The sequence below is a fragment of the Pseudomonas sp. AC355 genome (assembly GCF_979258205.1).
On the sequence record NZ_OZ409843.1, the window covers coordinates 4,601,651 to 4,830,521 of the forward strand.

General features: G+C 61.0%; 203 protein-coding genes, 1 tRNA gene, 1 other RNA gene and 5 pseudogenes (2 of these 210 cut by a window edge). 137 read left to right on the forward strand and 73 right to left on the reverse strand.

Translation table 11 applies throughout. The features are described 5' to 3' along the window. From ACZ0AI_RS21435 to ACZ0AI_RS21460, 6 genes are all read left to right on the forward strand, one after another. Positions 1-302: the 3' end of a hypothetical protein gene (locus ACZ0AI_RS21435; RefSeq protein WP_463563596.1), read on the forward strand. The gene continues 304 nt to the left of window position 1, outside the view; 302 of the gene's 606 nt are visible here — the last part of the coding sequence; its start codon lies off the left edge, out of view; its stop codon occupies positions 300-302. Between the two features lies 1 nt (position 303). Further along, positions 304-807, forward strand: a complete 504-nt coding sequence (locus tag ACZ0AI_RS21440; RefSeq protein ID WP_463570081.1) for a dCTP deaminase domain-containing protein — start codon at positions 304-306, stop codon at positions 805-807. Positions 808-1,106: 299 nt separating this feature from the next. After that, positions 1,107-1,454, forward strand: coding sequence for a hypothetical protein (locus ACZ0AI_RS21445; protein ID WP_463563597.1), 348 nt, complete (start codon positions 1,107-1,109; stop codon positions 1,452-1,454). Between the two features lie 411 nt (positions 1,455-1,865). Then, entirely contained in the window at positions 1,866-2,996 is a 1,131-nt protein-coding gene (locus tag ACZ0AI_RS21450) for a nucleotide kinase domain-containing protein (protein WP_463563598.1), read from the forward strand. Positions 2,997-3,040: 44 nt separating this feature from the next. Then, a complete protein-coding gene (locus ACZ0AI_RS21455) occupies positions 3,041-3,538 on the forward strand; it encodes a TIR domain-containing protein (RefSeq protein WP_463563599.1) in 498 nt (165 codons plus the stop codon). A 2-nt stretch (positions 3,539-3,540) separates the two neighbouring features. Continuing rightward, the gene (locus tag ACZ0AI_RS21460; RefSeq protein ID WP_463563600.1) at positions 3,541-4,185 is read left to right on the forward strand and encodes an Nmad2 family putative nucleotide modification protein; all 645 of its coding nucleotides are present in this window, start codon (positions 3,541-3,543) and stop codon (positions 4,183-4,185) included. A gap of 164 nt (positions 4,186-4,349) precedes the next feature. Here the strand turns inward: ACZ0AI_RS21460 and ACZ0AI_RS21465 are convergent, their stop codons facing one another. Further along, a complete protein-coding gene (locus tag ACZ0AI_RS21465) occupies positions 4,350-5,045 on the reverse strand; it encodes a hypothetical protein (protein WP_463563601.1) in 696 nt (231 codons plus the stop codon). Positions 5,046-5,722: 677 nt separating this feature from the next. On the opposite strand from ACZ0AI_RS21465, the gene ACZ0AI_RS21470 reads away from it, so the two are divergent. Then, positions 5,723-6,358: a LuxR C-terminal-related transcriptional regulator gene (locus ACZ0AI_RS21470; RefSeq protein ID WP_463563602.1), complete on the forward strand. Its 636-nt coding sequence runs from the start codon at positions 5,723-5,725 to the stop codon at positions 6,356-6,358. A gap of 3 nt (positions 6,359-6,361) precedes the next feature. On the opposite strand, the gene ACZ0AI_RS21475 is transcribed toward ACZ0AI_RS21470, so the two are convergent. After that, complete coding sequence (locus tag ACZ0AI_RS21475) at positions 6,362-7,993, reverse strand: hybrid sensor histidine kinase/response regulator (protein ID WP_463563603.1); 1,632 nt, start codon at positions 7,991-7,993, stop codon at positions 6,362-6,364. 175 nt (positions 7,994-8,168) lie between these two features. Further along, a complete protein-coding gene (locus tag ACZ0AI_RS21480) occupies positions 8,169-9,800 on the reverse strand; it encodes a hybrid sensor histidine kinase/response regulator (protein ID WP_463563604.1) in 1,632 nt (543 codons plus the stop codon). Between the two features lie 196 nt (positions 9,801-9,996). Between ACZ0AI_RS21480 and ACZ0AI_RS21485 the strand changes: the two genes are divergently transcribed. Continuing rightward, the gene (locus ACZ0AI_RS21485; RefSeq protein ID WP_463563605.1) at positions 9,997-10,389 is read left to right on the forward strand and encodes a hypothetical protein; all 393 of its coding nucleotides are present in this window, start codon (positions 9,997-9,999) and stop codon (positions 10,387-10,389) included. Positions 10,390-10,594: 205 nt separating this feature from the next. On the opposite strand, the gene glyA is transcribed toward ACZ0AI_RS21485, so the two are convergent. Further along, positions 10,595-11,848 (reverse strand): serine hydroxymethyltransferase, encoded by a 1,254-nt coding sequence (glyA, locus tag ACZ0AI_RS21490; protein WP_463563606.1) that lies wholly within the window; start codon positions 11,846-11,848, stop codon positions 10,595-10,597. 137 nt (positions 11,849-11,985) lie between these two features. Then, a complete protein-coding gene (locus ACZ0AI_RS21495) occupies positions 11,986-16,164 on the reverse strand; it encodes a sensor domain-containing protein (protein ID WP_463563607.1) in 4,179 nt (1,392 codons plus the stop codon). A 474-nt stretch (positions 16,165-16,638) separates the two neighbouring features. On the opposite strand from ACZ0AI_RS21495, the gene ettA reads away from it, so the two are divergent. The 4 genes from ettA (at position 16,639) to ACZ0AI_RS21515 (ending at position 23,404) form a co-directional block, all read left to right on the forward strand. Beyond that, positions 16,639-18,303 (forward strand): energy-dependent translational throttle protein EttA, encoded by a 1,665-nt coding sequence (ettA, locus tag ACZ0AI_RS21500; protein ID WP_463563608.1) that lies wholly within the window; start codon positions 16,639-16,641, stop codon positions 18,301-18,303. Positions 18,304-18,570: 267 nt separating this feature from the next. Further along, a complete protein-coding gene (gene gdhA / locus ACZ0AI_RS21505) occupies positions 18,571-19,905 on the forward strand; it encodes an NADP-specific glutamate dehydrogenase (protein ID WP_463563609.1) in 1,335 nt (444 codons plus the stop codon). A gap of 266 nt (positions 19,906-20,171) precedes the next feature. After that, complete coding sequence (locus ACZ0AI_RS21510; RefSeq protein ID WP_463563610.1) at positions 20,172-20,636, forward strand: hypothetical protein; 465 nt, start codon at positions 20,172-20,174, stop codon at positions 20,634-20,636. A 245-nt stretch (positions 20,637-20,881) separates the two neighbouring features. Then, positions 20,882-23,404 carry a PepSY domain-containing protein gene (locus tag ACZ0AI_RS21515; RefSeq protein ID WP_463563611.1) on the forward strand — a complete coding sequence of 841 codons (2,523 nt, stop codon included), beginning with the start codon at positions 20,882-20,884 and terminating at the stop codon, positions 23,402-23,404. Here the strand turns inward: ACZ0AI_RS21515 and ACZ0AI_RS21520 are convergent. From ACZ0AI_RS21520 to ACZ0AI_RS21545, 6 genes are all read right to left on the reverse strand, one after another. After that, positions 23,401-24,369, reverse strand: a complete 969-nt coding sequence (locus tag ACZ0AI_RS21520) for a peptide ABC transporter ATP-binding protein (RefSeq protein ID WP_463563612.1) — start codon at positions 24,367-24,369, stop codon at positions 23,401-23,403. The two genes, ACZ0AI_RS21515 and ACZ0AI_RS21520, sit on opposite strands and share 4 nt — an antisense overlap. Continuing rightward, on the reverse strand, positions 24,369-25,343 hold the full coding sequence (locus tag ACZ0AI_RS21525; RefSeq protein WP_463563613.1) for an ABC transporter ATP-binding protein: 975 nt from the start codon (positions 25,341-25,343) through the stop codon (positions 24,369-24,371). The genes ACZ0AI_RS21520 and ACZ0AI_RS21525 overlap by 1 nt, the downstream gene beginning before the upstream one ends. 70 nt (positions 25,344-25,413) lie before the next feature. Continuing rightward, entirely contained in the window at positions 25,414-26,322 is a 909-nt protein-coding gene (locus tag ACZ0AI_RS21530) for an ABC transporter permease subunit (RefSeq protein ID WP_463563614.1), read from the reverse strand. A gap of 152 nt (positions 26,323-26,474) precedes the next feature. Beyond that, positions 26,475-27,485 (reverse strand): ABC transporter permease subunit, encoded by a 1,011-nt coding sequence (locus ACZ0AI_RS21535; protein ID WP_463563615.1) that lies wholly within the window; start codon positions 27,483-27,485, stop codon positions 26,475-26,477. A 146-nt stretch (positions 27,486-27,631) separates the two neighbouring features. Then, on the reverse strand, positions 27,632-29,221 hold the full coding sequence (locus ACZ0AI_RS21540) for an ABC transporter substrate-binding protein (RefSeq protein WP_463565990.1): 1,590 nt from the start codon (positions 29,219-29,221) through the stop codon (positions 27,632-27,634). A 176-nt stretch (positions 29,222-29,397) separates the two neighbouring features. After that, the gene (locus ACZ0AI_RS21545; protein WP_225835301.1) at positions 29,398-29,964 is read right to left on the reverse strand and encodes a cupin domain-containing protein; all 567 of its coding nucleotides are present in this window, start codon (positions 29,962-29,964) and stop codon (positions 29,398-29,400) included. Between the two features lie 187 nt (positions 29,965-30,151). Here ACZ0AI_RS21545 and ACZ0AI_RS21550 point away from each other — a divergent pair, with 187 nt between their 5' ends. After that, positions 30,152-31,381: a M24 family metallopeptidase gene (locus ACZ0AI_RS21550; RefSeq protein WP_463563616.1), complete on the forward strand. Its 1,230-nt coding sequence runs from the start codon at positions 30,152-30,154 to the stop codon at positions 31,379-31,381. Positions 31,382-31,677: 296 nt separating this feature from the next. Here the strand turns inward: ACZ0AI_RS21550 and ACZ0AI_RS21555 are convergent. Then, a pseudogene (locus ACZ0AI_RS21555) lies at positions 31,678-33,278 on the reverse strand (ABC transporter substrate-binding protein). Positions 33,279-33,522: 244 nt separating this feature from the next. Beyond that, positions 33,523-34,233: an SIMPL domain-containing protein gene (locus tag ACZ0AI_RS21560; protein ID WP_463563618.1), complete on the reverse strand. Its 711-nt coding sequence runs from the start codon at positions 34,231-34,233 to the stop codon at positions 33,523-33,525. A 252-nt stretch (positions 34,234-34,485) separates the two neighbouring features. Here ACZ0AI_RS21560 and ACZ0AI_RS21565 point away from each other — a divergent pair, with 252 nt between their 5' ends. Together ACZ0AI_RS21565 and ACZ0AI_RS21570 are read left to right on the forward strand one after the other, a co-directional pair. Next, entirely contained in the window at positions 34,486-35,745 is a 1,260-nt protein-coding gene (locus ACZ0AI_RS21565) for an ATP-binding protein (protein WP_463563619.1), read from the forward strand. A 15-nt stretch (positions 35,746-35,760) separates the two neighbouring features. Then, the gene (locus ACZ0AI_RS21570) at positions 35,761-36,321 is read left to right on the forward strand and encodes a response regulator transcription factor (protein ID WP_463563620.1); all 561 of its coding nucleotides are present in this window, start codon (positions 35,761-35,763) and stop codon (positions 36,319-36,321) included. Between the two features lie 34 nt (positions 36,322-36,355). On the opposite strand, the gene ACZ0AI_RS21575 is transcribed toward ACZ0AI_RS21570, so the two are convergent. Then, a complete protein-coding gene (locus ACZ0AI_RS21575) occupies positions 36,356-37,291 on the reverse strand; it encodes a LysR family transcriptional regulator (RefSeq protein WP_463563621.1) in 936 nt (311 codons plus the stop codon). 139 nt (positions 37,292-37,430) lie between these two features. On the opposite strand from ACZ0AI_RS21575, the gene ACZ0AI_RS21580 reads away from it, so the two are divergent. Beyond that, positions 37,431-38,645: a cation:dicarboxylate symporter family transporter gene (locus ACZ0AI_RS21580; RefSeq protein WP_463563622.1), complete on the forward strand. Its 1,215-nt coding sequence runs from the start codon at positions 37,431-37,433 to the stop codon at positions 38,643-38,645. A gap of 19 nt (positions 38,646-38,664) precedes the next feature. On the opposite strand, the gene ACZ0AI_RS21585 is transcribed toward ACZ0AI_RS21580, so the two are convergent. The 3 genes from ACZ0AI_RS21585 to ACZ0AI_RS21595 are packed head-to-tail and all read right to left on the reverse strand — an operon-like array spanning position 38,665 to position 42,118. Further along, positions 38,665-39,201: a hypothetical protein gene (locus ACZ0AI_RS21585; protein ID WP_463563623.1), complete on the reverse strand. Its 537-nt coding sequence runs from the start codon at positions 39,199-39,201 to the stop codon at positions 38,665-38,667. Between the two features lie 41 nt (positions 39,202-39,242). Further along, positions 39,243-40,841: an argininosuccinate lyase gene (locus tag ACZ0AI_RS21590; protein ID WP_463563624.1), complete on the reverse strand. Its 1,599-nt coding sequence runs from the start codon at positions 40,839-40,841 to the stop codon at positions 39,243-39,245. A 35-nt stretch (positions 40,842-40,876) separates the two neighbouring features. Next, a complete protein-coding gene (locus tag ACZ0AI_RS21595; RefSeq protein ID WP_463570084.1) occupies positions 40,877-42,118 on the reverse strand; it encodes an OprD family porin in 1,242 nt (413 codons plus the stop codon). A gap of 287 nt (positions 42,119-42,405) precedes the next feature. Here ACZ0AI_RS21595 and ACZ0AI_RS21600 point away from each other — a divergent pair, with 287 nt between their 5' ends. From ACZ0AI_RS21600 to ACZ0AI_RS21640, 9 genes are all read left to right on the forward strand, one after another. After that, positions 42,406-43,347 (forward strand): AEC family transporter, encoded by a 942-nt coding sequence (locus ACZ0AI_RS21600; protein WP_463563626.1) that lies wholly within the window; start codon positions 42,406-42,408, stop codon positions 43,345-43,347. A 312-nt stretch (positions 43,348-43,659) separates the two neighbouring features. Then, positions 43,660-44,448 (forward strand): YfaP family protein, encoded by a 789-nt coding sequence (locus tag ACZ0AI_RS21605; RefSeq protein ID WP_463563627.1) that lies wholly within the window; start codon positions 43,660-43,662, stop codon positions 44,446-44,448. Between the two features lie 30 nt (positions 44,449-44,478). Next, on the forward strand, positions 44,479-46,122 hold the full coding sequence (locus tag ACZ0AI_RS21610; RefSeq protein WP_463563628.1) for a DUF2138 domain-containing protein: 1,644 nt from the start codon (positions 44,479-44,481) through the stop codon (positions 46,120-46,122). Positions 46,123-46,148: 26 nt separating this feature from the next. Next, on the forward strand, positions 46,149-46,781 hold the full coding sequence (locus tag ACZ0AI_RS21615; protein WP_463565991.1) for a DUF1175 domain-containing protein: 633 nt from the start codon (positions 46,149-46,151) through the stop codon (positions 46,779-46,781). Next, positions 46,778-51,307: an alpha-2-macroglobulin family protein gene (locus tag ACZ0AI_RS21620; RefSeq protein ID WP_463565992.1), complete on the forward strand. Its 4,530-nt coding sequence runs from the start codon at positions 46,778-46,780 to the stop codon at positions 51,305-51,307. The genes ACZ0AI_RS21615 and ACZ0AI_RS21620 overlap by 4 nt, the downstream gene beginning before the upstream one ends. 52 nt (positions 51,308-51,359) lie before the next feature. Beyond that, complete coding sequence (locus ACZ0AI_RS21625) at positions 51,360-52,958, forward strand: DUF2300 domain-containing protein (protein WP_463565993.1); 1,599 nt, start codon at positions 51,360-51,362, stop codon at positions 52,956-52,958. A 4-nt stretch (positions 52,959-52,962) separates the two neighbouring features. Then, complete coding sequence (locus ACZ0AI_RS21630) at positions 52,963-53,760, forward strand: YfaP family protein (RefSeq protein WP_463563629.1); 798 nt, start codon at positions 52,963-52,965, stop codon at positions 53,758-53,760. Between the two features lie 339 nt (positions 53,761-54,099). After that, complete coding sequence (locus ACZ0AI_RS21635) at positions 54,100-55,233, forward strand: HPP family protein (protein WP_463563630.1); 1,134 nt, start codon at positions 54,100-54,102, stop codon at positions 55,231-55,233. Positions 55,234-55,322: 89 nt separating this feature from the next. Continuing rightward, complete coding sequence (locus ACZ0AI_RS21640; protein ID WP_463563631.1) at positions 55,323-56,183, forward strand: LysR family transcriptional regulator; 861 nt, start codon at positions 55,323-55,325, stop codon at positions 56,181-56,183. A gap of 224 nt (positions 56,184-56,407) precedes the next feature. On the opposite strand, the gene ACZ0AI_RS21645 is transcribed toward ACZ0AI_RS21640, so the two are convergent. The 4 genes from ACZ0AI_RS21645 to gatC all read right to left on the reverse strand — a co-directional run bounded on the left by ACZ0AI_RS21645 (position 56,408) and on the right by gatC (position 60,206). Next, positions 56,408-56,779: a septal ring lytic transglycosylase RlpA family protein gene (locus ACZ0AI_RS21645; RefSeq protein ID WP_463563632.1), complete on the reverse strand. Its 372-nt coding sequence runs from the start codon at positions 56,777-56,779 to the stop codon at positions 56,408-56,410. A gap of 209 nt (positions 56,780-56,988) precedes the next feature. After that, a complete protein-coding gene (gene gatB, locus ACZ0AI_RS21650; protein WP_463563633.1) occupies positions 56,989-58,437 on the reverse strand; it encodes an Asp-tRNA(Asn)/Glu-tRNA(Gln) amidotransferase subunit GatB in 1,449 nt (482 codons plus the stop codon). A 14-nt stretch (positions 58,438-58,451) separates the two neighbouring features. Then, positions 58,452-59,903, reverse strand: a complete 1,452-nt coding sequence (gene gatA, locus ACZ0AI_RS21655; RefSeq protein WP_463563634.1) for an Asp-tRNA(Asn)/Glu-tRNA(Gln) amidotransferase subunit GatA — start codon at positions 59,901-59,903, stop codon at positions 58,452-58,454. Between the two features lie 15 nt (positions 59,904-59,918). Further along, positions 59,919-60,206: an Asp-tRNA(Asn)/Glu-tRNA(Gln) amidotransferase subunit GatC gene (gatC, locus tag ACZ0AI_RS21660; protein ID WP_463563635.1), complete on the reverse strand. Its 288-nt coding sequence runs from the start codon at positions 60,204-60,206 to the stop codon at positions 59,919-59,921. A 354-nt stretch (positions 60,207-60,560) separates the two neighbouring features. Between gatC and mreB the strand changes: the two genes are divergently transcribed. The 8 genes from mreB (at position 60,561) to tldD (ending at position 71,511) form a co-directional block, all read left to right on the forward strand. Further along, positions 60,561-61,598 (forward strand): rod shape-determining protein MreB, encoded by a 1,038-nt coding sequence (mreB, locus tag ACZ0AI_RS21665; RefSeq protein WP_225835269.1) that lies wholly within the window; start codon positions 60,561-60,563, stop codon positions 61,596-61,598. A gap of 154 nt (positions 61,599-61,752) precedes the next feature. Further along, entirely contained in the window at positions 61,753-62,688 is a 936-nt protein-coding gene (mreC, locus tag ACZ0AI_RS21670) for a rod shape-determining protein MreC (protein ID WP_463570130.1), read from the forward strand. Continuing rightward, positions 62,685-63,173, forward strand: a complete 489-nt coding sequence (gene mreD / locus ACZ0AI_RS21675) for a rod shape-determining protein MreD (protein ID WP_463563636.1) — start codon at positions 62,685-62,687, stop codon at positions 63,171-63,173. Before mreC ends, mreD begins: the two co-directional genes overlap by 4 nt. A gap of 35 nt (positions 63,174-63,208) precedes the next feature. Continuing rightward, entirely contained in the window at positions 63,209-63,790 is a 582-nt protein-coding gene (locus ACZ0AI_RS21680) for a Maf family protein (RefSeq protein WP_463563637.1), read from the forward strand. Between the two features lie 96 nt (positions 63,791-63,886). Continuing rightward, a complete protein-coding gene (rng, locus tag ACZ0AI_RS21685) occupies positions 63,887-65,344 on the forward strand; it encodes a ribonuclease G (protein ID WP_463563638.1) in 1,458 nt (485 codons plus the stop codon). A gap of 31 nt (positions 65,345-65,375) precedes the next feature. Then, positions 65,376-69,203, forward strand: a complete 3,828-nt coding sequence (locus ACZ0AI_RS21690) for a YhdP family protein (RefSeq protein WP_463563639.1) — start codon at positions 65,376-65,378, stop codon at positions 69,201-69,203. Between the two features lie 14 nt (positions 69,204-69,217). After that, entirely contained in the window at positions 69,218-70,072 is an 855-nt protein-coding gene (locus tag ACZ0AI_RS21695) for a carbon-nitrogen hydrolase family protein (RefSeq protein ID WP_463563640.1), read from the forward strand. Next, positions 70,069-71,511, forward strand: a complete 1,443-nt coding sequence (tldD, locus tag ACZ0AI_RS21700; protein ID WP_463563641.1) for a metalloprotease TldD — start codon at positions 70,069-70,071, stop codon at positions 71,509-71,511. The genes ACZ0AI_RS21695 and tldD overlap by 4 nt, the downstream gene beginning before the upstream one ends. Positions 71,512-71,554: 43 nt before the next feature. Here the strand turns inward: tldD and yjgA are convergent, their stop codons facing one another. Then, positions 71,555-72,073 carry a ribosome biogenesis factor YjgA gene (yjgA, locus tag ACZ0AI_RS21705; RefSeq protein ID WP_463563642.1) on the reverse strand — a complete coding sequence of 173 codons (519 nt, stop codon included), beginning with the start codon at positions 72,071-72,073 and terminating at the stop codon, positions 71,555-71,557. Between the two features lie 102 nt (positions 72,074-72,175). On the opposite strand from yjgA, the gene pmbA reads away from it, so the two are divergent. The 6 genes from pmbA (at position 72,176) to ACZ0AI_RS21735 (ending at position 77,670) form a co-directional block, all read left to right on the forward strand. Further along, positions 72,176-73,522: a metalloprotease PmbA gene (gene pmbA / locus ACZ0AI_RS21710; RefSeq protein ID WP_463563643.1), complete on the forward strand. Its 1,347-nt coding sequence runs from the start codon at positions 72,176-72,178 to the stop codon at positions 73,520-73,522. Positions 73,523-73,993: 471 nt separating this feature from the next. After that, a complete protein-coding gene (locus ACZ0AI_RS21715) occupies positions 73,994-74,230 on the forward strand; it encodes a hypothetical protein (protein ID WP_463563644.1) in 237 nt (78 codons plus the stop codon). Next, entirely contained in the window at positions 74,223-75,599 is a 1,377-nt protein-coding gene (locus ACZ0AI_RS21720) for a class II fumarate hydratase (RefSeq protein ID WP_463563645.1), read from the forward strand. The genes ACZ0AI_RS21715 and ACZ0AI_RS21720 overlap by 8 nt, the downstream gene beginning before the upstream one ends. A gap of 66 nt (positions 75,600-75,665) precedes the next feature. Further along, positions 75,666-76,115 carry a hypothetical protein gene (locus tag ACZ0AI_RS21725; RefSeq protein ID WP_225835252.1) on the forward strand — a complete coding sequence of 150 codons (450 nt, stop codon included), beginning with the start codon at positions 75,666-75,668 and terminating at the stop codon, positions 76,113-76,115. A gap of 13 nt (positions 76,116-76,128) precedes the next feature. Continuing rightward, positions 76,129-76,740 carry a superoxide dismutase gene (locus ACZ0AI_RS21730; RefSeq protein ID WP_463563646.1) on the forward strand — a complete coding sequence of 204 codons (612 nt, stop codon included), beginning with the start codon at positions 76,129-76,131 and terminating at the stop codon, positions 76,738-76,740. 33 nt (positions 76,741-76,773) lie between these two features. Next, positions 76,774-77,670, forward strand: coding sequence for a ZIP family metal transporter (locus tag ACZ0AI_RS21735; RefSeq protein ID WP_463563647.1), 897 nt, complete (start codon positions 76,774-76,776; stop codon positions 77,668-77,670). A 6-nt stretch (positions 77,671-77,676) separates the two neighbouring features. Here ACZ0AI_RS21735 and ACZ0AI_RS21740 read toward each other — a convergent pair whose 3' ends face one another. From ACZ0AI_RS21740 to ACZ0AI_RS21785, 10 genes are all read right to left on the reverse strand, one after another. Continuing rightward, positions 77,677-77,949: an HPr family phosphocarrier protein gene (locus tag ACZ0AI_RS21740; protein WP_225835246.1), complete on the reverse strand. Its 273-nt coding sequence runs from the start codon at positions 77,947-77,949 to the stop codon at positions 77,677-77,679. A 12-nt stretch (positions 77,950-77,961) separates the two neighbouring features. Then, entirely contained in the window at positions 77,962-78,819 is an 858-nt protein-coding gene (rapZ, locus tag ACZ0AI_RS21745; protein ID WP_225835244.1) for an RNase adapter RapZ, read from the reverse strand. Positions 78,820-78,836: 17 nt separating this feature from the next. Beyond that, positions 78,837-79,301, reverse strand: coding sequence for a PTS IIA-like nitrogen regulatory protein PtsN (gene ptsN / locus ACZ0AI_RS21750; RefSeq protein WP_463563648.1), 465 nt, complete (start codon positions 79,299-79,301; stop codon positions 78,837-78,839). A gap of 15 nt (positions 79,302-79,316) precedes the next feature. Beyond that, on the reverse strand, positions 79,317-79,625 hold the full coding sequence (hpf, locus tag ACZ0AI_RS21755) for a ribosome hibernation-promoting factor, HPF/YfiA family (RefSeq protein ID WP_042554809.1): 309 nt from the start codon (positions 79,623-79,625) through the stop codon (positions 79,317-79,319). Between the two features lie 83 nt (positions 79,626-79,708). Next, positions 79,709-81,217 carry an RNA polymerase factor sigma-54 gene (locus tag ACZ0AI_RS21760; RefSeq protein ID WP_463563649.1) on the reverse strand — a complete coding sequence of 503 codons (1,509 nt, stop codon included), beginning with the start codon at positions 81,215-81,217 and terminating at the stop codon, positions 79,709-79,711. A gap of 168 nt (positions 81,218-81,385) precedes the next feature. Continuing rightward, positions 81,386-82,111, reverse strand: coding sequence for an LPS export ABC transporter ATP-binding protein (gene lptB, locus ACZ0AI_RS21765; protein WP_463563650.1), 726 nt, complete (start codon positions 82,109-82,111; stop codon positions 81,386-81,388). A 2-nt stretch (positions 82,112-82,113) separates the two neighbouring features. Further along, positions 82,114-82,656: a lipopolysaccharide transport periplasmic protein LptA gene (lptA, locus tag ACZ0AI_RS21770; RefSeq protein WP_463563651.1), complete on the reverse strand. Its 543-nt coding sequence runs from the start codon at positions 82,654-82,656 to the stop codon at positions 82,114-82,116. Then, positions 82,643-83,212 (reverse strand): LPS export ABC transporter periplasmic protein LptC, encoded by a 570-nt coding sequence (lptC, locus tag ACZ0AI_RS21775; RefSeq protein ID WP_463563652.1) that lies wholly within the window; start codon positions 83,210-83,212, stop codon positions 82,643-82,645. Before lptC ends, lptA begins: the two co-directional genes overlap by 14 nt. A 10-nt stretch (positions 83,213-83,222) precedes the next feature. After that, positions 83,223-83,744, reverse strand: a complete 522-nt coding sequence (locus tag ACZ0AI_RS21780; RefSeq protein WP_225835234.1) for a KdsC family phosphatase — start codon at positions 83,742-83,744, stop codon at positions 83,223-83,225. Then, the gene (locus tag ACZ0AI_RS21785) at positions 83,744-84,718 is read right to left on the reverse strand and encodes a KpsF/GutQ family sugar-phosphate isomerase (RefSeq protein ID WP_225835233.1); all 975 of its coding nucleotides are present in this window, start codon (positions 84,716-84,718) and stop codon (positions 83,744-83,746) included. The genes ACZ0AI_RS21780 and ACZ0AI_RS21785 overlap by 1 nt, the downstream gene beginning before the upstream one ends. Positions 84,719-84,967: 249 nt before the next feature. Between ACZ0AI_RS21785 and ACZ0AI_RS21790 the strand changes: the two genes are divergently transcribed. From ACZ0AI_RS21790 to hisC, 10 genes and pseudogenes are all read left to right on the forward strand, one after another. Beyond that, positions 84,968-85,777, forward strand: a complete 810-nt coding sequence (locus tag ACZ0AI_RS21790) for an ATP-binding cassette domain-containing protein (RefSeq protein ID WP_463563653.1) — start codon at positions 84,968-84,970, stop codon at positions 85,775-85,777. After that, positions 85,777-86,574: a lipid asymmetry maintenance ABC transporter permease subunit MlaE gene (mlaE, locus tag ACZ0AI_RS21795; protein ID WP_225835229.1), complete on the forward strand. Its 798-nt coding sequence runs from the start codon at positions 85,777-85,779 to the stop codon at positions 86,572-86,574. The genes ACZ0AI_RS21790 and mlaE overlap by 1 nt, the downstream gene beginning before the upstream one ends. After that, complete coding sequence (mlaD, locus tag ACZ0AI_RS21800; RefSeq protein WP_225835227.1) at positions 86,574-87,047, forward strand: outer membrane lipid asymmetry maintenance protein MlaD; 474 nt, start codon at positions 86,574-86,576, stop codon at positions 87,045-87,047. Before mlaE ends, mlaD begins: the two co-directional genes overlap by 1 nt. Positions 87,048-87,058: 11 nt before the next feature. Continuing rightward, entirely contained in the window at positions 87,059-87,691 is a 633-nt protein-coding gene (locus tag ACZ0AI_RS21805; protein WP_225839883.1) for an MlaC/ttg2D family ABC transporter substrate-binding protein, read from the forward strand. Continuing rightward, positions 87,688-87,997 (forward strand): annotated as a pseudogene (locus tag ACZ0AI_RS21810) (STAS domain-containing protein). Before ACZ0AI_RS21805 ends, ACZ0AI_RS21810 begins: the two are co-directional and overlap by 4 nt. A gap of 242 nt (positions 87,998-88,239) precedes the next feature. Continuing rightward, a complete protein-coding gene (locus ACZ0AI_RS21815; RefSeq protein ID WP_225835224.1) occupies positions 88,240-88,479 on the forward strand; it encodes a BolA family protein in 240 nt (79 codons plus the stop codon). A gap of 15 nt (positions 88,480-88,494) precedes the next feature. Next, entirely contained in the window at positions 88,495-89,760 is a 1,266-nt protein-coding gene (gene murA, locus ACZ0AI_RS21820; protein WP_463563655.1) for a UDP-N-acetylglucosamine 1-carboxyvinyltransferase, read from the forward strand. 4 nt (positions 89,761-89,764) lie between these two features. Beyond that, positions 89,765-90,400 carry an ATP phosphoribosyltransferase gene (gene hisG, locus ACZ0AI_RS21825; protein ID WP_225835222.1) on the forward strand — a complete coding sequence of 212 codons (636 nt, stop codon included), beginning with the start codon at positions 89,765-89,767 and terminating at the stop codon, positions 90,398-90,400. Between the two features lie 129 nt (positions 90,401-90,529). Next, the gene (gene hisD / locus ACZ0AI_RS21830) at positions 90,530-91,840 is read left to right on the forward strand and encodes a histidinol dehydrogenase (RefSeq protein ID WP_463563656.1); all 1,311 of its coding nucleotides are present in this window, start codon (positions 90,530-90,532) and stop codon (positions 91,838-91,840) included. Positions 91,841-91,877: 37 nt separating this feature from the next. Next, a complete protein-coding gene (gene hisC / locus ACZ0AI_RS21835; protein WP_463563657.1) occupies positions 91,878-92,930 on the forward strand; it encodes a histidinol-phosphate transaminase in 1,053 nt (350 codons plus the stop codon). Between the two features lie 102 nt (positions 92,931-93,032). On the opposite strand, the gene ACZ0AI_RS21840 is transcribed toward hisC, so the two are convergent. The 3 genes from ACZ0AI_RS21840 to algW all read right to left on the reverse strand — a co-directional run bounded on the left by ACZ0AI_RS21840 (position 93,033) and on the right by algW (position 97,271). Continuing rightward, positions 93,033-93,758, reverse strand: a complete 726-nt coding sequence (locus ACZ0AI_RS21840; RefSeq protein WP_463563658.1) for a DUF4198 domain-containing protein — start codon at positions 93,756-93,758, stop codon at positions 93,033-93,035. 15 nt (positions 93,759-93,773) lie between these two features. Next, the gene (locus ACZ0AI_RS21845; RefSeq protein WP_463565995.1) at positions 93,774-95,873 is read right to left on the reverse strand and encodes a TonB-dependent siderophore receptor; all 2,100 of its coding nucleotides are present in this window, start codon (positions 95,871-95,873) and stop codon (positions 93,774-93,776) included. 252 nt (positions 95,874-96,125) lie between these two features. Then, complete coding sequence (algW, locus tag ACZ0AI_RS21850) at positions 96,126-97,271, reverse strand: Do family serine endopeptidase AlgW (RefSeq protein WP_225835213.1); 1,146 nt, start codon at positions 97,269-97,271, stop codon at positions 96,126-96,128. 108 nt (positions 97,272-97,379) lie between these two features. Here algW and ACZ0AI_RS21855 point away from each other — a divergent pair, with 108 nt between their 5' ends. Continuing rightward, complete coding sequence (locus ACZ0AI_RS21855) at positions 97,380-98,138, forward strand: Nif3-like dinuclear metal center hexameric protein (RefSeq protein ID WP_463563659.1); 759 nt, start codon at positions 97,380-97,382, stop codon at positions 98,136-98,138. 54 nt (positions 98,139-98,192) lie between these two features. On the opposite strand, the gene ACZ0AI_RS21860 is transcribed toward ACZ0AI_RS21855, so the two are convergent. Beyond that, entirely contained in the window at positions 98,193-100,919 is a 2,727-nt protein-coding gene (locus ACZ0AI_RS21860; protein WP_463563660.1) for an autotransporter family protein, read from the reverse strand. Positions 100,920-101,305: 386 nt separating this feature from the next. Between ACZ0AI_RS21860 and cysD the strand changes: the two genes are divergently transcribed. Both cysD and cysN read left to right on the forward strand, forming a co-directional pair. Further along, positions 101,306-102,223, forward strand: coding sequence for a sulfate adenylyltransferase subunit CysD (gene cysD / locus ACZ0AI_RS21865; RefSeq protein ID WP_225835207.1), 918 nt, complete (start codon positions 101,306-101,308; stop codon positions 102,221-102,223). A 1-nt stretch (position 102,224) separates the two neighbouring features. Continuing rightward, complete coding sequence (gene cysN, locus ACZ0AI_RS21870) at positions 102,225-104,120, forward strand: sulfate adenylyltransferase subunit CysN (protein WP_463563661.1); 1,896 nt, start codon at positions 102,225-102,227, stop codon at positions 104,118-104,120. Positions 104,121-104,230: 110 nt separating this feature from the next. Here the strand turns inward: cysN and osmE are convergent, their stop codons facing one another. Then, entirely contained in the window at positions 104,231-104,584 is a 354-nt protein-coding gene (gene osmE / locus ACZ0AI_RS21875; RefSeq protein WP_463563662.1) for an osmotically-inducible lipoprotein OsmE, read from the reverse strand. A gap of 146 nt (positions 104,585-104,730) precedes the next feature. Further along, positions 104,731-104,865 (reverse strand): hypothetical protein, encoded by a 135-nt coding sequence (locus ACZ0AI_RS21880; RefSeq protein ID WP_463563663.1) that lies wholly within the window; start codon positions 104,863-104,865, stop codon positions 104,731-104,733. Between the two features lie 175 nt (positions 104,866-105,040). Here ACZ0AI_RS21880 and ACZ0AI_RS21885 point away from each other — a divergent pair, with 175 nt between their 5' ends. Then, positions 105,041-105,931, forward strand: a complete 891-nt coding sequence (locus ACZ0AI_RS21885; RefSeq protein ID WP_463563664.1) for a lipase family alpha/beta hydrolase — start codon at positions 105,041-105,043, stop codon at positions 105,929-105,931. 101 nt (positions 105,932-106,032) lie between these two features. On the opposite strand, the gene ACZ0AI_RS21890 is transcribed toward ACZ0AI_RS21885, so the two are convergent. The 3 genes from ACZ0AI_RS21890 to dksA form a co-directional block, all read right to left on the reverse strand. Next, the gene (locus ACZ0AI_RS21890) at positions 106,033-106,566 is read right to left on the reverse strand and encodes a hypothetical protein (protein WP_463563665.1); all 534 of its coding nucleotides are present in this window, start codon (positions 106,564-106,566) and stop codon (positions 106,033-106,035) included. A gap of 51 nt (positions 106,567-106,617) precedes the next feature. Next, positions 106,618-107,505 (reverse strand): tRNA glutamyl-Q(34) synthetase GluQRS, encoded by an 888-nt coding sequence (gene gluQRS, locus ACZ0AI_RS21895; RefSeq protein WP_463563666.1) that lies wholly within the window; start codon positions 107,503-107,505, stop codon positions 106,618-106,620. A gap of 61 nt (positions 107,506-107,566) precedes the next feature. Further along, a complete protein-coding gene (gene dksA / locus ACZ0AI_RS21900) occupies positions 107,567-108,010 on the reverse strand; it encodes an RNA polymerase-binding protein DksA (protein ID WP_042554833.1) in 444 nt (147 codons plus the stop codon). A 331-nt stretch (positions 108,011-108,341) separates the two neighbouring features. Here dksA and ACZ0AI_RS21905 point away from each other — a divergent pair, with 331 nt between their 5' ends. Then, positions 108,342-109,523 (forward strand): pyridoxal phosphate-dependent aminotransferase, encoded by a 1,182-nt coding sequence (locus ACZ0AI_RS21905; RefSeq protein ID WP_463563667.1) that lies wholly within the window; start codon positions 108,342-108,344, stop codon positions 109,521-109,523. Continuing rightward, positions 109,513-110,223: a DNA/RNA nuclease SfsA gene (gene sfsA / locus ACZ0AI_RS21910; RefSeq protein WP_463563668.1), complete on the forward strand. Its 711-nt coding sequence runs from the start codon at positions 109,513-109,515 to the stop codon at positions 110,221-110,223. The genes ACZ0AI_RS21905 and sfsA overlap by 11 nt, the downstream gene beginning before the upstream one ends. Positions 110,224-110,328: 105 nt before the next feature. Here the strand turns inward: sfsA and ACZ0AI_RS21915 are convergent, their stop codons facing one another. Then, on the reverse strand, positions 110,329-110,646 hold the full coding sequence (locus ACZ0AI_RS21915; RefSeq protein ID WP_463563669.1) for a Rieske (2Fe-2S) protein: 318 nt from the start codon (positions 110,644-110,646) through the stop codon (positions 110,329-110,331). Between the two features lie 93 nt (positions 110,647-110,739). Beyond that, the gene (locus tag ACZ0AI_RS21920) at positions 110,740-112,944 is read right to left on the reverse strand and encodes a TonB-dependent hemoglobin/transferrin/lactoferrin family receptor (RefSeq protein ID WP_463563670.1); all 2,205 of its coding nucleotides are present in this window, start codon (positions 112,942-112,944) and stop codon (positions 110,740-110,742) included. A 199-nt stretch (positions 112,945-113,143) separates the two neighbouring features. Here ACZ0AI_RS21920 and ACZ0AI_RS21925 point away from each other — a divergent pair, with 199 nt between their 5' ends. The 5 genes and pseudogenes from ACZ0AI_RS21925 (at position 113,144) to ACZ0AI_RS21945 (ending at position 117,892) form a co-directional block, all read left to right on the forward strand. Beyond that, positions 113,144-114,205: a hemin-degrading factor gene (locus ACZ0AI_RS21925; RefSeq protein ID WP_463563671.1), complete on the forward strand. Its 1,062-nt coding sequence runs from the start codon at positions 113,144-113,146 to the stop codon at positions 114,203-114,205. Between the two features lie 101 nt (positions 114,206-114,306). After that, positions 114,307-115,194, forward strand: coding sequence for a heme/hemin ABC transporter substrate-binding protein (locus ACZ0AI_RS21930; protein WP_463563672.1), 888 nt, complete (start codon positions 114,307-114,309; stop codon positions 115,192-115,194). Further along, positions 115,191-116,229: pseudogene (locus ACZ0AI_RS21935) on the forward strand (FecCD family ABC transporter permease). The gene ACZ0AI_RS21930 and the pseudogene ACZ0AI_RS21935 overlap by 4 nt, the downstream one beginning before the upstream one ends. Then, positions 116,229-116,996, forward strand: coding sequence for a heme ABC transporter ATP-binding protein (locus tag ACZ0AI_RS21940; protein WP_463570087.1), 768 nt, complete (start codon positions 116,229-116,231; stop codon positions 116,994-116,996). Before ACZ0AI_RS21935 ends, ACZ0AI_RS21940 begins: the two are co-directional and overlap by 1 nt. Before the next feature lie 11 nt (positions 116,997-117,007). After that, positions 117,008-117,892 (forward strand): ChaN family lipoprotein, encoded by an 885-nt coding sequence (locus ACZ0AI_RS21945; RefSeq protein ID WP_463563674.1) that lies wholly within the window; start codon positions 117,008-117,010, stop codon positions 117,890-117,892. A gap of 197 nt (positions 117,893-118,089) precedes the next feature. On the opposite strand, the gene ACZ0AI_RS21950 is transcribed toward ACZ0AI_RS21945, so the two are convergent. After that, entirely contained in the window at positions 118,090-119,106 is a 1,017-nt protein-coding gene (locus tag ACZ0AI_RS21950) for a zinc-binding alcohol dehydrogenase family protein (RefSeq protein ID WP_463563675.1), read from the reverse strand. Between the two features lie 109 nt (positions 119,107-119,215). On the opposite strand from ACZ0AI_RS21950, the gene ACZ0AI_RS21955 reads away from it, so the two are divergent. From ACZ0AI_RS21955 to ACZ0AI_RS21970, 4 genes are all read left to right on the forward strand, one after another. Next, positions 119,216-120,133, forward strand: coding sequence for a LysR family transcriptional regulator (locus ACZ0AI_RS21955; RefSeq protein ID WP_463563676.1), 918 nt, complete (start codon positions 119,216-119,218; stop codon positions 120,131-120,133). 57 nt (positions 120,134-120,190) lie between these two features. Beyond that, a complete protein-coding gene (locus ACZ0AI_RS21960) occupies positions 120,191-120,580 on the forward strand; it encodes a DUF2946 domain-containing protein (protein WP_463563677.1) in 390 nt (129 codons plus the stop codon). Positions 120,581-120,655: 75 nt separating this feature from the next. Then, the gene (locus tag ACZ0AI_RS21965; RefSeq protein ID WP_463563678.1) at positions 120,656-122,020 is read left to right on the forward strand and encodes a PepSY-associated TM helix domain-containing protein; all 1,365 of its coding nucleotides are present in this window, start codon (positions 120,656-120,658) and stop codon (positions 122,018-122,020) included. 59 nt (positions 122,021-122,079) lie between these two features. Then, positions 122,080-122,559 (forward strand): copper chaperone PCu(A)C, encoded by a 480-nt coding sequence (locus ACZ0AI_RS21970; RefSeq protein ID WP_463563679.1) that lies wholly within the window; start codon positions 122,080-122,082, stop codon positions 122,557-122,559. A gap of 574 nt (positions 122,560-123,133) precedes the next feature. Here the strand turns inward: ACZ0AI_RS21970 and ACZ0AI_RS21975 are convergent. Beyond that, positions 123,134-124,081, reverse strand: coding sequence for an adenosine deaminase (locus tag ACZ0AI_RS21975; RefSeq protein ID WP_463563680.1), 948 nt, complete (start codon positions 124,079-124,081; stop codon positions 123,134-123,136). A 156-nt stretch (positions 124,082-124,237) separates the two neighbouring features. Here ACZ0AI_RS21975 and ACZ0AI_RS21980 point away from each other — a divergent pair, with 156 nt between their 5' ends. Further along, positions 124,238-125,332 carry a calcium:cation antiporter gene (locus ACZ0AI_RS21980; protein WP_463563681.1) on the forward strand — a complete coding sequence of 365 codons (1,095 nt, stop codon included), beginning with the start codon at positions 124,238-124,240 and terminating at the stop codon, positions 125,330-125,332. Positions 125,333-125,365: 33 nt separating this feature from the next. On the opposite strand, the gene ACZ0AI_RS21985 is transcribed toward ACZ0AI_RS21980, so the two are convergent. Then, positions 125,366-126,052, reverse strand: a complete 687-nt coding sequence (locus tag ACZ0AI_RS21985) for an SDR family oxidoreductase (protein ID WP_463563682.1) — start codon at positions 126,050-126,052, stop codon at positions 125,366-125,368. Between the two features lie 207 nt (positions 126,053-126,259). Between ACZ0AI_RS21985 and ACZ0AI_RS21990 the strand changes: the two genes are divergently transcribed. After that, positions 126,260-127,573 carry a CitMHS family transporter gene (locus ACZ0AI_RS21990; RefSeq protein WP_463563683.1) on the forward strand — a complete coding sequence of 438 codons (1,314 nt, stop codon included), beginning with the start codon at positions 126,260-126,262 and terminating at the stop codon, positions 127,571-127,573. A 103-nt stretch (positions 127,574-127,676) separates the two neighbouring features. On the opposite strand, the gene ACZ0AI_RS21995 is transcribed toward ACZ0AI_RS21990, so the two are convergent. Beyond that, positions 127,677-128,318 (reverse strand): oxidoreductase, encoded by a 642-nt coding sequence (locus ACZ0AI_RS21995; RefSeq protein WP_463563684.1) that lies wholly within the window; start codon positions 128,316-128,318, stop codon positions 127,677-127,679. Positions 128,319-128,350: 32 nt separating this feature from the next. Then, a complete protein-coding gene (locus tag ACZ0AI_RS22000) occupies positions 128,351-130,057 on the reverse strand; it encodes a C13 family peptidase (protein WP_463563685.1) in 1,707 nt (568 codons plus the stop codon). A 196-nt stretch (positions 130,058-130,253) separates the two neighbouring features. Here ACZ0AI_RS22000 and ACZ0AI_RS22005 point away from each other — a divergent pair, with 196 nt between their 5' ends. The 3 genes from ACZ0AI_RS22005 to ACZ0AI_RS22015 are packed head-to-tail and all read left to right on the forward strand — an operon-like array spanning position 130,254 to position 131,931. Next, on the forward strand, positions 130,254-130,616 hold the full coding sequence (locus tag ACZ0AI_RS22005; protein ID WP_463563686.1) for a CidA/LrgA family protein: 363 nt from the start codon (positions 130,254-130,256) through the stop codon (positions 130,614-130,616). Further along, positions 130,613-131,329, forward strand: coding sequence for an LrgB family protein (locus tag ACZ0AI_RS22010; RefSeq protein ID WP_463563687.1), 717 nt, complete (start codon positions 130,613-130,615; stop codon positions 131,327-131,329). Before ACZ0AI_RS22005 ends, ACZ0AI_RS22010 begins: the two co-directional genes overlap by 4 nt. Positions 131,330-131,337: 8 nt before the next feature. After that, positions 131,338-131,931: an LON peptidase substrate-binding domain-containing protein gene (locus ACZ0AI_RS22015; protein ID WP_463563688.1), complete on the forward strand. Its 594-nt coding sequence runs from the start codon at positions 131,338-131,340 to the stop codon at positions 131,929-131,931. On the opposite strand, the gene ACZ0AI_RS22020 is transcribed toward ACZ0AI_RS22015, so the two are convergent. Beyond that, positions 131,925-133,241 (reverse strand): bifunctional DedA family/phosphatase PAP2 family protein, encoded by a 1,317-nt coding sequence (locus ACZ0AI_RS22020; RefSeq protein WP_463563689.1) that lies wholly within the window; start codon positions 133,239-133,241, stop codon positions 131,925-131,927. The two genes, ACZ0AI_RS22015 and ACZ0AI_RS22020, sit on opposite strands and share 7 nt — an antisense overlap. A 266-nt stretch (positions 133,242-133,507) precedes the next feature. Here ACZ0AI_RS22020 and ACZ0AI_RS22025 point away from each other — a divergent pair, with 266 nt between their 5' ends. The 11 genes from ACZ0AI_RS22025 (at position 133,508) to lipB (ending at position 143,692) form a co-directional block, all read left to right on the forward strand. Continuing rightward, entirely contained in the window at positions 133,508-134,773 is a 1,266-nt protein-coding gene (locus ACZ0AI_RS22025) for a glutamate-5-semialdehyde dehydrogenase (RefSeq protein ID WP_463563690.1), read from the forward strand. Beyond that, positions 134,773-135,417, forward strand: coding sequence for a nicotinate-nucleotide adenylyltransferase (gene nadD, locus ACZ0AI_RS22030; protein WP_463563691.1), 645 nt, complete (start codon positions 134,773-134,775; stop codon positions 135,415-135,417). Before ACZ0AI_RS22025 ends, nadD begins: the two co-directional genes overlap by 1 nt. Before the next feature lie 42 nt (positions 135,418-135,459). After that, a complete protein-coding gene (gene rsfS, locus ACZ0AI_RS22035) occupies positions 135,460-135,819 on the forward strand; it encodes a ribosome silencing factor (RefSeq protein WP_463565996.1) in 360 nt (119 codons plus the stop codon). 12 nt (positions 135,820-135,831) lie between these two features. After that, positions 135,832-136,299: a 23S rRNA (pseudouridine(1915)-N(3))-methyltransferase RlmH gene (rlmH, locus tag ACZ0AI_RS22040; protein WP_042554860.1), complete on the forward strand. Its 468-nt coding sequence runs from the start codon at positions 135,832-135,834 to the stop codon at positions 136,297-136,299. 12 nt (positions 136,300-136,311) lie between these two features. Then, complete coding sequence (mrdA, locus tag ACZ0AI_RS22045) at positions 136,312-138,216, forward strand: penicillin-binding protein 2 (RefSeq protein ID WP_463563692.1); 1,905 nt, start codon at positions 136,312-136,314, stop codon at positions 138,214-138,216. Then, complete coding sequence (rodA, locus tag ACZ0AI_RS22050; RefSeq protein WP_463563693.1) at positions 138,213-139,364, forward strand: rod shape-determining protein RodA; 1,152 nt, start codon at positions 138,213-138,215, stop codon at positions 139,362-139,364. The genes mrdA and rodA overlap by 4 nt, the downstream gene beginning before the upstream one ends. Positions 139,365-139,381: 17 nt before the next feature. Continuing rightward, on the forward strand, positions 139,382-140,395 hold the full coding sequence (mltB, locus tag ACZ0AI_RS22055) for a lytic murein transglycosylase B (RefSeq protein ID WP_463563694.1): 1,014 nt from the start codon (positions 139,382-139,384) through the stop codon (positions 140,393-140,395). Next, positions 140,392-141,408 (forward strand): septal ring lytic transglycosylase RlpA family protein, encoded by a 1,017-nt coding sequence (locus tag ACZ0AI_RS22060; protein ID WP_463563695.1) that lies wholly within the window; start codon positions 140,392-140,394, stop codon positions 141,406-141,408. The genes mltB and ACZ0AI_RS22060 overlap by 4 nt, the downstream gene beginning before the upstream one ends. A 135-nt stretch (positions 141,409-141,543) precedes the next feature. Continuing rightward, positions 141,544-142,719: a D-alanyl-D-alanine carboxypeptidase family protein gene (locus ACZ0AI_RS22065; RefSeq protein ID WP_463563696.1), complete on the forward strand. Its 1,176-nt coding sequence runs from the start codon at positions 141,544-141,546 to the stop codon at positions 142,717-142,719. Positions 142,720-142,787: 68 nt separating this feature from the next. Beyond that, on the forward strand, positions 142,788-143,066 hold the full coding sequence (locus tag ACZ0AI_RS22070; protein WP_463563697.1) for a DUF493 domain-containing protein: 279 nt from the start codon (positions 142,788-142,790) through the stop codon (positions 143,064-143,066). Continuing rightward, entirely contained in the window at positions 143,066-143,692 is a 627-nt protein-coding gene (gene lipB / locus ACZ0AI_RS22075) for a lipoyl(octanoyl) transferase LipB (protein WP_463563698.1), read from the forward strand. The genes ACZ0AI_RS22070 and lipB overlap by 1 nt, the downstream gene beginning before the upstream one ends. A 115-nt stretch (positions 143,693-143,807) precedes the next feature. On the opposite strand, the gene lipA is transcribed toward lipB, so the two are convergent. Beyond that, a complete protein-coding gene (gene lipA / locus ACZ0AI_RS22080; protein ID WP_225835132.1) occupies positions 143,808-144,860 on the reverse strand; it encodes a lipoyl synthase in 1,053 nt (350 codons plus the stop codon). Between the two features lie 130 nt (positions 144,861-144,990). Continuing rightward, positions 144,991-145,386 carry a RidA family protein gene (locus tag ACZ0AI_RS22085; RefSeq protein ID WP_463563699.1) on the reverse strand — a complete coding sequence of 132 codons (396 nt, stop codon included), beginning with the start codon at positions 145,384-145,386 and terminating at the stop codon, positions 144,991-144,993. A 125-nt stretch (positions 145,387-145,511) separates the two neighbouring features. Here ACZ0AI_RS22085 and ACZ0AI_RS22090 point away from each other — a divergent pair, with 125 nt between their 5' ends. Together ACZ0AI_RS22090 and ACZ0AI_RS22095 are read left to right on the forward strand one after the other, a co-directional pair. Further along, on the forward strand, positions 145,512-146,438 hold the full coding sequence (locus ACZ0AI_RS22090) for a LysR family transcriptional regulator (RefSeq protein ID WP_463563700.1): 927 nt from the start codon (positions 145,512-145,514) through the stop codon (positions 146,436-146,438). 111 nt (positions 146,439-146,549) lie between these two features. After that, the gene (locus ACZ0AI_RS22095) at positions 146,550-147,122 is read left to right on the forward strand and encodes a pseudouridine synthase (RefSeq protein WP_463565997.1); all 573 of its coding nucleotides are present in this window, start codon (positions 146,550-146,552) and stop codon (positions 147,120-147,122) included. Between the two features lie 8 nt (positions 147,123-147,130). Here ACZ0AI_RS22095 and ACZ0AI_RS22100 read toward each other — a convergent pair whose 3' ends face one another. From ACZ0AI_RS22100 to ACZ0AI_RS22125, 6 genes are all read right to left on the reverse strand, one after another. Next, complete coding sequence (locus ACZ0AI_RS22100) at positions 147,131-147,529, reverse strand: globin (protein ID WP_463563701.1); 399 nt, start codon at positions 147,527-147,529, stop codon at positions 147,131-147,133. A 62-nt stretch (positions 147,530-147,591) separates the two neighbouring features. Next, the gene (locus tag ACZ0AI_RS22105) at positions 147,592-147,795 is read right to left on the reverse strand and encodes a DUF2788 domain-containing protein (protein ID WP_463565998.1); all 204 of its coding nucleotides are present in this window, start codon (positions 147,793-147,795) and stop codon (positions 147,592-147,594) included. A 153-nt stretch (positions 147,796-147,948) separates the two neighbouring features. After that, positions 147,949-148,428: an Lrp/AsnC family transcriptional regulator gene (locus ACZ0AI_RS22110; RefSeq protein ID WP_042554872.1), complete on the reverse strand. Its 480-nt coding sequence runs from the start codon at positions 148,426-148,428 to the stop codon at positions 147,949-147,951. A 322-nt stretch (positions 148,429-148,750) separates the two neighbouring features. Then, positions 148,751-150,463 (reverse strand): D-lactate dehydrogenase, encoded by a 1,713-nt coding sequence (dld, locus tag ACZ0AI_RS22115; RefSeq protein WP_463563702.1) that lies wholly within the window; start codon positions 150,461-150,463, stop codon positions 148,751-148,753. A gap of 3 nt (positions 150,464-150,466) precedes the next feature. After that, positions 150,467-151,606, reverse strand: a complete 1,140-nt coding sequence (gene lldD, locus ACZ0AI_RS22120; RefSeq protein WP_463563703.1) for an FMN-dependent L-lactate dehydrogenase LldD — start codon at positions 151,604-151,606, stop codon at positions 150,467-150,469. An 83-nt stretch (positions 151,607-151,689) separates the two neighbouring features. Then, positions 151,690-153,384 (reverse strand): L-lactate permease, encoded by a 1,695-nt coding sequence (locus ACZ0AI_RS22125; protein ID WP_463563704.1) that lies wholly within the window; start codon positions 153,382-153,384, stop codon positions 151,690-151,692. A gap of 282 nt (positions 153,385-153,666) precedes the next feature. Here ACZ0AI_RS22125 and ACZ0AI_RS22130 point away from each other — a divergent pair, with 282 nt between their 5' ends. Further along, a complete protein-coding gene (locus tag ACZ0AI_RS22130) occupies positions 153,667-154,449 on the forward strand; it encodes an FCD domain-containing protein (RefSeq protein ID WP_463563705.1) in 783 nt (260 codons plus the stop codon). A gap of 71 nt (positions 154,450-154,520) precedes the next feature. Here the strand turns inward: ACZ0AI_RS22130 and smpB are convergent, their stop codons facing one another. Continuing rightward, positions 154,521-155,003, reverse strand: a complete 483-nt coding sequence (gene smpB, locus ACZ0AI_RS22135) for an SsrA-binding protein SmpB (RefSeq protein WP_463563706.1) — start codon at positions 155,001-155,003, stop codon at positions 154,521-154,523. A gap of 205 nt (positions 155,004-155,208) precedes the next feature. Between smpB and ACZ0AI_RS22140 the strand changes: the two genes are divergently transcribed. Continuing rightward, positions 155,209-155,646, forward strand: a complete 438-nt coding sequence (locus tag ACZ0AI_RS22140; RefSeq protein WP_225835120.1) for a type II toxin-antitoxin system RatA family toxin — start codon at positions 155,209-155,211, stop codon at positions 155,644-155,646. Continuing rightward, a complete protein-coding gene (locus ACZ0AI_RS22145) occupies positions 155,636-155,965 on the forward strand; it encodes an RnfH family protein (protein ID WP_463563707.1) in 330 nt (109 codons plus the stop codon). Before ACZ0AI_RS22140 ends, ACZ0AI_RS22145 begins: the two co-directional genes overlap by 11 nt. A gap of 88 nt (positions 155,966-156,053) precedes the next feature. On the opposite strand, the gene ACZ0AI_RS22150 is transcribed toward ACZ0AI_RS22145, so the two are convergent. Further along, positions 156,054-156,563 carry an outer membrane protein assembly factor BamE gene (locus tag ACZ0AI_RS22150; protein ID WP_225835116.1) on the reverse strand — a complete coding sequence of 170 codons (510 nt, stop codon included), beginning with the start codon at positions 156,561-156,563 and terminating at the stop codon, positions 156,054-156,056. A gap of 96 nt (positions 156,564-156,659) precedes the next feature. On the opposite strand from ACZ0AI_RS22150, the gene fur reads away from it, so the two are divergent. After that, positions 156,660-157,073 (forward strand): ferric iron uptake transcriptional regulator, encoded by a 414-nt coding sequence (fur, locus tag ACZ0AI_RS22155; RefSeq protein ID WP_225835115.1) that lies wholly within the window; start codon positions 156,660-156,662, stop codon positions 157,071-157,073. Positions 157,074-157,142: 69 nt separating this feature from the next. On the opposite strand, the gene recN is transcribed toward fur, so the two are convergent. Beyond that, the gene (gene recN / locus ACZ0AI_RS22160) at positions 157,143-158,816 is read right to left on the reverse strand and encodes a DNA repair protein RecN (RefSeq protein ID WP_463563708.1); all 1,674 of its coding nucleotides are present in this window, start codon (positions 158,814-158,816) and stop codon (positions 157,143-157,145) included. 177 nt (positions 158,817-158,993) lie between these two features. Between recN and grpE the strand changes: the two genes are divergently transcribed. The 5 genes from grpE (at position 158,994) to ACZ0AI_RS22185 (ending at position 164,504) form a co-directional block, all read left to right on the forward strand. After that, on the forward strand, positions 158,994-159,560 hold the full coding sequence (gene grpE / locus ACZ0AI_RS22165; protein WP_463563709.1) for a nucleotide exchange factor GrpE: 567 nt from the start codon (positions 158,994-158,996) through the stop codon (positions 159,558-159,560). 99 nt (positions 159,561-159,659) lie between these two features. Further along, on the forward strand, positions 159,660-161,582 hold the full coding sequence (dnaK, locus tag ACZ0AI_RS22170; RefSeq protein WP_463563710.1) for a molecular chaperone DnaK: 1,923 nt from the start codon (positions 159,660-159,662) through the stop codon (positions 161,580-161,582). A gap of 123 nt (positions 161,583-161,705) precedes the next feature. Further along, positions 161,706-162,833, forward strand: a complete 1,128-nt coding sequence (gene dnaJ / locus ACZ0AI_RS22175; RefSeq protein ID WP_225835108.1) for a molecular chaperone DnaJ — start codon at positions 161,706-161,708, stop codon at positions 162,831-162,833. A gap of 68 nt (positions 162,834-162,901) precedes the next feature. Next, positions 162,902-163,702, forward strand: a complete 801-nt coding sequence (dapB, locus tag ACZ0AI_RS22180; RefSeq protein WP_463563711.1) for a 4-hydroxy-tetrahydrodipicolinate reductase — start codon at positions 162,902-162,904, stop codon at positions 163,700-163,702. 70 nt (positions 163,703-163,772) lie between these two features. Next, entirely contained in the window at positions 163,773-164,504 is a 732-nt protein-coding gene (locus ACZ0AI_RS22185; RefSeq protein ID WP_225835105.1) for a PmeII family type II restriction endonuclease, read from the forward strand. A gap of 12 nt (positions 164,505-164,516) precedes the next feature. On the opposite strand, the pseudogene ACZ0AI_RS22190 reads toward ACZ0AI_RS22185, so the two are convergent. Beyond that, a pseudogene (locus tag ACZ0AI_RS22190) lies at positions 164,517-165,919 on the reverse strand (DNA cytosine methyltransferase). Between the two features lie 257 nt (positions 165,920-166,176). On the opposite strand from ACZ0AI_RS22190, the gene carA reads away from it, so the two are divergent. From carA to ACZ0AI_RS22210, 4 genes are read left to right on the forward strand one after another with little or no spacing between them, the layout of a single operon-like run. Further along, complete coding sequence (gene carA, locus ACZ0AI_RS22195; RefSeq protein WP_463563713.1) at positions 166,177-167,313, forward strand: glutamine-hydrolyzing carbamoyl-phosphate synthase small subunit; 1,137 nt, start codon at positions 166,177-166,179, stop codon at positions 167,311-167,313. Between the two features lie 34 nt (positions 167,314-167,347). Beyond that, positions 167,348-170,569: a carbamoyl-phosphate synthase large subunit gene (gene carB, locus ACZ0AI_RS22200; protein WP_463570090.1), complete on the forward strand. Its 3,222-nt coding sequence runs from the start codon at positions 167,348-167,350 to the stop codon at positions 170,567-170,569. After that, complete coding sequence (greA, locus tag ACZ0AI_RS22205; RefSeq protein ID WP_463563715.1) at positions 170,566-171,042, forward strand: transcription elongation factor GreA; 477 nt, start codon at positions 170,566-170,568, stop codon at positions 171,040-171,042. Before carB ends, greA begins: the two co-directional genes overlap by 4 nt. Beyond that, entirely contained in the window at positions 171,020-171,475 is a 456-nt protein-coding gene (locus tag ACZ0AI_RS22210) for a DUF4149 domain-containing protein (RefSeq protein WP_463563716.1), read from the forward strand. Before greA ends, ACZ0AI_RS22210 begins: the two co-directional genes overlap by 23 nt. A 9-nt stretch (positions 171,476-171,484) precedes the next feature. Here ACZ0AI_RS22210 and yhbY read toward each other — a convergent pair whose 3' ends face one another. Beyond that, positions 171,485-171,796, reverse strand: a complete 312-nt coding sequence (gene yhbY, locus ACZ0AI_RS22215) for a ribosome assembly RNA-binding protein YhbY (protein ID WP_225835093.1) — start codon at positions 171,794-171,796, stop codon at positions 171,485-171,487. A 99-nt stretch (positions 171,797-171,895) separates the two neighbouring features. Here yhbY and rlmE point away from each other — a divergent pair, with 99 nt between their 5' ends. The 14 genes from rlmE to pnp all read left to right on the forward strand — a co-directional run bounded on the left by rlmE (position 171,896) and on the right by pnp (position 187,127). Continuing rightward, positions 171,896-172,528 (forward strand): 23S rRNA (uridine(2552)-2'-O)-methyltransferase RlmE, encoded by a 633-nt coding sequence (gene rlmE / locus ACZ0AI_RS22220; RefSeq protein ID WP_225835089.1) that lies wholly within the window; start codon positions 171,896-171,898, stop codon positions 172,526-172,528. Positions 172,529-172,715: 187 nt separating this feature from the next. After that, positions 172,716-174,632: an ATP-dependent zinc metalloprotease FtsH gene (gene ftsH / locus ACZ0AI_RS22225; RefSeq protein ID WP_463563717.1), complete on the forward strand. Its 1,917-nt coding sequence runs from the start codon at positions 172,716-172,718 to the stop codon at positions 174,630-174,632. 8 nt (positions 174,633-174,640) lie between these two features. Then, entirely contained in the window at positions 174,641-175,492 is an 852-nt protein-coding gene (gene folP, locus ACZ0AI_RS22230) for a dihydropteroate synthase (RefSeq protein ID WP_463563718.1), read from the forward strand. A 22-nt stretch (positions 175,493-175,514) separates the two neighbouring features. Then, positions 175,515-176,852 carry a phosphoglucosamine mutase gene (gene glmM, locus ACZ0AI_RS22235; protein ID WP_042554894.1) on the forward strand — a complete coding sequence of 446 codons (1,338 nt, stop codon included), beginning with the start codon at positions 175,515-175,517 and terminating at the stop codon, positions 176,850-176,852. A 65-nt stretch (positions 176,853-176,917) separates the two neighbouring features. Continuing rightward, entirely contained in the window at positions 176,918-177,673 is a 756-nt protein-coding gene (gene tpiA / locus ACZ0AI_RS22240) for a triose-phosphate isomerase (protein WP_463563719.1), read from the forward strand. A 4-nt stretch (positions 177,674-177,677) separates the two neighbouring features. Further along, the gene (secG, locus tag ACZ0AI_RS22245; RefSeq protein ID WP_463563720.1) at positions 177,678-178,067 is read left to right on the forward strand and encodes a preprotein translocase subunit SecG; all 390 of its coding nucleotides are present in this window, start codon (positions 177,678-177,680) and stop codon (positions 178,065-178,067) included. A gap of 10 nt (positions 178,068-178,077) precedes the next feature. Next, positions 178,078-178,163, forward strand: a tRNA-Leu gene (locus ACZ0AI_RS22250). Positions 178,164-178,459: 296 nt separating this feature from the next. Then, the gene (rimP, locus tag ACZ0AI_RS22255) at positions 178,460-178,918 is read left to right on the forward strand and encodes a ribosome maturation factor RimP (protein ID WP_463565999.1); all 459 of its coding nucleotides are present in this window, start codon (positions 178,460-178,462) and stop codon (positions 178,916-178,918) included. 66 nt (positions 178,919-178,984) lie between these two features. After that, positions 178,985-180,466 carry a transcription termination factor NusA gene (gene nusA / locus ACZ0AI_RS22260; RefSeq protein ID WP_463563721.1) on the forward strand — a complete coding sequence of 494 codons (1,482 nt, stop codon included), beginning with the start codon at positions 178,985-178,987 and terminating at the stop codon, positions 180,464-180,466. A 26-nt stretch (positions 180,467-180,492) separates the two neighbouring features. Beyond that, positions 180,493-182,985, forward strand: a complete 2,493-nt coding sequence (gene infB, locus ACZ0AI_RS22265) for a translation initiation factor IF-2 (RefSeq protein ID WP_463563722.1) — start codon at positions 180,493-180,495, stop codon at positions 182,983-182,985. A 109-nt stretch (positions 182,986-183,094) separates the two neighbouring features. Next, positions 183,095-183,502, forward strand: a complete 408-nt coding sequence (gene rbfA / locus ACZ0AI_RS22270; RefSeq protein ID WP_463563723.1) for a 30S ribosome-binding factor RbfA — start codon at positions 183,095-183,097, stop codon at positions 183,500-183,502. Positions 183,503-183,506: 4 nt separating this feature from the next. Continuing rightward, positions 183,507-184,424, forward strand: coding sequence for a tRNA pseudouridine(55) synthase TruB (truB, locus tag ACZ0AI_RS22275; RefSeq protein ID WP_463563724.1), 918 nt, complete (start codon positions 183,507-183,509; stop codon positions 184,422-184,424). 139 nt (positions 184,425-184,563) lie between these two features. Then, entirely contained in the window at positions 184,564-184,833 is a 270-nt protein-coding gene (gene rpsO / locus ACZ0AI_RS22280) for a 30S ribosomal protein S15 (RefSeq protein ID WP_042554902.1), read from the forward strand. Between the two features lie 188 nt (positions 184,834-185,021). Next, positions 185,022-187,127 (forward strand): polyribonucleotide nucleotidyltransferase, encoded by a 2,106-nt coding sequence (gene pnp, locus ACZ0AI_RS22285; protein ID WP_463563725.1) that lies wholly within the window; start codon positions 185,022-185,024, stop codon positions 187,125-187,127. Between the two features lie 195 nt (positions 187,128-187,322). On the opposite strand, the gene ACZ0AI_RS22290 is transcribed toward pnp, so the two are convergent. The 4 genes from ACZ0AI_RS22290 to ACZ0AI_RS22305 form a co-directional block, all read right to left on the reverse strand. Next, positions 187,323-187,856 carry a BON domain-containing protein gene (locus ACZ0AI_RS22290; protein WP_463563726.1) on the reverse strand — a complete coding sequence of 178 codons (534 nt, stop codon included), beginning with the start codon at positions 187,854-187,856 and terminating at the stop codon, positions 187,323-187,325. Further along, positions 187,853-188,446, reverse strand: coding sequence for a phosphoheptose isomerase (locus ACZ0AI_RS22295; protein WP_042554905.1), 594 nt, complete (start codon positions 188,444-188,446; stop codon positions 187,853-187,855). Before ACZ0AI_RS22295 ends, ACZ0AI_RS22290 begins: the two co-directional genes overlap by 4 nt. A 105-nt stretch (positions 188,447-188,551) precedes the next feature. Further along, entirely contained in the window at positions 188,552-188,917 is a 366-nt protein-coding gene (locus tag ACZ0AI_RS22300) for a YraN family protein (protein ID WP_463563727.1), read from the reverse strand. After that, positions 188,914-190,692 (reverse strand): penicillin-binding protein activator, encoded by a 1,779-nt coding sequence (locus ACZ0AI_RS22305; RefSeq protein ID WP_463563728.1) that lies wholly within the window; start codon positions 190,690-190,692, stop codon positions 188,914-188,916. Before ACZ0AI_RS22305 ends, ACZ0AI_RS22300 begins: the two co-directional genes overlap by 4 nt. A 171-nt stretch (positions 190,693-190,863) precedes the next feature. Between ACZ0AI_RS22305 and rsmI the strand changes: the two genes are divergently transcribed. The 18 genes from rsmI (at position 190,864) to lpxC (ending at position 210,232) form a co-directional block, all read left to right on the forward strand. Next, the gene (gene rsmI / locus ACZ0AI_RS22310; protein WP_463563729.1) at positions 190,864-191,736 is read left to right on the forward strand and encodes a 16S rRNA (cytidine(1402)-2'-O)-methyltransferase; all 873 of its coding nucleotides are present in this window, start codon (positions 190,864-190,866) and stop codon (positions 191,734-191,736) included. Positions 191,737-191,777: 41 nt separating this feature from the next. Beyond that, an RNA gene (gene rnpB / locus ACZ0AI_RS22315) (RNase P RNA component class A) lies at positions 191,778-192,135 on the forward strand. A 301-nt stretch (positions 192,136-192,436) separates the two neighbouring features. Continuing rightward, positions 192,437-192,892 (forward strand): division/cell wall cluster transcriptional repressor MraZ, encoded by a 456-nt coding sequence (mraZ, locus tag ACZ0AI_RS22320; protein WP_013792660.1) that lies wholly within the window; start codon positions 192,437-192,439, stop codon positions 192,890-192,892. A gap of 2 nt (positions 192,893-192,894) precedes the next feature. Then, on the forward strand, positions 192,895-193,836 hold the full coding sequence (gene rsmH / locus ACZ0AI_RS22325; protein ID WP_463563730.1) for a 16S rRNA (cytosine(1402)-N(4))-methyltransferase RsmH: 942 nt from the start codon (positions 192,895-192,897) through the stop codon (positions 193,834-193,836). Continuing rightward, the gene (gene ftsL, locus ACZ0AI_RS22330) at positions 193,833-194,126 is read left to right on the forward strand and encodes a cell division protein FtsL (RefSeq protein ID WP_042554910.1); all 294 of its coding nucleotides are present in this window, start codon (positions 193,833-193,835) and stop codon (positions 194,124-194,126) included. Before rsmH ends, ftsL begins: the two co-directional genes overlap by 4 nt. After that, entirely contained in the window at positions 194,126-195,862 is a 1,737-nt protein-coding gene (locus ACZ0AI_RS22335; RefSeq protein ID WP_463566000.1) for a peptidoglycan D,D-transpeptidase FtsI family protein, read from the forward strand. Before ftsL ends, ACZ0AI_RS22335 begins: the two co-directional genes overlap by 1 nt. Next, positions 195,862-197,325, forward strand: coding sequence for a UDP-N-acetylmuramoyl-L-alanyl-D-glutamate--2,6-diaminopimelate ligase (locus ACZ0AI_RS22340; protein ID WP_463563731.1), 1,464 nt, complete (start codon positions 195,862-195,864; stop codon positions 197,323-197,325). The genes ACZ0AI_RS22335 and ACZ0AI_RS22340 overlap by 1 nt, the downstream gene beginning before the upstream one ends. Further along, positions 197,318-198,697, forward strand: a complete 1,380-nt coding sequence (locus ACZ0AI_RS22345) for a UDP-N-acetylmuramoyl-tripeptide--D-alanyl-D-alanine ligase (protein WP_463563732.1) — start codon at positions 197,318-197,320, stop codon at positions 198,695-198,697. Before ACZ0AI_RS22340 ends, ACZ0AI_RS22345 begins: the two co-directional genes overlap by 8 nt. After that, entirely contained in the window at positions 198,698-199,780 is a 1,083-nt protein-coding gene (mraY, locus tag ACZ0AI_RS22350) for a phospho-N-acetylmuramoyl-pentapeptide-transferase (protein ID WP_463563733.1), read from the forward strand. It abuts the gene before it with no gap. Positions 199,781-199,787: 7 nt separating this feature from the next. Beyond that, positions 199,788-201,134: a UDP-N-acetylmuramoyl-L-alanine--D-glutamate ligase gene (gene murD / locus ACZ0AI_RS22355; protein WP_463563734.1), complete on the forward strand. Its 1,347-nt coding sequence runs from the start codon at positions 199,788-199,790 to the stop codon at positions 201,132-201,134. Further along, on the forward strand, positions 201,134-202,360 hold the full coding sequence (gene ftsW, locus ACZ0AI_RS22360) for a putative lipid II flippase FtsW (RefSeq protein WP_463563735.1): 1,227 nt from the start codon (positions 201,134-201,136) through the stop codon (positions 202,358-202,360). Before murD ends, ftsW begins: the two co-directional genes overlap by 1 nt. Then, positions 202,350-203,420, forward strand: a complete 1,071-nt coding sequence (murG, locus tag ACZ0AI_RS22365; RefSeq protein WP_225835055.1) for an undecaprenyldiphospho-muramoylpentapeptide beta-N-acetylglucosaminyltransferase — start codon at positions 202,350-202,352, stop codon at positions 203,418-203,420. The genes ftsW and murG overlap by 11 nt, the downstream gene beginning before the upstream one ends. A 34-nt stretch (positions 203,421-203,454) precedes the next feature. Next, on the forward strand, positions 203,455-204,861 hold the full coding sequence (murC, locus tag ACZ0AI_RS22370) for a UDP-N-acetylmuramate--L-alanine ligase (protein ID WP_463566001.1): 1,407 nt from the start codon (positions 203,455-203,457) through the stop codon (positions 204,859-204,861). Then, entirely contained in the window at positions 204,858-205,808 is a 951-nt protein-coding gene (locus ACZ0AI_RS22375) for a D-alanine--D-alanine ligase (protein ID WP_463563736.1), read from the forward strand. The genes murC and ACZ0AI_RS22375 overlap by 4 nt, the downstream gene beginning before the upstream one ends. Continuing rightward, positions 205,808-206,668 (forward strand): cell division protein FtsQ/DivIB, encoded by an 861-nt coding sequence (locus ACZ0AI_RS22380; protein ID WP_463566002.1) that lies wholly within the window; start codon positions 205,808-205,810, stop codon positions 206,666-206,668. The genes ACZ0AI_RS22375 and ACZ0AI_RS22380 overlap by 1 nt, the downstream gene beginning before the upstream one ends. Positions 206,669-206,690: 22 nt before the next feature. Further along, complete coding sequence (ftsA, locus tag ACZ0AI_RS22385; protein ID WP_463563737.1) at positions 206,691-207,938, forward strand: cell division protein FtsA; 1,248 nt, start codon at positions 206,691-206,693, stop codon at positions 207,936-207,938. A gap of 79 nt (positions 207,939-208,017) precedes the next feature. Next, positions 208,018-209,208 carry a cell division protein FtsZ gene (gene ftsZ, locus ACZ0AI_RS22390; RefSeq protein WP_463563738.1) on the forward strand — a complete coding sequence of 397 codons (1,191 nt, stop codon included), beginning with the start codon at positions 208,018-208,020 and terminating at the stop codon, positions 209,206-209,208. A gap of 112 nt (positions 209,209-209,320) precedes the next feature. Then, a complete protein-coding gene (gene lpxC / locus ACZ0AI_RS22395) occupies positions 209,321-210,232 on the forward strand; it encodes a UDP-3-O-acyl-N-acetylglucosamine deacetylase (protein ID WP_463563739.1) in 912 nt (303 codons plus the stop codon). A 175-nt stretch (positions 210,233-210,407) separates the two neighbouring features. On the opposite strand, the gene ACZ0AI_RS22400 is transcribed toward lpxC, so the two are convergent. Then, positions 210,408-210,866, reverse strand: a complete 459-nt coding sequence (locus tag ACZ0AI_RS22400) for a DciA family protein (protein WP_463563740.1) — start codon at positions 210,864-210,866, stop codon at positions 210,408-210,410. A gap of 85 nt (positions 210,867-210,951) precedes the next feature. Here ACZ0AI_RS22400 and ACZ0AI_RS22405 point away from each other — a divergent pair, with 85 nt between their 5' ends. The 7 genes from ACZ0AI_RS22405 (at position 210,952) to ACZ0AI_RS22435 (ending at position 219,769) form a co-directional block, all read left to right on the forward strand. After that, entirely contained in the window at positions 210,952-211,878 is a 927-nt protein-coding gene (locus ACZ0AI_RS22405) for a M23 family metallopeptidase (RefSeq protein WP_463563741.1), read from the forward strand. A gap of 169 nt (positions 211,879-212,047) precedes the next feature. Then, positions 212,048-214,786 carry a preprotein translocase subunit SecA gene (gene secA / locus ACZ0AI_RS22410; protein ID WP_463563742.1) on the forward strand — a complete coding sequence of 913 codons (2,739 nt, stop codon included), beginning with the start codon at positions 212,048-212,050 and terminating at the stop codon, positions 214,784-214,786. A 107-nt stretch (positions 214,787-214,893) separates the two neighbouring features. Beyond that, positions 214,894-216,111 (forward strand): bifunctional glutamate N-acetyltransferase/amino-acid acetyltransferase ArgJ, encoded by a 1,218-nt coding sequence (gene argJ / locus ACZ0AI_RS22415; RefSeq protein ID WP_463563743.1) that lies wholly within the window; start codon positions 214,894-214,896, stop codon positions 216,109-216,111. A 175-nt stretch (positions 216,112-216,286) separates the two neighbouring features. Next, positions 216,287-216,913 (forward strand): glutathione S-transferase family protein, encoded by a 627-nt coding sequence (locus ACZ0AI_RS22420; protein ID WP_463563744.1) that lies wholly within the window; start codon positions 216,287-216,289, stop codon positions 216,911-216,913. Positions 216,914-216,915: 2 nt separating this feature from the next. Further along, positions 216,916-217,860 carry a Nudix family hydrolase gene (locus ACZ0AI_RS22425; RefSeq protein ID WP_463563745.1) on the forward strand — a complete coding sequence of 315 codons (945 nt, stop codon included), beginning with the start codon at positions 216,916-216,918 and terminating at the stop codon, positions 217,858-217,860. A 66-nt stretch (positions 217,861-217,926) separates the two neighbouring features. After that, complete coding sequence (locus ACZ0AI_RS22430) at positions 217,927-218,856, forward strand: AEC family transporter (RefSeq protein ID WP_463563746.1); 930 nt, start codon at positions 217,927-217,929, stop codon at positions 218,854-218,856. 22 nt (positions 218,857-218,878) lie between these two features. Continuing rightward, complete coding sequence (locus ACZ0AI_RS22435) at positions 218,879-219,769, forward strand: RluA family pseudouridine synthase (protein ID WP_463563747.1); 891 nt, start codon at positions 218,879-218,881, stop codon at positions 219,767-219,769. On the opposite strand, the gene ACZ0AI_RS22440 is transcribed toward ACZ0AI_RS22435, so the two are convergent. From ACZ0AI_RS22440 to ACZ0AI_RS22455, 4 genes and pseudogenes are all read right to left on the reverse strand, one after another. Next, entirely contained in the window at positions 219,759-220,334 is a 576-nt protein-coding gene (locus ACZ0AI_RS22440) for a cob(I)yrinic acid a,c-diamide adenosyltransferase (RefSeq protein ID WP_463563748.1), read from the reverse strand. The two genes, ACZ0AI_RS22435 and ACZ0AI_RS22440, sit on opposite strands and share 11 nt — an antisense overlap. Positions 220,335-220,354: 20 nt before the next feature. Further along, positions 220,355-222,358, reverse strand: coding sequence for a sensor histidine kinase (locus ACZ0AI_RS22445; protein ID WP_463563749.1), 2,004 nt, complete (start codon positions 222,356-222,358; stop codon positions 220,355-220,357). A gap of 85 nt (positions 222,359-222,443) precedes the next feature. Further along, positions 222,444-223,355, reverse strand: a complete 912-nt coding sequence (locus ACZ0AI_RS22450) for a putative 2-dehydropantoate 2-reductase (RefSeq protein ID WP_463563750.1) — start codon at positions 223,353-223,355, stop codon at positions 222,444-222,446. Further along, positions 223,352-224,320, reverse strand: a pseudogene (locus ACZ0AI_RS22455) (GGDEF domain-containing response regulator); the annotation flags it as partial. The pseudogene ACZ0AI_RS22455 and the gene ACZ0AI_RS22450, both read right to left, overlap by 4 nt. Positions 224,321-224,595: 275 nt before the next feature. Here ACZ0AI_RS22455 and ACZ0AI_RS22460 point away from each other — a divergent pair. Both ACZ0AI_RS22460 and ACZ0AI_RS22465 read left to right on the forward strand, forming a co-directional pair. Further along, positions 224,596-225,075, forward strand: a complete 480-nt coding sequence (locus tag ACZ0AI_RS22460; protein ID WP_463563751.1) for a YajQ family cyclic di-GMP-binding protein — start codon at positions 224,596-224,598, stop codon at positions 225,073-225,075. Between the two features lie 138 nt (positions 225,076-225,213). Further along, entirely contained in the window at positions 225,214-226,047 is an 834-nt protein-coding gene (locus tag ACZ0AI_RS22465; protein WP_463563752.1) for a mechanosensitive ion channel family protein, read from the forward strand. Positions 226,048-226,108: 61 nt separating this feature from the next. On the opposite strand, the gene ACZ0AI_RS22470 is transcribed toward ACZ0AI_RS22465, so the two are convergent. Next, positions 226,109-227,653: an AmpG family muropeptide MFS transporter gene (locus tag ACZ0AI_RS22470; RefSeq protein WP_463563753.1), complete on the reverse strand. Its 1,545-nt coding sequence runs from the start codon at positions 227,651-227,653 to the stop codon at positions 226,109-226,111. A 103-nt stretch (positions 227,654-227,756) separates the two neighbouring features. Then, entirely contained in the window at positions 227,757-228,125 is a 369-nt protein-coding gene (locus ACZ0AI_RS22475) for an MGMT family protein (RefSeq protein WP_463563754.1), read from the reverse strand. 153 nt (positions 228,126-228,278) lie between these two features. Between ACZ0AI_RS22475 and ACZ0AI_RS22480 the strand changes: the two genes are divergently transcribed. Continuing rightward, positions 228,279-228,871, forward strand: the 5' portion of a protein-coding gene (locus ACZ0AI_RS22480; RefSeq protein ID WP_463563755.1) for a DUF481 domain-containing protein. It continues 412 nt past the right edge of the window; 593 of the gene's 1,005 nt are visible here — the first part of the coding sequence; it begins with the start codon at positions 228,279-228,281; its stop codon lies off the right edge, out of view.

The window sequence follows — 228,871 nt, forward strand, 5'->3', positions numbered from 1 at the left end:
ACTACCTAATTAAAACCGAGTACACCAAAGCCTCAAGCAATGGGCTTTGCGATTTTTCCAGAGAAATCACGATACAAGCCGGCATGATGTGTAAGGCGGCAGAGTCACTAGATCACCTAGAGCCCTTCCCATTTAGGCAAGCATTTATTGAGAGTCTAGGTAAGCTCTTCAAGATCTTCCTTGTGGCACTTTACTCCATGACAAACGAAGAGCTGGAAGCATTGCTCTCCGAACGATTAGTTGCAGTCGAGAAGAAAAACATCTTTTTCAACCGACTAGGTAATTACGAAACAGGATATTGAAATGTTTTGGAGCGGCGACAAGCTCAAAGAAGAGCTGATAAACATAGTGAAAAACGAAGACGGCAGCATAGACAACATCAACGTTGACTGTGCTGCCGTTTCACTTACTGTAGGAGACGAAGTCTATATTACACCCAGCGACCCCGATAACAGCAAAGACACTGGCGTAAAAAAGAAGCTCACTGATGAGAAATCTCAGTTCGTTATACCTAAAGGGCAGTTTGCCTTCCTGCTTACTAATGAAATAATTTCTGTACCCGATGACGCACTCGCCTTAATCTCATTCAAGGCAACATATAAATTCAAAGGCCTGATAAACGTTTCCGGTTTCCATGTAGACCCAGGATGGAGTGGCAGACTCACATTTTCAGTCTATAATGCAGGCCCGCTAGATATTACCTTAGAGAAGGGCGATCCCTTTGCTCTGATATGGTTTGCGAATCTTGATCGTGTATCTAGCGATAAGTACAAAAAGACATTAACAGACTCCCCCCCAAATCTTTAGATAGCAAGCTCATTTCAAACATGTCGGGTGAGGTCTTCTCCCCTGTGAAACTTAAAAGCGAGCTTGACGCACTAAAAAAAGAAATACTAACCCTTGAGAGCAAAATAATAACAAGATATTCGACTATCATTTTCGCTATATTCATTACTATTTTAGGCTTTGGCATGCGAGACATAATATTCAAAGCCATAAATGATTTCACTGACACAAACTATTTTGCTGTGCAACAACCGTCGCATCCCGAACAGAACTCTGAAAGGGAATTGGAAGCGCTAGGCAGTAAAAAATAACGGATAAGCATGCATATGCACATACACATATATATAAAGCTTGGTCTCTGGCAGCGCATAGGAATAGTTGCGATTCTTTTGTCCGGAGCATTTATGGCGATGCTCGCTGTTAATAACCTCCCCACTCAGGAGGACGTATATCCATGCTTAATGCAAATCGATGCTGTTAAAGACACTGTGCCACCCTATCAAGAAGCCCCTAAGAACTGCGACAGAGATATAATAAACGTGGGAGTTAAAATCCACCAATTCGGTTTTGTAGTTGAAACCTTTTTGAAGTGGCTGGCAGCAATTTTTGCTGTGTACGGGATTGTTCTTGCAGTTGCCTGGGTGAAGGCAGGAAGAGACAAAAAATGAAAATCCTGTACAGATAATACCTACGCTATTAATTTTCATTATATTACATCTGGCTTTTAAAGGCTCCTCCCCCGCAGAGTGAGAGTTAATATAGAAAAGCACACACTGACACCACTTAGGTACTTGCTCACAGCAGAGCACATCTGTAAGCCAAAGCCCGTCTCCAGGTATCCCAATTTTAGGCGCCCACCCCTGAAAGGCTTCATCATTTGCCTATCTGTGGTACCGGATCAGGCCTTATAGCAGCGAGCATCCTAATTAAGCACCGCAGAATTTACCCAGCAGCAGCTAGGTCAATAACACCAATGGCAATTAGCCGTTGAACTACTCAACGTGATTGGCCATTATTCGACTCTGTGCCAGCTTTATGATAACTAGCCTGGCGCATGCGCCCACTGTAGAGAAAAAAGTGTGAAGGCTGAAATCCCGAAAAAGCGTCTATTTTGTGAAGCTGGCCCAAAGGGCCAGCTTCACATACCTGTCAGCCCATCGCATTTGCTTCCGATCAAGGTAACACCTGTGTTCGATAGCTACTGGCGGTTCGCCGCAGAACGCCAGAATGTATTCCGCCAAAGGTTGGAGGGGCAACCTGCTCCGTGGACAGTTGACCCTGTAATTGCCATTCATAAATTTACAAACGCATATCGAGCGTCGGATCGCGTTAGTCAGTTCTTAATAAAACATGTTATTTATCGCAAAGATCTTCCTGGATCTCCAGCCGAGGTTCTTTTTCGAATCCTACTTTTTAAACTTTTCAATAAAATTGAAACATGGAATTTACTTGAGCATACATTTGGCGAGATCACTTATAAAAACTATAATTTCGACCACTACGACAAAGTGCTAAGCCAGGCAATGAATGCCGGAGGAAGAATTTACTCTGCAGCCTATATAATGCCTCCAAGCGGCTCTGTCTTTGGATATCCCGCCAAACATCAAAATCATTTACGCCTGCTAGAGCGCATGATGACCGATGACCTCGCAGGCCAACTGTCACAACTAAAAAAAATGCAGGGTGCATTCGAGCTACTCAAAAGCTATCCGTCAATTGGAAATTTTTTGGCATACCAATTTGTCACCGACATTAATTACAGCGAGATTACCGACTTCTCTGAGATGGATTTCGTCGTGCCTGGCCCTGGTGCACTCGACGGCCTCAGAAAATGCTTCGCAGATAAAGCGAACCTCAACGAAACTCAGCTAATACGTTTGATGGCGGAAAATCAGGAGCAAGAGTTCGACCGCCTAGGCATAAAATTCCAATCCTTATGGGGCCGTAGACTTCAACTGATTGACTGCCAAAATATCTTCTGTGAAGTTGACAAGTATGCGCGGGTCGCCCACCCTGAAGTTGCTGGCATTTCTGGACGCACTCGTATTAAGCAAAAGTTTTCTCCAACTGGGCCTCTGGACAGACCTTGGTATCCTCCCAAGTGGAATATAAATTCGAAGATTGAAGCGGATCTACAGGGTGCTGCAGTGGAAGTTGAAACTGCAGCGAGCGCATTCCCCGCTCAGTCAAAATTGAATCTAGGAAATTAACAACTACAATATGAATTTTGGACTTCATCGCTAGGGGTACTGAGTTGAGTAAATCTGAGAGCCGGAGACATTTATTTATCAGCCACCACCATCGCGATGACGCTCTCGTCGACAATTTTACTCGCCTACTCGGGTCAAAAGGGTGGGACGTACGAAATAGTTCGATTAGGGCTAAACCAGCAAACCAAGAGCGACTCGACAAGGGGATGATCAAAGAGGCAACAATCGCGCGGTTGCTTCGTATGAAAATTTCCTGGGCCTCTACAGTAGTTGTTCTAATTGGCCAGCAGACACATCAGCGCCCCTGGGTTAATTGGGAAATTCAGCAGGCACACGCTCAAGGAAAGAGAATTGTAGGAGTATATGAACAAGGAGGAAAAGACTCAGACATACCTGAGAACCTTGAAAAATATGCTTCTGCAATTGTTGGCTGGAACGCAAACAGCATCCAAGAAGCAGTCGATAAGGGAGAAAACACGTTTCAAAATCCAGACGGATCTATTCGCTCATCTGTAAACGCTTCCGCTAATTCTGAGTGCTGAATATGCCTAATGTGTATATATATGTTGTAGATCGTGATTTTGGATTTGCGCCTAACCCATTTCATAACATGTGTACTCTTGCCACATGCAAACCTGACATAAGACGAGTCGCCAATGTGGGAGACTGGGTCATAGGGATGGGTGGAACAAGACTGAATGCGACCGGAAAATGCATATTCGCTATGGAAATTTCTAAATCAGTTACATTCGACGAGTATTGGACCGACCCGCTATATCGAGATAAGAAACCGCTACGTAATGGTAGTAAAAAGATCATTGTCGGAGACAACATTTACCATCAATACAACGGAAGCTGGCAACAGTTGAATTCTCACCATAGCTACCAAGACGGCTCCCCCAACCCCCACAACATATCGAACGACACAAAAACCAACAGAGTGCTTGTGTCTAACCATTTTTATTACTTTGGCGTCGCAGCCGTGATAATTCCTGCCGGGATACTTGAAGGGATTGGTTATCGAAATTCGCGAGGGCATAGAAAATTTAGCTTGAACCAAGCTAAGCCAATTGTTACTTTCCTTCTAGATAACTTCCATCGCAATATTTTACATGGCGACCCATTCGATTTTGAAGCAGCAAAATCTAGATATTCAGCAGAAAATAACAAGGTAACGGCCCATACATAACGATCAAACGATTAAATAAACCTCCCGAGCTATTGCCTCTAATTCTCATCTCACGATTCCTCTCGTCAATACTATTCGCGCATCCTACACCTATAAGATCAAGGGGCTCTTCTTTGATACATTGCTCTCCCTTGCGGTGATAGCTAATAAAACCCTTTCTATACTCAGGTCTTATCCATGGTGGATATAACTTGGTACATTTTGTTTCTGTAACCAATAAGCCGTGCATTTACTGCCAGTAGATCATGCGACAGCTCATCGAATTTCGGGTATTTCTTTTGAAGCGCCTGAGGCTCTAGATCATGATTAGACGATGTATCTAGCTCTCGCTCGTACCACCTACGATAACGCGCCTGCCATCGTGTAAGATGAGGACGCAATCCATGGTTTAGTACATCTATTGATAGCCGGATGATCTTCTCAGTTTCTTTTCTTTGAAACTTTGAAACGGGAACATCTTTTATTAACTCTCTAGTGACAGAAAAAAAACTGAACCACGAGTCATAAACTTCGAAAATAACGTCATCATTCAAATCTATAGGCAACCCAATCTTTCGGGTACTTAGCTCAACCCAGATTTTATAGGCAATTTGCTTGTCAACTAGATTAGGCCGAAGCTTAATCTTCTGATCTCCGATACCAAATTCAGCCTCATCAATTTCAAAGTCTCGAACTTTTGAAGTAGAAGGAAAGCCTTTCGCAACGAAGAAAATAAGTAATATCAATAAAAAAACAACAATCGCCCATGGAGATGCCTCCAAGGTCAGCCGAAAATCCGAATCGACGATGAATTTTATTAGAGAACTACTAGCGGATTTAGCGTCCAAAGTCTCTCCTTCATCCATGAGGTACCAAACCACGCAGTCCTCCTGAGCCTAATAAATAAATGGGGGGGTAAACTCGAAGCGATCACCCTCGATGGCTAGTTGCCAGCAACCATGTAGACGCTAGTTCGATTCGTGGCTGGTGCGCAATAGCCTCGTCATAAAATTTCGATTTTAATGGATAGATGCACCCAAAATGGTGACCTGTAACGGTTTTTTGTTGCTACTCGATTCGGTACATGGCCGACCACGCTAGGGGTAGCTGAACCGCTAGGTTTTTCAAGGGGGGGTAGGGCATTTCGATACAGGAACAGTACATCAGCGGTACAGTGAGCAGCTTCTCTTAACTTCGTTGAGCTATGCTCAAAGCTAGTAACCACCCTACTTCCAGCTAACTGTACCTACGCCAAGCTACTCACAGCTTCACTAGGTTCGCAGCGTTTCTAGGCAACTCATAATCCTTTGGCCCACGGTTCGAGTCCGTCTGGGCCCACCATCTCCAAAGCCGCGCATTGCGCGGCTTTTTCATGTCTGCAATTCCAGGCCGAATCCGCCACGTAGGTCAGGATCTTTCGTAGTGGCTGAGGGTCTATGTCGTTTGATCGGCGTCTGCACCTGAGCGATGAGCCGGCCGCATCGGCCCAGACTGAGAACCAGGTGCTAGCGCCCCCATGGATATGACCTTAGTCTGAGCCCATGATGAAAACGTCCTTATGATTGAACAACTCCAGCAAGACCGCATTATCGTGGCCGATGATCATCCGGTTTTCCGCGAAGGCCTGAGCCGCATCGCGCAGCGCGTCTTTCCCCATGCCTGCATTCTCGAGGCAGGTGACATGGACGAGGTGCTCGCCCTGGCCAGTGCCGGTGCGCCGCCCAGTCTGTTCATGCTCGATTTGCTGTTCCCGGGGCAATCACCGCAGGCCATTGGCGGGTTGCGCCAGCGGTTTCAGCGCAGCTCCATCGTGATCGTGTCGATGGTCGACAACCGCGAGCTGATCGACGAGGTGATGGTGGCTGGTGCCGATGGCTTTATCGGCAAGGCGACGCCGCCCGACGAAATTGCCGCCGGGCTGCTGGCGGTGCGTGCGGGGGATTTCGTCCTCAGCCTGGGCCCGGCCGGGGTGCCGGCCTTTACCGAGGGCAGGCAGCTGCTCGAGCAACTGACGCCGCGCCAGCAGGACGTGCTGCGGTTACTGGTTCGCGGCCTGTCGAACAAGGAAATCGCCCGCGAGCTGGACATCTCTCCCTTTACCGTGCGTATTCATGTCTCTTCGCTGCTGCGTACGTTGGATGTCAGCAGCCGTGCAGCTGCAGCCGCGAAGGCGGCGCAGGCTGGGTTGCGCTAACCGTCAGGCTGCTTGCGATCCGAGTTTGAGCGCCACCAGCAGCGAGCGCAGCTCGGCGGGCTGCACGGGCTTGGACAGGATTGGAATGTTCTCGTCAGCCAACTGTTCCTGGACGCGGCGCACGTCGTGGCCGGTCATGATGATGGCAGGCACGTTGCGGCCGCTGATTGCACGCACATGGTTGATGCAGTCGGCTCCGGAGGCTTCCCGGCCGAGGTCGAAGTCGGTGACTACCAGATCGAAGTCCGTCGACACGCTGGGTAGCGAGGTGAAGCTGGCGACGTCACAGCCCCACTTCGTCAGCAGGGTGGCGGTGGCCAGTAGCACGTTTTGATCATCCTCGATCAGGCACACCCGCAGCCCATCCAGCATGCGCGGTGCCTGGTTGCTGCTCTGTGCCGTGGCGATGCGTTCGACCGGTGCCGCTACCGACTGCAGGCCGTCGATGGCTGCGAGTGTGCCCCGGCCCTCCACGGAACGAATGCGAATGCGCAGACCCATCAGCGTGCCTAGCCGCCTGACGATGGTCAGCCCCAGACCCATTCCGTCGACATCGGTGTCGCGCGCCTGGCGCACGCGGTAGAACTCTTCGAAGATATTGTCGAGATGCGCTTCGGCGATACCGCGGCCTTTGTCGTACAGCTCGATGGACAGGCCCGTGCCTTTGCGTCGGCAGCCGATCAGCACGGGTTGCCCAGGGGCGTACTTCAAGGCGTTGGAGAGCAGGTTCTGCAGCATGGTGGTCAGCAGCCCGTGATCGGCGCGTACGTAAACAGGCGGGCAGTGCAGGCGAATATCCACTCCGGCCCAGCGGGCTGCCTCGGTGTTCTGCTGGATCAGTTGCTGCAGCAGAGTGTGCAGCGGCAGGGTTTCCATCTGCGGATCCACCTTGCCGCTGTCCAGCGAATACATGTCGAGAATCGAGCGGAACAGGCGGGCAACGCTGTTCAGCGATTTGTCGATGTTCTCCACCAGGCGCTTCTGCTCGCTGTCCAGGCTGCTGTCGCGCAGGCAGGCGGTGAACAGGCTGATGGAGTGAATGGGCTGACGCAGATCGTGACTGGCCTGCGCCAGGAACTGCGACTTGGCCAGGTTGGCGGCCTGCTCGGCTTCGGTTGCCAGGCGCGAGCGCTTGAGCAGAGTGTGTATGTAAGCCGGCACCATCAGGGTGGTGAGCAGCAGGGTGATGATCAGATAAGGTTGCGACTGCCAGTAGGCCGAAGTGCTAGCGATGATTAGCAGCGAGAGTGTCGCCATGATGGTCGCCAGCAGCAGGTAGCCCGATCTGTAACGCAACCCATAGCCGACGGTTATCCAGAGTAGCGCTGCATAGATCGGCAGCATGAGCGCGCCACCCGTGGCAATGGCCAGCGTGATGGCGCAGTAGTCGATGAGCATGGTCAGCACTCGTCGCACCGGTCGGTTGCCGGGGCGGCGGCAGATATCGAACCAGAGCGTCAGGGCGGCGACACAGAACACCGCTTCAAGCGGGAAGATCTTCCAGGCCAGCGCTTCCCCGATTATGGATTGCTGGAAAAGCACCAGTGTGTAGCCGATGGCAATTGGCGTGATGATCAAGCGCACCGCCGCCTGTGCACGCTCTGTATCGTATGTGGGAGAGGCGGTCGCGAACATGGGAATTCTCTAGAAGCCATGTGGTTCTGGTATCCGCACACCATAGTCCGCGGGCATTTACAGGCGCAATACAGCAGTAAACGCGCAAAGTACCTTTCGCACCCCCGTACTCGCTGGCCGTCGGTACCCGTGCAGTTGCCGACGCCAGGCGGCGCAGGCTGGGTTGCACTAAGCGTCAGGCTGCTTGCGATCCGAGTTTCAGTGCCACCAGCAGCGAACGTAGCTCGGCGGGCTGCACGGGCTTGGACAAGATCGGAATGTCCTCGTCGCCCAATTGCTCTTGAACACGGCGAACGTCGTGGCCGGTCATGATGATGGCAGGTACGTTGCGGCCGCTGAGTGCGCGCACATGGTTGATGCAGTCGGCTCCGGAGGCTTCCCGGCCGAGGTCGAAGTCGGTGACCACCAGATCGAAGTCCGTCGACACGTCGGGTAGCGAGGTGAAGGTGGCGACGTCACAGCCCCACTTCGTCAGCAGGGTGGCGGTGGCCAGTAGTACGTTCTGGTCATCCTCGATGAGGCATACCCGCAAGCCATCCAGCATACGCGGTGCCTGGTTACTGCTCTGTGCCGTGGTGATGCGTTCGACCGGTGCCGCTACCGACTGCAGGCCGTCGATGGCTGCGAGTGTGCCCCGGCCCTCCACGGAACGAATGCGAATGCGCAGACCCATCAGCGTGCCTAGCCGCCTGACGATGGTCAGCCCCAGACCCATTCCGTCGACATCAGTGTCGCGCGCCTGGCGCACGCGGTAGAACTCTTCGAATATGTTGTCGAGATGCGCTTCGGCGATACCGCGGCCTTTGTCGTACAGCTCGATGGACAGGCCCGGGCCTTTGCGCCGGCAGCCGATCAGCACGGGTTGCCCAGGGGCGTACTTCAAGGCGTTGGAGAGCAGGTTCTGCAGCATGGTGGTGAGCAGGGCGTGATCGGCGCGTACGTAAACAGGCGGGCAGTGCAGGCGCATATCCACTCCGGCCCAGCGGGCTGCCTCGGTGTTCTGCTGGATCAGGTGGTGCAGGAGCTTGTGCAGTGGCAGAGCCTCTATCTGCGGAACGACCTTGCCGCTGTCTAGCGAATACATGTCGAGAATCGAGCGGAACAAGCGTGAGACGCTGTGCAGCGATTTGTCGATGTTCTCCACCAGGCGCTGTTGTTCGGTGCCCAAGCGGCTGTCGCGCAAGCAGGCGGTAAACAGGCTGATGGAGTGAATGGGCTGGCGCAGGTCGTGGCTGGCCTGTGCCAGAAACTGCGACTTGGCCAGGTTGGCGGCCTGCTCGGCCTCAGCGGCGCGGCGCGAGCGCTTGAGCAGGGTGTGTATGTAGGCTGGCACCATCAGGGTGGTGAGCAGCAGAGTGAAGATCAGATAAGGCTGCGACTGCCAGTAGGCCGAAGTGCTCGCGATGATTAGCAGCGAGAGCGTGGCCATGATGGTCGCCAGCAGCAGGTAGCCCGACTGGTAACGCAGGCCGTAGCCGACGGTCACCCAGAGCAGGACGGCATAGATCGGCAGCATGGCCGCGCCACCTGCAGTAATGACCAGCGTGATGGTGGTGTAGTCGATGAGCATGGTCAGCACTCGCCGTGCCGGTCGGTTGCCGGGGCGGCGGCGGATGTCGAGCCAGAGCGCCAGAGCGGCGGCGCAGTAGGTCGACTCGTAGAAGAACATATCCCAGGCCACCTCTGCCTCGATCATGGAGAGCTGGTAGAGCACCAGTGCATAGCTTATAGCGATGGGCGAGATGATCAGACGCACCACCGCCTGAGCACGCTCGGCGTCGTACGCGCGGGGCGCGGTCACGGACATGTACATTTCCTACGAGCTATTTGATTCGGATACTCGCACACCATAGGCCGCCAGCCTTAACAGGCGCAAGACAACAATAGGGCGACAAAGTGCCTCTAGCACACCCGTACTATTTCGCCGCGACCACCCCCTTCTTAAAATCGCGGGCATCGCTTCGGCAATGGGTCGAAGGCAGGTCGTCGAGGAAGAATCTCACATGAGCATCAAAGGAACGCTTGGGGCTCTGCTCATTGCCCCGATGCTGGCTACCCTTGCCGGGTGCCTGCCGCAAAATACGCAAAGCCAGGGCCTGATGAACAACACGCAGGCGGCCAATGCCAACGGTCCTTGCACGCCGAGCACGTCCGATAACCTGATCTCCACTGGCCGCAGCCTGTTGAGCATTGCCAACTCAGTGCTGGAAACTCAGCAGAGCTTCCAGGGCGACTCGACCACCTACGCTTCGCGCGTGCAGGCGGCGGAGAAGGCCCAGAAGGTCAACCAGGGCAACGACGTGCTCAACAACGTCGAAAGCATGACCGCCGGCCTCGGTGCCAGCGCTCCGTGCACTGCCACCGCTACTGCCGCACCGGCCGCTGCATCGCGTTGATCACGCCTGGGGCATGAGTGCCCGGCCAGCCTGTTCGGGAAACCGAGCTGGTTTGCTACCGAAAAAGCCGCGCACTGCGCGGCTTTTTCGTGTGTGGCGTTTACTTTCGGCGGTGAGGTGGCAGGCCATCCTGGGGGCCATGATTGTTCACCAGGCATGAAAAAGCCCGGCATCGGCCGGGCTTTTTCGTTTACAGCGCTGTCGCTTATTTGCCGTAAACCGGCAGTTTGGCGCAGATGGCTTTGACCTTCTCGCGAACGGCGTCGATCACCGCTTCGTTGTTCAGGTCGGCCAGGATGTCGCAGATCCAGCCCGCCAGTTCCTTACACTCGGCTTCCTTGAAGCCGCGAGTGGTGACTGCCGGGGTGCCGAAGCGCAGGCCGGAGGTCACGAACGGGGAGCGTGGGTCGTTCGGCACCGAGTTCTTGTTGACGGTGATGAAGGCTTTGCCCAGTGCGGCGTCGGCGTCCTTACCGGAGATTTCCTGCTTGATCAGCGAGAGCAGGAACAGGTGGTTTTCGGTGCCGCCGGAAACGACGTCGAAGCCACGCTCGATGAACACGCCGGCCATGGCCTGGGCGTTCTTCACGACCTGCTGCTGGTAAGTCTTGAACTCAGGCTGCAGCGCTTCTTTGAAGCAGATCGCCTTGGCAGCGATGACATGCTCCAGCGGGCCGCCTTGGGCGCCCGGGAATACGGCGGAGTTGAGCTTCTTCTCGATGTCGGCGTTGGCCTTGGCGAGGATCAGGCCGCCGCGCGGGCCGCGCAGGGTCTTGTGGGTGGTGGTGGTCACCACGTCGGCGAACGGTACCGGGTTCGGGTACACGCCAGCAGCGACCAAGCCTGCGACATGCGCCATATCAACAAAGAGCAAGGCGCCTACTTTGTCGGCGATGGCGCGGAAGCGCGGGAAGTCGAGAATCTGCGAGTAGGCGGAGAAACCGGCGACGATCATTTTCGGCTTGTGCTCGACAGCCAGGCGCTCGACTTCGTCGTAGTCGATCAGGCCGTTGCCGTCGATGCCGTACTGAATGGCGTTGTACAGCTTGCCGGAGGAGGAAACGCTGGCGCCGTGGGTCAGGTGACCACCGTGGGCCAGGCTCATGCCCAGGATGGTGTCACCGGCGCTCAGCAGGGCCAGGTAGACAGCGGCGTTGGCTTGCGAACCCGCATGTGGCTGCACGTTGGCGTAATCGGCGCCGAACAGCTCTTTCGCGCGGTCGATGGCCAGTTGCTCAACGATATCCACGTACTCGCAGCCACCGTAGTAGCGCTTGCCCGGGTAGCCTTCGGCGTACTTGTTGGTCAGCACCGAGCCCTGGGCTTCCATGACTGCCGGGCTGGTGTAGTTTTCCGAGGCGATCAGCTCGATGTGCTCTTCCTGGCGCAGAGCTTCTTGCTGCATGGCTTCGAAAAGCTCGGCGTCGTACTTGGCAATGGTCAAATCACGGCTGAACATGGCAATCCCCTGAGAGTCAGCTGGGCGGATGAAATAGGGTGCGGATTCTAACGCATCCGAGCTGGCCAGGCATATGAAGCGTGATCATGCCCAGGATAAGCGGCGCTCACGTCCTGCCCGCGCCGCATGCGGTTGCGTTATTCGAGTGTGAACGGGTGCTGGCCGCCGAATTGCGCCTCGAATTGCTGGGCGGGTATCGGCCGGCCGAGCAGGTAGCCCTGCACCTCGTCGCATGCGTGGTTGCGCAGGAAGTCGAGCTGCTCCTGAGTTTCCACACCTTCGGCGATCACCGTCATGTTCAGGCTGTGGGCCATGGCGATGATCGCGCGGGCGATCTGTCCATCCTGCTCGCCCTGAGGCAGACCGTCGACGAAGCTGCGGTCGATTTTCAGCACGTCGATAGGGAATTGCTTGAGGTAGTTGAGCGACGAGTAGCCGGTGCCGAAGTCGTCGATGGCGATGCACAGGCCGAGGTTCTTCAATACGGTCAGGGTCTGCATGGCGGCTGCCACGTCCTGCATGAGGATGCTTTCGGTCAGCTCCAGCTCCAGGCAGGCGGCGGGGATGTCGCTCTGGCTGAGGATGCGTTCGATACGCTGGTGCAGGTCGCCGTCGCTGAACTGACGGGCGGACAGGTTCACCGAAACCCGGGGTACGTGGATTTTGTTGTTGTGCCAGGTGCCCAGCTGGCGACAGGCTTCGGCGAGCACCCATTCGCCGACCTGCACCACCAGGCCGAGCTCTTCGAGCACCGGGATGAAGGCGTTAGGGGCGACCAGGCCGCGTGTGGGGTGCTGCCAGCGTAGCAACGCTTCGACGCCGGTCAGCAGTTTGCCGTCGCCGGAGAACTGCGGTTGGTAGTGCAGCAGGAATTCGCCCTGTTCCAGCGCGTGGCGCAGGTCGCCTTCCAGCTCCAGGCGCTCCAGAGCGCTGGCGTTCATATCCGCCTGGTAGAACTGGAAGTTGTTCTTGCCGCGCTCTTTGGCGTGGTACATCGCGGTGTCGGCGTTCTTCATCAACTGGCTCAGTTCGTGGCCGTCCTGCGGGCTGAGGGCGATGCCGATACTGGCGGTGACGAAGAATTCGCGGCCTTCCAGCACAAAGGCGCGGGCCAGGCTGGCGAGAATCTGTTCGGCGACGTGGATGGCACGGTGCAAAGCGCCTTCGCGGCTGCCATTGGATTGCAGCAGCAGGGTGAATTCGTCGCCGCCCATGCGTGCCACGGTATCGTCTTCGCCCACGCAGGCGGCCAGACGAATGGCGACGTCCTTGAGCATGCGGTCGCCAGCCGCGTGGCCGAGGGAGTCGTTGATCGGCTTGAAGCGGTCGAGGTCGAGGAACATCAGCACCACCCACTCGCGATGCCGCTCGGCATGCTGCAGGGCGGTGTGCAGGCGATCCTGAAACAGGGTGCGGTTGGGCAGTTGGGTCAGGGCGTCGTAGTAGGCCAGCCTGTGGATGCGCTGCTCACTGGCCTTGCGCTCGCTGATGTCACTGAAGAAACACACGTAGCTGACCAGGTCGCCTTCTTCGTCGTGCACTGCCGTGATGCCGACCCAGGCCGGGAAGTTTTCGCCGTTACGGCGCCGCAGCCAGATCTCGCCTTCCCAGGAACCGCGCAGGTGAAGCTGGGACAGTACGTAGTTCAGGTGATTGTTTTTCTGGCTGTCGGCGGTGAGCATGCCCGGCAACTGGTCGAGCACTTGCTCGGAGCTGTAACCGCTGACCAGGCTGAAAGCGTTGTTGACCTGAACGATGTAGCCCGCCGGGTCGGTGACCAGAATGGCTGCTGTGGAGTGCTCGAATACCGTCGCCGCCATGCGCAGGTCTTTCTCGGCACGGCGCTGCTGGCCAATGTCGCGGCCCACGCCGAGCAGGCCCTCGAAGCGCCCGCTGTCGTCCCACATGGGTACCAGGCGCAGCTCCACCGGAATTTTTCGACCATCGGCGCGCAGGCAATCGAAGACGCACAGTTGCGGTGTCAGGTTCTGCCGCAGTTCGTGCATCTGCTGCGGTACACCCATGGCAGCGCGGATGCGGGCGAGCAGAGCGAAGACGCCACTGAGTTGCTGCGGGTTGGTGGCCAGGCCCTCGAAGCCGTGCTTCTGCACCCACGGCACCGAGTAACCGAGCACCGTTTGCACCGAAGGGCTGATGTAGTTGAGGTCGAGCTGACTATCGGTGGAGAAAATGACGTCGCTGATGCTCTCGGCCAGCAGGCGGTAACGCTGTTCGTTGTCACGTAGCGATTCGTTGCGGGCGATCTGCTCGGTGATGTCCTTGGCCACGCCGATCAGGCGGCTGACCCAGCCATTGCTGTCCCGCGAGAGCGCCTGTTCGGTGATGCTGAGCCAGCGCCAGGAGCCATCCTGGTGTCGTGCACGGAACTGCGACTCGAGCAGTACGCCGTCGCTCAGCACGGTTTGCAGGTTACGCACGCGCCCGTACAAGTCGTTGTCGTCGGGATGCACGATGCGTTTCCAGAAACCGTCGCCCTGGGCCTTCACGAAGGCGGCGTCGTAACCCAGTTTGACGCCGATGTCGTGGTTGCTGAACAGCAGGGTGCGCGACGGAATGTCGTTGACGTAGAGGGTATCCGGCACCGCACGGACGACTTCTGACCAGAAGCGCTCGCGCTCGACCAGCGACAACTCCATGCGCTTACGGCTGGTGATGTCACTGATACTCAGGGCTACGGCGTGCAGATCTTGTGCGCTTTCCGGCAGGCGCATCACCAGCCACAGGTGGCGGACGCTACCGTGCGGGCCTTCAATATGGCTTTCCAGTTCGAGGTGGCCGCCGCCGTCGAGTAGGGCGGCACTGAGCTGGGCACGGAAACCGTGCGGGTTCACGTCACCCCTATTGATCAGTTGTTCCCTGGCCTGCTCGGGCGTGTTCACGCCGAGCAGGCGTAGGGCGACCTGATTGGTTTCGGTGATGCGTATGTGCCTGAGCAGTTCGCCATGACGCTGCGGATTACGTTGCAGCCAGGGCTGCAGTTGGGCACCGCTGCTCAGCCCTTCTTCGTGCAGAAAGTGGTACAGCCCGGCGAGGTCGAGCACGCAGAGGGCGGTGCCGGTGCCGTCGAAGATGTCCTGATAACGGCGCCGGGCTTCCTGCAGCACGCGGGTGGCTTGTTGCTCTTCGGTGACGTCACGCAGTACCCAGACAAACCCCAGGTGGCGAGCTTCGTCACCCAGGTCGCTGCGGGTGATGGTAAACAGCCGCACATCACCGTCCTGAAGGATTTCCACCAGATCCGGCCCCAGGTCACTATGGAAGGCCGTGGCGTGTAGCAGTAACGGATCGAGGCGCGGCAGTAGCTCCAGCAGGTGCCATTCGCTGGCGTGCCGGTTGGTCAGGCCGAACAGTGCTTCGGCCTGTGGGTTGAGGTAGGTCAGGCGGCCGTTGCTGTCGGTCACCAATACCCGCTCTTCGATAACGCTCAAAGCACTGGCGGCTTGATGCAGAGAGCGCCGCGACGCTGCGTTGAGCGCGTGCAGATGGCTTTGCTCACGTACCAGGCGGTAGAGGGCGAACAGGGTGAGCAGGGCGCAGAGGGTGAACAGCAGGAATTTTCCGGCTATTTCCGGTAGCACCTGGGCTTGCAGCTTGCGCTCGTTGAGCATGGCGCGAAGCTGCCAGTCGGAGCCGGGCAGGGCTTGCAGGAAAATGGTTTGCGCCTGGTTGGCTGCGGTGACCATCGGGTAGCTGGGTTCTTGCAGGTTTTTGCCGCGCGAGTCGGTGATCACCCGTGCGCTGATGGCATCCTCCAGCAACCAGGGGAAGTCGTTCTGGCGGCTATGCAGTAGCCAGCTCGTCAGGGCACTGGCGTTCAGACGCAGTGCCCAGTAACCATCGCCATTGGAGGCGTGCAGCAGGAGATAGATGCGTCCGTCACCCAGGGGGTCGAATGCGTAATGATAGCCCTGGCTGGCGCTGCGCCCGGTCAGTTCGGCAAGCAATTGATAGTCGGTGCTGTGCGGCGCAGTGTCATGCAGCAGGCGCCCGGCGTTATCCAGGCGGGCGATGCTGTGCAGGGACGGGAATACGATGCGCAAGTTGTTCAGGTAAGCAGCATGCGCCGGGCCTGCAGCATCTTCGGGTTCGTGCGTCGCATTGAGCACGGCCCGTCCGGCGTTGGCCATGGATCCCATGTTCAGGCTCAATTGCTTGGCCAACTGCTCGCTCACCGCCAGGTTGAGGGAGCGCTGGTTATCCTTCAGCTGCTTGAATTCGAGCTGCAACTGCCACAACAGCAACACCAGAACTCCCAGCACCAGTACCACCAGAGCGCCCTTGAATGAGCGGCGCATGGGCACAATCTGTGGGTCGCGGTAAGGGGGCTTGGTGTTGGGCGCTGACACGTGATGAAGTCCTGCAACAGCGAGATAAAGAAGACCGGTGATGCTACTGCAAAGGCTAGTTAAGCAGGACGTCCGCTTCCCAAGGGCGGCTAGCATGCCACAACTGTGGCGAAGTGCCAGCTTGACCGACGAGCGTCCTGCGTTTACTGGCTCTTTCTAGTCGCCGCGAGATCGCCGAAAATACATCAGGGTTGGTTCGCTGCTGTCATACGAGGCTTACCCCTCTATTTAGTGCCAACTGGTTTTCTTCGGGCTACGCGCAACCGTGCTCGAGTGCCATGAGCTAGTCTTGCCGTTCCTGCGAGCGGGCTGTCGAAATCAGCTTGATCGGTTCGCCCGGCGCGACATTTCTCCGTTTGCGTGACGCACCGTCTTGGCATAGGGTGCGCGCCATCGTTGCCATTTATGAGTGAGGTCTGAATTTTGGCTCAATACGTCTACACCATGCATCGGCTGAGCAAGGTTGTGCCGCCGAAGCGCGAGATCCTCAAGAACATTTCCCTGTCGTTCTTCCCGGGCGCCAAGATCGGCGTGCTCGGCCTGAACGGTTCGGGTAAATCCACTCTGCTGAAGATCATGGCTGGCGTCGACACCGAGTTCGACGGCGAAGCCCGTCCGATGCCCGAGCTGAATGTCGGTTACCTGCCTCAGGAGCCGCAGCTCGACCCTAGCAAGACCGTGCGTGAAGTGGTCGAAGAGGCCGTGAGCGGCATCAAGGATGCCCAGGCGCGTCTGGATGAGGTGTACGCTGCCTACGCCGAGCCGGATGCCGACTTCGACAAGCTGGCCGCCGAGCAGGCCAAGCTGGAAGCCATCCTGCAGGCCAGCGATGGTCACAATCTGGAGCGTCAGCTGGAAGTTGCTGCCGACGCCCTGCGTCTGCCGGCCTGGGACGCCAAGGTCGAGCACCTGTCGGGTGGTGAGAAGCGCCGCGTAGCGCTGTGCCGTCTGCTGCTGTCGGCCCCTGACATGCTGCTGCTGGACGAACCAACCAACCACCTGGACGCCGACTCGGTGGCCTGGCTGGAGCGGTTCCTCCATGATTTCCCCGGCACCGTGGTGGCCATCACCCACGACCGTTACTTCCTCGACAACGTCGCCGGCTGGATTCTCGAGCTCGACCGCGGCGCGGGCATTCCGTACGAAGGCAACTACTCCGGCTGGCTGGAGGCGAAATCGTCCCGTCTGGCGCAGGAGTCCAAGCAGCAGTCGGCCCATGAAAAGGCCATGAAGGAAGAGCTGGAGTGGGTGCGCAAAGGCGCCAAAGCCCGCCAGTCCAAGTCCAAGGCTCGTCTGCAGCGTTTCGAGGAAATGCAGTCCCAGGAATTCCAGAAACGCGCAGAGACCAACGAGATCTACATCCCGGCCGGTTCGCGCCTGGGTGACAAGGTCATCGAGTTCAAGAACGTCACCAAGGGCTATGGCGACCGCGTACTGGTCGAAGACCTGTCGTTCAGCGTACCCAAGGGCGCCATCGTCGGCGTTATCGGCGGTAACGGTGCCGGTAAGTCGACCCTGTTCCGCATGCTGATGGGCAAGGAAGCGCCGGACTCTGGCAGCATCGAGATCGGCGATACCGTGCAGCTGGCCTGCGTGGATCAGAGCCGCGACGACCTGGACGGCAGCAAGTCGGTCTGGGAAGCGGTTTCCGATGGTCTGGATCAGATCAAGATCGGCAACTACGAGGTGCCGTCCCGTGGTTACGTCGGCCGCTTCAACTTCAAGGGTGCCGACCAGCAGAAGTTCGTCAAGGATCTCTCCGGTGGTGAGCGTGGCCGCTTGCACCTGGCGCTGACCCTGAAGGAGGGCGCTAACGTTCTGCTGCTCGACGAACCGTCCAACGACCTCGACGTGGAAACCCTGCGCTCGCTGGAAGATGCGTTGCTGGACTTCCCTGGCGCCGCCATTGTGATCTCTCACGATCGCTGGTTCCTGGATCGCGTGGCGACTCACATCCTCTCCTACGAGGACGACGGCGTACTGTTCTTCGAAGGCAACTACACCGAGTACGAGGCTGACCGTAAGAAACGTCTCGGCGACGCCGCCGCCCAGCCGCACCGGGTACGCCACAAGAAACTGGCGCAGTAAGCGATGTAAACGAAAAACGGGGCCGAATGGCCCCGTTTTTCATTGCGCTCATCAGCGCCTGGCTCTTATCTCTCTGAGTATTTTGGTGCGCTGTTTGTTTTATTTTGGTGCGTTAACTTCGCGCCTATCAGTCATATTTGAACGGTATTTTACGTTTAAGCACCAAAAACTTTCATAAAAGCGTCATTTCGCCCTTTTTTAGGGCGATAAGTTCTTGCTAGAGTCGCGCCACTTTATTTATCGGCGCAGGGACGCCAGGAGCTTTTCATGACGCTTTCCGTAGACCGCTTTCTCGACCGCCTGAAGCAGCGCGACCCTGATCAGCCGGAATTCCACCAGGCGGTGGAAGAAGTGCTGCGCAGCCTGTGGCCGTTCCTCGAGGCCAATCCTCATTATCTGGAGGCGGGAATCGTCGAGCGCATCGTCGAGCCCGAGCGGGCAGTGCTGTTCCGGGTGCCGTGGGTGGATGATGCGGGCAAGGTGCAGGTCAATCGCGGTTTCCGTGTGCAGATGAACAGCGCCATCGGCCCGTACAAAGGTGGCCTGCGCTTCCATCCGTCGGTGAACCTCAGCGTGCTCAAGTTCCTGGCCTTCGAGCAGACCTTGAAGAATTCCCTGACCTCGCTGCCCATGGGCGGTGGCAAGGGTGGCGCGGATTTCGATCCCAAGGGCAAGAGCGATGCCGAAGTGATGCGCTTCTGCCAGTCGTTCATGAGCGAGCTGTACCGCCATATCGGTGCGGATCTCGACGTGCCGGCCGGTGATATCGGCGTTGGTGCCCGCGAGATCGGCTATATGTTCGGGCAGTACAAGCGGTTGGCCAACGAGTTCTCCTCGGTACTCACCGGCAAGGGCCTGAGCTACGGCGGCAGCCTGATCCGCCCCGAAGCGACCGGCTATGGCTGCGTGTATTTCGCCGAGGAAATGCTCAAGACCCGTGGCCGCAGCTTCGACGGCCAGCGCGTGGCGATCTCCGGCTCCGGCAATGTGGCGCAGTACGCGGCGCGCAAGGTGATGGATCTGGGTGGCCAGGTCATCTCCTTCTCTGACTCGGAAGGCACGCTATACGCCGAAGGCGGCTTCAGCGAGCAGCAGTGGCTGGACGTGATGGAGCTGAAGAACCGCAGGCGCGGGCGTCTGAGTGCCCTGCAAAGTAGCGAGCTGCGCTTCCTGGCTGGTCAGCGGCCGTGGAGCCTGGCGTGCGATATCGCCTTGCCATGCGCGACCCAGAACGAGCTGAATCTGGACGACGCCCGCACGCTGCTGGGCAATGGCTGCGTGTGCGTCGCCGAAGGCGCCAACATGCCGACCACCCTGGAGGCCGTGGATCTGTTCATCGAGCACGGCACCCTGTTCGCGCCCGGCAAGGCATCCAATGCCGGTGGCGTTGCGGTCAGCGGCCTGGAAATGTCGCAGAACGCCATGCGTCTGCACTGGAGCGAAGGCGAGGTGGACGAGAAGCTGCACGGCATCATGCAGTCCATCCACGCTGCCTGCGTGCGCCACGGCGAGGAAAACGGCACCATCAACTATGTGAAAGGCGCCAATATCGCCGGCTTCGTCAAAGTGGCGGATGCGATGTTGGCCCAGGGCGTGGTTTAAACGCAGCACGCGCAGCAGGGCAATCCTGCTGCGCTATCCCACCCCCTCGTCAGGCAGGGCCATTGCCCTGATCGATCTGGCAGCCAAAACATCTTCTGTTGGATCCAGCACAACGGCCGTTCCGTTATGGGTTCTGACTCGCAAAAAACACTCAACCATCTCCACTGTCACGACTCTTACACACAAGAGGATGAAAATGCCTCCCCGTTGCGGCAGCAGGATGTCGTCGCGGGTCAGAACAACACTGGATTAACGAGAGTCGTGTAATGAAATCGATCCCTGGAATGCTCGAAGGCGCAATGGCCGTCCGCTTCTATCAAAGTGTGAATGGCCCTTTCCCCATCGAAGTCGGCGCCGCCGTGCCTGGCTCGAGCATGTCCGCCATCGTCAAACCGACTGTCGAGCTGGCAATGCTCGACCCCGTGAGTGAAGAGGAGCTTGGGCTGTCGCTTCTGGAAGCCGAAGCCACCGGGTTGCTGCCAGAAAAGGTCTGTGACCAGCTCAATGCTTTTCTCGGCGGGCACCGGGTCAATTGCACCAGTACGGCCGAGGTCGAGGCTATCACCCATCTGTTCCGAGCCTGCGCCATCGAGCCGGAGTTTCAGCTGGCGACGCTGGATGCTGCCGCGCTGTATCTGCCCAAGGCACCGCCGGTGGATCAGTACCCGGAAACCATCGCCCGGGATCTGTTCATACTCGCCAAACCGTTCGAAGCGCGTCGGCTGCGCTAAGCAGCGCCTCGGGTCTTTACATAGGTAAAGATGCGAATATCTGTTGCATGATAATCACTATCGAATAGACTCCCGCCTCAAATGGCCCGCTTGATTCGGCGCCATACCAGTCGGCTGACCAGCCCCGCCCATGCTTCGCGCTGGCGGGGTTTTGTGTGTTCAGGGAATGAGTTCGCTCCCTGACTGCGTCCTCGGCAGCCAACTGACTTCCTCCACTGCGGCGCGTGTTTTCAGAGTCGATTCCGGTGTTCAAGAAAATCCTCTTCCAGTTGCACTGGTTTTTTGGCATCACTGCCGGCCTGGTGCTGGCCCTGATGGGCTTGACCGGTGCGCTGTACAGCTTTCAGGAGGAGATCCTGCTGGCGATCAATCCGCAGATGGCGGTGACGGCGCAGCCGGGATCGGTGCTCGAACCCGGTGAGATGATCGAGCGCTTGCAGGTCCAAGGCATCAGCGTGTCCGGCCTCTATGTGGATACCGAGGGTGGCCAGCCAGCGCGGGTTTTCCTGACGCCGCCGCCGGGCGAGCGACGCGGTGGTGTGCGCTTCGTCGACCCTTACACCGCCGAGTCACTGGGCGAACCTCGGGGCATGGCGTTCTTTGGTCTGATGCTGCAACTGCATCGTTTCCTCGCCATGGGGCAGACGGGCCGGCAGATCACCGGCGCCTGTACCATCGCCCTGGTGTTCTTCTGCCTGTCCGGGCTTTATCTGCGCTGGCCGCGACGGGTGTTCAGCTGGCGTGCCTGGCTGACGTTCGACTGGGCCAAGAAGGGCCGTGCTTTCAATTGGGATCTGCATGCGGTGGTCGGCACCTGGTGCCTGCCGATTTATCTGTGTGCGGCGCTGACGGGCCTGTATTGGTCATACGACTGGTACCGCAGCGGCCTGGAAACCCTGCTCAGCGATACGCCGCGTGAGGCAGGCGAGGGGCGTGGACGACGCGGCCCGCCAGCCGATGGTCAGCCAATGCCTGAGGTGAACTACGCGAACCTCTGGCAAGGCATTCAGCGAACGGCGGGCGACAAGCTCGGCGTTTACAGCCTGCAACTGCCCAATGCGCTCGGCCAGCCGGCGCGGGTGTTCTTCATGCTGCGCGACGCCGAGCACACTCGCGCCTTCAATCAGATGCAGCTCGACCCACTGACCGGCGAAGCCAAACAGGTCGAGCGCTACGCCGAGAAGTCGTTCAAGGCGCAACTGCTGGCCAGCGTCTACGCCCTGCACACTGGTGAGTACTTCGGCATGATCGGGCGGGTGCTGATGATGGTCGCCAGCCTGCTGATGCCATTGTTCTTTATTACCGGTTGGTTGCTGTATCTGGACAGGCGACGCAAGAAGCGTGCGGCGCTGGCTGCTCGGCAGGCGCTGGCTGGTAGCGAGGGTGGTGAATCCTGGCTGGTGGGGTTCGCCAGCCAGAGTGGCTTCGCCGAGCAACTGGCCTGGCAGACCGCCGGGCAATTGCAGGCCGCCGGCATGACGGTGGAGGTGCAGCCGCTGGCGCGCATCGATACCGCCAGGCTGAGCGCCACGCCCCGTGCACTGCTGGTTGTCAGTACCTTCGGTGATGGCGAGGCGCCGGACAGCGCGCGCGGCGTCGAAAAACAATGGCTGGCGGCGACGCTGGATCTACCGCACCTGCGCTACGCGGTACTTGCCCTCGGTGATCGGCAGTACAGCCAGTTCTGCGGCTTCGCCCGGCGCCTCGACGACTGGTTGAGCAGTCGCGGTGCCCAGCGTCTCGGTGAGCGTATCGAGGTTGACGGCGATGACGAGCAAGCGCTGCTCGGCTGGCAGCAGCAATTGGCTGACCTGACCGGGGTGCAGCCGCTGCCCGTGCAACAGGTGCCCTTCGATGGCTGGACGCTGCACGAGCGTACATGCCTCAACCCCCTCGGCCAGGGCCAGAGCACCTGGCTGATTGGCTTGCAGCCTCCGCCCGGAGCCTTGTGGGAGGCTGGCGATATCCTGGAGATTGTGCCGCGCAATGGCGCGGCACAGGTCAGTCGCTGGTTGCACGAGCATGGTTTACAGGCGCTGGAGTCCGTGGTCATCGAGCCATTGGGCCACACGCTCGGCGAGGCATTGAGCGCTCGCCAGTTGCCGCATAGCGCCAGCCATCTGGTCGGTTTGCATGCCCAGGCGCTGCTCGATGCGCTGGTGCCGCTGCCGAGCCGTGAGTACTCCATCGCCTCCTTGCCCGAGGACGGCAAGCTGGAGCTGATCGTGCGCCGGCAACACCTGGGCAACGGGCAGTTGGGCGCGGGCTCCGGCTGGTTGACCGAGCACCTGTTGGTTGGCGCACAGCTGCTGGCGCGGGTGCGACGCAACAGCGGTTTTCATGTTCCCGCGGATGATCGGCCGGTGATCCTGATAGGCAATGGCACGGGCTTGGCCGGTCTGCGCAGCCTGCTAAAAACACGCATCGCTGCCGGTCATACGCGCAACTGGCTACTGTTCGGCGAGCGCAGTGCCGAGCACGACTTCTACTGCCGTGACGAGCTGCAGGGCTGGGTGAGTGGCTGCCAACTGCAGCGTCTGGATCTGGCTTTCTCACGTGATCAGGCGCAACGCATCTACGTGCAGGATCGCTTGCGCGAGGCTGCCGACGAACTGCGTAGCTGGGTGCAGGACGGCGCCGCCGTGTACGTGTGCGGCAGTTTGCAAGGGATGGCGGGTGGCGTGGATATCGTGTTGCGCGAGGTGCTGGGCGACGAGGCTGTCGACGCCCTTGTCGAGCAAGGGCGCTACAGGCGAGACGTTTATTAAGCCAACTGCTCGGCGTGGTGACACGCTACTTCGCGGCCATCGAGCGGGCGTAGCAGCGGCAGTTCTGCCTCGCAGCGTTCGGTGGCGTAGGGGCAGCGCTTGTGAAAGGCGCAGCCCGATGGCGGGTTCAGCGGGTTGGGCAGCTCGCCGACGATCTTGATCTTCGGTTTGCTCGGATCCGGATGGATGGTCGGCGTGGCCGACAGCAGCGCCTTGGTGTACGGATGCAGCGGGCGTTCGTAGATACGCTCGCTGGGGCCGATTTCCGCCGGACGGCCGAGGTACATGACCAGTACATCGTCCGCCACGTGGCGCACCACCGAGAGGTTGTGGGAGATGAACACGTAACCGGTCTTGAACTCTTCCTGCAGATCCATGAACAGGTTGAGCACTTGGGCCTGGATCGACACGTCGAGCGCCGAGGTCGGCTCATCGGCCACCAGCACCTTGGGGGTGAGCATCATGGCGCGGGCCAGGGCTATGCGCTGGCGTTGGCCGCCAGAGAACATGTGCGGGTAGCGCTGGTAATGCTCGGGGCGCAGGCCGACCTGGCTCATCATCGCCTGAACTTTCTCACGTCGTTCAGTGCGCGACAGGCTGGTGTTGATCACCAGCGGTTCAGCCAGTTGATCACCGATCTTCTGCCGCGGATTGAGCGAGGCGTAGGGGTTCTGGAAGACCATCTGCACATCGCGGCGCAATTGCTTGCGGGTCTGTGCGCTGGCGCCATTCACCTCATTGCCGGCGATCTGCAGCGAGCCCGAGGAGGGCTCTTCAATCAGCGTCAGGGCGCGCGCCAGGGTGGATTTGCCGCAGCCGGATTCACCGACCACGGCCAGGGTCTTGCCTGCCTCCAGTTGGAAAGACACGCCGTTGAGTGCCTGTACTGTGGCGCTGGGTTTGAACAGCCCTTGGGACACGGCGTAGTGACGCGTCAATTGGCGTGCGGTCAGGACGGTCGTCATCACGCCACCTCGGCATTCAGATTGAGCGGGAAATGGCAGCGCACGGCGCCACGCTCATGGGGTTCCAGTGCCGGGCGGCGTTCATGGCAGCTCGGCTGTACGTAGGGGCAGCGTGGCGAGAGTAGGCAACCTTTGGGCCGGTCATAGCGCCCAGGCACGATGCCGGGCAGAGTCGACAGGCGCGTGGCGCCCAGGCTATGTTCGGGAATCGCCTTGATCAGCGCTTCGGTGTAGGGATGGGTCGGCGCATCGAACAGCATCGGCACCTGGCCCAGCTCCACAGCCTGGCCGGCGTACATCACGCAGACCCGGTTGGCGGTTTCGGCGACCACGGCCAGGTCGTGAGTGATCAGCACCAGGCCCATGTTCTGCTCGCGCTGCAAATCGAGCAGTAGCTCCATGATCTGCGCTTGAATCGTTACGTCAAGGGCGGTGGTGGGTTCATCGGCAATCAGTAGTTTGGGCTCGGCAGCGATCGCCATGGCGATCGCGACGCGCTGGCTCATGCCGCCGGACAGCTGATGCGGATAGGCCTCGAGGCGGCTGGCCGCGCCCGGAATCTCTACCCGTTCGAGCAGTTGCAGGGCGCGCTGACGAGCTGCCTTGCCCTTGAGGCCGAGGTGCTGGCGCAGCACTTCTTCGATCTGGAAGCCGACGGTGAAGCTGGGGTTCAGCGCGGTCATCGGATCTTGGAAGATCATCGACAGATCCTTGCCGACAATATGACGCCGCTGCCGACCCTTGAGGGTGAGCATGTCGGTGCCGTCGAATACCAGGCGATCTGCGCGGACGATGCCAGGTGCGTCGATCAGGCCCATCAGCGCCATCATGGTCACCGATTTGCCAGAACCGGACTCGCCGACGATGGCCAGCACTTCTCCCTTGTCGACGTTCAGGTCGAGACCATCGACCACCGGCACGGCGTTGGCGTCGCCGAAGCGCACGCTCAGGTTGCGGATCTCCAGCAGGCTCATCGGGCGGCCTCCGTCTGTGGGCTAGGCGCCTGATGGCTAGTAATGCGGAGGTTATTCATGGTCGGCCTCCTCAGATCGCGTTCTTGAGCTTGGGATCCAGCGCATCGCGCAGGCCGTCGCCCATCAGGTTGATCGCCAGCACGCTGAGCAGAATCGCCAGCCCTGGCAGCGTGACGACCCACCACGCACGCTCGATATAGTCGCGGGCCGACGCCAGCATGGTGCCCCACTCGGGTGTTGGCGGTTGCACGCCCAGGCCGAGGAAGCCCAGGGCAGCGGCGTCTAGGATTGCCGAGGAAAAACTCAGGGTCGCCTGCACGATCAACGGTGCCATGCAGTTGGGCAGCACGGTGATGAACATCAGGCGCGGCAGGCTGGCGCCGGCCAGGCGTGCGGCGGTGACGTAGTCGCGGTTCAATTCGCCCATCACTGCAGCGCGGGTCAAGCGGACGTAAGAAGGCAGCGAGACGATGGCGATGGCGATCACCGTGTTGATCAGCCCTGGGCCGAGGATGGCGACGATGGCCACGGCCAGCAGCAACGACGGCAGGGCCAGCATGATGTCCATCAGGCGCATGATGGACGGCCCCATCAGGCGCGGAAAGAAGCCCGCCACCAAGCCCAGCAGTAACCCGGGAATCAGCGAGATGATCACTGAGGCGAGGCCGATCAGCATCGACAGGCGAGCACCGTGGATCAGCCGCGAAAGCAGGTCGCGGCCGACCTCGTCGGTGCCGAGGAAAAAGCGCCACTGGCCACCGTCCAGCCACACCGGCGGTGTCAGCAGGGCATCGCGAAATTGTTCGCTGGGCGAGTAGGGCGCGATCCATGGGGCAAACAAGGCGCAGAACACAATCAACACCATGAAGCCGAGACCGGCCACGGCGCCCTTGTTATGGCTGAAGGCGCTCCAGAATTCCTTCATTGGTGACGGGTAGAGCAGGCTCTGGTCGAGAGGCGTGGTTGTGGTTGAGGTCATGCTAGCGCCTCGATGCTTTGTCTTTCGCGATAATGGCCGGTGGGTAGGGTGGATGACGCTTCACCCATCCACCATTTCGGATTACGGTTGGTAGACGGATGAGGCGTCGTCCACCCTACGACTGTCTTGGTTTCAAGGGTCATGGCCGGCTCTCAGCGCTGATGGCGGATGCGTGGGTTGGCCAATCCATAGAGGATGTCCACCACGAAATTGACCAGGATCACCAGGCAGGCGATCAACAGGATGCCGTTCTGCACCACCGGGTAGTCACGGGCGCCGATCGACTCAATCAACCACTTGCCAATGCCTGGCCAGGAGAAGATGGTTTCGGTCAGCACAGCGCCGGCCAGCAACGTACCGACCTGCAGGCCAAACACGGTCAGCACCGGAATCAGCGCATTGCGCAGGCCGTGGATGAACACCACGCGGGCGGGCGACAGGCCCTTGGCGCGTGCAGTACGTACATAGTCTTCGCGCAGCACTTCGAGCATCGCCGAGCGGGTCATGCGGGCGATCACCGCCAGCGGGATGGTGCCCAGCGCGATGGCCGGCAGAATCAGGTGGCGCAGGGCATCGATGAAGGCGCCGTCTTCATCGGAAAGCAGGGTGTCGATGAGCATGAAGCCGGTCACCGGCGGTATGTCGTAGAGCAGGTCGATGCGCCCGGATACGGGCGTCCAGCCCAGCCATACCGAGAAGAACATGATCAGTAGTAGGCCCCACCAGAAAATGGGCATCGAATAGCCGGTGAGTGAGATGCCCATCACGCCGTGATCGAACAGAGAGCCGCGCTTCAGTGCAGCGATAACCCCGGCGATCAGCCCTAAGGTGCCGGCGAACAGCAGGGCGGCCAGGGTCAGTTCCAGGGTGGCGGGAAACAGGGTGGTGAATTCGTCCCAGACCGGCGTGCGAGTCCGCAGCGATTCGCCCAGGTCACCCCGCGCCAGTTGGCTGATGTAGTCGATGTACTGAGCGTACAGCGGCTTGTTCAGGCCCAGGCGTTCCATGGCTTCGGCGTGCATCTGCGGATCTACCCGGCGTTCGCCCATCATCACTTCCACGGGGTCACCAGGAATCATGCGAATGAGTGCGAAGGTCAGCAGGGTGACGCCAAAAAAGGTGGGAATCAGCAGGCCCAGGCGGCGCGCAATGAAACTCAGCATGGGGGTGGGTAACTCCTAATCAGGACGGCATCGAGCAGCAGGGAATTCTGGCGATTCCTTCGCTTACTTGCAGGTTAGCTGTTCGACCACGACGTTACCCGGGCGTTTTGCCCGGGTTCGCCGTTCGAGAACGGTGCGCGACGGTATCAGTCGTTGCTCACACCGATAAAGCTGTTACGCCCGAAGGGGCTGATCTGGAAGCCTTTGACGCTGGTGCGCATCGGTTGGTAGACCGTGGAGTGGGCGATCGGGGTGATCGGCACTTCACGCTTGAGAACCACCTGAGCCTGACGATACAGCTCGCTGCGTTCTTCTTGGTCAGTGACGCGCTTGGCGGCTACTACCAGCTTGTCGTACTCGGCGTCGCACCACTTGGAGAAGTTGTTGCCGTCTACCGAGGCGCAACCGTACAGGGTGCCGAGCCAGTTGTCGGGGTCACCGTTGTCACCGGTCCAGCCGATCAGCATGGCGTCGTGCTCGCCGGCATGGGCGCGCTTGATGTACTCGCCCCACTCATAGCTGACGATACGAGCCTTGATGCCGACCTTGGCCCAGTCGCTCTGCAGCATCTCGGCCATCAGACGGGCATTAGGGTTGTACGGGCGTTGAACGGGCATGGCCCACAGGGTGATCTCGGTGCCTTCTTTCACGCCGGCAGCCTTGAGCAGTTCCTTGGCTTTTTCCGGGTTGTAGGCGGCGTCCTTGATCGATTCGTCATACGACCACTGGGTCGGCGGCATGCCGTTCACGGCAAGCTGGCCGGCGCCCTGGTACACGGCGTCGATGATCGCTGACTTGTTCACCGCCATGTCCAGCGCCTGACGCACTTCGAGCTTGTCGAATGGCGCGCGGGTGACGTTGTAGGCGATGTAGCCGACGTTGTAGCCAGGCTCGGTCGGTACGTTGAGATTCTTGTCCGCCTGCAAGGCCTTGAGATCGGCCGGGCGCGGGTTGAGGGTCACGTGGCACTCACCGGCGCGCAGCTTCTGTGCACGTACCGAAGCATCGGTGTTGATCGAGAAAATCAGGTTGTCGATCTTCACCAGTTCGGGCGCCCAATATTCCTTGTTGCCCTTGAAGCGGATCACCGCGTCTTTCTGGTAGCGGCTGAATACGAATGGGCCAGTGCCGATAGGCTTCTGGTTGATGTCAGCGGCCTTGCCGGCCTTGAGCAACTGGTCGGCATACTCGGCCGAATGCACGGCGGCGAAGCTCATCGCCAGGTTCTGCACGAAGGCGGCGTCCACGGCGTTGAGGGTGAAGACCACGGTCTTGTCGTCGGTCTTCTCGACCTTGGCGATGTTCTTATCCAGGCCCATGTCGGTGAAGTACGGGAACTCACTCGGGTACGCCTTGCGGAACGGGTGGTTGCGATCGAGCATGCGCTGGAAGGTGAACAGCACGTCGTCGGCATTGAAGTCGCGGGTCGGTGTGAAGTAGTCGGTGGTGTGGAACTTGACCCCTTCACGCAGATGGAAGGTGTAAGTCAGGCCGTCTTCGCTGATGTCCCACGAGCTGGCCAGAGACGGTTGCGCCTTGGTGCCGCCGCGCTCGAATTCCGCCAGGCGGTTGAAGATGGTTTCCGAAGCCGCATCGAAGTCGGTACCGGTGGTGTACTGGCCAGGGTCGAAACCGCCCGGGCTGCCTTCGGAGCAATACACCAGGTTACTGGCCTGGGCGAGCGAAGCACTGGTGAGCAGTCCTGCGGTGAGCAGAGCCTTACACAGGGGAGACATGCGCATGCGAACCTCTTTTTCTTTTTGTTCGCGCCTGGGTTCAGCGCGAGCTCGGAATGCGGTGAAGGCGGATAGCCCACCGGGTCGAACTCGAAATTAAGTCATGCTGAAATTTCGGTCAACAAAAATTAAGCAGCACTAACATTGCGCATAATTGCCCTGAATTGGGGCGAAATTCACTCGTTGGCAGGGCGGTCGTCGAAAAGCGCCATGGTGGTCATGGTCAGTACTTCGGCAGGAGCATCTGCAGCATTGGCCAGGCGGTGCAGTTTGCCCGCGTCGAAATGCACCGAGTCGCCCGGCCCGAGGGGATAGTCGCGCCCCTCGATGGTGTAGACGATCTGCCCGGTAAGCACGTAGGAGAACTCCACGCCCTCGTGGGCGATCAGCTCCGACTGGTAGCCCACCGGGATGTTCATCTTCACCGCGTTGATCGAGTTGCCGGGGAACGAGCTGGACAGGCGTTCGTAGGCCAGCAGCTGGCCGCCCACGGTATAGCGAACCCGCTCGTTGACGTGGGAATCCGGCTGCGCCTGGGCAGGCTGATCGAACAGGACGTTGAGCGGCACTTCGAGGGATTTGGCAATGCTCGCCAGGGATGACAGTGACACGCCGGTGAGGTTGCGCTCTGCCTGGGACAGGAAGCTGGCGGTCAGGCCGGCATCTGCCGCTACCTGGTTGAGGGTCTTGCCGGCGGCCCGCCGGTAACGGCGCAAGCGTTCGCCAATGCGATCTGCGGTCATGAAAGGGGCTCGCTGTTCGGATCGTCGCAGTATACCCATGAGCTGCAGGGACTTCAGCTTGAGCGGCAGATCCTTTTTAAGTCTGACTGAAAAATACTTTGACCAAAATTTAAGCTGCACTTAAATTCTGCCGTAGCGATCGACCTGTCGACGATGCCCGTTGCAGGCCCAAGAAGAGGATGCGCAGATGACACTGGGAGTGGGCGGCAGCACGCCAGAGCAGGCGTTGGCACGTTTGCAGGACATGACGACCGGCAGCGTGCCGATCAGTGATGCGGAATACCAGGCACGCATCGCACGGGCTCAGGTACTGATGCGTGAGCAGGGTATTTCCGCTCTGTTCCTCTCGGCAGGTAGCAACCTGCAGTACTTCACTGGCGTTAAGTGGAACCCCAGCGAACGAATGGTCGGGGCGATTTTGCCGGCGGATGGCGTGCTGGAGTATCTGGCTCCCACATTCGAAGAAGGCACCGTGCTCGACTTTCAGGTCGTGCCGGGCGTCATCAATACCTGGGAAGAGCATGAAAGCCCTTATGCGCTCCTGCTGAGGTGCCTACGGCGCTTGGGCGTAGCGCCCAATGATGGTGCGCAACCTCAGGTAGGTCTTTGTTCTTCTTTGCCTTTTTTCATGTTTGAAGGCATTCGCCAACTGACCAACGGTTACCGTTTCGTCGATGCCGGGCGTATCACCACGGCCTGTCGGCAGCATAAATCAGCGGCGGAAATCGCTCTGATGCAACGTGCCAAGGACATGACCCTGGAAGTGCACAAGGCCGCCGCGAGCATTCTTCGCGAAGGTATCAGCACGACCGAGGTAACCGAGTTCATTCGCCAGGCCCACCGCAAGGTCGGCGCGCCGGGCTCGATCTTCTGCATCGTGCTGTTCGGGCCGGCCAGTGCCTTTCCGCACGGGGTCAAGCACGCGCAGCACCTCAAGGACGGTGACATGGTGTTGATCGACACCGGCTGCCAGGTGCACAGCTACCTGTCGGACATCACCCGCAGCTACGTGTTCGGTACCCCCAGCGCGCGTCAGCGCGAGTTCTGGGACAAGGAGAAGGCTGCTCAGCAGGCCGCGTTCGAAGCCGCCATAATCGGTGCGTCGTGTGCCTCCGTGGACGCCGCCGCGCGGCGCAGCCTGGAAGCTGCCGGGCTTGGCCCAGGCTACAAATTGCCAGGCTTGTCGCACCGTACCGGCCACGGTATCGGTCTGGACATCCACGAGGGGCCCTATCTGGTCGGTGGCGATGACACGCCGCTGGCCGAAGGCATGTGTTTCAGCAACGAGCCGATGATCTGCGTGCCGGGCGAGTTTGGCGTTCGCCTCGAAGATCACTTCTACATGACCGCCAACGGCCCACGCTGGTTTACCCAGCCGAGCCATTCGGTGGACGACCCGTTCGGGTTGAACGCCTGAACCGTCCTTAGAGCCGATCTTTTTAGGCGACATAAAGAGACTGCTATAAGGCAGGAGCGGACGGTGGATGCAGAGCTTTCTTTTTGTAGGAGGGGCTTTAGCCGCGAGCTCTATTGAAGAGCAAAGAGCTTGCGGCTAAAGCGGATCGCCGCCCGGCCCCTCCCACGAGATCGCCGCCGTCCGCCTACGCCCTCTTGCAGGCAAAGCGCTGAAGTCGATCCTGAAGATTGTGAGCAGGGTCTTAGAAACGAAAACGCCCGGCCAATTGGCCGGGCGTTTTCATTCTGCCTGCAGCGTTATTCGATGCTCACGCCGTAGAAGGAGTTGATCCCGAACGGGCTGATTTTGAAGTCCTTAACCCGGATGCTCATCGGCTGATACACCGTGGAGTGGGCGATGGGCGTGTTCTGCACGTCGGCCTTGAGCAGATGCTGGGCCTGTTTGTAGAGCACGGTACGCTCTTCACGATCGTTGATCGCCTTGGCCTTCTTCAGCAGCCCGTCGAACTCCTTGTTGCACAGGCGGCTGTAGTTGTTGCCGCCGATGGCATCACAGCCGTACAGCACGCTCAGCCAGTTGTCGGGGTCACCGTTGTCACCGGTCCCAACCGATCAGCAGCGCGTCGTGTTCGCCGGCCTTGGCGCGTTTGTTGTACTCGCCCCATTCGTAGCTGACGATGCGCGCCTTGATGCCGATCTTGGCCCAGTCGGCCTGGAGCATCTCGGCCATTAGCTTGGCGTTGGGGTTGTACGGGCGCTGCACGGGCATGGCCCACAGGGTGATCTCGGTGCCTTCCTTCACGCCCGCAGCCTTGAGCAATTCCTTGGCCTTTTCCGGGTTGTAGGGGGTGTCCTTGATGGTGTCGTCATAGGACCAGCTGGGTCGGCGGCATGCCATTCACGGCAATCTGCCCGGCGCCCTGGTACACGGCATTGATGATCGCCTGCTTGTTGACCGCCATGTCCATGGCCTGGCGCACTTCCAGCTTGTCGAACGGCTTGTGCTCGGTGTTGTAAGCCAGGTAGCCGACGTTGAAACCGGCCTGCTCGGGCATCTGCAGTTTCGGATCCTTTTTCAGGGCTTCGAGGTCGGCTGGGCGCGGGAATACGCTAACGTGGCACTCGCCAGCACGCAGTTTCTGCATGCGCACCGACGGATCGGTGTTGATGGCGAAGATCAGGTTGTCGATCTTCACGTCCTCGGGCAGCCAGTACTCGGTGTTGCCCTTGTAACGAATCTGCGAGTCTTTCTGGTAGCGGCTGAACACGAATGGCCCGGTGCCGATGGGCTTCTGGTTGATGTCTGAGGCTTTGCCAGCCTTGAGCAACTGCGCCGCGTATTCGGCCGAGTGAATCGAGGCGAAACTCATCGCCATGTTCTGAATGAAGGCCGCATCGACGGTGTTCAGGGTGAAGCGCACCGTGTGCTCGTCGACCTTCTCGAGCTTGGCGATGTTCTTGTCCATGCCCATGTCGGTGAAGTAGGGGAACTCGGTGGGGTAGGCCTTACGGAACGGATCATCCTTGCTAAGCATGCGATTGAACGTGAACAACACGTCGTCGGCGTTGAATTCGCGACTCGGCTTGAAGTACTCGGTGGTGTGGAACTTCACCCCTTCGCGCAGGTGGAAGGTATAGGTGAGGCCGTCCTCACTGATGTCCCACTTCTCTGCCAACCCGGGTACGACGGCAGTGCCGCCGCGCTCGAACTGCGAAAGGCGGTTGAAGATGGTTTCTGCACCGGCATCGAAGTCGGTACCCGTGGTATAGAGCCCAGGGTCGAAGCCGGCTGGGCTGCCCTCCGAGCAGTACACCAGGGTGCTGGCAGCCATGGCGAACGGTGCACTGGCGATCAGCCCCGCGGCTACAAAAGCCTGAATAACGGCATTCTTACGCATGCTTACCTCATGTCTATTATGGTTTTGGTGAGGGGTCTTCAAGAGCAACAGATGCATTCTCCAAATCGTGGAGATGCGTCCGTTAACACTAGACCTTGTTCAGCTCTATGCACGGGATATGCCGAATATGGGGAGGGAAAATAATTCTGCGGAGAATAGGTGACACGACGGTGAGTAAAGGCCGTATTTCGGCGGTGATGCCGCGCAGGCACCGCTGTCGAGTGACAGCGGTGCCTGCTCCGTTTCAGGGCATCTGAATTTCAATAACGCCGTCAGCGCTAAGGGTTACCTGGCTAGTACCGGCTTCGACTTCCGGGGTCACGCTGTCGCTGGAGAACGATGCGGCCTTCATGGCTTCCATGCGCATCGGTGGGCGCACGAAGCCGCCACTGTTGAGGCCCAGGCTGACCAGCTTGTAGCTCTTGCCGCCCAGAGCTTCGGTGGTCAACTGCGCACGTTCCTTGAAGGCCGCAACGGCGTCCTTGATCAGCGCGTCCTCTTCTTTCTTACGCGTGGCGTCGGCGATGCTGAAACTCATGCCGCCCATTTTCAGGGTCTTGAGCATGTCGCCGGTCAGCTTGGAGAGGGCAGCGAAGTCGGCGCTTTCCAGGCGGATCTCGGCACGCTCGCGCCAGGCACTGATTTCCTCACCCTTCTCGTTGTAGACCGGATAGCTGTTGCGGCTGCCTTGGGAAACGCTGACGCCTTTCACACCTCGGGCCTGGGTCAGCCCGGCATTGAGGATGCGGGTGATTTCCGCGGCGAGGGCGGCAGGATCCTTGTGCTGGGCCTCGGTGTACAGGGTGACCTGCATCAGGTCGTGGGCTACTTCATGGCTGACCTGGGTGCTGAGGGAAATCTGGTTGTAGCGGGGCTCATCGGCCTGGGCGGCAATGCTGAACAGGCTAGCTGTGGTGAAGGCCAGAGCAGTGGCGAGGCGGGACAGTGGCTGCATGGTGGTTCCTTATCGATGACGTGTACGGCTGAACGGCCGTGTTCATGAGGGTAGACGAGGCGACTTGGCGATTCGGGTTAAGCTCAGTTGAAAAAATATCTGCCCATCTCTGACCGCTATTTTCGGCAGGTGACTTTTTTATCAGGTGCCTGGGCCGGCAATCATCGTACGACTGCGGCGCGTTGCCGCATCAGGCCGTTGGCGGGCTTGGTTATACTCGACAGGCTCGCCAACGAGCATAGAGGAGTATAGATGCTCGCCCCCGTACAACTGCTGTCCGCCAGTCGCCAGAACCTGTGGCGTTTGACCCTGATCCGTTTCCTGGTGCTGGCTGCGCAGGCCGGTTCGGTTGGTCTTGCCTACAAGTCCGAGTTGCTGCCGCTGCCCTGGCTGCAGTTGAGCATCACCCTTGGGGCCTCGCTGGTGCTGTGCCTGCTCACCGCGTTGCGACTGCGTGGCCCCTGGCCGGTGACCGAGGCCGAGTACGCAATCCATCTCGGTTTCGACCTGATCATTCACAGCGTGCTGCTCTATTATTCGGGCGGCTCGGCCAACCCCTTCGTTTCCTATTATCTGGTGCCGCTGACCATTGCCGCAGCGACACTGCCGTGGCTGTTCACCATGACCCTCGCGGGCATGGCGCTGGCCTCCTACACGCTGCTATTGATGTGGTCGCACCCGCTGCAGTTGCCGGTCGGGCCGCGGGAAAGCCTGCTGGTCTACGGCATGTGGCTGAGCTTCGCCCTGGCGGCGGGGCTGATCACTTTCTTTGTCGCCAAGATGGCCGAAGAACTGCGCCAGCAGGAAAAACTGCGCGCCGAGCGTCGTGAGCAGGGTATGCGTGATCAGCAACTGCTGGCCGTAGCCACCCAGGCCGCTGGCGCCGCTCACGAACTCGGTACGCCCTTGTCTACCATGAGCGTGCTGATCAAGGAGCTGCGCCGCGAGCACCAGAACCCACTGCTGCAGGAAGACCTGGCGCTGCTCCAGGAGCAGGTCAAGCTGTGCAAGGAAACGCTTCAGCAACTGGTACGCGCCGCCGAAGCGGATCGCCGCCAGGCCGTGGTGGAAATGTCCTCGGTGGACTGGCTGGAAACCACCCTGAATCGCTGGCACTTGATGCGGCCTGAGGCCAGCTATCGTTATGAGTGCCTGGGTGTCGGCAAGCCGCCACAATTGATGCCTCCGGCAGATCTGACCCAGGCGCTGCTCAACTTGCTCAACAACGCCGCCGATGCCTGCCCGGAGAACCTGCAGATTTGCCTGGACTGGGATCATCAGTGGGTACGGCTTGCCATCCGTGACTACGGTGCGGGTGTACCCTTGGCCATTGCCGAGCAATTGGGCCGGCCGTTCTTCACCACCAAAGGCAAGGGCAAGGGATTTGGCCTCGGGCTGTTCCTCAGCCAGGCCAGCGTGACTCGCGCCGGTGGCACGGTGAAGCTGTATAACCATCAAGAAGGCGGCACGCTCACCGAGCTCAAGCTGCCACGGGCTTACGTTCGGGCCTGAGTTAAGGAGTGATGTATGAGTGACGAAGCGCTGCTGGACAGTGAAGAACAACCCCATCTGCTGCTGGTCGATGATGACCCTACCTTCACCCGCGTGATGGCGCGGGCCATGAGCAGTCGTGGCTTGCGTGTAACGACCGCTGCCTCCGCTGAGGAAGGCCTGGCCATCGCCACGCAGGACTTGCCGGATTACGCCGTGCTCGACCTGAAAATGGAAGGCGATTCCGGCCTGGTGCTGCTGCCCAAGCTGCTGGAACTGGATGCCGAAATGCGCGTGGTGATTCTCACCGGCTATTCGAGCATCGCCACTGCAGTGGAGGCCATCAAGCGCGGTGCCTGCAACTATCTGTGCAAGCCCGCGGACGCCGACGACGTGCTCGCCGCGTTGCTGACTCAGCATGCCGACCTCGACACCCTGGTGCCGGAAAATCCCATGTCGGTGGATCGCCTGCAGTGGGAGCACATCCAGCGCGTACTGGCCGAGCACGAAGGCAACATCTCGGCGACTGCCCGTGCCCTCGGTATGCATCGCCGTACCCTGCAGCGCAAACTGCAGAAGCGCCCCGTTCGTCGCTGAGTACCGTGTGTTGCCATGAACGCTTGCGGTGCGCTCAGTTCGTGAGTGCGATCTGTTCCTTGCGGTACAGGCTGCTCAAATGACGAGCCAACTGGATGAAATTGCCGGTAGCCGGTGACTGATTAAAACTCCGGCTCGCCAGCGTGATTGGTGCAACCAGGCGGGGTTTGGCATCGCGGATTCGGCGATAGGCGACGCTGTCCACGTGAAAGCCTTTCATGGATGCCGGCACCACTGAAATGCCGGCGCCAGCAGCAACCAGGCTGACGTTGGTCAGCATGCGTTCGATTTCAAATGCTATCTTCGGTTCGAAGCCCGCGTTGCGGCAGGCTTGCATCAGATTGGCATACATACCCGGTGCGCCAGGTCGACGAACCAGAATGAAGTGCTCGCCGGACAGGTCTTTCAGAGCGATGGATGCTTCGCCAGGCCCCTTCAGTTGGGGATGGCCAGCCGGCAAGACCAATAACATCTCCTCATTGAACAGCCGATGAAACTGCACGCCCTGCGGGCTCGATACCGGTGCGCGGAGGATGCCGACATCGACCCGTTCGTTGGTGACCTGATCGGTCAGATCGCCCGCGTTTCCTTCGTGCAGCGTGATGTTCACGCCTGGATAACTTTTCCGGTATTCACGAATTATTCGGGGAATCAAAGGGTGCGATGCGGCTGAGCTGGTGAATCCGACACTCAAAGTACCCACAATACCCTGCGCCGTGTGGGCTGCCATGGTGGTGGCCCGCTCCACGTGCTGCAAAATCTCCTTTGCTTCACGTAAGAAAATCTCGCCACCGGTCGTGAGGTCGACCCCTTTGGCGTGACGCATAAACAACTCGAAGCCCAGCTCTTGCTCGAGCGCCCGAATCTGCTGACTCAGCGGCGGCTGTTGTATACCCAGTCGGGCTGCGGCGCGTGTGAAGTGCTTTTCCTCCGCGACCATAACGAAGTAGCGAAGGTGGCGGAGTTCCATTCAGTGTTCGCCTCGAGAAAAATTGATAGGGCCACTGTGCGACGGCGACACACAATATCGAATCGATTCCTGGTGGGATAGGATGGAGCAACATGCTCGGTGCTCTACCGTAAGCGAATAATAAAAATATCAGGCTCCGATGATCGTTCGTCTTGCCCGTTCCCGCGTTACCCTAATCGTGCTGGCCGTTTCGTTTGGCGGCTTGCTGGGTGTCTGGCGGCCAGCGCTGGCCACTCAGATGAAACCTCTCAGCGACCTGTTCATTACCAGCGTGGGTCTGGTGACGCCGGTTGTCATATTCGTGCTGATCTGTTCGAGCGTGGCACGTATGCGGGGTGATGGCGCGACCCTTCACCTCGGCCTCAAGGCAGTTGCCTATTGGCAGCTGATGTCTTTGCTGTCGTTGGCTTGTGGGTTGTCCGTGGCTGCGTTGTTGCGGCCCGGCGGCGATGCCATGGCCGGCGCCGAAGCCTCTGCGGTGGATATGGCGCCGATCAATATCCAGTTCTTTGCGCAGATTCCGGCGCTGCTGTGGGCCGCATTCGCCCAAAGCATCATTCTCAAGACGCTGCTCGCCGCATTTCTGGTGGGCGTGTTGCTGGGACGTGCCGGCGAGCGAGGGCTGGTGTGGCGGCAAGCGCTAGATACCTCGGTCGGCCTGGTCTTCAGGCTGATGCGCGTTATTGTCCTCTTCGCTCCTTTGGCGGCGTTTGGGGCCATTGCATTCACCATCGGCAAGCACGGTCCAGGCGCAGCCGTTCCGCTGCTCAAGTTCGTCGGCGTTGCCTATGCCACCTGTCTGCTGTTCATCGCGCTGGTGATGGCGTTGATGGCCAGGCTGGCTGGAGCGAGCCTGCTGCGTCTGATCGTCCATGTCAGGGAGGAGCTGCTGCTGGTGGCCGCAACGGGTTCATCCGTTGCGGCACTGCCTCGCTTGATCGACAAGCTGGAAGCGGCCGGTTGCGACAGTCAATTGGTGCGTCCGATCCTCACGGCTGGCTATAACTTCAACCTCAATGGCACCAACCTTTATCTGGGCGTCGCCGTGCTGTTCCTCGCACAATTGGCTCATGTCGACCTGACTATCCAACAGTTGCTCACTCTGCTTTTGGTCAGCCTGTTCACTTCCCTGGGGGCGACCAGCGTAGCGGGTTCGGCGTTCATCACGCTTGCCGCGACGCTGAGCGTGGTTCAGATAGTGCCGCTGGAGGCGCTGGGTATTCTCGTCGGCGTCGAGCGGCTAATGAAGTGTCGCTCGTTGACCAATGTGTTGGGCAATTGCGTCGCGTGCCTGGTGCTCGCCCGCTGGCATGACGCTCAGGATCGCGCAAGATTGAGCCGCGTGCTGGGCTGAGTCTTCGCAAGCAGCTGAATCATTGCCATGCCTCAAGTGACAGGTCAGGCCGTTGTACATGAAGGTGCTGCAGTTTGGCGCCGATGCCATCGCCCAGCAGGATTATTTCGCGCAAGGCAGGGAAGTGCCGACGTCGCTCAAGATGATTGATCAGGCCACGCAACACGCTTAGCGCGGTTATTCCATGATATCCGGCGGTCGACGCCTCGCCGCGGCTCCAGCCGTCAGCGTGCCAGCCAGGCATGTCAGGCTGCAGACGTTGGTCATCGGCATCGAGAAAGTGCACGGTAAGGAGCAGGACCTGATGCAGGTCTTGCTCGGGAGAATGAGCTGTTGTGCTCTGTAGTCGTACCACTACCTGCCGAATGTCTGTGGGCGGGTTGTACAGATCGGCACTGGCGCTGACCAGCAGGGCGAAAGTGTGGCCCTCGTCGGCCAGACGCAGTATCTGAACTGACTTCATATTCGCCGAAGCAGGCTTGGCGGTTTTCACCGCTGCGCCGTTAAGCGCAGCGATCAATACGAGCAGCGCTGTGAGCAGTGCTTGGCGGAACATCGCTCAGTCGGCAACCGGTAGTGGCCGGTCGCCGCTCCGTGTCAGTTAGCGTCACGTGCCAGCTTGCCGAAGGCGTCGTCCAGCGCCTTGTCTGCATCCAGCAAGTGTTGACGGCGCTCCTGCATCCAGGCCTGGTCTGTATCTAGCGATTGACCTGCCTCGGTCAGCATGCGCTTGACTTCGGCTGGCTGGGGGCCGCCAGTGCCCTTGCGTGTTTCTACCATGTTGCGCGGTGACAGCGTGGCTCGGAAGGCCGCCTCGTCCAGCGGCAGCCGCTCGGTTTTCCATTTGTATTTCTGCGCGGCTTTGGCGTATAGCCGCTGTGCATCGGTGTAAGGAAAATCTTTCGGCAGCAGCCCCTTGTCGCGAGCTTCTCCGACAATCATGGAGGCGAAACTGTGGCCGATACGGAACGGCACCTTGTGTTCGCGTTCCAGGGTATCGGCCAGCTCCATGGACGTCGTCCAGTCCGCGTCGAGCTCCTCCATGGCGCGCTCGGGATTGATTACCAGTGCGGCCAAAACCTTGTCCAGTCGCTCGAACATGTCCGTGGCCGAGGTGAATAGCTCCAGAGATTCGAAAGCCGCCTTGTAGTCGGTCATGCCGGTCGTGACATTGTGCGCGCGGAGAGTGGTCGCCCCTGCCAGGCCGACCACGTCTGAGGCTGATTCGCGGGTACGCATCAGCAGGCCCGGATTGCGCTTCTGCGGCATGGCGCTGCTGCTGTAGGTCGAGCTTTCATCGAGTAGCAGCCAGGGGCGCGTCTGGTGGTACTGGGTGTGGATGTCGCCAATCAGCGCCCCGACGCGAATCGCCGAGGATGACGCGATGCCAGCTGCCTCCAGAGGAATGTCAAAGGTAGAGATCTGCCCGGCATCCAGGGAGTTTTCCCGTACGCCGTCGAAGCCCAGTAGTTCGCCCAGGCGTTCTCGATTCAGCGGCCAGCCGGAGTTGGCGAGAACCGCTGTGCCCATTGGGCTGAGATTCAAACGAGCGTAGAGCTGGCGAACGCGCTCGGCGTCGCGCTCGAAGGATGCCGCGAAAGCCAGTAGGTAGTGCGCGTAGCTGATCGGCATCGCCTGCACGCCGTTGGTGTAGGCAGGAACCAGGGTATCGACATGGTCTGCGGCGATCTTCAGCAGGCTGCTGCGGGTGGCATTCAACGCGTCGCTGTAGTCCAATATTTGCCCGCGCAGCACGGCCAGGCGATAGGTGGCGTACATGTCCTGGCGGCTGCGTCCTGAGTGGATCAGCGACGCTTCGGGGCCAATCTTGTCGATCATGATCTTTTCCACCTGCAGCACATCACTGGGGCGTTTGCCGTGCGGCTGTTGCGCCTGGTCGATAACGTGCTGCACGCCGCCAGCGATTCGCCGACCTAGCGGCGCATCGACGATTCCCTCTTCGGTAAGCATGACGATCGATGCTTTGTTGATGCGGTTCATCCAGTCGAACTGGTCTTCGTAAGCACCGCCTTTGGGGGCTTTTCCATCGACGGTGGCGCCGATCTTTTCCGCCTGCGCCGCACACTCTGCCGTGGTTCGGCAGGGTAGGTCAGCGGTGTTGGCTGCTTGCACGCCGTGGGCGAAAAGCAAGGCATAAGCCACCGATAGGGCAATGAGGGTTTTTCTGGGTTGCATGGCGTTTTCTCCGGTCGGATCGCAGTGAGGTTTTGTCAGAAAAGCGGCAAGGTGTAGCTGATGATCAGGCGGTTCTGGTTCACATCGTTGCCGCCATTGCTGCGGTAGCTGCCATTACGCCACTTGATGCCCAGATTTCTCAGGGCGCCGGTTTGCACCACGTAACCGATGTCTGTGTTGCGCTCCCACTCTTTACCCTCGCGACCGCCTGCGCGCTCGAAATTGTCGCCGCTTAAGTAACGGGTCATGAAACTCAGGCCGGGAATGCCGAGAGCGGTGAAGTCATAGTCGTAGCGTGCCTGCCAGGAGCGTTCGTTGGGGCTGGCGAAGTCCGCTGAGATCATCACGTAGTTGACCAGGTAGGAGTTGGTACCCTCGATATGCGGGAAGCCCGTTTCGCCATCCATCTGCTGATAGGCCATGCCAAAGGAGTGCCCGCCCAGGTTGTAGGTGAACTTGGCACCGAATGCCTTGTTATCGACATTGCTGTTGCCGTCGTTGCTTGAGTGGGCGTAGCGGATGTCGCTGTCTATGGATTGATCCCCTGACAGGGGAAGGCGGTGCCTGAGATTGACGATGTGCTGTTTGTAGTTCTGGTCGAGGTGGCCGTAGTTGTAGGCTGTAGTGAGGTTCTTATTCCACTTGTAGCTGGCTCCGCCGAAGTTGAACTCGTCGCTGGCCCGGCCTCCGCTGATTCCTTTACCGGCGACCAGCATGTCATCGCTTGCGCTGGCATTGCGCAAGCTGTTCTGGGTCAGGCGACCAAGATCCAAGGTAAGGCCAGCGAGCTCTTTCGATTGCAGTTGCGTGCCGCGAAAGGTCTGCGGCAACAGGCGCGAATCGCTGGGTAGCACAGTCGGCAGCTTGGGGATCAGGGTGCCGACGTGCAGGGTGGTTTTCGACAGGCGAGCCTTGGCTGCCACGCCCAGCTGACTGTAGTCGTCCGGGGCCTTGTCGTTACCTACAGGTAGCAAGCCGGTGTTTTGCCTATCCGGGCCCGAGTCCAGCTTCAGGCCGAGCAAGCCCATTGCGTCGACACCGAAGCCTACCGGGCCCTCCGTAAAGCCCGACTGGTAATTGAGCAAAAAGCCCTGAGCCCATTCATCTCGCTTGGACTGGCTGGCACCATCCTGGCGGAAGTCATGGTTGAAGTAGAAGTTGCGTAGTTCGAGGGTGGCTTTGCTGTCTTCGAGAAACGCTGCCTGAGCGGCGAGTGGCAGGGCGAGGGTCGTACCGGCTGCGAGCGCAGCGGTCAAACGCGAGGCGCATCTGATCATTTTGAAGGTCTCGATTCATTGTTGTTATTCGTATGTCGCCAGTCGAGTGGCGGCGCACTGCAGATTAAAAGCAACAAGTCGAGATTAAAAATATATATAAGGTATCGGATTGATACTTTTAAAGTTATGCCTTGCCGCGCAAGAAAACGGCCGTCGCTTGAGCGATTATTGCTGCCTTGGAGGCCCGCATAGCGCTTGCTTTGCTATGATTAGCAGCCCTACCGACGTGCCTGATGCTCAGGCGCGCTGTCGGTTGCAGCCGCCACCTTTCCGCTCCCGGGACTTCCATGCTCGCCGTGCTTCAGCAAACCCTCGGCATTACTGCTCCGGTTTTCTCCATGCTGTTTCTCGGCGTGCTGCTCAAGCGGCTGCGCTGGATAAACGACGCATTCATCGACACCGCCTCGTCTCTGGTGTTTCGCGGCACCATGCCGGCGCTGCTGTTCCTCAGCATCGTCAAGGCGGATCTGGGCACGGCGCTCAAGCCAGCGCTGATCGGTTATTTCGTATTGGCCACCCTGATCAGTTTCGTCATCGCCTGGGGCTGGGCGATCTGGCGCTGTCCGATGGCCGAACGCGGCATCTACACCCAGGGGGCGTTTCGCGGTAACAACGGCATCGTCGGTCTGGCGCTGGCCGCCAGTATGTATGGCGACTATGGCCTGTCGGTCGGCGCGGTGCTCGGCGGCGTGGTGATCGTTTGCTACAACGTGCTTTCGGCGATCGTTCTGACTGTCTATGCACCAGGTGTTAAGGCTGACTGGCGGGCGCTGTGCAAGGGCATCATCACCAACCCGCCGATCATCGGCGTGTTGTTGGCCATCCCGGTTGCCTACTGGCAAATTCCGCTGCCGCATTGGGCGATGGTGTCTGGCGAGTACTTTGCACAGATGACCCTGCCGCTGGCGTTGATTTGCATCGGTGGCACCTTGTCGCTGACTTCGCTGCGTGAAAGTAGTGGCGTGGCAGTCGGTTCGAGCCTGATGAAAATGGTCTGGCTGCCGCTGTTCGCGACCCTGGGGGCCTGGGCATGCGGTTTTCGTGACGCCGATTTGGCGATCCTTTTTCTGTATTTCGCCAGCCCCACGGCCGCCGCCAGCTTCGTTATGGCGCGGGCAATGAACGGCAACTATCAGCTTGCGGCCGCGATCATCGTCATCACAACCCTGGCGGCAGTGATCACCACCAACGTCGGGCTGCTGCTATTGCAGTGGTCGGGGTGGATTTAGTGATCACCTGTTCATAACGAGTGGCGCTAACGGCGTGTTCTGGTCTGTGATCCAGTGCCGATTCGCGCGTGCCACGATTGTTAGTTGTGGGGTAAATGGTTAGCATCCTTTGCCTGCGTGTAACCTCATGTGACGACGCCTCGGCAGTGTTTGATCGTCGATGAAGGTGCGCTGTCGCCTACTAATGAGCCTACGATGTGAAGTGCGGATGCCAGGCTGTCGAGCCTGAGCCAGCACAAGGAGTGCAGTGCAGTGGTTCGTCCATATTCGCGACGAGGGTCGTTTCGGCTCGTTCGGGCCCATGCCCGGCTTGTGCGTCGCGTGCTGCTTCTGTACGTTGTCCTGATGCCTCCCATGACCCAGGCCGACCCCTCTGTATCGCTGCAAGGCCCCAGCGGCGGCTGGCGTTATCACGGCCTCAATAACGGTGCCGACGAAGCACGCGTCGCGTACCCGACTCCGCCCATCGACCGTGGCGCCCAGCGTGGCCGGAGCATGATCGAGGGCACTCTGCAGAACATCGGCCAGTTGCGCCCGCCCCATCGGCTGGTGGTCAATGGCAACCCACTGCCGCTGTACACCGACGAGCAGGGCCGTTTCGCCCGGCCTTATGCCTTCGGCGCCGGCTCCAACAGCGTCGAGCTGGTGGCAGGCGAGGGGCAGTCGCTCAAACGCATTCAATTCTATGAAGCCAACAACCTGCGCACGCCAGCGCGCATGCGCATCGTGCTGGGTTGGGACGATCCCAAGGCCGAGCTCGACCTGCACGTGGTCACCCCGGATGGTCAGCACGCCTTCTGGAGTCGGCCGGTGCTGACCAATGGCGGTGGCCTGGATGTCGACAGCGTCGATGGCCCCGGCCCGGAAATGTTCACCATGACCGCGCCGCTGCAGGGTACCTATCTGATCTACGTGAATTATTGGGGCAACCTGGGTAGCGGTGGTTACAACTTCGACGCTGGCAGCAACCAGAACGAGATCATCACCGCGCAGATCAACCTGATTTTCAACGAGAACACCGTCAACGAAAAGCGCGAGACGTTCCTGGTGCCGCTACGCGCCATTGGCGAGCTGCTTTTCGTCAAATCTTTCAATTATTGAACCCGATGCTCGGATGAACTGGGACTTTTTATGAACCGGATGATCACCGCCCACTTGCAGCGCGTCTCTACACTGGCGCTGGCTGTGCTGCTTGCCGCCTGCGGCCAGGATTCCCGCGAGCTGGGTGAACGCAGTGCCCTGGGCCTGGATCTGCAGCACCCCGATGCGCTGATCGAGAGTGCCTCGCTCAGCGGTCTGCCCAAGGATCTGCTGGCGGTGCCGCTGCTGCGCGACACCCTTACCGAAGACTTCGTCTTCTACTACGAGCACAACGCTGACCGCCTCGGGCTGGTTGGCAGCCTGCGGCGGATCATCTACGAGCGCGACCTGAAGTTGCGTGACAACCTGCTCGACGAGCTGCTCGACCAGCCCGCCGATGTCGCTCTGTGGAAGGGCGCCGATGGCAAGCTCAAGCATTTCCTGATGGTCATGCAGCGCGGCGGCCTGGCCAAGGTGCTTGAGCCGCTGGCCCATATCGCGCTGGACGACAGCCAGCTGAAGCAGGCTGGCGAGCTGCGCGTCGATGGCAGCAGCGTGCCGCTGTATCGCCTCAACTATCTGGGCGACCGTGCGCTGCTGCTGGCCAGCCATGGCGACAAGCTGTTGGTGCTGTCTTCACCTGGCATGCTGCTCGGCGAGGACGACAAGCTCGGCCGAGAAGCCGTGGAGTCGGTAGAGTCCTTGCTCGATGGCGACAACCCGTTTCCCAAGCGCTTCGGCCTCAAGGCCCGTGAGCAGGAGCAGCAGCGCATTTCCCTCAGCGGCGAGTATGTCGCCCTCGGCTACCAGCGCTTCTTCCCGGCCTTCGCCGGTCTGCGTTTCGAAAAAGGCGAGGGCGGCTGGAGCAGCTTCCTGGCTCTTAACGAAGTCGATGACCAGCCGGGGCTGGATTTCACGCCGATCTGGAAAGCCATGCCGATGGGCGCCAGCGCCTGTGTGGCGGTTCCCGTGGCGCCGGGCAGTGCCGAGCGGCTGCTGACCCGTGTCGGTGCCAGCAAGGAAGTCAGCGAAGATCTCGAAAAACGCCTGGGCAGCACCGCCGGCCTGTGCTGGTACGCCGACTCACGACTGCATTCGCCGTTGCTGGTCACTCACCTCGACGAAGCCGTCACGCCTGAGCTCGATCAGGCCATCGGTGGGCTGTTCGACGGCATGATCGGCGCGTTCGAACCCAATGCCGAAAACGGCCGCTTCCCGGTGGAAAGTCAGAGCACCGCCGACGGCCATACCTGGCGCCGCGAGGTGGGCTCCAATTTCGGCCAGTACCCGGCCGAGCAGAGCGCGGCAGCCGATGCCATGGTCTCCCGCAGCTTCTTCCGCGTGAGCCTGGCGCGTCAGGGGCAGACGCTGCTGTTCTCGCTGGATGACCGGTTGGTGGACAAGGCGCTCGATACGCTTGGTAAACGCTTTCCGCCGCTTGCCGAGGTGCTGCCTGCCGATGGCCTGGTGCCCGGCTATCTGGCACCCGAGGGTCTGTCGCGTCTGCTCGAACAGGAAACCCTGGACAGTTTGCCGGCCAACTACGAGCCAGTATTTCGCAACGCCGCCGACACTCACCTGCTGCCCAAGCTTCGCGCCATGGGCCGCTACGGCCAGTTCGCGCTGACGCTGCCGGCAGGCACCGAGGCGGATGATGACTGGAAGTGGATTCCGCTCGAGTGGCGCGCCCTTTGATCATTTCCGTTCCCGGATGGCGCGCGCTGCTGGCCGCTGCATTGCTGGCGCTCAGCTTTGCCGCCCGCGCCGAGCCCGCGCCGGTATCTACGGAAGGGCTGAACCCCGAGCAGTCGCAGATATTCCGCGCCTGGTTCGTGCGTATCGCCCAGGAGCAACTGCGCCAGGGGCCGAGCCCGCGCTGGCACCAGCAGGACTGTGTTGGCCTGGTGCGCTTCGCCGCCAACGAAGCGCTCAAGGTGCATGACGCCAAGTGGCTGCACGCCAATGGCCTGTCCAATCGCTACCTGCCGCCGGAGCTGGAACTGGACGACGCCCAGCGCCGTCTGGCGCAGAACTGGCAACAGGGCGGCGGCAAACAGGGCCCTTACGTCAATGCGATCAAGATGATCCAGTTCAACAGCCAGTTGGTCGGTCGCGATCTGAACCAGGCCCGCCCCGGCGACCTGATGTTCTTCGATCAGGGCGATGACCAGCACCTGATGATCTGGATGGGCCGCGACATCGTTTACCACACCGGCACCACCACTCCCACGGATAACGGCATGCGTGCCGTCAGCCTGCAACAACTCATGACATGGAAGGACACCCGATGGATACCCGACGACGCCAACCCCAACTTTATCGGCATCTATCGGCTGAATTTCCTCGCGCGATGAACCGCCTGCTGGCTGTCGCGCTGCTGGCCTTGTTGCCCCTGGCTACTCAGGCGGAGGACGAGGTGCCGGCGAGCAACTACACGCCGCTGTCCGGCGAGTCGTTCTTCCTGCTCGCCGATTCGAGCTTTGCCGCCGATGAAGTGGCCACCGTGCGCCTCGAAGCGCCGGGCCGCGACTACCGCCGCTATCGCATGGAAGGCTACGGCGGTGTCGACATGCGCCTGTACCGCATCGACCAGCCGCTGGAGTTTCTCAAGCGCCAGAAGAACCTGCACCGCGTGGTTGCCGAGGGGCAGTTCAAGGGCGAGGGGCTGTCCAATACCCTGTCCTACCTGTGGGACAACTGGTACCGCAAGTCCCGCCGGGTGATGCAGCGTGCCTTCTCCTACGAGTCGCGTAAGCAGGTCACCGAGGAAGCGCCGGAACTGAAGATGGGTAGCGCCATCGCTGCGCCCACCGAGTTCACCCCGCAGGTGCAGTTCGCGCCGATGAAGGGGCTGCCGCTGGTGGCCGAGTTCCGCTATCCGTTGTGGGAGGCCAAGCCGATCGAACCGCCTGCAGGCGTCGACCTGTCCGGTTCATCGAGCAACTTCGTCAGCGTCGCTTCGGGCAACGTCTATGTGCCGCTGGGCAAGCTGAAGCCGGGCCTGTACCTGGCCGAGGCGATCATCGGCAAGTACCGCGCCACTACCGTGGTGTTCGTTTCCAACACCGTGGCAGTGAGCAAGATCGCCGGTGGCGAGCTGCTGGTGTGGACGGCTGACAAGCATCAGGGCACGCCGGTCGCTGGCGCCCAGTTGCTGTGGAGCGATGGCCTGGGTGTGATGACCAGCGGCAAGACCGACGCCCAGGGCCTGCTGCGCCTGGGCCACGCCAGCCCGGAGCGCTCCTACGTGATCGGCGAGGACGCCGATGGCGGTGTGTTCGTCTCCGAAAACTTCTACTACGACAGTGAAATCTACGACACCAAGCTGTACGCCTTCACCGACCGCCCGCTGTATCGCCCTGGCGATTGGGTCGAGGTAAAGATCGTTGGTCGTGAGTTCAAGAATGCTCGCGAGTCGGTGGCCGCCAACACTGCGCCGATCAGCCTCAGCGTGCTGGATGCCAACGGCACCGTGCTGCAGACCCAGAAGGTCGACTTCGACGGTGCCAGTGGTGGTCAGGGGCGCTTCCAGCTGCCGGACAATGCCGTCGCAGGCGGCTACGAACTGCGCTTCGCCTACCGCGATCAGCTGTACAGCAGCGCCTTCCGGGTGGCCGAGTACATCAAACCGCACTTCGAAGTGTCGCTGGATCTGGACAAGCCGGACTTCCGCACCGGTGAACCGGTCAAGGGCGCTCTGGTGCTTCTCTACCCGGATGGCAAACCGGTGGTGGATGCCAAGGTGCAGTTGAGCCTGCGTGCCCAGCAACTGTCGATGGTCGACAACGAGCTGCAGTACCTCGGCCAGTTCCCGGTCGAGCTGGCCAGCAGCGAAGTGAGCACCGATAGCCAGGGCCGCGCCGTGCTCGACCTGCCGGCCGCGGACAAGCCCAGCCGCTACCTGCTCAGCGTATTCGCCAGCGATGGCGCCGCCTACCGGGTCAAGACCAGCAAGGAAATCCTCATCGAACGGGGTGCTGCCCGCTACCGCGTGAGTGCGCCACAGCGCTTCAGCGCCGCTGGTCAGGCAGTCAACTTCGCGTATCAGAGCGAAGGCGCCAGTGAGCGCAAGCCAGCCCGTTACGAGTGGGTGCGCCTGGAAGACCAGAGCACCGGCAACGGCGAGCTGGCGGCGGATGCCAAGGGCTTCGAGCTGAACTTCGAGCGCCCCGGCACCTACAGCATCACCCTCAAGGACAGCAGCGGGCTGATCCTCGGCGCCACTGGCCATTCGGTGAGCGGCGAAGGCGTCAAATCCGTCGCTGGCACCATCGAGATCGTGCTCGACAAGGCCGAGTACCTGGCCGGCGAAGAAGCCCTGGCCCTGATCACGTTCCCGGAGCCGGTCAGCGACGCGCTGCTGACCCTGGAGCGTGACAAGGTCGAGGCCACGGCGTTGCTCTCCAAGGGCGGCGACTGGCTCAAACTCGAGCGCCTGTCCGATACCCAGTACCGTGCGCGAATTCCTGTAGGCAATGATTTCTCGCCGAATATCACCTTCTCCGCGCTCTATACCCGTGGTGGCGATTACAGCTTCCAGAACGCCGGCATCAAGGTCGCCACGCCGCAGATCGACATCGCCATCAAGGCCGACAAGGAAGTGGTACAGCCAGGTGAACTGGTCACCGTCGAGCTGAGCACTCTGTTCGAAGGCAAGTCGGTGCCGACGCGTCTGACGGTCAGCGTTGTGGACGAGATGATCTACGCCCTGCAGCCAGAAATCGCCCCGGGCATCGATCAGTTCTTCTATCACCCACGGCGCAACAACGTGCGCACCAGTGCCAGCCTGTCGTTCATCAGCTATGACCTGGCCCTGCCGGGTACGCCAAGTGCACCGAGCCGCGCCAACCGCAGCGAGCGGGGCGTCAAAGTGCTGGAGCGGCCACGCCGCGAAGAGGTCGACACCGCTTCCTGGCAGCCGGATCTGGTCACCGATGCCGACGGCAAGGCTCGCTTCAGCTTCCGCATGCCCGACTCGCTGACCCGCTGGCGCATCACCGCCCGGGCGGTGAGCGCCGATGGTGACGTGGGCCAGAAGCGTCAGTTCGTGCGCTCGGAAAAACCGCTGTACCTGAAATGGAGCGGCCCGAGCCGTTTCCGTGTCGGCGACAAACCCGCACTGGGTCTGTTCGCCTTCAACCAGGGCGAAGAGGGCGCCAAAGCGGAACTGCTGATCCGTCATGGAGAACAGCAACAGCGCCGTGAAGTGGTACTGGCCAAGGGCATCAACTACCTGCCCGTCGAGGAAGCGGTGATCGCTGCTGGTGATTTCAGTGCCGAACTGCGCCAGGGCGACAAGGTGGCCGATGCGCTGGCGGTGAATCTACGCACAGTCGCCGCGGGCTGGCAGCAGGTGCGCAGCACGCGCCTTTCGGCTTTCCCGGGCAGCACGGCGCTGCAGTTGCCTGCCGATGCCAGCCAGGTGCAAGTGCGCCTGGACGACAGTGGTGCCGGCCTGTTCGGCGCAGCCCTGGATGACCTGCTCGCCTATCCCTATGGCGGTGTCGAGCAGACCGCCAGCCGTCTGTTGCCGCTGAGCCTGGCTTACCCGACCCTGGCAGCGGGCGAGCCGCGGATCAAGGATCGCCTGCGTCTGGTCATGCAGAACAGCCGCCTGCGCCTGGTGCAGATGGCCGGGCCGGAAGCGACCTTCACCTGGTGGGGCGGCGATGCCGATGGCGACGCCTTCCTTACCGCCTACGCCTATTTCGCTGACTGGCACGCCAGCCGCGCGCTGCAGATCCAGTTGCCGCCGGAGCACTGGCAGCGTCTGCTGGAACTGTATGCCAAACGCGCTCAGGACACGCCATTGCTGCAACGCGCGCTGGTCATCGCGTTCTCCCGTGATATGGGCTTGCCGGTGAAAACCCTGCTCGAGGGGCTGGTGTATGATCTGGCCGCGGCAGGAGAGGGCGAGGAAGCGGTGCTCGGTGAAGGTGACAGCCTGGTGATGGCTGCACCGGATTCCGCGCTCGGTCTGGCGATTGCCCGCGAGCTGGGCGTCAAGCTGGCGCAGCGCGCTGGCGTGCCGGTATCAGATGAGCTGCTCGCGCAGATGGATGCTGTTCGTGGGCGTCTCGCTGAGAGCCAGTCACCCTTCGTCGACGCCGTCGGTCTGTATCTGGATGGCCCGGATCGCCAGCGGGCTCAGCGTCTGCTCGGCGAGCTGGCGCCTGCCCAGGCTGGCCTGGAGCGCGCTTTGGCGCTGACCTGGCTGCAGCCGTCACTGGATCTGCGTAGCACGCAACCCGCGTTGGTGCTGGAAGGCGACTGGCGGGCCGTGGAAGGCACGACTGGCGAAACCTACTGGCAGTGGAACGGCGCTCAGCCGCCCCAGGCGTTGGTGCTGGCCGGTGATCTGGATCAGCCGAGCGAGGTGCGCATCGATTACCAGAGCGCACAGGCAGTGCCGAGTGCTGTGCCAGTGACCATCAAACGCCGCCTGCTGGAGTTGGTCGAGAGCGATGAAGCCTTCGTGTTCAGCGCTCATGAAGTAGGCAAGGATGATATCTCCAGCTCCAGTCTGTATCTGGACGAAATCACCCTGAGCAGCGAATCGGAACAGACCCTGCGCTACGGCATGCTGGAAGTGCCGCTGCCACCGGGCGCCGATGTCGAACGCACCACCTGGGGCATCCAGGTAAGTGGCCTGGGCGGCGATGAAGCCTCGGCACTGGAAAAGGCCCGCAACGAGCCGGGCGAATTGAGCTACGCCGTACCGGTAGACAGCCTGCAGGGCGAACTGGTTTTGCGCCACCTGGTGCGCTTCTCGCAGAAGGGCGAGTTCGTGTTGCCGCCAGCCCGTTATGTGCGCTTGTACGCGCCGGGCCAGCAGGCGCTGGAGGCCGAGCCGGCCTTGCAGAAGGTCACCGTTGAGTAGGCGTTCTATCCTCGCTTCGCTGGCATTGCTATCCGCTTTCTCAGGGCCGGCAATGGCAGCCGAAGCGCCGCTGTCGCTGGCCTGGCAAACGGCCGACGGCAGCGAACTGCTGCGCCTCGATGGGCAAAGGTTGATCAGTCGTGAACCGCTGCCCGCTACGCTGCAGGCGCCGCTTGGCAGTCTGTGGAAACTGTTCGTGTATGCCTATCTGGTGGACACCAAACAAACTGACAACGGCTACCAGTGCCGCGGTCAGAGCAAGGAAGAGGTCTACTGCTGCAACCCGGGCGAGAGCATCGACCGCGATCAGGCACTGGTGAAATCCTGTGGCCTGTACTTCGAGCAGGACAATCTGCAACTGACCGAGAGCGACTGGTCACGTTACTGGCAGGCACGCCAGGCGCCGGCTTGGATCACAGAGCGCAAGCGCCTGATGCCGGAAACCCGCGTGTCGGTTCAGCAACTGCTCGCTCAACTCGCGCAACTGCCGGCTCAGGCGGATGCGCGCAAGGTCTTGCTGGACGTGATCCTCGGCAGCGCTAACGGTGCTGCTGTCAGCGCCCTGGGTGGTCGCCTGCGGGTGAAAACCTGGAGCTGGCTGGCCGATGGAGATCCTCTGGCGCGCCAGGGTGGTTTTGCCGGCTGGCTGGCCGATGGCACGCCGATATGGGCCGGTGGTTCGGGCACCAGCATGATGGTGCTCAAGCGCTACACCGAGCCGCTCGGCCAGGTACTGCCCACGCCCTGGCCGAGCGAAGCCGGCAGTTGTGTAGAGGTGCGCCTGTTCGCCCGCTATCCGCTGCGCCAGCTCAGGCGCGAGGGCAGTGACGGTGTGGTGGAGCCGGGGGCGCTCAATGGTCGCTACGAGGTGGAGTTCGCCAACGGCAATCGCCTGCCCATCGAAAGCCATGGCGAGCTGTTTCTCGAACGTTCGGGCGAGGGGCTGCAACTGACCGCTCACCTCAATCGTGAGGACTACGTCGCCCGCGTGCTGGATCGCGAAGCCTCGGCGCAGCCCGCCGAAGCCGCCAAGGCATTGGCCATCGCCGCCCGTACTTACTTGCTGCAGAGCGCCGGGCGTCGCGGCGAGTGCCTGCGCATCGACGACAGCAGCGCCAGTCAGCGGGTGGCGCCGCGCCCGGCCAGTCAGGGCGCCCGTGATATCGCCGCCTGGACCGCCGATCTGGTGCTGGCCGGGGTTCCCGTCACGTACCACAGCACCCAGCCCGGCCCTGATCGCCTGGCCTGGACGCAGGCCGTCGAGCAGGCTGGCAGCGGCCTGCGCTATGACGCCATCCTCGCCCGCGCTTTTCCACGGGCCACGTTGAGCCGCTGGGATAAACCGGTAGCCGCTTGCCAACCGCTTGCCGCCGCCGAGCAGTGGCTTCGCAAGCAGCGCCGCGACTGGCGCCCACGCTTGGACATGGAAGCGGGCTACGAGGAAATCCAGCAGTTCACCGTCTGCCAATTGGCGTCCGGCCGGCCCTATGTGGATCGCGAGCGGCAACGCATCTTCGTGCGCGGTTTCTTCTCGCTGCAAGACCGCCTCGACCTGACCCACGAATACTTGCACCTGGCGTTCGTCGCTCACCCCAATGGACAGGACGAGGCCTATGTCGAAGGCCTCGCCCGCACCCTGTTACTGGAATGACATCATGGCCCTGATCAATCCCCGTTTCGCTCTCTGCCTGACCCTGCTGCCGCTTTGCGCGCTGGCCGAGGTGCAGCTCGATACTCCACGCAGCGGCTGGCGCGTCGGCGGTGGTGACGGCGCGCAGTTCATGCAGCAGGTCAACTACCCGGCATCAAGCGTCAACAGCGCCGCCAATCAGGCCGACACCGCCCGCATCAAAGGCGCGATCAGCGCGCTGGAGAAGGACGGCAAGGCCCCCGGCCGGCTGGTGGTCAATGGTGTCAGCATGCCGCTGAAGATCGCCGAAGATGGCAGCTTCGATCGGCCCTTCGTGTTCTCCGAGGGCAGCAACAACGTCGAGGTGCGCAGCCCGGATGGCGGGCAGCGTCGCCGCGTACAGTTCTACAACAACGGCAGCGGCGAAACCCCGGCGCGCTTGCGCGTGGTGCTGTCATGGGACAGCGACAACACCGACCTCGACCTGCATCTGGTGACCCCCGATGGCGGCCACGTCTGGTACGGCGAGCGCTCCCTGGCCAACGGCGCAGCCCTGGATGTCGACGTGACCACCGGCTACGGCCCGGAAATGATCGCCACCCCAACGCCGCTCAAGGGCCAGTACCTGGTCTACGTGAATTATTACGGCGGTGGATACAGCTACGACGAAAGCGGAGAGAGCAGCGCCCAGCAGATTCTTACCACCGGGCAGATCACCGTGATCAGCGAAGAAGGCACGGTCAACGAAAAGCAGCAGAGCTTCCTCGTACCGATGCGTACACCGGGCGAGCTGACGCTGGTGAAAAGCTTCAGCTATCCGTAAGCGGCTGCTATCCAGAGGTAGCCTGGGTTGAGCATAGCGATACTCAGGGTTCGATCTTCCTGGTATCGCTGCGCTCAACCCAGGCTACAAGCCGGCGTTTCACCGTCGCCATCGTTTGATATCAAAAAAAGCTTATCCATCCTTCATTATTATTCGTTTGATGAAGTTTTCCTCGGTCGTCACACTCCGTTTCATTGTCCGAATCAGTTTCTCTGCTGAGGCGGGCAAGGTTGCACGCAGACGATTCCATCATCCAGGGACGGATACTCCTGCCAGCCGCCTGTGGCGGTACACAGCGGGCCTTTCACTTGAGAGGCTCGATCTTTTCGACGATAGCCGATGAAATCCCTAGCGCACTTCCCCCAGTGGCTGTCTGCCTTACTGCCTGATTCTCTGCATACCCGACCTCGTGAATGGAGCCGCGCCGCGCTTGGTGCCGCGACGGGTTTTCTGTTCAGCACCTGGGTGTGCAGCCATCTGTTCGGCCTGCACATGACCGTGCATTTTTCCGGGCCACTGGCGGCCTCGGCCGTGCTGTTGTTCGCAGTCTCTTCCGGCGCGCTGGCGCAGCCCTGGTCGATCCTCGGCAGCTACCTGTGTGCCTCGGTGGTCGCCCTGACGGTCACCCACTTCATCGATCACAGCCTGGCTGGCGCCGCGCTGGCGTTGGGCCTGAGCCTGTTGCTGATGTGCCCGTTGCGTTGCTTGCATCCGCCAGCGGGTGCCATCGCCTTCTGCATGGTGTTCGCCACGCCGGCGCCCGGAGAGCCATTCTGGCAGCCGGCGCTGGTGGCGATGACCGCCGGCCTCGGCCTGCTCGCCTGCGCGCTGCTCTACAACAACTTGACCCGCGTGCCTTATCCCCGGCTGCATCCGGGAGCATCTGCGGCGCATCACACCCGCGATCCGTTACCCAGTGAGCGCGCAGGCTTCAACGCTGACGATCTGGATCACGCGCTGGACGAACTGGGCTCCTTCGTCGATATCACCCGCGAAGACCTCGAGCTGATCGTGCGCAGTACCGAGAAGCACGCGCTGCGCCGTAGCATGGGCGACATTCGGGCCGGGCAGATGATGTCCCGCGACCTGATCTACGCCACGCCGGAAACGGCCGTCGCCAAGGGCCTGTACCTGCTCACTCATCATGGCCTCAACGCCTTGCCGGTTCTCGACAAGAGTAAGCAGTTGGTCGGTATCGTCAGCCTGGTGGATCTGGTCGGTGCCATACGTGCCAACAGTTTCAACCTGCGCGCGATTCTCGGCCTGGAAAAGAAGCAGGTGCTGGGCGAGTTTATGACCTCGCCCGTGCAGTCGGTGGGTGTCGATGCCCATGTCGTCGACCTGATCGCGCTGCTCTCGGATGATGGCCTGCATTGCCTGCCGGTTTTGGATAACGGAGGGCTGGTCGGGATGATCACCCAGACCGATCTGGTCGCGGCACTGCATCGGGATCTGCTCAGGCACCTCGACTGATCCATCGAATGATTCGCCTTGCCCCCTTACACTGCACATCGGATCAGGCTTGAGGAGTCGTCAGTGCCAACCGCGCTGGCTCAGCAAAGATGGATATCGACCTTACCCGCACCTTTCTGGAAATCGTCCGCAGCGGCAGCTTCATCGCCGCTGCCGAGCGCCTGCACGTCACCCAGACGGCGATCACCGCGCGCATCCAGAAGCTCGAAAACCACCTCGGCAGCACGTTATTCGTGCGCAACCGTGCGGGTGCGCGACTGACTGCCGATGGCGAGGCGTTCGTTACCTATGCGAGCCAGATCCAGCAGACCTGGGAAGCCGCGCAACGTGATCTGCCGCTGCCCGATGGGTATCAAAACGTCATCCATATCGGCGGCGAAGTCAGTCTGTGCAGCCCGCTGATGCTGCATTGGGTAAGCGCGATTCGGCAATCCATCGACGGCTACGCAGTGCGCGCGCAGATCGGTGACGGGGCTGGTCTGCTGCGCCAGCTGGAACTTGGCGTGCTGGATGCCGCGCTGGTCTATCAGCCCAGCTACTGGGCTGGTATGCAGGTCGAGCAGATTCTCGAAGAGAAACTGATCCTGGTGAAGGCGACGAACCCCGAGCCCTATGTCTACATCGACTGGGGCGACAGCTTCCGCGCGCAGCACGACCGCGCCCTGCCGGACAAGGCACGTGCGCCGGTGTCGTTCAATCTCGGCCCGTTGGCGTTGCAGTACATTCTGGAACACGGTGGCTCCGGTTACTTCCGTACCCGGGTGGTGCAGAGCTATCTGGACAGCAAGGTGCTGGAGCGGGTGAGCAAGGCGCCGGAGTTCAGCTATCCGACCTACCTGGTCTACTCTCGCGAGCGCGATTCGGCGGCCCTACAGCAGAGCTTCGCCTTGCTACGTGAGATCGTCGCCCAGGATACCGACTGGTCACAGCGCTGGGATCCGGCGCTCTAGGGTCTGTTCACGATCTTTCGGCTCGAATTCATCGCTTTGCCTGCAAAAAGGCGATAGCGGCCAGCCGCGTAACTCGTAGGAGGGGCTTTAGCCGCGAGCTCTTTGCACCCCAAAAAAGCTCGGGGCTAAAGCCCCTCCTACAAAATAAACTCTGCTCACCGCCCGCTTCTGCCTTGTAGCAGTCTCTTTATGCCACCTAAAAGATCGTGAACGTACCCTTCGTCTTACTTCACGCTTTCCACCCGCACCGGCACCACGCCGGAACGAATCATGTCCAGTGACTCTGCAGCCTTGCGCGACACATCGATGATCCGCCCGCGAGCGAAGGGACCACGGTCGTTGATGCGCAGCACCACGCTGCGGTCGTTATTGAGGTTGGTGACCTTCACCCGGGTGCCAAAGGGCAGGGTGCGATGGGCGGCGGTCATGGCGTTCTGGTCGAAGCGCTCGCCGCTGGCGGTCTTGTTGCCGTGGTGCGCCTTGCCGTAATACGAGGCCTTGCCGTCAGCGCGGTAGTCACCGGGTACACCACCTCCAAAGCTGCTACAGCCGGCGAGCAGGCTGAACAGCACCAGCAGAACCGATAATCGACGCATTGCTTCTCTCCATACTCATACGTCAGGCACAAAAACGCCGGGAAATCAGGCTGTGTGAAAACTACTGCGCTCGGTCATGCGGCGTTAAAAACCAGCTCAAAATGCTCATTTACAACTCGTAAACTGCGCTTTTTCGCCGGTTTTTGCCTTGCCTGACCTTCGCTCGCTACGTTTTCACAAAGCCTGAAACCCCGGCGTTTTCAAATCGCTCAGCCTTCGAGCTTTTTCTTCAGCAGTTCGTTCACTTGCCCCGGGTTGGCCTTGCCCTTGGAGGCTTTCATGGCTTGGCCGACGAAGAAGCCGAACATCTTGCCGCGCTTGGCTTCGTCGCTGGCGCGGTACTGTTCGACCTGCTCGGCGTTGGCGGCCAGCACGTCGTCGAGCATCGCTTCGATGGCGCCGGAGTCAGTGACCTGCTTGAGACCTTTCTTCTCGATCACGTCGTCCGCCGTTGCGCCTTCACCAGCGGCCAGTGCTTCGAAGACCATCTTGGCGATCTTGCCGCTGATGGTGTTGTCCTTGATGCGCAGGATCATGCCGCCCAGTTGCTCGGCGGAAACCGGCGACTGGTCGATCTCCAGGTTGTCCTTGTTAAGCAGGCTGGACAGCTCGCCCATCACCCAGTTGGCTGCCAGCTTGGCGTCACCACAGGTTTTTTCGACCACTTCGAAGTAGTCGGCCAGCTCACGGCTGGCGCTCAATACGCTGGCGTCGTAGGTCGACAGCGCGTACTGGCTTTCGAAGCGCTCGCGTTTTTGCGGTGGCAGTTCGGGCAACTTGCCGCGCAGGTCATCGAGGAAGCTCTGCTCGATCACCACCGGCAGCAGATCGGGGCAGGGGAAGTAACGGTAGTCGTTGGCTTCTTCCTTGCTGCGCATGGAGCGCGTCTGATCCTTGTTCGGGTCGTACAGGCGGGTTTCCTGAACTACCTTGCCGCCATCTTCGATCAGTTCGATCTGGCGCTGCACTTCATGGTTGATGGCTTTTTCGATGAAGCGGAACGAGTTGACGTTCTTGATCTCGGCGCGGGTGCCGAACTCGGCCTGGCCTTTCGGGCGTACCGACACGTTGCAGTCGCAGCGCAGCGAGCCTTCGGCCATGTTGCCGTCGCAGATACCGAGGTAGCGCACCAGGGCGTGGATCGCCTTGACGTAGGCCACCGCCTCTTTGGCGGAGCGGATGTCCGGCTCGGAGACGATTTCCAGCAGCGGCGTGCCGGCACGGTTCAGGTCGATGCCGCTCATGCCCTGGAAGTCTTCGTGCAGGCTCTTGCCAGCGTCTTCTTCCAGGTGTGCACGGGTGATGCCGATGCGCTTGACGGTGCCGTCTTCCAGGGTGATGTCGAGGAAGCCCTTGCCGACGATGGGGTGATCCATCTGGCTGGTCTGGTAGCCCTTCGGCAGATCCGGGTAGAAGTAGTTCTTGCGGGCGAAGACGTTGCGCTCGGCGATCTCGGCGTCGATGGCCAGGCCGAACTGGCAGGCCATGCGCACGGCTTGCTCATTGAGCACCGGCAGGGTGCCGGGCATGCCGAGGTCGACCAGGCTGGCCTGGGTGTTGGGCTCGGCGCCGAAGGTGGTGGCGCTGGCCGAGAAAATCTTCGATTGAGTGGTGAGCTGAGCGTGGATCTCGAGCCCGATCACTGTTTCCCATTGCATATATTGATCCTTCCTCAGAAGCCGCTCGGTGCTTGTTTATGCCAGTCGCTGATCTGCTGATACTGATGTGCGACGTTCAGCAGGCGGCCTTCCTGGAAGTAGTTGCCAAGCAACTGCACGCCGACCGGCAGGCCGTCGACGAAGCCCGCAGGCATCGACAGGCCGGGGATGCCGGCGAGGTTGGCGGTGATGGTGTAGATGTCTTCCAGGTAGGCCGACACCGGATCCGCGTTCTTCTCGCCCAGTTTCCAGGCCAGGTTCGGCGTGGTCGGGCCGAGGATTACGTCGACTTCTTTGAAGGCGGCGACGAAGTCGTTCTTGATCAGACGGCGGATTTTCTGCGCCTTGAGGTAGTAGGCGTCGTAGTAGCCGGCGGACAGCGCGTAGGTGCCGACCATGATGCGGCGCTTCACTTCTGCGCCGAAGCCTTCTTCGCGCGAGCGCTTGTACAGGTCTTCGAGGTTGGTCGGGTTTTCGCAGCGGTAGCCGAAGCGCACGCCGTCGAAACGCGACAGGTTGGAGCTGGCCTCTGCCGGTGCGATCACGTAGTAGGCGGGAATCGCGTGCTGCATGTTCGGCAGGCTGATGTCCTTGACGCTGGCGCCGAGGTTTTTCAGCTCCTCGACCACGGCCATGACTTTTTCGCCGATGCGGGCATCGAGGCCGGCGCTGAAGTATTCCTTCGGCAGGCCGATGCGCAGGCCGGCCAGCGGCTGGGCGAGGGCGGCGAGGTAGTCATCCACCGGTTGATCGACGCTGGTCGAATCCTTCGGGTCGAAACCGGCAATGGCGCCGAGCAACAAGGCGCAGTCTTCGGCGGTGCGGGCCAGTGGGCCACCTTGGTCGAGGCTGGATGCGTAGGCGATCATGCCCCAGCGCGACACGCGACCGTAGGTCGGCTTGATGCCGGTGAGGTTGGTCAATGCAGCCGGCTGGCGGATCGAACCGCCGGTGTCGGTGCCAGTGGCGGCCGGCAGCAGGCGCGCGGCAACTGCGGCAGCCGAACCACCGGAGGAGCCGCCAGGCACGCGGGTTAGATCCCAGGGGTTCTTGACCGGGCCGTAGTGGCTGGATTCGTTGGCCGAGCCCATGGCGAATTCGTCCATGTTCAGCTTTCCCAGGGTCACGGTGCCGGCGCTGGCCAGCTTCTCGACCACCGTGGCGTTGTAGGGGGCCTTGAAACCGGTGAGGATTTTCGAGCCGCAGCTAGTCAGCACGCCTTGGGTGCAGAACAGATCCTTATGGGCGATTGGCGCCCCAAGGAGTGGATTGCTTTCACCGGCAGCGCGGCGCGCATCAGCGGCCTTGGCCTGTTCCAGTGCAAGGTCGGCGGTCACGGTGATGAAGCTGTTGAGCTGCGGATCGAGCTGCTCGATGCGAGTCAGCAGGCTCTGGGTCAGCTCTGCGGATGAGAATTGCTTGTCGGCGAGTGCGCGAGCGATCTCGGCCAGGGTCATGTGATGCATGGCAGGACGCTTTCCTTACTCGATGACTTTGGGAACCAGATACAGGCCGCTTTCCACGGCCGGGGCGATAGCCTGATAGGCGTCGCGGTGGTTCGCTTCGGTAACCTCGTCGGCGCGCAGGCGCTGAGTGGTTTCCAGCGGGTGGGCCAGCGGCTCGATGCCGTCGGTATCGACCGCCTGCATGCTGTCGATCAGGCCAAGGATGCTGTTGAGCGTTGCAGTGGTATGTGGCAGTTCGCCTTCACTCAAGCCCAGTCGGGCCAAGTGTGCGATCTTTTCCACTTCGGAGCGTTCAAGCGCCATCGGGTTCTCCCTATAAAGGCAGCCGCTACAGGGCTACCAGTGAAAATATGAGCGGTTGCCATGCACGGGGGGCAGGGAACGGATGCGTCTGGCCGGCGGTCAAAGGCGGCGATGTGCGGCTTGAGCAGGTGCTGGTAGTGCGTGACAGTTTTTCACTACTGCCATCGCAACTGGCGAAGATGTCGCAAAGCCGCGGAAAACAGGCAATCTAACATATTGGTGCCTTGCTCAAAATCCCTGCCGTTGTTAGAGTTTGCCGCACTTTTTACCTGCGTGTTTTCACGCGCGAGCTTTTTGCCTGCGTGTTTTCTTGCGCTGTATCTTTACCCACGCGTTGCCTAGGGTCCTTATCCCATGTTCAAAAAACTGCGTGGCATGTTTTCCAGCGATCTCTCGATTGACCTGGGCACTGCCAATACCCTTATTTATGTTCGCGAGCGCGGCATCGTCCTGAACGAGCCGTCGGTCGTCGCCATCCGTACCCATGGCAATCAGAAAAGTGTTGTAGCCGTTGGCACCGACGCCAAGCGCATGCTCGGTCGTACGCCGGGCAATATCGCCGCCATCCGCCCGATGAAAGACGGCGTGATCGCCGACTTCAGCGTCTGCGAGAAGATGCTGCAGTACTTCATCAACAAGGTTCACGAAAACAGCTTCCTGCAGCCTTCGCCGCGTGTGCTGATCTGCGTGCCGTGCAAGTCGACCCAGGTCGAGCGCCGTGCTATCCGTGAATCCGCGCTGGGCGCTGGTGCTCGCGAAGTGTTCTTGATCGAAGAGCCGATGGCGGCTGCCATCGGTGCCGGCCTGCCGGTCGAAGAAGCTCGTGGTTCGATGGTCGTCGATATCGGCGGTGGTACCACTGAAATCGCGCTTATCTCCCTGAATGGTGTGGTGTACGCCGAATCCGTGCGGGTGGGTGGCGACCGTTTCGACGAAGCCATCATCACTTACGTGCGTCGTAACTACGGCAGCCTGATCGGTGAGTCCACCGCCGAGCGCATCAAGCAGGAAATCGGTACCGCCTACCCAGGTGGCGAGCTGCGCGAAGTCGATGTACGTGGCCGCAATCTGGCTGAAGGCGTTCCACGCGCTTTCACCCTGAACTCCAATGAAGTGCTGGAAGCGCTGCAAGAGTCGCTGGCTACCATCGTGCAAGCGGTCAAAAGTGCGCTGGAGCAATCACCTCCAGAGCTGGCCTCGGATATCGCCGAGCGTGGTCTGGTGCTGACCGGCGGCGGCGCGTTGCTGCGTGACCTGGACAAGCTGCTGTCCCAGGAAACCGGCCTGCCGGTGATCGTCGCCGAAGACCCGCTGACCTGCGTCGCCCGTGGCGGCGGTAAGGCGCTGGAAATGATGGATCGCCACACCATGGATCTGTTGTCCACCGAGTAAGCCGCCCGCCATACGCTGCAGCAGCCTCGAAGCCGCCTGCAGCTTCGAGGTAAGGGTCATTGACGCAGCGCGCGGCTTACGCTGAAGCGTCAATGATCCTAGCAGCGAGGTAATCCCTATAAAGCCGCTATTCGCCAAAGGTCCTTCGCTCGGTATACGCCTATTGGTGTTCGCCGTGCTGTCGGCTGCGCTGATGGTCGTCGATGCTCGCTTGACTGTCCTGCAATCGGTGCGCAGCCAGCTCGGCCTGATCGTCGAGCCGGTGTACTGGCTTGGCCGCTTCCCCGTTACCCTGTGGGAAAGCGCGACCCAGGAGCTCAGCTCGCGCAATGAGCTGACGGCCGAGAACGAGAAACTCAAGGCCGAGCAGCTGATGATGCAGCGCCGCCTGCAAAAGCTGGCGGCGCTGACCGAGCAGAACGTACGCCTGCGCGAGCTGCTCAACTCGTCCGCGCTGGTCGATGATGAGGTGCTGGCCACCGAATTGATCGGTATCGACCCCAACCCCTTCACTCACCGCATTCTCATCGACAAGGGCGAGAAGGATGGTGTGGTGCTCGGCCAGCCAGTGCTCGACGCGCGCGGCCTGATGGGCCAGGTGGTCGAGGTGATGCCTTATACCTCGCGTGTGCTGCTGCTCACCGATACCACCCACAGCATTCCGGTGCAGGTCAATCGTAACGGCTTGCGAGCCATCGCCACCGGCACCGGTAACCCGGAGCGCCTGGAGCTGCGTCACGTGGCAGATACTGCGGACATCAAAGAAGGTGATCTGCTGGTCAGCTCTGGCCTGGGGCAGCGCTTCCCTGCTGGCTATCCGGTGGCTACGGTGACCGAAGTGGTGCACGACTCCGGACAACCCTTCGCCATCGTGCGTGCCGTGCCGACCGCCAACCTCAATCGCACCCGTTACATGCTGCTGGTGTTTACCGACCCACGCACACCGGAACAGCGTGCTGCCGAATCGGCGGAAGCGCAGGAAGAGGTTGATCGCAAGGCGCTCGAGGGCGAGATGCCGTCCGAGGCCATGACTCCGCCTGCCGATGAGCCGAGCCCGGCACCCGCCAGCGGTGAGGAGGATAGCCAATGATCGCTGCCCGTTCGAATAACGTCTGGGTCATCTGGATCAGTATGAGCCTGGCGCTGCTGCTCAGCGTTTCCACATTGCCACGCTTCATGGAGATCGGCCGCCCGCTCTGGCTGGCGCTGTTTCTCACCTATTGGGTATTGGCAGTGCCTCATCGCGTTGGGATGACCAGCGCCTGGTGCGTCGGCCTCCTGGCCGATGTGCTCAATGGCACCTTGCTGGGGCAGAACGCGCTGATTCTCACCCTGATCACTTTTCTGGTGCTGAGCCTGCATCAGCGTTTGCGCATGTTTCCCATGTGGCAGCAGAGCATGGTGTTGCTGGTGGTGTTCGGTGTGGCACAGCTGGTGCAGTTATGGCTCAACGCGCTGACTGGTAGCCGGCCACCAACCCTGACGTTCGTGCTGCCAGCGCTGGTCAGTGCCTTGCTCTGGCCGTGGGTCTGTACGCTGTTGCGCGCCGTGCATCGACGTCTAGGTGTCAATTGAAAACGCGCTGCGGCGCCTGACTGCGAGACGTCTGCATGGCAACGCTTTACTTGGCCTCCGCTTCGCCGCGCCGCAGCGAACTGCTAACGCAGATCGGCGTTCCTTTCCTCACCCGGATCGTGCCCATCGACGAAACGCCGCAGTCCGGCGAGGCACCGGCGGCCTACGTCGAGCGTCTGGCTCGGGCCAAGGCGGCGGCGGTGCTCGATAGCCTGCCCGAGCGTGAGGGTGCGGTGGTGCTGGGTTCCGATACCGCGGTGGTGCTCGATGGTCGCATCCTCGGTAAGCCTCTCGATCGCGCCGACGCGGTGGCCACGCTGACAGCCTTGTCCGGTCGTGAGCATCAGGTGCTGACCGCTGTCGCGCTGACCAGCGATAAACGCGGCAGCGCCCGTGTGGTGACCAGTACAGTGCGTTTCAAACCGCTCAGTCAGGCACAGATCGAAGCGTATTGGGCCACTGGCGAGCCGCGCGACAAGGCGGGTAGTTATGGTATTCAGGGGTTGGCTGCGGTTTTCGTCAGCCAGATGCAGGGTAGTTATTCGGCGGTAGTCGGTCTGCCGTTGTGCGAGACTGCCGAGCTGCTCGCGGAATTCGCGATTCCGTGCTGGCAATGACTGCCAGCGCATAACCCAGAGGTTGCAGGCTGCGATGTGCTGGGCTCATTTGAGTCTGCCGCTGCTTTCAGCTTCATCTCAAACAGAGATGGGCGCATGAGTGAAGAAATCCTGATCAACATCACGCCGATGGAATCGCGCGTGGCGGTGGTGGAAAACGGTGTCCTGCAGGAAGTGCATGTCGAGCGTACCCAGCGCCGTGGCATCGTCGGCAATATCTACAAAGGCAAAGTGGTGCGTGTACTACCTGGCATGCAGGCGGCTTTTGTCGACATTGGCCTGGATCGCGCGGCGTTCATTCATGCTTCGGAGATATCCAGCCGTGAAGGCAGTGCGGTGGAAACCATCAGCGCGCTGGTGCACGAGGGCCAGAGCCTGACGGTGCAGGTCACCAAGGATCCGATTGGCAGCAAAGGCGCACGGCTGACCACTCAGCTGTCGATCCCCTCGCGCTATCTGGTGTATATGCCGCGCACCAGCCACGTGGGCATTTCCCTGAAGATCGAAGACGAAGCCGAGCGCGAGCGCCTCAAGCAGGTGGTCGCCGATTGCGTCGCCGCTGAAGGTATCGAAGAAGCCGGTGGCTTCATCCTGCGTACTGCCGCCGATGGCGCACGCGGCGAAGAGATCCTTGCGGATATCCGTTATCTGCGCCGTCTGTGGACGCAGATCGGCGAGCAGATGAAGAGTGCGTCTACCCCCTCAGTGATCTACGAAGACCTCAGCCTGGCCCTGCGCACCCTGCGCGATCTGGTCGGCCCGCGCACCGAGAAGATTCGCGTCGACTCCCGGGAAACCTTCCAGAAGATTACCCAGTTCGTCGCCGAACTGATGCCGGAGATCTCCGATCGGCTGGAGCATTACCCGGGCGAGCGGCCGATCTTCGATCTGCATGGCATCGAAGACGAGATCCAGAAGGCGCTGGAGCGCAAGGTACCGCTCAAGTCCGGTGGTTATCTGATCATCGACCCGGCTGAGGCGATGAGCACCATCGACGTGAATACCGGCGCCTTCGTCGGCCATCGCACGCTCGAAGAAACCATCTTCAAGACCAACCTCGAGGCGGCTACCGCCATCGCTCGGCAACTGCGCCTGCGCAACCTGGGCGGGATCATCATCATCGACTTCATCGACATGGAAGACGAAGAGCATCAGCGCCAGGTGCTGCGTACCCTGGAGAAACAGCTGGAGCGTGATCACGCCAAGACCAATATCATCGGCATCACCGAACTCGGTCTGGTGCAGATGACCCGTAAGCGTACCCGGGAGAGCCTCGAGCAGGTGTTGTGCGAGCCCTGCAGCCACTGTCAGGGTCGTGGCAAGCTGAAAACTGCGGAAACCACCTGTTACGAGATCTTCCGCGAGATCCTTCGTGAGGCTCGTGCCTATCAGCCTTTGGGCTACCGCGTGCTGGCCAATCAGAAGGTGGTCGACCGCCTGCTCGACGAAGAGTCGGGCAACGTCGCCGACCTCGAAGCATTCATTGGACGAACCATCAAGTTCCAGGTCGAAACCATGTACTCCCAGGAACAATACGATGTGGTGCTGCTATAACGAGGCCCGGCCTGACCGGGGCGTGAACTGAATGGAGCGGCTGGGGCTGGCGTTCGCTGCGCTGCTGCGTTGGAGTCTGGGGCTATGCGCCCTGGGTTTGGTGCTGGCCGCCTTTTACGTGAGCCTCGGTCGTCAGTTGGTGCCGCTGGTTGCTGAGTACCGGGAAGAGGCACAAGCCCAAGCCACCCAGGCACTGGGCTTGCCGGTCACCATTGGTGCTCTGGAAGGTCATTGGAGTGGTTTCTCGCCATTGCTGACGGTGCGCGATCTTAGCCTTGGCGAGGGTGACCAAGGTCTGGCCCTGCAGCATGTGCGGGTGGTGCCCGACCTGCTTGGCAGTCTGCTGGCCTTGCAGCCGCGTATCGCCGAGCTGCAACTCGACGGCCTGAGCCTGACGCTGCGCCAGGACGAGCAGGGCGCATGGAGCGTCGAAGGCCTGCCGCAGCGGCAGAATCAGCCGCCGCTGGATGTCGCCAAGGTGCTGCGCCAGTCGCAGATGGTCAGCCGCATCGCCTTGTTCGACAGCCAGGTGAGCGTTCAAGCTCAGGATCTGAAACCCTTCAGCCTCACGGCCATCAACCTGAGCCTGAGCAATGGCAGCGCCCGCCAGCGTCTGGATGCCCGCGTGCAACTGCCGGACGGTCAGCCGCTTGCCCTGCAGGTGCGTACGCGCATGCAGGCCGAACACTGGCAGGATATGCGCGCCGAGTTCTACCTCAGCGCACCGCAGAGCGACTGGGCCACCTGGCTGCCGCCAGCCCTGACCCGCGAGTGGCACCTCGACCACCTGCAACTGGGTGGCGAGGCGTGGGGGCTCTGGGACAAGCGCAACCTGCAACGTGCCGTCACCCGCCTGCACGCCCCGCAGTTCGAGGGACGTTATGGCAAGCGTAAGGCCGTGGCGCTGAATGACCTGTCCCTGAATGCCTATTTCGAGCGCAAGGACGGCGACTTCGATCTGTTGCTCGACGACTTCGCCTTTAGCCGTGGCGAAAACCGTTGGGGCGAGACGCGTATCGCCCTCGGCCACCAGGCGGCCAGCGGCGAGCAGTCCCAGCGCTGGAGCCTGAGCGCCGATCGCCTCGACGTCGGCCCTCTGGTGCCTTTGGTGGAAGGCCTGGCGCCGATGTCGGAAACTGTCCTTGACCTGCTGCAGACCCTCAAGCCCCATGGCGCCTTGCGCAACCTCAATGCCAGCTTCCGCCCCGAGTTCGAAGGGTCGGAGCGCCTGCAATTTTCAGCAAACCTGGAGCGCGTCGGCTTTTCCGCCTGGCACGCCTCACCTGCCGTCGAGAATGGCAGCGGCAGCATCACAGGCGATCTGGGCCAGGGTGAGCTAAAGGTCGACAGCGAAGACTTCTCCCTGCACCTCACCACCCTGTTCCCCAAAGCCTGGAAGTATCAGCAAGCGAAGGGCCGGCTGACCTGGACGCTCGACGATCAGGGCTTCACCCTGCGCGCGCCGTACCTGCAGGTGCAGGGCGAGGAAGGCAAGATCGCCGGTGATTTCCTGATCCGCATGCTCAAGGATCCCGAGCGCGAGGACTACATGGATCTGCGTGTCGGTATGCGTGACGGCGATGCGCGGTTCACCGAGAAGTACCTGCCGACGCCCGTGCTCAGTCCGGCGTTGGACGAGTGGCTGAAAACCGCGATTCGCGGTGGCAAGGTCGAAGAGGGTTATTTCCAGTATCAGGGTTCGATCAATCGCAACCCGGATCCTGCCGTGCGCAGCATCAGCCTGTTCTTCGCGGTGCAGGATGCCGAACTGGCTTTCCAGCCCGGTTGGCCAGCGCTGCACGATGCCCGTGGTGAGGTGCTGATCGAGGACAGTGGCGTCCGAGTGCGCGTGTCGGAGGGGCGTATCCTCGACAGCCAGGTGCGTGAGGCCTATGCCGACATCGCCCATGTCGATGCTGGAGAAACACCGCACCTCAAGCTCAAGGGCAAGCTGCAGAGCAGTGTCGGTGATGGTTTGAAGATCCTTCAGGAAACGCCCCTCGGGGTTGCTGATACCTTCGCCGGCTGGAAAGGCGCAGGTGCCCTGAGTGGTGCGCTGGATCTGGATATCCCTCTGCAGAAGGGCGAACAGGCCAACGTGGTCGTCGACTTCAGTGCCGACAAGGCCTCGTTGAGCATCAGCAAGCCGGCGCTGGAACTGAGCGACGTGACCGGAGACTTTCGTTTCGACACCAGCAAGGGCCTTAGCGCGCCCTCGATCAGCGCCCGTGCGCTGGGCCATGCGGTGACCGGCAAGGCCATTGCCGATGGCCGGCCCGGCCATCCGCGCAGCCGCATCGAGGCCAATGGCATCATTCCGCTGAGCAATCTCACCGGCTGGCTGGGTGTGAAACAGCCGTTGCCGGCCCAAGGCAGCCTGCCGTATCGCCTGCGCCTGAGTCTCGAAGGTACGGACAGCCAGTTGCGAGTCGATTCCAACCTCAAGGGCCTGAGTATCGGACTGCCCGCTCCGTTCGGCAAAACTGCCAGCGAGGAGCGCTATGCCGACTGGCGCATGAATTTCGGTGGGCGCGAGCAGCGTTACTGGCTCGATTACGCCAACGTTGCCAGCTTTACCTTGGCGGCGCCGCCCGGGCAGTTCAACCAGAGCCGCGGTGAGCTGCGCCTGGGCGACGGCCCAGCGATCCTACCGACTTCTCGTGGGGTGCGTGTTCGGGGTCGGGTCGCAGAAGTGAATCTGGCGGCCTGGCAGGAGGTCATCAAACCCTACGAGCAGACTTCGCGTCAGGATGCCCAACAACTGTTTACCGATGCCGAGCTGCGTATTGGACGTTTCGAGGGGCTTGGCCAGAAGCTCGATGATCTCGACGTCGGCTTGCGGCCCATCGATGGCGGCTGGTCGTTGAGTCTGGACAGTACGCTGGCCAAGGGCCGCGTCGACCTCTTCGAGGCGAGTGGCAAGCCCATCGTCGCCAATCTGGAATATGTGCGCCTGCCGGCCGCCAAGCCGAAAACCGCTGATGCGCCGGAGCCCGAGGCACCCGATCCGTTGGCTGATTTCGATCCGCGACAGATTCCGGCGCTGGATTTGCGCGTTGCCCATGTATTCCAGGGTGACGACGACATGGGGGCCTGGTCGTTGAAGGCACGTCCGGATGGCCAGGGCGTGCAGTTCAGCGATCTGGATATCAACCTTAAGGGGCTGCGCCTTGGTGGTGCCATCGGCTGGCAAGGTGTGCCGGGGCAGACGCGTAGCTGGTACAAGGGGCGCATGCAGGGCGAAAAGCTTTCCGAAGTCCTCAAGGCTTGGGGTTATGCCCCCTCGGCGACCAGCGAGAGCTTCCGTCTGGACGCCGATGGGCACTGGCCTGGTTCGCCGGCCTGGTTCAGCCTCAAGCGTTATTCGGGCAGCCTCGACGCGTCACTGCGCAAGGGCCAGTTCGTCGACGTGCAGGGCTCGGCGTCGGCGCTGCGGGTGTTCGGCCTGCTCAATTTCAACTCCATCGGTCGCCGTCTGCGCCTGGATTTCTCCGATCTGCTCGGCAAGGGCCTGAGTTATGACCGGGTCAAAGGCAACCTGAATGCAACGGATGGTGTGTTCGTTACTCAGGAGCCGATCACCATGACCGGCCCGTCGAGCAATCTGGAGCTGAACGGCACCCTGAACATGATCGACCAGGGCATCGATGCCAAGTTGCTGGTGACCTTGCCAGTCACCAACAACCTGCCGCTGGCGGCCCTGATCGTCGGCGCGCCAGCCATTGGGGGCGCCCTGTTCATCGCCGACAAGCTGCTCGGTGACCGCGTGGCGCGTTTCGCCAGCGTGCAGTACGACGTCAAGGGCACCCTGCACGATCCGCAATTGACCTTCGACAAACCGTTCAAGAAACCCAACTGACCCTGGAGGCCAGCATGTCTTTCGCCGTGATCCAGATGGTCAGCCAGGACGATATCGCCGCCAACCTGCTGCAGGCCCGTCGCCTGCTCGAGGAGGCGGCCTCCGGTGGTGCGCGCCTGGTGGTGCTGCCGGAGAACTTCTCGGCCCTCGGGCGGCGCGATGCAGCTGATCTGGGGCGCCTGGAAGCCAGTGGTCAGGGCCCTGTGCTGCCCTGGTTGAAACGCACGGCACGTGACCTCAACTTATGGATAGTGGCCGGTACCCTGCCGTTGCCGCCGGCCAGTCAGCCCCATGGCAAACCACGTGCCTGCTCGCTGCTGCTCGACGATCAGGGTGAAACCGTCGCCCGCTACGACAAGCTGCACTTGTTCGACGTGGATGTCAGCGACAGCCGTGGCAGTTATCGCGAGTCGGACGCCTACGCCCACGGCGAGCAACTGGTGGTCGCCGATACACCCGTTGGGCGTCTGGGTTTGACCGTATGCTATGACCTGCGCTTTCCTGAATTCTATGGGGCCCTGCGTGAAGCGGGTGCCGAGCTGATCAGTGCGCCGTCGGCGTTCACCCGGGTCACCGGTGCGGCCCACTGGGATGTACTGATCCGCGCACGGGCCATCGAAACCCAGTGCTATCTGCTGGCAGCGGCTCAGGGCGGCGTTCATCCTGGCGGTCGGGAAACCTATGGCCACACGGCCATCATCGACCCCTGGGGGCGTAAGCTGGCGGAACAGGCGGATGGCGAGGCTACGTTGCTGGCCAGGCGCGATGCCACCGAGCAGGCGGCTATCCGCGAGCGCATGCCGGTAGTGCGACACAAACGATTTTTCGCTGCGGCGCAGCCGCGGCAGCCTGATGTGGAGACGTTATGAGCGACATGTTGTTGACCGTCAGCGAGCAGATGCTGAGTCCTGGCGGGCTGACCCTGGAGCATTTGCCGGGTGTACTCGGCGAACTGGCCGGCCCTGGCATCGATGCCGCCGACCTGTACTTCCAGACCCAGGTGTCCGAAACCTGGGTGCTGGAAGATGGCATCGTCAAGGAAGGCAGTTTCAATCTTGATCAGGGCGTCGGCGTGCGCGCCCAGTCCGGTGAGAAGACCGGCTTTGCCTATAGCAATGCGATTACCCCCGACGCGTTGAGCCAAGCGGCTCGTGCTGCCCGCTCGATTGCTCGTGCCGGGCAGGAAGGGCGTGTGCAGGCTTTCAGCGCCACTCAGGTCGCACCGCTTTATTCGTCCGAGAGCCCGCTGGATGTGATTGATCGGGCCCAGAAGGTCGAGCTCCTCAAGCGCGTCGATGTAGCCACCCGCGCTCTCGATTCGCGAATCAAACAGGTGACGGTAAGCCTTGCTGGCGTATGGGATCGAATTCTGGTCGCGGCCACCGACGGTAGCCTGGGCGCCGATATTCGCCCGCTGGTGCGCTTCAACGTCAGCGTCATCGTCGAGCAGAACGGTCGCCGCGAGCGCGGCGGTCACGGCGGTGGCGGTCGTACCAATTACAGCTACTTCCTCAATGAAGACCGTGCCATGGGCTATGCCCGTGAAGCACTGCGCCAGGCGCTGGTGAATCTTGAAGCGATAGCCGCGCCGGCCGGCACCATGCCCGTGGTTATGGGCGCAGGCTGGTCTGGCGTGCTGCTGCACGAGGCGGTCGGCCATGGTCTGGAGGGCGATTTCAACCGGAAAGGTAGCTCCAATTACAGCGGCAAGATAGGCCAGCAGGTGGCGTCCAAGCTATGCACCATCGTCGACGATGGCACCCTGGCCGAGCGCCGTGGCTCATTGAGCATGGACGACGAAGGCACGCCTACCCAGTGCACCACGCTGATCGAAAACGGTGTGCTCAAGGGCTACATGCAGGACAAGCTCAACGCTCGTCTGATGGGGGTAGCGCGCACTGGCAACGGCCGCCGCGAATCCTATTCGCACCTGCCAATGCCGCGCATGACCAACACTTACATGCTGGCCGGCGAGAGTGACCCCGAGGAAATCATCCGTTCGGTGAAGAAGGGCATCTACTGCGCCAACCTGGGCGGTGGTCAGGTCGACATCACCAGCGGCAAGTTCGTGTTCTCCACCAGCGAGGCGTACCTGATCGAGGACGGCAAGATTACCGCGCCGGTCAAGGGTGCAACCCTGATTGGTAATGGCCCGGAGGCGATGAGCAAGGTGTCGATGGTCGGCAATGACCTAGCGCTGGATAGCGGCGTTGGCACCTGCGGCAAGGATGGTCAGTCAGTACCGGTTGGCGTGGGCCAGCCGACCCTGAAGATCGATGCGATCACGGTTGGCGGTACCGGCGCCTGAGAATACTGGCCGGGGTGTGCCCCGGCCATGCGAAGGGGCGAGCCTAGCGCAGTCCGCGCTGGGTTTCGTCGAGATCGCGGATGTACTTGAAGATTTTGCGTGACGAGGCCGGCGCCTTTTCCTGAGCCGCTTCATGCTGGGCATGGCGGATCAGCGCGCGCAGGTGCTGGCGGTCGGCATCGGGGTATTCGACAACGAATTTCTCGAGCACTTCGTCGTTACCGACGATCAGGCGGTCACGCCAGCGTTCGAGATTGTGGAAGCGCTCGTTGTACTGGCGCGTGGAGGCGTCAAGCTGATCGAGGAGCGTCAGGATGGCTTCGATATCCTGGTCGCGCATCAGCTTGCCGATGAACTGCATGTGGCGTTTTTTCGCCGCATTGGCGGTGTGCTTTGGGGATTCTTCCAGGGCACGGCGCAGGCCATCGGTCAGCGGTAGTTTGTTCTGCAGATCGGGCTTGAGGCCGGCCAGGCGCTGGCCTAGCTCCTGCAGCGCGTGGAACTCACGCTTGACCTGGGTTTTGCTCTTCTCGCCGGAGAAGTCGTCGAGGTAATCAGACATTTTGCGGTGATCCAATGGGAAACGCCGCCATGATAGCAGCAAGTTTCTTGCCGCATGCGCGACCAGAGTCGTTGTCGCAGTGGCTATCGTTCAGGAGTCGTTATGAGTGAAGTGGAAGTAGTCGGGCCAGGTGCTCTATCGGGCCTTCAGGCGCAGGTCGAACAGATTCTCGGCGAGGCGAAGAAGCAAGGTGCGAGTGCCTGTGAAGTGGCGGTGTCGGTGGAGCAGGGGTTGTCCACCAGCGTGCGCCAGCGTGAGGTGGAAACCGTTGAATTCAACCGCGATCAGGGCTTTGGTATCACCCTTTACGTCGGTCAGCGCAAAGGCTCGGCCAGCACCTCGGCGACCGGCGAGGCGGCGATCCGCGAAACCGTAGCGGCGGCCCTGGCCATCGCCAAACATGCGTCCGAAGACGAGAGCGCCGGTCTTGCCGACGCGGCGCTGATGGCTCGCGATATGCCGCAGCTGGATCTGTACCACGCCTGGGACATAAGCCCGGAGCAAGCGATCGAGCGCGCGCTGGTCTGCGAGGCTGCTGCCTTCGATGCCGACTCGCGCATTCGCAATGCCGATGGCACCAGCCTGAGTACCCATCAAGGCTGCCGTGTATACGGCAACAGCCACGGCTTCATCGGCGGCTACGCCAGCACCCGGCACAGCCTCAGTTGCGTGATGATTGCCGAGAGCGACGGGCAGATGCAGCGCGATTACTGGTACGACGTGAACCGTCAGGGCGAGCTGCTCGCCGATGCCGCGAGTATCGGTCGGCGCGCTGCACAGCGTGCGGTCAGCCGACTCGGTGCTCGCCCGGTACCGACTTGCGAAGTACCGGTGCTGTTCTCCGCGGAGCTGGCTACCGGTTTGTTCGGCAGCTTCCTTGGTGCCATCTCCGGCGGCGCGTTGTATCGCAAATCATCGTTCCTCGAAGGTACGCTGGGTGAGCAACTGTTTCCCTCCTGGCTGAACCTCGACGAGCGTCCGCACATTCCCCGTGCCATGGGCAGTGCGGCATTCGACGGCGATGGCCTGGCCACCTATGCGAAACCGTTCGTGGAGGGCGGCAGGCTGGTCTCCTATATTTTGGGCACCTACGCCGGGCGCAAACTGGGCATGCCGAGCACGGCCAATGCCGGCGGTGTGCATAACCTGTTCGTCAGCCATGGCAACGAAGATCAGCAGGCGCTGATCAAACGCATGGGCCGCGGCCTGCTGGTCACCGAGTTGATGGGCCACGGCCTGAACATGGTCACCGGCGACTACTCCCGGGGCGCGGGCGGCTACTGGGTGGAGAATGGCGAGATCCAGTTCGCCGTGCAGGAGGTGACCATTGCCGGCAACCTGCGCGATATGCTCAAGCAGATCGTCGCAGTCGGCAGCGATCTGGAGCTGCGCAGCAATATCCGCACGGGCTCGGTGCTGATCGAGAAGATGACCGTCGCCGGCAGTTGATTCCACCTAGCGCTTTCCGCGCTCGGTTGTTGTGAGCCGTTGACGTTTTCGGATCCCACTGCCGAAACGTCGACGGACTCTCGGCCTGCCACGCAATGTGGCGATGTTGCGCCTTTCTCCTCTCATTCATGGCTGCTGAAGGCAGATGGCTGCTTGTTACCTGCCGCTCGGCAACTTTCGCTTTCTGTACTTTTTGCCAATTGCCGCCGGTGCCAATCCTGCGCGGCGAGACCAATGGTGCTTCATACCAATTCGGTATTGATTATTCTTTCTAAATAGGAATTAATATTATTATCTTTTGAAAGGTGAGCCATGAGATTTCGCTCGAGCAATACGCCATGTTTGGATTGTTGGTACTGGCTGGGTTTCCGGATCCGTTGCGGGCTGCTTCCTGATGAACCAAGGCTGCTCGAGCTGCACTGGGCGCAGGGTCGCCAACTGGTCGAGCACGGTCGGTTGTGTCCCTGGCGGATGTCACTGACCACCCTGAATCTGCTCATGGATACCGCCTGCGATACGGCGCTGCCCTGGCACTGGCGCAGCGTCTGCCTGGATCACGCCTACCGCTCCCTTTACGCGCTGCAGCACCTGGCCACCGACCGCGATCAGCAGCACAGCCTGAATCGCGTTCGCAACCGCCTGGCCACCTTGCGCATGCAGCCCTCTCTTTCGATGTCCGAATTGGCAGAAGGAAATCCCTATGAGTAACACCCGGATAGAACGCGACAGCATGGGCGAACTGGCCGTCCCCGCCGAGGCCCTCTACGGTGCCCAGACCCAGCGTGCGGTCAACAACTTCCCGGTATCGGGGCTGGCCATGCCCAAGGCGTTCATTCGTGCGCTGGTGCTGGCCAAGGCTGCCGCTGCCCGCGCCAACGTGGATCTGGAGCAGATCCTGCCTGCCCAGGGCGATGCCATCGTTTCCGCCTGCCAGCAACTGCTGGCCGAGGATTTCATGCGTCACTTCCCGGTGGATGTGTTCCAGACCGGTTCCGGCACCAGCTCCAACATGAATGCCAACGAAGTGATCGCCACCCTTGCCACGGGCATTCTCGGCGAGCCGGTGAACCCCAATGATCATGTCAACTGCGGCCAGAGCAGCAATGACATCATCCCCACCACCATCCATGTCAGTGCCGCCATCGAGGTTAGTGAACATCTGCTACCGGCGCTTGGCCACCTGCTCAAGGTGCTCTGCGAGAAGTCCCTCGAGGTGCAACCCTTCGTGAAGACCGGCCGTACGCACCTGATGGATGCCATGCCGGTGCGCATGAGCCAGGTGCTCGATGGCTGGGCGCAACAGATTCAGGGCAACATCCAGCTGCTCACCAGCCTGCTGCCGGCGCTCCAGGCACTGGCCCAAGGTGGTACTGCGGTCGGTACCGGCATCAATGCGCATCCGCGATTTTCCGAACTATTCTGTCAGGAGCTCAATGCGCTGACCGGGCGCCAATTCACCCCGGGTATCAACTTCTTCGCGCTGATCGGCTCTCAAGACACTGCGGTGGCGCTGTCCGGGCAACTAAAGACCACGGCAGTGTCGTTGATGAAGATCGCCAACGACCTGCGCTGGATGAACTCCGGTCCGCTGGCCGGCCTGAGCGAGATCGAACTCGAAGCACTGCAACCTGGTTCCTCGATCATGCCGGGCAAGGTCAATCCGGTGATCCCGGAAGCCACTGCCATGGTTGCGGCCCAGGTCATCGGTAACGACACCACCATTGCGGTGGCGGGGCAGTCCGGCAATTTTGAGCTGAACGTGATGCTGCCGGTGATCGCTCACAATCTGCTCGGCAGCATCGAGTTGCTGGCCAACGCCAGCCGCCTGCTGGCGGATCGCGCCATCGCCAGCTTCAAGGTCAACGAGCCGAAGCTCAAGGAAGCACTGGGCCGCAACCCGATTCTGGTGACAGCGCTGAACCCGCTGATCGGTTACCAGAAGGCTGCGGAAATCGCCAAGAAGGCGTATCGCGAAGGTCGGCCGATCATCGACGTGGCCGAGGAAATGACCGATCTGGGACGTACCGAGCTGGAGCAGTTGCTCAACCCGGAACGCCTTACCGAAGGTGGTCTGTAACCGTTGAAACCGCCGCGCAGGTCATGTGGCCTGCGCATTTTCGCCTCAGGGCGAGGAGGCAATCCCATGGAGCAGTGGAAGCGACTCATCCAGGCCGGTAACCGCTACTTCGCCGAAGGTTCCTGGGTCGAGGCGCGGGAGCAGTATCTGCAGGCGCTGGCGCTTGCCCAGGTACTGTTCGAGCGCTGGCGGGATGCCGATGCTGCGGTGGCGGCTTTCGTCGTTTCTCAGCACAACCTGGCCGATCTGCAACTGATGATCGGTCATCCGGAAGAGTCCGCCGAGCACCTCTGTGCCTGCCATGAACACCTGTTGCGCTGCATGGGCAGTGAGCATCTGTCGCCGTCCTTGCGCCAGGCTGCACTCAATCACAGCGGCCGAACCTACACCAGTCTGTTGAACTTTGTCGCCGAGCACGGGGCCTACCCCCGTACGGATCGATTGTTGGGCGCTCATGCGCCTGGCGATGCTTCACCGGCAGAACGCCCAGCGTCTGTCGTTCGTCAGTACCATTAGAAGGAGTGAAACCATGCCGTATAGCCTGCCTGCTCTGCCTTACGCCTACGATGCCCTGGAACCGCACATCGATGCGCAAACCATGGAAATCCATCACAGCAAGCACCATCAGACCTACGTCAACAACCTCAATGCCGCTTTGGAAGGCAACTCGCTTGGCGAGCTGCCGGTCGAAGAGCTGCTCACTCGTCTCAAGGAAGTGCCGGAAGACAAGCGCGGTGCGGTGATCAACAACGGTGGTGGGCATGCCAACCATTCGCTGTTCTGGACCGTGATGAGCACCAGTGGCGGTGGTGAGCCCCAAGGTGAGCTGAAAGCCGCCATCGACAGCCAGCTGGGTGGCCTGGAGGCTTTCAAGGAAGCCTTCACCAAAGCCGCACTGACCCGCTTCGGCAGCGGCTGGGCCTGGCTCAGCGTAACGCCACAGAAGACGCTGGTGGTTGAAAGCACCGGTAACCAGGACAGCCCGTTGATGAACGGTAATACGCCGATTCTGGGTCTGGACGTGTGGGAGCATGCTTACTACCTGCGCTACCAGAACCGTCGCCCCGAATACATCGGTGCGTTCTACAACGTCGTCGATTGGGCCGAAGTGGCGCGTCGCTATCAGGCCGCTCTGGCTTGATTGCATGCCTATGAGCCGGCATCGAGTGTACGCATGAGCCCACTGCACGAGTTGATCGCGGCCAATAGCCGTTCCTTTCGCTATGCATTGGGCCTGATGCTGCTCGTTGGCGGCGGGATCATTCTTGCCCTCAAGGTCTGGAGTGGTTTGCAGAGCCGGCTTTCGCCGGCTCTCTGGTATGCCTGGCATGGCGGCATGCTGTGTGCTCTTGGCACAGCACTGGGTGCCTTGCCAGTTATTTTCATGCGCAGCATTTCGGCACGTTCTTACACGGCCATGCTGGGTTTCGGTGGGGGCATGATGCTCGCTGCCAGTCTTTTTTCGCTCCTTCTGCCGGCTTTTCAGCTGACTCACGAGCAGGGCCTGAGCGCTAGTCAGGGCTCGCTGCTGGTCGCCGCAGGAGTGGTGCTCGGTGCTGGTGCCTTATGGGTGCTGGGCCACTGGTTGTCTCGTACATCGCGAGCGAACATGCAGGCAGATCAGGGCGTCGGCTTGAGCGTCTGGCTGTTCGTTATCGCCATCGTTCTGCACAACGTGCCGGAAGGAATGGCGGTCGGTGTGGCGGCCGCGGCCAATCTGTCGAATGCCGACGGATTGGCGCTGGGGATTGCGTTGCAGGACGTACCCGAGGGGCTGATCATTGCCCTGGTGCTGGCCGGGGCAGGAATGTCGCGATGGAAGGCGGTTTTTTGCGGCGCCGCCTCCGGGTTGGTCGAGCCGCTGTTCGCGCTGCTTTCGGCCTGGTTGGTCGGCGTGTCGTTGCAGTTGCTGCCCTGGGGGCTGGCGATCGCGGCGGGGGCAATGCTCTTCGTGGTGATACGCGAGATCATTCCCAAGCTGTATCGACGCAGTGACATGCCACCGGCTGTACTGGGTTTTGCGTCGGGGTTCGTGTTGATGTTGGCTGTGGGCAATGCCCTGAACGTCTGAGGGCGATCACTCGCCTTCGTCGAAGTAGTTATTGATCAGGTCAATCAGCGCCTGCAGGGCTTCCTCTTCCCGCTCGCCCTCGGTCGCCAGGTGCACGATGGTGCCCTTGCCGGCGGCGAGCATCATCACCGCCATGATGCTCTTGCCATCTACGAGGCTCTCGACGCTACGCCCGATTCTCACCTGGCAGGGAAAACGCCCCGCGACCCCGACGAACTTGGCGGCCGCGCGCGCGTGCAGGCCGAGTTTGTTGATGATGGTGATTTCACAGGCGGGCATCGCGGCAATTCCTTAACTGAGGTCGCGGTGGCGGATCTGAACATTCTTCAGCAGCGGTTTGAGGGCGTGCCCCAGGCGGTTGGCGAGGTACACCGAGCGATGGTGGCCGCCCGTGCAGCCGATCGCAACGGTAACGTAAGAGCGGTTGCTGGCAGCGAAGCGCGGCAGCCACTTGTGCAGATAGGTGAAGATGTCCTGGTACATGTCCTGGACGTCCTCCTGGGCTGCCAGGTATTCCTCGACCGGCTGCTCGAGGCCGGTGAAGTCACGCAGTTCGGGTTTCCAGTAGGGATTGGGCAGGCAGCGCACGTCAAACACTAGATCTGCATCCACCGGCATCCCCCGTTTGAAACCGAAGGATTCGATCAGGTAGGCGGTACCCGGTTCCGGCTGGTTGAGCAGGCGCAGCTTGAGGGTGTCGCGCAGTTGGTAGAGATTCAGGTGAGTGGTGTCGATCTTCAGATCGGCACGGTCGATGATCGGGCTCAGTAGTTTGGTCTCGTCGACCATGGCTTCGGCCAGCGAGCGCTGGTCGTTGGTCAGCGGGTGACGTCTGCGCGTCTCCGAAAAGCGCTTGAGCAGGGTTTCTTCGCTGGCGTCCAGATACAGGACATCGCAACGGATGTTGCGGCCGCGCACTTCATCAAGCAGTTCGGAAAAGCGCTTGAGCTGGCTAGGCAGGTTGCGTGCGTCTATCGATACCGCCACTTGTGGGTGCAACAGCTCGGTATGCAACAACGCCCGTTCGGCCAGCTCCGGAAGCAGGCCGGCAGGCAGGTTGTCGATGCAATAGAAACCGTTGTCCTCGAGCACGTCGAGAGCGGTGCTCTTGCCCGAGCCGGAACGGCCGCTGACGATGATCAGGCGCATGGGCTAATCCTGTAGGGCTATTGGCCGTTCTGCACGTTCACTACGGTCTGGTACAGCGATTCACTGTCTTGAGCCTGGCGCAGCCGCTCGCGAACGTCCTCGCGGTCGAACATGCTGGCGATCTGGCGCAGCAGTTCCAGGTGCTCATCGGTCGCTGCTTCGGGAACCAGCAGCACGAACAGCAAATCGACGGGCGCACCATCGATGGCGTCGAAGTCGACCGCAGCGTTGAGTTTCAGCAGTGCACTGATCGGTGAGCTGCAGCCGGGTAGGCGGCAGTGGGGAATGGCGATGCCATTGCCAAAACCGGTCGAACCGAGTTTTTCCCGGGCGATCAGGCTTTCATAGATGGTCTGGCCGTCGAGATCGGGCAGGTCGCTCGCGATCACGGCAGCTATCTGTTCGAGTACACGCTTTTTACTGCCGCCCGGCACGTTCACGAGGGAACGGCCGGGGGTCAGGATATTTTCAAGTCGGATCATAGGATAAGGACGAGGTCAGCGGGCCATTGCGCCCTGCTGGCGGTCGAGCTGTTTTTCCTTGTGCTTGATGAGTTGGCGGTCAAGTTTGTCGGTCAGTAGATCAATGGCAGCGTACATGTCTTCATGCTCGGCATTTGCCACCACTTCGCCTCCGGCGATATGCAAGGTAGCTTCGACTTTCTGCTTGAGCTTCTCGACCTCCAGGATGACCTGCACATTGGTGATCTTGTCGAAGTGCCGCTCGAGACGTCCGAGCTTTTCCTCGATGTAGCTGCGTAGTGCGTCTGTCACATCCAGCTGGTGCCCACTGATGTTGACTTGCATACCGCTTCTCCTTGTTGCCGTGTGTGAGTGGCAGGCGATAAAACCTGCCGCAGGAACACTGGGGCTTCTCTTACAAGGGCACCTTACATCAGTCGCTTGCGTTCGCTCGAAGGCGCTATACCGAGCGATTCACGGTACTTGGCGACTGTGCGGCGCGCCACTTGAATGCCCTGTGCTTCCAGTAAACCAGCGATCTTGCTATCGCTCAATGGCTTTTTCGCATTTTCCGCGGCGACCAGTTTTTTGATGATCGCGCGGATCGCGGTGGACGAACATTCGCCGCCTTCGGAGGTGCTGACGTGGCTGGAGAAGAAGTATTTCAGCTCGTAAATGCCACGCGGTGTATGCATGTACTTCTGGGTGGTGACGCGGGAAATGGTCGACTCATGCATGCCTACCGCTTCCGCGATGTCATGCAGTACCAGCGGCTTCATGGCTTCGTCGCCGTAGTCGAGGAAGCCGCGCTGATGCTCGACGATCTGCGTCGCGACCTTCATCAGGGTCTCGTTGCGACTCTGCAGGCTTTTGATGAACCAGCGTGCTTCCTGCAACTGATTGCGCATGAAGGTGTTGTCGGCGCTGGAGTCGGCGCGTTTCACGAAGCCTGCGTACTGCGCGTTGACGCGTAGGCGCGGCATGGCTTCCTGGTTGAGCTCCACCAGCCAGCGATCGTTGTGCTTGCGCACGATCACGTCAGGTACCACGTACTCGGGCTCGCTCGATTCGATCTGTGAGCCAGGACGCGGGTTGAGGCTTTGAATCAGCTCGATGACCGGGCGTAGCTCGTCTTCCTTGAGCTTCATGCGGCGCATCAACTGGCTGTAGTCGCGGCTGCCGAGCAGGTCTAGGTAGTCGCTGGTGAGGCGCTGAGCTTCGCTCAGCCAGGGTGTATTGGTCGGTAGCTGACGCAATTGCAGAAGCAGGCACTCGCGCAGGTCGCGGGCGGCGATGCCGGAAGGCTCGAACTGCTGGATGCGGTGTAGCACGGCTTCGACTTCATCGAGCTCGACATCGAGTTCGGGGTCGAAGGCGTCGGTAATTTCTTCGAGAGTTTCTTCGAGGTAGCCCTGAGCGTTGATGCAGTCGATCAGGGTAACGGCGATCAGGCGATCCTTGTCGGACATCGGCGCCAGGTTGAGTTGCCAAAGCATATGGCTCTGCAGGCTCTCGCCAGCGGAGGTGCGAGTGGTGAAGTCCCACTCGTCGTCGTCATTGCTTGGCAGGCTGCTGGCGCTGGTCTGGTAGACGTCTTCCCAGGCTGTGTCGACGGGTAGTTCGCTGGGGATGCGTTCACCCCAGTCGCCTTCTTCCAGATTGTCGACGGTCTGGGTGTTTTCCTGGAAGGTCGGCTCCTGAAATTTCTCTTCCTGAGCAGTCGCAGTGGTGGCACTTTCCGCGCCGTCGGCCATGGGATCCGAATTGTCGAAGTCGTCGCCCTCTTCCTGACGCTCGAGCATCGGGTTCGACTCCAGTGCCTCCTGGATCTCCTGTTGCAGATCGAGAGTCGACAGTTGGAGCAGGCGAATGGCTTGTTGCAGCTGCGGTGTCATCGTCAGCTGCTGGCCCATTTTCAGGACTAGCGATGGTTTCATTGCAGACCTTATCTGGCGTCTGTGCGCGATCCACGACAGGGCGCCAAAGCGCCACTAGGAAGCAAATTATATGCCTGAACACGAGTGGTTTGCCTAGAGCCCGTTACCATTTCATTACGACCATGTCGTGGGGTAACAGGCTCTGGATGCCCATCGGTGGGAAAACCGTTACAGGCGGAATTCGTGGCCCAGGTAGACTTCCTTTACCATCTGGTTGGCCAGGATCGCAGCGGAGTCGCCCTCGGCGATCAGTTGGCCGTCGCTGACGATATAGGCGGTCTCGCAGATATCCAGGGTTTCGCGCACATTGTGATCGGTGATCAGCACCCCAATGCCTTTGGCTTTGAGGTGGTGAATGATTTGCTTGATGTCACCGACCGAAATCGGGTCGACGCCGGCGAAGGGCTCGTCGAGAAGGATGAATTTCGGTGATGTTGCAAGGGCGCGGGCGATTTCTACACGGCGGCGCTCACCACCCGACAGGCTCATGCCCAGGTTGTCGCGAATGTGGGTGATGTGGAATTCCTGCAGTAGGCCCTCCAGTTCCTGCAGCCGCTGCGCGCGGCTCAGATCCTTGCGCGTTTCCAGGATCGCCATGATGTTATCGGACACACTGAGCTTGCGGAAGATCGACGCTTCCTGAGGCAGGTAGCCTATACCGGCGCGGGCGCGGCCGTGCATGGGCTGGTGGCTGACGTCGAGATCGTCGATCAGTACGCGGCCCTGATCGGCCTGAACCAGGCCGACGATCATGTAGAAGCAGGTGGTCTTGCCGGCGCCGTTGGGGCCGAGCAAGCCGACGATCTGCCCGCTGTCGATGCTCAGGCTTACGTCGCGAACGACCTGGCGACCTTTATAGCTTTTGGCCAGGTGCTGGGCTTTCAGAGTTGCCATCGTTATTGGCCCTGCTCAGCGGCGGGTTTTTTCTGCGGCTGGATCACCATGTCGATACGCGGGCGCGGCGTCGACACATTGGTGCCCGTGGCGCGGCCTGCATTGACGATCTGTCGCTGGGTGTCATAGACGATTTTCTCGCCTTCGAAGGTGTTGCCTTCCTGAACCACCTTGGCCTGGTCGATCAGTACGATGCGCTCATTGGCAGCAAAGTACTGGATGGTCAGGCCGTAAGCCTTGACGATCTGCTTGTCGGCCGAGGGCTTCTGCTCGTAATAGGCGGGTTTGCCCACCGAGGTGAACACATCGACCTCACCCTTTGCGTTCTGGGTGATGGTGACGGTGTCGCCAGTGATTTTCAGGGTGCCCTGAGTGATGACGACGTCGCCGCGATACACTGCAACGCCTTGTTTGTCGTCCAGCTCAGCACTGTCGGCCTGCACGCGGATCGGTTGATCACGGTCGCTCGGCAGAGCCCAGGCGCTTGCGCTTCCGAGCGTGGCGCCGAGGCTGAGAAGTAGGGGGAGGGTTTTAACGAACCTCATGCTGGCCTCTTACGTTGGACTGCAGGAGCATCCTGCCGTCATTCAAGTACGCTTTCATTCCTTGTGCCGTGGTCACCCCGTTGGCCGCGTCGATTCTAACGGCTTGCTGGGTCTGCGCATATTCCTTCTGTGGGAATACGGTCAGGCGGCTGGTGGTAAGTATAGTGGCGCGGCCCTTTTCGTCTGTGCGTTCCACCCGCACCTGGTCGATCAATTCGACCTCGTCGCCATCGGGGCCTACCTCGCCGCGTGCGCTGCGTACTTTCCAGGGAAGCTCGGTGCCCCGGAACAGGTTCATGCGCGGTTCGGTCAGTAGGGTGACGTCGGTACTCTGCACATGCTCGAGCAGATCACTGGTCATGTCGCTCTGTACCTTGCCGTCGGGCAGGTACTGCACGCTGCGGGCGTTCACGGCGTAGAAGTCGATCGGGTTGTCCGGGCCGCTCTGCTGTGGCGCGCTGGAGAAACTGTCCGGGTTGATGTTCCAGTACCCGGCTGCCACCAGCAGCAGGGCGCCGAAGGTCAGCAGGACGGGTGTGATGAATTTGCGCAACATCAGTAAACCCCTAAAGGTAGGCCGCTTGGGCGGCTTCGAGAGTACCCTGGCCACGCATGATCAGTTCGCAGAATTCGCGTGCCGCACCTTCGCCGCCGCGCGCTTGTGTGACGCCGTGGGCATGCTCGCGCACAAATTCGTTGCCGCTGGCTACCGCCATACCCAGGCCGACACGGCGGATTACCGGCAGATCCGGCAAGTCGTCACCCAGGTAGGCCACCTGCTCGTAACTGAGGCCCAGCTCGGCGAGCAGCTCGTCGAGCACGTCGAGTTTGTCTTCACGGCCCTGGTACAAATGCTGGATACCCAGGTTCTGTGCGCGGCGCTCGACTACGGGAGTCTTGCGGCCGCTGATGATGGCCGTTCGTACGCCAGAGTTGATCAGCATCTTGATGCCCTGGCCATCCAGGGTATTGAAGGTCTTGAACTCGCTGCCATCAACGAGAAAATACAGCTTGCCGTCGGTGAGTACGCCGTCGACATCGAAAATCGCCAGTTTGATGGCGTGAGTGCGCTGCAGCAGGTCGTTCATCACATCACTCCCGCGCGCAGCAGATCGCCAAGGTTGAAGGCGCCTACAGGACGACCACTGGTATCGATCACTACCAGCGCGCTGATCTTGTTGTCTTCCATTATTTTCAGGGCCTCGGCGGCAAGCATATCAGCACGAGCGGTTTTGCCGTTGGGCGTCATGACGTCGTCGATGCACGCATCACGCACATCAATACCTTTATCCAGGGCGCGGCGCAGGTCACCGTCGGTGAAGACCCCGGCCAGGCGGCCGTCGTCTTCCAGTACGGCGGTCATGCCCAGGCCCTTCTGGGTCATCTCAAGCAGAGCTTCGCGCAGGCTGGTGCCACGATTGACCTTGGGCAGGCTGTCGCCAGCGTGCATGACGTTCTCGACTTTGAGCAGCAGGCGACGACCCAGGGCACCACCGGGATGGGAGAAGGCGAAGTCTTCGGCAGTGAAACCGCGGGCCTCCAGCAGCGCGATGGCCAGGGCGTCGCCCAGTACCAGGGAGGCGGTGGTGGAAGAGGTCGGCGCCAGGTTGAGTGGGCACGCTTCCTTGGCTACGCGGGTGTCGAGGTTGACTTCGGCAGCCTTCGAGAGCGGCGACTCGGGGTTGCCGGTCATGCTGATCAGGGTGATGCCGAGGCGCTTGATCAGCGGCAGCAAGGTCACGATTTCGGCCGTGGAGCCTGAGTTGGACAGGGCCAGGACGACGTCGTCACGGGTGATCATACCCATGTCGCCATGGCTGGCTTCAGCAGGGTGCACGAAGAAAGCGGTGGTGCCGGTGCTGGCCAGGGTCGCGGCAATCTTGTTGCCGATATGTCCGGATTTTCCCATCCCGACCACCACCACACGGCCCTTGCTGGCGAGAATCAGCTCGCACGCCTTGACGAAGTCAGCGTCAATACGGGGCAGCAGCTCTTGTACCGCCTCGATCTCTAGGCGGATGGTGCGCTGTGCGGAATCAATCAGGTCGCGGGTCTGGTTCATGCTCTGCTTGGGCTGCTGTACGAAAAAGACAGGGATTATAGCGGGAAAGACTCCGCGACTCATCATCCATGGCGTGGCTGCGAAATGGCAAAGCTGTCACAAGCCTGAACGTCGTGGGTTCTCAGCTTTGGTGGGCTATTGGGCAAATGCTATAGTCCGCAACCATTTTGGGGCCCGTGTGGCTGATCATCGTGTCCTTATTCCGATGCGGGGCGTCAGATTAGGAAGGCAGTACGTAATGGAGTTCCGATGAGCGCCGAAAATCAGTATGCGGTCGAGCTTAAAAACGTAAGTTTTCAGCGCGGCGAGCGTCACATCTTCAAGAACGTCGACATATGCATCCCGCGGGGCAAGGTTACTGGGATCATGGGGCCCTCTGGCTGCGGTAAAACCACGCTGTTACGGCTGATCGCGGCCGAGCTGCGGCCCAGCAGCGGCCAAATCCACGTCAACGGCCTGAATCTGCCTGATCTGTCGCGCAGTGAACTGTTCGACATGCGCAAGCAAATGGGCGTGCTGTTCCAGAGTGGTGCGCTGTTTACCGATCTGGATGTGTTCGAGAATGTGGCATTTCCTCTGCGTGTACACACTCAACTGCCCGAAGAAATGATTCGTGACATTGTTCTAATGAAGCTGCAGGCGGTTGGCTTGCGTGGCGCCATCGAGTTGATGCCCGATGAGCTCTCCGGCGGTATGAAGCGGCGCGTTGCGTTAGCTCGGGCAATTGCTCTGGATCCACAGATACTGATGTATGACGAGCCGTTCGTGGGGCAGGATCCAATTGCCATGGGCGTGTTGGTGCGGCTGATCCGTTTGCTCAACGATGCGTTGGGCATCACCAGTATCGTGGTGTCCCACGATCTGGCGGAGACAGCGAGCATTGCCGATTACATTTATATAGTCGGCGACAGGCAAGTGCTGGGGCAGGGAACACCCGCCGAGCTGCGCGACTCTGAGAATCCGCGGGTACGGCAGTTCATGCAGGGAACGCCGGACGGGCCGGTTCCATTCCATTTTCAAGCGCCGAGTTACCACGACGATCTACTGGGGAGGCGCTGATGCGCAGGACATCTTCACTCGAGCGCGTGCGCCTGTTCGGGCGTGCGGGCATCGACGTGGTTGCCACGCTGGGGCGTTCGACGATCTTTCTGCTACGCGCGCTGTTCGGGCGGGGTACGTCAGGTAATTCGCTGCAGTTGTTGATCAAGCAGCTGTATTCGGTGGGCGTGCTTTCACTGGCGATTATTGTGGTTTCAGGCCTGTTCATCGGCATGGTGCTGTCGCTGCAGGGGTTCAGCATTCTCGCCAAATACGGTTCCGAGCAGGCGGTCGGGCAGATGGTCGCCCTGACGCTGCTGCGTGAGCTGGGGCCAGTGGTCACTGCGCTGCTGTTCGCTGGTCGCGCGGGTTCCGCGCTGACTGCCGAGATCGGCAATATGAAGTCCACCGAGCAGTTGTCGAGCCTGGCAATGATCGGCGTCGATCCGCTCAAGCACATCGTCGCACCGCGGCTGTGGGCCGGCTTCATCTCCATGCCGCTGCTGACCATGATTTTCAGCGTGGTCGGTATCTGGGGTGGCGCGATGGTCGCCGTCGACTGGCTGGGCGTTTACGAAGGCTCGTTCTGGGCCAATATGCAAAACAGTGTTTCGTTCCGCGAAGACGTGCTCAACGGGATAATCAAAAGCCTGGTCTTCGCCTTCGTCGTCACCTGGATCGCGGTGTTCCAGGGTTACGACTGCGAGCCGACCTCGGAAGGTATCAGCCGCGCGACCACCCGAACGGTGGTCTATGCCTCGCTGGCCGTATTGGGGCTGGACTTCATTCTGACCGCTTTGATGTTTGGAGATTTCTGATGCAAAACCGCTCGATGGAAATCGGTGTCGGCCTGTTCCTTCTGGCTGGCTTGCTGGCCTTGTTGTTGCTGGCTCTGCGTGTCAGTGGCCTGGCGCCAGGCAATGCCGTTGACACTTACAAGGTCTACGCACACTTCGAAAATATCGCCGGCCTTACCATGCGCGCCAAGGTGACCATGGCGGGTGTAAGCATCGGTCGAGTAACGGCGATCGATCTGGATCGTGACAGCTACACCGGGCGCGTAACGATGGAACTCGACGGCAGTGTCGACAATCTTCCGTTGGACTCTACCGCGTCGATTCTCACTGCAGGCTTGCTCGGTGAAAAGTACGTGGGGATCAGTGTCGGTGGCGACGAGGAGTTGCTGGCCGATGGCGGAACCATTCATGACACCCAGTCTTCTCTGGTGCTTGAGGATCTGATTGGCAAATTTCTGCTCAATTCGGTCAACAGAGATCAGGACAGCCAATGAGGTACCCGATGATGATCAAGACCATGCGTAACAGCGTTGTCGCTTTGCTGGCCGCGCTGCCCTTGCTGGCAGTGGCCGCGCCTGCTGCCCATGAAGTGGTGCAGGAAACCACGCAGACCCTCTTGGCCGACCTCAAGGCCAACAAGGAGCAGTACCGCAGCAATCCTGATGCTTTCTACAACTCGCTCAACGAGATTCTCGGCCCGGTCGTGGATGTCGATGGCGTTGCCCGCAGTGTCATGACGGTGCGCTATTCGCGTGAAGCCACGCCCGAGCAGATGACCCGCTTCCAGGAGAACTTCAAGCGCAGCCTGATGCAGTTCTATGGCAACGCGTTGCTCGAGTACAACAATCAGGACATCCGTGTGCTGCCGGCCACTGGCAAGCAGGATCCACAGCGTACCTCGGTCAACATGGAAATCCGCGATGGCAAGGGCACGGTCTATCCGCTGTCGTACACCATGGTTGCCATGGACGGAACCTGGAAGCTGCGTAACGTAGTGATCAACGGTATCAACGTTGGCAAGCTGTTCCGCGATCAGTTCGCGCAGTCCATGCAGAACAACCGCAACGATCTCGACAAGGTCATCGACAGCTGGGCAGACACCGTGGCCCGTGCGCGTCAGGCCCGGGGGGCGTCGTGAGTTCAGCGGCCATCGTCGAACAGGCGCCGGGCGTTCTCGCGCTCTCCGGCATCCTCGATTATCAGAGTGGTCCCGGCCCTGCGTGAGCAGGGCGGTCGGCTGATTCAGGCCACTCAGGCAAGTACCTGCGTGATCGATTGTTCGGCGGTGGAGAAGTCCAGCAGTGTCGGTTTGTCTCTGCTGCTTGCCTATACCCGCGATGCTCGGGCTGCTGACAAAGTGTTGAGCATTCGCGGCCTGCCCCAAGACATGAATGGGATCGCCAAGGTGTGCGAGCTGCACCACGTGCTTCCCCTGGAAATCTAAGGCATTCAATACGCCGCGGTGATTACCTTCTGGCGCCGCAGCTCGATACCGAGAATTGCTTCTGGCAATTTTTTGTTATGATGCCGGCCCCATGTCTACAGGCCCGTGCCGAGTGCCGCTGGCGGATCGTGCAGCCAGCAGCGTTGCTGCCTGACCATCCCCGCAATTGCTGGCCCGGACGCTGTAAACAGATGTCGCCATGCGACGTTCACGCTTATTGAATACGTTGATCGAGGTTGAGCATGCAGGCCCTTGAGGTAAAAAGTTTCTTGGAGACCAAACTGCCGGAGGTTCAGGTAGAGGTCGACGGCGAAGGCTGCAACTTCCAGCTCAATCTGATCAGCGACGAGCTGGCCAGCCTTAGCCCGGTCAAGCGCCAGCAGCAAATTTACGCTCACCTCAATCCCTGGATCGCCGATGGCAGCATCCACGCCGTGAGCATGAAATTCTTCAGCCGTGCCGATTGGGCCGCGCGCTCCTGAGACGACGAGTTAGCTATGGATAAATTAAGCATTACTGGCGGCGTGCGTCTCGACGGCGAGATCCGCATTTCCGGTGCCAAGAACTCCGCACTGCCGATTCTGGCAGCAACCCTGCTCGGCAACGCGCCCGTGACCATCTGCAATCTGCCGCACCTGCACGACATCACCACGATGATCGAGCTGTTCGGCCGCATGGGCATCGAACCGATCATCGACGAGAAGCTCAGCGTCGAAGTCGACGCGCGTACCATGAAGACTCTGGTCGCGCCGTATGAGCTGGTGAAGACCATGCGCGCTTCGATTCTGGTGCTCGGCCCAATGGTCGCCCGCTTCGGTGAGGCCGAAGTGGCGCTGCCTGGTGGTTGCGCCATCGGTTCACGCCCGGTCGACCTGCACATCCGTGGTCTGGAAGCCATGGGCGCGACCATCGATGTCGAAGGCGGTTACATCAAGGCCAAGGCGCCGGAAGGCGGTTTGCGCGGCGCGCACTTCTTCTTCGATATGGTCAGCGTGACCGGCACCGAGAACATCCTGATGGCCGCTACCCTTGCCAAAGGGCGCACCGTACTGGAAAACGCTGCTCGTGAACCTGAGGTGGTCGATCTGGCCAACTGCCTGATCGCCATGGGCGCGAAGATTCAAGGTGCCGGTACCGACACCATCACTATCGACGGCGTTGAAAGCCTGCATGGCGCTCGCTTCAGCGTGATGCCCGACCGTATCGAAACCGGTACCTACCTGGTAGCCGCTGCTGCCACGGGTGGCCGCATCAAGGTCAAGGATGCTGATCCGAGCACCTTGGAAGCCGTACTGGCCAAGCTGCAGGAAGCGGGTGCCGAAATCACTACCGGGCCCGACTGGATCGAGCTAGACATGAAGGGCAAGCGTCCGAAGGCCGTTAGCCTGCGCACCGCTCCTTATCCGGCTTTCCCGACCGACATGCAGGCGCAGTTCATCGCTCTCAATGCCATTGCCGAAGGCTCCGGTACTGTGATCGAAACCATCTTCGAAAACCGCTTCATGCACGTTTATGAAATGAGCCGCATGGGCGCGCAGATTCAGGTCGAAGGCAACACGGCCATCGTCACCGGTACCGCGCAGCTCAAGGGCGCTCCGGTAATGGCGACCGACCTGCGTGCTTCGGCCAGCCTGGTTATCGCCGCGCTGGTCGCCCAGGGCGACACGGTGATCGATCGCATCTACCACATCGACCGTGGCTACGAATGCATCGAAGAGAAACTGCAATTGCTGGGGGCGAAGATTCGCCGCGTGCCGGGCTGACCACATGCTGACCATTGCCCTGTCCAAAGGCCGTATTCTCGATGACACCCTGCCGCTGCTCGCGGCGGCAGGCATCGTGCCGACCGAGAATCCGGACAAGAGCCGCAAGCTGATCATCCCGACCACCCAAGATGACGTACGTCTGCTGATCGTGCGCGCCACCGACGTACCGACTTATGTCGAGCATGGCGCTGCCGATCTTGGCGTCGCCGGTAAGGACGTGCTGCTCGAATACGGCGGCCAGGGGCTCTACGAGCCCCTGGATCTGCGTATTGCCCGCTGCAAATTGATGACCGCTGGCGCCATCGGTGCGGCCGAGCCCAAGGGCCGCCTGCGCGTGGCCACCAAGTTCGTTAACGTCGCCAAGCGCTACTATGCCGAGCAAGGCCGTCAGGTCGACATCATCAAGCTGTACGGTTCCATGGAGCTGGGGCCGCTGGTTGGCCTGGCCGACAAGATCATCGACGTGGTCGACACCGGCAACACCTTGCGAGCCAACGGTCTTGAAGCTCAGGAGCTGATCGCGCACATCAGTTCGCGGCTGATCGTCAACAAGGCTTCCATGAAGATGCAGCACAGCCGTGTCCAAGCCCTGATCGACACGCTGCGTGAAGCGGTCGAGACGCACCATCCGCATTGATCCTCTCCCGCGCGGCCTTCGGGCTGCGCAGTGCCTATCCGTGTCATAGCCAAATTCTCAGGTGCCCGCACGGTGGGCTTGCTACTCTAGCGGCGCCTGAGAACACGCCATCCAGATGAGGCTTTCGCTATGACCGCTCCAGTTGCCATTCGCCGACTCAACGCTGCCGACCCGGATTTCGCTCATCATCTGGATCATCTGCTGAGCTGGGAAAGCGTCTCGGATGACGGCGTCAATCAGCGCGTGCTGGATATCATCAAGGCCGTGCGTGAGCGTGGCGATGCAGCGCTGGTCGAGTTCACCCAGCGTTTCGATGCCCTTGAAGTCGCCTCCATGGCCGACCTGATTCTGCCGCGCGAGCGTCTGGAGTTGGCGCTGACGCGCATCACCACTGAGCAGCGCCAGGCGCTCGAAGTCGCCGCCGAGCGCGTGCGCAGCTACCACGAGAAACAGAAGCAGGATTCCTGGACCTACACCGAGGCCGACGGCACGGTGCTGGGCCAGAAGGTCACGCCGTTGGATCGTGCCGGCCTGTACGTGCCGGGCGGCAAGGCATCCTATCCGTCGTCGGTGCTGATGAATGCCATCCCGGCCAAGGTTGCCGGTGTCCCGGAAGTGGTGATGGTGGTGCCCACGCCGCGTGGCGAGATCAACGAGATCGTGCTTGCCGCGGCCTGCATTGCCGGTGTCGACCGGGTGTTCACCATTGGTGGCGCCCAGGCTGTCGCGGCGCTGGCCTATGGCACCGAAAGCGTGCCGCCGGTGGACAAGATCGTCGGCCCGGGCAACATCTATGTCGCAACCGCCAAGCGCCATGTGTTCGGCAAGGTTGGTATCGACATGATCGCCGGGCCGTCGGAGATTCTCGTCGTGTGCGACGGCCAGACCGACCCGGACTGGATCGCCATGGATCTGTTCTCTCAGGCCGAGCACGACGAAGACGCGCAGTCGATTCTGGTCAGCCCGGATGCAGCTTTCCTCGACAAGGTCGCCGAGAGCATCACTCGCCTGCTGCCGAGCCTGGAGCGTGAGGCGATTGCTCGTACCTCTATCGAAGGCCGTGGCGCGCTGATCCAGGTCGCGGACATGGCCCAGGCCATTGAAGTGGCCAACCGTATCGCGCCTGAACACCTGGAGCTCTCGGTCGAGAACCCGGAGCAGTACCTGCCAGAGATCCGTCACGCGGGGGCCATCTTCATGGGCCGTTACACCGCCGAAGCGCTGGGTGATTACTGTGCGGGGCCGAACCACGTGTTGCCTACATCGGGCACTGCGCGCTTCTCGTCGCCGCTGGGGGTCTACGACTTCCAGAAGCGTTCGTCGATCATCCACTGTTCGGCCGAAGGTGCTTCCGAACTCGGCAAGGTGGCCTCGGTACTGGCCCGTGGCGAGTCGCTGACCGCACACGCCCGTAGTGCCGAGTACCGCATCAAGAACTGACCCAACGATTAAACCGAATTCGAGGAGAGAAGGGCAGATGAGCAAATTCTGGAGCCCCTTCGTCAAAGGCCTGGTGCCTTACGTACCGGGTGAGCAGCCCAAGCTGAGCAAGCTGGTCAAGCTCAATACCAACGAAAATCCCTATGGCCCGTCGCCCAAGGCTATCGCCGCCATGCGCGAGGAGCTCAACGACGACCTGCGTCTGTATCCCGACCCCAACGGCGATCGCTTGAAGCAGGCAGTCGCTGAGTTCTATGGCGTAAAGACTGCTCAGGTATTCGTCGGCAACGGTTCTGACGAAGTGCTGGCCCATGCTTTCCACGGCCTGTTCCAGCATGGCAAACCGCTGTTGTTCCCCGATATCAGCTACAGCTTTTACCCGGTCTACTGTGGCCTGTATGGCATTCAGGCCGAGCCGTTGGCATTGGACGAGCAGTTTCAGATCCGTATCGAGGATTATGCGCGGCCCAATGGCGGCATCATTTTCCCGAACCCCAATGCACCTACCGGCTGCCTGCTGGCCCTGGAGGCCATCGAGCGCCTTCTACAGGCTAATCCGGATACCGTGGTGCTGGTGGATGAAGCCTATATCGACTTCGGTGGCGTCTCGGCCATCAGCCTGGTCGACAAGTACCCGAATCTGCTGGTGACCCAGACTCTGTCCAAGTCCCGCTCTCTGGCTGGCCTGCGGGTTGGCCTGGCAGTCGGGCACGTAGATCTGATCGAAGCGCTGGAGCGGATCAAGAACAGTTTCAACTCCTACCCGCTGGATCGCATCGCCATCGCCGGTGCGGCGGCGGCGTTCGAGGATCGGGCTTACTTCGAGCAGACCTGCGCCGCGGTGATCGACAGCCGCGAAAAGGTCACGGCTGGTTTGCAAGCGCTGGGGTTCGAGGTGCTGCCCTCGGCGGCCAACTTCATCTTCGCCCGCCACCCGCAGCGTGATGCTGCCGGTATTGCGGCAGCACTGCGTGAGCAGGGCGTGATCGTGCGCCACTTCAAACAGGAACGTATCGCCCAGTTCCTGCGCATCAGCATTGGTTCGCCCGAGCAGAACCAGGCGCTGCTGGATGCGCTGGCAACGCTCTGACGTTTGCGGATGGAAATAAAAAAGCCAGGGCAAATGCCCTGGCTTTTTTACATCCACATCTCTGTAGCCCGGGTTAAGCGCAGCGATACCCGGGAAACCCTGTCAGTGATGATGCCCCTGACCGATAAACGTCAGCGAGGTGAAGTAGCCACGGCTGTCGATATCGGCATCACCTTTCACCGTTTGGCTGGCCTCGGCGGCGATGATATTCAGGCCTTCGTTGCGAATCACCACCTGTGCTTCGCCCTTGGCATTGGTGGTGGCGCTGACCTGATCCGGTGCGCTGCGGTAGTCGCCGATCAGTTTGATATCGGCAGCTGGCTTGCCGTCGACCAGCACACGAACCGGCAGCGGCTTGCCTACACCGACTTCAAGAGGATCGGCCAAGGGCACGATTACCATACGCAGATCTTTCAGATCGGGCAGGTGGGCGCCTTCCTGATAGATCGCCAGGCTGTATTTGTAGGTATGCAGTGCTTCCACGGCGTTCGGGACTTTGCTACGGCCCTGATTGATCCATTTGCTGTCTGCGGTCTTCGACCAGGCACCGTTATCCAGTGCCACGGCCAACGAAGCGGGTGCGCTCAGCGGCTTCAGTCGGGCATGGTCGGCAAGGCGTTCGATGGTCACCGGAACGGTCTTGCCGGCGCCGTTGAAGGCCCAGGCGCGGCTTATCTTGTCGGCCTTGAAGGCGTCGTCTTCGGCGCCATGGCCGTAGACCACTTCGATATTGCCGCGGCGTTGCTCCGTCCACAGGCCGTGGGCGCCGGCCTGGCCGGCAACGGCCAGGAGTGCCAGTAGGGCGGCGGTTTTGCTTGAGATGCGCATGATGCGTCCTTTCGATCAGAGGTTGAGGGTCAGGCTGACACTGAGGTTGCGCGGCTCGCCGGGTAGCACCCAGACGCTGTTGTAGGCGCGCTCGTAATACTTGCGGTCGAACAGGTTGTTGAGGTTCAGGCCCACGGTGACTTCTTCGCTGGCCTTGTAGTGGGCCAGCAGATCGACCGTACTGTAGGACGGCACCGTGAAGGTGCTGCCCGCCTGACCCGAGCGCTCGCCGATGTAGTTGAGGGCTGCGCCGAGGTCGGAGCCGCGCAGGGCGCCGTTCTGGAACTCGTACACACTCATCAGGCTGGCGCTGTTGCGAGCAATACCGAGCAGGTCGCTGCCTTTCGGCAGGGCGGCGTCACCCTTGGTTACCTCGGCGTCGATGTAGGCGTAGGCACCGATGACTCGTACGGCGTCGCTCAACTGGCCGCTGAACTGCATGTCCAGGCCCTGGCTGCGGGCCTCGCCGGCGGCAACGCTGTCACCCAGGGCGTCGGTGGTGATGACGTTTTCCTTGTCGATCTGGAACAGGGCGATGGTCGCGCCAAGGCGGCCGTCGAGCAGGTCGAGTTTCACGCCGGTCTCGTAGCCCAGGCCTTTCTCCGGTTTGTAGACCTGGCCCTGGGTGCCGATGGTGTTGGGTTTGAACGAGGTAGAGGCATTGGCGAACACGCCGACCTGCGGGGTCAGTTGATAGAGCAGGCCGAGGCGCGGTGTGGCGACGTCCTTTTCCTGGCTGTTGCTGACGCGCGTGGAGCGGTTCAGTGATGTCTGCTCGACATGCTCCAGGCGTACCCCGACCAGACCGCGCAGACGATCGGTAAAGGCGACTTGATCCTGCAGGTTTAGTGCGTAGCTTTCCGTGCGCTCGTGGAAGTCATTGACACGCGTCAGCGCTGGCTTGGGCTGGCCGTACACCGGGTTGTAGATATCCAGACCGTAGCTCAGCAGGGTCGCGCTCTGTGGATACTTCTGGCTGTTGCGGTAGTTCTCGTACTCCAGGCCGATCAGGGTCTGGTGCTGCCAGCCGGCAAACTCGAAATCACCATGCAGCTCGGCCTGGGTGATGTTGTCGTTCCACTCGAAATCACGTTGGCGATAGAAGCGGGTGATGGTGGTGCCGACCAGCGCCTGGGGTTCCGAGCTGTTTCCCTGCAAGGTGCCTTGGGTGTAATGGTTGGCCAGACGCAGTTTCCAGGTGTCGTTCAGGTAGTGCTCGAGGGCCAGGTCGAGGGTCTGGTTGTCGTTGCGAATGTCACCGTCGTTGGGCTCGCCAACGAACGTTGATCGCTTGACTGAGCCCAGCTGGCCATTCACGGCCGGGATGCCGCGGTCGAATACGGATTCGGTGCGGGAGAACTCGGCGTCCAGCATCAGCCGGGTATCCGGGGATATCTGCCAGCTCAGCGACGGGCTGACGATGCGCCGCTCGCTGCCGACGTGATCGCGAAAGCTGCCGTTGTCCTCGATGGCCATATTGACCCGGGAGAGCAGGTGGCCGTCTTCGGTAAGTGGAGTATTCACGTCCAGGCTGCTGCGGTAGCGATCCCAGCTACCGGCACTCAGCGAGAGGGTGGTAAATGCCTCCTCTTGCGGGCGCTTGGTGACGATATTGACCAGGCCGCCAGGGTCGCCGCGGCCATAGAGACTGGCCGCCGGCCCCTTGAGGACTTCAATTCGTTCGATGTTGGAGGTATCCGGCGAACTGTAGCTGCCCCGGTTGATCGCGAAACCGTTCTTGTACAGCTCGCCGGTGGTGAAGCCCCGCACGCTGTAATTGAGGAAGGTCAGCCCACCGAAGTTGTTTTGCCGCGAAACGCCGCCGGCGAAATCCAGGGCGCGGTCGATGCGCGTGGTATTGAGATCCTTGAGTACCTGGGCCGGTACCACCTGAATGCTCTGCGGGGTATCGCGGATGTCGGTGTCGGTACGGGTAGCCGTTGCCGAGCGCGTGGCGCGATAGCCCTGTACCGGGCCATCGGCGGACTCCTGGCGATGTTGGGCATTGATCACGCTTTCGTCGAGCAGCAGTGCATCGGGGTTTTCGGCGTACGAGGAAATACTCAGCAGGCTGAGCGGTAGGCTGGTGAGCAGGGCGAGGGAGCGATGCAAGATGCAGATCCTTGGCAAATTAAAAACGTAATAACATTACATTTTAATGCTGTCAGGCTGCAACTACAGCTTTCTATTTCGCTATCTGTGTCGTGTTCACGGTAAGGTTTTCAGGACGAGCCGCGCTTCAAGACGAAGCCAGGCGGCACCTGTGGAAGATCAGGGAAGGCGTGGGCGATCAGCCATTCCCCGTGTATTGCTACTGGCTGATCGCTGCCCGGTGCGGCGGTATTTCTGGCAGCAACGCCATGTGTTCTAGTTGCTGGTGGCGACTGGCGGGCGTACGCCAACTTCGGCACTGAGTTCCATCATCTTGCCATTGCGCATGACTTCGATACGGATCGTCTCACCCGGTTTGGCACGAGCGACCTGGTTCATCGAGCGGCGAGCGTCACCGGCAGGCTCACCATCTATCTTGAGGATCAGGTCGTTGGGCTGCAGGCCTGCTTTCTGCGCCGGGCCATTGCGGTAGATGCCGGCGACGATGATGCCTTGCCGTCCTTCCAGCCCGAAGGACTCGGCCAGCTCCGGAGTCAGCGGCTGCACTTCGAGGCCCAGCCAGCCACGGATTACCTGACCGTGCTCGATGATAGCCTGCATCACTTCCATCGCCAGCTTCACCGGAATGGCGAAACCGATGCCCTGCGAGCCCCCAGACTTGGAGAAGATCGCCGTGTTGATGCCGACCAAATTGCCATAGGCGTCGACCAGCGCACCGCCGGAGTTGCCGGGGTTGATCGCCGCGTCAGTCTGGATGAAGTCTTCGTAAGTGTTGAGGCCCAGCTGGTTACGCCCGGTGGCGCTGATGATGCCCATGGTCACGGTCTGGCCGACGCCAAACGGGTTACCGATGGCCAGGGTGACGTCACCGATCCTGATATTGTCGGAGCGGCCCAGTGTCATGGAGGGCAGATCCTTGAGATCGATCTTCAGTACTGCGAGGTCGGTTTCCGGATCGCTACCGATCACCCGTGCTAGCGTCTCGCGGCCATCCTTGAGTGCCACTACGATCTGATCCGCATTGGCGGTCACGTGGTTGTTGGTCAGCAGATAGCCTTCCGGGCTCATGATCACCGCCGAGCCGAGGCTGGATTCCATGCGCCGTTGGCCTGGCAGATTCTCACCATAGAACTTGCGGAACTGCGGATCATCGAGCAACGGGTGGTTAGACTTGCCTACGTACTTGGTGGTGTACAGGTTGGCCACCGCCGGCGAGGCAGTGCTCACTGCCGTGGCGTAGGACGCAGGGCCCTCCTGCGCGCGCGCATAAGCGGGCGCCTGGCGGAGCTGCACGTCTTGCATCGGCAGGCCCACCAGTTGCGGGTACTGTTGCATGACCAGCAGCGATACCAGAACGCCGACCAGTAGGGGCCAGCCGAAGAAACGCAGGGCCTTGAGCATCGATCCAATCCTGAGGGTTGCGAGGCCCTGATCGGGCCCTTAAGGTGCGCCATTATAGAGAACCGCGCCAATAAAGCAGCGGTTCGCAACAGCTCGTGAGGAAACAATATGGCCATTGCTCTAACGACCTTGGTGGAGGACGCCGAACGCTATCTTGGCGCTTCGCGTATCAGCGATTACTGCCCCAATGGCCTGCAGGTCGAGGGCCGGCCACAGGTGCAGCGCATCGTCAGTGGCGTGACTGCCAGCCTCGCGCTGATCGAAGCGGCCGTTGAGGCGCACGCAGACGTGCTGCTGGTGCACCACGGCTATTTCTGGAAAGGCGAAAACCCTTGCATCACCGGCATGAAGCAGCGCCGCTTGAAAACCCTGCTGGCCAACGACATCAGTTTGCTGGCCTATCACCTGCCGCTGGATATGCATGCCGAGGTGGGCAATAACGTGCAGCTCGCCCGGCAACTGGATATCACCGTCGAGGGGCCGCTGGAACCGGACAACCCACGTACCGTCGGCCTGGTCGGTTCGCTGGCGCAGCCTATGAGCGCACGGGATTTTGCCCGCCGCGTACATGAAGTGCTGGGGCGAGAGCCGTTATTGGTAGAGGGTGAGGGGATGGTCAGCCGTATTGGCTGGTGTACGGGAGGCGGTCAGGGTTACATCGATCAGGCTATCGCCGCAGGCGTCGACCTCTATCTGACCGGAGAAGCCTCTGAGCAGACTTACCACAGCGCCCGGGAAAACAGCGTCAGCTTCATCGCTGCTGGGCATCACGCGACCGAACGCTATGGCGTTCAGGCCTTAGGCGAGTACTTGAGCCGGCGCTTCGCCATCGAGCATCTGTTCATCGATTGTCCGAACCCGATCTAGGGTTTCGAGGAACGGCGACCGGGCCTGCCGCTCGGTCGCCGTATTGGGGCAGGATCAGAAGTCGTAACGAACCTTGGCACGGAGGGTGTCGGCATCGAAGCCCGAACGACCCACGTGCTCATAGCCCGCACCGAGGCTCAGCGCACCGACGCGGTAGTTGACGCCCAGGCTGGCCTCGTAACTGTCACGGGCCGGGCTGGCGCCGTGGGTTACGAATGACGAACCGCCGAGCACGAAGCTCGAGGTGCTGGTGGCTTGATCGGCCGCGAAGTCGTGATAGGCCATCAGCTTCAGCTCCGGCTCCAGCGTACCCTGGCCGACGGAGAACTGGCTGGCCAGACGCGCACCCGCACCGAGCTCGATGGTCTCGTAACGCTGGCTGTTCACTGCCAGTGCTGCGGAAGAGCCTTTTTCACGGTAGCTGTCGATGTCCAGGCGGCTGTAGCGTGCGGCAACGCGCGGTTCCAGGGTGATGCCGTTGGCGTGCAGTCCGTAGCCTGCCTCCAGGTTCAGCGCCAGAGACTGGCTGTCGAAATCACCCTTGGCGCGAGTGCCGGCGACGTTGCGCTTGCTGGTGTTGTCGTTGAAACCGTAGCTCAGGCTGGTGTCGACGAAAACCGGGCCTTGTTCGAAGCCCGAGTAGAGCGTCAGCACCTGGGTGTCGATCTCGCTCTTGTTACCGTTGCGGCCACTCACGTTGGTGTCCAGGTTGCTGTAGGCGGCACCCAGTGTCCATTGCTCGTTCAGCTTGCCGTCGATACCCAGGCTGAGACCGCGGCTGTCGGCGTCGTAACCGGCGATGCCGCTGCGGCGACCCTGACGCAGATCGCTGTCATGACCCTGCACCCAGAACCCACTCTCACTGAATGCCGAGCCGGAGGACGCGCCGCGCAGCGCCGAAGTACGCGAAGCTACTGCGCCGGTCACCATGTGTTGCGCCGCGTTCACTGCGGCCTGCGCGGCACCATCGACTTGCGGTGCGAGCTGCTCGCTCAGTGCCGCGAGCTGGGCTTCGTCGGCGTTGGCGAATGCCTGGAATACAGGGTCGCTGTTGTCCAGTTGCCCCATGACACTTGCATAGAAGGGTTGGAAAGCGCGGCCCGCGTTCGGGCTGCTGCCTGCCTGGTCGATGATCTCGCCGGCCTGTTCGCCGGATACCGTGCTGACTGTCGCCAGAACTTCGGTATCGGTGAGTCTGGAGGAATCGACGGTCAGCAGTGGGGAGCTGCTGAGAACCTGCGGGCCTGCACCTTCGTACTCAAGTACACCGGCTTTGATTAGCTTGTACTCCTTGCCAGCAGCCCGGAATGCCTCAGAGGTCGGACGCAGAGCGATGCTGCTCGTAGGAGCAAAATAGGCGTCGTCGCGCACCGTCAGAATGGCGCGATTCGGGTCTGTCGCATCGCTCAGGTTGAGTTGCAGCTCGGTGCCGCGGTTCATTTCCAGAACGCCGTCGATGGTGACGTGCGGCTGCACCAGAGTCAGTCGTCCCGGCTTACCCAAAGGGCTGTCTTCTGCATTGAACAGGTCGACAACGCTAAGTTGTTCGCCGGCAAATTGCCCATTCTCGATGCGTGTGCCATCGAAAATGGTGTCCCCGGTTACAGCTATGTAGCCGATACCCGAAATATTGCCTTTTACGGTTCCGCCAGCCAGATCTACACGCAGGGTGGAGTCACCCGGGTTGGCATAAATGGAATACTCACCACCCTCGATCACACCGCCTTTATGCACGATGTCGTAGTCGGGATCTAACGGATCGCCTCCGTCCGAGGTGAAATCCGACAGATAGATACCGACCCGGTCGCCCTGAATGGTTCCGCTGTTGACGATGCCGCCATCGATGCGTCCACCATCCACATAGAGGCCGGCTGAATCCTCTCCCCTGGCGCGGATGGTGCCGCTGTTGTTCAGTTCGCCATCGATCTCTGCTTGATAAAGCACGATGCCGGCTGCGGTACCGCCCTGGCCACCCACTGCAGTCACGTCTATGTTGCCGCTGTTGATCAGGTCGCCGCTGATGCGCGCGAGATCTGAGTGCCCTTCATAGGCGTGTACGGCAATACCGCTGGCTTCATACGCACTGACGGTAACGTCACCGCTGTTATTCAGGTCACCATTGATAATGCTGGTATCCACGGTGATGCCTTCAGCTTCGCTGAGGTTGCTTGCATCGCCAGGTGCGGTAATGCCCTCGGCCGTGATAGTGCCCGTGTTGTTCAGCCCATTGAACTGACTGCCCGCATAAGCGGCGATGCCGTGGATATAGTCGCCGCTGACGGAGATAGACCCATCGTTATCGAGCGCGCCAGCCAATGTGCTGGCGCCGATACGAATTCCGTCGGCCTGATCTAGGCTGCTCACCTCAATGCTGCCGCTGTTCTTCAGGCCACTACCTGCCGTGACCGAGTTCAGGCCTAGGCCTGCCGGTGAATTGGAACCACCGGTAAGCGCATCTGTTGCTGTGACCTTGAGCGCGCCGCTGTTGGTGATACCACCGTCCAACTGCGTGTTGTCGAGAGTCACTGCCGTTGGGCTTCCTGCGTTTGTCGTGACGTCGGCGCCGACCGTCAAACCGCCTTGTACAGATGTATTGCCGGTCAGCGTGATGGCGTTTTCCGTCGTCGAGAGCGCGCCAGAGATGGACAGGCCATCGGCAATCGTTTGATTGCTCCAAGTCTTGGCACCGTTATCGATCTGGTAGGTTTCTGCGTGAGCGGCAAGGCTGGCAGTGGTGATTGCGAGGGCGAGCATGGAGCGGGTTAGTGGTGTGGATGACATTCGGCTCTCCTTGAGCACAGCAACGTGAAACACCCTGGTTGGCAGCGAGCGGGGAGCTCGCGTCCCGGTAGGCGGGATTGACGCAGTCGCATGCTGATTTTTTACTCACAGGGTGAGCAAGCTCGCGCGACCGCTATTGCGAAATGTTTCGCCGGGTTCATTGACGACCTGATGGGTAGGAGAGTTCCGCAGCGCTCCGCAAAAAGTAGGATTATTCCGATTTGTTGCGTGGAGCGTTGTGATGCCAATGAGTCCAAATTGGCAGGTATAAAGTTAGATCGTTTCGATCTAAGTGGCTTCCTGAATAGAATGAGGTGCTGTGCTAGAGTGCGCGCTCGTCCAAGGCCCGCCGGCCTGAATAAAATATCGTTATCCCGTGAGTAGCCATGCTCGACAAACTGACGCACTTGAAACAGCTCGAGGCGGAAAGCATCCACATCATTCGTGAAGTGGCCGCCGAATTCGATAACCCGGTGATGCTCTATTCCATCGGCAAAGATTCCGCCGTGATGCTGCATCTCGCGCGCAAGGCCTTCTTCCCCGGGAAGCTGCCATTCCCGGTGATGCACGTGGATACGCGCTGGAAGTTCCAGGAAATGTACAGCTTCCGCGAGAAGATGGTCAGCGAGTACGGCCTGGATCTGATCACCCACACCAACCCCGAGGGTGTGGCGCAGGACATGAACCCCTTCACTTACGGCAGTGCCAAGCACACCGACGTGATGAAGACCGAAGGCCTCAAGCAGGCGCTGGACAAGTACGGCTTCGACGCTGCCTTCGGTGGCGCGCGCCGTGACGAAGAGAAGTCCCGTGCCAAGGAGCGTGTGTACTCGTTCCGCGACAACAAGCACCGCTGGGATCCGAAGAACCAGCGGCCCGAGCTGTGGAACGTTTACAACGGCAACGTCAAGAAGGGCGAGTCGATCCGCGTATTCCCGCTCTCCAACTGGACAGAGCTGGATATCTGGCAGTACATCTACCTTGAGCAGATTCCGATCGTGCCGCTGTATTTCGCCGAAGAGCGCGAAGTCATCGAGATGAACGGCGCGTTGATCATGATCGACGATGAACGCATCCTCGAGCACCTCACTCCCGAGCAGAAAGCCAGCATTCACAAGAAGATGGTGCGCTTCCGTACCCTGGGCTGCTACCCGCTAACAGGCGCGGTGGAGTCCACTGCCAGCACCCTGCCGGAAATCATTCAGGAAATGCTGTTGGCCAAGACCTCTGAGCGCCAGGGCCGGGTTATCGATCATGACTCGTCCGGCTCGATGGAAGAGAAGAAACGCCAGGGGTACTTTTGATATGTCGCACCAATCCGAATTGATCAGCGAGGATATCCTCGCTTACTTGGCCCAGCACGAACGTAAAGAGCTGCTGCGTTTTCTGACTTGCGGCAATGTCGACGACGGCAAGAGCACGCTGATCGGCCGCCTGCTGCACGACTCCAAGATGATCTACGAAGACCATCTGGATGCCATCACCAAAGACTCGAAAAAAGTCGGCACCACCGGTGAAGACATCGACCTGGCGCTGCTGGTCGACGGCCTGCAGGCCGAGCGCGAGCAGGGCATCACCATCGATGTCGCGTACCGCTATTTCAGCACGACCAAGCGCAAGTTCATCATCGCCGATACCCCCGGCCATGAGCAGTACACGCGCAACATGGCAACCGGCGCCTCCAACTGCGACCTGGCGATCATCCTGATCGACGCCCGTTACGGTGTGCAGACCCAGACCAAGCGCCACAGCTTCATCGCCTCGCTGCTGGGCATCAAGCACATCGTCGTCGCCATCAACAAGATGGATCTGAAGGGCTTCGATGAGGGTGTGTTCGAGCAGATCAAGGCCGATTACCAGGCTTTTGCCGACAAGATCAACCTCAAGCCCACGTCGCTGTTCTTCGTGCCCATGTCGGCGCTCAAGGGCGACAACGTGGTCAACAAGTCCGAGCGTTCGCCGTGGTACAGCGGCCAGTCGCTGATGGAAATTCTCGAGACCGTGGAAGTGGCGGGCGACCGCAATTTCGACGATCTGCGCTTCCCTGTGCAGTACGTCAATCGTCCGAACCTGAACTTCCGCGGCTTCGCCGGCACCCTGGCGAGCGGTATCGTGCGCAAGGGTGATGAAATCATCGCTCTGCCATCGGGCAAGGGCAGCAAGGTCAAGTCCATCGTCACCTATGAAGGCGAGCTGGAGCAGGCCGGCCCTGGCCAGGCGATCACCCTGACCCTGGAAGACGAGATCGACGTATCGCGCGGCGACATGCTGGTGCATGCCGACAACCACCCGCAGGTGGTCGACAGCTTCGACGCCATGCTTGTGTGGATGGCCGAAGAGCCGATGCTGCCTGGCAAGAAATACGACATCAAGCGCGCCACCAGCTACGTGCCGGGCTCCATTGCTAGCATCGCTCACCGGATCGATGTGAACACCCTGGAAGAGGGTGCCGCGAGCAGCCTGCAGCTCAATGAAATCGGCAAGGTGAAGATTGCCCTGGATGCGCCGATCGCCTTGGACGGTTATGCCCATAACCGCACCACCGGCTCGTTCATCATCATCGACCGGCTGACCAATGGCACCGTCGGCGCCGGCATGATCATCAGTGATGCTCAGGTTTCCGGTTCGGGTCACCACAGCGAATCCGGCCACGTCTCCACCGAAGAGCGAGCATCGCGGTTCGGTCAGCAACCGGCCACCGTGTTGTTCAGCGGCTTGTCTGGTGCGGGCAAGAGCACGCTGGCGTACGCGGTCGAGCGCAAGCTGTTCGACATGGGCCGTGCGGTTTACGTGCTCGATGGCCAGAACTTGCGCCATGACCTGAACAAGGGCTTGCCGCAGGATCGCGCCGGGCGTACCGAGAACTGGCGTCGTGCCGCGCACGTGGCGCGTCAGTTCAACGAAGCCGGTCTGCTTACCCTGGCCGCTTTCGTGGCGCCGGATGCGGAAGGACGTGAGCAGGCCAAAGTGCTGATTGGTGCTGAGCGTCTGATCACCGTTTACGTGCAGGCGTCGCCGCAGGTGTGCGCAGAGCGTGACCCGCAGGGACTATATGCGGCGGCTGGCGATAACATTCCGGGCGAGTCCTTCCCGTACGATGTGCCGTTGAACGCTGATCTGGTGGTGGATACGCAAAACTTATCTGTGGACGAGGGCGTCAAGCAGGTGCTGGCAGTACTGCGCAGCCGCGGCGCTATCTAAAATCTACGGATGATCAGCTGCGCGTCGGCCCTGCTGCTCGGGGCCTGATCGCTGCGCAAAAAAATGCCCGCTCTCCTAGGAGGCGGGCATTTTTATTACCGGCGGCTGAATCAGATACCCTTACCACGGGCGCGTTCGCGCTCGTTGATTTCCATCTGCTCGCAGGTCAGGAAGCCTTTGCTGTCGACCCGGTCTGCGGAGTTGAAGGCAACGTAGTAAGGCTGTTCTTTGCCGTCACGGTTGAGGACATAGTTGTTGCAGGTGCCCGGAAGAAGCGTGCGGGTCATCTCCGAGGAGGGTGGGCCGCCCAGTTCCAGAACGGTCGACTTGCTCATGTCTTTCTCGACCTGTTTGACCAGCGGCTCGTTACGGTAGGTGATGTGGTCAACCGGATTTTCCGGCTTGCCGGCACAACCGGTAAGAACGGCCAGAACGCATGCGGCACCCAGACTTTGCTTGAACATGGTTTATTTCCCTTGTGATGAACCTGACCATTTTTTCGAGCCTGGCGGGTGTGGATAAGTTCGTCCTAAATCACCCAGGGTTCGATTGGGTCATGCCCACAGCGCATTCCAGCGCCGTTGCCGGTGTTCACCCAAGGCATTGGTGGCTAGCGCTCAACGACCTGCTGTTGCTGGCTGCTATCCACGGCTTCACCCAGAATGGGCGCCGGAGCGCGGCTGGGCAGTGCGAGCGCATTGGCGCTCAAAAGGCTCAGGGTCAGGAGGATGGTCAGGACTTTCATGGTGTACCTCGTTCTCTCTGCATACGGTGTTTCACGGAACCATGCTAAGGGCGGGGTAGTCAGGGATGAAGTCGACTGTCTCGATAGTGGCCATCGACAATCATGATGTGCTTTCCCACGCGCTTACCTGATGCCTGCCGTATTGGCCAGGAGGCGCTCCTCCATGGAGACTGAAATGGGTCATCGTGCAGTTCCCCGGTACCCACTGGTGCTGGTTCCTGGTTTTCTGGGTTTTGTCAGTCTGTTCGGTTTCGAATACTGGTATGGCATCGTCACTGCTCTGCGTAATCAGGGCGTCGATGTTTATCCCGCGCGTCTGTCGTCGGTGCATGCCACAGAGCTTCGCGGCGAACAATTATTGCTGCAGATCACCGACGCGCGTAGGCGCAGTGGAGCGGAGAAGGTGCATCTGATCGGCCATAGCCAGGGTGCCCTGGTCTGTCGCTACGCCGCAGCACGCCGCCCGGAATGGGTCGCGTCGGTGACGTCTCTGGCTGGCCCGCACCAGGGCTCAGAGCTGGCCGACCACATCGAACGCAAAGCCGCACCAGGCAGCCTGCGCGGCACGCTGCTGCAGCTGGGCGTGCATGTGCTGGCGCGGGTGGTGACAGTGTTCGACAGCGGCGCCCGCGGCGCGAGCATGCCGATCAACGCCACGGCTGCCCATCGCTCGCTGACTACCGAGGGCGTTGGCATCTTCAATCACCAATATCCCCAGGGCCTGCCGTCAGTGTGGGGGGAAGATGGGCCGGAGGAGGTCAATGGCGTGCGCTATTACTCCTGGTCCGGCACCCTGCAGCCAGGTATCACCGACCAAGGCGGCAATCGCCGCGATCTGTCGAACTGGTTCTGCCGACGCTTCGCGCGCACCTTCGTGCGTGAGGCCGGGCAGTGCGATGGTATGGTCGGGCGCGTCAGCTCCCACCTGGGCAAGGTGATCCGCGACGACTATCCGCTCGATCACCTGGATATCGTCAACCAGCACTTCGGCCGTGCCGGCGAGGGCGTCAACCCGGTCAGCCTGTATATCGAGCACCTGCGCAGGCTGCACGACGCCGGGCTTTAGCTCTGCCGGCACATGACGATGGGCGCGTAGCCTGGGTTGAGCGAAGCGATACCCAGGGATTTCCCTGGGCTGTAATGCAAAAAACTAGGATCGGCCCAGGCTTACTGCTCGGCCTGCGCTACCTTTAGCGTCTCGTAGGCCGGTGCTGCGTAGATGCCCACTTCCACCGCCAGTTCCAGCACCCGAGGCAGTTCGCTGGTGTACACCAGTACGGCCTGCAGCTCATCGTCTAGCGGCTCGCTGAAGTCGACCAGCACATAGCCCTGGGTTTCTTTGGACAGGCTGCTCAGTTGCACCTGGATGCGGTTCAGGGCCTTCAACGGCTCGACCTTGTGCAATTGTTTGGCAGTGAGCACGAAGCTCACTTCGGCGCCGAACGACTCGGTTATCTGGCGAAACAGCTCGTCGTAGCTGTCGGCCTGGAACAGCACGGTATCCGGCAGGTTGCCGATCACCATCCATTCGCCCAGCGGGATGGGAAAGCTGTCGTCGTAGTTGACGTCCGGGTTGGCCGCCAGAAATGCCTGTGGGTCGGCATAGGCCTGTGCCGCTTCGTCAGCGATACGGGTGATTTCGTCCTGCGGCAGGCAGCCCGAGCTGATTTTGCCGATGAGTTCTTCGAGCTGGGCGCGCATGGCAGATTCCTGATCGTGAGTTAGGGGCGCAAGGCTGCCCTTTACCGGCAATCAGCGCAACTGACTTTCGGCCAGGCTGCGTGTGCGTGGAATCTGGCCGGCATCCCAATGGCGTGCTCCCCAGCGCAGCAGCTCTTCGGCACTGGCATCTTCGAGTTCGCGCGGAGCGTTCTGGCCGAGTGCGTGCAGGGCGCGAATCAGTAGTGGCGTGGCCTGGTCGCTCGGCAGCGGCGGTGAGCGATAAGACTTGCCGAGCTTGTGGCCGTCGGGCTGGATGATCAACGGCACGTGCAGATAGCGCGGCTGGGGCAGTCCGAGCAGCTCTTGCAGGTAGAGTTGGCGTGGCGTCGAGTCGAGCAGGTCGGCGCCGCGTACCACGTTGTTGATGCCTTGCCAGGCGTCATCCAGGACGACAGCGAGCTGGTAGGCATACAAGCCATCGCGACGGCAGATAACGAAATCGCCCACTTCTCGACCCAGGTGCTGGCTGTATTCGCCCTGTACTCGATCGGTGAAGCGGTAAGTCAGTTGCGGTACGCGTAGGCGGATGGCGGCGTCATGACGCCCATGGCCAGCATTACCGCAGTAACCCGGATAGATGCCGCCGCTGCCTTCGAGCTTTTTGCGCGAGCAGGTACAGGCGTAGGCCAGGCCCTGATCGAACAGGCGCTGCACCAGCGCTTCGTATTCGGCATGGCGCTCGCTCTGGCGGGTCAGTTCGCCATCCCAGTGCAGGCCATAGCGCTCGAGGGTTTGCAGAATCGCGCTCTGTGCTCCGGGAACCTCTCGTGGCGGATCGAGATCTTCCATGCGCAGCAGCCAGCGGCCGCCTACGGAACGGGCGTCGAGGTAGGAAGCGAGGGCGGCGACCAGCGAGCCGAAGTGCAGATAGCCACTGGGCGTAGGGGCGAAGCGACCGATATAAGCGGGACTGTGCATGAGGGCGTTACGGAGGGGGGAAACGAAACGGGGCGCCTGAGCGCCCCGTCTGTTGATCGACTCAGGAGCCGACCTGTTTTTCCTTGATTTCCGCCAGGGTCTTGCAGTCGATGCAAAGGGTGGCGGTTGGGCGGGCTTCCAGGCGGCGGATGCCGATCTCGACGCCACAGGAATCGCACCAGCCGTAATCTTCGTCTTCGATCAGTTGCAGGGTTTCGTCGATTTTCTTGATCAGCTTGCGCTCGCGATCACGGGCACGCAGTTCCAGGCTGAACTCTTCTTCCTGGCTGGCACGGTCTGCCGGATCTGGGAAGTTGGCTGCCTCGTCCTGCATGTGGTGAACGGTGCGATCAACTTCCTGCATCAGCTCCAGCTTCCATTTGTTCAGGATGCCGGTGAAGTGGGCGCGCATCGCCTCACTCATGTACTCCTCGCCCTTGGTTTCCTTGTAGGGTTCGAAGCCACGAATCAATTGGCCGTTTGTTGCTTTTGCTTTGATGGGCATGGATGGCCGCCTCTCACTCTCTCTAATCCACTGCGCAGGGAATGTGTCCGTTGCCGTTTACAATAACGGCCCTGCGACTGCAAGCGGGCGAACTTACCAGATCGCCTCAAGCCGCGCCACTCCCGGATGTCATGGTTGTGCGTCTTAGTTCGACAGAGCACCCTCAGTGGCTTTGCACGGCGCCTTGCGGCTCAACACGGGCTCTGTCCTATCTGCCGAACGGGCTTTTGCAATTGCAGTGTAAACACGTGTTTCAGTGGTGCGTCGGCACGGTATGACAGAGCCGTCCTGATAGAATTCCACCTTTAATAGGTTTCCCAAGGCATTTCCCATGGCCCAGCTCTACAGCGCCCGCAGCCGCGCGATCGAACCCTTCCACGTGATGGCCCTGCTGGCGCGGGCCAATCAGTTGCAAGCCGAGGGCCATGATGTCATTCACCTGGAAATCGGCGAGCCGGACTTCACCACCGCCGCGCCCATCGTTGCGGCCGGTCAGGCTGCACTGGCGGCAGGGCATACCCGCTATACCGCCGCTCGCGGGCTGCCCGCCCTGCGTGAGGCGATCGCCGCTTTCTATGCGCAGCGCTACCGACTGAACATAGACCCGCAGCGCATCCTCATCACGCCGGGCGGCTCCGGTGCGCTGTTGCTGGCGGCCAGCCTGCTGGTCGATCCGGGCAAGCATTGGCTGCTGGCCGACCCGGGCTACCCTTGCAATCGGCACTTCCTGCGCCTGGTGGAAGGCGCTGCACAGTTGGTGCCGGTGGGGCCCGAAGAGCGGTATCAGCTCACCGCTCAGTCGGTCGCCGATTGCTGGAACGCCGATAGCGTCGGCGCCTTGCTCGCCTCGCCGGCCAACCCCACCGGCACGCTGCTGAGCGCTGCGGAGCTGTCTTCGTTGTCCCAGGCCTTGAAGGCCCGTGGCGGCCACATGGTGGTCGACGAGATTTATCACGGCCTGACCTATGGCGTGGATGCCAGCAGCGTGCTGGAGGTGGACGATGACGCCTTCGTGCTCAACAGCTTCTCAAAGTATTTCGGCATGACCGGCTGGCGACTGGGCTGGCTGGTAGCGCCCGAAGAAGCGGTGGGGGATCTGGAAAAGCTGGCGCAGAACCTCTATATCAGCGCGCCGAGTATGGCCCAGCATGCCGCGCTGGCCTGTTTCGAGCCGCAGACCCTGGCGATTCTCGAAGAGCGGCGGGCCGCCTTTGCCGAGCGCCGTGACTTCCTGCTGCCAGCGCTGCGCGACCTGGGCTTCGGCATTGCCGTGGAGCCTCAGGGCGCCTTTTATCTGTATGCGGATATCAGCGCCTTCGGTGGCGATGCCTACGGTTTCTGCCAACACTTCCTGGAAACCGAGCATGTGGCTTTCACTCCGGGCCTGGACTTCGGTCGGCATCAGGCAGGGCATCACGTGCGCTTCGCCTACACGCAGAGCCTGCCGCGCCTGGAGCAGGCGGTCGAACGTATTGCCCGTGGTCTGAAGAGCTGGAGCGCCAATGCGATTTGATCCGCCGCTCGAAGAAGGTCGCCTGCTGCGGCGCTACAAACGCTTTCTCGCCGATATCGAAACCACCAGCGGCGAACTGCTGACCATCCACTGCCCCAACACTGGTTCGATGCTCAACTGCATGAGCGAGGGCTGCAAGGTCTGGTTCAGCCGCTCCAGTGACCCCAAGCGCAAACTGCCGGGTACCTGGGAAATCGGTGAAACGCCTCAGGGCCGCCTGGCCTGCATCAACACCGGACGCGCCAACGGGCTGGTCGAAGAAGCGCTGCGCGCCGGGGTGATCTCCGAGCTGGCAGGCTTTACCGCGCTACGCCGCGAAGTGCCTTATGGCGTGGAGCGTAGTCGGGTGGATTTCTGCCTCGAGTACACCAGCGGCGTGGCGTTCGTCGAGGTGAAGAGCGTGACCCTGGGCTTCGCCGACAGCGCCGTGGCGGCCTTTCCGGATGCGCGTACCGAGCGCGGCGCCAAGCACCTGCGTGAGCTCGCGGCCTTGGCGCGCAGCGGCGTGCGCGCTGTGCAACTGTATTGCGTGAGCCTGTCGGGTATCGAGGCGGTACGGCCTGCCCAAGAAATCGACCCGGCCTACGCGGCCGCTTTGACCGAAGCGGTGAGCGCGGGTGTCGAGGTGCTGGCTTATGGCGTGGATATATCGCCGCTGGGCATTGAGGTGGTGCGGCGCCTGGATGTGCGGCTGGCTTGAAATCGCTCCCGGGTATCGCTGCGCTCCACCCAGGCTACGGGGCCGCGTTCCCGCCAGCATGCTTCTGTAGCCTGGCGTTGAGCGAAGCGATACCCAGGTTTTAACCTACAAATCGACCCAGACCCCGTCCGCATCTTCTTTGCTGTCGATCACCTTCAGGCTTTCACCCTCGCAAGGCCCAGCCACGCACTCGCCGGACTCGATCAGAAACAGCGCACCATGCCGGGCGCACTGGATCAGGCTGGCACTTGGGTCGAGAAACTGATCGGCCTGCCACTCCAGCGGCACGCCACGATGGGGGCAGCGATTGCGGTACACGAACACCTCACCGCCCTTGCGAACGGCGAACAGCTGCTTACCTGTAACGGAAAAGCCCCGGCTTTGAGCTTCTGGAAGCTCGTGCGGGGCGCATAGACGAATCATCGAAGTCTCCAGGCCTGAGAGGGGATTATCCCGGATCGGCCTGGCGATGGAAGGGGCGCGCGTCCTTGCGCGAATCGGCTCAGCTTGCTCTGTTCATATTTCCCAGATCAGGTTGAAGGCTGCGTGGCGTCCCGGCTGGGAGTAGCGGCCGAGGCTCGAGCTGTTCTCGGTAAGGCTGCGTACGTCGCCCCATTGCCAGTATTGCTTGTCCGTCAGGTTGAACAGGCCGGCGTTCACCGATACCCCGGAACCGATGTTCCAGTAGGCACTGAGATCGAGGGTGCCATAGCCCGAGGGCTCGAACTGATTGGCGATCTGCGTTTGATCGACACGCTTCTTGGCCGCCGCCACGGTCAAGGTCAGCTCACCGCCAAACTGGCCACTTGGCGCATCGTAGCCCAGGCCGAGCACGGCCTTGAGCGGGTCGACGCTGTTGAGCGGTTGCCCGGTCGCCTCGTCCTTGCCGCGTGCATAGGCGACGGCACTGCGCAGATGGCTGCCGGCAGGCATGCCGAAACGCTCCAGCAACAGTTCGCCGCGGGCCTCTGCACCGCGAATGGTCACGCGATCAAGGTTCTGATACTGGAAGGTCATGCGACCGGCGCCAGTCGGGTCGCTGGCCAGCGTCATCTGCTCGATGAAATCGTCGTAGCGGTTGTAGAACAGCGCCACGCCAAAGGCGCCGGTCTCGTACTGACCGCGCAGGCCGATCTCATAACTGTCGCTGGTCTCAGGTTTGAGATTGGGGTTGGCGATGGTCTGGTAGTTACGGGCGAAGTTGATGAACTCACCAAAGATGTCCACCGGATTGGGTGCCCGGAACCCTGCTGCGTACTGACCATAGACGCTATGGGCGTCGTCGATGCGATAGGTGATGCCGAGCTTGGGCGAAATCGCCTCGTCTCGGTAGTCGGACGGGTTGCGATCGATCGGCTGGCTGTTCAGGTAGTGCTGCGTGACCTCCGGCTTCATCTCGTAGTGGTCGTAGCGCAGGCCAGGCAGCAGCGTCCAGCGGCCTATCTCGATGCTGTCCTGAACGAAGAACGCATATTCGGTCGAGATCGGATCCGGGAAGTCGCTGAGCGGGAAGGTTTCATCGCCGGGGATCGCCGGAACCGGCAGGCCGCTGCTGGCGAACACTTCACGGCCTTTGCGCAGGTCACTGCTTTCCAGGCGCTTGAAGTCGAAACCGTAGATCAGTCGATGGTTGGCCGCGCCGATCTCGAAGGTTTTGTCGAACTTGGTGTTGAAGGCCCAGAGGTCTTCCTGATAGGTCGAATCGCGGCTGCGCTCACGCAAGCTGCCGCCGCTGAAGCGCTGCTGGTAGGTGCGCTGGCGGATCTGACTTTCCTGATAGCTCAGCTGCCATTCGACATGGTCGCTGATCGCCGTATCCAGGGCGAAGCTATGGAGCAGGCTGATGCGATCGCGATCGGTGTTGTCGGTAGCGTTCGAGGTGCGCACCGTGGCTGCGGTGCTGTACTCGCTGAGTACCTTGGTATCGGCATCGTCCTCGTAGCGCTCGTAAGTCAGCTGCAAACGGTCATCGTTGAAGTAATTCCAGCCGACTTTGGCGAGCAGGTTATTGGCGGTGTAGTCCTGATGGTTGGCCTCCTCGCGACCGGCACCGATCCCGCTGCGGCCGCCGTAGGTGTTGAGGGCCTGGCCGTCACGCCGACCCAGATGCAGCAGGCCGTCAAGCGAGCCCTGGCGGGCAGCCAATGTCGCGCTGCGCGACCAGCTGTCATCTGCGCCGTCATAGCCGGTTTTAAGGCGGGCATAGGCGTCATCGCCGGCGCCTAAGTAATCGGCGGCATCCTTGGTCAGGAAGCTGACTGCGCCGCCAATGGCATCGCTGCCATATAGAGAGCTGGCCGGGCCGCGGATGATCTCCACACGCTTGAGGGTGTCCGGGTCGACATAATTGCGCCGCGCATCGAGGAACGGCCCGAAGTTGAAGGCGTCCGGCATGGGGACGCCGTCCACCTGAGTGAGGATGCGGTTGCCGCCGATGCCACGGATCGTGAACCCCGCCAGACCGAAGCGACTGCCTGTGCCACTGACCGAGACACCCGGTTCGTAGCGCACCAGATCCTTGATGTTCTTGACCGTCTTGCGGTCGATGTCTTGCTCGGTAATCACCGACACGGTATTGGGAACGCTGTTGGTGCTCTGCTCCGTGCGGGTCGCACTGATTGTGGTTTTCTCCAGCTGCAGCGTCTGAGCGATGGCGAACGATGGGCCGAGCAATAACAGGGCCAGACAAGAACGAAGCGGGAAGGGCGGGGTGAGCGACATGCGGGTCTCCTCGGTCATGTCGAAAAGTAGTTGGGCAGTGATGGCATATTAAGTATTAGTGATTATCATTTGCAAATGATAATTTGTGGCAATTAAGATGATTTAATGTTTGCGCGGTTCGCTCTCGCGGTGGCCCGTTTACCCTTTTTCAGTCTGCGGTTTCCCTCGCGAGGTCAGCGAGACCTGCAAGGAGTGAGTGATGAGCGATCTATCTGTAGCGGATGGAGGCCTGTACGCCTCCTGGCAGCACCTGCGTGTTGAGCAGCCGCAGTTGCGTGCCCGCGATGCGGCAGCGCAGTTAGGCGTCAGCGAAGCCGAGCTGACGGCCAGCCGACTGGGCGTGGATGCAGTGCGCCTGCGTCCCGAGTGGGCAACCCTGTTGCCTGCGCTGGGCGAACTCGGCCAGGTCATGGCGCTGACCCGCAACGAGTCCTGCGTGCACGAACGCAAGGGCGTCTACCGTGACGTGACGGTGACCGGTAATGGCCAGATGGGCCTGGTGGTCTCCGCGGATATCGACCTGCGCCTGTTTCTCGGTGGCTGGGCCAGCGTGTTCGCCGTCGAGGAGCAAAGCCCGCGAGGGGTGATGCGCAGCCTGCAGGTGTTCGATCACCAGGGCATGGCGGTGCACAAGGTGTACCTCACCGAGCAGAGCGAGTTGGCGGCCTGGGCGCCTCTGGTCGAGCGTTTTCGTGATGCGCAGCAGTTGCCTGAACTCGAGCTGAGGCCTCTGCCCGAGCCTGCGGCGCCGCGGGCGGACGAGCAGATCGATGTCGACGCCCTGCGTGTCGGTTGGTCGACGCTCAAGGACACCCACCATTTTTTCGCCCTGTTGAAGACCCATGCTGCAACCCGCACCCAGGCCCTGCGCCTGGCAGGCGGCGAGTGGGCCGAAAGGCTGGCGCCCGATGCCCTGGCTGGCGTGTTCGAGCGCGCTGCGGCTGCCGAGGTGCCGATCATGGTGTTCGTCGGCAACCGGCATTGCATCCAGATCCATACCGGTCCGGTGAGCAACCTGCGCTGGATGGATACCTGGTTCAACGTGCTGGATCCGCAGTTCAACCTGCACCTCAAGGCCCATGACGTCCATGAGCTGTGGCGAGTGCGCAAGCCGAGCAGCGATGGTGTGATCACCAGTTGGGAAGCCTTCGACGCCAATGGCGAGCTGATCCTGCAGTTGTTCGGTGCGCGCAAGCCGGGTGTGCCCGAACGCGAGGACTGGCGCCGCCTGGCAGAGGAAACCCCAGCCCTGCAACCCTGAAAGCAGGTGCAGCCGCCCTGTCTGCGGCTACACTGCCAGCCTTGGTCACTGATGCTTTGCAGTGGCCTGGATACGAATTGTGTTTTTCTGGAGCCTGATCCATGACCCGCCCTATCGCCGTATTCGCCCTGTTCGCCAGCCTGCTGTCGCCGCTGGTGGCGAGTGCCGAAAACCTGCCGCAGCGTTGGGTCAGTGCCGGTGGCTCGCTCAGCGAGTGGGTCGTCGAGCTGGGTGGTGAAGGCAAGCTGGTGGGTGTTGACACCACCAGCTTGCATCCAGCCTCCCTGAAGAAATTGCCGAGCGTGGGTTATCAGCGCCAGCTTGCTGCCGAGGGCATCCTCGCGCTGCGTCCCGAGGTGCTGCTCGGCACCGATGAGATGGGCCCGCCACCGGTGTTGGCGCAGCTGGCAGCGGCAGGTGTGAAGGTGGAAACCCTGTCGGCTGAAGCCGACCTGCAGGCCCTGCATGGCAACCTGCAACGTATCGGCGCACTGCTGGGCGACGAGGCGCATGCCGAAAGCGTTTTCAGCGCCTACCAGGCACGCCTGAACGAGCAGGCCGACTGGGTCGCCAAGGCGCAGGCCGATAGCCAGGCACCCACCGTTTTGTTGCTGCTCGGCCATGCAGGCAGCAGCCCCATGGCGGGCGGGCAGGACACGGCCGCGGCCTGGGTGATCGAACACGCGGGCGGCAAGAACCTGACCACTCACGACGGCTACAAGGCGCTGTCCACCGAGGCGTTGCTGGCATTGAATCCCGAGGTGGTGATCTTCGCCGACCGCCGCCTGAGCGGTGACGAGGCCAAGCAGGCGCTGCTCAAGCAGAACCCGGCGCTGGCCTCGACCAAAGCGGGGAAAGAAGGGCGCCTGGTGGCGATCGACCCGACCTTGCTGGTCGGCGGCCTCGGCCCGCGCATTCCCGCTGGCCTCGCCGAGCTCTCGGCCGCCTTCTACCCTGGCCGTACGCCGCTTACCCCCGCGACCCCATGAGACCGGTGATCAGCCCGCGCTCACTGTTTATCGCACTGGGCCTGCTGCTCGCGCTCGCGTTGTGGCTGTCCCTGGCATTGGGGCCCGTCAGTCTGCCTCTGGGTGACACCTTGCGTGCCGCGCTGCGCCTGGCCGGGTTGCCGCTGGAGGGGCAAGGCCTGCAGCAGGCCGAGCTGATTCTTGGCCAGATCCGTATGCCGCGGACGCTGCTGGGCCTTGCGGTCGGCGCGGTGCTGGCGCTGTGTGGTGTGGCGATGCAGGGGCTTTTTCGCAACCCGTTGGCCGACCCCGGTCTGATCGGCGTATCCAGTGGTGCGGCGCTCGGTGCGGCTGTCGCTATCGTCGGTGGTGCGGCGCTGGGCGGCATTCCCGAGCTGTTCGCGCCCTATCTGTTGTCGCTGTGCGCCTTTCTGGGGGGGCTGGTGGTTACCGCGCTGGTCTACCGCCTGGGGCGCCGCAACGGCCAGACCAGCGTGACCACCATGCTGCTCGCCGGGATCGCTCTCAATGCCCTGGCGTTCGCCTGCATCGGCCTGTTCACCTACCTGGCCGACGATGCCACTTTGCGGACTCTGACCTTCTGGAACCTTGGCAGCCTCAATGGCGCCAGCTATGCGCGCCTCTGGCCCCTGCTGCTGGTGACCCTTGCCGTGGCGCTATGGTTACCGCGGCGAGCCCAGGCGCTGAATGCCTTGCTACTCGGTGAATCGGAGGCCCGCCATCTGGGCGTAGCGGTCGAGCGGTTGAAGCGCGAGCTGGTGTTCTGCACCGCGCTGGGCGTCGGCGCGGCAGTGGCGGCGGCCGGAATGATCGGTTTCATCGGCCTGGTGGTGCCACATCTGGTGCGCCTGCTGGTCGGTCCAGGACCATCGCGTTCTGCTGCCTGCTTCGGCGCTGGCCGGTGCCAGTTTGCTGTTGCTGGCTGATCTGTTCGCCCGATTGATCCTGTCACCGGCCGAGCTGCCCATCGGCATCGTCACCGCATTGATTGGCGCCCCGTTCTTTCTTTATTTGCTGCTGCGGGGGCGTACCTGATGATCAGTGCACGCAAGTTGTCGATCCTGCGCGGCGACAAGCAGGTGCTGGTCGATATCGACCTGCAGTTGCAGCCCGGTGAGGTACTGGGCGTGCTCGGCCCGAACGGTGCTGGTAAGAGCACCTTGCTCGGCGCCCTGTGTGGCGAGCTGGCGGCAGCAACGGGCGATGTTTCGCTTGGCGACCGCCCGCTGAGTGCCTGGCAAGGTGTGGAGCGCGCGCGCCGCCTGGCGGTGCTGCCGCAGAGTTCGTCACTGAGCTTCGGCTTTGCGGTACGTGATGTAGTGATCATGGGACGCATGCCCCATGACACTGGCCGCGACCGTGATGTGCAGATCGTCCGCGAGGCGCTGCAGGCGGCCGATGCCGAGCACCTGGCCGAGCGCAGCTATCTGGAACTGTCCGGTGGCGAGCGTCAGCGCGTACACCTGGCGCGGGTGCTGGCGCAGTTGTGGCCAGGTGGCGCCGAGCAGACGCTGTTGCTCGACGAACCCACCTCCATGCTCGACCCTCTGCATCAACACACCACGCTGCAGGCCGTACGCCGTTTTGCCGAGCAGGGCGCTGCGGTGCTGGTGATCCTCCATGACCTGAATCTGGCGGCGCGCTACTGCGATCGTCTGCTGCTGCTCAACGATGGGCGGACCCACGCCATTGGCCTGCCCGCCGAGGTACTGCGTGCCGAGCCGCTGCAGGCCGTGTTCGGCCTCGAGGTTCTGGTGCAACGGCATCCCGAGCGAGGCCATCCGCTCATCGTTGCCCGCTGAAGGAAATTTTCATGCGTAGTTTTCTGTTGCTTGGCCTGCTGGCGCTGGTCGCCTGCCAAAGTCAGCCTGTTCTGGCACCGCTGCCTGCGTGGCAAAGCCCGCAGGGGCGCGAGCATGCCGAGTTGGGGCAGATCGTTGATCTGCACAGTGGCGAGCGGCTGACGCCCGAGCAACTGGTGGCGCGGCTGGCCACGGCGCCCCGCGTACTGGTCGGCGAGCAGCACGACAACCCGGATCATCATGCCCTTCAGCTGTGGTTGCTGCATGCGCTGGAGCAGCGCCGCGAGCAGGGCAGTTTGCTGCTGGAAATGATCGCCTCGGGCCAGCAGCACCTTGCCGATGAGGTGGCGCAGCAGCTGAGGGAGGGCAGGCAGATCGATGATTTGCCCAAGGCGCTGGAGTGGAGCAACGGCTGGCCCTGGGCGTTGTATGGGCCGATCGTTCGCCATGGGTTGGCGCAGAACTATGGCTTGAGAGCGGCCAATCTCGACCGCGCGGAGATCATGGCCATCTACCGTGAACAGCCTGTTCTGCAGGGCCATGCCTCGACTGCAGCAGCGGTGCGAGAGCCGCTGCTGGCGCAGATTCGCGAATCCCATTGCGACAAGCTGCCGATCAACCAGTTGCCCGCGATGCTGGCTGTGCAGCAACAACGTGACCGACGCATGGCCGAACAGTTGCTGGCCGCGCCGCAGCCGGCGATGCTGTTCGCAGGCGCTTTTCATGTGCGGCGTGACTTGGGTGTGCCGCTGCACCTCGGTGACCTGGGCGCACCCGCTAGCGCCCAGGTGCTGATCCTGTCCGAGGTGGGCAAGTCGGTAACGGCGCAACAAGCGGACTACGTGTGGTACACCGCCGCGTTGCCCGCCGAGGATCATTGCGCACGATTTCAGTAGCGCAAAATCCTCGTAGGGTGGATTAGGTGCTTGTTGCAGGGCGCAAGTGGCGCGTGGGGATCGTTGCGTCGTATCCCACCATGGGTGTTACGGCGGATATCGCTCGGTGGGTTACGCGACGCGCCGAGATAGCGGTACTTGATACGGCTATACCTGGCGTCGCTAACCTGCGCGGCCCGACCAACCCTACGGGGTCGTCAGAAGCCTTCCAGCACGATCTTGCCCTTTGCCTTGCCGCTTTCCAGCAGTGCATGGGCACGGCGCAGATTGTCGGCGTTGATGGCGCCGAAGTGTTCGCCCAGAGTGGTTTTCAAGGTGCCGGCGTCGACCAGGTCGGCCACGCGGTCGAGCAGGCGATGCTGTTCGATCATGTCGGCGGTTTCGAACAGCGAGCGGGTGAACATCAGTTCCCAGTGCAGGGAAATGCTCTTGCGCTTGAGTTTCATCACGTCCAGCGGCTGAACCGGATCGTCGATCAGCGCCAGACGACCCTGGGGAGCCAGCGCTTCGACCAGTGCATCGTAGTGTTGGTCGGTCTGAGTCAGGCTGGCCACATGAGTGACCTGGGGGATGCCGATACGCGCCAGTTCCTCGTTCAGTGGCTTGCTGTGGTCGATCACGTGGTGAGCGCCCAGCTCCTTCACCCAGGCCTGGGTTTCCGGGCGCGAGGCGGTACCGATCACGGTCAGCCCGGTGAGCTGCCGCGCCAGTTGCACCAGTATCGAACCGACGCCACCCGCTGCACCGACGATCAACAGACTCTGGCCCTGGTCGGCGTTACCCTCAGCAACCTGCAAACGGTCGAACAGCAGCTCCCAGGCAGTGATCGCCGTGAGCGGCATGGCCGCAGCTTCGGCAAAGGGCAGGCTGCTCGGTTTACGCCCGACGATGCGTTCGTCGACCAGGTGCAACTCGCTGTTGGCACCCGCACGGTTGATAGCGCCCGCGTAGGAGACCTCGTCGCCGACCTTGAGCAGCGTGACGTCGGCGCCAACCGCCTTGACCACGCCGGCGGCGTCCCAACCCAGTACTTTGGCCTGGCCATCTTCGGGCGCCACGTTGCGGCGAATCTTGGTGTCCACCGGGTTCACCGAGATGGCTTTTACCTCGACGAGCAGATCCCGTGGGCCGGGTGTTGGCGCGTCCAGTTGCACGTCCAGCAGGGCTTGCGGGTTATCGATGGGCAGCGACTGGTGGTAGGCGACGGCTTTCATGGAGGAGTCCTGTAAGGGAGTGAGATGAGCGCAGCTTGCGCCATTCCATTGCTAGGAAAAACCAGATGAAGGTAGAGTCTCTTTCAATATTTTTTTGAAGATCGACGCCATGCTGCGTTTTGACGACCTGCAATTGTTCGTGCGTATCGCCGTGGAAGGTAGCCTGTCTGCAGCCGCCCGCCAGCTCGCTATCTCACCTGCAGTGGCCAGCGCTGGTCTCAAGCGTCTGGAGCAGCAGTTGCAAGCACGTCTGTTCGTGCGCTCGACGCGCAGCCTGCGGTTGACGGCCGAGGGGGAAGGCTTTCTGGAGCACGCCCGGCAGGCGTTGCAGAGCCTCGAGGCCGGGCGCCAGCAGTTGGCCGGGAGCAAATCCGCCATCAGCGGGCCGCTGCAGCTTTCGGTGCCGTCCGATTTCGGCCGCAATACCCTGCTGCCGTGGCTCGATACCTTCATGCAGACGCACCCGCAGGTGCAGTTGCGGCTGCTACTCGGTGATCGAGTGACCGATCTGTTCCGCGAGCCTGTGGATATCGCCCTGCGCTACGGTGAGCCGGAAGACTCGAGCCTGGTGGCCTTGCCGGTCGCGCCGGGCAATCGCCGGGTGCTGTGCGCCGCGCCGGCCTATCTACAGCGCCATGGCGAGCCACTGCAGATCAGCGAGCTGCGCGAACACAATTGCCTGATCTACATGCTCGGCGGCCGCGCCTACGAGCGTTGGCGTTTTCATGAGGGTGACGGTGAACACAGCCTGCAGGTCGCCGGCGACCGGCTCAGCGACGATGCCGATGTGGTGCGCCGCTGGGCCGTGGCGGGGATGGGCGTGGTGTACAAGTCCTGGCTGGACGTGGCAGGTGACGTGCACGCCGGGCGCCTCAAAGTCTTGCTGCCGGATCTGCTGGGTGAGCCGACACCCCTCAATCTGATCTGCACCCACCGCGAGCAATTGAGCAAGCCGGTTCACCTGTTGCGCGACTTCGTTCAGGCGCGCTGCGCCGAACTGCTGGCGCAGGCTCCGTGGGCTCGCTAAGCTCTGCGGCAATCCACCGCAGCACCTGACACGCTACAGGCCCTAAAATCGCTGCCCATGAACTTGTCCCGCTCTGATAGCTCGTTGCTCGCCTGGGTGCTGTATTTCAGCGTCCTGTTCAGCGCGTTCGCCTGTGCCATCGGCCACGGGCAGATGACCGGTCTGCAGCTCAGCGGCATGGACGGCGGCTACTGTTCCCTGGATGCAAGTGGCAGTGGTGGTATGGACATGGGCGGCGTCGATTCCGGCATGCCTATGCCCTCGACGGGCTCCGGTTGCCCGCTGTGCTCCACCTTCGTCGCCCTGGCGCTGGCCGCCTTCTTCGGCCTGCTGGGCTTGTTGCCACGCCAGCGCCCGGCCAACCCTCGCCCCAATGCCGAACCCGGCGGGGCCCTGCGTTATCTCTGGCCATCGGCCAATCCTCGCGCTTCTCCGCTCACCGCCTGACTTCGTTTGGTTGTCTTTGCCTGCCGCGCGCCTCGCGCTGTGGGCAATTCGCTTACGTACAGGATCGGGCTCCACATGAGAAACGCGACACCTTCGTTCTACAACCTGGCCTGGCGCTGGCATTTCTATGCCGGCCTGTTCGTCATTCCCTTCATGATCATGCTGTCGGTGACCGGCATCATCTACCTGTTCAAGCCGCAGCTCGATCAGCTGATGTACGCCGATCTGCTGCAGGTGCAGGCCAGCGGCCAGTCGCTGACAGCCGATGAAATGCTTGGTCGGGTGCAGGCGGTCTACCCTCAGGGCAGCGTCAGCCAATACCTGCCGCCAGTGGATGTCGACCGTAGCGCGCAGTTCGTCGTCGGGGTTGGCGAGCGCACCCGCAACGTTTTCGTCGACCCTTACAGCGGCGCCATCCTTGGTACTCAGGATGCCCATGACAATCTGCAGGCGCTGGCCCGTGCGGTGCATGCCGACCTGCTGATCGGTACGCCGGGAGATCGTTTGATCGAACTGGCGGCGGGCTGGGGTGTGGTGCTGGTGGTTTCCGGCCTGTATCTCTGGTGGCCGCGAGGTAGCAACAAGTCGGCAGTGCTATGGCCGCGGCTGTCGGCCCGCGGCCGTCTGTTTTGGCGCGACCTGCATGCCGTCACCGGCTTCTGGGGGGGCTTGTTGCTGCTGGTCATGCTGCTCACCGGGATGACCTGGACGGGCGTCTGGGGCAAGCAATTCGCCGGAGCCTGGAACCACTTCCCGGCGGCCATGTGGGACGAGGTGCCAACCTCGGATCGCCAGGCTGGTGAGCTCAACCAGAGCCACAAGCAGACCGTGCCCTGGGCGCTGGAAAATACCCCGATGCCAGAGTCCGATCCCCATGCGGCGCACAATGGCGGTGCCATGCCGGCTTCAACGGCCAACCCGAGCGTCAGCTTGCAGCAGGTGGTCGATATCGCCAGCGAGCGCGACGTACACCCGGGCTACAGCATCACTTTCCCGACCACTGCCACTGGCGTCTACACCATCGCGCTATTCGCCGACGACCCACGCAACGACGCCACGCTGCATATCGACCAGTACAGTGCGGCGGTGCTTGCCGATGTACGCTGGCGCGATTACGGCCTTGCCGCCCGTGCAGTTGAAAGTGGCGTGATGCTGCACATGGGCAAGCTCTATGGCCTGCCGCATCAGTTGTTCATTTTTGCCGTATGCCTGCTGATTCTGCTCAGTTCGGTCAGTGGTTTGATCATGTGGTGGAAGCGCCGCCCCAGCGGCAGCCTTGGCGTGCCGCCGCTGCGCCATGATCTGCCGCGCTGGAAGGTCGGCGTGGCGATCATGATCGTGCTCGGTGCGCTGTTTCCGCTGGTTGGCGCTTCGCTGCTGCTGATCTGGGCGCTGGATTTTCTGCTGCTGTCGCGCCTTTCGGCACGTCGGTTGGCCTGACTTCAAGAGCGTACCTGCGGGTACGGTCGTTCATTCAAATCGCTTTATGGAGAGTTGCCATGTCACTGAAGAAAATCGTTCTAGCCGCCGCTCTGCTGGGCACCAGCCTGCTGGCCAACGCTCACCAGTACGATGCTGGCGAGTTGCATATCGAGCATCCCTGGTCGCGGGAAATGCCGCCGGTGGCGCCGACCGCTGCCGCCTATTTCGTGGTGCACAACAAAGGTGCTCAGGATGATCGTCTGCTGTCAGTCGAGACGCCTGTAGCCGGCAAGGCGGAGATTCACGAGCATGCCCACGTGGGCGGCCTGATGAAGATGCAGCAGGTTCAGAACGTGGTGATTCCAGCCGGTGGCGAAGTGAAATTCGCGCCCATGGGTTATCACGTGATGCTGTTCAACCTGAAGCAGCAGGCGAAGAGCGGGGAACGTTTCCCGCTGACCCTGACCTTCGAGAAGGCCGGCCAGGTGCAGGTCGACGTGGCGGTGCAGAAGGATGAACCGGCGGCGGAAGGTGGGCATGAGCATAAGGGGCATTGATCACACCTGCCGTGCGTGGCAACTTGCCTAACGGTTCTCGCTAGGCCGTACTGAGGTGCTTTTTTCCACAAGGCTCACAGGCAACATCAATTGCCCCTTACAGGAGGCCAAGTGGAATCGTTGTGTAGAGGGTTGAGCGGCATGGATGCCGCGAGAGCCGCGATGGGCCAGGGATGGCCCATCGTGGGGGGCCGCCTAGGTCGTGCCCTCGGAGCACCGATGTAGCGAGGGAACCCCGGCGAAGCCCGAGCCGGATGTCGGGCCTAGACCTTTTGGTTTCTTTTGGCGGGGCCGGCCATCCGGGCAATGCCAAAAGAAACCCGCTCGTCAGGGCGGACTGAGGGCGCAAGCAACACGGTAAGCCTGACTATCACGGTGGACGAACAAAGCGTCGTCCACCCTACGGCTTGCCGGCCCAGTAGATGTATTGTTCTCCTTTGGCAGTGAGCAGCAGGCCGTTGCCCGTATCCTCGATCAGCCCTTCATCGAGCAGATCAGCCCGTAGCCTGGGTTGAGCGCAGCGATACCCAGGAATCACCCGCCCCGGGTATCGCTTCGCTCAACACCGGGCTACTCACACCAGCCTGGCATCCAGGCTGTTCTGCGCCAAACGCTTGGCCTGGTCTTCGCTCATGCCCAGCCCTTGATGCAGGGCGGCGAAGTTTTCGGTGACGTAGCCACCGAAGTAGGCCGGGTCGTCGGAGTTGACCGTGACCTTCACGCCACGCTCGAGCATGTCGAGGATGTTGTGCTGGCCCATGTGCTCGAACACGCAGAGTTTGGTGTTGGACAGTGGGCAGACAGTCAGCGGGATCTGCTCGTCGATGATTCGCTGCATCAGGCGCTCGTCTTCGATGGCGCGCACGCCGTGGTCGATGCGTTCGATCTTGAGCAGATCCAGGGCTTCCCAGATGTACTCGGGCGGGCCTTCCTCGCCGGCGTGCGCCACCGCGTGTAAGCCTTCACTGCGGGCCTTGGCGAACACCCGCTCGAACAGCCGCGGCGGGAAACCTTTCTCCGAACTATCCAGGCCGACGGCGATGAAGGCATCGCGAAACGGCATGGCCTGTTCCAGAGTCTGGAACGCCTGCTCTTCAGGCAAGTGGCGCAGAAAGGCGAGGATCAGGCCGTGGCTGATGCCCAGCTGTTTCTCGCCATCCACCAGCGCCTGCTTGATGCCGCGCAGCACCACCTCGAAGGGGATGCCACGGTCGGTGTGGGTCTGCGGGTCGAAGAACGGCTCGGTGTGTACCACGTTCTGCGCCTTGCACTTGAGCAGGTAGGCCCAGGTCAGGTCGTAGAAATCCTGCTCGGTGCGCAGCACGTCGGCACCTTGGTAATACAGGTCGAGGAATTCCTGCAGGTTGTTGAAGGCGTAAGCCGCGCGTAGCGCCTCGACATCGTTCCAGGGCAGGGCGATGCGGTTGCGCTCGGCCAGGGCGAACAGCAGCTCAGGCTCCAGAGAACCTTCCAGATGCAGGTGCAGTTCGGCCTTGGGCAGGGCGTTGAGCCAGTCGTACATGGGACAATCTCGTTCATCAAACGTGGCCGCGAAGTTTAACCCCATGGGCGCACCCTTGCGGCATCGAGACGCCCGAGCGGTACGTGGGTTGAATTATTTACAGGATGTTGCAGTCGGAGCAGGATCGATCTGCTCCTCTCTGAAAGGAATCGCTCCATGTTCAATGCCATCAAGCAGGAATACTGGCTGCTGCTGGCCGTGCTAGCTGCGGTCATCGCGCTGCCGTTGGAGCACGCGTTGCTGGGGCATGGCCAGGGTGTTGCCCTGATCGCTGCGATCGCGCTGATCGGCGCCATCGTCTGTGCGTCGCTACGGGTCGCTCACCATGCCGAGCAACTGGCGGAGCGGGTCGGCGATCCCTACGGCACCATGATCCTCACCCTGTCGGCGGTGCTGGTCGAGGTGGTGATTCTGGCGATCATGATGAGCAATGAGGCGTCGCCGACACTGGTGCGCGACACCATCTATTCGGCAGTGATGCTCGACATCAACGGCATCCTTGGTCTGGCTGCGCTGATGGGGGGCATCAAGCACGGCGAGCAGCCTTACAACGACGACTCGGCACGCAGCTATAGCGTGATGATCCTTACCGCCATGGGCATTTCCATGGTGGTGCCCGAGTTCATTCCCGAGTCGGACTGGAAGGCGTACTCGGTGTTCACCATCGGCGCCATGCTGGTGCTCTACGCCGTGTTCCTGCGTATGCAGGTAGGCCCGCACAGTTACTTCTTCAGCTATAGCTACCCGGAGAAGAAAAATCGCGGCGGTGACGGCCACGGGGCTGGCGAGTCGCAGGTCAACGTTGCCTGGTCGGTGGGCGTGCTGCTGTTTGGCGTCGTGGTGATCGGCGTGCTCGCCGAGGTCATGTCCCAGGCCCTGGACCTAGGCCTCGAAGGTACCGGCGCACCACCGGTGCTGACCGCCATCGTGGTGGCGGGAATTTCCGCGGCGCCGGAAATTCTCACCGCCCTGCGGGCAGCGCTGGCCAATCGCATGCAGTCGGTGGTCAACATCGCCCTCGGTGCATCCCTGTCGACGGTGATTCTCACCGTGCCGGTGATGGAAGCCATGGCGCTGTACAGCGGCCAACCGTTCCAGATGGCCATGACCCCTGTGCAGACGGTGATGGTGTTCATCACTCTGATCGTCTGCGCCATCAATCTCAATGACGGTGAAACCAACGCCATCGAGGGCATGACCCACTTCGTGCTGTTCGCCACTTTCCTGATGCTGGCGATGCTCGGTCTGTAGAACTTCGTTTCCAAAGGCCTGCGGCTGGCCTCGTTACCAGGCGATAGGGTTGCCCTGGTAATCGACGAAGTGATGACCACCGCGCCCGGCATGACGCTCGACCTGCTCGATCAGGCCGCGGCAGCTGTCGACCACTTCGACTATGGCGCCATCGCCGCCCATCTCTGTTTTCACCCAGCCCGGGTGCAGTGAAAGCACCGTCGGGCGCGGCTCCGGCAATTCGCAGACGAAGCTGTTGGTCAGTGAGTTCAGCGCCGCCTTGCTGGCCTTGTACAGCGCCAGATTATTGCCTTCCGGATTGGCCACGCTGCCCAGCCCCGAGCTCATGAACGCCAGCACGCCGGTCTGTGGTCGCAGCTGACCCACCAACTGCTCGGCCAGGCGAATCGGCGCCACCACGTTGGTCAGAAACAACTGGCCCAGTTCTTCAGTCGTCGCGGCTGCTGCGGACTGGTGGCTAGGGCCGAGAATCCCGGCGTTGACGAACAACAGATCGAACACCTGTCCGCTCAGCCGCCGCTTCAGCAGTCGTAGTGCTGGCGCGTCGTCGATATCCAGTGACTCGATCTGCACGCCTTGCAGCGCTTGCAGATCGGTGGCGCGGGCGGGGTCGCGCACCGTGGCGGTGACCTGCCAGCCATCGGCGTGCAGTTGGCGCACCAGGCCCAGGCCGATGCCGCGGGAGGCACCGATGATCAAGGCAGTTCTGTTCGAAGGCATGGCGAAACTCCACGGTTGGCAAGGGTTGTCAGCTTAGCAAGCGCTGCCTCTGCAGGTGTCTGCAATCTTCGTCAGTACCTACACATTCACTGACAAAACATGGACTTGCGGCGCCTGTGATAAAGGTTGGTGAAAGGTTGGCGCTCTAGGATGCGCGGCTCGTGTCGTGTGTAGCGATCCTCACAAGAAGAATAGGAGACCTCCGGTTTGCTGACCCTGATTGGCTTGTTGACCATTTTCTGCCTGGTTGTGCTGCTTCTGAGCGGGCGCATGTCGCCCGTCTTGCCGTTGATCGTGGTGCCGTTGCTGGGCGCGCTCTGTGCGGGTTTCGGGCCCGAAGAGATCTCAGGATTCTTCACCGATGGCGTTGGCAAGGTGATGGCTATCGCCACCATGTTTATCTTCGCCATCACCTTCTTCGGTGTGCTGCAGGATACCGGGCTGTTTCGCCCGATCATCGGTTTCATGGTCAAGTTGACCCGTGGCAACGTCATCGCCGTCGCGGTCGCCACGGCGATCATCGGCATGCTGGCTCACCTTGATGGTGCAGGCGCGACCACCTTCCTGTTGACCATTCCCGCCTTGTTGCCGCTGTACAAACAGTTGCGCATGAGCCCGTACCTGATGCTGATGCTGCTGGCCACCGGCGCCGGTATCCTCAACATGGTGCCTTGGGCTGGGCCGCTGGGTCGCTCGGCGGCAGTCACTGGTCTCGACGTTACGGAGCTATGGCGGCCGCTGCTGGCCGTTCAGGGCGTCGGCGTGGTGCTGCTGGTCATGCTGGCTGCCTTGCTCGGCTGGCGCGAGCAGCGTCGCATCGCCGCGACTGGCGGCACCGTGGTGGACGACGGTGAGGTGGATCACGTGGGCAGCCCTGGCGAAATCAGTGCTGAGGAGCTCGCGCTCGAGCGACCAGGGCGGATGTGGATCAATGCGGGTCTGTTCGTCCTGGTGCTGGTGGCGCTGTTCACCGGCGTGCTGCCGGCCGGCTATGTATTCATGATCGGCTTGAGTCTGGCACTGCTGATCAACTACCCGAACGGTAAGCTACAGATGCAGCGTATCGCGGCCCACTCGGCAGCGGCGTTGGGGATGGGCATGATCATCCTTGCCGCAGGTTCGATGCTCGGGATTCTTTCCGGCACCGGCATGTTGACGTCCATCGCGCAGGATCTGGTCAAGGTGCTACCCGCCAGTATGATCGGCCAGTTGCACATCATCCTGGGGGTCTTCGGCTTCCCGATGGAGTTCCTGCTCAACACCGATGCCTATTACTTCGGCTTGCTGCCGGTGGTCATGGAAGTGGTCGAGACCCATGGTGTCGCAGCACCGAGCGTGGTCTATGCCCTGATGATCGGCAACATCATCGGCACCTTCATCAGCCCGTTCTCACCAGCACTGTGGCTGGCGCTCGGTCTGGCGAGGTTGGAGATGGGCCAACACATCCGCTATTCGTTCTGGTTGATGTGGGGCTTCTCGCTGATGCTCTTCGGCTTCGCCTGGGCGATTGGGCTTTTCTGATCAGGTGATACGCCGGGGGCGCAATGACCCTGGCGTAGCCAATACGTTTATCAGCGCAGGCACGCGCTTGTCGTGCGCTGATAACGCTGCGCAATAGCGGTACTCAGCGACCGAGACGCTGCAACTCGTCCGACTCGACCACTCGCAACCCTTCACCTTCCTCGAGAGCCAGGCGCCACAGCGCGCGGGCGAGGGCGGTCACGTCGATTGCGCGGTGTTTGCCGGGCAGCCAGCGCATGAAGGGCGCCGCCAGGCGTTCACCGAGGCGGAACTCGTTGCGTGGGCCAAGCAGCAGGGAAGGGCGGGCCAGGGTCAGTTGCGGCCAGCCTTGAGCCTTCAGCGCCTCTTCGGTTTCGCCTTTGATGCGGTTGTAGAACACCGATGAGCGCGGATCCGCGCCAATCGCGCTGACCACCACGAAGTGCCGCGCACCCAGCTCGCGGGCGCGCTTGCCGAAAGCCACCACCAGATCGTGATCGACCGCCCGGAAGGCATCCTGCGAGCCTGCCTGCTTGATGGTGCTGCCCAGGCAGCAGAACGCCGTGTGTACCGGCCCATCGAGCGCGGGCAGCAGCCCGAGCAGCTCCCCGACCGGGTTCTCCAGATGGGGATGTTCGGCCAGCGACCTGCGACTCGGGGCCAGCACACGCTCTACGGTCGGTTCGTTGAGCAAGCGGTCGAGCAGGTGCTCGCCGGTCATGCCGGAGGCGCCTGCCAGAAGAATGTGCTGGGGTGTCAGGTACATGGTCGATCCTCGACTGCTGTTCGATACGTAGTTTAGAGGGCAGCGGCAGATTTATCGTTCAAGGCCGCTTCGCTTTGTTGCTGACGCAAGGCGTTCCAGTACTTCAGCACGGCAGGCGGCGCCCATATCTGCGGCTCGGACGGCTCGAAGCCATCGGCCTGTTCGCGTTCTGCCACGGCCGCGCTGGCCAGGTCGAAAGCCCGTTGCAAGTCGTCCGTCTCCTGCAGTGCTTCGGCGAACAGCGCCCTGCCGAAATAGGTGAAATCGGCTTCCTCTGAGCAGCCGAACGAGACCCGATCAGCCCGTGCAGCGGTCATCAGCAGGGTCTTATCGTCTTTCAGGGCCGGGATGAACCCTCCTGAATAGCAGGCGGAAATCACCACCACCTTGTGGCGGTCGGCCAGCGGCTGCAGCAGCGTCGCCAACTCGTCAGCGGGCAGGTCGGCCAGTTGCAGGCGTGGCTGATCCAGGTTCAGTTCATGGCCGCGCGAGCCGTGGCTGGTCAGGTAGATGAACACCAGGTCTTCCGGGCCGCTGCGTTCGGCGATGGCGCGTACCGCGCGGCGCAGGTTTTCCCGGGTTGCCAGTGGGCGGTCGGCCAGGTGATCGCGGTGGTTGGCCAGGGTGATGCGGCCATAGGCGGAAAAACGCCCCGCGAGCAGGTTGGCAACGTAGTCTGCCTCGCGCAGGAACACGCTCTGCTTGCCATCGCCGGCCAGCGTCAGGGCATAGAGTTCGCTGCGTGGGGTGGACGCTGGAAGTGCGGCGATGGCCTGGTCGAGCAGCTCACCCTGTTTCAGCAGGCCGATTTCCAGTGGATCCGGCAAGGCCTGGCCGTTCTCGTCACGCACCCGCAGGCCGCGCTGCCAGGTGCCTTTCTGGCGGCTGCCGTCGGCAAGGGTCAGGGTGCCTTCGCCATGGTAGCGGCCGTTGGCGAAGCGGCCATCGAAGCGGCTGCCATCAGGCTGCTGCAGGTGACCTTCGCCCTGATAACGCCACTCCTTGAATTGCCCTTGATAGCGTTCGCCATCGGCGCCGGCATACTCGCCCTTGCCGTTGAGCGCACCCTCAGCGAAGGTGCCGCTCCAGACGTTGCCCGCTGCGCTCTGGTAGCGACCTTTGCCTTGGAACAGGCTGTTGCGCAATTCGCCGTCGTAACTGTCGCCGTCGCTGCCCTGGTAGTTGCCGTCCCCCTTTAGTTCTCCACCCACGAAGTGGCCGGAAAGCTGATTGCCGAGTTCGTCCTGATGCACGCCCTGGCCGTCGGGCAGGCCTTTTACGAACTGGCCCTGAAATCGACTGCCGTCGGCTTGCTCGAGCGTACCCAGACCGTGAAAACGGCCATCGCGGAACTGCCCACGGTAAGTCTGCCCGGCTTCCTCCAGAGTGCCTTCGCCGCTGAAGCGACCGTTGAGAAATCCGCCGCTGTACTGGCTGCCATCGGCTTTATTCAGGGTGCCTTGTCCCTGGTAACTGCCCGCAACGAATTCACCGACGTAGTGCTCGTCATTGGCGCCGCGCCACTCTCCAGCGCCATGGCGTTGACCGTTGAGGAAGTGGCCAATGAACACGCTGCCATTGGGGTAATCCAGGCGACCCTCGCCTTGCAGCAGGCCGTCGACCACATTGCCGTGATAGCGCGAGCCGTCCGGCAGAATCGCGTCGGGAGGCAGAAGGGATGTGCTCTGGCCGCAGGCGGCGAGGGAAAGAACCAGAGCCAGGGGCGCGAGGCGAAACATGCGGGGACGTCCAGGTCAGATGAGCGATATCGGCAGTATGCCGCAAAGCGACTGACGGCGCCCTGATGGGCTGAACCGGTCAATTGCAGATGATCTGGCACTGTTAAGCCGCCTCTGTTACCTGACTATAATGGCCGCTTTGTAAGGTGGCGCCGTCTTGCTTGGCGCGCCTGCCCAGTGTTTGAGGGGAGTCTTCATGCTGCTTCGTGGCCTGTTCTGGCTGGTGCTTTGCCAACTGCTCGGCACGGCGACCAACGTGCTGTTTCTGCCGATGTTGCCGGGGCCGATTCTCGGCATGCTGCTCTTGGTGGTGTTTCTGCTCTGCCGTGGCCAGGTCGACGAGCCGATCCAGCAGGCCGCCAGCAGCCTGCTCAAATACCTACCGTTGCTGCTGGTGCCGCCTGCCGTCGGCGTGATGGCCTACGCGGAGGCGATCGTCGCCGACTTCTGGGCGGTGATCGGTGCGCTGGTGCTGTCGTTGATCCTGTCCCTGGTGTTCGCCGGCTGGATGATGCAGAAATTGATCGAGCGCCAGACGCGCCGCCGGGGGGAGGGATGATGCTCGACTGGCACGGCGCCTGGATGGCCGTCACCCACCATCCGCTGTTCGGGGCGGGCATCACCCTGGGCGCCTATCAACTGGCTATCGCGGCCTACGAGAAGACCCGCTGGGTATTCCTGCAGCCGGTACTGGTATCGACCCTGCTGGTCATCGCCATTCTGCTGCTCTGCGGACTGACCTTCAGCGAGTACAAGAGCGGTGCCGAGGCGCTGACTATTTTCCTAGGGCCGGCCACCGTCGCTCTGGCGGTGCCCCTCTACCTCAACCTGCGACGTATCCGCCAGGTGTTCTGGCCGACCGTGCTGACGCTGCTGATCGCCGGGGTGGTCGCCACCGTGCTCGGTGTCGCGCTGGCCTGGATGCTGGGTGCCGAGCACAACATGCTGATGAGCATGGCGCCCAAGTCGGTGACCTCGCCAATCGCCATGCTGGTGGCCAGCCAGATCGGCGGCCTGGCGGCGCTGGCCGCGGTGTTCGTGATGATCACCGGCGTGCTGGGGGCGATCATCGGGCCGTCGCTGCTGCGCTGGTGTGGCGTCCATCACCACGCTGCTGTGGGCATGGCTTTGGGCATGACTGCCCATGCGGTCGGCACCTCGCGAGCCATGCAGGAGAGCGAGGAATGTGGCGCCTTCGCGGCCCTGGCCATGAGCCTGATGGGTGTGTTGACGGCCATCCTGCTGCCACTGGCTGTCGTCTTTTTGAGTTGAGAACCCTAATGACCCTACCTTTATTCCCGCTGCATACCGTTCTGTTTCCTGGCTGCGTGCTGGATCTGCAGATATTCGAAGCGCGCTATCTGGACATGATCAGCCGCTGCATGAAGCAGGGCGAAGGCTTCGGCGTGGTGTGCATCGTCGAGGGGGCCGAGGTGGGCGATGCTGCCGAGCGCGTTGCGCAGGTGGGCTGCGAGGCGACCATCATCGATTTCCAGCAGCGTCCCAACGGCCTGCTGGGCATTCGTGTGCAGGGCGGCCGACGTTTTCGCGTCAAGCAGGCGCAGGTGCTGCCGGACAAACTGACCCTGGCCCAGATCGAGTGGCTCGACGAGCAGCCCCAACTGTCACTGGATGAGGAGCATGCCGATCTGCTGGCGCTGCTGGGCGCCCTGGCCGAACACCCGATGGTCGCCAGCCTGGACATGGGCGGCAGCGCCGACAGTCAGGCCGAGCTGGCTGACAAGCTCGGCTATCTATTGCCGTTCAGCGCCGAGCAGAAGATCGCCTTGCTGGCCGAACCAGACGCCACGCGGCGCCTGGATATGTTGCAGGAGTTGGTCGAGCAGTTGCAGGGCGACGGCCCGGCTCAGTAACGATAAATCTCCACGCCTTCCGACATCCGCCACAGCGCCATGGTTGTCAGCAGCAGGGCGCAGCTCGGCACGATCATCCACCAGACCTTTGCCGGCAGTGGCGGCAGTGAGGCGAAGCGTTGCATCAACGCCAGGCTCAATGCGCACAGGCTGCTGGCCAGCAAGGCGCCAGCGATGATATCGCTCGGCCAGTGAACGCCCAGGTAAACCCGCGACAGGGCAATTGCCAGCGCCGGCAGACAAGCCAGCAGTATCCAGGTCAGGCGCAGGCGTGCAGGTTGCCCACGGCCGGCGAGCACGGCCGTGGCCAGGAAGAATGCGAAGGCCGCAGAACTGTGCCCGCTGGGAAAGCTGTAGGTATGCAGCGGCTCGAGCAGCACTTCAGGGCGCGCTCGCTCGAACAGTCCCTTGAGTGTGCCATTGGCCAGGGCGGTGCTGAGCATGGCCCCGCCTGCGAACAGCAGAGCCTGCCATTTGCGGGCGAGCAGCAGCAACACGCAGAGCAGGGCGGCGACCGCCAACTGAACGTCGAAATCGCCGAAGTGAGTGATCGCTACCGCTATGTAGTCGAAACGCGGATTGCGCTCTTCCTGGATCAGGGTCATCAGGCCCTGATCCAGCTGGATCAGATGTGGCCAGCCGATGAACAGGGCGATCAGCAGAATGGTGCCCAGTCCGGCTGCGATCAGGCTGGCCTGTCGTTGTTCGCGCAGGCTGCTCTGGATGGTCAGTACCAGCAGCAGTGCCAGGCCTGCGGCGACCACCGCAGCCTGGGGCCAGAAGCCCTCGGGCAGCGGCAGACGCAGGGCGGCGCCGGCGGCCCAGCCGGGTACCAGGTAGGCGACTGCCCAGCCTGCGGCGGCGAGCATGCTGACGGCGATGAAACGGCCGATCGGCATGCTCAGCATGCCCGCGACCATCGGCAGCATCGGCCGCAGCGGTCCGATGTAGCGGCCGAGCAACAGGCTGGCGACACCATAGCGTTCGAAGTAGGTTTCCGCGCCGCTGAGCCACTGCGGATGGCTGCGCAGGCCCGGCAGGCGCCGTATGTCCTGGTGGAAGTAACGACCCAGGGCGTAGGAAATGGCGTCGCCAAGCAGGCCGCCGAAGTACGCCAGCGCCAGGGTTTCCCACAGGCTCAGGGCGCCATTGCCGGCCATCACGCCGACGGCGAACAGCAGTACGGTGCCGGGAACGATGATGCCGGCGATGGCCAGGCATTCGATGCAGGCGATCAGGAAGATCGCCAGGCCCAGCCACTGCGGGTTGGCCGCAAGCCAGGTAGTCAGACTATCGAGCCACTCGCCCATGTATGGACACCTTATAAATGAGAAATCGCAGCCTTCGACCCATTCATCCGAAAAGCGGTTCCTTCGCCATGTGCGTCATGCGCGGCCGGGCTGGCGCGGGCGATCATAGCAACAAGGCCTGGCAGAGAGGCAGATGCGCGTATGTCGCAATAGGCTTCGGCTCGCCGCTTGCAGCTGGAAACAACCATCTGCCAGGCGCCGCTGTGCGCGGAGCGGCATGACCGCTATAATCAGCAACTTTTTCCAACTGCCAGACCTGAGTTGCCATGACCGAGTCCGTGCTTGACTACATGACCCGCCTGGGCCGCGCCGCCCGCCAGGCTTCGCGCGTGCTCGCGCGGGCCAGCACCGCGCAGAAGAACCAGGCCCTGCAGGCCGCCGCCGCCGCACTCGACGCCTCGCGCGCCGAGCTGGTTGCCGCCAATGAACTGGATCTCGCCGCTGGCCGTGCCAACGGACTTGAGCCGGCCATGCTCGATCGTCTGGCACTGACCCCCAAGGTCATTGACAGCATGATCGAAGGGCTGCGTCAGGTTGCCACGCTGCCCGATCCTATCGGCGAGATTCAGGGCATGCGCTATCTGCCGTCCGGCATTCAGGTCGGCAAGATGCGCGTGCCGCTGGGCGTGATTGGCATCATCTACGAGTCACGACCCAACGTGACCATCGATGCGGCCAGCCTGTGCCTGAAGTCTGGCAACGCCACCATCCTGCGTGGCGGCTCCGAGGCCATTCATTCCAATCAGGCCATCGCCCGCTGCATTCAGGCCGGCCTGGCAGAAGCCGATTTGCCGGCCAGTGCGGTACAGGTCGTGGAAACCACCGACCGCGCCGCCGTTGGCGCGCTGATCACCTTGCCGGAATTCGTCGATGTGATCGTGCCGCGTGGCGGCAAGGGCCTGATCGAGCGCGTCAGCCGCGAAGCCAAGGTGCCGGTGATCAAGCATCTGGATGGCGTCTGCCACGTTTATGTGGATATCGCCGCTGACCTCGACAAGGCCATTCGCGTCTGCGACAACTCTAAGACGCAGCGCTATTCGCCGTGCAACACGATGGAAACCCTGCTGGTGCATGCCGATATCGCCGCACGCGTACTGCCGCCGCTGGCTGCCATCTACCGTGACAAGGGCGTCGAACTGCGTGGCGACGCGCAGACCCGCTCGCTGCTGGGCAGCGATGTACTGGAGGCCAGTGAAGACGACTGGTATGCCGAGTACAACGCGCCGATCCTGGCGATCCGCGTGGTCGACTCGCTGGATGCGGCCATCGAACACATCAATACCTACGGCTCGCAGCATACCGACGCGATCATCACCGAGAACTTCAGTGATGCGCGGCGTTTCCTCACCGAAGTGGATTCCAGCTCGGTGATCGTCAACGCCTCGACGCGTTTCGCCGATGGTTTCGAGTACGGCCTGGGCGCGGAGATAGGCATTTCCACCGACAAACTGCACGCCCGCGGCCCGGTTGGCCTGTTGGGGCTGACCAGCGAGAAGTACGTGGTATTCGGCGACGGTCACGTGCGCACCTGATGGCAAGCCGCAAACGCATCGGGTTGTTGGGCGGTACTTTCGATCCGGTGCATATCGGCCATCTGCGCGGCGCGCTGGAGGTGGTCGAGTTTATGGGGCTCGATGAGTTGCGGTTGATCCCCAGTGCGCGGCCGCCGCACCGGGAAACCCCGCAGGTCGGGGCGCAGGATCGCCTGGCGATGGTCGAGCAGGCGGTGGTGGGATTACCGTCGTTGCGGGTGGATGATCGCGAACTGCAGCGCGACAAGCCGTCCTACAGCATCGACACCCTGGAGTCGCTGCGTGCTGAGCTGGCGGCGGATGACCAGTTGTTTCTGATTCTGGGTTGGGATGCCTTTTGCGGCTTGCCAGCCTGGCACCGTTGGGACGAGTTGCTGCGCCATTGCCATATTCTGGTACTGCAGCGCCCGGATGCCGACAGCGAGGCGAGCGAGCCGCTGCGTGACTTGCTGGCGGCGCGTAATATCGCCGACCCGCTGGCGCTGGACGGGCCGGCGGGACAGATTTCTTTCATCTGGCAGGCACCGTTGGCGGTGTCTGCCACGCAAATCCGTTCGCTGCTGGCGAACGGCCGCTCGGTGCGCTTTCTGGTGCCCGATGCGGTACTGGCTTATATCAATGCCCATGGACTGTACCGTGGGTAAATCGAACACGAGGCAAACGAGTTAGTTATGACGAAGCAAACCATGCACAGTGAAGATCTGGTCAAAGTGGCCATCGCAGCACTGGAAGAGATCAAGGCGCAGGACATCACCACCATCGATGTGCGCGAGAAGACCAGCATCACCGATTTCATGGTGATTGCCAGCGGTACCTCCAGCCGTCACGTCAAGTCGCTGGTCGACAACGTGCTGGAAAAAGCCAAGGAGCAGGGCGTGCGGCCAATTGGCAGCGAAGGTCTGGATAGCGGCGAGTGGGCACTGCTCGACCTGGGCGATATCGTCGTCCATGTGATGCTGCCGACCGCTCGCCAGTTCTACGACCTGGAGCGTCTGTGGCAGGGCGCCGAGCAGAGTCGTGCGCAGCAAGGCATCGAGCGCGAGTAAAGGTAGCCTGACGTGCGTATCAAACTGATCGCCGTCGGCTCGCGCATGCCGCGCTGGGTCGAAGATGGCTGGCAGGAATATGCCAAGCGCATGCCGTCTGAGCTGTCTCTGGAGTTGGTGGAAATTCCTCTGACCACGCGCGGCAAGAATGCCGACGTGGCGCGGATGATCCGCCAGGAAGGCGAAGCCATGCTGGCCAAGGTGCAGCCTGGGGAACGCATCGTCACCCTGGAAGTCGAAGGGCGGCCCTGGAGCACCGAGCAGTTGGCGGTCGAGCTGGACAAGTGGCGTCTCGATTCACGCACCGTCAACCTCATGGTCGGCGGCCCGGAAGGGCTGGCGCCGGAAGTTCAGGCGCGTAGCGAGCAGCGTTGGTCGCTGTCGCCTCTGACGTTGCCTCACCCGCTGGTACGGATACTGGTCGGCGAACAGATCTATCGGGCCTGGACGGTGTTGTCCGGTCACCCTTATCACAAGTAGTCAGCAGTCCCGATGCCCCAGCCGATTCGCCTAAAAGACCACGAGAAGGACGCGCGCCTCATTCGCAAGCGCGCGCTGGTCGGTGGCGCGTTTTTTCTGGTGCTGACCCTGGTGCTGATCGCGCGCATGTATTACCTGCAGGTGATTCAGTACGAGTATCACTCCACGCTGGCGGAGAACAACCGCATCCACGTGCAGCCGATTCCGCCCAACCGCGGGCTGATCTACGACCGTAACGGGGTGATCATCGCCGATAACCGGCCCAGCTTCAGCCTCAGTCTGACCCGCGAGCGGGCGGGCGATTGGGAGCAGGTACTGGATGTCATCGTCGAGGTGCTGGAGCTCGCTCCCGATGATCGCGAGTTGTTCGAGCGCCGCGTGCGCCAGGGGCGCCGGCCTTTTGAACCGGTGCCCGTGCTGTTCGAGTTGAGCGAAGAGCAGATCGCTCGGTTGGCGGTGAACCAGTTCCGCCTGCCCGGCGTCGAGGTGGTTGCGCAGTTGGTGCGGCACTACCCGCAGCGCGAGCACTTCGCTCATTCGGTGGGTTATGTGGGGCGCATCAACGAGCGTGAGCTCAAGGAGCTCGACCCGGTCGAGTACAGCGGCACTCACCATATCGGCAAGACCGGTATCGAGCGTTTTTACGAAGATCAGTTGCACGGTAAGGTCGGCTACGAAGAGGTCGAGACCAACGCGCGTGGCCGTGTGCTGCGCGTGCTCAATCGCACCGACCCATTGCCCGGCAAGGATGTGATGCTGACCCTCGACGTGCACTTGCAGGAAGTCGCCGAGCAGGCGCTCGGCGGTCGGCGTGGTGCGGTGGTGGCGATCCAGCCGTCCACCGGCGAAGTGCTGGCGATGGTCAGCCAGCCGAGCTTCGATCCCAACCCTTTTGTGACCGGGATCAGCTTCAAGGCCTACGCCGAGCTGCGTGACTCCATCGACCGGCCGCTCTATAACCGCGTGCTGCGTGGCTTGTATCCACCCGGCTCGACCATCAAACCGATGGTCGCGGTGGCCGGCCTGGATGCCGGGGTGATTACCCCGACGTCACGGGTCTTCGACCCGGGCTTCTATCAGTTGGCCAACCACAGCCACAAATACCGCAACTGGAACCGCACCGGCGATGGCTGGGTCGATCTCAACCTGGCGATCATGCGCTCCAACGACACTTACTTTTACGATCTGGCCCACAAGATGGGCATTGATCGCCTGCATGACTACATGACCCGTTTCGGGATTGGTCAGCGGGTGTCCCTGGACATGTTCGAGGAAACCGCCGGTCTGATGCCGTCGCGTGACTGGAAGCGTGCGCGCTACCGTCAGCCCTGGTACCCGGGTGAAACGCTGATTCTCGGCATCGGCCAGGGTTATATGCAGACCACGCCGCTGCAACTGGCCCAGGCGACCGCGCTGATGGCGACCAAGGGCAAGTGGATTCGCCCGCATTTGGCAAGAACCATCGACGGCAGCCTGCCCCATGATCCGGATCCGATTCCGGATATCGTGCTACGCGATCCCAAATCCTGGGATTACGCGCGTCTCGGCATGGAGGCGGTGATGCACGGTGCACGGGGTACGGCGCGCAAGGTTGGTGATGCCGCGGCCTACCGGATTGCCGGCAAGAGCGGTACGGCGCAGGTTGTGGCCATCAAGCAGGGCGAGAAGTACGACCGCAGCAAGGTGCAGGAACGTCATCGTGACCACGCCCTGTTCGTCGGTTTTGCCCCGGCGGACAACCCGCAGATCGTCGTGGCGGTGATGGTCGAGAACGGTGAGTCCGGCTCCGGTGTCGGCGCGCCGGTGGTCAAACAGGTGATGGATGCCTGGCTGCTCGACGAGAACGGTCAACTCAAGGCCGAATATGCCACGCCGGGTGCGTCGGTACCGCTTAACGCAGAGGTGAAGCATCCATGAGCCTGACCGGTAGCTTCGACCGCACGCTTTCCACCGACGACGTCCTACGGCGCCGCTCCAGCCTGCTGCAGCGTCTGCACATCGACGGCATTCTGTTGCTGCTGCTGTTGCTGCTGGCCACCGGCAGTCTGTTCATCCTTTATTCGGCCAGCGGCAAGAACGTCGATCTACTGATGAAGCAGGCCAGCTCGTTCGGCATCGGCCTGGTGGCGATGGTGGTGATCGCCCAGTTCGAGCCGCGCTTCATGGCTCGCTGGGTGCCGCTGGGCTATCTGTGTGGTGTCGGTCTGCTGGTGGTGGTGGACGTGATGGGTCATAACGCCATGGGGGCCACGCGCTGGATCAACATTCCCGGGGTGATCCGCTTCCAGCCGTCGGAATTCATGAAGATCCTGATGCCGGCGACCATGGCCTGGTATTTGTCCAAGCGCACGTTGCCACCCAGCCTCAAGCACGTCGCTGTCAGCCTGGGACTCATCGTCACACCGTTCGTACTGATTCTTTTACAACCGGATCTGGGCACGTCCGTGCTGATTCTCGCTTCCGGCGCCTTCGTGCTGTTCATGGCCGGGCTGCAATGGCGCTGGATCGCTGGCGCAGTCGCAGCGCTGGCGCCAATTGCCGTGGCTATGTGGTTTTTCGTCATGCACGACTACCAGAAGCGCCGGGTGCTGACCTTCATCAACCCGGAGAGTGACCCGCTGGGCGCTGGTTGGAACATCATCCAATCGAAGGCCGCGATCGGCTCGGGCGGCGTATTCGGCAAAGGCTGGCTGCTTGGTACTCAGTCGCACCTGGATTTTTTGCCGGAAAGCCATACGGACTTCATCATTGCCGTTCTAGCCGAAGAATTTGGCCTGATTGGTGTCTGTCTGTTGCTGCTTTTGTACATTCTGTTGATTGCACGCGGTCTGGTGATTACCGTGCAAGCGCAGACGCTGTTCGGTAAGCTGCTCGCCGGTGGTTTGACCATGACCTTCTTTGTCTATGTCTTCATCAATATCGGCATGGTCAGTGGTTTGTTGCCGGTAGTGGGTGTGCCGCTGCCGTTTATCAGTTATGGCGGCACGTCGTTGATTACGTTGTTGTCGGGTTTCGGAATTCTGATGTCTATCCACACGCACCGTAAGTGGATCGCTCAGGCTTGATTGGGGTTATGAATTCAATGCAGATTTTGCGTGGCTGGGCCGCACGACATGCACACTGGCTGGCGGTTGCCGGCCTGTTCGGGGCTCCACAGGCGATGGCTGTCAACGAGTACGCGAACTCGCCGCAAGTGGGCGAGTTCATCACCGAGATGACCCGGGATTACGGTTTTGCCAGCGAGCAACTGAGCACGCTGTTCACCGGTGTGGAGCGCAAGCAGGCCATTCTCGACGCCATTTCGCGTCCCGCCGAGCGGGTCAAGCCGTGGAAGGAATATCGGCCGATCTTCATCACCGACGCGCGCATCAACAAAGGCGTGGCGTTCTGGAACGAGCATGCTGAAGCCCTGGCGCGTGCCGAGAAAGAATACGGTGTACCCGCCGAGATCATCGTTGCCATCATCGGTGTGGAAACTTCTTACGGCGGCAATACCGGCAGTTACCGGGTGATCGATGCGCTGTCGACCCTGGCCTTCGACTACCCGCCGCGCGCACCGTTCTTTCGCAAGGAACTGCGCGAGTTCCTCATGCTGACCCGTGAAGAGCAGGTCGACCCTGCCAGCCTGAAGGGCTCCTACGCTGGCGCAATGGGCCTGCCGCAGTTCATGCCGAGCAGCTTCCGCGCCTATGCGGTGGATTTCGACGGCGACGGCCATATCAATATCTGGAGCAACCCGACCGATGCCATCGGCAGCGTGGCCAGCTACTTCAAACGCCACAACTGGCAACCGGGCCAGCCGGTGGCTAGTCTTGCCACGGTCAAGGGCGATCAGGCCGAACAGGGCCTGAGCGCCGGTCTCGATCCGGAAAAGAACGTGGGTGAACTGCGCGCACTGGGATGGTCGAGCAATGACGTGCTCGCCGATGACCTGCCGGTAACCGCGTTCCGCCTCGAAGGCGCCGAGGGTGCCGAGTACTGGATCGGTCAGCCGAACTTCTATGTCATCACCCGCTACAACCGCAGCGTGATGTACGCGATGGCGGTCAATCAGTTGTCCGAGTTGCTGGTTCAGGCCCGAGGTGCCAATCAATGACGGGTTTGCCGTTCAAGCTGGCCGCGTGCGGCATCCTTGCACTGATGCTGGCGAGCTGCTCTTCCAGTCGCGCGCCAACGGCTACCTCGCCGGTGCAGGCCTCAGGTGGGTCGGTTTCCGGCCCAGGCGATTTCAACCGCCCGCATAAAGATGGCGCACCCTGGTGGGACGTCGACGTCTCGAAGATCCAAGACGCTATCCCGATGCCGCATTACGGCCCGGTGAAAGCCAGCCCTTACGTGGTCTTTGGCAAGCAGTACTACCCGATCGCCGATGCCCGCCGCTACAAGGCAACGGGCCCGGCGTCCTGGTACGGCACCAAGTTCCACGGTCAGGCAACCGCCAACGGCGAGGCTTATGACCTGTACGGCATGACCGCCGCACACAAGACCCTGCCGCTGCCCAGCTACGTGCGAGTGACCAACCTGGAGAACGGCAAGTCCGTGATCCTGCGCGTCAACGACCGCGGCCCGTTCTACTCCGATCGCATCATCGACCTGTCTTTCGCTGCGGCCAAGAAGCTCGGTTATGCGGAGAAGGGCACCGCTCAGGTTCATGTCGAGGGCATCGATCCGGCTGAATGGTGGGCTCAGCAAGGCCGCCCGGTGCCGATGGTGCTGGCGCAGCCGCAGATGGCCAAGGTTCAGCCCGCACAGGCTGCCCAGTTGCAAATAGCCAGTGCACCGGTCGAGCAGTATTCGCCACCACCGCAGCAGCATGCCGCGGCCACCGTGCCGGTGCAGATCGACTCAAAAAAAAACGCTTCAGCCGCAGCGTCTGGCCTGTATCTCCAAGTGGGAGCCTTCGCCAATCCCGACGCTGCGGAGCTCCTCAAGTCCAAGTTGAGCGAGTCGGTGAGTGCGCCGGTGTTCATCAACTCAGTGGTGCTCAACCAGCAGATACTGCACCGCGTCCGACTGGGGCCGATCAACAGCCAGGTCGAGGCTGAGCGGGTGCGTGAAAGCATTCGCGTGGCCAACCTCGGTCAAGCGACTCTGGTCAAGGCAGACTGAGGGCATAGCCCTTTGACGCTGGCAACTAATTGGCCTGCCGCCTGACTAAGCAGGGAATCGCCGTCACCGTGCGGCGATGACATTTAATACTTGCCCGCAAGGGCCTGTTCGACCATCAGCGATTTAGAGAGACGGATGAAAATCACCAGCTTCGCGCAACGCATCTTCCTGTCACTTATGCTGCTCGGCGCCTCCAGCGCCTGGGCCAACCAAGCGCCGTTGCCGGCTCCACCGCAACTGGCAGCCAAGTCCTATGTGTTGATGGATGGCGCCAGCGGCAACGTCCTTATCGATAACAATGGTGACGAGCGCCTGCCGCCAGCCAGCCTGACCAAGCTGATGACCGCCTACATCGCCACCCTGGAAATCCGCAACGGCAAGATCGGCGAGCAGGACATGGTCACTATCAGTGAGCATGCCTGGCGCACGGGTGGTGCTGCTTCCGGTGGTTCCACCATGTTCCTGCCGGTTAATAGTCAGGCCTCGGTCGATGATCTGCTGCATGGCATCATCATTCAGTCCGGCAATGACGCCAGCATCGCGATTGCCGAACACATCGCCGGCAGTGAAGACGCCTTCGCCGACATGATGAATGCTACTGCCGAGCGTCTGGGCATGAAGAACAGCCACTTCATGAACGCCACTGGCCTGCCGCACCCCGAGCACTACTCCAGTGCTCATGACATGGCGATTCTGGCGCGCGCCATCATCAATGAAGATGCCGAGCACTACGCTATTTACTCGCAGAAAGAGTTCCTCTGGAACAACATCAAGCAGCCCAACCGCAACCTGCTGCTGTGGCGTGACCGCACTGTCGATGGCCTGAAAACTGGCCACACCAATGAAGCCGGTTTCTGCCTGGTGGCTTCGGCTGTACGTGATGGCGCGCGGATGATCACTTCGGTATTCGGCACCGACAGCGAACGTGCTCGCGCCGCTGAAACCCAGAAGCTGCTGACCTATGGTTTCCGCTTCTTCGAAACCCGCACCTTCTATCAGAAGGGCGCCGAACTGGCTCAAGCGCCTGTCTGGAAGGGGCAAACTCCTCAGGTCAAAGCCGGTCTGGCTCAGGATTTGACCCTGACCCTACCCAAGGGGCAACTGGAAAAATTGCAGGCCAGCATGACCATCAATCCGCAGATCACTGCCCCGATCGCCCAGGGCGACGTAATAGGCAAGGTCGAGGTGAAAATGGGTGATCAGGTGGTGCACAGTGCCGATCTGGTCGCGCTGGAAGCTGTCGAGGAGGGTGGCTTCTTCCGCAGCCTGTGGGATAGCATTCGGCTGTTCTTCTACGGGTTGTTTAACTGACAGCTCGCCCCCATGTTTCGATGAACGCCCTCGACCCGAGGGCGTTTCATTTTGGATCAGTGAACATCATGACCGATACCGACGTACAAGCTCCGAAAATCGAATTCCCCTGTCCGAACTACCCGATCAAGGTGATCGGCGAGGCCGGTGACGGCTTCACTGACATGGTGATTGAGGTGATCCAGCGCCATGCGCCTGACCTCGATGCTGGCACCCTGGTGACCCGTGATAGCAGCAAAGGCCGCTTCCTGTCCGTGCAGGTGCTGATCACCGCCACCGGTGTCGAGCAACTGCAGGCGATCCATATTGATCTGCGCGCCACCGGCCGCGTGCAAATGGTGCTGTAGTGGCGGCAGCCGACCTTATCGTGCGTCATCTGGGGGTAGTGGAGTATCTGCCGACTCTGGAGGCGATGCGCACGCTGACTGCCGAGCGCGACGACGCCACGCCGGACGAGATCTGGCTGTTGCAGCACCCGCAGGTATTCACCCAGGGCCAGGCCGGCAAGCCCGAGCATCTACTGGCCCCCGGTGATATTCCGGTGATCCAGGTGGAGCGCGGCGGGCAGGTGACATATCACGGGCCAGGCCAACTGGTGGCGTATCTGATGCTGGATCTGCGCCGCCTGGATCTGGGCGTGCGTGAGCTGGTCAGTGCCATGGAGCAGGCGCTGGTCGACGTTCTGGCGAGCTACGGCGTCGAGGCGGCGCCAAAGGCAGATGCACCGGGTGTATACGTCAATGGCGACAAGATCGCTTCGCTGGGCCTGCGTGTGCGCCGTGGTTGCTCATTTCACGGCCTGGCACTCAACGTCGACATGGATATGCGCCCGTTCCAGCGCATCAATCCGTGCGGTTATGCCGGCTTGAAAATGACGCAGCTCAGGGGTCAGTTGGACGCGCCGCTGCGTTTCGACGAGGTTGCCGAGCGCCTTGAGCAGGCTCTTCGTCAGCGTTTGGGGTATGGGCAGTAGCAGGCGAACATTGCGCTAGCGCAGTTGCCGTAGAGCGGTTTCCCTGGGGATCGCTGCGCTCAACGCCAGGCTACTGATGAGCCAGGTCAACTTGAGCGTAGCGATACCCAAGTGATCAGTTGACGTTCAGCGCAGGAATCAGGCTGGTGTTGACCTGCTGGCCAGGCACCGGTACTGGCGCTGCCAGGCCCAGATTGTTCTTCTCGAACACCTTGTCCGCCCGATAGCTGGAGCGCACCAGAGGGCCGGCTGCCACTTCCATGAAGCCCATCTGCAGGCCGATCTCGCGGAATCGGTTGAATTCGTCCGGGCTCACCCAGCGCTTTACCGTCAGGTGATTGCGGGTCGGCTGCAGGTACTGACCCAGGGTGAGGATATCCACGCCCACGGCGCGCATATCTTCCATCGCTTCGAACACTTCGTCGTCGGTCTCGCCCAGGCCGAGCATCAGACTGGTTTTGGTGAGCACGTCCGGGCGATGGCGCTTGGCGTGGGCCAGTACGTCGAGGGTCTTGCGGTAGCCGGCGCGAGGATCGCGTACTTCGCGGGTCAAGCGTTCGACTGTCTCGACGTTCTGAGCGAACACTTCGAGACCGGAATCCACCACGCGCTCGATGGACGGCAGGTCGCCGTCGAAGTCGGGGGTCAGCGCTTCCACGACCACTTGCGGCGTGTTGGCCTTGATTGCCTGGACGCAGGCTGCGTAGTGCGCGGCACCGCCGTCCGGCAGGTCATCACGATCCACCGAGGTCAGCACGATGTAACGCAGGGCCATCAGCTCCACCGACTTGGCGGTGTTCTGTGGCTCTTCCTTGTCCAACCAGCCGTTCGGGTTACCGGTGTCCACCGCACAGAAGCGGCAGGCACGGGTGCAGACCGAACCCATCAACATGATCGTGGCCGTGCCGTTTGACCAGCACTCACCCATGTTCGGGCAGTGGGATTCCTGGCACACGGTGCTGAGGCGGTGCTCGCTGACATTGCGCTTGACCGCTTCGAAGCGACTGCCGGTCGGAGCCTTGACCCTTAACCAGTTTGGCTTGGGTTCATAAACCTGGGGCTCGCTCGAGGTACGACGCTTTTGGCCGTCCTTGATGGCGGTAATACCCTGAACGGTGCGGAATTTGTCGCCGCTGGCAACGGGTTTGGGCGAGGCGGTATCGGACATCGAAAATCTCGGCTCCGGTAGGGGCTGCGGTGGCGGGTGGGCAGCTTGTGGCCGCCGCAAAGTGTATCACACACCGCCGCAGCAAGCGCCTGACCGTCCGCGTCGTTACCGAGTGCAGGAGGTTCGTCGATCAGGCTGTTGGGAGCTTGGCGATCACCTTGATCTCGAACTGGAAGCCATACAGCCAGGTCACGCCCACGCAGGTGATGTTCGGATGCGGTGCCTCGCCCCAGTACTCTGGAACGACCTCCCAGATGGTCTCGAAACGTTGTTCGGGGTTGACGATGAACACCGTCACATCGACGACGTCATCGAAGGTGCAATCGGCGGCCTTGAGAACCGCGTTGAGGTTCTCGAAGGCCAGGCGAACCTGAGCTTTCAGATCCGGCTCGGGGGAGCCGTCGGGATGGCTGCCAACCTGGCCGGATACGAATAGGAAACCATTGGAGCGTACTGCCGGTGAGTAGCGGTTGCGCTCATAAAGGGCCTGACGGCCTGGGGGAAAAACCACGTCGCGAGTAGTCATGTCGTCTCCGTTGAGCAATCGCCCCGTATAAGTGATGGGTTCACTCTAGGCGTGCCGACGCGCTGGATAAACCGGCCAGTTCGATCAACACTGTTTGGGAAATCCAAATAATCACCGGTGGCAGAGTGGATCGATTTGACGCGATGAGGGCCTTCGCACGGGTAGTGGAGGCCGGCAGCTTCACCAAGGCCGCCGATACGCTGCACATGAGCAAGACCAGCGTCACGCAGCTGGTGCAGCAGCTCGAGGCACGGCTGCGAGTACGCTTGCTGAACCGCACGACGCGCAAGGTCAACGTCACTGCCGACGGCGCCGCCTATTACGAGCGAGTGGTGCGTCTGCTGGCCGATATGGACGACGCCGAAACCAGCCTCTCGGACGCCACCAGCATGCCGCGCGGGCGGCTGCGCGTGGATGTGCCCAGCCCGTTCGCGCGGATGATTCTGGTACCTGCGCTGCCGGCCTTCCATGCGCGTTATCCCGATATCCAGCTCGACCTCGGGGTGAGCGACCGTCTTATCGACCTGGTGGGCGAGAACGTCGACTGCGTGATCCGCGGCGGCGAGATCACCGATCAGTCACTGATGGCGCGCCGCGTCGGTGACCTGCAATCGGGTGTTTATGCCACGCCCAGTTACCTGCAGCGCTGCGGCACTCCCGCGCATCCGCAGGAACTCGCCGATAGCCACCACCGCATCGTCGGTTTCAAGCGCGCGCGGGCCGGCAAGCTGTTTTCGTACGTCATGCACCGTGATGGCGAAAGCGTCGATGTGGAGGGGCGCTATTTGCTGGCGCTCGACGACGGCAACGCCTATCTGGCCGCCGGTTTGGCGGGGCTGGGCGTGCTCTGGCTGCCGAACTACATGTCGCGCGAGCACGTGCAACGCGGCGAGCTGGTCGCCGTTTTCGAGGGCTGGCAGTTCGAGCCGATGCCGATGTACATCGCCTACCCGCCGAACCGCCACGTCAGCGCCAAGCTGCGGGTGTTCATCGATTGGGTCATCGAACTGATGGCGCTGCACGCACCGGTCATTGATCGAAGTGGGCGCTAGAGCCGGGGCCAGCAACAGGCGCTGATCCTTTACGTTAAACTGCACGCCTCGCTTTCCCGATGGCCTTGCTGCATGTCCAGACCTTCTCGCCCCGCGTCTCGTCCGTATCGTGTGCCCAAGGCGCCGCCTGCCGAGCCGCGCCTGATCGTGCTGAACAAGCCGTTCGACGTGCTCACCCAATTCAATGATGACCAGGGCCGTGCCACGCTCAAGGATTTCGTCGCCGTGCCTGGCGTGTATCCGGCCGGGCGATTGGATCGCGATAGCGAGGGGTTGCTGCTGCTCACCAACGATGGCCAGTTGCAGGCGCGCATCGCCGATCCCAAGCACAAGTTGGCCAAGACTTATTGGGTGCAGGTTGAAGGCGAGCCCAGTGCCGAACAGCTGCAGCAACTGCAAGACGGGGTGCAGCTCAACGACGGGCCGACTTTGCCGGCCGACGCGCGTCTGCTCGATGAGCCCGAACTATGGCCACGCAACCCGCCGGTGCGCTTTCGCAAAAGCGTACCGACTGTTTGGCTGGAACTAGTGATTCGCGAGGGGCGCAACCGTCAGGTGCGGCGCATGACCGCTGCCGTAGGGCTGCCAACTCTGCGTCTGGTGCGCGTGCGTATCGGCCCTTGGTCGCTGGAGGGATTGCAGCCGGGCGAGTGGCGAGAAGTCCCTGCCACGCTCAAGCAATAGGCTCCCTGTCAGCCGTCGTATCCGGCCTTGATGACGCTGATGCCTTTGATCAGCACCTCGCGCCAGCCCTGCAGGGTGGCTGCGTCAGCCTGTTTGTCATGTTCCATGATGGTTTTGAGCAGTGACTCCAGCCACAGATCGTAAAGCTCCGGGCGGATGTCCATGGCTGTCCGCGCATGGGTGCAGCCCAGGGCGCGCAATTTGCTGTGTGGCATGCCGCGGGCGTGCATGACCAGATTGAGAATTCCCTGACGCAGCAGCAGCTTTTGCGCAGCCATGTCGGTGTGTACGAACTTCTCGCGAATTGTTGGCGAGCTGTCCAGAAAATACCGATAGAAATCGTCGAAAAAAGCCGGACTGGCACAGCAGCGTCCGTAACTCTGCATGACGCGATCAGTGGCGTTCATGTATTTCTCCATAGGGCAGCAAACAGGGCAACGCGGCATACACCGTATTTTTCGTTATTGGTTTAAACACTTTCCAGGCCGGCGATGACCAGCGTCTTGATCAGAAAGCCGAGCACACCCAGGCCCAGCGTGAAGAACAGTGTGAAGGTGCTGAATCGACCGGCCCTGGACTGCTTCGCCAGATCCCAGATGATGAATGCCATTAGCAGCACCAAACCGCCAACCAGCAAGGTCATCATCAGCTCTTCGAAAACTTCCGGTTCCACGGCGATCTCATCGACGATCAATAGGGCTGCGTCGCCCTGACGCCATGGGCGCATGCGAGCCGTGGCAGAGGCGCTGCCATAAAGCACATAAAGCATGTGGATATTACACGCTGGCAGGCCCTGATGCGTAGTTCCCTATTGGTCGTATGGTCTTTAGCTGCGCAAGTGCTGGAGGGGTAGTTGCGTGCTGGAGAGGATCTGCTGCAGCACGAAACTCGAGCGCACGCTGGAAACACCATCGATACGGGTCAGGGTGCCGAGCAGCAGCTTCTGGTAGTGATCCATGTCCGGCACCACCACCTTGAGCTGATAGTCGGCGTCCATACCGGTGACCAGGCAGCATTCCAGGACTTCGGGGCACTTGCGAATCTCTTCCTGAAAATGCTCGAAGCGCTCGGGCGTATGGCGATCCATGCCGATCAACACGTAGGCGGTCAGGCTCAGGCCGAGTTTCTTGCGATCCAGCAGGGCGACCTGCTGCACGATGTAGCCGTCATCCTCCAGTTGCTTGACCCGCCGCGAGCAGGGAGAGGGGGAGAGGCCGATGCGCTCGGCCAGATCCTGGTTGGACAGGGTCGCGTCGCGTTGCAGTTCGGCAAGAATGTTAAGGTCGTAGCGGTCTAGTTTGTTCATTCTCGGACTTACTTGTTGTTTGCTTGCGCTGAATATTGATGGATTAACGTTAAATTGCGCAAGCGATGCTTATTTAAGCAATGTTTGCAATATCTGGTCGCGCTGTCGGGCGTAAGCTTTACCTCAGTTTCAAGGCCCGGACGACACGTCCACCCGGCTCGCCCAATCAGGAGAGCTGGCGCCGCCGACCCAACCGGGTCGTCACGGCACCCGGGTCCGCACTGCCCAACCAGGCGGGCGAGGAAAGCGGCGACAGAATTGCCAGCACAGGACATCTACGAAAGGGGAGGCCGAGAGGTCTCCCCTTTCTTCTTTACGGGTCTCAATGATCGGCGCAGCACTTCTCCCAATGTTTCTTCTTCGATGTCTGGCCGATACCTGGGTTGAAGGCGTTGGTCGGATCCAGTTCGCGGTAGAAATCCGCTAGCGCCGGCTTGGCGATATACAGGTGACCGACGTTGTGCTCGGCCGGGTACTCGGCGCGGCGCTCATCGAGCAGTGTCCACATGGCGTGCTCCATTGCTATTGGATCGACGCCCTTCTTGACGATGTAATCCTGATGGAACACGTGGCAGAAGAAGTGACCGTAGTAGAGCTTGTGGATGATCTGTTCCTCCATCGCTGCCGGTAGCGTCTCGACCCAGTCGCGGTCGTTGCGGCGCAGGGCGATATCCAGGGCGAGGATATCTTCGACGGTGTTGCGGTGCGCCTCACGATAGCGGATCGCCGCGCCGGCGATGGCGAAGCGGTGCAGGAATGCCTTGCGCCCCTCGTCGGCGTCACATTCGAAAAAGGCGCCGCTGGTGCGCTGGTCAAAGTATTCGCTCAGAAAGGTGCGGGTCTGCTCCAGGCTGTCATTGGCGACTCGGACGAGGAGGTGATGTTCGTAGCGATTGCGATACTTACGCATGCGCTGGGGCAGATGGCTGGGCAGCAGGTTCATCAGCAACTGAATCGCCCGATCGCTTACGCCACGCAGACCTAAGCGTTCGAAGAAGCCATCGACGCGGCTTTTCAGCGCGAAGGCCGCGGGTACTTTGGCAGTGCCGAATCTGTCGATGACCAGAAAGGTGTCCTTGCCGTATTTCTCACCGATGTCGAAGGCGGTGCGATGAATGTACTCGCCGGCAATAGGCAGGCTCGGCAACTGGCTGAGCAGGTGGCGGCGCACCTCGGTGAGGTCGTGCGGATCGTTGCTGCCGATATAGAAGACGGTGCTCGGCTCCTTGGGAAAGGTATCCAGGCGCACGGCGAACAGGCACAGCTTGCCAGCCGAGCCGGAGGCCTCGAACAGCCGTGACGGGTCGGCATTGAAGCGCGCCGGTGTATCCGCATCCACGTCGCGCACGTACGCTCCATAGCTGCCGTCCGAAGCCTTGCCAGTGCCGTCATTGATGACCTGGAACGGGCTGTAGTCGCCACGCTGCAGGCGGGTGAGGATTTCCTCGGGGCTGTTGCCCAGCTCGATGCCCAGGTGGTTGATCAGCTCCAGCGTGCCGTCCTCCTTCACTTGCGCGTACAGCGCCAGTTCGGTGTAGGCCGGGCCACGACGAACCAGCGAACCTCCCGAGTTGTTGCACACGCCGCCGAGTACCGAAGCACCGATGCACGAGGAGCCGATCACCGAATGGGGCTCGCGGCCGAGTGGCGCCAATGCTTGTTCCAGGCGATCCAGTGTGGCGCCGGGCAGGCACACCACTTGTTCGCCATCGTTGATCAATTGCACGTCGGTGATACGCAGGGTGCTCATCAGTACGATCTCGCGATCGTAGTCGTTGCCATCCGGTGTCGAGCCACCGGTGAGGCCGGTGTTGGCCGCCTGCATGATGACGATGCGATCGGCGGCGACGGCTGCCTGCAGTACCCGCCATTGCTCCAGCAACGTGCCGGGCCGTACTACGGCCAGCACGCCGCCGTCCCCGGTACGATGGCCCTTGCGAAAGCGCCGGGTGCTCTGCTCGTCGGTAAGCACATGCTCGCTACCCACCGCTTCACGCAGGGTTGCCAGCAGGGTGTCGCGGCTGATGGATGGCATGCCTCAGAGCTCCCGAACCAGAGACTCGGCGCTGATCTCCGAAATGGATCTGGCGCCGGTCAGCACCATGGCCACACGCATTTCCTTGTCGATCAGGCTCAGCAGGTTGCTCACGCCCGCGCCGCCCGCCGCAGCAAGTGCGTAGACGAAGGCGCGGCCAAGCATCACGGTATCGGCGCCGAGGGCGATCATGCGTACCACGTCCAGGCCGCTGCGGATACCCGAGTCGGCGAGGATCTTCAGGTCACCCTTCACAGCGTCGGCGATGGCCGGCAAGGCGCGAGCGCTGGATAGCACGCCATCGAGCTGGCGACCACCATGGTTGGAGACGACGATGCCGTCGGCACCGAAACGCACCGCGTCGCGGGCATCTTCGGCATCGAGGATGCCCTTGATCACCATTGGGCCATCCCAGAACTCGCGAATCCATTCGAGATCCTTCCAGGAAATCGACGGGTCGAAGTTGGCGCCCAGCCAGCCGATGTAATCGGCCAGGCCGGTAGGGCTGCCGCGGTAGGCGGAAATATTTCCCAGGTCATGGGGCTTGCCCAACAGACCTACGTCCAGCGCCCAGGCTGGGTGAGTGAAGGCTTGTAGCATGCGGCGCATGGCGGCGTTTGGGCCGCTCATGCCCGAGTGCGCGTCACGATAACGAGCGCCTGGGGTAGGCATGTCGACGGTGAATACCAGGGTGGTCACGCCGGCCGCCTTGGCCCGCTCCAGGGCGTTCTTCATGAAGCCGCGGTCTTTCAATACGTACAGCTGAAACCACATCGGGCGGCTGAGCGCCGGCGCCACTTCCTCGATCGGACACACCGAAACGGTGGAGAGCGTGAAGGGAATACCTTTGTCCGCTGCTGCCTTGGCCGCCTGTACTTCACCGCGGCGCGCGAACATACCGGTCAGGCCGACTGGGGCCAGAACGACCGGCATCGACAATCTCTCGCCGAACAGCTGGGTTTCCAGGCTCAGTTCGGACATGTTCTTCAATACGCGCTGGCGCAGGGCGATACTGGCGAGATCCTCGACGTTACGCCGTAGCGTGTATTCGGCATAGGCGCCGCCGTCGATGTAATGGAACAGGAACGGCGGCAGGCGACGCTGGGCGGCGGCGCGGTAGTCGGTGGAGGCTGAAATGATCATGGGCTCATCCCGTCGCAAGAAAATAAAGGGGATTTTGTACGGCAAGCGCCCCGGCATTGTCGGGGCGCACTAACAGGCTGTGGTCAGGTGCCAAGCAACGGATCGCTGATATCCAGCAGGTAGATCGCGATCAGTGCGATAACACCAGTGAAGATCACGTAGTACAGCGTTGGCCAGATGGTTTTACGCAGGATGTTTCCTTCACGCCCAAGCAGACCCACCGTGGCCGAGGCGGCAACCACGTTGTGAATGGCAACCATATTGCCTGCAGCAGCACCAATGGCTTGCACCGCGACAATCAACGCACTGGAAATACCGAGGCTGTTTGCCACCCCGAACTGGAACTGACTGAACATCATGTTACTGACCGTATTGGAGCCGGCGATGAAGGCGCCTAGCGCACCGATACTGGGGGCCAGCAGCGGGTAAACACCTCCGACACTGTCGGCTACCCAGCGAGCCATAAGAATCGGCATGCTAGCCAGTTCCGCGCCGTTGACGCCGGAGTTGATCAGGATGCGCACCATCGGCACGGTGAACAACAGCACGAAGCTGGCGCTGAGTAGTACATTGGAGGATTCCTTGACCGCCGCGCTTAGCTCGCGAACCTTCATGCCATGCAAAAAGAAGGTCGCCAGCACGACTGCAACCAGAATGCCGCCAGGCAGATAAAGCGGCTGGAAGTTGGCGCTGACGCCAGATTCACCAAGCAGGTTGGGGAAGTCTATGGCAATCGCCTTGAGCGCACTGCCGACTTCAGGGAGGATCCGGCTGATAACCAGCAGAGCACCGACCAGCACATAGGGAAACCAGGCGCGTATTGCACCCATTGGTTTTGCACTCAGGTTTTCGAGTTTGATTTCCACGCTGCCCAGCCATTCGCTTGGCCATTTGTCCGCCGGCGCGAAGTCCCAGGTCTTTTTCGGCACCAGAAAACCACAGCGTGCGGCGCTGGTGACAATGGCCAGGCCCACCAGCCCTCCGATCAGTGAAGGAAATTCCGGCCCTAGCAACACGCCGGTTGCTGCGTACGGCAGCACAAATGCCAGGCCGGCGAAGAGCGCGAATGGCAGTGCTTCCAAGCCTGCTTTCCAGCTTTTCTCCTGACCGAAAAAGCGAGTCAGCATCATCACCATTATCAACGGGATAACTACACCCACGATCGCATGAATGATCGCTACCTGGCTGGTGATCAACTGCAGAAACTGATCCCACGACGAGCCGTTTTCAATCAGTTGTGCACCGATTGTGGCCGTATCCAGCCCTGTGTTCACGCCGACAATAATTGGCGTGCCAACGGCGCCGAAAGAGACTGGCGTGCTCTGTACCAGCATACCCATCAGTACTGCAGCCATGGCAGGAAAACCGATAGCGACCAACAGCGGTGCAGCAACCGCTGCTGGGGTACCAAATCCGGAAGCACCTTCGATAAAGCAGCCGAACAGCCACGCAATGATGATCGTCTGTACTCGACGGTCAGGGCTGATGGTCGAAAATCCTGAACGAATGGCGAGGATGCCACCCGAGTGTTTGAGCGTATTGAGCAGCAGAATGGCGCCGAAAATGATCCACAGCACACCGATGGTGATCACCAGGCCCTGCAGAGTGGATGCCAGTACACGATTGAGGCTCATGTCCCAGGCAAATAGGCCAATTGCTGCGGTGAGCAGATAGACCAATGGCATGGCACGCTTGGCAGGCCAGCGCAGGGCAACGAGTAGAAGTGCCGCCAGGAGAATTGGTGAAAACGCCAGTAAAGCGAGAATTCCAGTAGGCATGATGGCAGTCACTCCGTGCGTTGGCGCAATAGGTGTTTGGAGGAAACTGCGTTAGGGCGCTGTGTGACATAGCGGGGCAACATGAGATGACCTCGACCGATTGTTTTTGTTGTGATCATGTAAATTGGTAATACCAATTTACATGCAGTGAGCGTCAGGGTAAAAGTTTGTGTAATTGCCTGTCAAATCGCCTCATAAAGACTTTGGTCGTAGAATGTTCGCTTCCTGTCCATGCGGCGCTGTGTCGTATAGGGATTTGGCTTATTCAGTGGGGACGTGGCAATGGAAGTAGGTCAGGTGCGCCAGCGGCGTTTGTCGGACGACATTGCCGGGCAGGTCGAAACCATGATTCTTGAGGGGACGCTCAAGTCTGGTGAACGCTTGCCAGCTGAACGCGTTCTGGCAGAGCAATTCGGCGTGTCCCGTCCCTCGTTGCGCGAAGCGATCCAAAAGCTGGTGGCGAAGGGGTTGCTGTTCAGCCGCCAAGGTGGAGGAACCTACGTCTGTGAAAACGTGGGCTCAACATTCAGCGACCCGCTGCTGCACCTGCTAGAGAACAATAGCGATGTACAGCGTGACCTCCTCGAGTTTCGACATACTCTCGAGGGCTCTTGCGCTTACTACGCCGCTCTGCGGGCGACTGATAGAGATCGCCAGCGCCTGAGCGAAGCTTTTGAGCGTTTGCAAGATTGTTACGGGCGTGCGGGCGAGGTGACGCGAGCGGAGGAGGGGGCGGCTGATGCCAGTTTCCACCTGGCAATTGCCGAGGCCAGCCACAATGCTGTGCTGCTGCACACCATTCGTGGTCTGTTCGCTCTACTAAAGCGCAATGTGGTCACCAACATCGGTGGGATGTATGCGCTGCGCGGCGAAACTCGCAGCATGCTGAATGCACAACATCGCGCGCTTTACGAAGCAATTATCGAAGGGCGGGCTGAGGAGGCGCGAGAGCTATCCAATCAGCATATCGACTATGTGCAGGAAGTACTGGCTGGCGCGTTGCAGCAGGAGGCCCGCGAATTACGGGCGCAGCGCCGAGAAGCGGCTGCCGGCTCCAAGGTTTGAGCTTCAGCAGCCAGGGGGGCAGGCGCCGAGAGAGCTAGTTACATGACCCGCGGAGCAGGCCATTCACATGCTTACTCGTCCTTGCCCTTGCTGCGCATGGCGCGCTGCACTTCGCGGTCGGCGTCGCGCTCTTTTTCGGTGTGACGCTTGTCGAAATCTTTCTTGCCTTTGGCCAGGGCGATTTCGCATTTCACCAGGTGCTGTTTCCAGTACAAGGACAGGGCTACGCAGGCGTAGCCCTTCTGCTGGACGGAGCTGAACAGTTTTTCCAGCTCGCGTTTGTTCAGCAGCAGCTTGCGCGTACGCGTCGGATCGGCGATGACATGAGTGCTGGCGGTTTTCAGTGGGGTGATGTGGCAACCCATCAACCAGGCTTCGCCGTCTTTAAGCAGCACATAGCTGTCGACCAGTTGGCCTTTGTTGGCACGTAGACTTTTCACTTCCCAGCCAGACAGGGCCAGGCCGGCCTCGAAGCGGGACTCGACGAAGAAGTCGTGCATCGCTTTCTTGTTCTGCGCGATGCTTCCTTGCGGATGTTTCGTTTGTTTAGCCATAGGCGGCGCATTATATGGAGTATGGCGGCGGCGCGCTATGCATCCTCACGCTAAAACCGCTGCGGCAGCGGTGCGCTTGAGCCATCAGAGCGAATCCTCGACAATGTGAGTACTTCTGGTCTTGTGGTCGATGCCCGTTCGCATGCCGTATCGCCCTGTGATGTCGCGGTAATGTGATGTCGCCAACCGTGGAAATTCATTCGTTATGAGTACTCATATTCAACGCTCGGCCTTGCTGCCTTACCCGGCGCAAGCGCTGTATGACCTGGTCAACGATGTTGCGCGCTACCCGGAGTTTCTGCCCTGGTGTGCCTCGAGCGAGGTGCTCGAGGTCAGTGACACGCACATGCGCGCCAGCCTGGAAGTGGCCAAGGCCGGACTGAGCCAGCGTTTCACCACCAGCAATGTGCTGGTGCCTGGTCAGTCCATCGAGCTGAATCTGGAGAGTGGCCCCTTCGAGCATTTCCATGGGCAGTGGGTATTCAAGGCATTAGGCGACAAGGCCTGCAAGATCAGCCTCGATCTGACCTTCGATTACGCCGGTCCGATCGTGCGGGCGGCCCTCGGCCCGTTGTTCAACCAGGCTGCCAACACCATGGTCGATGCATTCTGTCAGCGGGCCAAGGAACTCCATGGTCAGTGAGCGGGTGTCGGTGGAAGTGGTCTTCGCCGCACCTGACAGGCAGTTTCTTTTAACGCTGCAACTGCCGGCTGGCAGCACGGTACGCCAGGCTGCCGTGCAGTCAGGGTTGCAGGAGCATGTTGCCGATATTGATCTGGCTGGTGCGCCCCTGGGGGTATTCGGCAAGGTGGTGGCGTCGCCCGAAACTCGGCTGCTGGAAGAGGGAGACCGCGTCGAGATCTACCGTCCGCTGCTCGCTGATCCCAAGGACGTACGCAAGCGTCGGGCAGCCCAGGCTGTCGAGCGGGCAAGGCTGGCGGGAGACAGCGACAAGCGTTGAGGTGTGGCGAAGGGCATCATGTGGTGCTGCTCTGTTCGAGCACAAAAAAAGCCCCGGCACTGGCCGGGGCTTTTTTATGCGGGAGCACTTACTGGGGAGAGGTTTCCAGTGGCTCCGGCGTCGGTACCGGTACGGTTTCGACGTTATCCACATCACGCTGGATCTGCTCGAGCAGCGAGCCGGGGGCTGCAGGTTCGTCCTGCTGCTGAGTCGGTGCCGTCTGCGGCGCGCCATCGCGGCCGAGGATTGCGTCATCGCGGCTGACGCCTGGCATGAAGTCACCGGACAAGCCGACCAGTTGGTCGTCGCCGTTGAACACTACGCTTACGCGCTCTTGCTGCCGCTGGCTGCCGCCGGCCTGCATGCTGTACAGGTAATCCCAGCGATTGGCATGGAAGGTATCGGTCAGCAGGGGATTGCCCATGATAAACCGCACTTGGCGTCGGGTCATTCCCGGCCTCAACTGGTCTATCATGTCCTGCGTGACGACATTGCCCTGTTGGATGTCGATTTTATAAACCCCGGGGAATGAGCAACCGGCGAGTGCGATGAGCCCCATGAACATGAGGCTGGTCAGCAGGAGTTTGGTTTTTTGCATCGGTGGGCGTCTTCCACTATCTTGGCTGGGCAACGTAAACCCCGATCATACCCGCAATAAGGGAAGCTGCGAAGCGCTTCCGTGAGAAAGCAGACCATGGTTGAAAATAGCGAACTCCGCAAAGCTGGCCTGAAAGTGACCCTGCCACGGGTCAAAATCCTGCAGATGCTCGACTCTGCCGAACAACGCCACATGAGCGCAGAGGATGTCTACAAGTCTCTGATGGAGGCTGGTGAAGATGTCGGTCTGGCTACTGTTTACCGGGTTCTGACCCAGTTTGAAGCGGCCGGCCTGGTGGTGCGCCACAACTTCGATGGCGGCCATGCCGTGTTCGAATTGGCTGATGGCGGTCACCACGATCATATGGTGTGCGTGGACACTGGTGACGTGATCGAGTTTTTCGATGCTGAAATCGAAAAACGCCAGAAAGAAATCGTTCGTGAGCACGGTTTCGAGCTGGTTGATCACAATCTGGTTCTGTACGTGCGCACCACTGGCGTCAAAAAGTAAGTACGACCGGTAATGAAAAAGGCGACCCTGGGTCGCTTTTTTCATACCTGTAATAAAGTGTTGCGAATACTAGCTCTGCGCGTTGCTGACCAGCTTGCGGGCGTGGGCCAGTGACTCTTCGGTGAGGTCGATGCCGCCGAGCATGCGGGCGATTTCCTCTACGCGCTGTGCGTCACTCAGCTTGCTGACTGCCGTACGGGTCGCGTTGTTGCCGCGCACCTTGTGCACGAACAGGTGCTGGTGACCCTGGGCGGCGACCTGGGGCAGGTGAGTGACGGTGAGTACCTGGCCACGCTCGCCCAGACAGCGCAGCAACTGACCGACGACTTCGGCGGTAGGCCCGCCGATGCCCACGTCCACTTCGTCGAACACCAGGGTCGGTACCCGTGAGGTCTGTGCGGTGATCACCTGGATCGCCAGGCTGATACGCGACAGCTCGCCGCCTGAGGCCACCTTGGCCAGTGCTTTGATTGGTTGGCCCGGGTTGGCGCTGACCAGAAACTCCACCTGTTCGAGGCCATTGGCATTCGGTTCGTTGCTGGTATTTTCCTGCAATTGAATGCTGAAGCGCCCGCCGGGCATGCCCAGCGTCTGCATTTCCTTTTCCACCGCTTTGCTCAGCTTGCCTGCTGCCTTGTGTCGGTGGGCGCTCAGTTCGGCAGCCTTCTCCTGGTAGTGTCGGCCATAGGAGGCCAGTTCTTCGCTCAGACGTTCGGTGGCTTGGTCATCGGCATTCAGGCCTTCCAGTTCGTCGAACAACTGCTGCTGCATGGTGGGCAGTTCGCTGGGGTGAATGCGATGCTTGCGTGCCAGGGTATAGATGGTATCCAGGCGCTCCTCAAGTTGTTGCTGTCGCTGGGGGTCTGCCTCGAAATGATCGAGAAAGCGGTTCAGCTCGCCCACCGCCTCTTCGACCTGGATCTGTGCGCTGGCCAGCAGGTTGGCAGCTTCGTTGAGCGCGCCCGGTTGGCCCTGGACGCCACTGAGTCGGCTCAAGCTGTTGGTCAGGGCAGACAGTACGTTGCCGGCATCGCTCTCGCTGCATTGCTCGATGACTTGGCGACAGGCAGCGAGCAGGCCTTCGGCGTTGGTCAGGGCCTTGTGATCCTGTTCGAGCTGCTCCAGCTCATTTTCGCCGAGCCCGAGGTTCTCCAACTCTTCCAGCTGATAGCTAAGCAGTTGATGGCGCGCGCGCTGCTCATCGCCCTGTGAGGCGAGGCGTTCCAGTTCGCTGCGGGTTTGCTTCCAGCGCTGGGCGGCGAGGTGCACCTGGCGGGCCAGTTCCTGGGCATTGGCATATTCATCGAGCAGGCGTCGATGGGTGTCGGCCTTGAGCAGCGACTGATGTTCATGCTGGCTGTGGATGTCGATCAGCAGCTCGCCCAGTGCCTTGAGGTCGCCGAGCGGGCAGGGCGTGCCATTGATGTAGCCACGCGAGCGGCCTTCGGCGGTGATCACGCGGCGCAGAATGCATGGGCCGTCATTGTCCAGATCGCGTTCGGCGAGCCAGGTGTGGGCTTCGGGGATATCGCCCAGATCGAAGCTGGCGAGAATATCAGCCTTGTCGGCTCCGGGGCGCACCACACCGCTGTCCGCGCGATCGCCAAGGGTCAGGCCGAGGGCATCGAGCATGATCGATTTGCCGGCGCCCGTTTCGCCGCTGATGACGCTCATGCCTTTATCCAGCTCGAGATCAAGGTGTTCGACGATGGCGTAATTGTGTACGGACAGGTGCACCAGCATGGCGAGGCCTCCGAGAATTTGTCTGGTTATTTATACAGTGTTTTGTCTCGTGGTGGCAATCCTGCCCCTCGTATGCTGCTGCGATGTGCTTGCGCCCCTTGAAACCCTACAAATCGTCCTTATATAGGCGGCAGACGCGCGAGTTGAGGCTCGTCGAATTATTCAGAGGAGAAATGCATGGCTGACGAACAGAACCTGGATCCGCAGACTCCCGAGGCTGAAGCGAATGACGCTGCGCTGAGTGACGACCTGATTGCTCGCGTGCAAACGCTGGAAGAGCAACTGGCGGCTGCGCAGGATCAGTCGCTGCGCATGGCTGCCGATCTGCAGAACGTGCGCCGCCGCGCTGAGCAGGATGTCGAGAAGGCGCATAAATTCGCTCTCGAGAAATTCGCCAACGATCTGCTGCCGGTGGTTGACAGCCTGGAGCGCGGTCTCGAGTTGTCGAGCCCGGACGATGAGGCCATTAAGGCCGTGCGCGAGGGCTTGGAGCTGACGCTCAAATTGCTGCTCGACACCCTCAAGCGTCATCAGCTGGAAGCTATCGATCCGCATGGTGCGCCGTTCAATCCGGAGCACCATCAGGCCATGGCTTTGCAGGAAAGCACCAACGTCGAGCCAAACAGCGTGCTCAAGGTGTTTCAGAAGGGCTACATGCTCAATGGTCGCCTGCTGCGCCCGGCGATGGTCGTGGTCAGCAAGGCACCGGCCGAGGCGCCACCGTCCATTGACGAGCAGGCTTGAAATCGGCGGCTGAGCCCCCATCTATTAAGTCAAGCGTATTAGTGCTACCGCAGCGGTCACGACAACGCTGCGGCTATATCAAAGTTTCGGGAGAGTAAAATGGGCAAAATTATTGGTATCGACCTGGGGACCACCAACTCCTGCGTCTCCATTCTTGAAAATGGCAAAGTCAAAGTCATCGAAAACGCCGAAGGCGCGCGCACCACGCCGTCGATCATCGCTTACGCCAACGATGGCGAGATTCTGGTCGGCCAGTCGGCCAAGCGTCAGGCTGTGACCAATCCGCACAACACCTTGTATGCGGTGAAGCGTCTGATCGGTCGTCGCTTCGACGAAGAAGTCGTGCAGAAAGACATTCAGATGGTGCCGTACAAGATCGCCAAGGCTGATAACGGCGATGCTTGGGTCGAAGTCAACGGCCAGAAAATGGCGCCGCCGCAGATCTCGGCTGAAATTCTCAAGAAGATGAAGAAGACCGCCGAAGACTATCTCGGCGAAGCAGTCACCGAAGCGGTGATCACCGTTCCGGCTTACTTCAACGACAGCCAGCGTCAGGCCACCAAGGATGCCGGTCGCATCGCTGGTCTGGACGTCAAGCGCATCATCAACGAGCCGACCGCGGCTGCGCTGGCCTATGGCATGGACAAGGCCAAGGGCGATCACACCGTGATCGTTTATGACCTGGGCGGCGGTACTTTCGACGTGTCGGTGATCGAGATCGCTGAAGTCGACGGTGAGCACCAGTTCGAAGTGTTGGCTACCAATGGCGATACGTTCCTCGGTGGTGAGGACTTCGACATCCGCCTGATCGACTACCTCGTCGACGAATTCAAGAAAGAAAGCGGCATGAGCCTCAAGGGCGATCCGCTGGCTATGCAGCGCCTCAAGGAAGCTGCCGAAAAGGCTAAAATCGAGCTGTCCTCGAGCCAGCAGACCGACGTCAACCTGCCGTACATCACTGCAGACGCCACCGGTCCGAAGCACCTGAACGTGAAGATCTCCCGCGCCAAGCTGGAATCGCTGGTCGAGGATCTGGTGCAGCGCACCATCGAGCCTTGCCGCATTGCGCTGAAAGATGCCGGTATCGACATTGGTGCGATCAACGACGTGATCCTGGTCGGTGGTCAGACTCGTATGCCGCTGGTGCAGAAGCTGGTGACCGAGTTCTTCGGCAAAGAAGCACGCAAGGACGTCAACCCGGACGAAGCCGTTGCCATGGGGGCTGCCATTCAAGGTGCGGTTCTGGCTGGTGACGTCAAGGACGTACTGCTGCTCGACGTTTCGCCGCTGACCCTGGGTATCGAAACCATGGGTGGCGTGATGACTGCGCTGATCGACAAGAACACCACCATCCCGACCAAGAAGTCGCAGGTGTTCTCCACCGCGGACGACAACCAGGGCGCTGTGACCATCCATGTGCTGCAGGGTGAGCGCAAGCAAGCCGGTCAGAACAAGTCCCTGGGCAAGTTCGACCTGGCCGAGATTCCGCCAGCTCCGCGTGGCGTGCCGCAGATCGAAGTGACCTTCGACATCGACGCCAACGGCATCCTGCACGTCGGCGCGAAGGACAAGGCAACCGGCAAGACCCAGTCCATCGTGATCAAGGCCAACTCCGGCCTGTCCGATGACGAGATCGAGCGCATGGTGCGTGACGCCGAGGCCAACGCCGAGGAAGACCGCAAGTTCGAAGAACTGGCCACTGCCCGTAACCAGGGCGATCAGCTGGTTCATGCGACCCGCAAGATGCTCACCGAAGCTGGCGACAAGGCCACTGCGGACGAGAAGGCGGCCATCGAAACTGCGCTGGGTGAATTGGAAGTTGCCGTACGTGGCGACGACAAGGCAGCCATCGAAGCGAAGATGAATGCCCTGTCCGAAGCGACCACGCCGCTGGCGCAGAAAATGTATGCCGAACAGCCGCAGCCAGGTGCTGCCGGTGCGGCGGCGGATGCCGGTGAAACCAAGGGCTCTGCGGACGACGTGGTCGACGCCGAGTTCGAGGAAGTCAAGGACAACAAGTAAGCCCCGGCTTGCCTGTGTTTGCGCCCTGTCGCACAGCTGTGTGCCAGGGCGATCCGCCGCGCGGGGGCTTGCTCCCGCGTTGGCGTGTCTGGACGGTACGAATTTTGAGAGTGTTAGAAACCCATGTCTAAACGTGACTACTACGAAGTGCTCGGGGTCGAGCGCGGTGCCAGCGAGGCGGAGCTGAAAAAGGCTTACCGCCGCCTGGCGATGAAGCATCACCCCGATCGCAACCCCGGCGACAAGGCTGCCGAAGACGCCTTCAAGGAGGCCAACGAGGCCTACGAAGTGTTGTCCGATGCGGGCAAGCGCAGCGCTTACGATCAGTACGGTCATGCCGGTGTCGACCCGCAGATGGGTGGCGGTGGCGGCTTTGGCGGCGGCAGCGCCAACTTCTCCGATATCTTCGGCGACGTGTTCAGTGATTTCTTCGGTGGCCAGCGTGGCGGTCAGCGCGGCGGAGCCCAACGCGGCAGCGACCTGCGTTACACCCTGGAGCTGGATCTCGAAGAGGCGGTACGTGGCACCACGGTGACCATTCGCGTGCCGACGCTGGTCAACTGCAAGGTCTGCGAAGGCTCTGGCGCCAAGAAGGGCACCAGCCCGGTTACCTGTACCACCTGCGGTGGTATCGGCCAGGTGCGCATGCAACAGGGCTTCTTCTCGGTGCAGCAGACCTGCCCGCGCTGCCACGGCAGCGGCAAGATGATCACCGACCCCTGTGGCTCCTGCCACGGCCATGGCCGTGTCGAAGAGCACAAGACGCTCTCGGTCAAGGTGCCGGCGGGTGTCGATACCGGCGACCGTATTCGCCTGTCCGGCGAGGGCGAGGCGGGCACCATGGGTGGCCCGGCTGGCGATCTGTATGTGGTCGTCAATGTGCGTGAGCACGCGATCTTCCAGCGTGACGGCAAGCATCTGTACTGCGAAGTGCCGATCAGCTTCGCCGATGCGGCGTTGGGTGGCGAGCTGGAAGTGCCGACCCTCGATGGTCGGGTCAAGCTGAAGATCCCGGAAGGTACACAGACCGGCAAGCTGTTCCGTCTGCGTGGCAAGGGCGTGGCCCCGGTGCGTGGTGGCGGTGCTGGCGACCTAATGTGCAAGGTGGCGGTGGAAACGCCGATCAACCTGGATCGTCGTCAGCGCGAGCTGCTCGACGAATTTCGTCAGTCCCTGGCGGGTAACAGTTCCCACTCGCCCAAGGCCAACGGCTGGTTTGAAGGCGTCAAACGTTTCTTCGGCGATCTTTAATTCGTCAACGAGCGGCGGGCTATTGGTCAGAACCAGTAGCTCGCCGCTTGCAGTTTGGAGCGATGCATATGCGTATTGCAGTGACAGGCGCCGCCGGGCGCATGGGCAAAAATCTGATCGAGGCCGTGCAGCAAGCCGAAGGTGTCAGCCTTGGTGCTGCAGTGGCGCGTCCTGAAAGTACGTTGTTGGGTGCTGATGCTGGCGAGCTGGCCGCTGTCGGCAAACTCGGTGTTGCGGTTGGTGGTGATCTGCAGGGCGTGCTCGATCAATTCGATGTGCTGATCGACTTCACTCACCCCTCGGTAACCCTGAAGAATCTGGAGATCTGCCGAAAGGCAGGCAAGGCGATGGTCATCGGCACCACTGGTTTCAGCGCTGCTGAAAAGCAGCTGCTGGTCGAAGCGGGCAAGGATATTCCGATCGTCTTCGCCGCCAACTTCAGCGTGGGCGTCAACCTGTGCCTGAATCTGCTCGATACCGCGGCGCGGGTGCTGGGTGACGATGTGGACATCGAAATCCTCGAGGCCCATCACCGTCACAAGGTCGATGCACCGTCCGGTACCGCGCTGCGCATGGGTGAAGTCATCGCCAATGCCCTGGGGCGCGATCTTGAAAAGGTCGCGGTCTATGGGCGTGAAGGCCAGACCGGCGCCCGCGCTCGCGAAACCATCGGTTTCGCCACGGTACGGGCCGGCGACGTGGTCGGCGATCACACCGTACTGTTCGCTGCCGACGGCGAGCGTGTGGAGATCACCCACAAGGCCTCCAGTCGCATGACCTTCGCCAACGGCGCCGTGCGTGCGGCCTCCTGGTTGCGAGAACGCTCTGCCGGTCTTTACGACATGCAGGATGTACTGGGTCTGAAGTGATCGTAGTGCGGATGAGGTCACTGGCCTCATCCGGCTTCATCTGCAAGCCTTGTGAATAAGAATGTTGGCGATGAATCCGTTGAATCTCGATGATGTGGCGCGTTACGTCGAGCTGAATATTGGTGCCTTTCACCAGAAACGTATTGCCAGCCTTGGGCGGCTCAAGCTCAAAGATGTGCTCAAGCGTAAGAACCCTTATATGTACCGCGCCAAGCACGTCCTCACGGCCGAGCAGATCATTCGCGGGATCATCGACGCGCATATTTCCTCCAACGAAGAAACCTTGTTCGGCGATTGGTTGGAAGGATTGGCGATCTTTATCAATGCTCAGGTCTATGGGGGTTGGAAGTCCGGTATCACCGGAGTTGATCTGGAATTCGATAAGGAGGGCTTGCGTTACATCGTGGCGATCAAGTCTGGGCCGAACTGGGGTAATAGCTCGCAGATCGGTCAGATGAAAAGCAATTTTCTCACCGCCCAGCGCACCCTGCGTACCGGTAATTCGGGGCTGCAGGTAGTTGCGGTCAATGGCTGTTGCTATGGGCGCGACAACAATCCCGACAAAGGCAGCTATTTCAAATATTGCGGCCAGCGTTTCTGGGCGTTCATTTCAGGTGACGAGGATCTTTACCTGGAGCTGATCGAGCCGCTGGGCTTCAAGGCCCGTGAGCGCAACGACGAGTTCGCCGAGAGCTACGGGCAGATGATTAACAAGTTCACCCGAGAATTTACCCTGGAGTTCTGTGACGAACAGGGCGCGATCGACTGGGCGCGCTTGCTGCGTTTCAACTCCGAAGCCTGAGCGTCCAGAGCTTTAGCTGATTGCCAGGGTCAATTGCGTCTTGCGTCGTTGCTGCTCGAAGGCTTTCAGCCATTGTTCGTGGCAGGTCGCCTGATAGCGCGAGAACTTGAACGCGCTCGGCGCAGGGTGCGCTTCGCCAGCGAGCAGGCCGCGCAGCAGAACCCCTACAGCGTGGCCGAGGCTCACCGGCACAGCATTGCCGACCTGTTTGTACTGCTGGATCAGCGGGCCCGCCAGTTGCCAATCGTCTGGAAATTCCTGAATACGTTTGTACTCCTGGATCGACAGCGGGCGGTCTTCCTGTGGGTGCGCCAGATCCGTGGCGGGCATCGCCGGATGCGTCACCAGGGTCGGCGAGGGTTTGTCCCAGGCCAGGCGCCGTAGAAAGCCGGTCTTGCCACCGCCGGAGAAGTAGGACTTGCCCATCGCTTCGCGCTGCAGGTCGGGTGGCAGGTTGCGCCAGTTCTGTCCTGCCTTGAGCAGGCGATAGTAGCGCAGGCGTTTTTCCGGAAAGCTCAGGTGGTTATGGTTGTCCAGGCCATCCAGCGCCTGCTGCACCGTGCGCCAGGCGGGTAAACCCAGTGCGCCGTCCTCGCTGTGGGTTGGTGTCAGGAACGGAGCGGTTTGCCCGTCTCGTGAGCAGATGATGATGACCCGCTCGCGTACCTGTGGGGTGCCGAAGTTCGCCGAGTTGTACAGGTTGAACGAGTAGGCGTAGCCCGCATTGCGCAGCTTGCTGAGCACGAAATTCAGGGCGCCGCCTTTCATTTCGTCCAGTGAAAGATCAGGGAAGTCCGCACCGCGTTGGTCGTGAGGGCGATGATCCATTGGGCAGGAGAGTAGGCCGCGGACGTTCTCGATGACGATCAGTGGTGGACGAATCTCCAGGGCGAGGTCGATGTATTTGAGAAAGGCGTTGCCGCGGTCGTCATTGAACGCCTTGCGTTTGCCGGCCGTGCTGAAGGCTTGGCAGGGTGACCGCCGACGATTACGTCGACGTCGTCGCGTCCGATGCCAGCGGCCTCCAGCACTTGTTCGGCGGAACAGCTATTGATATCGCCGAGCAGTGCAGTGTCCGGGCGGTTTAGGGCGATGGTCTGACGGCAGTACTTGTCCGATTCGCAAGCCAGGCGAATATCGAAACCAGCCTTTTCCAGGCCTAGATCCAGGCCCATGGCACCGGAAAAGAAACTCAGGGCGATGGGTTTTCCACTCTGGCGCTGCTGCGCCGGATGATCATGTGCAAGCATATGAGCCGTTTTTAAACCGTAGTGGGTGACGCTGAGTGGGTCGATGATCCAGCTGCTGCCAATTTTCTGGGCGGCCAGATTGCCATTTCGGCACAGGGTTCTAACACGCTGTACGCTGATCTTCAGTGCGGCGGCGGTGGCCGAAATGCTTAGATAGGTACTCATTCAGGGTTTCCCTGCCGAAACCTGTAGGAAGTACCGAATTTTACGGCTGAGGGGTGATGTGTCAATTGGTGATGAATCGGTTTGCAAGTTTTCCCTGGTTATGGCTTTCGAAAAACCGGGTTTTCCTGTAGGCTTTCCGCTTTAGTGTGTCCACTAAAGTTGCGCAGAATGAATCAATTAAAAAAGCGGGATGACCTTCACACGTCATCCCGCTTTTTTACAATCTGCGTTCGCTTCACGATCTACGGGAGGTCTTCTTGAGTAAGCCAGCCATACTCGCCCTTGCTGACGGCAGCATTTTTCGCGGCGAGGCCATCGGGGCCGATGGCCAGACTATCGGAGAGGTGGTGTTCAACACCGCCATGACCGGCTATCAGGAAATTCTCACCGATCCTTCCTATGCCCAGCAGATTGTCACGCTGACCTATCCACACATCGGTAATACCGGTACCACCCCAGAAGACGCCGAGTCGAATCGCGTTTGGGCGGCTGGTCTGATCATCCGTGACCTGCCGCTGACCGCCAGTAACTGGCGCAACAAGCAGTCCTTGCAGGATTACCTCAAGGAAAACGGCACTGTCGCCATCGCCGGTATCGATACCCGCCGCCTGACCCGCATTCTGCGCGAGAAAGGTTCGCAGAACGGCTGCATCCTGGTTGGCGCTGACGCCACCGAGGAAAAAGCTCTCGAGCTGGCGCGTGGCTTCCCGGGTCTCAAAGGCATGGATCTGGCCAAAGAAGTCAGCTGCACCGAGCGCTATGAGTGGCGTTCCAGCGTGTGGAACCTGAAGGATGACAGTCATCCGGAAATTGCCGCCAGCGAGCTGCCCTATCACGTCGTGGCCTATGACTACGGCGTCAAGCTGAACATCCTGCGCATGCTGGTCGCGCGTGGTTGCCGTCTCACCGTGGTGCCTGCGCAGACACCGGCCAAGGATGTGTTGGCACTCAACCCTGACGGCGTATTCCTGTCCAACGGTCCGGGTGATCCCGAGCCTTGCGACTACGCAATCCAGGCGATCAAGGACGTATTGGAAACCGATATTCCGGTATTCGGCATCTGCCTCGGTCACCAGTTGCTGGCCCTGGCTTCCGGCGCCAAGACCGTGAAGATGGGCACCGGCCACCACGGTGCCAACCACCCGGTTCAGGATCTGGATACCGGCGTGGTGATGATCACCAGTCAGAACCACGGGTTCGCCGTGGACGAAGCGACTCTGCCGGGCAACCTGCGGGCGATCCACAAGTCTCTGTTCGACGGCACCCTGCAGGGTATCGAGCGCACCGACAAGGACGCTTTCAGCTTCCAGGGCCACCCTGAGGCCAGTCCGGGTCCGAACGATGTCGCTCCGCTGTTCGACCGCTTCATCGACGCCATGGCCAAACGCCGCTAAGCCCGCCGACTGACCTAAGGATTCGAGAGAGAACATGCCAAAACGTACAGACATCAAAAGTATCCTGATCCTCGGCGCCGGCCCCATCGTCATTGGGCAGGCTTGCGAGTTCGATTATTCCGGCGCCCAGGCTTGTAAGGCCCTGCGCGAGGAAGGCTTCCGCGTCATCTTGGTGAACTCCAACCCGGCCACCATCATGACCGACCCGGCGATGGCTGATGCCACCTACATCGAGCCGATCAAATGGGCCACCGTGGCCAAGATCATCGAGAAGGAACGCCCTGACGCCCTGCTGCCTACCATGGGTGGCCAGACTGCATTGAACTGTGCTCTGGATCTGGAAAAGCACGGCATCCTGGAAAAGTTCGGTGTGGAAATGATCGGCGCGAACGCCGACACCATCGACAAGGCTGAAGACCGCTCGCGCTTTGACAAGGCGATGAAGGACATTGGTCTGGCATGCCCGGTCTCCGGCATCGCGCACGACATGCAGGAAGCCTACGGTGTTCTGGAGAAGGTCGGTTTCCCGTGCATCATCCGTCCGTCCTTTACCATGGGCGGCACGGGTGGCGGTATTGCCTACAATCGAGAAGAATTCGAGGAAATCTGCACGCGCGGCCTGGATCTGTCGCCGACCAGCGAGCTGCTGATCGACGAATCGCTGATCGGCTGGAAGGAGTACGAGATGGAGGTGGTCCGCGACAAGAAGGACAACTGCATCATCGTCTGTGCCATCGAAAACTTCGATCCGATGGGCGTGCACACCGGTGACTCGATCACCGTCGCACCGGCCCAGACCCTGACCGACAAGGAATACCAGATCCTGCGTAACGCCTCCCTGGCGGTACTGCGCGAGATCGGCGTGGAAACCGGTGGCTCCAACGTGCAGTTCGGCATCTGTCCGAACACTGGCCGTATGGTCGTCATCGAGATGAACCCGCGCGTGTCGCGTTCCTCGGCGCTGGCCTCCAAGGCTACCGGTTTCCCGATCGCCAAGATCGCCGCCAAGCTGGCCGTGGGTTACACCCTTGACGAGCTGTCCAACGACATCACCGGTGGTCGTACCCCGGCGTCGTTCGAGCCGGCCATCGATTATGTGGTTACCAAGATCCCACGTTTCGCCTTCGAGAAATTCCCCAAGGCCGACGCCCGCCTGACCACCCAGATGAAATCCGTCGGTGAAGTCATGGCCATCGGCCGTACCTTTCAGGAATCCCTGCAGAAAGCGCTGCGTGGCCTGGAAGTCGGCGTGTCCGGCTTCGATCCGAAGCTCGATCTAACCGACCCTGAGGCGGAAAGTACTCTCAAGCGCGAGCTGATCGTGCCGGGTGCGGACCGCATCTGGTACGTGGGCGACGCTTTCCGTGCCGGCAAGACGGTCGAAGAAGTGTTCGAGTTGACGCGTATCGACGAGTGGTTCCTGGTACAGATCGAGGATCTGATCAAGGACGAGCAGCGTATCAAAACCCTGGGTCTGTCGAGCATCGACCGTGACCTGATGTTCAGCCTCAAGCGCAAGGGCTTCTCCGATGCGCGCCTGGCCGAGTTACTCGGTGTCACCGAGAAAAACCTGCGCAGCCATCGCCACAAGCTCAAAGTGCTGCCTGTGTACAAGCGCGTGGACACCTGCGCTGCGGAGTTCGCGACCGATACCGCCTACATGTATTCGACCTACGAGGAAGAGTGCGAGGCCAATCCGAGCAGCCGCGACAAGATCATGATCCTCGGTGGCGGCCCGAACCGCATCGGTCAGGGCATCGAGTTCGACTACTGCTGCGTGCACGCCGCGCTGGCAATGCGTGAAGACGGTTACGAGACCATCATGGTCAACTGCAACCCGGAAACCGTTTCCACCGACTACGATACCTCCGATCGCCTGTACTTCGAGCCGGTGACCCTGGAAGACGTGCTGGAAATCGTTCGCGTCGAGAAGCCGAAAGGTGTGATCGTCCAGTACGGCGGCCAAACCCCGCTGAAGCTGTGCCGTGCCCTGGAAGAAGCTGGCGTACCGATCATCGGTACCAGCCCGGACGCCATCGACCGCGCCGAAGACCGTGAGCGTTTCCAGCAGATGGTGCAGCGCCTCGGCCTGCGTCAACCTGCCAACGCCACTGCGCGTAGCGAAGAAGAGGCGCTGACGCTGTCCAAGAACATCGGCTACCCGATGGTGGTGCGTCCATCCTATGTACTGGGTGGCCGGGCGATGGAAATCGTCTACCAGGAAGAAGAGCTCAAGCGCTACATGCGCGAAGCGGTGAAAGTCTCCAACGACAGCCCGGTTCTGCTCGATCGCTTCCTCAACTGCGCCATCGAAGTCGATATCGATGCGGTATGCGATGGTGAGCAGGTCGTCATCGGCGCCATCATGCAGCACATCGAACAAGCGGGCGTGCACTCCGGTGACTCCGCCTGCTCGCTGCCGCCTTACTCGCTGCCGGCACACATCCAGGACGAGATCCGCGACCAGGTCAAGAAAATGGCCCTGGAGCTCGGCGTCGTCGGCTTGATGAACGTGCAGATGGCCGTGCAGGGCGAAGACATCTATGTGATCGAGGTCAACCCGCGCGCTTCGCGTACTGTGCCGTTCGTCTCCAAGTGCATCGGCGAGTCGCTGGCCAAGGTTGCGGCGCGTGTGATGGCTGGCAAGACGCTGGCTGAAATCGGCTTCACCAAAGAAATCATCCCGCCGTTCTTCAGCGTCAAGGAAGCGGTATTCCCGTTCAACAAGTTCCCAGGCGTTGACCCGATTCTCGGCTCAGAGATGAAGTCGACCGGTGAAGTGATGGGCGTGGGCGATACCTTCGGTGAAGCGTTCGCCAAGGCGCAACTGGGCGCCAGTGAGATCCTGCCGACTGCGGGTTGCGCCTTTATCAGCGTGCGTGACGACGACAAGCCGTTGGCCGAGCAAGTCGCTCGCGATTTGATCAGTCTGGGCTTCGAGGTCGTGGCCACCTCCGGTACCGCCAAGGTGATCGAGGCTGCCGGTCTGCCGGTACGTCGCGTTAACAAAGTGACTGAGGGTCGTCCACACGTGGTCGATATGATCAAGAATGACGAAGTCACTCTGATCATCAACACCACCGAAGGTCGTCAGTCCATCGCGGACTCCTACTCCATCCGTCGTAACGCTCTGCAGCACAAGATCTACTGCACCACCACCATTGCGGCTGGTCAGGCGATCTGCGAAGCACTCAAATTCGGCCCCGAGAAGACAGTGCGTCGGCTGCAGGATCTGCACGCAGGAATCAAGGCATGATCAAATACCCAATGACCGTCGAGGGCGCTCGCGCCCTGGAAGAAGAACTGGCCCATCTGACCAAGGTCGTCCGTCCGAAGCTGAGCCAGGATATCGGCACGGCCCGTGAGTTGGGCGACTTGAAGGAAAACGCCGAATACCATGCTGCTCGTGAGCAGCAGGGTATGGTCGAAGCACGTGTGCGTGATATCGAAGGGCGTCTGCAGAATGCAGTGGTGATCGATGTCAGTACCATTGCCCATACCGGCAAGGTGATCTTCGGTACCACGGTGGAAATCGCCAACGTCGAGACTGACGAAAGCGTGTCCTATCGGATCGTCGGAGAGGACGAGGCTGATATCAAACAGGGCAAGATTTCCGTCGGTTCGCCTATCGCCCGTGCCTTGATCGGCAAGGAGGAGGGTGACGTGGTAACGGTGAAAACGCCAAGCGGTCTGATCGAGTACGAAATTGTCGAAGTTCGTCACATCTGACCTCGCCGCGACGTCCGACATGGCGGCAGGCTTCTGGATGCTGCTGCAAACCCTCTGGGTGGGCGGCATCTGGATACTGCACTTCATGGTGCTGCCGGGGCTGTACAGTGTAGGGCTGGCGTCGCTGCTGATCGATGAAATCGCCGGCGTGTTGATGCCGCAGATGGTGTTGATCACCTTGGTCTGCGTGCTGATTCAGGCTGGCTTGCTGGTCAGGTTGCGTCGTCTTTCGTCGCTTTGGGGCGAGCGCCGCGGGCAATTGCTGCTCGCGGTACTGTCGATTGCCTCGGGCTTGCTGGCTTCGCTCGCGCTCTGGCCGGATGCCATCCGCTGGCAACTGTTCAGTTACCTGTTGCTGGCATTTTTCGGTCTGCTGCTGGTGCTACAGCCTGTGCCCCGCAAACCTTCGATAGCCGACCCCGCGGTCGGCTAATTCGACGACTCAGCCCTGATGGCGGCTGATGTTGGACAGATTGCGATTGGCTTTGGGGTTCTTGCGGTAGAGCAGCGCCATTTTTCCGATAACCTGTGCCAGGTCGGCCTTGCTGGCCTTGCACAACTCATCGATCACCGCCAGGCGGCCTTCGCGCTCGGTAATGCGCAACTGAATCTTGATCAGTTCATGATCGTTCAGGGCGCGCTCCAGCTCCGCCAATACGCCTTCGGTAACACCGTTATCGGCAACGATCAATACCGGTTTCAGGTGGTGGCCGATAGATTTGAACTGTTTCTTCTGCTCTTGAGTGAGCGGCATAATCTGAACCCTGCGTCTTAATCTGGGGAAAGCGGCCTATTTTAACCGAGCCGCTCGAAGCCCGCCCAGTTATTCATTCTGTTCTTCCGAGGTGTTGTTGTGGCCCGTTCCAAGACCAGCCAGCGTTGGCTGAAAGAGCATTTCGACGATCCGTACGTCAAAATGGCGCAAAAGGACGGCTACCGTTCACGTGCCAGCTACAAGTTGTTGGAGGTTCAGGAGAAGGATCGCATCCTGCGCCCCGGCATCACTGTGGTCGACCTTGGTGCTGCTCCGGGCGGTTGGTCGCAGGTCACCAGTCGGGTCATTGGCGATAAAGGCCGGCTGATCGCTTCGGACATCCTGGAGATGGACAGTATTCCGGACGTGACTTTCATTCAGGGTGATTTCACGGATGACGCGGTGTTCGCGCGCATTCTGGAAGCGATCGACAATCATCCGGTAGACCTTGTGATTTCCGATATGGCCCCCAATATGAGTGGAGTCAGGGAGTCGGATCAGCCTCGTGCCATGTATTTGTGCGAGCTGGCACTGGATCTCGCCACGCGTGTCTTGCGTCCTGGTGGCGATTTCTTGATCAAGATCTTCCATGGCGAAGGTTTCGATGAGTACCACAAGCAGGTTCGTGGTCTGTTCGAGAAGGTGCAGATGCGCAAACCGCTGTCATCGCGCGGCCGTTCTCGTGAGCAGTACATGTTGGCTCGCGGACTCAAAGTACAGCGCGAAGAGTAAAACCAAAGGCTTGGTTGTCAGTCCAAGCCTATGCGCGCATCGTTACGGGCAGATATCTCATAAAGGGTTACAGACGGTGTCAGCCACGGGCGGGCGTTTGTAGTAAGTTAGATCGGTTTATAACTGGTCGTCATGCGAAGCACGCTTCGGCAAGGGGCCTGCTTCAGAGGGTAGCTAATTGAACGACATGGCAAAGAATCTGATCCTGTGGCTGATCATCGCTGCCGTCCTGGTTACGGTGATGAACAATTTCTCCAGTCCGAGTGAGACTAACAAGCTCAACTACTCGGAGTTCATCCAGCAGGTGCAGGATGGTGGGGTCAAGCGTGTCACCGTCGATGGTTACATCATCAGCGGCATGCGTTCCGACGGTTCGTCGTTCGAAACGGTGCGCCCGGCGATCCAGGATAATGGTCTGATCAAGGATCTGATGGATAACAACGTCGAGATCGTGGGTAAGCAGCCTGAGCAGCAGAGCATCTGGACGCAATTGCTGGTTGCCAGCTTCCCGATCCTGGTAATCATTGCCGTATTCATGTTCTTCATGCGCCAGATGCAAGGCGGTGCCGGCGGCAAGGGCGGGCCGATGAGCTTTGGTAAAAGCAAGGCGCGCCTGCTTTCCGAAGATCAGGTCAAGACCACTTTCGCTGACGTCGCGGGTTGTGACGAGGCTAAAGAGGAAGTCAGTGAGCTCGTCGAGTTCCTGCGTGACCCCGGCAAGTTCCAGCGCCTTGGTGGTCGTATTCCACGCGGTGTGCTGATGGTCGGCTCGCCGGGTACCGGTAAAACCCTGCTGGCCAAGGCGGTTGCTGGCGAAGCAAAAGTACCTTTCTTCACCATTTCCGGCTCTGACTTCGTGGAAATGTTCGTGGGTGTCGGTGCATCCCGCGTGCGTGACATGTTCGAACAGGCCAAGAAGCATGCGCCGTGCATCATCTTCATCGACGAGATCGACGCCGTTGGTCGCCATCGTGGCGCCGGCATGGGTGGCGGTCATGACGAGCGTGAGCAGACCCTCAATCAGTTGCTGGTAGAGATGGACGGCTTCGAAATGAACGATGGCATCATCGTCATCGCCGCGACCAACCGTCCGGACGTGCTCGACCCTGCGTTGCTGCGTCCGGGCCGCTTCGACCGTCAGGTGGTGGTCGGTCTGCCGGACATCCGTGGTCGTGAGCAGATCCTCAATGTGCACATGCGCAAGGTGCCGATGGGTGAGGACGTCAAGGCTGCGGTCATCGCCCGTGGTACTCCAGGCTTCTCCGGTGCTGATCTTGCCAACCTGGTCAACGAAGCATCGCTGTTCGCTGCTCGTTCGGGTAAGCGCGTCGTCGAGATGAAGGAGTTCGAACTGGCCAAAGACAAGATCATGATGGGCGCAGAGCGCAAATCCATGGTCATGTCGGACAAGGAGAAGCTCAACACCGCATTCCACGAGGCGGGTCACGCCATCGTCGGTCGTCTGGTGCCCGAGCATGATCCGGTCTACAAGGTCTCGATCATTCCCCGTGGTCGTGCCCTGGGTGTGACGATGTTCCTGCCAGAAGAAGATCGCTACAGCCTGTCCAAGCGTGCGCTGATCAGCCAGATCTGCTCGCTGTACGGCGGCCGTATCGCCGAAGAAATGACCCTGGGCTTCGACGGTGTAACCACCGGCGCGTCCAACGACATCATGCGTGCCAGTCAGATCGCCCGGAACATGGTTACCAAGTGGGGGCTTTCCGAGAAACTTGGCCCGCTTCTGTATGCCGAAGATGATGACCAGCCGTTCCTTCGTGGTGGTGGCGGTTCGTCCAGCTCCAGTGTGTCGGGTGAAACAGCCAAGCTGATTGATTTGGAGGTGCGCAGCATCATCGACCAGTGCTATGGCACGGCCAAGCGCTTGCTCGAGGAAAACCGCGACAAGCTTGATGCCATGGCTGAAGCCTTGATGAAGTATGAAACCATCGACGCTGATCAGATCGACGACATCATGAGTGGTCGCGCGCCGCGTGAGCCGCGCGATTGGACAGGTGGTGGCAGCGATGCCGGCAAGCCGGCAGCCAAGCCCGACGAAGCTGATCTCCCCGAGAAACCAATCGGCGGCCCTGCTGCCGAGCTGTAAGGCTTTTCATGTCCCATGCAATACCCCGGAACCGGCTGCCCTGTGGCAGCCGGTTTCTTGATTTGACCCGTCCCCAGGTGATGGGGATCCTCAACGTAACCCCAGACTCTTTCTCCGACGGTGGCCGCTTCGCCATGCGCGATGCGGCGTTGCGCCATGCCGAAAGCATGGTGCTGGCCGGGGCGACGCTGATCGATATAGGCGGTGAGTCCACTCGGCCGGGCGCCGCTCCCGTTTCCGTGGAGCAGGAGCTCGCGCGCGTGGCGCCGATGGTGGAAGCCATCGCCGCCGAGTTGGACGTGATCATCTCCGTCGATACTTCGACTCCGGAAGTCATCCGTGAGTCGGCCAGGCTGGGTGCCGGGCTGATTAACGACGTGCGCTCGCTGCAGCGTGACGGCGCGCTGCAGGCTGCTGCTGATAGCGGCTTGCCGGTTTGCCTGATGCATATGCGTGGTGAGCCCACCACCATGCAGCAGAGCCCGCAGTACGACGATGTGTTGGATGCCGTCGCGGCCTTTCTGCGCGAGCGTTTGGCAGTCTGCGAGGCGGCAGGCATTCCCGCAGAGCGTATCGTGCTCGATCCGGGTTTTGGCTTTGCCAAGACGCTTGAGCACAACCTCAGCCTGTTCAGGCGCATGCCTGCGCTGCAGGCGTTTGGTCTGCCGCTGCTGGTCGGCGTTTCACGCAAGAGTATGATTGGTGCCGTGCTGGGTCGCGAGGTCGATGGGCGCCTATATGGCAGTCTGGCCCTGGCGGCTCTGGCCGTTGCCAAGGGTGCAAGTATTCTGCGCGTTCACGATGTGGCGGAAACCGTCGACGTGGTGCGCATGGTCGCCGCAGTCGAAGCGGCGCAGTAATTAGAAAAAGGGAGTTGTCGTTTTGAGTCGCAAATATTTTGGCACCGACGGTATTCGTGGGCGCGTCGGTCACTATCCCATTACCCCGGACTTCATGCTCAAGCTCGGCTGGGCCGCAGGCATGGCCTTTCGCAAGCAGGGTAAGTGCCGGATTCTGATCGGCAAGGACACGCGAATTTCCGGCTACATGTTCGAGTCGGCGCTGGAGGCCGGTCTTTCTGCCGCAGGCGCTGACGTCATGCTGCTGGGGCCGATGCCGACCCCGGCGATCGCCTATCTGACGCGCACCTTCCATGCCGAAGCGGGCATCGTCATCAGTGCATCGCACAACCCTCATCATGACAACGGCATCAAGTTCTTCTCCGGGCAGGGCACCAAGCTGCCTGACGAAGTCGAGCTGATGATCGAGGAGCTGCTCGATGCGCCGATGACGGTGGTCGAGTCCGAGCAGCTCGGCAAGGTATCGAGAATCAATGACGCCGCAGGTCGCTACATCGAATTCTGCAAGAGCAGTGTGCCGACCAGCACCGATTTCGCAGGCCTCAAGATCGTTCTCGATTGTGCCCATGGTGCGGCCTACAAGGTCGCTCCGGCGGTGTTCCAGGAGCTCGGTGCTGAAGTTTCGGTGCTTTCCGCTCAGCCCAACGGGCTAAACATCAACGCGGATTGCGGCTCGACTCATGTCGAAAACCTGCAGGCCGAAGTCGTGTCGCGTCAGGCGGATCTGGGTATTGCCTTCGATGGCGACGCCGATCGGGTGTTGATGGTCGATCACACCGGTGCGGTGGTGGACGGTGACGAGTTGTTGTTCATCATCGCCCGTGATCTGCAGGCGCGTGGCAAGCTGCAGGGCGGTGTCGTCGGTACCTTGATGAGTAATCTGGGCCTTGAACTGGCCCTCGATGAACTGCAGATTCCCTTCGTGCGCGCCAATGTGGGCGACCGCTACGTGATCGCCGAGCTGCTGGAGCGCGGCTGGCAGCTGGGTGGCGAAAACTCCGGACACCTGGTGTGCTTCCAGCACGTCACCACGGGGGACGCCATCGTTGCTGCGTTGCAGGTATTGCTTGCCATCCGTCGGCGTGGGCAGAGCCTTGCCGAGGCGCGCCAGGGGCTGCGCAAATGTCCGCAGGTGCTGGTCAACGTGCGTTTCGGTGGCGGTGTCGATCCACTCAAGCACCCCGATGTTCAGGCTGCTAGTGACAGCGTCACCGAACGTATGGCGGGGCGTGGTCGTGTGCTGCTGCGTAAGTCCGGCACCGAGCCGCTGGTTCGGGTCATGGTCGAAGGCGAGGACGAAACGCAGGTGCGAGCCTATGCCAATGAATTGGCTGAGGTTGTCTCTCGAGTCTGTGTCTGATTCGGCTTGCCAGTCCACAATCGGTTGGGTAACATCTGCGCCCTCTTTGACCAACGAGGTAAAGCATGCGCCGCCCAATGGTTGCTGGTAACTGGAAAATGCACGGTACCCGCGCCAGTGTCGCAGAGCTGATCGGTGGTCTGAATCAGCAGGCGTTGCCTGCTGATGTCGATGTTGCTGTGTTCCCTGTCAGTGTTCATCTCGGTCAGGTTGTCGAGGGGCTGAGTGGTGTTGCCGTGTCGATTGGCGCGCAAGACTGTGCGGTCGAGGCGGGGCAGGGTGCGTTGACCGGAGAGGTATCGAGCGAGCAATTGCACGATGCCGGTTGCAGGTTCGTACTGATCGGCCATTCCGAGCGTCGCCTGATTCTGGGTGATAGCGAAGAGCAGGTCGTTCGCAAGTTCGCGGCGGCTCAGGTTGCTGGTCTCGTTCCGGTTCTGTGCGTGGGGGAAACCCTCGAGCAGCGCGAAGCTGGTGAGACGCTTGCAGTCGTCGAGCGTCAGCTCGATAGCGTGATCGACGCCCTGGGCGTTGCTGCTCTGTCGAGTGCTCTTGTGGCATACGAGCCGGTCTGGGCCATTGGCACCGGGCTGACGGCGTCGCCCGAGCAGGCTCAGGATGTGCATGCGGCGATTCGCTCTCGGGTCGCTGGCAAAGATGCGGATGTTGCAGGTGCTTTGAGAATTCTTTATGGCGGCAGTGTCAAGGCCGCCAATGCAGCCGAGCTATTCGGCATGCCAGATATCGATGGGGGGCTTGTGGGTGGAGCCTCTCTGAATGCGGATGAGTTCGGTGCGATCTGTCGCGCTGCAGGAAACTAAGAATATGCTGGAAACAGTCGTTGTGGTTCTTCATCTGCTGGGCGCGATCGGTGTGGTTGTGCTGGTTCTGCTGCAGCAGGGTAAAGGTGCGGATGCAGGTGCTTCGTTTGGTGCTGGTGCTTCGAATACCGTATTCGGTAGTCAAGGAACTACTACCTTTCTGAGTCGAGTTACTGCTATACTTGCCACCGCTTTTTTCATTACCAGCTTGGGGTTAGCTTACTTTGCTAATCAAAAGTCTGATGCGCTTGGTCAGGCTGGTTTGCCTGATCCGGCAGTGATGGAAGTGCCGCAGGAAAGCAAGCCTGCAGCAGAAGATGTACCGGTGCTTGAGCAGCAGCAGGCGCCAACTTCGGGGGAGCAAGATGTACCTCAAACCCCTGAAGAGCAGTAAGCGTTAATTTGCCGAGGTGGTGGAATTGGTAGACACGCTACCTTGAGGTGGTAGTGGCCATAGGCTGTAGGGGTTCGAGTCCCCTTCTCGGTACCAATTAAATGGAAGAGCTCGCTGTATGCGGGCTTTTCTGTTTCTGGAGGGTTGGTTGACCTGCGGGCCGGTTCGGTCGTATAATCCGCTCCCAGTTTTGACGCGGGTGGAGCGAATCGTCGGCGTCGGGCTCATGGCCCTGAGGTCACTGGTTCATCCAGCCCCCGTAGCCAGTATTAGTGGAGCCCCTTTCAAGGGGCTTTTTGCTAGCTGGTGGACAGATTTGCCGTCGCACGGACGGTTTTATGGATGGGCGTTTCGCCCATTTTTTATTTGCACAGCATGCGCGAGGGGTTCAGGTGTCGAGCAAGCTAGAACAGTTGCAGGCCTTGGTGGCCCCGGTAGTCGAGGCGCTTGGCTACGAGTGCTGGGGTATTGAGTTTCTGTCTCAGGGGCGGCATTCGCTGCTACGTATCTACATCGATAGTGCCAATGGCGTCCTTATTGAGGATTGCGAAAAGGTCAGTCGGCAGATCAGTGGTGTCCTCGATGTTGAAGACCCCATTGCCGCGGAGTACACCCTGGAGGTGTCCTCGCCCGGTATGGATCGGCCGCTTTTCACCTTGGCGCAGTTCGCCAGCCATGGCGGCGAGCAAGTAAAAATCAAGTTGCGCTCGCCGTTCGAAGGGCGCCGCAATTTTCAGGGTCTGCTCCGTGGTGTGGAGGAGGAAGACGTGGTGGTGCAGGTGGATGACCACGAGTTCCTTTTGCCGATCGATCTGATCGACAAGGCCAATATTATCCCCCGGTTTGATTGAGACACGGATCCCGCGGGGTTCGCGGAATGCGTGGATCCCAATGGATTGCGAGAGGCGAGGCGTACGATGAGCAAAGAAGTACTGCTGGTTGTTGAGTCGGTATCCAATGAAAAGGGCGTGCCGGCCTCTGTAATTTTCGAGGCGCTTGAGTTGGCTTTAGCCACGGCGACCAAGAAACGTTTTGAAGATGAAGTAGAGCTGCGCGTGGCGATCAATCGTCAGAGTGGCAACTATGAATCCTTCCGCTGCTGGACTGTGGTCGAGGAAGAGCATTTCGAAGATCCTGCGCATCAAGTGACCATCGACATGCCACGGGCTGTTGAGGCGAATGCCAAGGTCGGTGATGTACTCGAAGAAAAAATCGACTCCATCGAGTTCGGTCGTATTGCTGCACAGACAGCCAAGCAGGTCATCGTGCAGAAAGTGCGCGAAGCCGAGCGTGCTCAGGTTGTCGAAGCCTATCGTGAGCGTGTTGGCGAGATCATCGCGGGTACCGTGAAGAAGGTGACTCGTGACAATGTCATCGTTGATCTGGGTGCTAACGCGGAAGCGTTGCTGGCTCGCGAAGACATTATCCCGCGTGAAACTTTCCGGGTTGGTGTTCGTCTGCGTGCGTTGCTCAAGGAAATCCGTGCCGAGAATCGCGGCCCTCAGCTGATTCTGTCGCGTACTGCGCCAGAAATGCTGATCGAGCTGTTCCGCATCGAGGTGCCGGAAATCGCCGAAGGCCTCATCGAGGTCAAGGCTGCTTCGCGTGATCCAGGCTCGCGAGCCAAGATCGCGGTGCGTTCCAAGGACAAACGTATTGATCCGCAGGGTGCCTGCATCGGTATGCGCGGTTCGCGTGTACAGGCGGTCTCCGGTGAGTTGGTCGGTGAGCGCGTGGACATCGTGCTGTGGGACGACAACCCGGCGCAGTTCGTCATCAACGCCATGTCGCCGGCTGAAGTCGCGGCGATCATCGTTGACGAAGACGCTCATGCCATGGACATCGCTGTTGGCGAAGACAACCTCGCTCAAGCGATTGGCCGTGGTGGCCAGAACGTGCGTCTGGCAAGCCAGCTGACCGGCTGGACGCTGAACGTGATGACCGAAGCGGACATCCAGGCCAAGCAGCAGGCCGAGACTGGCGACATCCTGCAGAGCTTCATCGACGAGTTGGAAGTCGACGAAGAACTGGCCCAGGTGCTGGTCGAAGAAGGCTTCACCAGCCTGGAAGAAATTGCTTACGTACCGATGGAAGAGATGCTCAGCATCGATGGTTTCGATGAAGAAATCGTCAACGAACTGCGCTCGCGAGCGAAAGATCGTTTGCTGACCAAAGCCATCGCTACAGAAGAAAAGCTGGCAGACGCCCAGCCGGCCGAAGACCTCCTCGAACTCGAGGGTATGGACAAAGGCCTGGCGCAGGAACTGGCAGTGCGCGGTGTGGTTACCCGCGAAGACCTGGCCGAGCAGTCTATTGACGACCTGCTCGACATCGACGGCATCGACGAAGAGCGTGCCGGCAAGCTGATCATGGCCGCCCGAGCCCACTGGTTCGAGTAAGTTTTACGGCCTGAGGAGAGAAGTGCATGACGCAAGTCACGGTGAAAGAACTGGCCCAAGTGGTCGACACACCGGTAGAGCGCCTGCTGCAGCAGATGCGAGAGGCGGGTTTGCCGCACAGCAGTGCCGAGCAAGTTGTCACCGATAACGAGAAGCAGGCCCTGCTTGCTCATCTGAAGAGCAGCCACGGCGAGAAGAAAGCCGACGCGCCGCGCAAGATTACCTTGCAGCGCAAAACCACCAGCACCCTACGGGTCGCTGGCAGCAAGACCATTAGCGTTGAAGTGCGCAAGAAGAAAACCTTCGTCGAGCGCAGCAACGAAGAGATCGAAGCCGAGAAGCAGCGTGGGCTCGAAGAGCAACGCGCGGCTGCTGAAGCTGCTCGCCTGAAAGCCGAGGAAGAAGCCAAGCGTAAGGCTGAGGATGAGGCCAAGCGCCAGACTTCCTCGCCAACTGCCGGGCAAACACCTGCTGCCGAAGTGGCGCCAGCGCCAGTTGTTGCGCCGGTTGCTGCTCCTGCAGCCGATGAGCGTAAGAAGGACGAGCCGCGTCGCCCAGACAAGCCTCGTAACGATGACGCTAGCCGCCGTGATGGTGATCGCAAGACCACCCAGCACCGCCCGACCGTCAAGGAAAAAGCGCCTGCTCCGCGTGTGGCTCCGCGTTCCGTCGATGAAGAGAGCGATGGCTTCCGTCGTGGCGGCCGTGGCAAGTCCAAGCTCAAGAAGCGCAATCAGCATGGCTTCCAGAGCCCGAGCGGTCCGGTCGTGCGTGATGTTGCCATTGGCGAGACCATCACGGTTGGCGAGCTGTCCCAGCAGATGTCGGTCAAGGCCGCTGAAGTCATCAAGTTCATGTTCAAGATGGGGACTCCGGTCACCATCAACCAGGTTCTCGACCAAGAAACTGCGCAACTGATTGCCGAAGAGCTGGGCCACAATGTCAAGCTGGTCAGCGATAACGCGTTGGAAGAGCAACTGGCTGAGTACCTGAAGTTTGAAGGCGAGGCTATCTCCCGTGCGCCGGTCGTTACTGTCATGGGTCACGTTGACCATGGTAAGACCTCGCTGCTCGACTATATCCGCCGCGCCAAGGTAGCTTCTGGCGAAGCCGGTGGCATTACCCAGCACATCGGTGCCTATCATGTAGAAACCGATCGCGGCATGGTTACCTTCCTCGATACCCCGGGTCACGCTGCGTTTACCGCAATGCGTGCTCGTGGTGCCAAGGCGACCGATATCGTGATCCTGGTAGTGGCTGCTGATGACGGCGTGATGCCGCAAACCATCGAAGCGATCCAGCATGCCAAGGCTGCTGGTGTACCGCTGGTGGTTGCAGTGAACAAAATCGACAAGCCGGGCGCTGACCTCGACCGTATCCGCAGCGAGCTGTCGGTTCACGGTGTGACGTCTGAAGAGTGGGGCGGTGATACGCCGTTCGTGTCGGTCTCCGCGAAAGTCGGTACCGGTGTGGATGACCTGCTCGAAGCCGTCCTGCTGCAAGCCGAAGTGCTGGAACTGACCGCAACACCGTCGGCTCCTGGTCGTGGTGTGGTGGTTGAGTCCCGCCTGGACAAGGGTCGTGGTCCGGTAGCGACTGTTCTGGTTCAGGACGGTACGTTGCGTCAGGGTGACATGGTGCTGGTCGGCTCGAACTACGGCCGTATTCGCGCCATGCTCGACGAGAACGGCAAGTCGATCAAAGAAGCAGGCCCGGCGATTCCGGTTGAGATCCTGGGTCTCGACGGTACGCCAGAAGCCGGTGACGAAATGAGCGTCTTGGCTGACGAGAAGAAGGCGCGTGAAGTTGCGCTGTTCCGTCAGGGCAAGTTCCGCGAAGTGAAACTGGCTCGTGCGCATGCCGGCAAGCTGGAAAACATCTTCGAGAACATGGGCCAGGAAGAGAAGAAGACGCTTAACATCGTCCTCAAATCTGACGTCCGTGGTTCGCTGGAAGCGCTGCAAGGCTCGCTTGGCGGGTTGGGTAACGACGAAGTACAAGTGCGTGTGGTCGGTGGCGGCGTTGGTGGTATCACCGAATCCGATGCCAACCTGGCACTGGCCTCCAACGCTGTACTGTTCGGCTTCAACGTGCGTGCCGATGCGGGCGCACGCAAGATCGTCGAGCAGGAAGGTCTGGACATGCGTTACTACAACGTCATCTACGACATCATCGAAGACGTCAAGAAAGCGCTTACCGGCATGCTCGGCAGCGATGTTCGCGAGAACATCCTCGGTATCGCCGAAGTCCGCGATGTGTTCCGTTCGCCGAAGTTCGGTGCGGTCGCCGGTTGTATGGTGGTCGAGGGTACGGTTCACCGTAACCGTCCGATTCGCGTACTGCGCGACGACGTGGTGATCTACGAAGGCGAGCTGGAATCGTTGCGTCGCTTCAAAGACGATATGGCCGAAGTGCGTAACGGCATGGAATGCGGTATCGCTGTGAAGAGCTACAACGACGTCAAGGTCGGCGACAAGATCGAAGTGTACGAGAAGGTCCAGGTGGCTCGCAGCCTGTAATCGCGAGTCGCAATACGCAGCGCCCGGCCCCGCATTCGCGCGGCCGGGCGTTTGCCGCTTTTGAGTCCGATGCTTTTTCAGGCGTCGAGGCGAGTGGAAGGTAGCAAAGATGGCAAAAGACTATAGCCGTGCCCAGCGCATCGGCGACCAGATTCAACGCGAGTTGGCGCAGCTGATTCGCTCGGAAGTCAAAGATCCCCGCTTGGGGGGCTTGGTGACTGTCACTGCGGTCGACGTCAGTCGTGATGCCAGCCATGCCAAGGTGTTCGTCACCATCATGGGTGTCGAGCCCGAAGAGGGCGTCGATCCGGTTACGCAAAGCCTACGCGTGCTTAATGACGCCAGCGGTTTCCTGCGTATGCAGTTAGGTAAGGCGATGAAGTTGCGTAGTGTGCCGAACCTGCGGTTTCACTATGACGAGAGTGTTATTCGTGGCGCTCAGTTGTCAGCACTGATCGAGCGTGCGGTGACCGAGGACAGCAAGCACGCTGAAGATGATACCGAGGCCAAGGAGTAAGCGCGTGGCTCAGGTAAAGCGTATTCGTCGCAAGGTCGATGGCATCATTCTGCTCGACAAGCCCAAAGGCTTCAGTTCCAACGCCGCATTGCAGAAGATTCGTTGGTTGCTCAATGCCGAGAAGGCTGGACACACCGGTAGTCTGGATCCGCTTGCCACCGGCGTATTGCCGTTGTGCTTTGGTGAGGCGACCAAGTTTTCCCAGTACCTGCTCGATGCCGACAAAGGCTATGAGACGGTCATGCAGCTTGGCGTTACCACCACCACGGCCGATGCCGAAGGTGAGGTGCTCGAGCGTCGTGATGTGAACGTCGCTGCTGCCGATATCGAAGCGCTGTTGCCGCGCTTTCGGGGTGATATCAGCCAGATCCCGCCCATGTACTCCGCACTCAAGCGTGACGGCCAGCCGCTGTACAAGCTGGCTCGAGCAGGAGAAGTGGTGGAGCGCGAACCACGTTCTGTTACTATTGCGCGCCTGGAGTTGCTCGACTGCGCCGCCGACAAGGCGAGCCTGGCAGTCGATTGCAGCAAAGGCACCTATATTCGCACCCTGGTCGAAGATATCGGCCAGTTGCTGGGCTGTGGTGCCCATGTCGCCGAGCTGCGACGAGTACAGGCTGGGCCGTTCGGGCTGGTGCAAACCGTCAGTCTGGAAGAAATCGAGCGTGTGCATGCCGAGGGTGGTCATGAGGCGGTAGATCGCTTTCTGCTACCTGTAGACAGTGGTCTGGAGCATTGGCCGCTGCTGAGTTTCTCGGAGCACAGTGCGTTCTATTGGCTACAAGGGCAGCCTGTGCGTGCCGCAGACGCGCCGAAGTTCGGCATGGTGCGGGTACAAGATCACAATGCTCGTTTCATCGGTATCGGTGAAGTGAGCGAAGACGGGCGTATTGCGCCGCGTCGTTTGATTCGGTCTGTATGACCGTGGCGAGCTGCTCCGGCGGCTCGTATCGAGGGTGGCTGTTAATAGGCGCGGTCATACCTCCTTTAAAACACGGGAAGCTATTCCCGGCCTATTGAGGCTGTCGTTCGCGACAATCTCCAGATGAGAGGATGCCCACATGGCACTCAGCGTTGAAGAAAAAGCTCAGATCGTTAATGACTACAAGCAAGCCGAAGGCGATACCGGTAGCCCGGAAGTTCAGGTTGCTCTGCTGTCCGCTAACATCAACAAGCTGCAAGGCCACTTCAAGGCCAACGGTAAAGACCACCACTCGCGTCGTGGCCTGATCCGTATGGTTAACCAGCGTCGTAAGCTGCTGGATTACCTGAAGGGTAAAGACACCAGCCGTTACAGCGCCCTGATTGGTCGTCTGGGTCTGCGTCGCTAAGCAATGCTTATGCGCCGTTGACCGCAAAAGCTGGAAGTGAGCTCGCCTCGCTTCCAGCTTTTGTGTTTATGCTTCATCCGTTTTAACGTTTCACCCGTTTGGACAGCGCCGGGCCGACTCCCGAAGCCACTGCCCACGAATTCGCAAGAAACCGTTTCCCCAAAGGCAACAGAGAGAAGGAAAACACCGTGAACCCGGTAATCAAGAAATTTCAGTTCGGTCAATCGACCGTTACCCTCGAGACTGGCCGTATCGCCCGTCAAGCCTCCGGCGCAGTGCTGGTCACCGTTGACGACGACGTTGCTGTATTGGTTGCCGTAACCGGCGCTAAAACTGCCGACCCGAGCAAAGGCTTTTTCCCGCTTTCCGTGCATTACCAGGAAAAAACCTACGCCGCCGGCAAGATCCCCGGTGGTTTCTTCAAGCGTGAGGCCCGTCCTTCCGAGAAAGAAACCCTGACCTCGCGTCTGATCGATCGCCCGATCCGTCCGCTGTTCCCAGAAGGCTTCCAGAACGAAGTGCAGGTCATCTGCACCGTGGTTTCGACCAGCAAAAAGACCGATCCGGACATCGCTGCGATGATCGGTACCTCGGCTGCTCTGGCGATCTCAGGCATTCCGTTCAACGGCCCAATCGGTGCTGCACGTGTCGCTTTCCACCCGGAAACTGGCTACCTGCTGAACCCGAACTACGAGCAGCTCAAGGCGTCGAGCCTGGACATGGTCGTAGCCGGTACCAAAGACGCCGTACTGATGGTTGAATCGGAAGCCAAAGAGCTGACCGAAGACCAGATGCTGGGCGCTGTGCTGTTCGCCCATGATGAATTCCAGGTCGTTATCCAGGCTATCGCCGAGTTGGCTGCCGAAGCCGCCAAACCGACGTGGGACTGGCAGCCAAAGGCTGAAAACACCGCACTGCTCAGCGCTATTCGTAGCGAGTTCGGCGATGCCATCTCCCAGGCTTACACCATCACCGTCAAGCACGAGCGTTATGCCCGTCTGGGTGAGCTGCGCAATGAAATCGTTGCCAAGTTCTCTGGCGAAGAAGGCCAGCCAACTGCCGGCGAAGTCAAAGAAGTATTTGGCGAAATCGAATACCGCACCGTGCGCGAGAACATCGTCAACGGCAAACCGCGTATCGATGGCCGTGACACCCGTACCGTGCGTGGCCTGAACATCGAAGTCGGTGTGCTGGACAAGACCCACGGTTCGGCGCTGTTCACCCGTGGCGAAACCCAGGCGCTGGTCGTTGCCACCCTCGGCACCGCCCGTGACGCACAGCTGCTGGACACCCTCGAAGGCGAGCGTAAAGACCCCTTCATGCTGCACTACAACTTCCCACCGTACTCGGTGGGCGAGTGTGGTCGCATGGGCGCCACTGGCCGCCGCGAAATCGGTCACGGCCGTCTGGCGCGTCGCTCCATAGCTGCCATGCTGCCGGCTGCTGACGTGTTCCCGTACACCATCCGCGTCGTGTCGGAAATCACCGAGTCCAATGGTTCGTCCTCGATGGCCTCGGTCTGTGGTGCCTCCCTGGCACTGATGGATGCTGGTGTGCCGATGAAGGCGCCGGTAGCCGGTATCGCCATGGGGCTGGTTAAAGAAGGCGAGAAATTCGCCGTTCTGACCGACATCCTCGGCGACGAAGATCACCTGGGCGACATGGACTTCAAAGTAGCCGGTACCGCCAATGGCGTCACTGCGCTGCAGATGGACATCAAGATCCAGGGCATCACCGAAGAAATCATGGAAATCGCTCTGGGCCAGGCCCTGGAAGCGCGCCTGAATATCCTCGGCCAGATGAATCAGGTCATTGCTCAATCGCGTAGCGAACTGTCGGCCAATGCGCCGACCATGATCGCCATGAAGATCGACCAGGACAAGATTCGCGACGTCATCGGTAAAGGCGGCGCTACCATCCGCGGTATCTGTGAAGAGACCAAGGCTTCGATCGATATCGAAGACGACGGCTCGATCAAGATCTTCGGCGAAACCAAGGAAGCTGCAGAAGCCGCGCGTCAGCGCGTTCTGGGCATCACTGCGGAAGCCGAGATCGGCAAGATCTACGTCGGTAAGGTTGAGCGCATCGTCGACTTCGGTGCCTTCGTCAACATCCTGCCGGGCAAAGACGGTCTGGTGCACATCTCCATGCTCAGCGATGCGCGCGTAGAGAAGGTCACCGACATTCTGAAAGAAGGCGAGGAGGTCGAAGTGCTGGTACTGGACGTCGACAACCGCGGCCGTATCAAGCTGTCCATCAAGGACGTTGCCGCTGCCAAAGCTTCGGGTGTCTGATCCGGGCTGAAGCAGCCGCTACGAAAAAGCCAGTCAGGGTGACCTGACTGGCTTTTTTATGGGTGCTCGATAAAGACGTCAGGCGCGCTCAGGGATCGCGAATGTTGCCTTTTGGAGTGCCTTGCTGATGATCCGTAGACATAAAAAACGCCAGCCAGGCCAAGCCTGACTGGCGTTTGTGTTGCAGTGATCCGATCAGTCTGTGTATTGGAACAGTTTGATGATCTTCTGTACGCCCGAGCTGCTCTGCACGACGTTGCTTGCGGCATTGGCTTCCTGGCGGCTGACCACGCCCAACAGGTAGACGACGCCATTCTCGGTGATCACCTTGATGCGGCTACCTGGTACGCCGCTGTCGGCGAGCATCTGGGTTTTTATCTTGGTCGTCAGCAGTGAGTCGTTGCTACGGGCCAGCAGGGAGCTGGGTTGTTGTACCTGCATCTCGTTGTGCACTTTGCGCACGCCCTGTACGGTGCGCGCTGCCTGCTCGGCAGTGCTTTTCAGCTCTGCGCGCGGCGTCTGGCCAGCGATCAGGATCACGCCGTTGTAGCTGCTCACCACGATGTGCGAGGTGGGGCTAGCGAGATCAGCGTGCGCGCGGGTAATGGCGTTTTCGACATTGGGGCCGACGAACTGATCGTCGATCTTGTTGCCGATGCTGCGGCTGCCGCAACCGCCAAGGATGAGGCTGATTGCCAGTGCGGCGAAGATCAATGGTGAACGGGTCATTCTTCACTCCCAAACAGTTGACTGTCGATAAGGTCGCACAAGCAGTGGATGGCCAGCAAATGGACTTCCTGAATGCGTGCCGTGACCTTGGACGGCACGCGAATTTCCACATCTTCGGGGAGCAGCAGCGAAGCCATGCCGCCGCCGTCACGGCCGGTCAGGGCGACCACGGTCATTTCCCGGTCGTGGGCGGCCTGAATGGCCTGGATCACGTTGGCCGAATTGCCGCTGGTGGAAATCGCCAGCAGTACGTCGCCAGGTTGGCCGAGTGCACGGATCTGCTTTGAGAAGATCTCGTTATAGCTGTAGTCGTTGGCGATCGAGGTGATCGTCGAGCTATCGGTGGTCAGCGCAATGGCGGGCAGGCTCGGGCGCTCGCGTTCGAAACGGTTGAGCAGTTCCGAGGAAAAATGCTGAGCGTCGCCAGCGGAGCCGCCGTTGCCGCAGGAGAGAATCTTGCCTTCGCTGAGCAGTGCCTGAACCATCACTTGGCTGGCGTGCTCGATGAAAGGTGGCAGTACCTCCATCGCGTGATGCTTGGCTTCTATGCTGGCTTGAAACAGCTGGCGAATACGGGCTTGCATATCCATGTGGATGTTTTGACCTTGACTGTAACGGTACGCCGAGCGCGAGTGGCGCGCAGCGCTGTCGTTGAAAATGGCGGTGAAGCGGAGCGTTCGCAGCAAGCCGGGGCTTCAACTGTCGAAGGCGTTCCTGATCCACTCCAGTGGTGCGGGTTTGCCATGGCCTATGGCTATGACATCGAAACGACAGGGATGTTTGGCCCAGCGCTTCTCTTGCTGCAGAAACTGTGTAGCCGTGGCGATCAGCTTGTCACGCTTGCGCCTGTCGACGCTCTCGATCGCACCGCCCCAGGCGTTGTGTTTGCGATAGCGCACTTCGGCGAATACTACTGTATCGCCATCGAGCATGACCAGATCGAGTTCGCCGCGTTGGCCGCGCCAGTTATGGGCGATGTGTTTCAGGCCGTGAGTTTCGAGATGCTCGCGGGCGAGGGCTTCAGCCGCTCGCCCGCTGGCATGTCGAGGGTCGTCGCTCAAAGCGGAACGTCGGGCAGGCGCTGGATCTGCCCGCCACGAATTTCAGCCCAGGGCAGTTGACGCTCCACGCGTTGCGCTGGGTTCAGGCTGAGGCTGCCGGAAAGACCATCGATGCGGCTGTCTGGCAGGGCCTTGAGCTGGCCCAGGCGCGGCGCCAGGCGGAAGGCGTCGACGCCCATGGCGTACAGGCGGCCCATGCTGCCGCCAGCTTGCGGCCACTGGTTGTTGACCTGCTGGCGCAGTGGATCGTTGGCGTCCAGCAGCCACGGCGTTTCGCAGAAGCGAATGCCGTCGAGGTCACGATACTGGGCGGCATTCATACTGCCGTTGAACAGGTGCGAGGTCGCATAGACCGGCACTTCACCTGCGTACTGGTAGGCCAGGGTCGGTTTGATCTGTTGAGCCTGTTGCGGGGTGGCGGCAAGGAATATGAAGTCGACATCCTGGCGGCGGCTGGGCGCGGCGCCAGATGCCGAACCGCTGCCGCTGAGCTGGAACAGGTTGGCGATCTGCCGAGCCATGTCCACTGGCTGGTCGATATGTTCGGCGCCGAGGAAGGTGCCGCCGGCGGCCTGCCAGCTCTGCTGGAACGCTGCCAGAACGCGATCGCCCCAGTCACCTTTGGGAACCAGTGCGACGGCGCTGCGCTTGCCATCGGCCCAGGCGCGACGAGCGACTTCACGGGCTTCGTCTTCGGCAGCCAGACCGAACTGGAACAGTTGCTCCGGGCTTTCTGCGCTGGCTTCGCTGTAGTTGAGGGCCAGCGTGGTGATCGGCAGTTGCTCGCGATTGCCCAGTTGAGTCACCAGATTCTTCTCGAGTGGGCCGACGACCAGTTGCACGCCATCGGCCTGAGCCTGGCGGTAGAAATCATCCAGGGAGGTCAGGCGGGCACTGTCGTACAGCTGGATCTGCGGCTGCTTATCGCCGCTCTGCTGCGCCTGGTAGTGAGCGGCAAGGAAGCCGTCACGCAGTGCGCGCGCCACGGATGCCAGTTGGCCTTCCTGTGGCAGCAGCAGGGCGATCTTTTCCAGCGGCTGACTGGACAGCGCCTGCAGGTCGGCCAGGGCTTTCGGCAGTTGCTGGGCGGCGGGGTGGTTCGGGTGCTGAGCCAGCCAGTTGTCGATGGCACCCTGCTGCTGTTGCAGGGTGCCGATTGTCTTGGCGACCTGCGCCAGAGACAGCCAGCCGGCCAGATCGGCATCGTCGGCGCTGGGCGCCGGCTCGGCCGGCAGGCTGGAGACCAGGCTCCAGATCTGATCCTGGTTGCGCTGTGCCTCGTCGCCGCTCAGCAGCGGCGCGATGAACACGCGCTCACGGGCTGCGGCGAGAATCTGGCCATCTTTCTCGAGTGCGTTGGCGCGGGTCAGCTGGGTGCGTGTCTGCTGTTCGACCGGCAGTTCACCGAGGCGCTCAAGGCTGGGATGGGCGAGGGCACTGAGCGCTGCCTTGGCATCGTTGCGGGTCAGGGCCAATTCGGCAGCGAGCGTGCTGGCGAATATCTGCTGAGCCGGCTTGAGGGTCTGCAGGTCGACCTGGGCGAGAATGCCGCTGGCGCGCTCGGCGTTGCCTTGCTTGTAGGCCAGGTCGGCGGCGGTGAGGCGCAGCAATTGCGCGTCTTCGCTCTGGCTGGTACCGGCCTGCTGGAGCATCTGCTCGAGGCTGGCTTGAGGTGTGCGAGGCAGTTCGCCGAGGTTGGAGGTGGGCGAGCTGCTGCAGGCAACGAGCAAGCCGGCAAGGCAGAGTGCAGAGAGCGGACGCAGGCAGGCGATCATGTAAGCGATTCCGGTTCTTGAGCAAATGAACGCACAATTGTACCCAAGGCATGCCGTCGGCGCGATCTCGAAGGTGTTAACCGGTGCGCAGACAGCGGTATCGTCCGTCGGGAACCCCTCGTTTGTCGCACGCGTTACAATGAGCGCTTTCTGATTAGATGAGGCGCCGCCGTGACTGCTAGTGAAGCTCCCCGTTCCGCCACGGGCACCTTGTTCGTGGTGGCGACGCCTATCGGCAATCTCGACGACCTCAGCGCCCGGGCGCTCAAGGTGCTCAGCAGTGTCGCGCTGATCGCTGCCGAGGATACCCGGCACTCCGCGCGCCTGATGCAGCACTTCGGTATTGGCACGCAGCTGGCTGCCTGTCATGAGCACAACGAGCGTGATGAGGGCAGCCGCTTTATCGAGCGTCTGCGTGCGGGCGAAGATGTCGCACTGATTTCTGATGCCGGTACGCCGCTGATCTCCGATCCCGGCTACCACCTGGTGCGCCAGGCGCGTGCTGCGGGTATTCGCGTGGTGCCGGTGCCGGGCGCTTGCGCGTTGATCGCCGCGTTGTCCGCTGCCGGCCTGCCCTCCGATCGTTTCGTCTTCGAAGGTTTCCTGCCCGCTAAGAGCGTGGGGCGGCGCACCCGCCTTGAGCTGGTGCGTGAAGAACCGCGTACGCTGATCTTCTATGAGGCGCCGCACCGGATTCTGGAATGCCTGCAGGACATGCGCGACGTGTTCGGCGGCGAGCGCCAGGCCCTATTGGCACGCGAACTGACCAAAACCTTCGAAACCCTGCAGGGGCTGCCGCTCGAGCAGTTGTGCGAATGGGTGGCGGCGGATGCCAATCAGCAGCGTGGCGAGTGCGTGGTGCTGGTGGCCGGCTGGCAGGCGCCTGAAGACGAAGCTGCGGTCAGTGTCGAAGCGCTGCGCGTGCTCGATCTGCTGCTCGCCGAACTGCCGCTCAAACGTGCGGCGGCGCTGGCGGCGCAGATCACCGGGGTGCGCAAGAACCTGCTTTATCAGGCCGCGTTAGAGCGTCAGCAGGATGTTTGAACTTGTTCTCACTGTGCCCCAGCGGTTACCCTAGTCGGCGGAGAGTCGATCGGACAGTCGCTGCCGTGCTTCGTTCGCGAAGTGTGGGGGAGGAAAGTCCGGGCTCCATAGGGCGGAGTGCCAGGTAATACCTGGGGGGCGTGAGCCTACGGAAAGTGCCACAGAAAATAACCGCCTAAGCGCTTCGGCGCCGGTAAGGGTGAAAAGGTGCGGTAAGAGCGCACCGCGCGGCTGGTAACAGTCCGTGGCTAGGCAAACCCCACTCGGAGCAAGACCAAATAGGGTTCCATTGGCGTGGCCCGCGCTGGAACCGGGTAGGTTGCTAAAGACGTACAGTGATGTCCGTCGTAGAGGAATGACTGTCCTCGACAGAACCCGGCTTATAGATCGACTCTCCACCTCCTTTCGCTTTGCGCTCCATCCTCTCGTTTCTAATGCCGAAAAGATCTTACTCTTAACAAACTACTTTAAGTTTGTGGGTCAGGCTTCTGTATGTGCTTGTTTTTACCCTGACTATCACCCCGATACCTCCGTCACACTCCCTCCTTTATCCGCTAAATCTCCGTTCTATAAGGACTTTTCCGTTCTGGCGCGCCTTGACGGTGGGGTATGTGCGTTCCTATAGTGTGCTCCGGTGGTGGGAAGTGGCATGAAGTGGGTTTTTTTGGATGCAGATGGCTAATTAAGGGGGAACGCAACAGTGTTTCGCGGAGCTAACGCCATAAGTCTCGACGCCAAAGGGCGACTCGCGATGCCTAGCCGGTATCGGGACGAGCTCGTGTCGCGTTCGGCTGGCCAGCTCATCGTTACCATTGATGCCATCGATCCCTGCCTTTGTGTCTACCCGCTGCCGGAGTGGGAAATCATCGAAAACAAGCTGCGTGAGCTGGCGTCCTTCCGTGAGGAAAACCGCCGCCTGCAGCGTTTGCTGATTGGTAATGCCGTCGATCTCGAGCTGGACGGTAGTGGTCGTTTTCTGGTTCCGCCGCGTTTGCGCGAGTACGCCAAGCTGGATAAGCGCGCGATGTTGGTGGGGCAGCTAAATAAATTTCAACTGTGGGATGAGGATTCCTGGAATGCCGTGGCCGATGCCGATCTGGCCGCCATCAAGCAACCGGGTGCTCTTTCCGATGACTTACGTGACCTGATCCTGTGACCATGACCAGTACCTTCCGCCATATCACCGTATTGCTCGAAGAGGCCGTAGAAGGCCTCTCGTTGCGTGCGGATGGCTGCTATGTGGACGGTACCTTCGGGCGAGGGGGGCATAGTCGGCTGATCCTTGATCGGATCGGGCCTGGCGGTCGCTTGCTGGGGTTCGATAAGGACCCTCTCGCAATCGCGACTGGAAATACGCTAGCGGCCGAAGACGGCCGCTTTGTCGTTGTGCAGAGAAGCTTTGCGGAACTTGCTGATGAGCTCGCTGTCCGCGATCTCGCCGGTAGGGTCAGTGGCGTGCTGCTGGATCTGGGTGTGTCGTCCCCGCAGCTGGACGACGCCGAACGTGGCTTCAGCTTCCTCAATGACGGCCCTCTGGACATGCGCATGGATCCGACGCGTGGCGTCAGTGCAGCGCAGTTCATTGCCACTGCCGATGCCGACGAAATCGCCCGGGTCTTCAAGGAATACGGCGAAGAGCGTTTTGCCAAGCGCATGGCTCGCGCGGTGGTAGCACGTCGTGCCGAACAGCCGTTCGAGCGTACCGCCGATCTGGCTCAGGTACTGACCGTGGCCAATCCCGCCTGGGAGAAGGGCAAGAATCCGGCTACCCGAGCTTTCCAGGGCCTGCGCATTCACGTCAACAACGAGCTGGGTGACCTGGAACGTGGCCTCGATGCCGCGCTGGAAAGCCTGGAAGTTGGTGGCCGTCTGGTCGTGATCAGCTTTCACTCCCTGGAAGACCGCATCGTCAAATTGTTCATGCGTAAGCACGCCAAGGGCGAGATGGACAAATTGCCCCGCGACCTGCCGATCATCCCCAAGGCCTTCGAGCCGCGCCTGAAACTGATCGGCAAGCCGCAGTTTGCTTCCGAAGTCGAGCTCAAGGCCAACCCTCGCTCGCGCAGCGCCGTCATGCGTGTCGCGGAGAAGCTGCGATGAGCGGCGTGCTCGCCAAGCGTTTCCCCAAGGGCAGCCTGCTGATGCTGGTGCTCTTCGTTGCCGTGCTCGGCTCCGCGCTGGCAGTGTCCTACAGCGCGCATTGGAATCGTCAGTTGCTCAATGGCCTGTATGCCGAACTCAGCGTGCGCGACAAGGCGCAGGCTGAGTGGGGGCGGTTGATTCTCGAGCAAAGCACCTGGACCGCTCACAACCGTATCGAGACCCTGGCCAGCGAACAGCTGAAAATGCGCATCCCCGACGCCGCCGAAGTCCGCATGGTGGCGCCATGATGAAGCTGGAGGGAGCTCTCTACCCGTGGCGCTTCCGCCTGGTCATGCTGCTGCTGGCCGTGATGGTCGCGGCGATTGCTGCGCGGATCTTCGAGCTGCACGTATTCGACCATGACTTCCTCAAAGCCCATGGCGATGCGCGCAGCGTGCGGCACATTCCTATCCCTGCACACCGTGGCCTGATCACTGACCGAAATGGCGAGCCGCTGGCCGTCAGTACTCCGGTCACCACGCTGTGGGCCAATGGCAAGGAGCTGCAGGCCGGCAAGGCCCAGTGGCCGGTACTCGCTGCCGCGCTTGGTCAAGAACCGAATGCTTTCGCCACGCGCCTGCAGGCCAATGCCGAGCGCGAGTTCATGTACCTGGTGCGTGGTTTGACCCCGGAGCAGGGCCAGCGCGTGCTTGACCTCAAGGTGCCGGGCGTTTACCCAATCGAAGAATTCCGCCGTTTCTACCCGGCCGGTGAAGTGACCGCCCATATGGTCGGCTTCACCGACATCGACGACCGCGGCCGCGAAGGCGTCGAGCTGGCGTTCGAGGACTGGCTGGCTGGCGTGCCTGGCAAGCGTCAGGTGCTCAAGGACAGGCGTGGTCGTCTGATTCGCGATGTTCAGGTTACTCAGAACGCCAAAGCCGGTAAGGCTCTGGCGCTTTCCATCGATCTGCGTCTGCAGTACTTGGCCCACCGCGAACTGCGCAATGCGCTGGTCGAGTTCGGCGCCAAGGCCGGCAGCCTGGTGATGGTCGACGTGAAGACCGGCGAAATCCTCGCCATGGTCAACCAGCCGACCTACAACCCGAACAACCGCCGCAATCTGCAGCCGGCCGCCATGCGCAACCGGGCGATGATCGATGTGTTCGAGCCTGGCTCGACCATGAAGCCGTTCTCCATGAGCGCCGCTCTGGAAACCGGGCGCTGGAAGCCTACCGACAAGGTCGATGTGCAGGGCGGTACGCTGCAGATCGGCCGTTACACCATCAAAGACGTATCCCGTGCGCCGGAAGGCGTGCTCGACCTGACGGGCATCCTCATCAAGTCTAGTAACGTCGGCATGAGCAAGGTCGCCTTCGATATCGGCGGCGCTGCCATTTATGACGTTATGCAGCAGGTCGGCCTCGGCCAGGATACTGGTCTGAGCTTCCCAGGTGAGCGCGTCGGCAACCTGCCCAACCACCGTGAGTGGCGCAAGGCCGAGACCGCGACGCTGTCCTACGGTTACGGTCTCTCGGTTACTGCCGTGCAGCTGGCGCATGCCTATGCCGTACTCGGCAACAGCGGCCGCAGCGTACCAATGTCGCTGACCCGTACCGATCGCGTGCGCGACAGCGTGCAGGTGATCCCGGAAGACGTCGCCCACACCATACAGGGCATGCTGCAGCAAGTGATCGAAGCGCCAGGTGGTGTATTCCGTGCCCAGGTGCCGGGTTACCACGTCGCTGGCAAGAGCGGCACTGCACGCAAGACTGCCTCCGGTACCAAAGGCTATCAGGCCAATGCCTATCGTTCGCTGTTCGCCGGCTTCGCTCCGGCCAGCAACCCGCGTATCGCCATCGCCGTGGTCATCGACGAACCCAGCAAGAGCGGTTACTACGGCGGCCTGGTATCGGCGCCGGTGTTCAGCCGCGTCATGGCCGGTGGTCTGCGCCTGATGAACATCACCCCGGACAATCTGCCGGAAACTGCCGCGGCGAAAGCCGAAGCGCCGACGGCGACCAACAATGGAGGGCGCGGCTGATGCCCATGCCATTGAACCAATTACTGCCGCAAGCACAGAGCAGTGTCCTGATTCGCGAGCTGACGCTGGATAGCCGTCAAGTACGTCCGGGCGATCTGTTCCTGGCCGTACAGGGCACTCGTCAGGATGGTCGCGTGCACATTGCTGATGCGATTTCCCGCGGCGCCGCCGCAGTTGCCTACGAAATCGATGGCTCTCTGCCGATGACCGCCGAGAGCGCTGAACTGGTTGCCATCAAGGGTTTGGCAGGGCAGTTGTCGGCGATTGCCGGGCGCTTCTATGGCGAGCCGAGCCGTGGTCTGCATATGGTCGGTATCACCGGCACCAACGGCAAAACCAGTGTCAGCCAGTTGCTGGCTCAGGCGCTGGATCTGCTTGGCGAGCCCTGCGGTGTTGTCGGCACCCTCGGCAATGGTTTCTATGGCGCCTTGGCTCAGGGGCTTCACACCACGCCCGATCCCATCGGCGTACAAGCGACCCTAGCCGGACTGAAGAAGAACGGCGCTCGGGCGATCGCCATGGAAGTATCGTCCCACGGCCTGCATCAGGGCCGTGTCGCCGCGCTGGACTTCGACGTAGCGGTGTTCACCAATCTGTCGCGCGACCACCTCGACTATCACGGTTCGATGGAGGCCTATCAGGCTGCCAAGTCGGCCCTGTTCGCCTGGCCGAGCCTGCGCAGCCGGGTGATCAATCTGGACGACGCCGTAGGTCGCAAACTCGCCGAGGAAGAGCGCGAGTCACGACTGATCGGTTACAGCCTGGAAAATGAAAGCGCCTACCTATTCTGCCGTGACATTCATTTCGATGATCATGGCGTGCGCGCCACATTGGTCACTCCACGTGGCGAAGGCAGCCTGCGCAGCTCGCTGTTGGGACGCTTCAACCTCAGCAACCTGTTGGCGGTGGTCGGTGCGCTGGTGGCCATGGATTACCCGCTGGACGAGATTCTCAAAGCCCTGCCACGTCTGCAGGGGCCGGTCGGGCGCATGCAGCGCCTGGGCGGTCAGCTGGCACCGCTGGTGGTGGTCGATTACGCCCACACCCCGGACGCTCTGGAAAAAGTGCTGAGTGCGCTACGCCCACACGTCACCGGTCGCCTGCTTTGCCTGTTCGGCTGTGGCGGCGATCGCGATCGCGGCAAGCGTCCGCTGATGGCCGAAGTCGTCGAGCGCCTGGCCGATGCCACGCTGGTTACCGACGACAATCCGCGCAGCGAGGCACCCGAGCAGATTTTCGAGGATATCCGTGGCGGTTTGCGCAGCGCGGATCAAGTGCGTTTCGTCCATGGTCGTGGCCGTGCCATCGCTGAACTGATCGGCGAAGCCGCAGTGGGCGACGTGGTGGTGCTGGCTGGCAAGGGCCACGAGGACTACCAGGAAATCGACGGCGTGCGTCAGCCGTTCTCCGATTTGCAGGAAGCGGCTCGCGCACTCGCGGCATGGGAGGCGGCACATGCTTAAGGCACTGCGTTTGAGCGAAGTGGCCGGGCCATTGAGTGGCCGCCTGGTTGATGAAGATTGCGTTTTCGATGCCGTCAGCACCGACAGCCGCAGCATTGTGCTAGGCCAACTGTTCATCGCCCTGAGCGGCCCGCGTTTCGACGGCCATGACTACCTGGCGCAGGTTGCTGCGAAAGGCGCCGTGGCGGCGCTGGTCGAGCGCGAAGTGCCGGATGCCGGTTTGCCACAATTGGTCGTCAGCGATACGGCCCTGGCCCTTGGCCAACTGGCTGCATTGAATCGTCAGGCCTACGGCGGCCCGTTGGCTGCCGTGACCGGCTCCAGCGGCAAGACCACGGTCAAGGAAATGCTCGCCAGCATCCTGCGCGCCGCCTTCATGGATCTGGGCGGCACCGTGCTGGCCACCCGTGGCAACCTGAATAACCAACTCGGCGTGCCGTTGACCCTGCTGGAGCTGGCGCCCGAGCACAAGGGGGCAGTGATCGAACTCGGCGCTTCCGGTATTGGCGAAATCGCCTACACCGTCGGCCTGACTCAGCCGCATGTGGCGATCATCACCAACGCCGGTAGCGCTCATGTGGGTGAGTTCGGTGGGCCTGAGAACATCGTGCTGGCCAAGGGTGAAATCCTTGAAGGGCTGAGCGAGGGTGGCGTCGCCGTGCTCAATCGGGATGACGTGGCCTTCGAGCGCTGGGTCAAGCGTGCGGCCGGGCGCCGGGTGCTGAGTTTTTCCCTGCGTGATGCATCTGCTGATTTCCATGCCAGCGAATTGAGCCGCGACCCGCGTGGGTGCTCGGCTTTCAGCCTGTATTGCCATGATGGCCAGGCGCGTGTGCAACTGAACCTGCTGGGTGAGCACAACGTCGCCAATGCCTTGGCTGCGGCCGCTGCCGCCCATGCCTTGGCGGTGCCGCTGGTGGCCATCAAGAACGGTCTCGAAAGCTTGCTGCCGGTCAAAGGGCGTGCCGTCGCGCAATTGGCGCAGAACGGCGCACGCGTGATTGACGATACCTACAACGCCAACCCGGCTTCGATCTGCGCTGCCATCGATATTCTTGCCGGTTTCTCCGGGCGCAAGGTGCTGGCGCTGGGCGATATCGGTGAATTGGGCGACTGGTCAGAGCAGGGCCACCGTGAGGTCGGCGAATATGCGCTCGGCAAGGTGGACGCCCTGTATGCAGTCGGGCCGCAGATGAAACATGCCGTACAGGCTTTTGGTTCCGCTGGCCGGCACTTCGCCGACCAGGCCGCACTGATCGATGCGGTACGCGCCGAGCCCGGCGACAGCACCATTCTAATTAAAGGTTCACGCAGCGCCGCGATGGAAAACGTCGTGGTCGCACTGTGTGGCGATAGTGGGGAGAGTCACTAAATGCTGCTGCTGCTGGCAGAGTATCTGCAACAGTTCCACAAGGGCTTCGCGGTCTTTCAGTACCTGACGCTGCGCGGGATTCTCGGCGTGCTCACGGCGCTGACACTGTCGCTGTTCTTGGGCCCCTGGATGATCCGTACCCTGCAGATTCGGCAGATCGGTCAGGCCGTGCGCAACGACGGCCCGCAGTCGCATCTGTCGAAAAAGGGTACGCCGACCATGGGCGGTGCGCTGATCCTTTCGGCAATCGCCGTCAGCACCCTGCTGTGGGCGGACTTGAGCAACCGCTATGTATGGGTGGTGCTGATCGTCACGCTGCTGTTCGGTGCCATCGGTTGGGTTGACGATTACCGCAAGGTGATCGAAAAGGATTCACGTGGCCTGCCGAGTCGCTGGAAGTATTTCTGGCAGTCGGTATTCGGCCTGGGCGCGGCGATCTTCCTTTATATGACGGCGCAGACGCCAATCGAAACCACCCTGATCGTGCCGTTGCTCAAGGATGTCAGCATCCCGCTTGGCATCGGTTTCGTGGTGCTGACCTATTTCGTCATCGTCGGCTCCAGCAATGCGGTGAACCTGACCGATGGCCTCGACGGCCTGGCCATTCTGCCGACCGTCATGGTCGGCGGCGCCCTGGGCATCTTCTGCTACCTGTCGGGCAACGTGAATTTCTCCGAATACCTGTTGATTCCCTATGTACCGGGCGCAGGCGAGCTGATCGTGTTCTGCGGCGCGCTGATCGGCGCCGGCCTCGGCTTCCTGTGGTTCAACACCTATCCGGCGCAGGTGTTCATGGGCGACGTCGGTGCGCTGGCGCTAGGCGCTGCGCTGGGCACCATCGCGGTGATCGTGCGTCAGGAAATCGTGCTGTTCATCATGGGTGGCGTGTTCGTCATGGAAACCCTGTCGGTGATCATCCAGGTCGCCAGTTTCAAGCTGACCGGCAAGCGCGTGTTCCGCATGGCACCGATACATCACCACTTTGAATTGAAAGGCTGGCCCGAACCGCGGGTCATCGTTCGTTTCTGGATCATCACCGTCATTCTGGTGCTGATCGGTCTTGCCACTTTGAAACTGCGTTGAGGAACGAATGAGCCTGATCGCTTCCGACCAATTCCGCATCGTTGTCGGCCTCGGCAAGAGCGGCATGTCCTTGGTGCGCTACCTCGCGCGCCAGGGCATGCGCTTTGCCGTGGTCGATACCCGTGCCAATCCGCCGGAGCTGAGCACCTTGCGTGAACAGTTCCCGCAGGTCGAAGTGCGGTGTGGCGAGTTGGACGCAGAGTTCCTCGGCCGTGCCAGCGAGCTGCTGATCAGCCCTGGCCTGGCCGTGGCCACTCCTGCGTTGCAGGAAGCGGCGAAGCGTGGTGCCAAACTGTCCGGTGACATCGATCTGTTCGCCCGCGCCGCCAAGGCCCCGATCATCGCCATCACTGGCTCCAACGCGAAGAGTACCGTGACCACTCTGGTCGGCGAGATGGCTGCAGCAGCCGGTCGCAAGGTCGCCGTGGGCGGCAACCTCGGCACGCCTGCGCTGGATCTGCTGGCCGATGACGTCGAACTGTATGTGATCGAGCTGTCCAGCTTCCAGCTGGAAACCACTGAATTGCTCAACGCTGAAGTGGCTACCTGCCTGAATATCAGCGAAGACCATATGGATCGCTATGCCGATCTGCCGGCCTATCACCTGGCCAAGCACCGCGTGTTCCGTGGCGCGCGGCAAGTGGTGGTGAACCGGGACGACCCGCTGTCGCGGCCGATGATCGCCGAGCAGGTACCGTGCTGGAGCTTCGGCCTCGGTAAACCTGACTTCAAGCGCTTCGGTCTGCTCGAGGAAAATGGCGAGAAGTATCTGGCCTATCAGTTCGAGACACTGTTGCCGGTGCGCGAGCTGAAAGTCCGCGGTGCACATAACCAATCCAATGCATTGGCCGCGTTGGCGCTCGGCCACGCTGTAGGCCTGCCGATGGATGCCATGCTCGATACCCTCAAGGGTTTCACTGGCTTGCCGCATCGCTGCCAGTGGGTCGGCGAGCGTGCAGGCGTGAGCTATTACGATGATTCCAAGGCCACCAATGTCGGTGCCGCCCTGGCGGCCATCGAAGGCCTGGGCGATGACATCGCCGGCAAGCTGGTGCTGATCGCCGGTGGCGATGGCAAAGGCGCCGACTTCTCCAGCCTGCGCAAACCGGTGGCGGCACATTGCCGCGCCGTGGTGCTGCTTGGCCGTGATGCCGACAAGCTGTCTGCGGTGCTCGACGGCGCAGTGGACATCGTTCGTGTCGACAGCCTGCAGGCGGCGGTCGAGCAAGCTGCAGCTATCGCACAAAATGGTGACGCGGTGCTGCTGTCGCCGGCTTGCGCGAGCCTCGACATGTTCAAGAACTTTGAAGAACGCGGGCGCCTGTTCGCCCAGGCCGTGGAGGCGCTCGTCTGATGCTGTCCTTCCTGCGCCCTTATCCGTCCCCGCTGTTCAGCCGCCGTGGCCTGGACATGGACTTCCCCATGCTCGCCGGCTGCCTGGCGCTGCTCGGCCTCGGCCTGGTGATGATCTCCTCGGCCTCCACCGAAGTGGCGGCGGTCAACACCGGCAGCCCGCTGTACTACATGATCCGTCACCTGGTGTACCTAGTGATCGGCCTTGGCGCCGCAGGTGTGGTGCTGATGATTCCACTGGCCACCTGGCAGCGCCACGGCTGGTTACTGCTGTTGGCTGCGCTGGCGCTATTGGTCATGGTACTGGTGCCGGGCATTGGTCGTGAAGTGAACGGCGCGAGGCGCTGGATCGGCTTCGGGGCGTTCAACATTCAGCCGTCGGAGATCGCCAAGGTCTTCGTGGTGATTTACCTCGCCGGTTACCTGGTGCGTCGCCAGGAAGAGGTGCGTGAGAGCTGGGCCGGTTTCTTCAAGCCGTTCGTGGTACTGCTGCCGATGGCCTTCTTGCTGCTGCTGGAGCCAGACTTCGGCGCCACCGTAGTGATGATGGGCTCGGCGATGGCCATGCTTTTCCTCGGCGGCGTCGGCTTGCTGCGCTTCGGTTTGATGGTGGCCTTGGCCGTAGGCGCGGTGTTTGTACTGGTGCAGACCCAGGAATATCGCCTGCAGCGTCTGATTACGTTCACCGACCCCTGGGCCGACCAATACGGCTCTGGCTACCAATTGACTCAGGCACTGATCGCTTTCGGTCGTGGCGAATGGCTGGGCGTGGGCCTGGGCAATAGCATCCAGAAGCAGTTCTACCTGCCGGAAGCGCACACCGATTTCGTGTTCTCCGTGCTGGCCGAGGAGCTTGGCCTGGTCGGCGCACTGGTGACTGTTGGTCTGTTCGTGTTCGTCAGTGTGCGGGCCTTGTATATCGGCCTGTGGGCGGAACGCGCCAAGCAATACTTCTCCGCCTATGTAGCCTTCGGTCTGGCCTTCCTGTGGATTGGCCAGTTCCTGATCAACATCGGCGTCAACATCGGGCTGTTGCCGACCAAGGGGCTGACTCTGCCATTCCTCAGCTATGGCGGCAGCTCCCTGGTGATCTGCTGCGTCAGTCTGGCGCTGCTGCTGCGTATCGAATGGGAAACGCGCAATCAACTGGGCAACGAGGACGTCGAGTTCGACGAGTCGGATTTCCCGGAACCCGCTATCGGGCAGGAGTCACCACATGGCCGGTAACGTGCTGATCATGGCGGGCGGCACCGGGGGCCATGTGTTCCCGGCTCTGGCCTGCGCGCGTGAATTCCAGGCCCGCGGCTATCGCGTGCACTGGCTGGGCACGCCACGCGGTATCGAGAACGAATTGGTGCCGGCTGCCGGCCTGCCGCTGCATCTGATCAACGTCAGTGGCCTGCGCGGTAAAGGCAAGTTGTCGCTGCTCAAAGCACCGCTGCAATTGCTCAAGGCGCTTTTCCAGGCGCGCAAGGTAGTGCGTGAGCTACAGCCGGTCTGTGTGCTGGGCATGGGCGGTTATGTGACGGGCCCGGGTGGCCTGGCTGCCCGACTGGCTGGCGTACCGCTGATCATTCACGAACAGAATGCAGTGGCAGGTACCGCCAATCGCAGCCTGGTGGCATTCGCCAGCCGGGTCTGCGAGGCTTTCCCCGATACCTTCGCGGCGTCGGACAAACGTCGTACCACTGGCAACCCGGTGCGCGAGGAGCTGTTCCTGGAAACGCCCCGCGATTCCCTGACCGGCCGTCGCCCGCGTCTGCTGATTCTGGGTGGCAGCCTGGGCGCCGAACCACTCAACAAACTGCTGCCGGAGGCGCTGGCGCAGGTATCTGCCGAGCTGCGGCCGGAAGTCTTCCACCAGGCGGGCAAGCAGCACGCCACGGTGACTGGCGAACGTTACACCGCTGTGGGCGTCGAAGCGCAAGTCGCGCCGTTCATCAGCGACATGGCCCGCGCCTATGCCTGGGCCGACCTGGTGGTCTGCCGCTCCGGCGCGCTGACCGTCAGTGAACTGGCTGCTGCCGGTCTGCCGGCTTTCCTGGTGCCGTTGCCCCACGCGATCGACGATCACCAGACGCGCAATGCCAGTTATCTCGCGAAGGACGGTGCCGCCGTCCTTCTGCCACAACGCTCCACTGACGCTGCCGATCTGGCAGCGCAGCTGACCGAGGTCTTGATGCACCCCGAACGACTCAAAGAAATGGCCAGCACGGCACGTCGCCTGGCCAAGCCCGATGCCACCCGTAGTGTTGTCGATGTTTGCCTGGAGGTGGCCCGTGGCTAAGTCTCCCGCAGCGGTCAAGGCAGAAGTGCGGCGCATGCGCCGTATCCGCCGTATTCATTTCGTCGGCATCGGCGGCGCCGGCATGTGCGGCATCGCTGAAGTGCTGCTCAACCTCGGTTACGAAGTCTCCGGTTCCGACCTGAAGACCTCGCCGGTTACCGAGCGCCTGGAAAACTTCGGTGCCCACATCTTCATCGGCCACCGTGCCGAGAACGCCGAGAGTGCCGACGTGCTGGTGGTTTCCAGTGCCATCAACACCTCCAACCCGGAAGTCGCTACCGCTCTCGAGCGGCGCATTCCGGTGGTGCCGCGTGCCGAGATGCTCGCTGAGCTGATGCGCTACCGTCATGGCATCGCCGTAGCCGGTACCCATGGCAAGACCACCACCACCAGTCTGCTGGCTTCGGTGTTCGCTGCCGGTGGCCTGGATCCAACCTTCGTGATTGGCGGGCGCCTGAACGCGGCTGGTACCAATGCGCAGCTCGGCAGCAGCCGTTACCTGATCGCCGAAGCCGACGAGAGCGATGCTAGCTTCCTGCATTTGCAGCCGATGGTTTCGGTCGTCACCAACATCGACATGGATCACATGAGCACCTATGAGGGTGACTTCAATAAATTGAAGAAAACCTTCATCGAGTTCCTCCACAACCTGCCGTTCTACGGCCTGGCCGTGGTCTGCGTGGATGATCCGGTGGTACGCGAGATTCTCTCCCAGGTGGGTCGCCCGACCGTGACCTACGGCTTCAGCGAAGACGCCGACGTGCGCGCCATCAATGTGCGTCAGCAGGGTATGCAGACTTTCTTCACGGTGCTGCGCCCGGACTGCGAGCCGCTCGATGTGTCGGTGAACATGCCGGGCAACCACAACGTGCTCAACTCCTTGGCGACCATTTGCATCGCCACCGACGAGGGCATCAGCGACGAAGCCATCGTGCAGGGCCTGTCGCAGTTCCAAGGTGTTGGTCGCCGCTTCCAGGTCTATGGCGAACTGCCGGTCGAAGGTGGCCAGGTGATGCTGGTCGACGATTATGGCCACCACCCGCGTGAAGTCGCGGCGGTGATCAAGGCCGTGCGTGGTGGCTGGCCTGAGCGCCGATTGGTGATGGTCTACCAGCCGCACCGCTTTAGCCGTACCCGTGACCTGTACGACGATTTCGTTCAGGTGCTGGCCGACGCCAACGTACTACTTCTGATGGAAGTCTATCCGGCTGGCGAAGAGCCGATTCCCGGTGCCGACAGCCGCCAGCTGTGCCACAGCATCCGCCAGCGCGGTCAGCTGGATCCCATTTATGTCGAACGCGGCGCCGAGCTGGCGCCGCTGATCAAGCCGCTGCTGCGTGCCGGCGACATCCTGCTTTGCCAGGGTGCCGGCGACATCGGCGGGGTTGCCCCACAACTGCTGCAAAGCCCGCTGTTCAGCGTGCAAGGTCAAGGGAAATGAGTGCCGAAACCCTGAAATCTCAACTGCCGGTCGCGGCGTTCGGCCGAGTGGCCGTGCTGTTCGGCGGCAAGAGCGCTGAGCGCGAAGTCTCGCTGAAGTCTGGCAATGCCGTGTTGTCCGCGCTGCAGAGTGCAGGCGTGGATGCCTTCGGTATCGATGTGGGCGATGACTTCCTTGCGCGCCTTACCAGCGAGAAGATCGACCGCGCCTTTATCGTTCTCCACGGTCGTGGTGGCGAAGACGGCAGCATGCAGGGTCTGCTCGAATGCGCCGGTATTCCCTACACCGGCAGCGGCATCTTGGCTTCGGCCCTGGCCATGGACAAGCTGCGCACCAAGCAGGTATGGCAGAGCCTCGGTCTTTCCACGCCGCGTCATGCTGTGCTGGCTAGCGCCGAGGATTGCCGCCGTGCGGCTGCCGAGCTGGGTTTCCCACTGATCGTCAAGCCCGCCCACGAAGGTTCCAGCATCGGCATGGCCAAGGTTGCCGATGTCGAGGCACTGATAGCAGCCTGGCAGGACGCTGCTGTCTACGACAGCCAAGTGCTGGTCGAGCAGTGGATCCATGGACCTGAGTTCACCATCGCCATGTTGCGCGGCGAAGTATTGCCGCCCATCGCGCTGGGCACTTCGCACAGCTTCTACGACTACGATGCCAAGTACCTGGCCAATGACACCCAGTATCGCGTTCCCTGCGGCCTGGATGCCGACAAGGAAGCCGAGCTCAAGGCGCTGACCGCCAAGGCCTGCGAGGCCGTGGGCACTCAGGGTTGGGCCCGCGCCGACGTGATGCAGGACGCCGAGGGGCGCTTCTGGCTGCTCGAGGTGAATACCGTACCGGGCATGACCGACCACAGCCTGGTGCCGATGGCCGCGCAGGCCGCGGGTCTGGACTTCCAGCAACTGGTGTTGGCGATTCTTGCCGATAGCCTCGAGGCTCGGGGGTAATCATGAGCGCCGTCTTGCGTCATCAGCCAGGTACCGCCCGAGCGCCCGTGCGCGGGAAGGCCGTGCCGCGCGGCGCCAGCCGTCTGGTGGCGAAGGAGCCGATCAGCCTGCGTTTGCCGCGGCCAAATTTCAGCCTGTTCAAGCGCATCACCTGGCCGGTTTTGCTGCTGGTGCTGGGCTTCGGCGCCTATGAGCTGTCGCTGCGCCTGCTGCCATACGCGGATCGGCCAATCGCCAAGATCAGCGTCGAAGGCGACCTCAGCTACATCAGCCAGCAATCGGTGCAGCAACGCATTGAACCTTTTGTCAGCGCGAGCTTCTTCAGTGTCGACCTTGTCGGTATGCGGCACGAGTTGGAGCAGATGCCATGGATCGCCCACGCCGAAGTGCGTCGCGTATGGCCCGATCAGGTGATGGTGCGTCTGGAAGAGCAACTGCCGATCGCCCGCTGGGGTGACGAAGCACTGCTCAACAACCAGGGGCAGGCATTCGCGCCGAAAGAGCTGGCGCATTACGAGAATCTGCCGCAGCTGTACGGCCCTAAACGGGCCCAGCAACAAGTCATGCAGCAGTATCAGGTGTTGAGCCAGATGCTGCGGCCAATGGGATTCACCGTGGCACGCCTGGAGTTGCGTGAGCGCGGCAGCTGGTTCCTGTCTACCGGGCAGGGCATCGAAGTGCTGCTGGGGCGCGACCATCTGGTGGAAAAAATACGTCGTTTCGGCGCCATCTACAGCAAGGCGCTGAAGGATCAGAAAGACAACATCGCGCGGATCGATCTGCGCTACGCCAACGGCCTTGCCGTTGCGTGGCACGAACCGCAAGCACCCGTAGCGGCCGAAACCGCTGCGGTGCAGTGAATCAGGAGAGAAGGCAACAGTCATGGCAAACGTGCAGAGCGGCAAGATGATCGTCGGTCTCGACATCGGCACCTCCAAAGTGGTGGCGCTGGTGGGCGAGGTGACCGCTGATGGTCAGCTGGAAATCGTCGGCATCGGTACTCACCCGTCACGCGGCCTGAAGAAGGGCGTGGTGGTCAATATCGAGTCCACGGTGGCCTCGATCCAGCGCGCGGTCGAAGAGGCCCAACTGATGGCGGGTTGCCGTATCCACTCGGCGTTCGTCGGTGTGGCTGGCAATCACATCCGTAGCCTCAACAGCCATGGCATCGTCGCCATCCGCGACCGTGAGGTCAGCAGTGCCGATCTGGAACGCGTGCTCGATGCCGCCCAGGCCGTGGCCATCCCGGCTGACCAGCGCGTGCTGCACACCCTGCCGCAGGATTACGTGATCGATAACCAGGAAGGTGTTCGTGAGCCCCTGGGTATGTCCGGTGTGCGTCTGGAAGCCAAGGTGCACGTCGTGACCTGCGCAGTGAATGCGGCGCAGAACATCGAGAAGTGCGTGCGTCGTTGCGGCCTGGAAGTCGACGACATCATCCTCGAGCAGCTCGCTTCCGCGTATGCGGTGCTGACCGACGACGAGAAGGAGTTGGGCGTTTGCCTGGTCGACATCGGCGGTGGCACCACCGACATCTGCATCTTCACCGAAGGCGCAATCCGGCACACCGCGGTGATACCGATTGCCGGCGACCAGGTCACCAACGACATCGCCATGGCGCTGCGTACTCCTACTCAGTACGCCGAAGAGATCAAGATCCGTTATGCCTGCGCCCTGGCCAAACTGGCTGGCGCCGGCGAAACCATCAAAGTACCGAGCGTGGGCGACCGCCCGCCGCGCGATCTGTCGCGTCAGTCGTTGGCCGAAGTGGTCGAGCCGCGTTATGACGAGCTGTTTACCTTGATCCAGGCCGAACTGCGCCGCAGTGGCTACGAAGACCTGATTCCGGCTGGCATCGTGATGACCGGCGGCACCGCGAAGATGGAAGGCGCGATCGAACTGGCCGAAGAGATCTTCCATATGCCGGTTCGCCTCGGCATGCCCCATAGCGTCAAGGGGCTCAGCGACGTGGTGCGTAATCCTATTTATTCGACGGGCGTTGGCCTGTTGATGTACGGCCTGCGCAAGCAGTCCGACGACATCCCGATGCCCGGCAACGGTAACTACGGTGATGAAACTAAAACCCCAGTGCTGGAACGGCTCAAACGCTGGATTCAGGGCAACTTCTAATGTTGGGTGACGTGTGCACGGGCGTGTGCGGCGTCATCAGGCAGTAGGCGTAAAAACTAGAAAATACAGGAGAGAGACCATGTTTGAACTCGTAGACAACCTTCCGCAAAGCGCGGTCATCAAGGTTATCGGTGTCGGTGGTGGTGGTGGCAACGCCGTCAATCACATGGCCAAGAGCAACATCGAAGGCGTCGAATTCATCTGCGCCAACACCGATGCTCAGGCACTGAAGAACATCGGTGCACGCACCATCCTGCAGCTGGGTACTGGCGTGACCAAAGGCCTGGGCGCTGGCGCCAACCCGGAAGTCGGCCGTCAGGCGGCTATGGAAGACCGTGAGCGCATCGCCGAAGTACTGCAGGGCTGCGACATGGTTTTCATCACCACGGGCATGGGGGGTGGTACCGGTACCGGTGCTGCGCCAGTGATCGCCGAAGTGGCCAAGGAAATGGGCATCCTCACCGTTGCTGTGGTGACCCGTCCGTTCCCGTTCGAAGGTCGCAAGCGTATGCAGATCGCTGACGAAGGCATTCGCTTGCTGCAGGAAAGCGTCGATTCGCTGATCACCATCCCCAACGAGAAATTGCTGACCATCCTCGGTAAAGACGCCAGCCTGCTGTCCGCCTTCTCCAAGGCCGATGACGTGCTGTCCGGTGCCGTACGTGGCATCTCCGACATCATCAAGCGTCCGGGCATGATCAACGTCGATTTCGCCGACGTGAAAACCGTGATGAGCGAAATGGGTATGGCGATGATGGGCACTGGCTGCGCCAGCGGCCCTAACCGTGCTCGTGAGGCCACCGAAGCGGCGATTCGCAACCCGTTGCTCGAAGACGTCAACCTGCAGGGCGCTCGCGGTATCTTGGTGAACATCACCGCAGGGCCCGATCTGTCCCTGGGTGAGTACTCCGACGTGGGTAACATCATTGAACAATTCGCTTCCGAGCACGCCACCGTCAAGGTCGGCACCGTGATTGATCCGGACATGCGCGACGAGCTGCACGTGACCGTAGTTGCCACTGGTCTGGGGGCGCGCATCGAGAAACCGGTCAAGGTCATCGACAATACCGTTCAGGTCGCTGCTGCTCAGTCCGCTGCGCCCGTAGCTGCCCCGATTCGTGGTGAGCAGAACGTTAATTACAAGGATTACGAGCGCCCGACCGTACAGCGTCAGAGCCATGGTAGTGCAGCTACTGCGGCGAAGCTGAATCCGCAGGATGATCTGGATTATCTGGACATTCCGGCATTTCTGCGTCGTCAGGCGGATTGATGAAATCTATCAGGAGCATAAGGGTGATTGGTGTTCAGCAAAGGTCGGTTCTGCTATCATCGCCAGCCTTTGTTGAAAACAATTCGCACTTAGCGCTATAGCGGCCAGAGCCATGATCAGACAACGCACCCTGAAGAACATCATCCGCGCCACGGGTATCGGCCTGCACTCCGGGGAGAAGGTTTACCTGACCCTGAAGCCGGCTCCGGTGGATACCGGCATCGTGTTCCGTCGTACCGACCTCAACCCCGTAGTAGAGGTTGTCGGTTACGCCCTGAACGTCGGTGAAACCACGATGTCGACCACGCTGGTCAACGGTGATGTCAAGGTGGATACGGTAGAGCACCTGCTTTCGGCCATGGCTGGCCTGGGTATCGATAACGCCTACGTCGAGCTCTCTGCATGTGAAGTGCCGATCATGGATGGCAGTGCCGGGCCCTTTGTTTTCCTGATTCAGTCGGCCGGTCTGCAAGAGCAGGACGCCCCTAAGAAGTTCATCCGTATCATCCGTGAAGTGACCGTGACGGAAGGCGACAAACGCGCCACTTTCGTTCCGTTCGAAGGCTTCAAGGTGAGCTTCGAGATCGATTTCGACCACCCGGTGTTCCACGACCGTACCAAGACGGCGAGTGTGGATTTTTCCAGCACCTCGTTCGTCAAGGAAGTCAGTCGCGCTCGCACGTTCGGTTTCATGCGTGATATCGAATTCCTGCGTTCGCACAACCTGGCACGCGGCGGTAGCGTGGACAACGCCATCGTGGTGGACGAGTTCGGTGTGCTCAACGAAGACGGCCTGCGTTACGAGGACGAATTCGTCAGGCACAAGATTCTCGACGCGATTGGTGACCTCTATCTGCTCGGTAACAGTTTGATCGGTGAGTTCCGCGGCTACAAATCGGGCCATGGCTTGAACAATCGCCTGCTGCGCGCCTTGATCGCACAGCCGGACGCTTGGGAAGTGGTGACTTTCGAAGACGCCGAGGCTGCACCGATTTCTTACATGCGCCCAGCTGCGGCAATGTAAGAGACTCTCCTTGCTTTATCTTTAAGGCCACCCTCGGGTGGCCTTTTTTATGCCCGTATTTCTATTGCGCACGCAGGTTCGGCTCGCAGCATTCAGAGCTGCAACGGCTATCCGTTTTATAGGAGTGACATTTTTCTGGCTATTGCAAACTACAGCGCTAACAGCTTGATGAGCTTTACGAATCGCTGCGTCGGCGGTGATTGGCAAGGCGCTCCAGGGCTTCTCGCAGGCGAGGGTCGGTGACGCCCGCAGCGGTTTCCTGAATGTTATCGGCGGCGCTGTCTGAGAGCTCGAAGGGTTGAGTGGGCTCACGCCTTTCGGCGGTAGGAGGTTGCACCTTGAAGAGTATTTTCGTTAAGGTCGCGAACGTTTCGAGCGCCTGCAACTGCCTTTGCAGGCGTCGCTGTTGATAACGCAACCGGGTGGCCCAGTGGCCGTCGGTGACGATTAAAAGCAGACAGCCTTCTCGCCAGGACGCCACGTGGCAATGTTCCCGGGCGGCTGGTTGTAGCTGGCTTTCCAGCAACTGCTGCAGGTGATCAATCCGCTGGGCCTGATTGAACAGGGCTTTCAGGGGTTTCGCCTCGCGCATCAGTGCAACGGGAGCCTTGGCCGGCAAGGGACGAAAACTCATGGCGGAGCGCCTGCAACTTTGTGGGCCGTCATGTTAGCAGAACCTTGCTGAGCGCTTGGGTTCCACTTTTTTACATGGGGATGTCATGCACATCATTTTTCTCAGTCGACGCCACGGCGCGGCGCGTTCGCTCAGCCTCGATCTGCGTTGGCTGGCGATCGGCCTGGCGCTGTTGATCGCGTTGGCGGTTGGCGGAGGTGCCGCTGTCGGCGCCTGGCTGGCACCGAAGCCGACAGGGCTGCCGGAAAGCGTCGAAATCACTCAAGCACTTGATGCCCAGCGTGACGAAGTGGGCGCGGTGCGTATTGATGCGCAGCGTCAACTGGACGCGTTCGCCGCCCACGTCGCCGAGCTGCAAGCCCGGCTGACTCGTCTCGATGCCCTCGGTGAACGCCTTACCGAGCTGGCCGAGCTGGACGCCAGCGAGTTCGATTTCTCCCTCGGCGTCGGTCAGGGTGGGCCTGAAGAGCCCATCGGTGGCGCTGCCTACGCACCGCCACCGTTCATGAGTTCTCTGGATGAACTGGCAATGCGCATGGACAGCCGCGAGCGGCAGCTCGAAGTGCTGGAGCAACTGTTGGCTGATCGGCGCATTGACGAAGCCGTGATGCTATCCGGGCATCCGGTATTGCAGGGTTATGTGTCGTCACCTTTCGGTCGCCGTGTTGACCCGCTGACTGGCCGTGCCAGCGTACACAAAGGCGTGGATTTCGCTGCCAAGGCTGGCAGTGATGTGGTTGCCGTCGGCGCTGGCGTGGTGACCTTCGCTGGACGCCGTAACGGCTATGGCAACACCGTGGAAATTAGCCATGCCGATGGCTATGTCACCCTGTATGCGCACAACCGCAGCAATCGTGTGCAGGTCGGTGATCTGGTTCAGCGTGGTCAGGCCATCGCAACGGTGGGCAGTACCGGGCGCTCGACCGGTAATCACGTTCACTTCGAAGTCAGCCGTAACGGGCAATTGGTCAATCCGCACAATTACATTGCGCGAGTCAGCGACGGCGAATGACGCACACGGACGCTGGCCGTCTCATGCATCGCCGATGGCTCTGTGCCAATAACGCCGCTTTCCTCAATTCCGTTTCCGGGTAGAATGCCCCCTTCTCACGCAGCCATAAGGGCTGCATGGGCGACTCACGGGGCCGCCCTCCATCCATAGCGTGGAAGATCCTGTCGATATGTTTGCGCCTTTGTTGAAAAAACTCTTTGGAAGCAAGAACGAGCGTGAGGTCAAGCGCCTGCTCAAGGCGGTTCAGGCCGTCAATGCATTCGAGGAGCAGATGCTCGCTCTCTCCGATGAGCAACTGTGCGCCAAAACCGAAGAATTCAAGGCCCGCCTGGCCAAAGGCGAAACCCTGGATCAACTGTTGTCCGAAGCTTTCGCCGTTGCCCGCGAGGCCGGCAAGCGTGTGATGGGGATGCGCCACTTCGACGTTCAGTTGATCGGCGGCATGACTCTGCACGAAGGCAAGATCGCCGAGATGCGTACCGGTGAGGGCAAGACCCTGGTCGGCACCCTAGCCGTCTATCTCAACGCTCTGGAAGGCAAAGGCGTGCACGTGGTCACGGTCAACGACTACCTGGCCCGTCGTGACGCCAACTGGATGCGTCCGCTGTACGAATTCCTCGGCCTGTCGGTCGGCATCGTCACCCCGTTCATGCCGCCGGACGAGAAGCGCGCCGCCTACGCCGCCGATATCACTTACGGCACCAACAACGAATTCGGTTTCGATTACCTGCGCGACAACATGGCGTTCAGCGTGGAAGAGAAATTCCAGCGCGAGCTGAATTTCGCCGTGATCGACGAAGTTGACTCGATCCTCATCGACGAAGCGCGTACGCCGTTGATCATCTCCGGCCAGGCCGAAGACAGCTCCAAGATGTACACCGAGATCAACAAGCTGATTCCTCGCCTCAAGCTGCACATCGAGGAAGAAGAGGGCGTGGTCACTCAGGAAGGCCATTACAAGGTCGACGAGAAGAGCCGCCAGGTCGAACTCAACGAGGAAGGCCACCAAGTCATCGAAGACATGCTGACCCAGGCAGGTTTGCTGGCCGAGGGCGAGAGCCTCTATTCGGCTCACAACCTCGGTCTGCTGACTCACGTGTATGCCGGTCTGCGCGCTCACACCCTGTTCCAGCGCAACGTCGAGTACATCGTGCAGAACGGTCAGATCATCCTGATCGATGAGCACACTGGTCGTACCATGCAGGGTCGTCGTTTGTCCGAAGGTCTTCACCAGGCCATCGAAGCGAAGGAAGGCGTGAATATTCAGGCCGAGAGCCAGACCCTGGCCTCTACCACCTTCCAGAACTATTTCCGCCTGTACAACAAGCTATCCGGGATGACCGGTACCGCTGACACCGAAGCTTTCGAATTCCACCAGATCTACGGTCTGGACGTGATGGTGATTCCGACCAACAAGCCGGTTTCTCGTAAGGACTTCAATGACCTGGTCTATCTGACGCAGGAAGAGAAGTACGCGGCGATCATCAACGACATCAAAGAATGCCAGGTTCAGGGCCGGCCGATTCTGGTTGGCACTGCGACCATCGAAACGTCCGAGTACATGTCGCGATTGCTGGAGCAGGAAGGCATCGAGCACAAAGTACTCAACGCCAAGTTTCATGAGAAGGAAGCCGAGATTATCGCGCAGGCCGGTCGCCCAGGCGCGCTGACCATCGCTACCAACATGGCCGGTCGTGGTACCGATATCCTGTTGGGCGGCAACTGGGAAGTGGAAGTCGCGGCGCTGGAAAATGCTACCGCCGAGCAGATCGCTCAAATCAAGGCTGACTGGCAGAAACGTCACCAGCAGGTGCTGGAGTCGGGTGGCCTGCACGTGATCGCTTCCGAGCGTCACGAGTCGCGCCGTATCGACAACCAGCTGCGTGGCCGTGCCGGTCGCCAGGGTGACGCCGGCTCCAGCCGCTTCTACCTGTCGCTGGAAGACAGCCTGATGCGCATCTTCGCCTCTGATCGTGTGAAGAACTTCATGAAGGCGCTGGGCATGCAGGCTGGCGAGGCTATCGAGCATCGCATGGTCTCCAATGCCATCGAGAAGGCGCAGCGCAAGGTCGAAGGCCGCAACTTCGACATGCGTAAGCAACTGCTCGAGTTTGATGACGTGGCGAACGAGCAGCGCAAGGTGATCTACCACATGCGCAATACCTTGCTGACCGCCGACAACGTGGGCGAGACCATCGAGGATTTCCGTAGGGAGGTGTTGGACAACACCGTTAACGCGCACATGCCACCGCAGTCGCTGCCAGAACAATGGGACATCCCAGGCCTGGAAGAGGCGCTGTACGCTGGCTTCAATCTGCGTCTGCCGATCCAGCAGTGGCTCGACGAAGACGACAAGTTGTACGAGGACACCCTGCGTGAGCGCATTCTCAAGGAGCTGATCGAGGCTTACAACGAGAAGGAAACCCAGGCCAGCGCCGAGGCTCTGCGTACCTTCGAGAAACAGATTCTGCTGCGTGTGCTTGATGACCTGTGGAAAGACCACCTGTCGACCATGGATCACCTGCGTCACGGTATCCATCTGCGTGGCTACGCCCAGAAGAACCCGAAGCAGGAATACAAGCGCGAGTCCTTCACCCTGTTCCAGGAACTGCTCGATTCGATCAAGCGCGATGCCATCCGTGTGCTTTCGCACGTGCAGGTTCGGCGCGAAGATCCGGTCGAAGAGGAAGCCCGTCTGCGTCGCGATGCCGAAGCCCTGGCCCAGCGCATGCAGTTCCAGCACGACGAAGTTTCCGCGCTCGAAGAGCCTGAAGCCGAAGCGCAGGACGGTGGCGATGTCGCCGTTGCCACTGCCCCGGTGCGTGCCGAGCAGAAAATCGGTCGCAACGAGCTCTGCCCGTGCGGTTCCGGCAAGAAGTACAAGCACTGCCACGGTCAGGTCAACTGATCAACGCAATGCCGTGAAACGTCCGAACGCCGCGAAGGGTTAATCCCTTCGCGGCGTTTTCGCATCGTACATGCTGTGCAATTCCACCTAATTCGAGGAGCTTCCCTATGGCTGTTGGTCTTGGCCCGCTGTCTACCCTGCACCCGGTTCCAGGTTTCGAACTGGGCATCGCCTCCGCCGGCATCAAGCGCCCGGGGCGCAAGGATGTGGTGGTGATGCGCTGTGCCGAGGGCAGCAGTGTGGCGGGTGTGTTCACTCTCAACGCGTTCTGCGCGGCGCCGGTGATCCTGGCCAAGAAGCGTGCCTCTGGCAGTGTCCGCTACCTGCTCACCAATACCGGTAATGCTAATGCCGGCACCGGTGAGCCGGGCCTGCAGAACGCTATGCGTACCTGCGCCAGCCTGGCCAGTCTGGCCGGTGTGGACGAAAGCGAAGTGCTGCCGTTCTCCACCGGGGTGATCGGTGAGCCGCTGCCGGTGGAAAAGATCGAGGGCGCGCTACAGGCCGCGCTGGACAACCTCTCGGTGAACAACTGGGCAGAAGCCGCTACCGGCATCATGACCACCGACACCCTGCCCAAGGGTGCCAGCCGCCAGTTCAGCCATGAAGGCGTGACGGTCACCGTCACCGGTATCAGCAAGGGCGCCGGCATGATCAAGCCGAACATGGCCACCATGCTCGGCTACATCGCCACGGACGCCAAGGTCGCCCAAGGCGTGCTGCAGGATCTGCTGCGCGATGCGGCGAACAAGTCGTTCAATCGCATCACCATCGACGGCGACACCTCCACCAACGACTGCTGCATGCTGATCGCTACTGGCCAGGCGGCGCTGCCGGAAATCACCCAGGCCAGCGGGGCGCTGTTCGCGGCGCTCAAGCAGGCAGTGTTCGAGGTGTGCATGGACGTGGCCCAGGCCATCGTGCGTGATGGTGAAGGCGCGACCAAGTTCGTCACCGTGCAGGTCAACGGCGGGGCGACTCATCAGGAGTGCCTGGATGTCGGCTATGCGGTGGCCCATTCGCCGCTGATCAAGACCGCGCTGTTCGCTTCCGATCCCAACTGGGGGCGCATCCTCGCGGCCGTCGGCCGTGCCGGTGTGGCACAGCTCGACGTCAGCAAGATCGACGTGTTCCTCGGTGACGTGTGCATCGCCAGCAAGGGGTGCCGGGCCAGCAGCTACACCGAAGAGCAGGGCTCGGCGGTGATGGCCGAAGAGGAAATAACCATCCGCATCGAGCTGGGCCGTGGCACCTGCAGCGAGACGATCTGGACTACCGATCTGTCGCATGAGTACGTGAAGATCAACGCCGAATACCGTACCTGAGGTATGGCAGCCGCCCGTTGCGGGCGGCACGTTGATCCGCGTCTACGTGCGGCCTGACGCTCGTAGCTGACGTCTATTCCGCTCGCGCATGACCCCATGAGTGAGCGGAATTTGCCTTCACGGCAGGTAGCGGCGAAGCTGTCGCTCTGATTCTTCTGACCGCCGGAGAGCGCATATGCCGCTGCAATTGCTGATAGGCAACAAGAACTACTCGTCCTGGTCGCTACGTGGCTGGTTGCTGGCTGAACTCAGCGGCGCGGACTATCAGGAAACCCTGGTGCCGCTGTTCCGTGCCGATACCCACGCGCGTCTGCTGGCCCACTCGCCGACCGCCAAGGTGCCGGTGCTCAAGACCGACGACGCCGGGGTGATCTGGGATTCACTGGCCATCGCCGAGTACCTGGCCGAGCGCTTTCCCGAGGCTGAGATGTGGCCGCGTGATGTAGCGGCTCGCGCCATGGCGCGTTCCGCCTGTGCGGAAATGCACAGTGGTTTCGGCGCATTGCGCAGTCATATGCCCATGGACATGCAGCGCAGTACGCCACTGGCCAGCATTGCCGATGACGTGCAGCACGATATCCAGCGCATCATCACCTTGTGGGCGTCCTGTCGTCAGCGTTTTGGCCAGAGTGGCCCGTATCTGTTCGGTGAGCTGAGCATTGCCGACGCCTATTTCGCACCGGTGGCCAGCCGCCTGCGCAGCTATGCCGTGCAACTGCCAGAAGATGCCGCGGCCTATGTGGAAACCATTTTTCAGTGGCCGGCGTTCCAGCGCTGGTTGCAGGCAGCCTTGAAGGAGTGAACGTGAAGCGCGTGCATGTAGCGGCAGCGGTGATTCGTGGTGAGGATGGTCGCATCCTCATCGCCAGGCGTCCCGACGACAAGCATCAGGGCGGGCTCTGGGAATTTCCGGGTGGCAAGGTCGAGGAGGGCGAGGCTGTGCTGGCTGCGTTGTCCCGCGAGCTGCAGGAGGAGCTGGGGATCCGCCCGGAAACTGCGCGACCACTGATCCAGGTGCGCCACGACTATGCCGACAAGCACGTGCTGCTCGACGTCTGGGAGGTCAGCCGTTTCAGTGGCGAGCCCCACGGTGCCGAAGGCCAGCCGCTGGCCTGGGTGAGTGCGCGGCAATTGGGTGAGTATGACTTCCCTGAGGCCAACCGCCCGATCATCGCCGCGGCGCGCTTGCCCGAGCAGTATCTGATTACCCCGGATGATCTGGATCGCGCTGAGCTGCTGGGCGGCGTTCGTGCAGCCATCGGGCGCGGTGCCCGTTTGATCCAGCTACGAGCGCCGGCGATGTTCGATGCCCAGTACCGCGATCTCGCCGTGGATATCCAAGGCATGTGCGCCGGCAAGGCGCAATTGATGCTCAAGGGGCCGCTGGAGTGGCTCGGGGATTTCCCCGCTGCGGGCTGGCATCTGACGGCTGAGCAACTGCGCAAGTATGCTGCCAAGGGCCGTCCGTTGGCGGCGAATCGCTGGCTGGCAGCCTCGTGCCACAGTGCTGAAGAGCTGCAATTGGCAACACAGATCGGCGCTGACTTCGTTACCTTGTCGCCGCTGCAGGCCACCCAAAGTCACCCTGATGCACAGCCCTTGGGCTGGACGCAGGCTACCGAACTTTTGCAGCGTTTCAACCAGCCCTGCTATCTGCTCGGTGGTGTCGGCCCGCAGCACAGCGAGCAGGCCTGGCAGGCCGGCGCGCAGGGCGTCGCCGGGATTCGCGCTTTCTGGCCTGAGCAATAACCACTATCTGCTGCCTGCTTTGGGCGGCAGTACGTCTTTCCGTTTTCGCTGAGAGTTCTCCGGCCCATGGCCTCGGTCTTCAATGTCATTCTGCCGGTCTTCGCACTGATCCTTGCCGGCTTCGCCTGTCGGCGGCTGGGCCTGCTTGGTGCCACTGCGGCGTCCGAGATCAACCGCATGGTGGTCTGGCTGTGCCTGCCAGCGCTGCTGTTCGAGGCCATGGCGACGGTCGTCTGGGAAGAGATCTGGCAGCCGGGCTTCATCTTCGCTTACGGCATCGCCACCCTGGGCATCTTTGCCGTGGTGCTGCTGTGGCGCCTGCGCCGTACCGGCAGCCTGGCCGATGCCAGTGTGCAGGGGTTGAGCGCTTCCTACGCGAATACCGGTTACATGGGTATCCCGCTATGTCTGCTGGTGTTCGGCGAAGCAGGCATGGAGCCGGCGCTGATTGCCTGCCTGATCGTCATCTGCGTGCTGTTCGCCCTGGCGGTGGTGTGCATCGAGGTCGGCCTGCAGAACGAAAAGAGCATCCTGCTGGCGGTACGCAAAGTCTTGCTCGCGCTGCTCAAGAACCCCATCGTCATGGCGCCGCTGCTCGGCGCGCTATGGGCCGCGACGGCACAGCCGCTGCCGGGGCCGCTGCACCAGTTTCTCAAGTTGCTCGCTGCCGCTACCGGGCCCTGTGCATTGATCGCGTTGGGGCTGTTTCTGGCGCAGCGGCATGACGGGGTGAGGGAGCGCGGTACCAGTTTGGTGCTGATCAAGTTGATCGCTCATCCGCTGATCACCTGGGTGCTCGCTGTCTACGTCTTTCGCCTGCCACCGATGTGGGCTCATGCGGCCTTGCTGCTCAGTGCACTGCCTACCGGCACCGGGCCGTTCATGCTGGCCGAGTTCTACCGGCGCGAAGGCACTCAGGTGTCGAGTACCATCCTGCTGTCGACCCTGGGGTCGCTGGTGACGCTGTCGATCTGTCTGTACCTGATCGCCCCCTGATAACCGCGACCGGAGCCTTTGTATGTCCGCATCCGATCACCCGCGAGTCACTCTGCGGCCCAGCACCCTGCATTTGCCGGCAGGGCCCTGGGTGACCGTGCTCGATTGCCTGTGCGCGCACTTTCCGGCGATTTCACGAGAAATCTGGCTGCAGCGTGTAGCGCGGGGCCGGGTGTTGGATGGCGAAGGCGTGCCTATCGCTGTCGATCATCCTTACCGGGTCGGCTTGCGTGTGCATTACTTTCGCGAGGTGCCGGCCGAGCCGCAGATTCCGTTCGAAGAAGCGATCGTGCATATCGACGAGCACCTGTTGGTCGCAGACAAGCCACATTTCCTGTCGGTGATGCCGGCAGGTGCCTATGTCGAGCAGACTCTGCTGGCGCGGCTGGTCAAACGCACCGGCAATGCCGACTTGGTGCCGCTGCACCGGATCGACCGGCACACCGCCGGGCTGGTGCTGTTCTCCACCAACGCGCAGACGCGTGGGCGCTACCAGGCGCTGTTTCGCGAGCGCAACATCGACAAACGTTACGAGGCGCTGGCGGCGCCTTTGCCGCAGGTGCAGTTTCCGTTACTGCGCGAGACCCGCTTCGAGGCGGGCGAGCCGTTCTTCCTCATGCGCGAAGCGCCGGGCGAGGCCAATACCTGCACGCGCATCGACGTACTCGAACGGCGCGCTGACTGCTGGCTGTACGGCCTCGAGCCGGTTACCGGCAAGAAGCACCAGCTGCGGGTGCATATGGCTGCATTGGGTGCGCCCATCCTCAATGATCCCTTCTATCCCGACGTCAGCAGCAGCGAGGGTGATCCCGACGATTACAGCCGGCCGCTGAAGCTATTGGCCCGCGGCTTGTCGTTTGCCGATCCGTTGAGCGGTGAACCGAGGCGTTTCGAGAGCGGCCTCAGGCTTTAGTGGCCGCCTGCCAAAGGACTTCGTCGACGCCCTGACGCCTGGCGATCAGCCGTGCCGCCACGAACAGCAGGTCTGACAATCGGTTGATGTAGGCCAGCAACTCGCCACGCAGCGGTTCGATGGTGTTGAGCTGCCCGCAACGGCGCTCGGCACCGCGTGCGCTGCTGCGGCACAGGTGAGCCTGGGCGATCAGCCGCGAACCACCTGGCAGGATGAAGTTGGTCAGCGGGCCGACCTCCTCGTTCCAGCGGTCGATGGCCGCTTCCAGGCGTTCGATCTCGACCGCCTGCAGCGCCTGGTAGTCCGGCATGGCCAGTTCGCCACCCAGATCGAACAAGCGATGCTGACAGGGCGCCAGTACCTCGATCAGCTCGGCGAAACCCGGGTAGCGGGGTTGCTGCTCGATCAGCTCGGCCAGCAACAGGCCGAGCTGACTGTTCAGGGTGTCCACTTCGCCGATGGCTTCGATACGTGGATGATCCTTGGCGACCCGGCGTCCGTCGGCCAACCCGGTTTCACCGGCATCGCCGGTGCGTGTGTAGATTTTCGACAGTCGATAGCCCATGGGGTCTCCGTGGCGAGGGTTCAGGTACTGATACCGATGGGCAGGCGCAGTGTGAAGCAAGTGCCCTGGCCGGTGCGTGAGTGCACTTCCATCTGGCCCTTGTGATTGTTGGTGACGATGAAGTACGAGACGGAAAGCCCCAGACCGGTGCCCTGGCCGACTTCCTTGGTGGTGAAGAAGGGTTCGAAGATGCGCTTGCGCACGGCCTCCGGTATGCCCACGCCGTTGTCTTCCACCTGCACTTCGGCCCATGGCGGTGCCAGGCGTGTGCGCAGGATGATCTTGCCAGGGACGCTGTCGTCGTCGCGCAGGTGGATGGCCTGGGCGGCGTTCTTCAGCAGGTTGAGCAGCACCTGTTCCAGCTCATTGCCGATGCCGGGAATCGGCCCCAGTACCGGGTCGAACTCGCGCTGAATCAGCAGGCTCTTGAAGTCGAAGCTTTCGGTCAGGTCGAAGTCGTTGCTGGCGATCTCCACGGCCTGGTCGATCAGTGCCGGCAACTGGCAGGGCGCCAACTGACGGTTGCTCAGGCGGCTGAAGCTGAGCATGTGGGTGACGATCTTCGAGGCCCGCGTACCGGCCTGTTGGATGCCGTCGAGCAGCATGGGAATCTCCCGCGCCGTCAGGTATTGATCGATGGCCGGCAGGCTGACACCGGCTACTTCAGCCTGCTCCTGATTGCGTGGCAGCTCGGGGGACAGGCGCCGACGGATGTTCTGCACGTTGTGCAGGATGGCGCCCAGCGGGTTGTTGATCTCGTGGGCCATGCCGGCGGCCAGGCCGCCGACGGAGAGCATCTTCTCCGACTGCACCATGACCTCTTCGAGGTTGAGGCGCTGGGTGATGTCGTCAATGCGGATCACCACGCCGCGGCCGATGCTGCCGATCAGCGGGTAGAAGGTCAGGGCGTAATGGTGTGGCTCGTCATCGCGGATCCAGGTGACTCGTTCGATCTTCTCCACCCGGTGCTGTTCGGCGGTGCGCTTGAGCTTGGACAGGTAGGGTTTGAGCAGCGGGAAGGCGAGAAACACCGGCTGGTTCACCGCCTCGTCCAGCGAGGTGCCGGAGAGGGCGCTGGCCTCCTGGTTCCATTGCGCCACGTAGAGCTGTTCGTCGAGGGCGATCAGCGCCGAGGGCATGGAGTCGATGATGCTGTTGAGGTAGTTCTGGAAGCCGGTGAGCTTCTTCTCGATCTTGCTGCGTACCTGCACCTCGAGTTCCAGCTTGCGGTTCGACAGGCGGGTTTCCTCGGCCAGGCCCTGGGCCTGGTTGTAGGCCTCTTCGGAATCGTCACGGGCGCGCTTGAGCTGCTGCTCGCGGGCCTCGATGCGCGTCAGCATGGTGTTGAAGGCTTCGGCCAGGCTGCCGATTTCATCCTGATTGCCGCGCCGCGCCCGCAGCGAATAGTTCTCTTCGCGGGTGACCTGACGGGTCAGTTCTTCCAGACGCTTGATCGGGCTGGTGACCAGACGGCGGATCTGCCGCGCCACCAGCAGCCACAGCACCAGGCTGAAGCCTAGGATCACCAGGCTGGCGGTGACGGTGCCCGTGTAGAACGCACCAGGCAGTTCGCTGGAGGCGACCAGCAGCAGGTAGCCCGCTGGTGCATCGACCTGCGGCAGCTCGACCAACTGATTGGCGCGAAATTCGCTGAGGCGCCAGCTGTCCAGCTCCTCGACCCGTGAGGGTAGCTGCAGTTTTTCGCCGCGCTGCAACTGCGCGAGGCTGTTACCGTTGGCGTCGTAGATCACTGCTGCGCGTAGCGGCCCATAGCCATCCAGGCGCTTGAGCAGATCGCCCGCGGCCTGGGGCGAACTCAATGCTTCGCGGCTCAGGGCGGGGCTGGCGATCAGTCGGCTAAGGGTCTGCAGCGCCTGGGGGGCGACGCTCTCCTGGGAAATCCAGTAGGCAGCGCTGATGAAGGTCAGGTTAGCCACCACCAGCACCGCTGCCAAGAGCACCAGCAAAGCGGCGAGTAGTTTTCGGCCAACGGGTAGATTCTTCAGGCGGTGGCGCAGGCGCATTAGGCTTTGTCGTATTGGCAGGTAAGAGGGCAGGTTAGGGCCTGTTAACCGTTGCGCGCAAGCGTCAGCTGGCTCTGGGATGGACTTACTGTCGCGGCAATCCGCGGGCATCCAGGTACGCGAGCAGGCGTTGCTGCAGGGTGTTCAGGCGCGGCAGTGGCAGCCCGTTACGTTCACCCGCTGTGCAGGCGTAGCCGAGCAGATAGCTGACTTCGGTGCGCCGGCCCCCGGCGACATCCTGGTACATGGACGAGTAATTGGCGGCGGTGGCCTCGATCACTCGCCAGACATCTGCCTGAAGGTTTTCAGCCGCTGTGGACTGACCGCAACCCTGCAGCAGAACCGTCAACTCCGTGCATAGCCCATCGACTTCCTCGCGGTAGCCGGCGAGCCCGCCGTTGCGGCAGCCATGCAGCACGGTCAGCGGGTTGATCGCGCAGTTGAGTGCCAGCTTGCGCCACAGCCGCGCGAGAATATCGGGGCTCCAGGTATGAGGAATGCGACAGCGTTGCAGGTCGCTCAACCAGCCCGGCTGGGTGGCATCGGTCGGGTCGCCGATCCAGGTATGCCCCTGGCCGGCGAACACCACGCGCCAGTCACCGTCGCGAAAGGCGCCTTCGGTACTTGAGGCGAACAGGCAGCGCCGTCCTGGTAACAGGTCGATGACCTCGTCCTGGCTGCCGAGGCCGTTTTGCAGCAGGATTACTTCGGCGCCTGGGGCGAGGCGATGGGCGACGCACTCGATCGCGCTCGCTGCGTCATAGGCTTTGCATGCCAGGAGCAGGTGTCGAATGGGTGTGTCGTCGTTGACGCTATGTGCTGGTATGGCGTGTTGGCTAACGTGGCCCTGCTCGACCAGGGTCAGTGCACCCGTTTGGCGATAGGCAGCCAGGCGCTGTTCATCGCGCAGGATCAGTTGCACCGGCACGCCGGCACGGAACAGGCGCGCGGCCCACAGGCTGCCCATGCTGCCTGCGCCGAGCACGTGCCAGGTCATGGTCGGGGCAGGCGTACGGCGGTGACGCGACCGCTGGCGTGGGCCTCTGGAAGCAGGCGAGTGGCGAGGTCGAGCAGTTGCTGCTGTTCCATGGGCATCGCCTTGCTATCCAGCCCGACTACGGCAATCCCGGCCTTTAGCGAGATGAAGCCTTCGCTGGTCTTGAAAGCCTTGAGGTTGAGACCTTCGTGAAGACGCTTGAAGCTGCTCGGCGAGCACTCCTGCAAGTCCTCGAGCAGGGTGATCAGGGCAAAATGGCGGTCGTCCAGGCTCACCAGTACGTCGAGCGGGCGTACCAACTGTTGCAGGCGGCGCGCCACGCTGCGTAGCAGCTCGTTGTAGAAGGCCGCGCCATGGCGAGCGCTCAATTCATCGGCGCCCTGCAGACCAATCAGCAGGTAGCACAGCGCACCACCGCGAGATTCCACCTGGCGCAGGCTGTCAGCCAGTTTCTGTGTCAGGTAACGGGTGTTGCCCAAACCGGTTAGCGGGTCTACCAGGTTACGCTCTTCCAGGCCGGCGATGCTCTGTACCAGCAGGGCGTTTTCATGGAGCAGGCGCTGCAGGGTGTTGCACAGGCGGTCGGCGGCAAACACGCGGGGCAAGAGCTGCTCGTTCATTGCCGATTTGCTGATGAAGTCATCGACGCCGCGGTCGAACGCCTCGTTCAGCACGTTCTCACCTTCTTTGCCGGTCAGTAGGATGATGTAAGTGTAGTGCTCGGCCGATTCGTCGAGCTGACGCACACGACCCGTCAGCTCCAGGCCATCCATTTCCGGCATCAGCCAGTCGGCCAATAGCACACTCGCCGGGCGTTGTTCGAGGTTGCTGATGGCCTCGGCCGCACTACTGGCGAAGCGTACGTCCTGGTAACCAGCCTGAGTCAGCGCACGACCGATGATGGCGCTGGAAAACTTGGCATCGTCCACCACCAGGATGCTGAGATGGGGGTTGGGCATGGATGGTACTCACAGGCAAGAAAGCGGGTCGAGAAAGGGGAGTAACCAATACAACGCCGAGCGGTCTGTATCAGAGCGGATATAATGATCGCGCCAATTATATCGTCAAGCCATCCGCGCGGTTTCCGGAAAACTTAATTCACGATCTCGCGAACTGGAGCCCAGCAAGACGCAATCATCAGCTCAAACAGCAGCTATGAGCTTAGCGTAGCCGGGTCTATGTGCAGCAGATCGAGAATGAGATCTCCATCAGGATCGCGCCTTTTATCAGGAGCAATTGCATGCCCTCGTTCGACGTGGTGTCGGAGCTGGACAAACACGAACTTACCAACGCTTTGGATAACGCGGCCAAGGAGCTGGAGCGGCGCTTTGATCTGCGCGGTAAGTGCAGTATCGAGATCAAGGAAAAGGCCGTTACGCTGACTGCCGAAGCTGATTTCATGCTCGAGCAGATGCTCGAAATTATTCGTTCCTGTCTGGTCAAACGCAAGATCGACGGCCAGTGCATGGAAACCAAGGATGCCTATGCATCCGGAAAAGTGGTCAAGCAGGAAGTCGAGTTCCGCGAAGGTATCGACAAGGAACTGGCGAAGAAGATCGTCGCTCATATCAAGGATGCGAAGCTCAAGGTGCAAGCCGCCATTCAGGGCGAGCAGGTGCGGGTTACCGGCAAGAAGCGTGATGATCTGCAAGAGTGCATTGCCTCCCTGCGCAGCAAGGATTTCGAGATGCCCCTGCAGTACAACAACTTCCGCGATTGAAGGCGCGCGCCTCCTGCCGCCTAGAGGATTATTGAACCCGGGCGCGGTGACGGCGTCGCACATTCTGTAACGCGCTCGCAAACGCCATGGCCAGTGCGGCCATGGCGTTTTCGTTTCAAGACCTAGAAGGAGTGCCAGATGGATATGAGCGTCGACCAGTTGGTCGTCATGTCGCAGGCCTGGATCCCGGTTTTGCTGCAGTACAGCGGCAAGCTGACCCTGGCCCTTTTCACCTTGCTGATTGGCTGGTGGCTGATTAGCAAGGTGACTACCAAGGTCAGTGCGTTGATGGATGGCCGCAAGGTTGACCGTGCCCTGAGCAGCTTTATCGGCAGCCTGGCGAGCATCGTGCTGAAGGTACTGCTGGTCATCAGCGTGGCCTCGATGATCGGTGTGGAAACCACCTCGTTCATCGCCGTGATCGGTGCAGCTGGTCTGGCCATTGGTTTGGCGCTGCAGGGCAGCCTGGCGAACTTCGCCGGTGGTGTTCTGATCATGCTGTTCCGCCCGTTCAAGGCTGGCGACTTCATCGAGGCCCAGGGCGTCTCCGGTTCGGTCGACTACATCCAGATCTTCCATACGGTGCTGCGCACGGGTGACAACAAGGTGGTGATCGTTCCCAACGGCACCCTCTCCAACGGCATCATCACCAACCACTCGCGACAGGCTACCCGGCAGATACTGTACGACGTGAAGCTCGATTACGACGCCGACCTGTCCATGGCCCGTGAGGTGCTGCTCGCGCTGTCCAAGGATGCGCGCGTGCATCAGGATCCGGCGCCGGTCGTGGTGGTCTCCAACCTGGGTGAGACCTCGATCAACCTGTCGCTGCGCATGTGGACTTCGGCTGGTGACTACTGGCCGGTGACCTTCATGCTCAATGAAAGCGTCCGTGATCGGTTGCGTGCCGAAGGCGTCGAGCTGGCGCAGCCGCCGCGTATGGTGCTGCTACAGCAGGGCAAGGCTGACTGATACCAGCGCCTTTACCAGAAATGAAAAAGCCGACAAATGTCGGCTTTTTCATGCTCCGAAATCAGGCCTCGGGCTTGTCCGGTTCACTGCTCGGGGCCATCGGCCGGCCGCCATGGCGGTGCCACTGCACCAGGATCAGGATCAGGGTTGGAATGCCCATCAGTGCGGTGATCAGGAAGAAGTCGGCGTAGCCGTATTTCTCCACGAGCACGCCTGAGTAGCCGCCTATCAATCGCGGCAGCAGCAACATGATCGAGCTGAGCAGGGCGTACTGGGTGGCCGAGAACTTCAGGTTGGTAAGACTCGACAGGTAGGCAACGAAGGCTGCAGTGGCCATCCCGGAGCTGAAGTTATCGGCGGAGATGGTGAAGATCAGCATCTGCAGATCCGCGCCCATGCCCGCCAGCATCAGGAACAGCAGATTGGTCGCCGCCGATGCTACGCCACCGATGAACAGGATCGGCATGATGCCAAACCGAACGATCAGCAGGCCACCGGCACCGGCGCCGACCAGGGTCAGAACCAGCCCGAAGAGCTTGCTGACGCTGGCGATCTGATCCTTGGTGAAGCCCTGGTCGATGTAAAACACGTTGGCCATTACGCCCATCACTGTGTCGGACATGCGATAGGTCGCGATCAACCCGAGTAGTAGAAAGGCCTGCCAGCGGTAACGCAGGATGAAGTCGTTGACCGGTGTCAGTACCGGCGCCAGGCCGCGGCGGCCAAAGGTTGACAGGCACAGGCCGGTGAGGATGGTGTAGAGGATGGCGCGTAGAAAGGCGCGGTCTTCAAGGAGCAGATCCAGTAGGGTGGCTTCGCCGGTGACCAGGCTGGGGAAGTCGGTGTTGTACAGCTGGGTGAACATGGCCGGTACCGAGACCAGCAACACAATCAGCACCAGCACCGAGGCGATCTGGTGACTGAAGCCGTATTTGGCAGCAGCCAACTGGGTCTTCAGCGAAACCTCGGGCTCCTTCATCCATAGGCTGGTCAGCAAACCGGGCAGCATCAGCAGGGCGAACAGCAGATAGGTACCGGCCCAAGCGGCGTGTTGATAGAGCAGGGTGGTGGAGCCCAGCCCTTCAGCCACGTACAGCGCGCCGGCGGTTGCCAGTAGCGCGGCGACCCGGTAGCCGGCCATGTAGCTGGCAGCCAGTGCGGCCTGGCGGGAGTCGTCGACGATTTCCAGGCGGTAGGCATCGACCGCGATGTCCTGAGTCGCCGAGGCGAAAGCTACCAGCACCGCTAGCGCGATCAGCCAGGTCAGATGCGTATGGGGGTCGCACAGCGCCATGCCGGCCAGGCCGATGGCGATCAGAATTTGCGACAGCACCAGCCAGGAGCGCCGTCTGCCAAGCTTGCCGAGCAGTGGCAGGCGCCATTGGTCGAGCAGCGGTGACCACACCCATTTGAAGGCATAGGCCAGACCGATGAGGCTGGCAAAACCGATGGTTTCCCGCGCTACGCCGGCTTCGCGCAGCCATACGGAAAGGGTGGAGAACACCAGCATATAAGGCAGGCCAGCGGCGAACCCGAGCAGCAGGAGAACCAGTGTCGAAGGACTGGAATAGGCGGCGATCGCGTCGCGCCAGCTTTTACGATGCATTGAACAGGTTCGGCCTGGAGGGAGGATGCGTGAACAAATGGCGCACTCTAGGGGCTAGGGTTGGGTCAGTGCAAGCCAGCTAAGCCGTGGTCACATCAAGGTGTCAGGCCTCGTGCTCCAAGGGGCGCCAGCCATGGCGTCGGATATCCACCCGGCCATTGTGGGATAGCACCCCTTCGACGCGCAATCGGGCGCGTTGTTCAACACCGCTTGGCGCATCGGCAGTTAGGCTCAATCGCCCATTTGCGGCGACCACCCGGTGCCATGGCAGGGTCGTGCCATCAGGCAATTGGCTAAGCGTGCGGCCCACCCAGCGTGCGGCACGGCCGAGACCTGCCATGGCGGCCAGTTCGCCGTAAGTGACCACCTTGCCGGCCGGTACCTGAGCGAGCGCCAGGTACAAGGCATCACGTCGGGCCTGCTGATCGGCAGCGGCCAACGGCGCGTTGTCATTCGCTCGTCTTGTGGTCATGGCAGGCTCCAGGCAACTTGATCGGTCGGTTGGCGCGGTATTTTCACCGCTCAGCCGTGAACTCGCATGAATTCCGTCGGTCATTTCTTGCTCATATAACGGGTATGCGGATAATGCCCGATTTACCGCGAACCGGAGCACCAGCATCCGCTTATGTTTACTCGAACCCTGTTGTGCCTGAGCCTCAGTGCGGCGGCGATGCCGCTGATGGCCGATACCGTCTGGATGAAGAACGGCGACCGTCTGACCGGAACCATCAAGGTTCTCGATGGCGGCAAGCTGCTGCTGGAAACCGATTATGGCGGCTCCATCCCTCTGGACTGGAGCAAAATCGCGACCCTAGACAGCGAGCAGGAATTGCTGGTCAAGGAGAACGACATCACCGGTGAGCGCGCCAAGTCCCTGCAAGCCTCAGATGCCGGCAAGGTGACCCTGGCCAACGGCGATGCGCCGAAGACCGTCGAGCTGGCGAGCATCAAGCAGATCATGAAGCCCAAGCCCTTCGTCGAAGACTTCATGTGGAAGGGTAATGTCGATGTGGCCATGGACTACAAACGCGCCGAGAGCGACACCGATGATTACGACATCGATGTGAAGACCCAGGCGCGGCATGGCAAATGGCGTCACAACGCCACGGTGGATTACAACCGTGAGCTGCGCAACGACGTGGTGAGTACCGACAACTGGGGCACCGAATACGCCCTGGATCGCTTCCTCGACGAGCAGTGGTTCTGGCAGGGGCGCCT

Bases quoted from the DNA above. Each gene is read 5' to 3' on its own strand.
- ACZ0AI_RS21725 (WP_225835252.1), top strand. From the start codon at position 75,666: ATGGAGCAGTGGAAGCGACTCATCCAGGCCGGTAACCGCTACTTCGCC.
- ACZ0AI_RS22375 (WP_463563736.1), top strand. From the start codon at position 204,858: ATGAGTGCCGAAACCCTGAAATCTCAACTGCCGGTCGCGGCGTTCGGC.
- ACZ0AI_RS21815 (WP_225835224.1), top strand. From the start codon at position 88,240: ATGCAGGCCCTTGAGGTAAAAAGTTTCTTGGAGACCAAACTGCCGGAG.
- ACZ0AI_RS21860 (WP_463563660.1), bottom strand. From the start codon at position 100,919: ATGTCATCCACACCACTAACCCGCTCCATGCTCGCCCTCGCAATCACC.
- ACZ0AI_RS22290 (WP_463563726.1), bottom strand. From the start codon at position 187,856: ATGACCCGTTCACCATTGATCTTCGCCGCACTGGCAATCAGCCTCATC.
- ACZ0AI_RS22305 (WP_463563728.1), bottom strand. From the start codon at position 190,692: ATGATCGCCTGCCTGCGTCCGCTCTCTGCACTCTGCCTTGCCGGCTTG.
- ACZ0AI_RS21535 (WP_463563615.1), bottom strand. From the start codon at position 27,485: ATGCTGAGTTTCATTGCGCGCCGCCTGGGCCTGCTGATTCCCACCTTT.
- nusA (WP_463563721.1), top strand. From the start codon at position 178,985: ATGAGCAAAGAAGTACTGCTGGTTGTTGAGTCGGTATCCAATGAAAAG.
- ACZ0AI_RS22450 (WP_463563750.1), bottom strand. From the start codon at position 223,355: ATGACCTGGCACGTGCTCGGCGCAGGCAGCATGGGCAGCCTGTGGGCC.
- ACZ0AI_RS21495 (WP_463563607.1), bottom strand. From the start codon at position 16,164: ATGCGCCGCTCATTCAAGGGCGCTCTGGTGGTACTGGTGCTGGGAGTT.
- ACZ0AI_RS21790 (WP_463563653.1), top strand. From the start codon at position 84,968: ATGAGCGCCGAAAATCAGTATGCGGTCGAGCTTAAAAACGTAAGTTTT.
- ACZ0AI_RS21730 (WP_463563646.1), top strand. From the start codon at position 76,129: ATGCCGTATAGCCTGCCTGCTCTGCCTTACGCCTACGATGCCCTGGAA.
- ftsW (WP_463563735.1), top strand. From the start codon at position 201,134: ATGCTGTCCTTCCTGCGCCCTTATCCGTCCCCGCTGTTCAGCCGCCGT.
- rbfA (WP_463563723.1), top strand. From the start codon at position 183,095: ATGGCAAAAGACTATAGCCGTGCCCAGCGCATCGGCGACCAGATTCAA.
- yjgA (WP_463563642.1), bottom strand. From the start codon at position 72,073: ATGTCTGATTACCTCGACGACTTCTCCGGCGAGAAGAGCAAAACCCAG.
- lldD (WP_463563703.1), bottom strand. From the start codon at position 151,606: ATGATCATTTCAGCCTCCACCGACTACCGCGCCGCCGCCCAGCGTCGC.
- fur (WP_225835115.1), top strand. From the start codon at position 156,660: ATGGTTGAAAATAGCGAACTCCGCAAAGCTGGCCTGAAAGTGACCCTG.
- ftsH (WP_463563717.1), top strand. From the start codon at position 172,716: ATGGCAAAGAATCTGATCCTGTGGCTGATCATCGCTGCCGTCCTGGTT.
- ACZ0AI_RS21915 (WP_463563669.1), bottom strand. From the start codon at position 110,646: ATGATTCGTCTATGCGCCCCGCACGAGCTTCCAGAAGCTCAAAGCCGG.
- gatA (WP_463563634.1), bottom strand. From the start codon at position 59,903: ATGCATCACATGACCCTGGCCGAGATCGCTCGCGCACTCGCCGACAAG.
- rodA (WP_463563693.1), top strand. From the start codon at position 138,213: ATGAGCCTGACCGGTAGCTTCGACCGCACGCTTTCCACCGACGACGTC.
- ACZ0AI_RS21485 (WP_463563605.1), top strand. From the start codon at position 9,997: ATGAGCATCAAAGGAACGCTTGGGGCTCTGCTCATTGCCCCGATGCTG.
- gluQRS (WP_463563666.1), bottom strand. From the start codon at position 107,505: ATGCACAGTCCCGCTTATATCGGTCGCTTCGCCCCTACGCCCAGTGGC.
- rapZ (WP_225835244.1), bottom strand. From the start codon at position 78,819: ATGCGCCTGATCATCGTCAGCGGCCGTTCCGGCTCGGGCAAGAGCACC.
- secA (WP_463563742.1), top strand. From the start codon at position 212,048: ATGTTTGCGCCTTTGTTGAAAAAACTCTTTGGAAGCAAGAACGAGCGT.
- ACZ0AI_RS21610 (WP_463563628.1), top strand. From the start codon at position 44,479: ATGAACCGGATGATCACCGCCCACTTGCAGCGCGTCTCTACACTGGCG.
- hpf (WP_042554809.1), bottom strand. From the start codon at position 79,625: ATGCAAGTCAACATCAGTGGGCACCAGCTGGATGTGACAGACGCACTA.
- ACZ0AI_RS21925 (WP_463563671.1), top strand. From the start codon at position 113,144: ATGAGCGATCTATCTGTAGCGGATGGAGGCCTGTACGCCTCCTGGCAG.
- ACZ0AI_RS21525 (WP_463563613.1), bottom strand. From the start codon at position 25,343: ATGAGCCTGCTGGAGATCCGCAACCTGAGCGTGCGCTTCGGCGACGCC.
- murA (WP_463563655.1), top strand. From the start codon at position 88,495: ATGGATAAATTAAGCATTACTGGCGGCGTGCGTCTCGACGGCGAGATC.
- rsfS (WP_463565996.1), top strand. From the start codon at position 135,460: ATGCACAGTGAAGATCTGGTCAAAGTGGCCATCGCAGCACTGGAAGAG.
- rsmH (WP_463563730.1), top strand. From the start codon at position 192,895: ATGACCAGTACCTTCCGCCATATCACCGTATTGCTCGAAGAGGCCGTA.
- cysN (WP_463563661.1), top strand. From the start codon at position 102,225: ATGTCGCACCAATCCGAATTGATCAGCGAGGATATCCTCGCTTACTTG.
- ACZ0AI_RS21580 (WP_463563622.1), top strand. From the start codon at position 37,431: ATGATCGTTCGTCTTGCCCGTTCCCGCGTTACCCTAATCGTGCTGGCC.
- hisG (WP_225835222.1), top strand. From the start codon at position 89,765: ATGCTGACCATTGCCCTGTCCAAAGGCCGTATTCTCGATGACACCCTG.
- ACZ0AI_RS21570 (WP_463563620.1), top strand. From the start codon at position 35,761: ATGAGTGACGAAGCGCTGCTGGACAGTGAAGAACAACCCCATCTGCTG.
- ACZ0AI_RS22470 (WP_463563753.1), bottom strand. From the start codon at position 227,653: ATGCATCGTAAAAGCTGGCGCGACGCGATCGCCGCCTATTCCAGTCCT.
- ACZ0AI_RS21510 (WP_463563610.1), top strand. From the start codon at position 20,172: ATGAAATCGATCCCTGGAATGCTCGAAGGCGCAATGGCCGTCCGCTTC.
- greA (WP_463563715.1), top strand. From the start codon at position 170,566: ATGATCAAATACCCAATGACCGTCGAGGGCGCTCGCGCCCTGGAAGAA.
- ACZ0AI_RS22100 (WP_463563701.1), bottom strand. From the start codon at position 147,529: ATGAACGCCACTGATCGCGTCATGCAGAGTTACGGACGCTGCTGTGCC.
- ACZ0AI_RS21635 (WP_463563630.1), top strand. From the start codon at position 54,100: ATGAAATCCCTAGCGCACTTCCCCCAGTGGCTGTCTGCCTTACTGCCT.
- ACZ0AI_RS21520 (WP_463563612.1), bottom strand. From the start codon at position 24,369: ATGACGACCGTCCTGACCGCACGCCAATTGACGCGTCACTACGCCGTG.
- ACZ0AI_RS21545 (WP_225835301.1), bottom strand. From the start codon at position 29,964: ATGACCGCAGATCGCATTGGCGAACGCTTGCGCCGTTACCGGCGGGCC.
- pmbA (WP_463563643.1), top strand. From the start codon at position 72,176: ATGAGTGAAGTGGAAGTAGTCGGGCCAGGTGCTCTATCGGGCCTTCAG.
- ACZ0AI_RS22445 (WP_463563749.1), bottom strand. From the start codon at position 222,358: ATGCGCCTGCGCCACCGCCTGAAGAATCTACCCGTTGGCCGAAAACTA.
- ACZ0AI_RS21975 (WP_463563680.1), bottom strand. From the start codon at position 124,081: ATGTACGACTGGCTCAACGCCCTGCCCAAGGCCGAACTGCACCTGCAT.
- ACZ0AI_RS21920 (WP_463563670.1), bottom strand. From the start codon at position 112,944: ATGTCGCTCACCCCGCCCTTCCCGCTTCGTTCTTGTCTGGCCCTGTTA.
- ACZ0AI_RS22110 (WP_042554872.1), bottom strand. From the start codon at position 148,428: ATGAACAAACTAGACCGCTACGACCTTAACATTCTTGCCGAACTGCAA.
- ACZ0AI_RS21760 (WP_463563649.1), bottom strand. From the start codon at position 81,217: ATGAAACCATCGCTAGTCCTGAAAATGGGCCAGCAGCTGACGATGACA.
- ACZ0AI_RS22430 (WP_463563746.1), top strand. From the start codon at position 217,927: ATGGCCTCGGTCTTCAATGTCATTCTGCCGGTCTTCGCACTGATCCTT.
- gatB (WP_463563633.1), bottom strand. From the start codon at position 58,437: ATGCAATGGGAAACAGTGATCGGGCTCGAGATCCACGCTCAGCTCACC.
- ACZ0AI_RS22010 (WP_463563687.1), top strand. From the start codon at position 130,613: ATGATGCTCGACTGGCACGGCGCCTGGATGGCCGTCACCCACCATCCG.
- sfsA (WP_463563668.1), top strand. From the start codon at position 109,513: ATGCGATTTGATCCGCCGCTCGAAGAAGGTCGCCTGCTGCGGCGCTAC.
- ACZ0AI_RS21960 (WP_463563677.1), top strand. From the start codon at position 120,191: ATGAACTTGTCCCGCTCTGATAGCTCGTTGCTCGCCTGGGTGCTGTAT.
- ACZ0AI_RS21560 (WP_463563618.1), bottom strand. From the start codon at position 34,233: ATGCAGCCACTGTCCCGCCTCGCCACTGCTCTGGCCTTCACCACAGCT.
- ACZ0AI_RS22185 (WP_225835105.1), top strand. From the start codon at position 163,773: ATGAATCCGTTGAATCTCGATGATGTGGCGCGTTACGTCGAGCTGAAT.
- ACZ0AI_RS21640 (WP_463563631.1), top strand. From the start codon at position 55,323: ATGGATATCGACCTTACCCGCACCTTTCTGGAAATCGTCCGCAGCGGC.
- ACZ0AI_RS21780 (WP_225835234.1), bottom strand. From the start codon at position 83,744: ATGAACGACCTGCTGCAGCGCACTCACGCCATCAAACTGGCGATTTTC.
- ACZ0AI_RS22065 (WP_463563696.1), top strand. From the start codon at position 141,544: ATGAAAATCACCAGCTTCGCGCAACGCATCTTCCTGTCACTTATGCTG.
- ACZ0AI_RS22295 (WP_042554905.1), bottom strand. From the start codon at position 188,446: ATGGATATGCAAGCCCGTATTCGCCAGCTGTTTCAAGCCAGCATAGAA.
- ftsL (WP_042554910.1), top strand. From the start codon at position 193,833: ATGAGCGGCGTGCTCGCCAAGCGTTTCCCCAAGGGCAGCCTGCTGATG.
- ACZ0AI_RS21480 (WP_463563604.1), bottom strand. From the start codon at position 9,800: ATGTCCGTGACCGCGCCCCGCGCGTACGACGCCGAGCGTGCTCAGGCG.
- tldD (WP_463563641.1), top strand. From the start codon at position 70,069: ATGAGCGACATGTTGTTGACCGTCAGCGAGCAGATGCTGAGTCCTGGC.
- yhbY (WP_225835093.1), bottom strand. From the start codon at position 171,796: ATGCCGCTCACTCAAGAGCAGAAGAAACAGTTCAAATCTATCGGCCAC.
- ACZ0AI_RS22020 (WP_463563689.1), bottom strand. From the start codon at position 133,241: ATGGGCGAGTGGCTCGATAGTCTGACTACCTGGCTTGCGGCCAACCCG.
- ACZ0AI_RS21530 (WP_463563614.1), bottom strand. From the start codon at position 26,322: ATGACCTCAACCACAACCACGCCTCTCGACCAGAGCCTGCTCTACCCG.
- ACZ0AI_RS21855 (WP_463563659.1), top strand. From the start codon at position 97,380: ATGGCCATTGCTCTAACGACCTTGGTGGAGGACGCCGAACGCTATCTT.
- ACZ0AI_RS22005 (WP_463563686.1), top strand. From the start codon at position 130,254: ATGCTGCTTCGTGGCCTGTTCTGGCTGGTGCTTTGCCAACTGCTCGGC.
- ACZ0AI_RS21805 (WP_225839883.1), top strand. From the start codon at position 87,059: ATGATCAAGACCATGCGTAACAGCGTTGTCGCTTTGCTGGCCGCGCTG.
- ACZ0AI_RS22345 (WP_463563732.1), top strand. From the start codon at position 197,318: ATGCTTAAGGCACTGCGTTTGAGCGAAGTGGCCGGGCCATTGAGTGGC.
- ACZ0AI_RS21965 (WP_463563678.1), top strand. From the start codon at position 120,656: ATGAGAAACGCGACACCTTCGTTCTACAACCTGGCCTGGCGCTGGCAT.
- carB (WP_463570090.1), top strand. From the start codon at position 167,348: ATGCCAAAACGTACAGACATCAAAAGTATCCTGATCCTCGGCGCCGGC.
- ACZ0AI_RS21625 (WP_463565993.1), top strand. From the start codon at position 51,360: ATGGCAGCCGAAGCGCCGCTGTCGCTGGCCTGGCAAACGGCCGACGGC.
- ACZ0AI_RS22140 (WP_225835120.1), top strand. From the start codon at position 155,209: ATGAGTACTCATATTCAACGCTCGGCCTTGCTGCCTTACCCGGCGCAA.
- cysD (WP_225835207.1), top strand. From the start codon at position 101,306: ATGCTCGACAAACTGACGCACTTGAAACAGCTCGAGGCGGAAAGCATC.
- glyA (WP_463563606.1), bottom strand. From the start codon at position 11,848: ATGTTCAGCCGTGATTTGACCATTGCCAAGTACGACGCCGAGCTTTTC.
- ACZ0AI_RS22130 (WP_463563705.1), top strand. From the start codon at position 153,667: ATGGAAGTAGGTCAGGTGCGCCAGCGGCGTTTGTCGGACGACATTGCC.
- rng (WP_463563638.1), top strand. From the start codon at position 63,887: ATGAGTGAAGAAATCCTGATCAACATCACGCCGATGGAATCGCGCGTG.
- ACZ0AI_RS22085 (WP_463563699.1), bottom strand. From the start codon at position 145,386: ATGACTACTCGCGACGTGGTTTTTCCCCCAGGCCGTCAGGCCCTTTAT.
- ACZ0AI_RS22070 (WP_463563697.1), top strand. From the start codon at position 142,788: ATGACCGATACCGACGTACAAGCTCCGAAAATCGAATTCCCCTGTCCG.
- ACZ0AI_RS21575 (WP_463563621.1), bottom strand. From the start codon at position 37,291: ATGGAACTCCGCCACCTTCGCTACTTCGTTATGGTCGCGGAGGAAAAG.
- mreB (WP_225835269.1), top strand. From the start codon at position 60,561: ATGTTCAAAAAACTGCGTGGCATGTTTTCCAGCGATCTCTCGATTGAC.
- osmE (WP_463563662.1), bottom strand. From the start codon at position 104,584: ATGTTCAAGCAAAGTCTGGGTGCCGCATGCGTTCTGGCCGTTCTTACC.
- dksA (WP_042554833.1), bottom strand. From the start codon at position 108,010: ATGCCCATCAAAGCAAAAGCAACAAACGGCCAATTGATTCGTGGCTTC.
- ACZ0AI_RS21940 (WP_463570087.1), top strand. From the start codon at position 116,229: ATGATCAGTGCACGCAAGTTGTCGATCCTGCGCGGCGACAAGCAGGTG.
- ACZ0AI_RS21460 (WP_463563600.1), top strand. From the start codon at position 3,541: ATGCCTAATGTGTATATATATGTTGTAGATCGTGATTTTGGATTTGCG.
- lptC (WP_463563652.1), bottom strand. From the start codon at position 83,212: ATGTTGCGCAAATTCATCACACCCGTCCTGCTGACCTTCGGCGCCCTG.
- gdhA (WP_463563609.1), top strand. From the start codon at position 18,571: ATGACGCTTTCCGTAGACCGCTTTCTCGACCGCCTGAAGCAGCGCGAC.
- dapB (WP_463563711.1), top strand. From the start codon at position 162,902: ATGCGTATTGCAGTGACAGGCGCCGCCGGGCGCATGGGCAAAAATCTG.
- argJ (WP_463563743.1), top strand. From the start codon at position 214,894: ATGGCTGTTGGTCTTGGCCCGCTGTCTACCCTGCACCCGGTTCCAGGT.
- ACZ0AI_RS22400 (WP_463563740.1), bottom strand. From the start codon at position 210,866: ATGAGTTTTCGTCCCTTGCCGGCCAAGGCTCCCGTTGCACTGATGCGC.
- lpxC (WP_463563739.1), top strand. From the start codon at position 209,321: ATGATCAGACAACGCACCCTGAAGAACATCATCCGCGCCACGGGTATC.
- mlaD (WP_225835227.1), top strand. From the start codon at position 86,574: ATGCAAAACCGCTCGATGGAAATCGGTGTCGGCCTGTTCCTTCTGGCT.
- ACZ0AI_RS22125 (WP_463563704.1), bottom strand. From the start codon at position 153,384: ATGCCTACTGGAATTCTCGCTTTACTGGCGTTTTCACCAATTCTCCTG.
- ptsN (WP_463563648.1), bottom strand. From the start codon at position 79,301: ATGATCCGACTTGAAAATATCCTGACCCCCGGCCGTTCCCTCGTGAAC.
- ACZ0AI_RS21890 (WP_463563665.1), bottom strand. From the start codon at position 106,566: ATGCGCGCCCAGCTCGAAGAACTCATCGGCAAAATCAGCTCGGGCTGC.
- ACZ0AI_RS21930 (WP_463563672.1), top strand. From the start codon at position 114,307: ATGACCCGCCCTATCGCCGTATTCGCCCTGTTCGCCAGCCTGCTGTCG.
- ACZ0AI_RS21985 (WP_463563682.1), bottom strand. From the start codon at position 126,052: ATGCCTTCGAACAGAACTGCCTTGATCATCGGTGCCTCCCGCGGCATC.
- ACZ0AI_RS21970 (WP_463563679.1), top strand. From the start codon at position 122,080: ATGTCACTGAAGAAAATCGTTCTAGCCGCCGCTCTGCTGGGCACCAGC.
- ACZ0AI_RS22150 (WP_225835116.1), bottom strand. From the start codon at position 156,563: ATGCAAAAAACCAAACTCCTGCTGACCAGCCTCATGTTCATGGGGCTC.
- ACZ0AI_RS21740 (WP_225835246.1), bottom strand. From the start codon at position 77,949: ATGCCCGCCTGTGAAATCACCATCATCAACAAACTCGGCCTGCACGCG.
- lptA (WP_463563651.1), bottom strand. From the start codon at position 82,656: ATGAGGTTCGTTAAAACCCTCCCCCTACTTCTCAGCCTCGGCGCCACG.
- ftsA (WP_463563737.1), top strand. From the start codon at position 206,691: ATGGCAAACGTGCAGAGCGGCAAGATGATCGTCGGTCTCGACATCGGC.
- ACZ0AI_RS21470 (WP_463563602.1), top strand. From the start codon at position 5,723: ATGATTGAACAACTCCAGCAAGACCGCATTATCGTGGCCGATGATCAT.
- ACZ0AI_RS21715 (WP_463563644.1), top strand. From the start codon at position 73,994: ATGTCACTGACCACCCTGAATCTGCTCATGGATACCGCCTGCGATACG.
- grpE (WP_463563709.1), top strand. From the start codon at position 158,994: ATGGCTGACGAACAGAACCTGGATCCGCAGACTCCCGAGGCTGAAGCG.
- ACZ0AI_RS21550 (WP_463563616.1), top strand. From the start codon at position 30,152: ATGACACTGGGAGTGGGCGGCAGCACGCCAGAGCAGGCGTTGGCACGT.
- murG (WP_225835055.1), top strand. From the start codon at position 202,350: ATGGCCGGTAACGTGCTGATCATGGCGGGCGGCACCGGGGGCCATGTG.
- rpsO (WP_042554902.1), top strand. From the start codon at position 184,564: ATGGCACTCAGCGTTGAAGAAAAAGCTCAGATCGTTAATGACTACAAG.
- algW (WP_225835213.1), bottom strand. From the start codon at position 97,271: ATGCTCAAGGCCCTGCGTTTCTTCGGCTGGCCCCTACTGGTCGGCGTT.
- ACZ0AI_RS22405 (WP_463563741.1), top strand. From the start codon at position 210,952: ATGCACATCATTTTTCTCAGTCGACGCCACGGCGCGGCGCGTTCGCTC.
- dnaJ (WP_225835108.1), top strand. From the start codon at position 161,706: ATGTCTAAACGTGACTACTACGAAGTGCTCGGGGTCGAGCGCGGTGCC.
- ACZ0AI_RS21565 (WP_463563619.1), top strand. From the start codon at position 34,486: ATGCTCGCCCCCGTACAACTGCTGTCCGCCAGTCGCCAGAACCTGTGG.
- mreD (WP_463563636.1), top strand. From the start codon at position 62,685: ATGATCGCTGCCCGTTCGAATAACGTCTGGGTCATCTGGATCAGTATG.
- ACZ0AI_RS22475 (WP_463563754.1), bottom strand. From the start codon at position 228,125: ATGACCACAAGACGAGCGAATGACAACGCGCCGTTGGCCGCTGCCGAT.
- ACZ0AI_RS21880 (WP_463563663.1), bottom strand. From the start codon at position 104,865: ATGAAAGTCCTGACCATCCTCCTGACCCTGAGCCTTTTGAGCGCCAAT.
- ACZ0AI_RS21690 (WP_463563639.1), top strand. From the start codon at position 65,376: ATGGAGCGGCTGGGGCTGGCGTTCGCTGCGCTGCTGCGTTGGAGTCTG.
- ACZ0AI_RS21785 (WP_225835233.1), bottom strand. From the start codon at position 84,718: ATGAACCAGACCCGCGACCTGATTGATTCCGCACAGCGCACCATCCGC.
- ACZ0AI_RS21840 (WP_463563658.1), bottom strand. From the start codon at position 93,758: ATGCGCATCTCAAGCAAAACCGCCGCCCTACTGGCACTCCTGGCCGTT.
- mrdA (WP_463563692.1), top strand. From the start codon at position 136,312: ATGCCCCAGCCGATTCGCCTAAAAGACCACGAGAAGGACGCGCGCCTC.
- ACZ0AI_RS21720 (WP_463563645.1), top strand. From the start codon at position 74,223: ATGAGTAACACCCGGATAGAACGCGACAGCATGGGCGAACTGGCCGTC.
- secG (WP_463563720.1), top strand. From the start codon at position 177,678: ATGCTGGAAACAGTCGTTGTGGTTCTTCATCTGCTGGGCGCGATCGGT.
- ACZ0AI_RS22465 (WP_463563752.1), top strand. From the start codon at position 225,214: ATGGATATGAGCGTCGACCAGTTGGTCGTCATGTCGCAGGCCTGGATC.
- ACZ0AI_RS21630 (WP_463563629.1), top strand. From the start codon at position 52,963: ATGGCCCTGATCAATCCCCGTTTCGCTCTCTGCCTGACCCTGCTGCCG.
- ACZ0AI_RS22420 (WP_463563744.1), top strand. From the start codon at position 216,287: ATGCCGCTGCAATTGCTGATAGGCAACAAGAACTACTCGTCCTGGTCG.
- mltB (WP_463563694.1), top strand. From the start codon at position 139,382: ATGCAGATTTTGCGTGGCTGGGCCGCACGACATGCACACTGGCTGGCG.
- recN (WP_463563708.1), bottom strand. From the start codon at position 158,816: ATGCTGGTGCACCTGTCCGTACACAATTACGCCATCGTCGAACACCTT.
- gatC (WP_463563635.1), bottom strand. From the start codon at position 60,206: ATGGCGCTTGAACGCTCCGAAGTGGAAAAGATCGCACACTTGGCCCGA.
- hisD (WP_463563656.1), top strand. From the start codon at position 90,530: ATGACCGCTCCAGTTGCCATTCGCCGACTCAACGCTGCCGACCCGGAT.
- ACZ0AI_RS22440 (WP_463563748.1), bottom strand. From the start codon at position 220,334: ATGGGCTATCGACTGTCGAAAATCTACACACGCACCGGCGATGCCGGT.
- ACZ0AI_RS22000 (WP_463563685.1), bottom strand. From the start codon at position 130,057: ATGTTTCGCCTCGCGCCCCTGGCTCTGGTTCTTTCCCTCGCCGCCTGC.
- ACZ0AI_RS21475 (WP_463563603.1), bottom strand. From the start codon at position 7,993: ATGTTCGCGACCGCCTCTCCCACATACGATACAGAGCGTGCACAGGCG.
- ACZ0AI_RS22015 (WP_463563688.1), top strand. From the start codon at position 131,338: ATGACCCTACCTTTATTCCCGCTGCATACCGTTCTGTTTCCTGGCTGC.
- folP (WP_463563718.1), top strand. From the start codon at position 174,641: ATGTCCCATGCAATACCCCGGAACCGGCTGCCCTGTGGCAGCCGGTTT.
- ACZ0AI_RS21695 (WP_463563640.1), top strand. From the start codon at position 69,218: ATGTCTTTCGCCGTGATCCAGATGGTCAGCCAGGACGATATCGCCGCC.
- smpB (WP_463563706.1), bottom strand. From the start codon at position 155,003: ATGGCTAAACAAACGAAACATCCGCAAGGAAGCATCGCGCAGAACAAG.
- murD (WP_463563734.1), top strand. From the start codon at position 199,788: ATGAGCCTGATCGCTTCCGACCAATTCCGCATCGTTGTCGGCCTCGGC.
- mraY (WP_463563733.1), top strand. From the start codon at position 198,698: ATGCTGCTGCTGCTGGCAGAGTATCTGCAACAGTTCCACAAGGGCTTC.
- infB (WP_463563722.1), top strand. From the start codon at position 180,493: ATGACGCAAGTCACGGTGAAAGAACTGGCCCAAGTGGTCGACACACCG.
- ACZ0AI_RS22060 (WP_463563695.1), top strand. From the start codon at position 140,392: ATGACGGGTTTGCCGTTCAAGCTGGCCGCGTGCGGCATCCTTGCACTG.
- ACZ0AI_RS22460 (WP_463563751.1), top strand. From the start codon at position 224,596: ATGCCCTCGTTCGACGTGGTGTCGGAGCTGGACAAACACGAACTTACC.
- ACZ0AI_RS21645 (WP_463563632.1), bottom strand. From the start codon at position 56,779: ATGCGTCGATTATCGGTTCTGCTGGTGCTGTTCAGCCTGCTCGCCGGC.
- nadD (WP_463563691.1), top strand. From the start codon at position 134,773: ATGGCAAGCCGCAAACGCATCGGGTTGTTGGGCGGTACTTTCGATCCG.
- ACZ0AI_RS22435 (WP_463563747.1), top strand. From the start codon at position 218,879: ATGTCCGCATCCGATCACCCGCGAGTCACTCTGCGGCCCAGCACCCTG.
- dld (WP_463563702.1), bottom strand. From the start codon at position 150,463: ATGCCATCCATCAGCCGCGACACCCTGCTGGCAACCCTGCGTGAAGCG.
- ftsZ (WP_463563738.1), top strand. From the start codon at position 208,018: ATGTTTGAACTCGTAGACAACCTTCCGCAAAGCGCGGTCATCAAGGTT.
- ACZ0AI_RS21735 (WP_463563647.1), top strand. From the start codon at position 76,774: ATGAGCCCACTGCACGAGTTGATCGCGGCCAATAGCCGTTCCTTTCGC.
- ACZ0AI_RS21885 (WP_463563664.1), top strand. From the start codon at position 105,041: ATGGGTCATCGTGCAGTTCCCCGGTACCCACTGGTGCTGGTTCCTGGT.
- ACZ0AI_RS21540 (WP_463565990.1), bottom strand. From the start codon at position 29,221: ATGTCTCCCCTGTGTAAGGCTCTGCTCACCGCAGGACTGCTCACCAGT.
- lipA (WP_225835132.1), bottom strand. From the start codon at position 144,860: ATGTCCGATACCGCCTCGCCCAAACCCGTTGCCAGCGGCGACAAATTC.
- ACZ0AI_RS21950 (WP_463563675.1), bottom strand. From the start codon at position 119,106: ATGAAAGCCGTCGCCTACCACCAGTCGCTGCCCATCGATAACCCGCAA.
- ACZ0AI_RS21590 (WP_463563624.1), bottom strand. From the start codon at position 40,841: ATGCAACCCAGAAAAACCCTCATTGCCCTATCGGTGGCTTATGCCTTG.
- lptB (WP_463563650.1), bottom strand. From the start codon at position 82,111: ATGGCAACTCTGAAAGCCCAGCACCTGGCCAAAAGCTATAAAGGTCGC.
- ACZ0AI_RS21945 (WP_463563674.1), top strand. From the start codon at position 117,008: ATGCGTAGTTTTCTGTTGCTTGGCCTGCTGGCGCTGGTCGCCTGCCAA.
- ACZ0AI_RS21905 (WP_463563667.1), top strand. From the start codon at position 108,342: ATGGCCCAGCTCTACAGCGCCCGCAGCCGCGCGATCGAACCCTTCCAC.
- ACZ0AI_RS22340 (WP_463563731.1), top strand. From the start codon at position 195,862: ATGCCCATGCCATTGAACCAATTACTGCCGCAAGCACAGAGCAGTGTC.
- ACZ0AI_RS21955 (WP_463563676.1), top strand. From the start codon at position 119,216: ATGCTGCGTTTTGACGACCTGCAATTGTTCGTGCGTATCGCCGTGGAA.
- ACZ0AI_RS21595 (WP_463570084.1), bottom strand. From the start codon at position 42,118: ATGATCAGATGCGCCTCGCGTTTGACCGCTGCGCTCGCAGCCGGTACG.
- dnaK (WP_463563710.1), top strand. From the start codon at position 159,660: ATGGGCAAAATTATTGGTATCGACCTGGGGACCACCAACTCCTGCGTC.
- ACZ0AI_RS22335 (WP_463566000.1), top strand. From the start codon at position 194,126: ATGAAGCTGGAGGGAGCTCTCTACCCGTGGCGCTTCCGCCTGGTCATG.
- ACZ0AI_RS21440 (WP_463570081.1), top strand. From the start codon at position 304: ATGTTTTGGAGCGGCGACAAGCTCAAAGAAGAGCTGATAAACATAGTG.
- murC (WP_463566001.1), top strand. From the start codon at position 203,455: ATGCGCCGTATCCGCCGTATTCATTTCGTCGGCATCGGCGGCGCCGGC.
- hisC (WP_463563657.1), top strand. From the start codon at position 91,878: ATGAGCAAATTCTGGAGCCCCTTCGTCAAAGGCCTGGTGCCTTACGTA.
- tpiA (WP_463563719.1), top strand. From the start codon at position 176,918: ATGCGCCGCCCAATGGTTGCTGGTAACTGGAAAATGCACGGTACCCGC.
- ACZ0AI_RS21445 (WP_463563597.1), top strand. From the start codon at position 1,107: ATGCATATGCACATACACATATATATAAAGCTTGGTCTCTGGCAGCGC.
- ACZ0AI_RS21585 (WP_463563623.1), bottom strand. From the start codon at position 39,201: ATGTTCCGCCAAGCACTGCTCACAGCGCTGCTCGTATTGATCGCTGCG.
- ACZ0AI_RS22145 (WP_463563707.1), top strand. From the start codon at position 155,636: ATGGTCAGTGAGCGGGTGTCGGTGGAAGTGGTCTTCGCCGCACCTGAC.
- ACZ0AI_RS21680 (WP_463563637.1), top strand. From the start codon at position 63,209: ATGGCAACGCTTTACTTGGCCTCCGCTTCGCCGCGCCGCAGCGAACTG.
- ACZ0AI_RS21600 (WP_463563626.1), top strand. From the start codon at position 42,406: ATGCTCGCCGTGCTTCAGCAAACCCTCGGCATTACTGCTCCGGTTTTC.
- ACZ0AI_RS22025 (WP_463563690.1), top strand. From the start codon at position 133,508: ATGACCGAGTCCGTGCTTGACTACATGACCCGCCTGGGCCGCGCCGCC.
- ACZ0AI_RS21620 (WP_463565992.1), top strand. From the start codon at position 46,778: ATGAACCGCCTGCTGGCTGTCGCGCTGCTGGCCTTGTTGCCCCTGGCT.
- ACZ0AI_RS21980 (WP_463563681.1), top strand. From the start codon at position 124,238: ATGTTCAATGCCATCAAGCAGGAATACTGGCTGCTGCTGGCCGTGCTA.
- ACZ0AI_RS21995 (WP_463563684.1), bottom strand. From the start codon at position 128,318: ATGTACCTGACACCCCAGCACATTCTTCTGGCAGGCGCCTCCGGCATG.
- mlaE (WP_225835229.1), top strand. From the start codon at position 85,777: ATGCGCAGGACATCTTCACTCGAGCGCGTGCGCCTGTTCGGGCGTGCG.